Origin of the sequence: Waltera intestinalis (assembly GCF_009695995.1) — a bacterium.
In the GTDB taxonomy this organism is placed as follows: domain Bacteria; phylum Bacillota; class Clostridia; order Lachnospirales; family Lachnospiraceae; genus Acetatifactor; species Acetatifactor intestinalis.
The window spans coordinates 1-230,686 of the sequence record NZ_VUMU01000003.1; the positions used below are offsets into that span (position 1 = coordinate 1).

The window sequence follows — 230,686 nt, forward strand, 5'->3', positions numbered from 1 at the left end:
CAAGTCCGGCAGGGATAAACGCTGAAGGCATCTAAGCGTGAAGCCCCCCTCAAGATGAGATATCCCTCAGAAATGAGTAAGACCCCTTGAAGACTACGAGGTAGATAGGAATGAGGTGTAAGCACAGTAATGTGTTCAGCTGACATTTACTAATCGGTCGAGGGCTTGACCAAAGGTTTTGGATAGGAAAGCAGGATGGAAGTTAGGATATAAGAGATGAGGTTTCAGTGTTCGGTTTTGAAGGTACAAACAATGTATTTTCAGGAATGGCCCAGTGGCTCAGTTGGTTAGAGCGTCGCCCTGTCACGGCGAAGGTCGTCGGTTCGAGTCCGATCTGGGTCGTTAAAGGATTAGTTAATCCTTGTGGGGTCTTAGCTCAGCTGGGAGAGCATCTGCCTTACAAGCAGAGGGTCATAGGTTCGAGCCCTATAGGCCCCATTTATCGTGAAAACGGATTTTATTTATGTAGTACGCCGATGTGGCTCAATTCACGACAATTGAGGAGTGAAGCGAGTCAATTGTAGGCAGAGCAGCTGATTACAAATCGGCTGTTGAGTATACGCCGATGTGGCTCAATTGGCAGAGCAGCTGATTTGTAATCAGCAGGTTATCGGTTCGAGTCCGATCATCGGCTTTATGGAACACAATTCCATATGGATGGATTCCCGAGTGGCCAAAGGGGACAGACTGTAAATCTGCTGCAAATTGCTTCGGTGGTTCGAATCCACCTCCATCCATTTTCTTTTTCGGGAATATTTTCGAAGAAGAGAACATATCATATACAACATAATATCGCGGGGTGGAGCAGTCTGGAAGCTCGTCGGGCTCATAACCCGAAGGTCATAGGTTCAAATCCTGTCCCCGCTACTAAGATCTGAGTGCAAATTCAGATCTAAAATGCCCAGATAGCTCAGTTGGTAGAGCAGAGGACTGAAAATCCTCGTGTCACTGGTTCGATTCCGGTTCTGGGCATTTGTAATATGCAAAAATAATTTATGGGATACTAGCTCAGTCGGTAGAGCACTTGACTTTTAATCAAGTTGTCGGGGGTTCGAATCCCCCGTGTCTCATTGGGTAAGATCAATATACTGTAAGTATATTGATCTTTTTTAATGACTATTACAAAAATAGAACCTATATCAGACTATTGTTTGACAAATCATGGTATGCTAAAATAATTCGTCGAGAACAATGAAATTGCGAAAGAGACTGGATTTACCAATGGAAAACAAGATAAAAGAATTACGTTATGCAATAGTGCAGTCCGTTCCGGTGATGTTGGGATATCTTTTCCTGGGATTTGCCTTTGGATTAATGCTAAATGATGCCGGATATGGATTCTGGTGGGCCTTTTTTATCAGCCTGTTTGTATATGCGGGAAGCATGCAATTTGTCTTGGTTACGTTACTTACAGCCGGAGCAAGCCTGTGGTATACATTGATCATGACACTGTTTGTCAATGGCAGACATATGTTTTACGGCCTTTCTTTTGTAGAGAAATTCAAAAAAATGGGTGTAACTTACCCGTATATGATTTTCTCACTTACAGATGAGACATTTTCTTTATTATGCGATCTGAAAGTTCCGGAGGGGATGCGAGAAGAGCGAGTCAGCTTTTACATATCTCTGTTGGATCATTGTTACTGGCTCCTGGGAAGTTGTGTGGGAGCGGTGGCAGGAAGTGTGCTGCCGATCAATACCACGGGAATTGACTTTTCCATGACAGCGCTTTTTACAGTCATCGTAGTCAATCAGTGGATGGATACGAAAGAGCATAAGCCAGCGATCATCGGAGGTGTAGTCGGAGTGTTATGCCTGATTCTGCTGGGGGCAGGAGTCTTTTTACTGCCGGCACTGACTATTACAGCGATTATTTTATTAGGAGTTAAGAAAAAATGTTATATTCCATCGGAATCATAGCAGTTGCAGCTATTGTTACTTTATTTATAAGGGCAATTCCCTTCGTACTGTTCGGAGGGAAGAGAGAAGTTCCGGAGACCGTGACCTACCTGGGAAAAGTACTCCCGCCGGCGATCATGATAATTCTCGTTGTATACTGTGTAAAAGGTATTAATCTTATGGTCGGGAATCATGGCATTCCGGAACTGTTATCCATTGCAGTGGTTGCAAGCCTTCATATTTGGAAGAGAAACACTTTGCTTAGTATAGCGGTAGGAACTGTACTTTATATGATATTAGTGCAAGTAGTATTCTAAATCAGTGTGAAAGGGCAATTTTTCGCCCTTTTCACACTATTTTTTTATAAAATTAAATGCTATAATGAGCGCAATAGGAATAATATGAGGGAGAAACGTAAGATAAAATGGGAAACGAAAACAAAGATGTAATCGAAGAAACAAAGAAGGAAAATAAAGAGGAAATAAAAGAAGCGACAAAGGAAGAAACAAAAGAAGAAACGACAAAAGAAGAAACCAAAGAAGAGACCAACAACAAAACGAAAAAAAGTAAGAAAGGTCTCTGGATCGGACTTGGAATCTTAGTAGTACTCTTGATAGCTTACGGAGTTGGAGCTTTTTATTATCACTCTCATTTTCTGTATCAGACATCGGTAAATGATACGGATTGCAGTAATCTGACAGCACCCGAAGTGGCAGCGATCATGGCAAGCCAGTCCCAGCAGTACAGCCTGCAGATATTTGGAAGAGATGAGAACGGCGTACAGGAAGAGATCGGAACGGTGACAGCACCGGAGATCGGAATGAACTGGGTGGACACTCAGGGAGCAGCACAGGAGCTTTTGAACATACAGAATGAATTCCTGTGGATCGAGATGCTGTGGAGCACACAGAATTATGATATGGTCCAGGGAGTAGCCTACGATGCAGATAAATTGCAGGAGCAGCTGGCCCAGATGCCTGCTTTACAGAAGAAAAATATGATTGAGCCGGAAGATGCATATATCAGTGAGTATTCCGAAAAAACGAAGAGCTATGAGATCGTTCCGGAGACACTGGGATCGACACTGGATCTGGATCAGGTAGAGGATGTGGTATCTGCAGCGATTATGGCGGGAGCTACTTCGGTAGATCTGGAAGAGCAGGGATGTTATGAGACCGCAAGGGTAATGGCAGAGGACACCGCACTGGTAAAAGCCTGCGATACCATGAATAAGTGGGTCAGTGCGCAGATCACCTATGACTGGAACGGCAATAAGGTCGTTGTAGACGGAGATACTATTCACGAATGGATCCAGGTGGGTGACAGGGATCCGCAGTTAAATGAGGAAGCTATCGCCGAGTTTGTATCGGAGCAGGCAAAAGAGTACGATACTTACGGCAAAAAGAGAAAATTTACCACTGTACAGGGCATTGAACTGAACCTGCCAAGCGGTGCATACGGTTGGAAGACAGACCGTGAGGAAGAGATCAAGGCATTGACAGAAGCCATTCAAAACGGTGAAACTGTGGATAAAGAACCGGTATACATCAGCAAAGGTGCTCAAAAAGGAAGCAATGATATCGGCAATTCTTATGTCGAGATAGATCTGACGAATCAGCATCTGTATCTGTTCAAGGATGGAGATATTGTTCTGGAGACAGATTTTGTATCCGGCAATATGAGTAAAGCTGACTGCGTGACACCGCCCGGAGTATTCGGCCTGACCTATAAGACCAGAAATGCAATATTGCGTGGTGCAAATTATGAAACACCGGTTAATTACTGGATGCCGTTTAACGGTAATGTTGGCATGCATGATGCAACATGGCGGAGAGCTTTCGGAGGAACCATTTATCTGACATCCGGTTCTCACGGTTGTATCAATCTGCCTTTACACATGGCAGCATCTATCTATGAGTATGTATCCACCGGCTTCCCGGTAGTATGCTATTATTACTAATTCTTTACTGAAGAGGGGACAATTGGAAGGAAGGCGACCCTATGAAACAACGTTCGGCAAAGAAAATAAGAAAATGGAAAGAAAAATTTGAGAGAGAACGTGAACTTAGACAGGAAATCCGGGCTGCAGCACCGGATATTCTGCGTTCTAAGAACTTCAGATCTACCATGTCTCATGTGCAGCATGGCAATATGACCGTGAATGATCATAGCATGAATGTGGCAAAATGCAGTCTTGCCATCAGTGAGAAACTGCATATTCCCTGTGAGAAGAAAGAGCTGATCCGCGGAGCATTACTGCATGATTATTTCCTGTATGACTGGCATACGCAGGATTATGTCAGCCCTCATAAGCTTCACGGATTCTATCATCCCGGTAGAGCTCTTAAGAATGCGCAGCAGGAATATCAGCTGACACCCAGGGAGAGAGACATTATAAAAAAGCATATGTGGCCCTTGACAATTTCGGCGGTGCCCATGTGCAGAGAGGCATGGATCGTTACTATGGCAGATAAATGGTGCTCTCTCATGGAGACTTTTCATGTACACAAGGGTCACGGAGCGTTGATCGAGAAGCTTCGGGAGACGAGAGAAGAACAGAAAAAATAAACGGGGAAGGATTCCCCGGACGGGAGAATAATAAGTGGGTGAGCTGTACCGGAGACTGAAGGCATATAGCGAAACGGATGAATACCCCTATCATATGCCGGGACATAAGAGGCAGGTCTGTGGTGAATTACCGCAGGAGATCATGAATATAGATATCACGGAGATTGATGGATTTGATAATCTACATGCCCCGGAAGAGATCCTGCGAAGATTACAGGAAGAAGCTGCCAGACTGTATGGTGCGGAGGAAAGTTTTTATCTGGTAAACGGCAGTACCTGCGGTGTGTTGGCTGCTATCAGCGCAGCGGTTCCGAAGGGCGGACGGCTCCTTATGACCAGAGGCGGACATAAGTCAGCGTATCATGCAGCATACCTGAGAAATTTAACAATATCTTATCTGTATCCGGAAATGATGCAGGAGTATGATATTTATGATGCGATAACTCCGGAACAGATCGCGGAAGCACTGGCGAAGGAACCTGTGCCGGATGCAGTATTTCTGGTGTCGCCCACCTATGAAGGCAGGATTGCGGATATAGAGAAGACTGCGCAGATCGTGCATAGCAAGGGAATTCCTCTGATCGTGGATGAAGCGCACGGAGCGCATCTGGGATTGGCAGAAGGACTTGCGAAGAACAGCTGTCAGTGCGGAGCGGATCTGGTCATTCACAGCGTGCATAAGACTTTGCCGGCACTTACTCAGAGTGCGTTGCTCCATGTGAACGGCAATCGGATCGACAGAGACCGCCTGCGTAGATTTTTGCATATTTACCAGTCCAGCAGTCCATCCTATGTATTGATGGCAGGAATTGACAATGCACTGCAGGTAGTAGAGGAGCAGGGAGACTATCTGTTCGCAAAATTCCAGATAAATTATCTGAGGATGCTGACAGAACTGTCAGAATGCAGAAATTTAAGCTTTTTACCGCTGGATGCCAGACAGGATATCGGAAAACTGATCATAGTATCTGCAAAGGCAGGTTTGTCAGGACAGCAGATTTATGATATTCTATTAAAGAAATATCATCTGCAGTTGGAGATGGCAGCACCGGGATATTGTCTTGCGATGTTTACCATAGGAGATGGGGAAGAAGCGTATCGGAGAATGACAGATGCGCTGCTTGCAATCGATCGCGATATCACTGCGGGAAAATGGCAGAGCAGACAGAAGCAGGACGGCAGAGAAGAGGAGGAAATCTCTCTCTATCAGCTGCATCCCGAAGTGCGGATGTCCCTTGCCCAGGCTTGGGATGCCGAAAAAGAAGAAATTCTGTTGTCACAGGCAGTGGGAAGAATCGCAGGAGATTTCGTGAATCTGTATCCTCCCGGGATTCCTGTGCTGGTACCGGGAGAGCAGATCGAGGAGACGCATTGCAGACAGCTTGCGGAATACCTGAAAGAGGACCTGAATGTTCAGGGAGTGACAAAAGATGCCGGGTATCGCATTACCGTAGTAAAAAACGAATAATTTTAACAGCAGAAAGGATTTAGCTTGAATGAGAAAAACCAAAATTATCTGTACCATCGGTCCCGCCAGTGAGAGTGAGGAGAAATTAAGAGAGTTAATGCTTGCCGGAATGAATGTAGCACGATTCAACTTTTCCCACGGAAGCCATAAGGAGCAGCTGGTAAAATACAACAGAGTATTGAAAGTACGTAAGGAACTGGGATTGCCGGTAGCAACTCTGTTAGATACCAAGGGACCTGAGATCCGTCTGCGTGATTTTGAAGGCGGTAAGGTAGAGCTGGTATCCGGTCAGCAGTTCATTCTGACCACGGAAGAAATTATGGGAACCGCCCAGAAAGCTACGATTTCCTATAAGAATCTGAAAAACGATATCAAAGTCGGTACAACAATCCTCATTGATGACGGTCTGATCGAGATGACGGTAGAAGAGATCAGAGGTGAAGAGATTGTCTGCAGAGTAATCAACGGAGGTTTTGTATCCAATCATAAGGGCGTGAATGTGCCCGGAGCAATTCTGTCCATGCCGTATATCAGTGAGGTGGATCTGGCAGATATTATCTTCGGTGTAGAGCACGGATTTGACTTTATCGCAGCTTCCTTTGTCAGAACCAAGGAAGATATTCAGGAAGTGCGCAAGATCGTAGAGGACAGAGGCAGCAAGATCAAGATCATTGCCAAGATTGAGAACATGCAGGGCATTCAGAACCTGGAAGAGATCATTAAAGTGGCAGACGGTATCATGGTAGCACGTGGTGACATGGGTGTCGAAATCCCTCTGGAAGAAGTACCTATTCTGCAGAAGAAGATGATCAAGATGGCAGTGGCACAGGGCAAGCATGTCATCACTGCGACCCAGATGCTGGAATCCATGATCAAGAATCCCCGTCCTACCAGAGCAGAGGCAACGGATATTGCCAATGCCATCTATGATGGAACGACAGCCATCATGCTGTCCGGCGAGAGTGCAGCCGGTCTGTACCCCGTAGAGGCAGTTAAGACCATGAGCCGTATCGCAGAGAGAGCGGAGCAGGATATTGACTACCGCGGAAGAATGCAGAAAGTTAAGGAAGACAGACAGGAAACTCCCGATATTACTACAGCAATCTCCTATGCGACCTGCAGTGTGGCTTCTGATCTGAATGCAGCAGCCATCATCACCGTAACCATGTCCGGATTTACCGCGAATATGATCGCGCGTTATAAGCCCGGATGCCAGATCATCGGCTGTACATTGGATGAGAAGGTATACCGCCAGTTAAATCTGCTGTGGGGTGTAAATCCTGTCATGATCCAGAAGGAGCGGACCACGGATGCTCTGTTCGAGGAAGCGGTATTCAAGGCAAAGCAGGCAGGTCTGGTAAAGACTGGTGACACAGTTGTCATTACCGCAGGTGTACCCCTGGGTGTGGTAGGTAAGACCGATATGATCCATGTGGTAGAAGTGGAATAAAGGATCGTGTTATCAATCTATCATAACAAGGTATGCAAATGCCATGAGAATAAAACAACGGAAATGAGAGAGTATGGGAAAAATAGTATATCTCATGGGGAAAAGTTCCTCCGGAAAAGACACCATATTTAAAGAACTGATGAAAGAGGGCACGATGGATCTGAGGACCATCGTGCCTTATACGACACGACCGATCCGTGCGGGGGAAGAGAACGGTGTGGAATATTTTTTCACGGATGAAACCGGTTTTCAGGCATTGAAGGAGCAGGGAAAAATCATTGAAGACAGAGCTTATGACACCGTCTACGGAATCTGGCGGTATTTTACAGTGGATGACGGACAGATCGATCTGGCAGAACAGAACTATCTCATGATCGGAACGCTGGAAGCTTATACTAAAATGATTGCTTATTTCGGTGCGGAGGCGATTCTGCCGGTCTATATCGAGCTGGATGATGGCGTGCGCTTACAGCGGGCACTGGACAGGGAACTTAGACAGGAGAAACCGAAGTACGAGGAAATGTGCCGGAGATTCCTGGCGGACAGTGCAGATTTTTCGGAAGAAAAGCTGGCGGCAGCAGGCATCCGGGACAGATTCGAGAATACAGATCTGACGAAATGTCTGAATGCTATTACAAAATACTTAAAAGAAGCTGGTATATCGCCGAAATAATGTTTGGAAACTATCAGGTAATGAATGCATTTCGGAGAAAAGAGGTGGGCGTATGGAAATGAGAGTCAATCAGATACAGCAGCCGGCTCCGGTGGAGCAGGTACAGAACACTGCGCCCACGGATGGCAGCTTCAAGTTCATGCTGGCAAGCCATGTGGAAGAGGCAGAACTGCAGGAGAGGCTGACGAACCTCATGGCGGAGATCACGACAGAGGGAGAAAAACTGGCGAAGAAACGGGATGTGAAGGATATGCGGCATTACCGTGGACTGGTCAAGGAATTTCTCAATGAAGTAGTGACGAGATCTCATTCTTTTTCCAGGGAAAATTTCCTGGACCGGCGAGGACGGCACCGGGTATACGGCATTATCCGGCTGGTGGATGAGAACCTGGATCAGCTGGCACAGGAATTGATGAAGGATGAAAAAGACAATCTGGCGATCCTGAATAAGATCGGAGAGATCAGGGGATTGTTATTGGATATTTTTACTTGATCATGCAAAATTTTATTTGCACGAAAGGCTGGAAGGAAGTACGATAGAAGCAGATCATAAGCAGTGTACAGACATAGCATAAGATACGGACAGGGGGAATACTATTGGCAACATTTCATGACATCATCGGTCAGGAACAGATCAAAGAGCATTTACAGAACGCCATTTCGGCGAAAAAGATTTCCCATGCATATATTATTAACGGTGAAAAGTCTTCCGGCAAGGAATTCATTGCCAGAGTATTCGCCATGACATTACAGTGTGAAAAAGGCGGCACGGAGCCCTGTCAGGAATGTCATTCCTGTAAGCAGGCGTTGTCGGACAATCAACCGGATATTATCTATGTCAGCCATGAGAAGCCGAATACCATCAGCGTAGACGATATTCGTGCGCAGATCAACAATGATATCGCCATCAAGCCATACAGCAGTCCCTATAAGATCTATATTATGAACGAGGCAGAGAAGATGACGCCCCAGGCGCAGAATGCAATCCTGAAAACACTGGAGGAGCCGCCCGAGTATGCAGTGATCATGCTGTTGACTTCTAACGTGAATTCTCTGCTGCCGACGATCCTCAGCCGTTGTGTGGTACTGAACATGAAGCCGGTAGCCGATGAACTGGTGCGTAATTATCTCATGCATCAGCTGCAGGTGCCGGATTATAAAGCGGAGGTCTGTGTGGCATTTGCCAGAGGTAATATCGGCAAGGCGAAATCCCTGGCGTCCAGTGAGGACTTCGATAATATTAAGAATGAAGCGTTGTCGCTATTGAAATATATTCAGGATATGGATCTGAGTGAGATCACCGCAGCGATCAAAAAGATCACGGAATATAAGCTGCAGATCAATGATTATCTGGATCTCATCGCCATTTGGTACCGGGATGTGCTCCTGTTCAAGGCGACCAGTGATGTGAACCATCTCGTCTTCCGGGAGGAGATCAGTGCTATCCGCCGCGTAGCCCAGCGCAGCAGCTATGAAGGAATCGAGGAAGTCATCGAAGCCCTGGATAAGGCGAAGAGGCGTCTGGATGCTAACGTAAATTTTGACCTGACTATGGAACTTTTGATGCTGGAGATCAAAGAGAACGGATAAGTCAGAGGCAGCCAAGGCAGTAGAGAGACTTCTGTGAATTAAAACCTTGACATTTCCGCTATTTCGGTATTATCATATCAAGGTAAAGGCAATGAACGTGCATAGTAAGATTCTATTTTCCTGACAGAGAGGGAAGCCCGCCGGCTGAAAAGCTTCCTGAGGTTCAAACAGAATCGAAATTCACACGCGAGCCGCATACCGGAAGAATTCGAGAGCAGAGAGCATGGATTTGGTAGGGTATGACGTTTCCTCACTCGTTACGTGAGTTAAGAGTCTTATCGTGAATGTAAAAATAATTTTCATTTTTCACATAAGGAATTTGGGTGGTACCGCGGATATAAATTCGTCCCAATGGGGTGAAGTTGTATGCGCGGTTTTTTTTGTAACTATTCAGAGCCGAGGAAATTTGCATAAATTTGCGAATCATGCTTGCATGAATGAGCATAATTTTGGAAATTTCTTTGGCGAGCTAGCCTCAATGAGCAAAAAGTAAGCATCGCAGATGCGATTTTGCGAATGAGGCTCTGAATAGTTACAATATAAAAATGCAATACACATCCCAGGCACAAGTAAAAATACGTGTGAATCATTCACACAGAAATGAGGAGTAAGATGGCAGATTTAAACGAATTGAATGAAAAAGTCGAACAGATCAAAGCCGACATCCGGGAACAGCTGGAGAAGATCGAGAACACCAAGGGTGTCTACGAGTACAAAAAGACCATTCTCGACAAGAACGGTATTATCGGCGGACTGATGAAGCAGATGGGTTCCGTGCCCAAGGAAGAGAAGGCTGACTTCGGTAAGAAAGTCAACGAATTGAAGAACTGGGCAAGCGAGCATTTTGACGAGCTGAACACGAAGTTAAAAGAAAAAGAGATGGAGCTGCGCTACGAGAGTGAGAAGATCGATATCTCCATGCCGGCAAAGAGCCGCAAGACAGGTAATCTGCATCCCGTAACCCAGGTGCGTAACCAGCTGATCGATATCTTCGCATCCATGGGCTTCAGCGTATATGAAGGAACCGAGATCGAGACCGATTATTACAACTTTACCGCACTGAATACCCCGCAGGATCATCCCGCAAGAGACATGCAGGATACTTTCTACCTGTCTCCGGAATTCCTGCTTAGAACCCAGACCTCCGCAGGTCAGGTTCACGTGATGGAGAGCCAGAAGCCTCCTATCAAGATCTTAAGCCCCGGTAAAGTATTCCGTTCCGATGATGATGCGACCCATTCTCCGATGTTCACCCAGATGGAGGGTCTCGTGGTAGATAAGACCATCACTCTGTGCGACCTGAAGGGTATGCTGGAAGTACTGGTACAGAAGATCTTCGGTGAAGGTACCACCACGAGACTGCGTCCTTCTTACTTCCCGTTCACCGAGCCTTCCGTAGAGGTCGATGTCAGCTGCTTCGCCTGCGGTGGCTGCGGCTGCCGTCTGTGCAAGGGTACCGGCTGGATCGAAGTACTGGGTGCAGGTATTGTAAATAAGAAAGTGCTGGAGAACTGCGGCATTGACTCCGAGGAGTACAGCGGACTGGCATTCGGTATCGGTATTGAGCGTCTGGCAATGTTAAAGTACGGTATTAACAATATCAAGCTGTTATATCAATCTGATATGCGTGTACTGGATCAGATCAATGATGACTAAGATCACAGGAATATGATTTTACAACAGTAACGATGCAAGGAACATTACGAGAGGATGTCGTACAAGACGGCATCGAAGGAGGTAAAAGATATGTTAGTACCACTTAGTTGGTTAAAAGAATATGTGGATATAGATGTAGAAGCCAAAGAACTGGAAGAGAAGCTGTTCTCCTGCGGTTTTGAGGTAGAGGAATCCTACGAAGTAGGTAAGGACATCAGCGGTGTGGTAGTCGGACTGGTAGAAGAGTGTGAGCCCATCCCTGAGACCCACTTACATGTATGTAAGGTAAATGTAGGCGGCGCAGAGCCCCTGCAGATCTGCTGTGGTGCGGACAACGTACATGCAGGCGGCAAATACCCCGTAGCACTGGAAGGTGCGCAGGTATACGCTACCGCCAAAGATCATGTGACCATCGAAGGCACCATGAAGATCAAAAAAGGCAAGCTGCGCGGCTATGAGTCCTGCGGTATGTTGTGTTCCGGTACTGAGCTGGGACTGACTGAGGATCTGTACCCCGGTGCAGGCTACAACGGACTGCTGGTACTGCCGGAGGATGCCGAGATCGGTGCAGATGTAAAGCCTCTGTTACAGTTGGATGACTGGATCTTCGATATTGCCATTACCGCCAACAGACCGGACTGCGAGAGCATCTTCGGTATTGCCAGAGAAGTAGCGGCTATCCTGAACAAACCCGTGAAGACTCCGGCACTGGATTACACCGAGAGCGGCGTTACCAAAGATGGTTTCACCGTAACTGTGGATGCTCCGGATCTGTGCCCCAGATATATCGCACACTATGTAACTGATGTAAAAATCGGCGAATCCCCCGCATGGATGAAGAGACGTCTGGCACTGGTAGGCATCGGATCTATCTCCAACGTGGTAGATATCACGAACTACATCTTAAAAGAGCTGGGTCAGCCCATGCACGCATTTGACTCTTCTTACATTGAAGGCAATGCCATTCATGTAAGACGCGCTCATGACAAAGAAAAGATCATGACCCTGGATGAAAAAGAGTTTGAATTAAACGAAAACAACCTTGTTATCTGCGATGGCGTAAAGCCCGTAGCTTTAGCAGGTATCATGGGCGGCTTAAATTCCGAGATCCGCGACACCACAGAGGCTGTCATCTTCGAGTCCGCAAAATTTGCAAGAGACAATATCCGTAAGAGCTCCAGAGCACTGGGACAGTCTTCCGATTCTTCCCAGAGATATGCCAAAGGCGTGGATGAGTATGCTACCGTTATGGCAAGCAAGAGAGCACTGCATCTGATCGAGGAGCTGGGTTGTGGTAAAGTATCCTCTACCCACGTAGAGGCAAACACCGGTAACTCCATCGAGCCTACCGAGATGAAGGCAAGCATCAAGAAGGTAAACGGCGTACTGGGTATTGAAGTACCTACCGCTGACATCGAGAGAATCTTAAAGTCCCTGAATTTCCAGCCTGTCATTAACGGCGACGAGCTGACCATTCAGGTACCTGCATACCGTGAAGATATGGAATCCTATCCCGATATCGCAGAGGAAGTCATCCGTATGTACGGTTACGACCATGTAACCCCGACTTTTCTCGCGGCAGCAGCTGTAACCAGCGGTGGTATGAATACGAAGCAGAAGACCGAGCTTAAGATCAAGAGAGCACTGTGTGCACAGGGCGCATTTGAGGGCGTACATTACTCCTTCTTCTCCCCTTCCGATCTGAACCTGTTAGGCCTGCCCGAGGATGCACCGGAGAGACATGCGATCCGTCTGATCAACCCGATCAACGAGGATCTGTCCCTGATGCGTACCACTCTGGCTCCCCAGATGATCCACGCCATCGCCCGCAACCAGAAAAACGGTTGTCTGGAAGGCAGAGTATACGAGATCGGCAATAAATTCATCCCTAAGGATCTGCCTCTGACCGAGTATCCAGATGAGAGAGAGACTATCTGCATCGGTATCTGGGGTAAGGAAGAGAGTTTCTTCACTCTGAAAGGTCTGGTAGACACCGTAGCAGAGACTCTGTTCATTGATTTCGAATATGTAGAAGACAAAAAGAGCTTCCTGCATCCTTATCGTACCGCAAAAATCCTGTACAACGGCGAAGAGATCGGCTACTTAGGTCAGCTGACCTACGAGATCCAGAAGGAAGAAGACATGCGTGAGTCCGCATACATCGCAGAGATCGATCTGAAAGCCCTGCGTCCTGTATACGGCAAGGTTCCCACCTTCACACCGATCTCCAAGTTCGCGAAGGAGACCAGAGACCTGGCACTGGTAATGAACAAATCCGTTACCTGCGGCGAGGTAGAGAAGGCAATCGCAGAAGCCAGCAGCTTCGTAGAGTCCGTAGAACTCTTCGATGTCTATGAAGGCTTACAGGTAGGACCCGAGAAGAAGTCCATGGCATTCACCGTAACCTTTGCTCCGAAGGAGGAAGAATTCACCACAGAGGCAGTGGACGGCTATGTGAAGAAGATCCTGAAGAACCTGAACAACAAGCTGGGTGTAGAGCTTAGATCTTAACATAGTAACTATTCAGAACCATAAAATATTTAAAAATCTCTCCGAATGAAGCCTTCACTTAGGAATTATAAGAAAAAACAGTTTTTGAGTGACGTCTTCAAGCAGTGACAAAAAGAAATAACGACCATACAAGAGTAAGAATTCTCCTGTGTGGTTGTTTTCTTATGCTCAAGTACCAAAAGGGTATGAGAGGTTATTCTATGCGGCACTGGAAGAATTCGGACTGTAAAGAGGTGTCATAACCGGCGTGAAGTCCGGAGCCGGATTATGTCATTACGGTTGTGAATGAAGCATATATTGAATTTGCGCAGGGAGCTCTATCTGAATAAAAGGAGGCAGCTTAGATGTACCGGGTAATTGATCTACACTGTGATACGATACCTAATATGTACTCGGATTTCAGGGAAGGGAAGGAGACTTCCCTTCTTTCCAATTCCGGAAGAATCGATTTGAACCGGATGAGAGAAGGGGGATATATTTGCCAGTGCTTTTCCCTTTTTACCCATCTGGGAGTATTGAAGAAAAGAGGCGAGTCACCATTTACACATGTATTGGGGCTTGCAGATTTCTGGAAAACACAGATTGCGGAATATCCGGATATCATAGGACAGGTGACAACAGCAGAGAGTATGGAAGAGAACGCCAGGATGGGAAAGCTATCAGCTATGATGACAGTGGAAGAGGGCGGAGTGTATGAAGGAAAACTGGAAAACCTGTATGCACTATATGACAAAGGCGTCAGAATGTCTACCCTGACATGGAACTTTGCAAATGAACTGGGGTATCCCAATTCGGCAATCGCACCGGGAAGTCCCCGAATTCCGGACATGGTCAATGGACTTACGGATACTGGGAAAAGCTTTGTGGAGGAAATGGAGAGAATCGGCATTCTTATTGATGTTTCCCATTTAAATGATGCCGGCATACGGGACATTTTTGAGCTTACGCATGGCCCTGTGATCGCAAGTCACTCCAACGCACGTACACTCTGCTCACATCTGCGGAATCTCTCGGATAATAATATCAGAATGATCGGAGAGCGGGGCGGTGTTATCGGTATCAACTATTTCGTAGGATTTCTTGAGGATGGTGGAAAGATCGGGCGGATTGAAAAAATGGTGGAGCACATGCAATATATTAAAAACCTGGCAGGAATCGATGCAATAGCACTGGGAAGTGACTTCGATGGCTTCGGAGAGCCTTGTGAGCTGTCTGGCGCAGAAAAAATGCAGCAGCTTGCCGCAGAGATGGAACGACAGGGTTTTTCTTCCTCAGAAATCGAAAAGGTATTTTCCTTAAATGCTTTAAGGGTATTTCGGTCTGTGCTGTCCTAAGAAAACTTATGTATCATAAGATGTGAGTATCATAAGATGCTAATATTAGAGTAGTCATTTTAGAAAAGATATGATAAAATAGCAGTTGCAGGCGCATTTTGCGCAGGCAGCTGTTGTTTTAATTTATTTGAAGATGCCATGGGCATCAGTGAGGTAGATAGATATGACAAAAGTAATCGGTGTGAGATTTCGTACAGCGGGCAAGGTATATTTCTTCGATCCGCTGCAGCTGGAGATAAAGAGAGGCGATCACGTGATCGTGGAGACCGCCAGAGGCATAGAGTTCGGTACGGTCGTTGCGGGAGTGCATGAGGTAGAGGATGACAAGGTGATCCAGCCGCTGAAGCCTGTGATGCGGATCGCCGGAGAGAGAGATATCGAGCAGGAGGCTGCCAACAAAGAAAGAGAGAAGGAAGCCTTCAAGATATGTAAAGAGAAGATATTAAAGCATGGTCTGGAAATGAAGCTGATCGATGCGGAGTATACGTTTGATAACAATAAGGTATTATTCTATTTTACAGCAGACGGACGTATCGACTTCCGTGAACTGGTCAAGGATCTGGCAAGTGTGTTCAAGACCCGTATCGAGCTGCGCCAGATCGGTGTCAGGGATGAGACCAAGATCCGCGGCGGTATCGGTATCTGTGGACGACCTCTGTGCTGTCACAGCTATCTGTCGGATTTCGTGCCGGTATCCATCAAGATGGCGAAGGAGCAGAATCTGTCCCTGAATCCCACCAAGATCTCCGGTGTCTGCGGCAGACTGATGTGCTGCCTGAAAAATGAGGAAGACACTTACGAAGAACTGAACCGTAAGCTTCCCGGTGTGGGTGACTATGTCCAGACGGCAGATGGACTCCATGGCGAGGTACAGAACGTCAACGTACTGCGTCAGTTGGTCAAGGTACTGGTAGAAGTCGGTGACGAGAAGGAACTGAAGGAGTACGAGGCAGACACTTTACAGTTCAAGAGACGCCGCGGCAAAAGGGGCGGTCAGGAACTGTCTAAGGAAGAGCAGAAGGAACTTGAGAAGTTAGAGGAGATCGAGGAGAAGGAAGAAGCGGAAGAACGCGCAGAAAAACGTGCGGAGCAGCGCCCGGAGCGTCAGGACCGCAGAGAACAGAGAGCCGACAGCGAGAATCGCGGGGATAACCGCAGACGCGACGGACGCAGAGACGACAACCGCAGAAATAATAACCGTGGTGAGAATCAGAGTCGTAATGATAACCGTGGAGAAAATCGGAACAACGAGAATCGTGGTGACAACCGCAGAGACAATAACCGTGACAACCGCAGGGATAATAACCGCGGCGACAGACGCTGTGAGAATCGTCCGCAGAACCGTCCGGAGCAGGTAAGAGAGAACAGCGATGCTCAGGGTGCAGAGCAGTCCGGCAGCCAGGGACAGGCACCAAGAGACAATTCCTTCCGCAGAAGATCGAGACACGGTGGCAGAAGAGACGGCAATAACGGTAATAACGGTAACGGAAGAAAACCGGAGAACACGAATGAAGGTTGAACTGAAGGATAAAGAACGAATTGATGACCTTCAGCGGAACGGTTATCAGATCATACAGAATCCGGAGAAATTTTGTTTCGGCATGGATGCGGTGCTTCTGACAGGATTTGCCCACGCCAGAGAGAAAGATATTTTACTGGATCTGGGGACAGGCACCGGGATCATCCCGCTCCTGATGGAAGCAAAATACCACTGTTCCCATCTCACCGGACTGGAGATCCAGGAGGAGAGCGCAGATATGGCGAGACGCAGTGTGGCGTTGAACGATCTGCAGGACCGCATTGACATCGTGACAGGAGACATCAAGGAAGCAGACCGGATTTTTCAGGCTGCTTCCTTTGACTGTATTACCTGCAATCCTCCGTACATGATCGGACAGCATGGATTGACGAACCCGGAGGAACCGAAAGCGATCGCCAGACACGAAGTGCTCTGTACACTGGAGGATGTGGTCAGCAGGACAGCAAAACTATTAAAGCCCGGCGGACATTTTTACATGGTACATCGCCCCTTTCGGCTGGCGGAGATCATGACCATGCTGGTAAAATACAAGCTGGAGCCGAAGCGGATGCAGCTGGTGTATCCCTACATCGACAAGGAGCCTAATATGGTGCTCATCGAGGCGGTGCGAGGCGGCAGATCCCGCATGACCGTGGAGAAGCCGTTGATCGTGTATCAGTCACCGGGAGTATATATGCCGGAAATATATGATATATATGGATATTAAAAAGGGAAAGTGATTTGGAGAGGAGGCAGGAGCTCATGCCCGGAACTTTATATTTGTGTGCAACGCCCATTGGCAATCTGGGGGATATGACACCGCGGGTGGTGGAGACCCTGCAGACGGTGGATGTGATCGCAGCGGAGGATACCCGTAACAGTATTAAGCTGCTGAATCATTTCGACATCCATACGCCCATGACCAGCTACCATGAGTTCAATAAAGTAGAGAAGGCACACCAGCTGGTAGGACAGCTGTTAAACGGACAGAATATTGCGCTGATCACTGATGCCGGTACCCCGGCGATCTCCGATCCCGGTGAAGTACTGGTGCGGATGTGCCAGGAGCAGAATGTTCCCGTCACTTCCCTGCCAGGTCCTGCGGCCTGTATTACAGCACTGACCTTATCAGGACTCAGTACAAGAAGGTTTTGTTTTGAAGGATTCCTGCCTGCGGATAAAAAGGAAAAGAAAGCGATTCTGGAGGAACTGAAGACCGAGAGCCGTACCATGATCCTCTACGAAGCACCCCATCATCTGATTCGGACGCTGGAGGAACTGTATGCGGCACTGGGGGAGCGACGGATCACGTTGTGCAGAGAACTGACCAAGAAGTTCGAGACCGTATTTCCCACCACTTTGGAAAAGGCGCTGGACTACTACAAGACAGAGGAACCCCGCGGAGAATATGTCCTGGTAGTAGAAGGGAAGAGCCCGGAAGAGAAACGACAGGAAGAGATCGCATCCTGGGAATCCATGAGCATTGAAGAACATATGGCTTATTACGAAGAGCAGGGTATGGATAATAAATCCGCCATGAAGCAGGTGGCAAAAGACAGAGGTGTGGGAAAACGGGAAATCTATCAGTATCTGCATGGCAACTCATGAAACGGTGAAAATACCATAATGAAACCGAACCAAAACAGACAAAAGCATATGAGGATAATGTAGGATAATCCGTGAAAGGCATATGCAGAGAGAGGCAAAATGACTAATTGTGACGCGTGTGTCAATTATGAATATGACGAAGATTATGAATGCTATTGCTGCATGGTGAATCTGGATGAGGATGAAATGTACCGCTTTTTATCCGGAACCCAGCAGGAGTGTCCCTACTTCCGACTGGATGACGAATATGCAGTGGTAAGACACCAGATGTAAGGGAAAAATTCACGAAAGCAAGATAAAAAAGTTTACTCAAATGGTAGAGAATGCTGATTGTGAAAGTAAAAATCAAGTAGTATAATACGAAGTTGCGTGCTGAAAAATAGTGCGCAGCTTCTTTTGTTTGTGGGCAATATAATGATGCCCGGGCATCATATCGTGTTGCTATATAACAAAAGAAATGAAATACTAAAGTTAACAGGTAGGGTGACAATATCATGAAATATGTGAAACAATTTTCGATTATCCTGGGAATCTCCTTTCTGGCAGAGCTTCTGGAGATCCTGATCCCGCTTCCCATCGCAGCAAGCGTCTATGGTCTGGTGATCATGCTGGTGGGGCTGATCACAAAACTGATCCCGCTGGAAAAGGTGGAGACCGCGGCGGATTTCCTCGTGGATGCCATGTCCATTATGTTCGTGCCCGCTACCGTGGGAATCATGGCAAGTGTGGATGCTTTAAAAGAGATGCTGCTTCCCATCTGTGTGATCACGGTGGTATCCACGGTACTGATCATGATCGTGACAGGCCGGGTATCCCAGCATATTATCCGGGGGCAGAAAAATAAAGGTGCTGCAACCCTGCAGACGGTCGGAACCGAAGCTGCCGCAGATGATAAGGAGGACAGATAAATGAATGAAATATTGAGCCAGTCTATCTTTTTCGGTATTGCTATTACACTGGTCACCTACGAGATCGGTCTGTGGATCAAACAGAAGACCGGAAAAGCCATTGCCAATCCCTTACTGATCTCCGTAATCCTGATCGTGGCAGTATTGTTATTGTTCCATATAGATTATGAGACCTATGCAAACGGTGCACAGTATATCAGCATTTTCCTGACTCCGGCAACGGTCAGCCTGGCAGTGCCTCTGTATCGTCAGCTGGAACTGTTAAAGACTTATCCCAAGGCTATTTTCGGCGGAATCATTGCCGGCGTGCTGACTGCCATGGTGAGCGTTTTCGCTTTAAGCCTGATGTTCGGTCTGAACCATGAGCAGTATGTAACGCTTCTGCCGAAGTCCATTACCACGGCTATCGGTATGGGGATTTCTGAAAAAATGGGCGGTATTGTGACCATTACGGTAGTCGTGATCATTGTCACAGGTATCCTTGGCAACATTCTGGCAGAGACGATCTGCCGACTTTGCAAGATCGAGGATCCCATTGCCAAAGGTCTTGCCATTGGCACCAGTGCCCATGCGTTGGGAACCGCGAAAGCCATGGAACTGGGCGAGATCGAAGGCGCCATGAGCAGCCTGTCCATCGTGGTCTGTGGTATTCTGACGGTGATTTCCGTATCCATATTTGCTAATTTTATTTAGTATAGAAAAAAATATCCTGCGCATACTAACCTCGCATAGAACAGAAGGAATCAAAAGGAGGTTAACAGCATGAGTGATATTTCAGAATTAGATCTGCAGAATCTGCGCCATCTGATCGGCGGCTTTGACACGACCCGCTGCAAAATGCAGGAGTACGCCAAGGAAGCGGAGGACCCGAAGGTAAAACAGTTTTTTGAAAAGGGTGCCCGCAGCGCTATGGAGAACAAACAGCAGCTTATGAAGTTTTTGCAGTAAGGAGGCAGCAGAATGCAGGAAAAGACAATGGTAGCAGATACTTTGGCCGGGATCAACGGAGAACTGACCCGCTATGCGGGAATGATCGCTCAGTCAGAAAACAAGGAATTAAAACAGACACTGAAGCAGTTCCGTACCGCCTGTGAGCAGTCCCAGGAGGAGCTGTATCAGATCGCCAGAGAGAAATCTTATTATGTGCCGGCAGAGAAAGCCACTGCGGAAGAAGTGGCACATGTGAGGAGCCTGTTCACACAGGGAACTCTGTAAAAGAATTTGAGAGAATGAACCAGATAAGCCTTTCGGAAAATATATTACCGGAAGGCTTATATTTGTATGCCGGGAAGAAATTCCGGATGGAAATGCAGGCCTGGTAGGACATGACCGAAGGCACGATTTGTATTTTCATAGGACATCCCGGCATCCGCATATAGTGAAACGAAGGAACAGCAGGCGGTTTGGAGAAGATGCTTAATTATATCTGGGCAGGAATGATCCTGTTAGGTGTGATCTACGGAGTCTGTACCGGACAGATGAGTGCATTGACAGAAGGGGCGCTTGACAGTGCCGGAGAGGCGGTGAGCCTCTGCATCACCATGGCAGGGGTCATGGCACTGTGGATGGGACTGATGGAGATCGCGCAGGAATCCGGCATGATCACGAAGATGACAAAAGGTATCAGGCCTTTTCTGAAATTTATGTTTCCAAGACTTCCGGAAGATCATCCGGCGGGGGAATACATAGCTACGAATCTGATCGCCAATGTGCTGGGGTTGGGATGGGCGTGTACACCGGCGGGACTGAAAGCCATGGAGCAGCTGGCGGAACTGGAGAGCGGACGGCGCGGAACGAATGTGTCAGTTGCCAGCAACGAAATGTGTACCTTTTTGATCCTGAATATTTCGTCCTTACAGCTAATCCCGGTCAACATGATCGCCTACCGCAGTCAGTACGGCAGTGCCAACCCCGCGGTGATCATTGCTCCGGCACTGGTGGCTACACTTTTCAGTACTATCATTTCCGTCATTTATTGTAAATGGAAGGATAGGTGAGGATCATGATAAACGTATTGACACATATGTCAGATATTATGATCCCCATGGTGATCTTCTGGATCGTGGGTTACGGAATGGTCTCAGGGGTGAAAGTGTATGAGACTTTTTTGAAGGGGGCAAAAGAGGGGCTGCGCATTGTGGTGGAGATCCTTCCGACACTGGTAGGACTGATGATGGCAGTGGGAATCCTTCGGACTTCCGGATTTTTTGAGTTGTTAGGGAAGCTGATCGGACCGGCGACGCAGGCTGTGGGACTTCCGACGCAGCTGATCCCGCTGCTTATCGTAAAAATGTTCTCTTCCTCTGCGGCTACCGGGCTGGTGCTGGATATTTTCAAGACCTGCGGCCCGGACTCTTATGCCGGGATGCTGACATCAATCCTTATGAGCTGTACCGAGACGATTTTTTATACCATGAGTGTGTATTTTCTGGCGGCAAAGGTAACGAAAACCCGCTACACGCTACCGGGGGCACTGCTGGCAACGTTAGCGGGAACAGTGGCAAGCATTTTTCTTGCGGGGAAAATGTGATGATGCCAGGGGCATCATGCAACTAAATCAATTGCATACTCCGCAAAATAAACAGGAATACTGTGAGGGTAACGGAACTTAAAAACGTGGTGGCAACAACCACGCTGGAAGTCAAAGTTCCTTCGTGGTTCATGTTTTTCGCCATAATATAACAGCTTACGGTGGTGGGGGAGCCCAGCATAATGAGGATCGCCACCAGTTTTTCTCCGGTAAAGCCAAAATGGATGGCAAGCGGCAGGAACAGTGCGGGCCATACTACCAGCTTTAATACAGTTGCTACTCCGGTGGGGGCTAAAAGCTTTAAGGCTTTTTTACCCTCGAATCCGGCACCGAGGCCGATCAGGGCCAGAGGGGTAGCCAGTACGGCAACATTGCTGATGGTCTTGGAAATGATCACGGGATAATGGATCCGGCAGGCGCTGGACAGCATGCCCAGGGCGATACTGATAATGATCGGATTCGTGATGATCCCTTTTAAGGATTTCAGCAGGGATTCTTTATCGAAGCCCTTCGCATCCGGTCCGGTGAAGGACAGGATCAGTACGGCAGCGATATTGTACAGGGGAACCGTACCTACGATCATCAGGGGAGCCATGCCGGAGTTTCCGTAGATGTTCTGTATAAAGGCGATACCCAGAACAGCGGCACTGCTGCGGTAGCTTGCCTGGACAAGCTCTCCCAGGCGGGATTTGTTCTTATAAAAAATGCCTGTCACGACCCAGGTGATGATGATGCAGAACAGGGTCACGAAGAAGCAGAACAGCACGTAACCGGTATCCCATACACTGTAAAAATCTGCAGTGGACATGTCCTTGAACAAAAGTACGGGCAGGGTGATCTTATAATTGAATGAATTCAGGGTTTTGACAAAAGAGTCGTTGGTAACATGCAGCTGCTGTAAAACATAACCGATCACCATGACCAGGAATACGGGGATCGTTGCATTCAAACTGAATAATAGTTGTTCCATGGGAATTGTATGCCTTTCTGTTATCGAAGCGGAATATAGGAAGCGAAAAGCCTCTCTCCTTTTGCAAGTATAGAAAAGGAGGGGGGCTTTGTCAAGTTATGGTCTTGTGTTGTTTTACAAGGCTGCTCTATTTTACAGTAGCTCCTCCAGCAAGGAAAAATCACAGCAGCCATTTTCCAGATAAAATGTGTGAAAGCGAAGGTCGGAATACCTGTCACCCCAATGGGACCGGGCAGTTTCCCGTAATTTCAAAATCTCCAGATAGCCCACATAATACTTCGGATAATTGCAGGGCTCTTCCGCAATATAAGTATAGATCGCCTTGCAGGCTTCCGGGGAATCAATGCCAAACTTTCCAAGGAATGTGGCAGTCTGATCGTATCCGGCACCTTCCCCGTGGATCAGAAGGTCCAACAGAGTATACATGCACAGCTGAAGGCTCCGGGTATGTTTTTCCAGGAGAGCGGCCTGCGCGGCATCCGACTGTCCGCACTGTTCGAGCAGATCTGCCGCATAATCATAGGAAATAAATTCTACATACAGCGCCCAACCCTCCAAATATCCGCCGTACCAGATCAGCTTTCTCACAGGATCCATGTCTTTATCTAAAAAGGCACGGTTACTATACACGGTCTGATAGAGATGCCCGGGAAAACCTTCGTGTGCCAGGGTCGTATAGAGCTCCAGTCCCATGGGAGAATTGCGGCGGTTTATATAGATGACATTATTGTCAGAATCGCCCAGGGGAGTCGTCAGGTAAAAAGCCGGTGCACTGTAAGGTTCCAGACTGGGTACGACATCCTTGACAGTAAAGGAGGGAGTGGGATTACTGACAGGAAAGTCATTTATCATGCGTGATTGTAGATCGGAAAGCATTTCTTCCGGTTCCGGGATGGGAAAACCTTCCGTGATCCCTTCGGAAAGCATGGAAAGCAGAGAAGGGGACTGTTGTGTCAGGCTGCGGATGGCCGCCTGTTCCTCCTGAAATTGCGCCAGAAGCATTTGCACCAGTTCTTTTTCCGAACGGGAGGAACCGGTCTCGGCGAAAAGCAGGTGGTGATAGTAAGCCTTCCCATCCGGCAACAGGGCGAGACCTTTCGGCAGGGCGCCGGATGTATCTATGATCCCGCCGGGAGACGCCTGAGAGATAGAAGATGTCTGACCGGCAGAGCCGGAAGTCTCCAGAGAGTACAGTCCTTCGGATAGTGTGGCGTAGGCAGGCTGTACTACCGTGGTGAGCAGCCGGTCATTTTCCTTAAGAAAGGAAGAGACAACTTCGGCAGATAATATGCCCTGTGCCTGCAATTCCACCAGCCGGTCTTCAAAGGTGGTCTGCAAAAAGTGGGTTCCCTGCGCTAGTTCTTGTATGGTGACGATGGTGTCACATTGCTTTCGGACTTTTTCCAGGGAAACATCCGGCATGAGGAAGCCTGCGGCAGCTTTTTCCTGCTCATAGAGGAGCAAGGAGGCAAAATAATCGTCCACCTGGTCTAAGAGTGCCAGGTAGTCTGTCACATCCCGCCTGGAACGGAAGGTGTATTCTGCCAGCAGGATGGGGAGCTGTGACTGCATTCCCGAAGATGGGGACAGCGGTTCGTTGTAATAGGGGAACTGCGCCAACGCCAGGTCATTTTCCAGAGACCGCTGTAGGAGTGTATAGGTGAAAGCATTCTCCGGTGAGAGCTTATCGTAAGCAATACAACTTAGTTGCCTAAGGAGCGCAGAACAACGTTCCCCACTCGCGTCCGACTGCCCGGAGGTATAGAGGGAAAGGACAGGCTCATAATCCGTGATCCCAAAAGCGGCAGAATCCGCAATGGTGTAGTGCATGTTCAGAGTACTGGCAGTCATTTCCTCCCGGAAAACCTGAGAGGTGAATTGCTCAAAGCGCCTGTCTGCGGAAGTACAATGGGACAAAAGAGCCATGGCGCCGGTGAGAGTGCAGAGGAGGCAGATACACAGAAGCAGTTGGTGGAAGGAAAGGGAAGGACGTTTTCGCACGATAGTTACCTGATGACAGAGAGTGTTGGTAAAAGTATATGTGAACAGCACCGGGGATAGACTTAAAGCGACTTACCTCAGGGTCACAGTCACGTCTCTGACTTCATATGTGGAGTAAATCGAAATACAAGCATAGTTGTACACCATACAACTATATATAAATGTATCTAAAATAGTCAAAAGATGTATTGACTTTGAACAGTAGCCTTATTATACTTATAATAATCATGGAGACAAAATATCAAAACCTAATTAATTACATACAGGAGCAGATTACAGACGGACAACTGGGTCCCGGAGAGAAGGTTCCTTCGGAGAATCAGCTTGCGGAGCGATTCCACATCAGCAGACAGACAGTGAGGAAGGCGATCGGAACGCTGGAGGAGGAAGGACTGGTACAGAGGATCCGTGGCAGCGGCACTTATGTTAGCTTTGACCGCAGGAAAAATCTCGAGAAGCGGAACAGTATTGCGGTAGTAACTACTTATATGGACAGCTATATTTTCCCGAGGATCCTGCAGGGCATGCAGAATACATTATATGAAAGTGGCTTTTCCGTACAGATTTATATTACGAATAACACGCTGGATCGGGAGAAAGGCATTCTGAAAGATCTGCTCAAACGGGATGATGTAGCAGGAATGATCGTGGAGGGAACAAAAAGTGGATTGCCGAATCCGAATCTGGAGCTGTACAGGCATCTAATGATGAGAAAGATACCGCTTTTATTTTTCAACACCTATTATCCGGAGCTGGAGGTACCACATGTATCATTGAATGATGCGGACACAGCGTATAAGGCTGTGAGATATCTGATTGAGAAGGGACATCAGAAGATAGGGGCAGTCCTGAAACTGGACGACGGACAGGGCAGACAGCGTTATTTGGGATATCTGCGTGCCATGGAGGAAGCAGGGCTTACGGTGACGGATTCCCGACTGGTGTGGATCGACACGGACGAATCGAAGCAACTGGCGTATTGCCGGGACCGGCTTCTCAACCGGGTGGAGGAATGCACTGCTCTCCTGGCGTACAATGACCAGATCGCATTCCAGCTGATCCGGATGCTGGAAGAGCGCAATATCCGGGTGCCGGAGGATGTGTCGGTGATCAGTATCGACGATTCGGATCTGGCGCGACACAGTGAGGTTCCCATTACTTCACTTCCTCATCCGAAGGAAAATCTGGGGAAAAAGGCAGCAGAGACACTTTTACAGATGATAGCGGGAAAGAAAAAGGATCTGACGTATGAATTTGATACCCGGGTGGTAGAACGGGAGTCTGTAGCAGAACACAAATCGTTATGAAAGTAAATAAAGCAGAAACGATATAAAAGCAAAAGGAGAGAATGCAATGAATGAAACAGCAAAAGAAGCGATCAAAGCGGGAAAGGCGGTTCTGGGTATTGAATTCGGTTCCACCAGAATCAAAGCGGTATTGGTAGATGGAAGCCACACCCCCATTGCCATGGGAACTTACGACTGGGAGAACCGTCTGGAGAACAATATTTGGACCTATAGCCTGGAGGACATCCGGAAAGGATTGCAGGGGTGTTACAAGAGCCTGGCAGACGATGTGGAGGCAAAATACGGTGAAAAGCTGACTACTTTGGGAGCACTGGGATTCAGCGGCATGATGCACGGCTATATGCCTTTTAATGCAGAAGGTGAACTTCTGGTACCTTTCCGTACCTGGAGAAATACGATGACGGAAGAAGCCTGCAAGAAGCTGATTCCGGTATTTAACTTCAATATTCCCCAGAGATGGAGCATCGCCCATCTGTATCAGGCAATCTTAAGCGGAGAAGAGCATGTAAAGGATATCGCATTTTTTACTACTCTGGCAGGTTATATTCACTGGAAGCTGTCCGGAGAAAAGGTTCTGGGTATTGGTGAGGCAGCAGGTATGTTCCCTATAGATTCCACGATCATGGATTTCGATCAGAAAATGTTAGATCAGTTCGATGATTTACATCATTTTGACTGGAAGCTCCGCGACATCCTGCCTAAGGTGTTAGTGGCAGGAGAATCCGCCGGTGTCCTGACCGCAGAAGGGGCAAAATTATTGGATCCTACCGGAACTTTGCAGCCCGGTGTTCCTATGTGTCCTCCCGAGGGTGATGCGGGAACCGGAATGGTAGCTACCAACAGTGTGGCTGTTCGCACCGGTAATGTCTCCGCCGGAACCTCTATTTTCGCAATGGTAGTCCTGGAAAAGGCTATGCAAAAAGTACACGAAGAGATCGATATGGTCACAACACCCAACGGTATGCCCGTGGCCATGGTACATTGCAACAACTGCACCTCCGATCTGAATGCCTGGGTGAACCTCTTCGGCGAGTGTACAGAGAGCTTTGGTGTGAAAGTAGACAAGAACGAACTGTACGGCGTGTTGTATCGCAAGGCGCTGGAAGGTGCTGCGGATTGCGGCGGCGTAACGGCATATAACTATTTTTCCGGAGAACCGATCACTGGTCTGGATGCCGGCCGTCCTATGGTGGTGCGGACACCAGATGCAGATTTTACACTGGCAAACTTCATGCGCTCCCATCTGTACAGCGCAGTTGCCACACTGAAGATTGGTATGGATATTCTGTTAAAGGAGGAGCATGTGGCTGTAGATTCCCTGATGGGACACGGCGGCTTCTTCAAGACTCCCGTGGTGGGACAGCGTGTCATGGCAGCAGGCATGAACGCACCGATCACTGTTATGGATACGGCAAGCGAAGGCGGCGCCTGGGGCATGGCGATCCTGGCAGCTTTCATGAAGGAGAAAGAAACCGGCGAGACCCTTTCTTCCTATTTAAATGACAAGATCTTCGCTGGACAGACCGGAACCACATTGCAACCGGAGCCTGAGGATGTGAAAGGATTTGAGGCTTTCCTGGAAGAGTACAAGAGACTGCTTCCTGCTGAGAAGGCAGCCGTTGCCGCAAAATAATTTTTCGGTCGTAAAATTATACCTGCACGACACTCATTTATCGGAAAGCTTGTAGGATATAGAAAGAAATGAGGTTTAGGATATGTTAGAAGAATTAAAACAGAAAGTATATGAAGCAAATATGGATCTGCCCAGGTACGGTCTGGTGACTTTTACCTGGGGAAATGTCAGCGCCATTGACAGAGAGAGCGGATTGTTCGTCATCAAACCCAGCGGCGTGGATTACGACAAACTGACACCGGAGATGATGGTAGTCATGGATCTGAACGGCAATAAGGTAGAGGGGAATTTAAATCCCTCTTCCGACACCGCGACCCATCTGGAGTTGTACAAGGCATTCCCGGAGATCGGCGGTATCGTACATACCCATTCTTCCTATGCCACCAGCTGGGCGCAGGCGGGAAGAGACATCCCCTGCTACGGAACCACCCATGCAGACTATATCTACGGTCCGGTTCCCTGCGTGCGCTGCCTGACAAAGGAAGAAATCGAGGACGCTTACGAGGAAAATACCGGACACCTGATCGTTAACGAGTTCAAACGTCTGGGTAAGGACCCGAAAGCAGTGCCTGTCGTTCTGTGCAAGAATCATGGGCCTTTTGCCTGGGGCAAGGATGCCAAGGAGGCTGTCCATAATGCGGTAGTATTGGAAGAGGTGGCAAAAATGGCTTATCGCGCAGAGACGATCAACCCCAGGATCCAGCCGGCACCCCAGGAACTGCAGGATAAGCACTATAACCGCAAACATGGAAAGAATGCATACTATGGCCAAACAACTTTGAAATAGAATTTGGCTTATAGTGCGAGGGTGCTTGCACACAGAGCACTATATGACAAATTCTATTAGCGAAGCGCCCCTCCATGAAATGAATTTTCGAACGAAGTGAGAAAATTTATGAATGGCAGGGCAAAGTTGTTAGGACGAGACCGCAATATTTTACAGTAGAAGAGCAATTCTTTTACTAGACTAGCATCGGGAAGTATGCTAGTATAACAACGTAAATTGCAACAGATAAGCCAATATGGCGGAATGGAGGAAACAATGAAGAATTTAGAACTGCAAAAGCGTGCCAATGATGTCCGCAAGGGCATTGTGACCGCAGTTCATAGTGCGAAAGCAGGACATCCCGGCGGATCCTTGTCAGCCGCAGATATTTTTACATTTTTATATTTTGAGGAGATGAACATTGATCCGAAGAACCCCGATATGGAGGAACGCGACAGATTTGTTCTGTCCAAGGGTCATACAGCTCCCGGTCTCTATTCCGCACTGGCTTACAGAGGATATTTCCCGGTAGAGGATCTGCCTACCCTGCGTCACTTAGGTTCCTACCTGCAGGGTCACCCCTGCATCCATATCCCCGGCGTGGATATGTCCTCCGGATCCTTGGGACAGGGTATTTCTGCAGCAGTCGGCATGGCACTGGGTGCTAAGATGGACAAACGTGATTTCCGTGTATACACACTGCTGGGTGACGGTGAGATCGAGGAAGGACAGGTATGGGAGGCTGCTATGTTCGCGGGCTTCCGTAAGCTGGACAACCTCTGCGTTATGGTAGATAACAACAACCTGCAGATCGATGGACCCATCGATCAGGTATGTTCTCCTTATCCTATTGATAAAAAGTTCGAGGCATTCAATTTCCATGTGATCAATGCAGATGCACATGATTTTGATGCGATCCGTGCAGCATTTAAGGAAGCAAGAGAGACCAAGGGCATGCCCACCTGTATCGTATTCCACAGCATCAAGGGCAAGGGAGTCTCCTTCATGGAAAACAGCGTAGACTGGCATGGTAAGGCGCCTAATGATGAGGAGTATGCGATTGCAATGGCAGACCTTGATAAGATTGAAAAAGAATTAGAGAAAGCAGGTGAGCAGTAATGGCAGAAAATACCGTGAAAAAGATCGCAACCAGAGAAAGTTACGGCAACTCCCTGAAGGAGCTGGCAGAAGAATTCCCCAATCTGGTAGTATTGGATGCCGACCTGGCAGCAGCTACCAAGACCGGAATCTTCCGTAAGGCATATCCCGACCGTCATATCGATTGTGGTATCGCAGAGGAAAACATGATGGGTGTGGCAGCAGGACTGTCCCTGGTAGGTAAGATTCCTTTCGTAAGCTCATTTGCAATGTTTGCAGCAGGACGTGCATTCGAGCAGGTACGTAACTCTATCGGTTACCCGCATCTGAATGTGAAGATCGGTGCAACTCATGCAGGTATCACAGTAGGTGAGGATGGCGCTACCCATCAGTGTAACGAGGATATCGCCCTGATGCGCACCATCCCCGGCATGGTAGTAATGTGCCCTTCCGATGATGTGGAAGCAAGAGCCGCTGTTCGTGCCGCTCTGGAATATGAAGGACCTGTATACATCCGTTTCGGACGTGCCGCAGTACCCGTGATCAACGATCATCCCGGTTATCATTTCGAGATCGGTAAGGGAACAGTAGTCCGCGAAGGTAAAGATGTCACCATCGTAGCCACCGGTATCTGCGTAGATTCCGCTCTGGGTGCAGCGAAGATGCTGGAAGAGGAAGGCATCAGCGCAGAGGTTGTAAACATCTGTACCATTAAGCCACTCGATGAGGAGATCATCCTTAACAGCGCGAAGAAGACCGGCAAGGTGGTCACCGTGGAAGAGCATTCCGTCATCGGCGGACTGGGAAGCGCAGTCTGCGACTGCCTGTGTGCACATTATCCTGTACCAGTGAAAAAGGTCGGTATGCAGGATGTCTTCGGCGAGTCCGGTTCCGCTGCTGCTCTGGTAGAGAAGTACGGTCTGGATGCCAAGGGCGTTTACAAGTCTGTAAAAGAGTTCCTGTAAGGAATAAATGATATCAAGGAGAAGCTGTCAGTTATGTGAAAACAGAGACTGGCGGCTTCTTTTGCGTCGTGGTATCATTGTGGAAAAGTAAAGGTAGATAACGGAAGGGAAGGGTTTTGGTGTGAAATACGCAATTATCGGAGCCGGAGGAACCGGCGGAATCCTAGGATTTTATATGACAAAGGCTGACAGGGATGTCACCCTGATCGCCAGAGGCAGACACCTGGCAGCCATGCAGGAAAAGGGACTTGCCGTGGAGAAAATGTGGGACGGCACCACCGAGATCATCCCGGTAAAAGCTATGGACATGGAGCATTATGACGAGCAGCCGGATGTGGTACTGGTCTGCGTGAAAGGATATTCCCTGGAGGACACCATCCCTTTTATTCAGCGCGTGGCGAAGCCTTCCACCATCGTGATCCCGGTGTTAAACATCTACGGAACCGGTGTGAAAATGCAGGAGCAGTTGCCAAAGCTTCTGGTGACGGACGGCTGTATCTATGTCTCTGCCAATATTAAAGAACCGGGAGTACTGATCCAGCATGGCAGGATCCTGCGGGTAGTATATGGTGTCCGTAATATGAGTACTCAAAAAGTAAACATTAAAAGGGCACAAGAAGAAATATTGGATGCTCTGAAAAATATTAAAAAAGATTTTGATGACAGTGGAATCGATGGCGTGCTCTCCGAAAATATTCAAAGAGATGCCCTGGAGAAATTCTCCTATGTATCGCCCATCGGTGCGGCGGGACTTTATTATCATGCCACCGCAGCAGACTTCCAGAGAGAAGGCAAGCAGCGGGAAGCCTTCAAGACAATGATCCGCGAGATCGCCGCACTGGCAGAAGCTATGGGTGTTCCTTTCGAGCGTGATATGGTGGAAGTCAACCTGAAGATATTGTCCTCCCTGGCACCGGAAGCGACCACTTCCATGCAGCGAGATGTCATGGAAGGCAAAGATTCCGAGATCGATGGCCTGGTCTACGAAGTCGTCCGTATGGGAGAGAGATATCATGTGCCCGTGCCCATGTATGCGAAAGTAGCGGAAAAATTACGCGAGCAATGAGCCGCGTATAGGCATAGTAAACTCTCCAGTTACAATATTAAATCCCTTGTTGTATTTTTCTCCAGAATCGGTATGATAGATACAAGTGAGGAAATATTTATGTTCAACGTGGAAGAAGAGTTAAAAAAGCTCCCCCGCAAGCCGGGAGTGTATATCATGAGGGATGACAAAGATGTCATTTTGTATGTGGGAAAAGCAATCAACCTGCACAATCGTGTAAGGTCTTATTTTCGTGAAAATATCGGCAGAGGCCCGGCCATTGACCAGATGGTATCGCTGATCGCCCGATTTGAATATATTGTGACGGATTCGGAACTGGAAGCATTAGTGCTGGAGAATAACCTGATCAAGGAGAATTCGCCGAAGTATAACACGCTGTTAAAGGATGACAAGACCTATCCCTATATCAAGGTGACAGTGGGAGAGGATTATCCCAGGATCCTGTTTTCCCGTACCATGAAAAAAGATAAATCCCGCTATTTCGGTCCCTATACCAGCGCTGCGGCGGTGAAAGATACCATTGAACTGCTGAACAAACTGTACCAGCTGCGTACCTGCAACCGGGTGCTGCCCAGGGATATAGGAATCGAGCGCCCCTGCCTGAACTATCATATCAAGCAGTGTCTGGCACCCTGCCAGGGATATGTGAGCAAAGAGGAATACAGACAGCAGGTGGCAGGTGCACTGGAATTTCTGAATGGTAATTACAGTCCGATCCTGAAGGATCTGGAGGAGAAGATGAAGAAAGCCGCGGAGGCTATGGAATTTGAGGATGCTGCCAGATACCGTGATCTGCTCTCCAGTGTACGACAGGTATCCCAGAAACAGAAGATTACCGAGGGCGTCGGTGAAGATAAAGATATCCTGGCGCTGTACCAGGATGAGACGGAAGCAGTGGTACAGGTATTTTTCGTCCGGGATGGCAAGCTGATCGGCAGAGAACATTATTATATGACACATGTGCCGGAAAATAACAAGCCGGCAATTTTACAGGATTTTGTAAAGCAGTTCTATGCGGGGACCCCATTTATCCCCAGAGAGCTGATGCTGCAATATGAGATCGAGGATGCCGAATTGATCGAGAAATGGCTGTCGGAGCGAAAAGGCAGCAGGGTCTATCTGAAGGTGCCTAAGATCGGCAGTAAGGAAAAATTGGTGGAGTTGGCAGCGCAGAACGCAAAACTGGTATTGTCCCAGGACAGAGAAAAGTTAAAACGTGAGGAAGGCCGTACCATCGGTGCAGTGAAGGAAATCTCGGATCTGTTGCAACTGCCGTTAACCGGCACGGCCCGGATGGAAGCCTATGATATTTCCAATATCAACGGTTTTGAAAATGTAGGATCCATGGTGGTCTACGAAAAAGGAAAACCGAAACGCAGCGATTACCGTAAATTCAAGATCAAAAGCGTCTCAGGTCCGGATGACTATGCCTGCATGCGGGAAGTGCTGACGAGACGGTTCCGTCATGGTATGGAAGAGAGCAGAGAACTGGAAGAACAGGAGATGGATCAGGAGTACGGCAGTTTTACCAAGTTCCCGGATCTGATCCTCATGGACGGCGGCCGCGGACAGGTGAATATTGCCCTGTCCGTACTGGAAGAACTGGGAATCGACATTCCGGTCTGCGGTATGGTCAAGGATGACAACCACCGTACCAGAGGTCTGTATTATCATAATATCGAGCTTCCGATCGATACTCATTCGGAAGGGTTCAAGCTGATCACCAGAATCCAGGACGAGGCGCATCGTTTTGCCATTGAATACCACAGGTCTCTGCGTAGTAAGACCCAGGTGAGATCCGTACTGGATGATATCCCGGGAGTGGGGCCCACCAGACGAAAAGCCCTGATGCGGCACTTCAAGTCCTTAGAGGAGATCCGGCAGGCAGCGGTGGAAGACCTGATGGAAATTCCCGAAATGAATGAACGCACAGCGCAGGAGATTGTAGCCTTTTTCGCTTCACAGAAGCGACCGCCTGTGGTACAATCATAAGTAATATGGTAACTTCAAAAGTTACAGCACGATAATGAGGCGGGGAACCTTCGAAAAAAATGCAGGGGCGGGTTTTTCGCAGAAAGGTATGGAAATTAGTATGGCAAGTGTAAGTTTGACCCGTGTTATCGAAAAAATGAAACTGGAAAATCTCACACCGGAGATCGATGTGAAACATGTGAAGATCACACAGCCGGATATCAACCGTCCGGCACTGCAGTTAGCCGGATATTTTGAACATTTTGATGCCACCAGACTGCAGATTATCGGATTTGTGGAATATACTTATATGGAGGGGCTGACAGATGAGACCCGCAGGGAGGCGTATGAGAAGCTGATGGCTTATGATATTCCCTGTATCGTATTCAGCCGTGATCTGAAGCCGGATCCTATATTCCTGGAAACTGCGATCAGACATGAAGTTCCTGTATTATCTACCAAGAAATCCACTTCCGATTTTATGTCAGAGATCATCCGCTGGTTAAATGTGAAGCTGGCTCCCTGCATCTCCGTACACGGCGTATTGGTGGATGTCTACGGCGAGGGCGTCCTGATCACCGGCGAGAGCGGCATCGGTAAGTCCGAGGCGGCCCTGGAGCTGATCAGAAGAGGACATCGTCTGGTAACCGATGATGTGGTAGAACTGCGTAAAGTCAGTGATGATACGCTGGTAGGTTCTGCCCCTGATATCACGAAGCATTTCATAGAACTGCGCGGAATCGGAATCGTGGATGTCAAGGCGCTGTTCGGTGCATTGTCTGTAAAAGATACACAGACCATTGATCTGGTCATCCGCCTGGAAGACTGGGATAAGGACAAAGAGTACGACAGACTGGGACTGGAAGAAAACTATACCGAATATCTGGGGAATAAGGTAGTATGTCACAACATCCCGATCCGTCCCGGACGGAATCTGGCGGTGATCTGCGAGACTGCAGCTATCAATCATCGTCAGAAAAAAATGGGATACAATGCAGCAAAGGAATTGTACACTCGTGTACAGAACTCTTTAGCAAAAAGACGTGAGGAGGACGAAGATGATGAGTAAGTATGCATTTGGAGTAGATGTGGGCGGAACAACAGTGAAATTAGGACTGTTCAATGACGAAGGACAGGTGCTGGACAAGTGGGAGATCCCTACGGTCAAGGATAACGGTGGAGAGAAAGTTCTGCCGGATATCGCAGCATCCATCAAAAACAAAATGCAGGAAAAGAACATCACCGCAGCAGACCTGGTAGGCGTGGGAATCGGCGCTCCCGGTGCGGTAAATGCCGATGGCTTCATGGTCAATGGTGCTGTTAATATCGGCTGGGGATCTTTTGATCTTGCTGAAACGTTGAAAAAAGAACTGGATCTGGACGTTACCGTGAAGGCGGGCAACGATGCCAATGTGGCAGCCCTGGGCGAAATGTGGCAGGGCGGCGGTAAAGGCTATTCCAACCTGGTAGCTGTTACCTTAGGAACCGGTGTCGGCGGAGGTATCATTATTGATGGTAGGATCCTGACCGGCACCAACGGTGCAGGCGGCGAGATCGGACATATTCACATTGAAGATAATGAGACAGAGGTCTGCGGCTGCAAGAACAAGGGCTGTCTGGAGCAGTATGCATCCGCTACCGGAATTACCCGCCTGGCGAACAGACGCCTGGCAAAAGACGATGCACCCAGCATTCTGCGTGGCGGTGAGATCTCTGCCAAGACGGTATTCGATGCAGTTAAGGCAGGGGACAAAGTAGCAATTGAGATCGCAGAACAGTTCGGAGAATATCTTGGCAAGGGACTTGCCGCAGTAGCCAGTGTAGTTGATCCCCAGATTTTTGTCATTGGCGGTGGTGTGTCCAAGGCTGGAGATATTTTATTCAAATACATAGAGCCTTCTTATAAGAGATGTGCTTTCGGACCATGCAAGCAGGCAAAATTCGCCCTGGCCAAGCTGGGAAATGATGCCGGAATCTACGGCGCTGCAGCACTGGTATTAAAGTAGGCCTGTTTGGAATAACTATAATAAAAAAGAAAGAGCGGCCTGATATACATGATAAGTGCAGCAGTGATAGAAGCATTAAAGGAAATCGTACCGGCAGAGAGGATTATGTTTCAGGAACCCATGAAATTGCATACTACCTTCCGCATCGGCGGACCGGCGGATTACCTGATCTATCTGGAAAATGAAGATCAGCTCTGCAGGATACAGAAGTATCTGCGCCTGGTGGATGTGCCATACACGGTCATCGGTAACGGAAGTAATCTGCTGGTCAGCGATGACGGATATCGCGGAATTGTACTGGTAATCGGAAAATATATGAGTGAGATCACGGTGAAGGATTGTTATCTGGAGGCAGAGGCAGGAGCGCTGATGAGCCAGGTGGCCAAAACTGCAAAGGAGCATGGTCTCACCGGATTGGAGTTCGCAGCGGGAATTCCCGGAACTGTCGGAGGCGGTGCGGTGATGAACGCCGGCGCCTACGGAGGAGAGATGAGCCAGGTGGTGAGCACGGTAACCGTGGTGAACCGCAATGGGGAGATCATGGAACTGGATAATGGTACTATGGAATTCGGCTATCGGACCAGTGTGATCCAGAACCAGCCTTTTGTGGTGACGAAGGTGACTTTCCGCCTGGAACAGGGAGATCCGGAACAGATCGCAGAGAAAATGGCTGATCTGGCGAAAAGGCGCCGGGAAAAACAACCGTTGGAGTATCCCAGCGCAGGCAGCACATTTAAGCGCCCCGCGGGACATTTTGCGGGACAACTGATTATGGAGTCCGGACTTCGCGGATATTCCGTAGGGGGAGCCAAAGTGTCGGAGAAGCATTGCGGATTTATTATTAACACAGGAAATGCAACCGCAGAAGATGTAAAAGACGTGATCTGGGAAGTTCAGAGAAGAGTAAAAGAGCGTTTTCAGGTAGACTTGGAACCCGAGATCAAATTCCTGTAAGACAGGTGAGAGGTGCATATGAGATTTGTAGTAGTAACAGGCATGAGCGGAGGGGGAAAAAGAACTGCATTAAAGCTTTTGGAGGATGCCGGCTTTTATTGCGTGGATAATCTGCCGGTGTCATTGGTGGAAAAGTTCGTGGAACTGATTGCCATGCCCGGAAGTGAGATCAGTAAGGTCGCACTGGGACTGGATGTCCGTGCGGACCAGAATTTCACGGACGCCACCCGCATTTTGGAACAATTAAAGGAAAAAGGCTACAAATTTGAGATATTGTTTATGGACTCCGATGACTCAGCTCTGATAAAACGGTATAAGGAAACCAGACGTGTACATCCTCTTGCTGCGGATGGCAGAGTAGAGGACGGAATTCAAAAAGAACGTAAGATTCTGGAGACGATCCGCAAAAATTCCGATTATGTAATAGATACTTCGAATCTTCTGGTAAGAGAACTGAAAGAGGAGCTGGATCGAATTTTCGTACAGAATGAAGAGTACAACAGTCTCATGGTAACAGTTATGTCCTTCGGATTCAAGCACGGAATTCCTGCGGATGCTGATTTGGTATTTGATGTGAGATTTTTGCCCAACCCTTATTATATAGAAGAATTGAAGCCGCAGACCGGCAATGATAAGGGAGTACAGGACTATGTAATGAGTTTTCCTGAGACCGGAATTTTCCTGGACAAGCTGACCGATATGATTCAATTCCTGATTCCGAATTATATCAAAGAGGGAAAATATCGGCTGGTGATCGCCATCGGATGTACCGGAGGCAAACATCGGAGTGTTACTCTGGCAAACAAGTTATATGAACGTTTGAAGGCAGAAGGTCATTACGGTATCAAACTGTATCACCGTGATGTACCCAGAGAAGGAATCTGACATGTCATTTTCGAGTGAGGTAAAGGAAGAACTGGCGAAGAGAATCAGCCCGGCAAGGCATTGCCAGATTGCAGAGCTGGCTGCGATCATGCATTTTAGCGGTCAATATGGACGTTCTGCAGAGGGCGATTTTATGATCGGTTTCCAGACGGAAAATGAGGCGGTCGTCAGAAAAGGCTTTACATTATTGAAAAAAACATATAATATAGATACTGATGTTAAAATCAGCGAGGAACAGATGCGGAGTGTGATCGACAAGATCGGTGATCTGTCGGAACCTGTGAGCCCCCTGCTGATTAAAAATTCCTGCTGTCAAAGAGCATTTTTAAGAGGAGCTTTTCTCTGCATTGGTTCTATGAGCGACCCGCAGAAGAGTTATCACCTGGAATTTGTATGTACCGATGAGGATAAAGCGAGACAACTACAGAGTGTGATACAGGGATTTGATATAGAAGCCAAGATCGTGCTTCGGAAGAAGTATTACGTTGTCTATCTGAAGGAAGGATCCGGCATTGTGGACCTTCTGAATGTATGTGAGGCACCTGTTGCCTTAATGAAGCTGGAGAATATGAGAATTGTAAAGGAAATGCGCAATTCCGTAAATCGAAGAGTGAACTGTGAGACCGCCAACATTACCAAAACGGTAAATGCGGCGACCAGACAGATAGAGGATATTGAATATATCCGGGACCACTACGGACTGGAGAATCTGCCGGAGACATTGCGTCAGATGGCGGAAGTCAGACTGGAGAATCCGGATGCTCCACTGAAGGAGCTGGGGGAATATCTGGATCCCCCGGTAGGAAAATCCGGTGTAAACCACAGGTTACGTAAGCTCAGCGAGTTAGCAGATAGAATCAGAACGTAAAAGAGGAGGAAAATTATGACAAAAAGGAGCATTAAGGTCAGACTGGAAGATGGTCTGGACGCAAGACCGGTGGCACTGTTAGTACAGGAAGCCAGCAAGTACGAAAGCAACATTTACATTGAAGTAGATGATAAGCGGATCAATGCCAAGAGCATTATGGGCATGATGAGCCTGGGACTTTGCGCAGGCGAAGAGCTTACAGTAGCTGCAGAGGGTGCAGATGAGCAGACCGCTGTGGACAATATTGAGAAGTTTTTAAGCGGTCAGGTAGCTTAAAAACATAGTATGACGAGGAGCGGGGCTGATAGAGAATTCTGTTAGTCCCGTTTTGTATATTTTGAGGATAGTATTTATGAAGAAGATGTTATTTATCTATAATCCGAAAGCCGGAAAGGCACAGATCCGCAACAAGCTTGCGGATATTCTGGATGTGTTTACCAAGGGTGATTATGAGATCACCGTTTATCCCACGCAGAAAAGTGAAGATGCCATGGAGAAGACCAGGGATCGGAGCAAGGACTATGATATTGTTGTCTGCAGCGGTGGAGACGGTACTTTGGACGAAGTAGTCACGGGTATGATCCGCAGTGGCTTCCGGACACCTATTGGATATATCCCGGCAGGAAGTACCAATGATTTCGGAGGCAGTCTGGGATTGCCGAAAAATATGGTGCATGCCGCGGAAACGATTGTAAAGGGGAATGATTTTGCCTGTGATGTGGGATCCTTTAATCAGGATGTATTTGTATATATCGCAGCATTCGGCCTTTTCACGGATGTCTCCTATGAGACGGGGCAGGACATGAAAAATGTTCTGGGTCATATGGCGTATCTGCTGGAAGGCATGAAACGTCTTCCGGCAATCCGTTCTTATCCCATGCGCGTTACTTATGATGATACGACGATCGTAGATGATTTTATCTTTGGAATGATCACTAACTCTGTGTCGGTAGGCGGATTTAAAAGGATCACCGGCAAAAATGTCAAGCTGGATGACGGTGTATTTGAAGTGACACTGATCAAGCGCCCGAAGAATCCCATGGAGCTGAACAATATTATGGTTTCGCTGTTGAATCGTGACATTGATACTGATGCCATGTACTGTTTCCGGACGTCGAAGCTGGAGATCACTTCCACAGATCCACTGCCTTGGACGTTGGACGGAGAATACGGCGGAACCCATACGAAAGTAGCGATCGAGAATATCTGTAAGGGCATGGATATTCGTGTGGAATAGAATAAATCATAAAATTTGGTAAAAATTTAACAATAAGCTGTTCCCTTTTTGTTAGAGTTGTGTTATAGTTTGGGTAGTCACAAAGTGATTATTCGAAATGTGTTTCCTGTGTACATTTAGGAATGGATTACATTTCGTATATCCTAACAAGAATGAGTATATAAAATGGAGGTATTAAAATGTTAGTATCCGCAACAGAAATGCTCAAAAAAGCAAAAGCAGGCCACTATGCAGTAGGTCAGTTCAACATCAACAATCTGGAGTGGACAAAGTCCATCCTGCTCACCGCTAAGGAACTTCGTTCCCCTGTTATCCTGGGTGTATCCGAAGGCGCCGGCAAATATATGGGCGGTTATGATGTAGTCGTTGGTATGGTAAACGGACTGTTAAAGGATCTGGACATTGATGTTCCCGTTGCTCTGCATCTGGACCATGGCTCTTTCGAAGGCTGCTATAAGTGTATTGAAGCAGGCTTCTCTTCCATCATGTTTGATGGTTCTCATTATCCTATCGCTGAGAACGTAGAAAAGACCACTGAGCTGGTTAAGGCTGCTCACAGCAAGGGACTTTCCATCGAGGCAGAAGTTGGTTCCATCGGTGGTGAGGAAGACGGCGTTATCGGTATGGGCGAGTGCGCTGATCCTAAGGAGTGTAAGTCTATCGCTGATCTGGGAGTTGATTTCCTGGCAGCAGGTATCGGTAACATCCACGGTAAATACCCCGCTAACTGGAAGGGCTTAAGCTTTGAAACTCTGGCAGCTGTACAGGAGCTGACCGGTGAGCTTCCTCTGGTTCTGCACGGTGGTACCGGTATCCCCGCAGATCAGATCAAGAAAGCGATCGACCTGGGCGTATCCAAGATCAACGTTAACACCGAGTGCCAGCTGGCATTTGCTGATGCTACCCGTAAGTACATCGAGGCTGGTAAGGATCTCGAAGGCAAGGGCTTCGATCCTCGTAAGCTCTTAGCTCCCGGTGCAGAAGCTATCAAGGCTACTGTTAAGGAGAAGATGGAACTGTTCGGATCTGTTGGTAAGGCTGAATAATTCTGAGATAAATAAGAAAATCTCTCGCAGCGATGCGGGAGATTTTTTTGCAAAAAAATAACTATCCGGCGTAGTGTTCTACCGCGATAGCTGTAATTTTACCCCTAGAAAGGGAGGATGCCAAGGATTCTGATCCTTGGCATTTATTATGAAAAAGTTTTTTAAACAAGAAACTGTTGTGGGCTTAAATGGTTGTTTTGTTTGTTTCTATGGTTATAGTATATGAAACAGAAATGTCCAAAACATGTTGAGGAATTGAAGATTCCTTGAAGGATTTGTAAACAAACTATGAACAACTATTTTATCTATCCAGTTTGTTGGGTTCGGGATAGGTCTCACCGAAGGTATCTACGGTAACGCTTTCCATTACCTGATCCTCCAGGGGACGATCGCTGTAATCGGTGCGAGTTTCGGCGATCTTATTTACCACATCCATACCCTCAATGACTTTACCGAAAGCGGCATAAGAGCCATCCAGATGAGGACTGGTCTTGTGCATGATGAAGAACTGGCTGCCTGCGGAATCGGGATGCATAGCTCTTGCCATAGACAGAACACCCTCGGTGTGCTTCAGATCGTTAGTTACGCCGTTAGCAGCGAACTCACCCTTGATGCTGTAGCCGGGACCACCACATCCGGTGCCGTCAGGACATCCGCCCTGGATCATGAAGCCGCGGATCACACGGTGGAAGATCAGACCGTCATAGAAATGCTTGTTGATCAGGCTGATAAAATTGTTAACGGATTCGGGTGCAATTTCAGGATAAAGCTCGCATTTGATCACGCCGCCATCCTTCATGGTAATAGTAACAATAGGATTTTTTGCCATAATAGTGTCCTTTCTTTTTCTAAAAAAATGGATTAAAATAATATCTATATTTTAGTTGATTCCATTAAAAAGGTAAAGAGGAGAATTGTTGCGGATGTATTTTTTGCGGCAGATCATATTAGATACAAAAGTTAATCCGAAGAAAATTCCGAAAATCCCAGAAAATATGATATGTTTGGAGACCTCTGAACGGAGTTCGGAAACAGAGGGAGACGGCGTGCTCTGGATCACTGATCAGGGACAACGGGCACAGGAACTGCTCCGACAGGGCTGCCCGGTACTGGCATGGCTCCACGAGGATAACCGGGATCAGGACTTTCCCGGTGTCCGCTATGCCTGCGAAAACCTTGAGGAGCTGGACTGGGATTATATGGAGAAGGTGTACCGCAGATATATGGGGATTCCCTGGGATATTCTGACGACAGACCGCTGCCTCGTGCGGGAGACCCGGGTAGAGGACTTGGATGCTCTCTATGAGATATATGCGGAACCTTTCGTGACGCAGTATACGGAAGGACTGTATCCGCAGCGGGCACAGGAAGAAGCTTATTTGAAAGACTATACAGAAAATATGTATTATTTTTATAATTACGGTGTCTGGACAATCTGTGATAAAATTACGGGACAGGTCATCGGCAGAGCCGGATTCTCAAATCGTGAAGGATACGAAGACCCGGAACTGGGATTTGTCATCGGTGTTCCCTGGCAAAGACAGGGATATGCTACGGAAGTGTGTAAGGCATTGTTGGAATATGGGAAAGAGGAATTAGGATTTGAGCAGGTGCAGATGCTGGTGATGCCGGAGAATGAGGTGTCACTGCGACTGGCTGGAAACCTGGGGTTCCACAGGCAGGATCAGGTCACATGGGGAGGAAGCTTATATGAACGGCTTCTGCTGGAACTGTAAAAATATAAAGAAAATGTAAAAAACGTGTTGACACTCTAAAACCATGGTGCTATACTCTCAACATAGCAAAGGCGCTACAGAATAAAACTGTAGCGCCCTTTTTGTTTGGCAGTATCACAACGCGCGTGGCCGGACAAAAATAGCGTATGGGTATGTGGAAAACAGTTTAACTGCTATACCCTAAGGATGCGATGCAATGGGGCTTCGAAGGATGAGACCATAGTATCGCATATTTTTTTACACCGGTGAAGTATGGTGGAAGATATTTCACGTTCACGAAGAGTGAGGAGGAAAATGTTATGACAGAAGAAATCTTAAGCGCAGTAGACGGTCAATTATTTGCAGTCTGGTTTCTGATCGGTGCGGCCCTGGTGTTTTGGATGCAGGCAGGATTCGCAATGGTGGAGACCGGATTTACCAGAGCCAAGAATGCCGGTAATATCCTGATGAAGAATCTGATGGATTTCTGTATCGGTACCATAGTGTTTATTCTGATCGGCTTTGGATTGTTACTTGGTGAAGATGTAGTAGGTCTGATCGGTAAGCCGGGACTGGATATCTTTACCGCCTATGAGAATTTTGATTATTCAAATTTCGTATTTAACCTGGTGTTCTGTGCTACCACAGCTACCATCGTATCCGGTGCTATGGCAGAGAGAACCAAGTTCTTATCCTATTGTATTTACTCCGGTGTGATCTCCGCATTGATCTATCCCATCGAAGCTCACTGGATCTGGGGCGGCGGCTGGCTGGCACAGCTTGGCTTCCATGATTTTGCAGGATCCTGTGCGATCCACATGGTAGGTGGTATTTCCGCTCTGATCGGTGCAAAACTGTTGGGACCCCGCATCGGTAAGTTCGATAAGGATAAGAGTGGTAAGATCGTAAAAGTAAATGCATTCCCCGGACATAACCTTCCGATCGGATGTCTCGGTGTATTCATTCTGTGGCTTGGCTGGTATGGATTCAATGGTGCAGCTTGTACTTCCGTAGAGCAGTTAGGCTCCGTATTCCTTACCACGACCGTAGCTCCCGCAGTTGCAACCGTAGTCTGCATGATTTTTACCTGGATCAAGTATGGCAAACCCGATGTATCTATGTGTCTGAATGCATCTCTGGCAGGTTTGGTAGCAATTACCGCTCCCTGTGATGTGACCGACTGCTTCGGCGCTATCGTAATCGGTGCTGTAGCAGGACTTCTGGTAGTATTTGGTGTATGGCTTCTGGATTACAAATTACATGTTGATGATCCCGTAGGTGCAGTTGCAGTACATTGCCTGAACGGTATCTGGGGTACCATCGCAACCGGTCTGTTCGCAACCACTTCCGCACCCGGTAACGACAGCGTCGTAGGTCTGTTCTATGGCGGCGGATTTAAGCAGCTTGGTTTACAGCTGTTAGGTTTTGTAAGTGTAGCAGCATGGACTGCAGTAACCATTACCATTACATTCCTGATCATCAAGGCAACCGTTGGCTTACGCGTATCTGAGGAAGAGGAAATTGTAGGTCTGGATTCCTGCGAGCATGGTCTTCCTTCCGCATATGCAGGCTTCAGCATTATGGATATTTCCAACACTATGACCATGGAGGTAAATGAAAATACCAGCCTTGGTGTAAGTGATTATGACGCAGCTTCCGCAACCATGAAGGAAGCAGCAGTAAAGGTAGAGACAGCTCCGGCAGCAATTCCCGCAACCGGAATCTACAAAGTAGTGGTTATTGCAAAGCTCGCCCGGTTCGAGGTTTTGAAGAAGGCACTGAACGATCTGGGTGTTACCGGTATGACTATGACACAGGTCATGGGCTGTGGTGTACAGAAGGGTGCCGGCGAGATGTATCGTGGTGTTGAAATGGATGCGACCCTGCTGCCTAAGGTGAAGGTAGAAGTCGTAGTCAGCAAGATCCCAGTAGCAACTGTGATCGAGGCTGCCAAGAAGGCTCTGTACACCGGACATATCGGTGATGGCAAGATCTTCGTATACAACGTAGACAAGGTTGTAAAGGTTCGTACCGGCGAAGAAGACTTCGCGGCTCTGCAAGACGTGGAGTAACTTAACTTAGCTTTTATCTAATCCCTCAATTTGGTATATACAGAGTGCTGTGCCCGGATGCTGCGACTCATCCAGGTGCAGACAAGGACCCCGGGTGCTTCCACCACCCGGGTTTTTTCCTGACTTTCGATGTGGATAAGATTGCCCTCTTGAAAAGGTTCTGTGGAAATGATACTATCATCGTAGAAGTATAGATTTTCAAAGGGCATATTAATATGGAAGCAAATACAGAGATAACACAAAAGCAGACAGAAAATGTTATAGGAAAAGAGAACAAGATCGTAACAGGAGTCATCTGGCAGCAGCTGCTCCTGTTCTTTTTTCCTATTTTGTTCGGGACCTTTTTTCAACAATTATATAATGCAGCGGATGCGGTGATCGTAGGGCGCTTTGTCGGAAAAGAAGCTCTGTCGGCGGTAGGTGGCGGCACCGGTACACTGATCCAGCTGCTAGTGGGATTTTTCGTGGGACTGTCCAGCGGTGCCACGGTCATTATTTCCCAGTATTATGGGGCAAAACGCGCCGAGATGGTAGGCTATGCCGTACATACCTCCATTGCGTTCAGTCTGGTGGCGGGAATCGGCATGATGATCGTGGGTGTTACGGTGGCACCATGGGCACTGCGCGCGATGTCTACACCTGAGGATATTTTGGGACCGTCGACGACTTATATTCGTATCTATTTCCTGGGAGTCATCGGAAACCTGATCTACAATATGGGCGCCGGCATCCTGCGGGCTGTGGGAGATTCCAAGAGACCGCTGTATTTTTTGATTGCCAGCTGCCTGACAAATATTGTGCTGGATATTGCATTTGTCATCGGATTACATATGGGGGTGGCGGGAGCTGCACTTGCTACGATCCTGTCGCAGGCGCTCAGTGCTGTGCTGGTATTGTGGGTGCTGATGCGGACAAAAGATATGCATCGTCTGGAACTGAGAAAGATCCGTTTTGATGGAAGAATGTTCCACAGGATCATCCGGATCGGACTTCCGGCGGGATTGCAGTCGGTAATGTATACATCGTCCAATATTCTGATCCAGTCCAGCGTGAATGCATTGGGAACGGATACGGTAGCGGCATGGACAGCCTACAGCAAGATCGACAGCCTGTTCTGGATGATCGTCAACGCCTTTGGCATATCGATCACTACCTTTGTGGGACAGAATTATGGTGCGGGGAAAATGGACCGTGTACACAAGGGAGTGCGTACCTGTATGGGAATTACGGCGGGGGCAACCGTACTGTTGTCCGTGATCCTCTATAATTATGCATCGATCTGTTATCAACTGTTTACCACGGATGCACAGGTGGTAGTGATCGGAGAACAGATTCTGCATTTTTTGGTACCTACATATTTTACCTATATTGCCATTGAGATTTTGTCCGGTACTCTGCGCGGTATCGGCGACAGCTGGCTTCCCATGATCATCTGTTGCCTGGGAATCTGCGTGCTGCGTGTGGTATGGATCCTGACAGCCGTACCTCTGAAAAATGACATTCTCACCATTGTATTCAGCTATCCGCTGACCTGGACGGTGACCAGTATCGCTTTTATTGTGTATTACGTGTTTTTCAGCCGCCTGAAGATTGTGGGACGTAAGAGATAATTCGTAAGATATTGCATTTTATTCTATAAAATTTGCATAGAAACGGGAGATGTAAAAAAATATAATAAAGACAACAAAAGGTAAAAAGACGGAGGTATTTAAATGTATCAGGCAGATGAGAAAAGATATGAAGAAATGAAATATAATCGCTGCGGTGCCAGTGGATTGCTGCTTCCGGCAGTATCTCTGGGATTATGGCACAATTTCGGATCCAATGGGAATTTTGACAATATGTTGGACATGTGTCACACTGCTTTTGACCACGGTATCACACATTTTGATCTGGCGAACAACTACGGACCGGTATACGGTGCGGCAGAAGAGAATTTCGGCCGTATCCTGAAAAAGGATCTGGGTGTGTACCGGGATGAACTGGTGATTTCCACGAAGGCCGGTTATGATATGTGGCCCGGACCTTACGGTAACTGGGGCAGTAAAAAGTACCTGGTGGCCAGCCTGGATCAGAGCCTGAAGCGTATGGGACTGGATTATGTGGATATCTTCTACCATCACAGACCGGATCCAAATACACCGTTGGAGGAGACCGTTCGTGCACTGGACGGCATTGTGAAATCCGGTAAGGCATTGTATGTGGGAATTTCAAATTACAATAAAGAACAGACCATTGCAGCGGCAGAACTGTTCAAGGAACTGGGCACACCGTTTATTATCAACCAGAGAAAATATTCCATGTTTGTAAGAGATATTGAGAAGGATGGTCTGAAAGATTACGCTGCAGCTCACGGCATCGGTATTATTACCTTCAGCCCTTTGGCACAGGGACTTCTGACCGACCGTTATCTCCATGGTATTCCGGAGGACAGCCGTGTCCGTACCGACGGCAGATTCCTGAAAGAAGCGGCGATCGTGGAAGAGACATTGAAGAAGGTACGTGCACTGAACGATCTGGCATCCCAGAGAGGGCAGACCCTGGCACAGATGGCATTGTCCTGGATTTTAAGAGACGGGGATATTACCAGCGTCCTGATCGGAGCTTCCAAGCCTTCACAGATCCTGGATAATATTGGAATTGTAAACGCAACCTCCTTCAGCGATGAAGAAAGACGTAAGATTGAAGAGATTCTGGCATAAAAAAAGCCGGTGCCTGCAAGAATATTGCAGACGCCGGCTTTCACGTTATCTTCCGTAGAAAATCTGCGCGATCGGAGAGTCCGGGGACAGGATCACGGTTTTATTATCACCGGTCATGGAAGCTTTCAGGGCATCCAGACTTCTGACGAAGGAATAGAAATCCTGCTTGGATTCATCGGCATAGGCCTCTGACAGAATACGCATGTATTCCGCTTCTCCCTCCGCAATGAGAATTTCCGCGTTTTTATTGGCTTCCGACAGGAGCACATTGACTTCCTTGTCAGTGGTGTTGCGAATCTTCTGTGCTTCGGAACTTCCCTCAGCAGTGTAGGTGGCAGAGATATTTTCGCGTTCGGAGATCATACGCTCGTACACAGCAGCTTTGTTGTCACTGGGCAGGTCCAGCTGTTTGGTTTCAAAAGAAAGCAGCTCGATACCGTATTGTTCGGTGGTGTTTCCGATGTTGTTCATGATGGCAGCAGCCAGTTCTCCGTCACGACCGGAGATCACATCATTCTGGGTCGTGCTGCTGATAATATTTTTCGTAGAGTTATATACGATGGTGTCCAGACGGCTCTCAGCGTTGGAGATGGAAGAGTTCAGGGTCTGGGCAAATTTCAGAGGATCGTTGATCTGCCATAAAATGTAACTGTCACAGATCATGGTCTTCTTGTCGCTGGTGATGACATCGGAGGAAGACAGATCATAGAGCAGGATCTCCTTTGGGAGCTTATCGACGCTCTGTACAAAAGGAATCTTAAAGGTAACTCCTGCAGTACTCACTACATGGTCTACTTTGCCGAACTGCCGGATCAGACTGTATTCGTTTTCATTGGTAACGACAATGCTGGAGGATCCGATGATCAACAATGCCAGTACTAATATAATCAGAGATATATTTTTCACTTTTTTCATATTTATAAAACTGCCTTTCTCTAGACAATGGTTATTGTGTGGTTTCAGGGGTGCTGTTTTCCGTGGAAGAACCGGTTGTCGTACCTGTGAAAGATTCCAAAGGATAGAAGGTCTGTGTATTGCCGTTTGGACTTTCGATGACTACTTTGAGATCCGGCAGGACTTCTTCCATGGCCTCGTAGAACATGCGCTGTTTAGTTATTGTCGGGTTCTTGATATATTCCTCGTACATAGCGTTAAAACGCGCAACCTGTGCAGTAGCCTCATTGATGCGCTCGGTCTTTTGCGCCTCAGCGTCTTTGATGATACCGTCGGCCTGTGCCTGCGCCAGAGGAAGCTGTTCATTGCGGTATTTATTGGCATTGTTCAGAGCGGTTTCTTTCCCCTGCTTGGCGGTTTCCACAGCCTTGAAAGCTTCCATGACTTCGGAGGTAGGCGGCTCGGAATCCTGGATCGTGATATTTACCAGTTGGATACCGATATCCTGTTCGCTCAGACGCTCCAGAATCATTTCTTTGATGGCGGCCTGAATTTCATTTTTTCCGGTAGTCAGGACATCGTCCACCGGATAACTGCCGATCACGGTACGAATACAGCTCTGGCTGATGTTACGCAGGATCAGCACGGGATCTTTGGAAGCATAGACTGCTTTTACCGGGTCACTGAAACGATACTCTACGAAGAAATCGACGTTGACAAAATTATAGTCGGAAGTGATCATGAGAGAATCATCGGTTTCCGAAGAATTGGAATCTAAATCATATCCAAGGGAAAATCCCTGAATGGTGGTATTTACTTTGCGAACCTGTTGGATGAACGGTATCTTAAAATGAAGTCCGGGATCCGTTACCGCTTTGGCTTGACCTAAAGTGATCAGAACCGCCTGCTCCTGTTCACGGATCTGGTAAGTGGAATTAAAAGTAAAAATAGCGATTACCAGAATCACAAGAATGATGCCGGGGACTTTCCACCAGCTTTTCTTCGTTTTTGCTGCTTCCGCGGTGCCGGAACCTAAATCTTCAAAGCCGTTCTGGCGATTACGGAAGGAGTTGAATTTTTTCATAAATATGCTCCTTTCTCATTGTAATTCGTTTATTGGTTGTATACTTTACTATATTAAAGGATGAATGAAAGGAAGGCAATGGAAAGTTTTGCACGATAAAGAGGGTTAATGCCGGATTCTTATCAGTTGCAAAATTGTTCCAGTCGTAATATGATGAAAACATGTGGGTTGAAAATCACCATATTTTTTAAACCACAATAGAAATTACAGTAGAAAAGGATGGAAAAGATGAAAGTATATACTTGTTTTCCCAGCGGAAAAGCCAAAGCACTGACGATGAGTTATGATGACGGTAAGGTACAGGACAGACGCCTGATCGACATTTTTAATAAATATGGTATCAAGGGAACGTTTAATCTGAATTATGGGCTGGTGGGAGAACGCCCCCGCATGACTTTTGAAGAAATGAAAGGGCTGTATGCGGGACATGAGATCGCAACCCATACCATGACCCACCCCACCATCGAGAGATGTCCGTTAGTGGAAGTGGCACAGGAACTACTGGAGGATCGGAAAGGCCTGGAAAAATGGACGGGGCAGATCGTCAGGGGACATGCGTATCCCAACGGTTCTTACAGCGAGGAGATCAAGCAGCTGTATCGTCAGCTGGGCGTGGCTTATGCCAGAGTGGTAGAGACGGTTCCGGATTTTGCACTGCCGAAGGATCCGTTGGAGTGGCATGCTACCTGCCATCATAATGACCCGAAGCTGATGGAGTATGCGGAATTTTTCGCTGATTTCAAGAAGAGCCAGTACCTGAAGCTGATGTATGTCTGGGGGCACAGCTACGAGTTCGATAATAATGACAACTGGGATGTGATCGAGAACTTCTGCAAATATATGGGCGGCAGAGACGACATCTGGTACGCCACCAATATTGAGATCATTGATTATATGGATGCAGCGAAACGTTTACAGTTCTCTGCGGATTACGAAAAGGTATATAACCCTAATGCCTGCAGTGTATGGTTGCAGTTGAACAGTGATAAGTGCGTGGAGATCAAGGGCGGAACCCTGGTGGATCTGAATACATTGTTATAAGAGAAAACTGACCGGACAGCGATTACTGTCCGGTTTTTTCGACTACATTTTACACAGAGTGTTGCTAGTTTTCGGTCGTGTTTTCCTGTGGGATATGGTAAAATAGATATCAAAGAAACATTTTCGACAAATAAAAAAATGGACATTCATAAAGAGAAAACGGATATTCAGAAGGTAAAAGTGAACATTCAAATATTAATGTAAATATAGGAAAGGCAGGGCGAGGTTATGAAGGATTATGATGTGATCATCATCGGCGCCGGAGTCAGTGGCTGTGCCATCGCCAGGGAACTGGCGAAGGGAAAGCTGAGGATCGCTGTACTGGAGGCGAAAAGTGATGTCTGCGAAGGTACTTCCAAGGCAAACAGCGGCATTGTGCATGCGGGGTATGATGCGGTGCCGGGAACCCTTAAGGCAAAATTAAATGTCCGGGGCAACGAAATGATGGAGGAACTGTCGAAGAAGCTGGACTTTCCGTTTCGCAGGAACGGTTCCCTGGTACTGTGCTTTGAAGAAGACGGCATGCCCGGACTGGAAGAACTGTACAGACGTGGCATAGAGAATGGGGTCAAGGAATTGAAGCTTCTGTCTCCGGAGGAAGTATGGGCTATGGAGCCGGCGATTTCCCGGAATATCGTGGGAGCATTGTATGCACCCACCGGCGGCATCGTATGTCCTTTCGGACTGAACATTGCGCTGGCAGAAAATGCGGCGGAAAACGGCGTAGAGTTCTATCGTGACCACAAGGTGACAGCCATCGTGGAACAGAGACCGGTATGGACCGAGAACCCGCCTGCGAAGGAAGGACGGATGTATCAGGTGCAGGTGGATGGTGAGATATTCGAGGCTCCCATCGTCATCAATGCGGCAGGTGTCTATGCGGATGAAATCCACAACATGATCTGTGAAGAGAAGATCCGCATTGTGCCGAGAAAAGGCGAGTACCGTCTCATGGATAAAAACTGCGGTAATCTGGTAAATGCCACTATTTTCCAGCAGCCCTCCAAAATGGGCAAGGGTATACTAGTCACCCCTACGGTACATGGCAATCTGTTAGTAGGACCCACGGCAGAAGATATTCCGGATAAGCAGGATGTAGACACTACTGCAGAAGGACTGGCGAAGGTTCTGCATCTGGGAAGCAACAGCGTGGATGCTTTGGACGGCAGACAGACGATTACCTCTTTTGCCGGACTGCGGGCGCACCTGGTACACGAAGACCCCGGGGAGAAATCAGACTTCCTCATCGGAGAGGCAGCAGGACATCCCGGTTTCATTGATGTGGCAGGCATCGAATCTCCGGGACTTACCAGTGCACCCGCCATCGGCGAATACGTGGCACAGATCGTTGAAAATATTTATCCTGCAGAACGTAAAGCGGATTTTGTTGACACCAGAAAAGGAATCCCCAGCATGGCGCTTGCCACGGAAGAGGAGAGAGAAGCGCTGATCCGGGAAAATCCCGCTTTTGCAAACGTGATCTGCCGTTGTGAACTGGTGACGGAGGGAGAGATCTTGGAAGCCATCCATCGCCCGGTGGGAGCGACGACATTAGACGGCGTCAAGCGCCGTACCAGAGCCGGTATGGGTAGATGCCAGGCGGGATTCTGTTCCCCGAAGACATTGGAAATCCTGTCGAGAGAACTGCATCTCGATCCGGCACAGATCACTAAGGAAGGAACCGGCTCAGAGATTCTGACCGGTAAAAATAAAGACACCGCACCCGGAGAGGGCGGAACATGGAAGAGGACACAGGAACCTGGCGGAAAGGAGGCACTCCATGAGTAAACGTACAGAAGATATCGTCATCATCGGAGGAGGTCCCGCGGGACTGGCAGCAGCGCTGTCTGCGAGAAAGGCCGGCTGTGAAAAAGTACTGATCTTAGAGCGTGACAGAGAACTGGGAGGCATTCTGAACCAGTGTATCCACAACGGATTCGGACTGCATACTTTTAAAGAGGAGCTGACCGGACCGGAATACGCGGAACGCTATATTGACATGGCAGAAGAAGCAAAAATCCCTTATCTGCTGAATACCATGGTAACAAATATTTCCCTGCGCTCCGATGGACGCAAGAAAGTCACCGCCATGAACAAAGAGGACGGTCTGTTGGAGATCGAGACAGAGACCGTGATCCTGGCGATGGGCTGCAGAGAGCGTTCCCGTGGTGCGTTAAATATTCCCGGCAGCAGACCGGCAGGCATCTACAGCGCCGGAACTGCGCAGTATTATGTAAACATCCGCGGACGTATGCCGGGTAAGAATGTAGTCATCCTGGGCTCCGGTGATATTGGACTCATCATGGCGAGACGTATGGTGTTAGAAGGCGCCAAGGTGCAGTGCGTGGCGGAGCTTCGTCCCCAGAGCGGTGGACTGAAGCGTAACATTGTCCAGTGCCTGGATGATTTCAACATCCCTCTGTATCTGAATACTACCGTGGCACAGATTCACGGCAGAGACCGTGTAGAGGGAGTGACCCTGACAAAAGTGGACGATAATGGGAACCCCATTCCCGGATCCGAGTGGGAGGTTCCCTGCGATACTCTGTTGTTATCCTGCGGGCTGATCCCGGAGAACGAACTGACCAGGGGCTTAGGAGCAGATATGGACGGCAAGACCGGAGGACCGATAGTGGGAGAGAATCTGGAGTGCAGTATCCCCGGCGTCTTCGCCTGCGGCAATGTGCTCCATGTCCATGAACTGGTAGACCATGTATCCGCAGAAGCGGAAAAGGCTGGAAACTACGCAGTGGAATATATCCGACAGAAAAGAGGGTGAGACGATGGCAGAGAAGAATACAACACAAAAAGAATTGACCTGCATCTGCTGTCCGGTAGGGTGTGCTCTGACCGTGACTATAGCAGATGACAGTAGTGTCACAGTGACCGGTAACCGATGTCCCAGAGGCGCAGCCTACGGAGAGAAGGAAGTGACCAACCCTATGCGTATTGTGACATCCACCGTACGCGTGACAGGATATCCGGATGCTGTGGTATCCGTGAAGACAGCTTCCGACATTCCTAAAGGCAGGATTGATGACTGCATGAAAGCTCTGGCAGATGTCACAGTAGCGGCACCCATCCATGTAGGAGATATCATCTTGGAAAATGTGGCTGACACAGGTGTCAATATAGTGGCAACCCGGTCGTTTCGGGGATAACAGAAGATATCATATAATTAGAGCAATGACCACATATCCCAACGGCTTCCGCAAATTTATCTGAGTGGGATATGTGTCAATTGTGATGAAATGAACAACGGGAGGTTACATAACAGAATGGGAGATATACAGAACACACAGAAGAAAACATACATCATGGCACTGGATCAGGGTACCACCAGTTCCCGCTGCATCCTGTTTGATAAGCAGGGAAACATCTGCTCCATGGCACAGAAGGAATTCACACAGATCTATCCCCAGCCCGGCTGGGTGGAACATAACCCCATGGAGATCTGGTCTTCCCAGCTGGGAGTGGCAATCGAGAGCATGGCAGTCCTGGGTATCACAGATGACCAGATCGAAGCCATCGGTATTACCAATCAGCGTGAGACTACGATTATCTGGGACAAAAATACGGGGGAACCTGTATACAATGCCATCGTGTGGCAGTGCCGCCGGACTTCCGATATGATCGAGGAATTGAAAAAAGACGGTTTTGACAAAATCCTCCGGGAGAAGACCGGACTGATTCCCGATGCCTACTTCAGTGCATCGAAGATCGCCTGGATACTGAATAATGTTCCCGGAGCCAGAGAACGCGCAGAGAGAGGAGAGTTACTCTTCGGTACGGTGGATACCTGGCTGATCTGGAATCTGACCAAGGGCGCCGTACATGTGACGGATTATACCAATGCTTCCCGAACCATGCTTTTCGATATTCATAACCTCTGCTGGGATCAGGAAATCTTGAAGCGCTTCAATATCCCGGAGAGTCTGCTTCCGAAGGTGTGCTGTTCCAGCGAGATCTACGGTAAGACCGATGCGTCCGTTCTGGGCGGCGAGATTCCTATCGCCGGTGCGGCGGGAGACCAGCAGGCGGCGCTGTTCGGACAGTGCTGCTTTGAGCAGGGAGAAGTGAAAAATACTTATGGGACCGGCTGCTTCTTATTAATGAATACCGGACACGAAGCTATTACCTCCCAGTCGGGTCTGTTGACCACTATTGCTGCCAGCACAAGCAAAAACGTAGAATATGCCCTGGAGGGCAGCGTGTTCGTAGCCGGTGCAGGGATCCAGTGGCTTCGTGACAGTATGCGTATGCTCAAGACCTCTGCACAGTCCCAGGAGTATGCAGAGCATGTGCCGGATACCGCAGGGGTCTATATCGTTCCGGCATTTGCGGGCATGGGAGCTCCATACTGGGATCAGTATGCCAGAGGAACCATCGTCGGCATTACCAGAGGCTGTACCAAGGAGCATTTCATCCGTGCCACGCTGGAATCTATTGCATACCAGACGGCAGATGTGCTGGAAGCCATGGAGAAGGACAGCGGTATTGATTTAAAGAGTCTGAAAGTAGACGGTGGTGCCAGTGCCAATGATTTCCTTATGCAATTCCAGGCGGATATCGTCAACACCCAGGTACGCCGTCCGGCATGTATCGAGACGACGGCTCTGGGAGCCGCTTATCTGGCGGGACTTGCCGTAGGCTATTGGAAGAATCGTGACGAGATCCGGGAGAACTGGCAGATCGGAGCCTCTTTTGCACCGGAAATGGATGAAGAAGGCCGTAAGAAATTGTTAAAGGGCTGGCATCGTGCGGTGAAATGTGCGCTTGCCTGGGCGGAAGATGACGCCTGATAACGGAATAAATCTGAACAAATCCTAAATTTTTCCGGATAGCGTGCATTTTTAGCGGTGCAATATTGTAAAGTGTCAAAATACTGTGGTATGATAACTAATTAGAACACAATAACTGCCCATAGGAATCTCCGGCAGGAGATCTGACGACAGACAGCTTAGGTATTCCGGAAAGGAAACAGCATGGATTTAAAGGGCTTACCACAGACCGTTCAAAATTTCATAAGCGACACGATACAGCTGCGAGAGAACGGCAAATGCCTGGACAATGAGACCTGCCAGAGGGTGCTGGAATATGCGGCGGACACCGGATCCCAGAAGCTGGCGGGACTCGGACTGTATTATCTGGCGGAATATTACTGGCAGAACGGGCAATATGAGAGCACGATACAGAGTCTGACGGAGAGCGTGGGATATCTGAAAAACTCTCAGATGTACGAACTTCTGGCACGGACTTACAATATGATGGGAGCAGCGTCCGACCGGAAAAATAACCGGATGGTGGCGCTCAGCTCGTATTATAACAGTCTGCAGTACGCGGAAAAGTATCATTATTATTACATACAGGGAATGGCGGAGAGCAATATTGCCTACACACTGGTGAGAATGCGGCTGAGGCAGGAAGCAATCCAGCATTACCGCACGGCAATCGACTGCTACAACCGTTCGGAGAGCAACTATTATCTGAATTATAACAGGATCAACTGTATGGTGGAATGCGGTTGCTGCTATTTGTATCAGGGGGATAAGGAACAGGCTCTGAAATTATGGGAAGACATTGAAGAGATTCTTCGCAGAGAGCCGGACACCTATTACTCTCACATAACGGTGGAGATGTATCGGATCCCCTGTGAAGCGGTGCAGGGACATGACGAGGAAGCGGTAAAGCTTGCGGAAGATATCCTGAAACACCTGCAAGATCCCGATATGTTTGAAGATATTCTGGATAATCTGGTAATATTGGCGGGGATCCTTGCATTTTTACCGGACGGAAAATATCTGGAACAACTGATTCACATCATAGATGAGAAAGATGTGGAAGAGCATTACAATATTTATCTGGATCTGTATCCTTTCAAGTCTCAGAGCATTCTGAGCAGGGGAGACATGCAGGAATACATCGCATATACCCGAAAGTATTTTGAACTCTATGAGAAGTTCCGGCAGGAAAATCGCCAGGCACTGATCAATGTCATGGAATTACAGGATCGGCTGAAAAATGTCACCATGGACTGGGAGAATATGCAGGCCTCCAATCAGGCACTGGAGAATCTGGCAATGCATGATGAACTGACAGGACTTGCCAACCGGACATACCTGCATGAATATTTTACCGGCTGCTTCGAACACGCCTATGCGGAAGAGGAGATCATGGGTGTGGAGCTTATGGATATTGATTTTTTCAAAGAGTACAATGATCACTACGGTCATCTGATGGGAGACCGGTGTCTGAAAGCCATTGCCGGAGTTCTGCAAAAGATACAGATTCCGGGACAGGTATTTTGTGCCAGATACGGTGGCGATGAATTTATGATCGTATATACCGGGATGACAGTGGAGCAGATCCGGAGAATTTCAGAGGACATTCTCAGAGAGGTCCGTATGTTAAAAATACCTCATGAGTGCAGCAGGTGCAGTAAATACGTATCCATCAGCCAGGGAGTCTTTGCAAGAATCCCGATGGAAAATAACAGAGAGTGGGATTTCACTTCCAGAGCGGATGAGCTTCTCTATAAGGCAAAAAACTGTGGAAGAGACGGCATCTGTCTGTCCACAGAAAAGTCCAGTGATAAGTGTATAGAGATCAAATAAACAGCGCAGACAGCGCGGATGGGAGAGCGTAGTATGTTAGTTCAGAAATACAAAGACATGCTGTCGGGAAAATCAGTGATCCGGCAGCTTTCGGAATTCGCTACGGCAAGAGGACAGGAGATCGGATACGAGAATGTATTTGATTACAGCCTGGGGAATCCTTCCGTTCCGGTTCCCAGAGAATTTACCGACCGCATGATCCATATGCTTGCGACGAAGGAACCGTTGGAACTGCACGGTTATAGTCCAAGCCTCGGTATTACAAGTGTCAGGGAGGCAATTGCTGAGAATCTGGAGAAGAGATTCGGCCTGCCCTATCGCAAAGAGCATATTTTCATGGCATCCGGGGCGGCGGGAGCGCTGGCACATGCTTTTCGTCTGGTGACGGAGCCGGGAGATGAGATCCTGACTTTTGCACCGTTTTTCCCGGAATATCATCCTTATGTGGATCTCACCGGGGCAGTACTGAAGGTGGTTCCGCCCAATCTGGAGAACTTCCAGATCAACTTCGAGGCGTTTGAAGAGATGCTGACAGAGAAGGTCAAGGCAGTACTGATCAATACTCCCAACAACCCCTCCGGTGTGGTATATTCCACCCCGACATTGCAGAGACTGGCAGATATCCTGAGAGAAAAGTCCAAGGAATACGGTCATATTATTTATCTGATCTCTGATGAACCTTATCGTGAGATCGTGTTTGAAGGCGTAGACAGTCCCTGCGTATCCTATTTTTATGACAATACCATCATGTGTTATTCTTTCTCCAAATCCCTGTCTCTGCCGGGAGAGCGTATCGGTTATGTGGCAGTGAACCCGGCATGTGAGGATGCGGAGACCATGATCAATATGTGTGGACAGATCTCCCGCGGTATCGGACATAACTGTCCTCCTTCCATTATCCAGCTGGCAGTGGCACAGGTACTGGACAAGACAGCGGATCTGTCGGTGTATGAGACGAATATGAACATCCTCTATAAAGAACTGCTAGACCTGGGATTCACCTGTGTGAAGCCCGGCGGAACTTTCTACATTTTCCCGAAGGCACTGGAAGAGGATGCCAAGGTATTCAGCCAGAAAGCATTGAAATATGATCTCGTTCTGGTACCGGGCGACAGCTTTGGCGCACCCGGATATTTCCGCATGGCCTACTGTGTGGACACGGAGAAGGTAGAGAGATCTCTGGAAGCCTTTCGAAAATTTGTAAAGACTGAGTACGGAAAGGAGTCATTGTAAGATGTATCAGGCAGGACTGGTATTGGAAGGCGGTGGCATGAAGGGTGTCTATACCGCCGGAGTGTTGGACTTTTTTACCGAAAAAGGAATTGACTTTTCCCATATCTATGGGGTATCTGCCGGAGCGTGCCATATGTGCAGCTATCTGTCCCGACAAAAGGGACGGGCACTGAGTGTCAGTGTGGACTATCTGGATACGAGACGATATTGCAGTCTGGAGAGCTTATTGACCAGCGGAGATCTGTTCAATGTGGATTTCTGTTATCACCTGATCCCGGAATATCTATATCCGTATGACTATGAAACATTTGAAAAATATCCCGGCAAGGCCTACAGCGTGGTGACCAACATCGAGACGGGACAGCCGGAGTATCTGCGTGTCCGTGATATCCGCAAAGATATTGACAAGATCCGTGCTTCCGCATCCCTGCCGTTAGTGGCACGGAATGTAAAAATAGATGGGAAGCTGTATCTGGACGGCGGCATCAGCGATGCGATCCCTCTGGAAAAATCGATCCTGGACGGCAACCGTAAAAACATTGTTGTCATGACCAAGGAAGTGGGATTCGTGAGAAAACCCGCCTCCGCATCGCAGTTAGGACTCATAAAACTCAGATATCTGAAATATCCTAAAGTATATGAACTTATGGCAGACAGACATATCCGTTATAATGAGAGCCTGGACTACATCGAAAGACAGGAGAAATGTGGTCAGGCATTCGTGATCCGTCCTCATAAAAAGAGTGATGTGGGACGGATCGAGAAAGACAAGGACAAACTGATCGCCTTATACGAAGAGGGGTATCGGGAGGCAGAAGCCTGCTATGAGGATCTGCTGGCATATCTGGAAAAATAAGTACTAAAAATATAAGAAAGTATAGAGAGAAAAGAAATGTTAGAAATTATCAAAGCGATTATTTACGGTATTGTAGAAGGTATTACCGAATGGCTGCCGATCAGCAGCACGGGACATCTGATCCTGGTGGAGCGTCTGATCCCTTTTCAACAGACCAGTGAAGGCTTTTTCGATATGTTCGATGTAGTCATTCAGCTGGGAGCTATTTTAGCGGTGGTTGTATTGTTCTGGAACAAGATCTGGCCCTTTTACCTGAAGAAAAATAAGCAGCCGAAAAAGGGAGGCATCGTAAAATCCGCAAAAGATCCCGCAGTGGGAAATGTGGCACTGAGCATGGATGCTTTCTGGATGTGGGTGAAGATCGTTGTGGCATGTATCCCGGCAGTCGTATATGGTCTGTTATTTGATGATGCGGTGGGAGAAGCCTTCCAAAAAGAGATCGGAAGCAGCGGCGTTACGATCCAGGTTATAGTGGTAGCTGTAATGCTGGTAGTGGTCGGCATACTGTTTATCGTGATCGAGAATTGGAATAAGGACCGTGTACCTACCACAACAAAATTGTCTCAGCTGACCTACAGAGATGCACTGATCATCGGTCTGTGCCAGCTGGTAGCGGCGGCACTGCCCGGAACCTCCCGCTCCGGAGCTACGATCCTGGGAGCTATTATGATTGGTATATCGAGAACAGTGGCAGCGGAATTCACCTTCTTTCTGGCGATTCCTGTTATGTTTGGAGCGAGTCTTCTGAAATTGTTGAAGTTTGGATTTGCATTCACGGGAATGGAGCTTGCCTGCCTTCTGGTCGGTACGGTGGTATCCTTTATTGTATCCCTGTTCGTGCTTCGCTTCCTGATGGGATATATCAAAAAGCATGACTTTAAGGTCTTCGGATGGTACCGGATCGTACTGGGGATTATCGTATTACTGTACTTCCTTGTATTCGCATAACAGTTGACAATTATAAGGAAATGGAATACACTACCCTTATCGAGCGCCGGAATACGGTACTTGTGAGGAGAATGAAATATTTTTTGTACATGATTCGTACAGAAGGGAGACGGTAACATGGCAATAGTTAAGAAAACTGTAGCACCAGTAGCAGCAGCGAAAGTGGAAGCGCCTAAGGCAGAAGTGAAGAAAGCAGCACCGACAACTCCAGTTAAGACAGAAACCAAGACCGCTGCGAAGGAAGCTGAGAAGGCACCTGTAGCAAAGGCCGAAGTAAAAGCACCTGTAAAGGCAGAGGTTAAAAAGCCCGCAGCTAAGAAAGAGACAGCAAAAAAGGAAACCGCTAAGAAAGCACCCGCTAAGAAACCCGCAGCAAAAAAGGCAGAGTTAAAGAGCGAGATCAGTGTTCAGTTCGGCGGCAAGTCCTATTCTCAGGAAGATCTGCTGAAGATTGCAAAGGATGTATGGAAATACGATCTGAAGCAGAAGGCAGCTGATCTGACCAGCGTAGAATTATATGTAAAACCCGAAGAGAACATGGTTTACTATGTAATGAACAAAGAGACCACCGGAAGCTTCTACATATAATTATCCAGAGTCAGATAAAATGAGCAAAGTATACGTCGAATGCTTGCATTCGTAAGAATACTTGTGAGCAGGCCCCAAAGTTGAATAATCACTTTGGGGTCTTTGTATCATTATTATCACAATGTTAAAGGATGACAGAATGCAGAAAAAATCAGAAAAGATTATTTTTACATTATATCTGCTGGGTTTTCTGGCACTGGCGCTTACCATCGCCCTGCTGCAGCCCCTCGCCAATACACCGCCCCTGTTCGGTAACCCGCCCGATGAGCATGCGAGATATCTGATTCCGCAGTTTATCTGCAAATACGGCAGAATCCCCACGGGACTGGAGGAAGAAGTGCGGATTCCGGCGTATGGATTTTCTTATGCACTGTATAACGTATTTCCATATATTGTACAGGGGTATATCATGCGTTTTGTCAGCCTGTTCACGGAATCCGAGATCGCGTTGCTGTACACTGCACGTCTGGTGAATGTGACTTTCGGACTGCTGATGGCAGTCGTGGTATACTTTATCGGGAAGAGAGTATTTCAGGATGACAGATTCCGCTGGCTGTTCTGCTTTGCGGTGACCTATCTGCCGGAAGGGCTGTTTATGCATACCTATGTGAATACGGATTCCTGCTGCATGTTGTCCACGGCGATGATGGTGTATGCACTGATCTGTGTTTACCGGGACGGCATCAATGTCCGGAACAGTCTGTGGATGAGCGCAGGTATTATTTTATGCGCACTTTCTTATTATAATGCCTATGGATATATCGTAAGCTGCATTTTGCTGTTTGTTATGTTCTTTTTACAGAAAAAGGAGAGCGGCGGTTATTTTTATGACTGGAAGAAGATGTTAAAATACGGCTGCTTTATTGCGGCGGTGGTCCTGATAGGAATCGGATGGTGGTTCATTCGAAGTTATATAGTACTGGACGGAGATCTGTTAGGACTTGCCACCCGGGAAAAAATGGCAATACAGTATGCGGTAGAGAGCGTAAATCCCCTGACGATGCAGACCTATCACTCCATGGGATATACAGTATTCGAAATGTTCCGGGAACGATATACCTTGTCCGGACTGTTCCACAGCTTTGTGGGGGCATTTGGTTCCATGTCCATATATGGCTCCATCTGGCTGTACCGGGCATATAAAGTATTTTTTGCAGCAGGCATTGTGGGAGCGCTTCTGTATCTGATCCGTTATAAAAAGCGGCGTAAAATATCCGGAAGAGAATGGTTCTTTCATATCAATATGTTGTATTGCATTTTCATGCCGGTTTTTCTGACAATTTATTATGCATATACCACAGATTATCAGAACCAGGGACGTTACCTGCTCCCGGCATTGATCCCGCTAATGTATTACATGACAAAAGGGATTCAGAAGCTTTCGGAAATCAGCTTCAGAGGCAGGACTTTTCCGAGATGGCTGGTAAATGCAGGCATTGCGGTATGCTTCCTGATCATTATCGGAGGCGCAATAGAAATGGTATATGTACGGGCACTTCCCGTGTATTTAGAGACAGGACTGGTACTGGAATAGTGCCGGTCCTGTCTTTGTATGGAAACGATTCAGAAAAGCCCGAAGAGGCGATTTTGCGAATGGAACTCGGAATAGTTTTTTTAATAGTTTGTTTAGAATTATTTTTGGGAAAATCAGTTGACAATAATATCCTGTAGTGATATTTTAGGGTAAGAAGATGTTAGCACTCCTTTTAGACGAGTGCTAATAATCCCAAAGGGAGTGCTGGAATGCAATTGGATGACAGAAAAAGAATTATATTGCAAGCCATTATCCGGAACTACTTGGAAACGGGAGAGCCGGTAGGCAGCAGGACCATTTCGAAATATACGGATCTGAATCTAAGTTCGGCAACCATTCGGAATGAGATGTCAGATCTGGAGGAGATGGGTTATATTATACAGCCCCACACTTCCGCAGGAAGAATTCCTTCCGATAAGGGATATCGCTTCTATGTGGATACCATGATGGCGACCAGAGAGCAGGAAGTCAATGAGATGAAGGATATGCTCTTAGAGAGACAGGATAAGCTGGAGAACCTGTTAAAACAGGTAGTCAAGACCCTGGCTCAGAACACACAGTATGCCACCATGATCAGTGCTCCGCAGGTACATCATAACAAGGTGAAGTTCATCCAGCTGTCCCGGGTAGATGCCGGACAGATTTTGGCAGTCATCGTTGCCGAAGGCAATGTGATCAAGAACAATATCCTGGCAGTGGATCGGGAACTGGATGATGAGACGCTTTTGAAGCTGAATATCCTGCTGAACACACACCTCAATGGTTTGTCCATGGAGGAGATCAATTTGGGAATGATCGCAGCGATGAAACAGCAGGCCGGAATCCACAGTGAGATCGTCAGTGAGGTGATCGATGCCGTGGCAGATGCCATCAAGGCAGACGAAGATCTGGAGATCTACACCAGCGGCGCGAACAACATTTTCCGGTATCCGGAGCTGGCAGATCAGTCCAAGGCAAGTGAACTGATCAATGCTTTCGAGGAGAAGCAGCAGTTAGGCGGTCTGATCCAGGAATCCCTGGCAGACGAGGGCAGCACAGGTATCCAGGTGTACATCGGAGACGAGACACCGGTGCAGGGTATGAAGGACTGCAGTGTTGTGACCGCTACTTATGAATTAGGCGAAGGCATGAAGGGAACCATAGGAATCATAGGTCCCAAGAGAATGGATTATGACAAGGTCATCGGAACGCTGCGGACGGTGCAGAACCAGTTGGATGACCTTTACCGCAAAGAATAGACAGATTCCAGAAAGGAAAGTAAGAATGGCAGATCAGGAAAAAGAAATATTAGAGGAAGAAATGGAACAGGATCTTTCGGATGCCGAAGAACTGAAGGAAGAAGAGACAGAAGATGAGGAGCCTGTGAGCAAGGAAGACAAAAAGGCAGCAAAGAAGCAGGCAAAGCTGAACAAAAAGGAAGATTCCTACAAGGAGAAGATCGATCAGCTGGAAGACAGAGTAAAGCGTCAGATGGCAGAGTTCGAGAACTTCCGTAAGAGAACCGATAAAGAGAAACAGGCGATGTTCGATACCGGTGCCAAGAGTGTGATCGAGAAGATCCTTCCGGTAGTAGATAATTTTGAAAGAGGTCTGGCAACGGTTCCCGAGGAATCCAAAGAAGATCCTTTTGTAGACGGTATGAACCGTATCTACAAACAGCTGATGACAGAGCTTGAGAATATCGGTGTAAAACCCATCGAGGCAGTCGGACAGGAATTCGACCCGAACCTTCACAACGCAGTGATGCAGGTGGAGAGCGATGAGTATGAATCCGGTGTGGTAGCCCAGGAACTTCAGAAGGGCTACACATATCATGACATGGTCGTAAGACACAGCATGGTAGGCGTTGTTCAATAATTTGATTATCACATATTTTTGAAAATAGAAACTATAAAATGAAAACAGAGAGTAAAAACAGGAGGAAAATATTATGAGTAAGATTATTGGTATTGACTTAGGTACAACCAACAGCTGTGTAGCTGTTATGGAAGGTGGTAAACCCACCGTTATCGCAAATACAGAAGGCGCAAGAACCACACCCTCTGTTGTAGCATTTACCAAGACCGGTGAGAGACTGGTCGGTGAGCCTGCAAAGCGTCAGGCAGTTACTAACGCAGAGAAGACCATCTCTTCTATTAAGAGAGATATGGGTACCGATCGTGGCCGTACCATCGACGGCAAAAAGTACTCTCCTCAGCAGATCTCCGCAATGATCCTGCAGAAGCTGAAAGCAGATGCAGAGAGCTATCTGGGTGAGAAGGTTACCGAGGCAGTTATCACAGTTCCCGCATACTTCAATGATGCTCAGCGTCAGGCTACCAAGGATGCCGGTAAGATCGCAGGTCTGGATGTAAAGCGTATCATCAACGAGCCTACCGCAGCAGCACTTGCTTATGGTCTGGACAATGAAAAAGAGCAGAAGATCATGGTATACGACCTTGGTGGTGGTACCTTCGATGTATCTATCATCGAGATCGGTGACGGTGTCATCGAAGTACTGGCTACCAACGGTGATACACACCTTGGCGGTGATGATTTCGATAACAAGATCATTCAGTGGATGCTGGATGAATTCAAGAAGGCAGAAGGCGTAGATCTGTCCGGTGATAAGATGGCTATGCAGAGACTGAAGGAAGCAGCTGAGAAGGCTAAGAAAGAGCTGTCCAGTGCAATGACCACCAACATCAATCTGCCTTTCATTACCGCAACCGCAGAAGGACCTAAGCACTTTGATATGAACTTAACCCGTGCTAAGTTCGATGAACTGACCAGAGATCTGGTTGACAAGACCGCTATCCCCGTACAGAACGCTATGAAGGATGCAGGCCTGAATTATTCTGATCTGGGTCAGGTACTGTTAGTAGGTGGTTCCACACGTATCCCTGCTGTACAGGATAAGGTAAGAGCATTGACCGGTAAAGAGCCCAGCAAGTCTTTGAATCCTGATGAGTGCGTAGCAATCGGTGCTTCTATCCAGGGTGGTAAGCTTGCCGGTGATGCAGGTGCCGGTGATATTCTGTTACTGGATGTAACTCCTCTGTCTCTGTCCATCGAGACCATGGGTGGTGTTGCTACCAGACTGATCGAGAGAAATACAACCATTCCTACCAAGAAGAGCCAGATCTTCTCTACCGCTGCTGATAATCAGACCGCAGTAGATATCAACGTAGTACAGGGTGAGCGTCAGTTCGCCAAGGATAATAAGTCCCTCGGACAGTTCCGTCTGGACGGTATTGCTCCCGCTCCCAGAGGAATCCCTCAGATCGAGGTTACCTTCGATATCGATGCCAATGGTATTGTAAATGTATCCGCTAAGGATCTGGGTACCGGCAAGGAGCAACACATCACTATTACCGCTGGCTCCAACATGTCCGATTCCGATATCGAGAAGGCTGTCAAGGAAGCAGCTGAATTCGAAGCACAGGATAAGAAGCGTAAGGAAGCTATCGAGGCAAGAAACGAAGCAGACTCTTTCGTATTCCAGACCGAGAAGGCTCTGAACGAAGTAGGTGACAAGGTACCCGAGAGTGACAAGACTCAGGTACAGGCTGATCTGGAAGCTGTTAAGGCAATCCTGGAGAGAACCAAGGATCAGGAAATGAGCGACAGCGATGTAGATGAACTGAAGGCTGCAAAAGAGAAACTGACCCAGAGTGCACAGTCCGTATTCACCAAGATGTATGAGCAGGCTGCACAGGCACAGCAGGGAGCTCAGGGCGCAGGTCCTGACATGAATGCACAGGCCGGCGGCAGCAATGCAGGTTCTTCGGCAGATGATGATGTCATCGACGGAGATTTCAGAGAAGTATAAATAACTTCACAAACAGAGCAATCCGTGATATAACAGTAGATGCTGTGTAACAGTGATTGTGATAACAGGCGGCACAGGGTATGCGAAAGCGTGCCCTGTGCATAACCGTCTTAAGATTTATGTGATAGAGGTGCAGAAATGGCAGAGCAAAAGAGAGACTATTACGAGGTCCTCGGTGTAGATAAGAATGCAGATGATGCTGCAATCAAAAAAGCATATCGTGTACTGGCGAAAAAATACCATCCCGACATGAACCCCGGAGACAAGGAGGCAGAACAGAAGTTTAAAGAAGCTTCCGAGGCTTATGCCGTGCTGAGTGATCCCGAGAAGAGACGCCAGTATGATCAGTATGGTCATGCGGCATTTGACGGTGGTGCAGGCGGAGCCGGTGGATTTGACTTTAACGGTGCAGATTTTGGAGACATCTTCGGAGATATTTTCGGAGATATTTTTGGTGGCGGAAGAAGCAGAGGTGCCAGAAATAACGGACCTATGAAGGGCGCCAATATCCGCACCAGCGTGCATATTACATTTGAAGAAGCTGTTTTTGGCTGCAAGAAAGAAATTGACCTGACGGTAAAAGAGACCTGTAAGACCTGTAACGGCTCCGGCGCAAAGCCGGGTACCAGCCCCGAGACCTGTTCCAAGTGCGGTGGTAAGGGTCAGGTTGTATTTACCCAGCAGTCATTCTTTGGTACGGTACGTAATGTACAGACCTGTCCTGACTGTCAGGGAACCGGTAAGGTGATCAGGGAGAAGTGTCCGGATTGTCGTGGTACCGGATACATTCCGATGAAGAAGCGTTATGCAGTAGATATCCCTGCAGGTATTGACAACGGACAGTCCACCCGTATGCCGGGACTGGGTGAGCCGGGTGTTAACGGCGGCCCCAGAGGCGATGTGCTGGTAGAGGTAATTGTCGGTCGTCATCCGATCTTCCAAAGACAGGAATTCGATATCTTCTCTACCGTTCCCATCTCTTTTGCAGTGGCTGCACTGGGCGGGGAAGTACTGATCGACACCGTAGACGGTAAGGTGGTCTATGATGTGAAGGCAGGAACGCAGACAGATACCAAGATCCGTCTGCGTGGCAAGGGTGTTCCTTCCTGGAGAAATAAGGATGTCCGCGGTGACCACTATGTAACACTGGTGGTAGAGACACCCGATAAATTAAAACCGGAGGCTAAGGAACTGCTGAAGCAGTTCGATGCACTGACCGGAGATTCCCTGAATGCAGTGAAAAATGCAACCGAAGCAGGAGAAAACGGATCTAAGGAGAAAGACTCCAAGGATGGCAAGAAAAAGAAGTTTTGGAAATAGTTAAGTACCACCCGGATGACTTTACTGTCCCGGGTGGTATTTTTTGCTTTGAAATTAATATACAAATTCACCATTTTGTAAAGAGCGAATGGTTTGACAGAATAAGGAGAAACGCATACAATTCAAGTAGTTATACAGGCTGTGGCACAAAGGAGACGGGCAGGAATGGAGAATCGGCGAGAGGAATTTCTGAAAACAGTATGTCAGATCTATATGGCTGCCGTTCTGGTCGTGTTGCCGCTGTACTATATTCCCGGAAATGGATATTACAAATTGGGCGATAGCAAATATTATTTATATCGCAATATCTCTCTGATCTGTATGGGGATTTGTCTGGCGGTACAGATCATCGCTGTGGTAAGAAGCTGCCGGATGGAAAACAGCAGTAGTTCCGGTATGTATATGAGAAAAAACGGGGGAAAAATAATCAGATGGTGCAGAGAGCATAGTGTTGTGACGGCCGTCTGCTTATATGGATTTTGCGCATTATTGTCTGCCATCTGTAGTTCTTACGGAAGGACCGCCTGGGTCGGAGAATGGGAATGGTACATGGGCGCTGTCACCATCTGCCTGATGGTAGGCGGATTTCTGATGGCAGCGGATTATAGCGGACAATGCATCCGGATTTTATATCTGGGAGAAGCAGCGTCTGTCATAGTGGCACTCATAGGATTGCTCCAAAAACTGGGTTATGATCCTCTGGGACTGCTGAAGGGCTATGTGGTAGGGGACTGGGAATATACACATATGCTCAGTACTTTGGGAAATAATAACTGGCTCAGCGGGTATTACAGTGTGATGCTTCCTCTGTCACTGTCACTTTTTTGTAAGGCTGCGGAAGAGGGGAGAAGAGCTGCTTCCATTTTGCTTGGAGGCGGTAATGTCCTTGTGGTGATGATGTTGTTTTTACAGGGAAGTGACGGCGGTGTGATGGTGGCATGTGTAACACTGTGGATATGTTTTTGGAGCAGTCGTAAAAAAAACGGACTTTGGGAGCCGTTGCTTGTCCTGTTGTCCGGAGCCTGCGTTGGAATGTTATTGTGGGGAAAGGTGATGCAATCCCTGGGAACCTATGATATTTTATTACAGGATGGTATTGCAAGAAAAATGGCAGTATGGCAGGGATGGTTTCTGCTTGCAGTAGTGTGTCTGTTATTCTGCGGGATACATTATGCTCTTCCGGAAAAGAAAAAGAGGGCGCTACAGATCGGAGCACTGTGCGGCAGTCTGTTGTTGGCTGCGGGTGTGATAATATGGTATATTTTGAAACTGCAGGGCAGCGATTTTGTGGAATGGGGCAATCGCCGGGGAATGTTATGGCAGATGGCATGGCAGGGTTTCTGCCGGGGAGATCTTAAGCAGAAGCTGCTGGGGGCCGGACCGGATTGCTTTGCAGCTTATTTGGAACAGGTGTTACCGGGAGGCACGGTACTATTTGATAAAGGCTATTTTGCCGGTTCGATTTTTACGAATGCACACAATGAATGGCTTACCACGTTGATCAACCTGGGGGTGCTGGGAACTACTGCTTATGCAGCCGTATTTCTTACCGCATTGCGGAAATACCGCAGAAATTCCATGGCGATCATGCTGCTTTTTACTTATGGAATGCATTCTTTGATCAGCTTTCAGCAGGTATTGAATACCCCTTTCTTTTTTCTGTTGCTGGGGGTATGCGAAGCTGAACAGCGCATGAATCAGCAATATAATACAGATACACATGAGGAGTCTATAGAAGTCGGATGAAAAATATATGGAAAATTTTCACAAAAGATGTCAAACAATTAGTGAAACAGCCTTTTGCACTGATCATAATTATTGGGTTGTGCGTGATCCCATCACTGTATGCCTGGTTTAATATTTTTGCCAACTGGGATCCTTATGCCAATACCGGTGGGATTCCCGTAGCAGTGGTGTCATTGGATCAGGACTACACGTTAAAGGATGGTTCCGTGGTAAATATGGGAGAATCCGTTCTGGAGAGTCTGCATTCTAATACCAGCGTAAAATGGATTTTTCCGGACACAGAGGAAGAAGCAGAAGAGGGTGTGGAAGCAGGAAAATATTATGCTGCTATTGTGATCACCGATAAGTTTACATACAGTATGTATAATGCATTTTCGGATGATTTCGAGAATCCGGCGCTGATCTATTATCAGAATCAAAAGAGCAATGCCATTGCTACGAAGATCACGGATACGGTAGCGGGAACGTTACAGAACACCATTAACGAGACATTTATTAAAGTGGCAGCCACTACCATTTTTGAAGAGAGCAATTCCGTATCGGCGCAGGTGCAGGGTGGCAGTTACGTGGATGAATTCCGCGCGGATCTCGCAGAACTTAACGACAATCTGAAAGAATACAGCGCGATGATCGACTCTTTCCGCGCGGGAAATACCCGACTGGAAGCTGCGATCACCCATGTAAATTATGAAATTCCGGCAATGCAGAAGAAACTGGATGCGACGACTGCCAGCCTGAACCAGAGCAGTCAGAATCTGTCTTCGACCCGGGACACGCTGGCTGATTTCAGCAATAATATTGATACTTCCATGGCGAATATCAACAATTCCCTGGAAAATATGAAAAAGACGCTGGATGCCAGTAAACTGGCGGATGATACGGCGCAGATGACCAAAGATCTGAACAAAGTGGCGAGGGATACCAATACCCTGAACGGACAGGTGAATGATCTGCTGGCAGTACTGTTGCAGCAGAAATTACAGGGCAGCGTCTCCGGAGGGGATGCTTCTGTCTCCGGAGGCAACGCAGGTGCCGGCGGCAATGGAGGAAGTGCGGCTTCTGACGCGGCCATTGAGGCACTGAAGGCAATGCAGAAGGAACTGGATATGATGAACACCGTGGTGGGCAGTGTGCTGGAAGCTACGGATGAGCAGGCGGCGGAGAAGGCAAAAGTCAATGTCAACAATGCCATGAATAACCTGAAGAGCGTTATCGACAGCTGCGAAAATAATGTAAGCAATATGCAGGGCATTTATAAAAATAACCTGGTACCGCAGATGCAGAGAGTGCTGACCAATATGACAGATTCCCTGAATCAGGTGACCGGACTGGTAAATACTCTGAGTAACACGGTGAAAAATGTGGGTGTGGTCATGGAAGGCGTAGGTGACGCAGTGGACGGCACCAGTGAAAGCCTTGGCCAGATTCAGAGCGTGGTAGACAGCATCAGCGACAAACTGACAGACCTGACGGAACAGCTGGAGGGTGCTTCCGAAGAAGAAATGATGGATATTCTGGTGCGTTTCCTGGGCGGTGACCCGGATAGCCTGGGAGCTTATTTTGCATCTCCGGTGACCATGGAGACTGTTGCCATGTATCCTGTGGCCACCTACGGATCCGCTATGACTCCGTTTTATTCTACACTGGCCATCTGGGTAGGGTCTACGATACTGGTGGCACTGGTGAAAGTAAAAGCTTCTCCGAAAGGATTGGAAAATGCACAGAGTTATCAGTTGTATTTCGGCAGATATCTGCTGTTTTTCCTGCTGGCACAGATTCAGGCAGCTATTATCGTAGCGGGAGATCTGTGGCTGTTGAAGGTCAATATTGTGGAGCCGGCATTGTTTTTCCTGGCGGCAAGCTTTACGGCAACTGCATTTTCCCTGTTGATCTATTCGCTGACACTGGCATTCGGAGATGTGGGTAAGGCTGTCTGCGTCATTGTCATGGTATTGCAGATCGCGGGATCCAGCGGCACGTTCCCGATTGAACTGTTGCCGGATACTTATCAGAAAATATATATCTTTTTCCCATTCCCCTATGCCATTACGGCAATGCGTGAGGCGCTGGCGGGAATGTACGGAACGGCCTATATGGAAGCATTGGCAAAGCTGATCCTGTTTATGCTGGAGGGCCTGCTGATCGGCCTGGTGATCCGGATCCCTTTCGTCAAACTGAATCACTTTGTGGAAGAGAGAATGGAAGACACGGAACTCATGTGATGCCTATTCGGAGCCATGTAAACATTGCATAATATTCGTCGAATGGTAGCATTCGTAAGAAGATTTTGCAATGTTTATAGGGCGAGGTAACTTCATGAGCAAAAGGAAAGCTCCGCAGGAGCGGTTTTGCGAATGAAGTACCGAATAGGCAGAAAGTAAGGCAGAAAGTAAGGCAGAAAATAAGACAGAAAGTAGGACAGAAAGGAAATTTCATGGAAAGAGACTACGAAGAGATTTTTCAGAAGGTGTTGGACTATGAGCAGACCCTTCATGAAAAAAACAGAAAAAGAATCAAGATCGGTCTGAAGTGCATCTGGATCGTGCCCCTGTTTTTCCTGGCATTGTTGTTCCTGACCGGCAGCAATAAAGTGATCTTTCTGATCCTGTGGATCGTGTCACTGTTCGCCCTGTCGATCTATCTGATCGTTGTGGAATATATGGATCATAACTTGCAGGAAAAGATAATGGAACTAAAGGGGGAAGAGGGAACGATCGAAGCAGTAACCCCTGCGGATTTTGACAGAGCGGCACAGATCATTCGCAAGACCCGGGAAATGATCGGTGAGGGACTGAACTCCCCGGCGGAGACACAGGCAGAAATGAAAGAGAAAAAAGACGAAGCAGAAGAAATAAAAGAAACAGAAGACGGGGAGGAAGGCGAGTAATATGCGTAACATCTGGAAAATATTTACCACCGATATCCGTCGGATCAGCAATAATGTGGTGGCAGTTGTTATTATTATGGGACTGAGTATTCTCCCGGCACTGTATGCATGGTTCAATATTTTCTCCAACTGGGATCCCTATGAACCTGCAGCTACCAGTCAGCTGAAGGTGGCGGTGGCTTCCGATGATGCCGGAGCGGAGATCATGGGACTTTCCCTGAATGTAGGAGACAGTGTGCTGGAGGCTTTGGGGGCCAATACCACCATCGGGTGGGTATTCCCGGGGACTACCGAAGAAGCCCTGGAAGGAGTTAAGAACAGTGATTACTATGCGGCATTGATCATTCCGGAGAACTTCACACAGGAGATGTTGGGATTCCTGGACGGAGAAGTGGATCATCCTACCATTTACTATTATGAAAACGAGAAAAAGAACGGTATCGCACCCAAGATTACCGGAAAAGCGAAAAATGCCGTGCAGGAGCAGGTGAATGCCACATTTGTCAGCACCGTGGCAGAAGCTGCCATGAAAGCCGGAAATGCACTGTCCATGGCGAATGCAAGCGGACAGGTCAGTGTGACAGGTTCACTGGATTCCGTAAAGGCACAGCTGCAGGATTATGTGGTAATGCTGCAGTCCTTCCAGAGTATTATGAGTTCTGCGGAGATGATCATGGCCACCAGCCGGAATATGCTTCCGGATATGGACAATGTACTGGAGAACGGACGAAATACCATGATCGGTATGCAGACCATGATCAATTCCAGCGTAGATGCAGTGGATGTTATGGGCGATATGGTGAGCAGCAGTATGGATATGGTGACGGAAGCGTTACAGTATCTGTCTGTGTTCTCGGATGGGTTGCTGGATCAGATGGGCAGTAACAATATCGGAAGTACTACCGATACCGGACTGGGAATGGCGATCGGTCTGGTACAGGGAATGCAGGCCAACATGGATGTGCTGGGAAGCCTGGTCACCGGACAGGATGCGCAGATTCAGGCGATCAAGCAGTCTCTGAAAAATATCGAGGCGGATTTAAAACAGCTGCAGAACAGCAAGGGTCAGGTAGACACGGATGTGAATACGCTGCGGGCACAGATCCGGGAACAGATTCAGATCTGCAATAAGCAGCTGAACAACCTGATGAATGATTACAATAATAATGTCAGACCTTCTTTCCGGAATACCGGGAAATCCATGCAGCAGGCATTTTTAAATGCCGCGGCTATGATGAACGGAACGAATGTGAATATGGATGAGATCTCGGATATTCTGGGAGAATATGAGCAGACCATCCGGGAAGGCAATTTAAGCCTGCAGGATTCCCTGACAATTGCACAGGAACTGCTGGACAAGGTAAGTAAAATAGCGGATAATATAAAACGGATCACCGGAGCGGATTCTTATGAAGATATTCTGAAAGCCATGGCCAGCGATCCAACTTCCGTGGCGGAATTCGTATCATCACCGGTGAAGCTTCAGACGGTACCGGTCTATCCGGTGGAGCACTACGGCTCCGCGGCATCGCCGTTTTACACGATCCTGGCGATCTGGGTGGGAGCGCTGTTTTTAGTGGCTATCATCCATGTGGGTGTGAAACCCATTGATCCCGGAGATCATTACAAAGAGTATGAAAGATACTTTGGCAGATATCTGCTGTTTTTCCTCATCGGACAGGCACAGACACTGCTGACGATCCTGGGCAATCTCTACTACATTGAGATCCAGTGCCAGCATAAATTTCTATACTGGCTGGCAGCAGCTGTGGCAAGTGCGGCGTTCAGCTGTTTTATGTATTCCGTGACGTTTGCTTTCGGCAATGTGGGAGAGGCACTGGCCATCGTGGTCATGGTCATTCAGGTAGCGGGAAGCGGAGGAACCTTCCCCATTGAGGCGCTGCCGAAGGTGTTTCAGTGGATCTATCCTTTCCTGCCGTTCCAGTTTGGCATGAAAGCGTTTAAAGAATGTATTGCAGGAATGTACGGTGTGGATTACTGGATCAATGTGGGCAAAATGGTACTGTTCCTGATCATCGCATTATTACTGGGACTGGCACTGGAACCGCCATTCCGCAAATTGAACCACAGGATCGAGAAGAGCAAGGAAAAGACAGGGCTGATGATATAGAGTGCGATAGCACGAATTTGTGAGCCGCAAGTAACGAATTAAAATAACCAAAACAGAAAGGAATCACAATATGAAGTGGGTGAAATTCAGAATAAAGACCGTGACAGATGCGGAAGATATTATTATCAGTACCCTGTATGATCTGGGACTGGAGGGTGCACAGATCGAGGACAAGGTGCCTCTGACTGCGATGGAGAAGGAGCAGATGTTCGTGGACATCCTGCCGGACGGACCGGAGGATGATGGCATTGCATACTTAAGCTTTTTCGTAGAGGAAAAAGAAGACGGCAGTCTGGAAGTAGCTGGTGAGAAGACTACCACCGAAGCAGTGCTTGCCGATGTGAAGCAGGAACTGGAAGATTTACGTCAGTTTATGGATATTGGAGAAGGTTCCGTCGTCGTGGATGAGACGGAGGACATTGACTGGATCAATAACTGGAAGCAGTATTTCCATCAGTTCTATATTGATGACATCCTGGTCATCCCTTCCTGGGAAAATATCAAGCCTGAGGATACCGATAAAATGGTGCTCCATATCGATCCCGGCACGGCGTTCGGTACCGGGATGCATGAGACTACACAGCTGTGTATCCGTCAGCTGCGCAAGTTCATTACCCCAGAGACGGAGCTTCTGGACGTAGGAACCGGCAGTGGTATTCTGGCAATTTTATCTCTGATGTTTGGCGCAAAACATGCTGTGGGAACTGACCTGGATATCTGTGCGGTGGAAGCTGTGGCACAGAACTGTGAAGTGAACGGCATTGATCCGGCACAATTCGACATGATGATCGGCAACATCATTACCGATAAAGAAGTACAGGACAAAGTGGGTTATGAGTGCTATGATATCGTGGTAGCCAATATTTTGGCAGATGTGCTGGTGCCACTGACTCCCGTGATCGTACATCAATTGAAAAAGGGCGGTATCTACATTACCTCCGGAATTATTGATGACAAGGAGCAGACTGTGGTGGAGGCAGTGAAGGCAGCAGGCCTGGAAGTACTGGAAGTCACTTATCAGGGAGAATGGGTCAGTGTGACCGCAAGGAAGAACTAGAAGTCGGAAGCGGGAGTGTTTATGTATCAGTTTTTTGTAGAACCGGAGCAGATCGATGTGGCGGGAAAAAGCGTCATCATCCGGGGGAACGATGTGAATCATATCAAAAATGTACTGCGGATGCGTCCCGGTGAGGAAGTGGCGGTCAGCAACGGAATCGACGGCAGGGAATACCGTTGCGGGATCCTGGCGTTGGAGGAAGACTGTGTTCGTCTGGAACTACGTTTTATCAAGGAAGATGGTGTGGAGCTTCCCGCAAAGATCTACCTGTTCCAGGGGCTGCCCAAGGCGGATAAAATGGAACTCATTATTCAAAAAGCAGTGGAACTGGGAGCTTTTCAGGTGATTCCAGTAGCAATGAAACGCTGCGTGGTGAAATTGGATGAGAAAAAAGCGGACAGCAAAATAAAGCGCTGGCAGGGAATTGCGGAAGCAGCCGCCAAGCAGAGCAAACGAGGTGTGATCCCGACGGTGGCACCTGTAATGAGCTATGCACAGGCAGTGAAAATGGCATCAGAAATGGATCTGAAGCTGGTGCCATACGAACTGGCAGAGGGGATGGAACAGACGAAACAGCTGATCGAAAGTGTAAAGCCGGGTCAGCGGATCGCTATTTTCATCGGTCCGGAAGGCGGCTTTGATCCGGAGGAGATCCGGACCGCCACAGAGGCCGGAATCCAACCCATTACGCTGGGCAAGAGGATTCTTCGTACAGAGACAGCCGGATTTACGACTATCGCATGGCTGATGTATCAGTTGGAAAATTAGCGGATGGGCGGCACAGAGTATCTGCTTTTGGCATATTTTAATCATAAGAAGAATATAGTAACTATTCAGAGTAAACGGAAAGTTTTGAAAGAGCGATCCGGCGAATGGACTTTGAGTAGCTGCTACACAGATAGATAGCAAGGAGAAGAAGAGAATGGAAGTCTATTTGGACAATTCCGCTACGACCAGAACTTTTCCGGAAGTAGCCGAATTGATGACAAAGATCATGTGTGAAGATTACGGAAATCCCTCCAGCCTGCATATGAAGGGAGTGGAGGCAGAGAAATACCTCCGTTATGCCAAGGAGACTCTGGCGAGGATACTGAAGGTGGAGGAGAGAGAACTTTTATTTACTTCCGGGGGAACAGAATCCGATAATATGGCGTTGATCGGCTGCGCCTTGGCGAATTGCCGTAGAGGCAATCATCTGATCACGACGCAAATCGAACATCCCGCTATCCTGCAGACTATGCGTTATCTGGAGAGCCAGGGGTATCGCGTCACTTATCTGCCGGTGGATCCCTGCGGACGTATCCGGCTGGAAGACTTAAGGAAAGCTATGACGCCGGAGACCATTCTGGTATCTATCATGCACACGAATAACGAGATCGGAGCCCTGCAGCCCATTGAGGAAGCCGGAGCTCTGATCAAACAGATGAACCCGGATACGCTGTTCCATGTGGATGCGGTACAGGGATTCGGCAAATCCAGGATCTATCCGAAAAAGATGCACATCGACCTATTGTCGGTCAGCGGACACAAGATCCATGGACCGAAGGGTGTCGGACTTTTATATGTGGGAGACAAGGTCAAGATCCAACCCATTGTATTCGGAGGCGGACAGCAGCAGAATCTTCGTTCCGGTACGGAAAATGTACCGGGGATTGCAGGACTTGCAAAAGCAGCGGAAATGCTGTACAGTCGTTTCGATGAGGATCATGCGAGACTCTGTGCCTGCAAGAGACGATTTATCGAGGGCGTAAGAGAACTGGATCAGGTGACGGTCAACGGACTTCTGCCGGATGCACCGTACGGTGAGGGAACGGCGGCACACATTGTCAGCGTATCTTTTGCCGGCGTCAGAAGTGAAGTGCTCCTGCATGCACTGGAGGACAAGGGAATCTATGTATCGGCGGGAAGTGCCTGCTCCGCACACAAACCGCAGCCTTCCGCTGCACTGAAAGCCATCGGTGTCGACAAATCCCTGCTGGATTCCACCATAAGATTCAGCTTTTCCGTATTTACCACGGAAGAAGAGATTGACGTATGCTTACGGGCATTGTACAATATAGTACCTATGTTACGCAGATACAGCCGTAGATAAAACAAGAAAGGAAAAGAACGTGTTTACATCATTTTTGATAAAATATGCCGAGATCGGCATTAAGGGAAAAAACCGTTATCTGTTCGAGGATGCTCTGGTACGCCAGATCAAATACGCACTGAAAAAATGTGAAGGAGAATTCCTGGTACACAAGACGCAGGGACGTATCTTCGTGGATGCAGAGTCGGGATTCGACTATGATGAAGTGGTAGCGCACCTGCAGAGAGTCTTCGGCATTTCCGGGATCTGTCCGGTGGTGCACGTACAGGATGAGGGCTTCGAGAAGCTGTGTGAGACCGTGATCGACTACATTGCAAAGGTATATCCCGACTGTAACCAGACGTTCAAGGTGGCAGCGAGACGTGCCCGGAAAAATTACCCCAAGGATTCCATGACCATCAACATGGATATGGGAGAAGCTATCCTGAAGGCTTATCCCAATATGAAGGTGGATGTACATCATCCCGATATCATGCTGAACATTGAGATCCGTGAAGAAATCTATATTTATTCCGTGATCCTGCCCGGTCCCGGAGGAATGCCCGTAGGTACCGGCGGCAAGGGAATGCTGCTTCTCTCCGGAGGTATTGATTCTCCTGTGGCCGGTTATATGATCGCCAAGAGAGGCGTCAAGATCGATGCGGTATATTTCCATGCACCGCCTTACACCAGCGAGCGTGCGAAGCAGAAAGTAGTGGATCTGGCGAAGATCGTTGCCCGTTATACCGGACCGATCTACCTGCATGTGATCAACTTTACCGATATTCAGTTATATATCTATGAGAAATGTCCGCATGAGGAACTGACCATCATCATGCGCCGTTATATGATGCGGATCGCGGAACAGATCGCGAAAGAGACGGAGTGCCTGGGCCTGATCACCGGTGAGAGCATCGGACAGGTGGCATCCCAGACTATGAATTCCCTGATCGCTACCAATGAAGTATGTGAACTACCGGTATACCGTCCTCTGATCGGGTTTGACAAGCAGGAGATCGTAGAAGTATCCGAGAAGATCGGCACTTACGAGACTTCCATTCTGCCTTATGAAGATTGTTGTACCATCTTCGTGGCAAAACATCCCGTGACGAAGCCGAATGTAAAGGTGATCCGCAGACATGAACATAATCTGGATGAGAAGATTGACGAACTGGTGAAGACCGCATTAGAGACCAAAGAACTGATCATTGCGGAAGCATAAGTGCGAATGCAGAGTAACTATTCAGAACCGGGGAAACAGAGGTACTGAATAGTTACTTTTTTGGAATGGCATATAAAAAACACCTCAAGAGGATTGCGTCTCTCAAGGTGTTCTCTGTTTTACTATGTATTCGGACTTCCGAATCGGTAACTTATACCAGATAAGGCTTTAATACTTCCAGAACCTCATCAGCGCCATCCTCTGCATGGATGTTCAGGTCGATAGGCTTGGAAAGATCCAAACTGAAGATACCCATGATGGACTTTGCATCAATTACGTATCTGCCGGATACAAGATCGAAATCATAATCGAACTTAGTAATATCGTTTACGAAAGATTTTACCTTATCAATAGAATTTAAAGAAATCTGAACTGTCTTCATGTTGACTACCTCCTTAATGTGTGTCATACCTTCTGACTTCATATTAATGGCTGAACGACCAAAAGTCAAGACGAAAACAATACAAAAAAAGTGAGGAATCCTATGAAAAGTGTAGCATTACACAACCTTGGATGTAAGGTTAATTCCTATGAAATAGAAGTAATGCAACAAATGTTACAAGAAAAAGGTTATACTATTGTACCATTTGATGAAATCGCGGATATTTACATTGTAAATACCTGCACAGTTACCAATATTGCAGACCGGAAAAGCCGTCAGATGCTTCATCGTGCGAAGCAGAAAAATCCGGCGGCACTGGTAGTGGCAGTGGGTTGCTATGTGCAGACCGGAAGGGAAGATGTGGAGCAGGATCCCTGCATTGATCTGGCGATCGGCAACAACCGCAAGAAGGATCTGGCATCCATTCTTGAGGAATATTTACGGGATCTGGAACAGGAAGATGCGGTGGCGGAGAATGCAGAAAATGCCGGACATGGTGTGGACAAGACTCTGCATGACACTACTGTCATAGATATTAACCATACCGCAGAATACGAAGAAATGACTCTGAAACAGACGGCGGAGCACACCCGTGCCTATATTAAAATTCAGGATGGATGCAATCAGTTCTGCTCTTACTGTGTCATCCCCTATGCCAGGGGCAGAGTCCGCAGCCGCAGGGCGGAAGATATCATCCGGGAGATCACCGGTATGGCGAAGAACGGTTACAGGGAGATCGTACTGACAGGTATCCATATCAGTTCTTATGGCATTGATTTCGATGAGGAAGCCTGGAAGCGGGGAGAAAGTGTCTCCGTATTAAAAGAAGACGAGGAGAGAAGAGATTATTCCGGCAGCAGCAAGCTGATCGATCTGCTGGAACGGATCCATGATATTGAAGGTATTGAGCGGATCCGCATCGGTTCCCTGGAACCCCGCATCGTCACAGAGGAGACCGCAGCAAGAATGGCGGCACTGCCGAAGCTGTGTCCACATTTTCATCTGTCCTTACAGAGCGGCTGTGATGCGACACTGCGCCGTATGAACCGTAAGTACACTTCCGAAGAATATGCGGAAAGCGTAGCACTGCTCCGCAAGGTGTTTGATCATCCTGCCATTACTACGGATGTCATCGTGGGATTCCCTGGGGAGACCGAGGAAGAGTTTGCGCAGACAAAGGAATTTTTAGACCGGATTCAATTCTTCGAGATGCATATTTTCAAGTATTCCAAGCGGGCAGGCACCAGAGCGGCCGTGATGTCTCACCAGGTGCCGGATCCCGTGAAAACCATAAGAAGCGGAGAACTTCTGGCTATGGAGAAAGAGCAGTCGAAGCGATTCCGGGCGCATTATCTGGGCAGGGAAGCGGAGGTGCTGCTGGAGGAGATAAAGGAGCTGGACGGAGTGGAATATCTACTGGGACATACAAGAGATTATGTGAAAGTAGCGGTTCCCCTGGCAGAGAACGGCGAAAAAGCGGTGACCAATACCGTAGTGCGCGGCACGGTGGAAGGATTTGTAAATGATGAGATCCTGTTGTTATCACCCCTTGAATTTTCAAATTAAATGCGGTAATATAAGGCATAACGGAAAATTTGCAACTATTCAGAGCTGCACAGCAGCGGTTTTGCGAATGGGGCTCTGAATAGTTACAGAAATTGCATTAATGCAGAATAAGAGGATCGTATGCAGGACTTAGGAAATACACAATACTTCAAGGTAGAGACAGAACCTGAGACCGGCGTAAAGCTGGTGCTCTCTACCGTATATGAGGCACTGACAGAGAAGGGATATAACCCTGTGAATCAGATCGTTGGTTATATTATGAGTGGAGACCCCACTTATATTACCAGTCACAAAAATGCCCGCAGCCTCATCATGAAGGTAGAGCGTGACGAACTGGTGGAAGAACTGCTCACGGAGTATATCAGGACAAAACACTGGAAATAATTACAGTTATCAGGAGGACCCACATGCGTATCATGGGTTTGGATTTCGGCTCACGTACCGTGGGCGTGGCAATCAGTGACAGTCTGCTGTTGACAGCGCAGGGTGTGGAGATCATTCGCCGCAAAGAAGAAAATAAATTACGACAGACGCTGGCCCGGATCGAGGAACTGATCGTGGAGAACGAAGTGGAAGAGATCGTTCTGGGACTTCCCAAGAACATGAACGATACCGAGGGTGTCCGCGTGGAACTGACCAAAGAGTTCAAGGAGAAGCTGGAACGCAGGACCGGTCTGCCTGTATATTTCTGGGATGAGAGACTGACTACCGTAGCTGCGGACAAGGCAATGATGGAAGCGGGAATCCGTCGCGAGAACCGCAAGGATTACGTGGATATGATCGCAGCAACCCTGATCCTGCAGGGATATCTGGATCGCAGGAACAATGAGAAGAAAAAGGAATCAGAATGAGTAAATTGGAAAAGATCACATTTCGCCCGGAGGGCGAAGAACCTGTAGAATTTTATGTACTGGAACAGACCAGAATCGGTGGACACAATTACATCCTGGTAACCGATGTGGAAGAGGGAGACGGAGATGCCCTGATCCTGAAGGATATGTCTCAGGATGGTGAAGAAGAGAGCATTTATGATGTAGTCTCCGATGATGAAGAACTGGAAGCGGTATCCGGAGTATTTGCGGATATGCTGGAGGACATTGATTTAATTTAATTTTAGATAAATACAGGCGGTCCTGCGAGAAGGACGGTCTTATATTTATATATGATTTGTATGATTGGCAGAGAGGGATATTGGAGGCTTTGCCGATTTCGACATATAATGGATTTTATGCCAAAAGTGACAGGGAATACACGAAGGGCATGAGAAAAAACCGTTATTTTGATGAAATCGTAAGATCTGGGATATCTGATTTTCACGGGAGTTTTCGAGAAGAGAGCCGTGAAAACGGGAGGTAAATCACAGGTCTTTCTTTGCAAAGCATAACAATCCATTCTAACGCCTGGATACATACACTAAGAACAGTTGTATAGACGTATAGAATTTGGAGGTAAATTCGTTGAAAAAGAAAAAAGAGAATAGTAACGCTTCAGGCCTGAAGATCATTCCTTTGGGCGGTCTGGAGCAGATCGGTATGAACATTACTGCCTTCCAGTATGAGGACAGTATTATTGTGGTGGACTGTGGACTGTCTTTCCCTGCGGATGATATGCTGGGAATCGATCTGGTCATTCCCGATGTAACATATCTGAAGGATAATATCGATAAGGTAAAGGGATTTGTCATCACTCATGGACATGAGGATCATATCGGAGCACTGCCCTATGTGCTGCGTGATATCAATGTGCCCATCTACGCAACCCGTCTGACCATGGGGATCATTGAGAACAAGCTGACAGAGCATAATCTCATGAAGAAGACCAAACGCAAAGTGGTGAAGTTCGGTCAGTCCATCAATCTGGGTGATTTCCGTGTGGAATTCATCAAGACGAATCACAGCATCGTAGATGCCGCAGCACTGGCAATTTATTCCCCTGCCGGTATCGTGGTACACACCGGAGACTTCAAGGTAGACTATACTCCGGTCTATGGAGATGCCATTGATTTACAGCGTTTTGCCGAGATCGGTAAAAAGGGTGTACTGGCACTGATGTGCGATTCCACCAATGCCGAGCGTCCCGGTTTTACCCCTTCCGAGAAGACCGTAGGTAAGACGTTTGATACCTTATTTGAAGAACATAAAAATACCAGAATTTTTGTGGCGACTTTCGCATCCAATGTGGATCGTGTACAGCAGATCATCAACACAGCCTATAAATTTGGCCGTAAAGTAGCTGTGGAAGGCCGCAGTATGGTGAATATTCTGGATACCGCCATCAAGCTGGAGTGCATTAATATTCCCGAAAACACTCTGGTGGATCTGGATCAGATGAAAAATTATCCCGATGAACAGCAGGTGATCATCACCACCGGAAGCCAGGGCGAGAGTATGGCAGCCCTGTCCCGTATGGCCAACAACATGCACCGCAAGATCACCATCGGCGCGGGAGATACGGTTATTTTCTCCTCCAACCCGATCCCGGGAAATGAGAAGTCGGTTACCAAGATCATCAATGAATTGCTTCGCAAGGGCGCAGATGTTATTTTTCAGGATGCCCATGTATCCGGACACGCCTGTCAGGAAGAGATCAAGCTGATCTACACGCTGATCCATCCGAAGTATGCGGTGCCAGTGCATGGTGAATATAAACACCTGAAAGCACAGGCAAAGATCGCAGAGAGCCTTGGTATCAGCAAGGACAATATTTTCATCCTCTCTTCCGGAGATGTACTGGAAGTCAGCGAGGAACAGGCGAAAGTTGCCGGAAGGGTACCCGTCGGTGCGATCCTGGTAGACGGACTGGGTGTCGGTGATGTAGGAAATGTGGTCCTCAGAGATAGACAGCACCTGGCAGAAGATGGTATTATGATCGTGGTTATGAGTCTGGATAGGGCCAGTGGTGAGCTGGTAGCCGGTCCCGATATCGTATCCAGAGGTTTTGTATATGTGAAGGAATCCGATGAACTGATCGAGGAAGCACGCCGCACTGTGGATGATGCACTGCAGGCATGCCTGGATAAGGGAATCACGGATTGGGGCAAACTGAAGACTACTACCAAGGATGTCCTCGGTGATTATGTATGGAAGAAGACCAAGAGACGTCCCATGATCCTTCCGATCATTATGGAAGTGTAATATTAGCGATTGCTGGAAAGGTCGTAAGCAGATGAAGATTACAGCGGACGAAAATGTGAACGAGGCAGTGAAACAACTGGTCGGCGCAATCCGGAACACGGATGCCTATCTGGAATATCAGAGGCAATTGGCGCGTGTCAAAGAGCAGCCGGAGCTGAAACGGCAGATCGATGATTTCCGGACCAGAAACTTTGAACTGCAGACCAGTAAGGACACCAATTTTGACAAGATTGATCAGTTCACCAGAGAGAATGAAGCGTTCCGTGAGAATCCGCTGGTATCTGATTTTCTTGCTGCGGAATTGGCTTTCTGCCGTATGATGCAGGAGATCGGACTCTATGTCACCGATCAGATGAAGTTCGAGTAAGAAAGGGCATAAGATATGAAGACAGCAAATTTGGCGGGTGCCGTATTGGGTACGATCTTAAAAGTAGTATTTGTGGTGGTTGTAGTATATCTGATCTACACGGGAGCATCCACCTGCTATGACTACGGTTATCGTATTTTCACAGAACCGGCGGTCTCTGCCGGAGAGGGACGTAAGATCACAGTAACCCTGACCTCGGACATGTCCGCAACGGAGATCGGTACGGTCATGCAGGAAAAGGGACTGGTACGAGACGGCAGACTGTTCGCATTACAGTATCTGTTATCTGAGTATAAAAAGGATTGGAACCCCGGAACTTATGAACTGAGTACTGCTATGACCGCAGAGGAAATGATGGAAGTCATGGCTGGACAGACGGAAAGTACGGAAGAAGAATCCGTTGAGACCATAGATAACGGCAGCGCACTGACCGGCGAGACACAACCGCTGGAAACCGTTGCACAATAAAAACGGACAATAGAAACGGGGAGTATTATGATCATAGACGAGAGAATGTCCGCATTTATCGATTCTCTGGACAGCGGGAATCCCGCATGGCTGAATGAAATTGAAAAATATGCGCTGGACACGCAGGTTCCGATCATACGCAGATCTATGCAAAGCCTGTTAAAATTTCTACTGACATACACAAAGCCGAAGAGCATCCTGGAAGTCGGGACTGCTATCGGCTTTTCTGCGTTACTTATGAGTGAATATGCGCCGGCGGATTGCCATATCACAACCATAGAAAAATATGAAAAACGAATCCCCATAGCCAGAGAAAATTTTGATAAATATGGAAGAGAAGACAAAATCACTCTTTTGGAAGGCGATGCCACAGAGATACTGAAAGAATTGGACGGTACTTACGATGTGATCTTCATGGATGCGGCCAAGGGACAATATATTAATTTCCTGCCGGATATCCTGAGACTTCTGTCTCCGGGTGGTCTGCTGATCTCGGATAATGTATTGCAGGACGGAGATATCATAGAATCCCGATTTGCGGTCACCAGGCGCAACCGTACGATCCATGCGAGAATGCGGGAATATTTATACGAATTAAAACATCATCCCGAACTGGAGACAGTGATTCTGCCCGTGGGGGATGGCGTGACGCTGAGCACGAAAGTAGTAAGGAATGAGGAGAACAGGTAAGATGAAAAGTGTGCAAAAAAAAATTGTCGGACTATTGAAAGTGCTGGCTATGATTGTGGCGGGAGTATTGTTGGGAGCAATACTTATTACGCTTGTGTACTGCATTCCCGTAAATCAGACAAATGCCCAAAAATCCATAGACTCTTTGGAAGGAGAAGGATGGTATCCTTCTGCAACACAACTGAAAAGCTCTCTGGATACCTATTTCCACAGTTATTTACCGGGAGTACTTGATGGCGCTACGGATGGATTGATGCTTGCAAAGGCAACGAGGCAGATAGAAGGGAATCCCTTATGGGAAGCCATGAATATGGAGGGGTACACCTATTATTGGCATGGGTATGTGGTGATTCTGAGAGTACTGTTACTTTTTATGGATTACGAGCAATTCAGATTTCTCAACTGTATATTGCAATTAATGATGATGTTTTTCGTTGCACACTTTATATGGGAGAAAAAGGGGCAGAGATATGCGCTGGCGTTACTGACTTCATATTTTCTTATGATGCCTATGGCTATGTTTTTATCATTGCAGTTCAGCTGGATTTTTTATATAGCAATGGCGTTGTCTCTTTTAATATGCTACCGACATACATGGTTTACCGAAAAAAGGATTCCATATATTTTTGTAATTGCCGGTATGCTGACAAGTTTTTTAGATTTGCTGACCTATCCGCTTTATACATGGGCATTTCCTTTATTTTTACTGATCCTGCTGTCTGAGGATGGTCAGAAGGCTTTAAATTACGTGAAAACAGTCTTTGTGTCCGGACTGTGCTGGATTCTTGGATATGCGGGAATGTGGTTTGGCAAGTGGGCATTGGCAGGATGGATCGTGCACAGAAATGTGATACAGGAAGCCTGGAAAGAAGTGCTGTTCCGTAGTGGATCTGAAGAGTCATTGAATCTCATTGCGCGTCTGGAGGCACTGTATGATAATTGGAAACATTACGAATATCCTTTATATACAGCACTGCTTGCCATTTGGTTGACATGGTTTATTTATAAGAGCCTGAACGGAAAAACGCAAATAGTACGGCAGGAAAAGAATGGTGCGTATTTACTGATTACTTTATCTTCGTTTGTATGGTATTTTGTGTTGGCAAATCATACCCTGGGACATCACTTTTTTACATATCGTATCTGGGGGGTGGCAATTACAGGCATTTTATTCCTGCTCTGCGGAAGCATTACCACATGTAAAGATAATTGCAGTGGGAGGGATCGAATCTATACATTTTGCAAGTGGGGGATTCTTTGTATTCTTGCTGTCATGTTGACGTTAACGGCAAGAGAAGATGTCAGTGTCCTGAACGGAAACGTAGAATATCAGGAGATAGAACTGCCAAAAGGAGAACAAATAGAGGAAGAATTCCTTCCATCTTTTCCACGTGTGAAAAACTTTGCTATGGGAATTCGCACGGAATCAGTCAAGGGACAGTGTATTATTGAAATACGCGATGATGAAAAGACATTATATGAACTAAACTGGAAATTAGCGGAATTAGCGGACACCGAATACGTGCAAGTTCCTGTTGATTGGAATTTCAAGAGAGACAGTAACTATAGAATTGTGATACATTTGGAAGAAAATGAAGGACCTGTGTATCTTCGTTTTACGAAAGACAATGTGAATCCTATGCTGGAATTGGGGGTAGCGAAAATCGGTGGAGATATTATATCCGGGCAGCTTACATCAGGCATTGTATACTCTTATCGACCATTGTCAAAGTATACACTGTTATTCCTGACAATAAGCTGGCTGGGGCTTCTGACAGCATTATCATTCGAAGTAGAACAAATAGTAATGTGGGTATTCCACCGTCTGAAAAGAAATACCGGAAAAACTTAATTTTTCAAGAAATTCTCTATTCTCTTTACGGACAAGATAGGCATTGGATGAATCTACGGGAGTTTTGTAATATATCCAGAATTTATAACTGTGAGAGCCTTTTATGTAGTGATCATCATCTCGCGTAGCGGGATCGGCTGGGTAATAAAAGTAGTAGAATTCACTCATACCGGTACAGTCCAGATAGAGTGTTGTAAATTTAGCATGAGTCTTGACGTAGTCAACAGCTTCGTTGATAGGTACGTTATAAAGAGAATTCGGATATTGATCCGCAAGGGTATAAATTCGGAAATAGTAATTCATGAAAGAAGCCGTCCAGAGAAGATAGCTGCAGGCAAGAACTGTAGCAAACGGCTTGCGATAAACGGATAGAAAGTTGTAAACAAGAGCAATGCCACTTATCCAGAAATAAAGGTAACAAATGAAAAAACTGTTGGCACGGTAGACATATTGTGTACCGGTAAGCCCTATGGTAATTAATCCACTGATGTAAAAGAAAAGATATAAGCTAGCAGGATGAAAAGTTTTCTTTACAACAGAGATGACTACCCGGTAAACAGAATACACCATTCCCAACACGATAAAGGGAATGGAGACGGGATAAAGAGTGTAGAACTTATCTACTGCATCCTGAGGATAAAAACTGTGGGTTAATGTGATTTTTATGATATCAGTCACGTTTTCCCAGAAACTGGATGAGGCTACGTCTTTCATGCGATCGGAAGCAATTGGGGAGATGACAAAACCCAGAAAATGGATCGGTTCCCATTGAAACAGCAGAGAGCAGGCAAAAAGAATCACGGGAATTGCCGTAATACAAACCGTAATAGCAAATAAGATCGCTCTTGGAAAAGTTATCTTACGTGTATACAACAGATATAAAGTAATCAGAACCAGAAAAATCGGAACCATAAAATAACTCAGAGCATAAGAATACATGGTAAATCCAAAAGAAATACCACAAAAAATTAAAAAAGGAAGTTTGTTGGTCTGAATGTATTTCAGCAAAAACAGCAGGGAGACAGCGCAACAGCACAACATCAGATTGCAGTCCAGCGCGAACCTTCCGGACATAATGTAATAAGGACAAAAAGCAAGAAAACATGCGGCGGCAATAGTGAATTTCCTGTCATGGAAAATCAGAGAGATGCTTTTTACGCCGACACCCCAGAGAAGCAGACTGGCAATCACTGCTGGAAGTCTGGTAAGCCATAGGGAGACATTTCCGCAGCCGATTGTTTTGATCAGAAGGACAAGCAGGTAGGTATATAGAGGGCTTTGACCGCCTTCGAAATTTTGCGCGTAAAAAGGATGTACATTCAGATAGCGATCCGTTCCGTAGTGAGCCAGACACCATGCATTGTAGCCCAGACCGGCTTCGTCAATATGAAGGATATCGGGAAGCTGCGCCAGTTTGTAAACCCTTAATAATATTGTACAGAGGAACATCAGACCCAGGATGAAATAGTAGCTATATTTTTTAGAAATTTTCATTGTTGTTTGCCCTTTATCTATGATGTAATATATAAACTATCTTATCATATGTAAAATATAATGTCATTAATAATTACTTTTATTACCGAAAACTAAAAGGAATAGAATACATGAATAAAAATATAATTTTCAAAAGAATACTTATGATAGCGCTGACCATACTTATGATTTTGCTTGAATTGTCTTTTTGGCCGGGATATCTGGCGCATGATTTTTTTTGGAGCAAAAGTAATAGCGCATATGGAAATTATAATTCGCCATATGCAAAGGGTGTGAGCACTACACAATATTTTATCCCACAGATGAGTTGGCTGTCCGGGATTGATATAGTAGCTGATTTTGATGAAAATGCTGTCGGTAATGAGACGCTTGAATTTGCAATTTATGATGAAAAAGGGAAAAAAATTTACGATGATCAGATATCAATTGCGAAAATGCAGAGTGGTCTGTATTATACCATTCCTGTAAAGAAAAAGTTGAAAGTGGGGGAACAATATTATTGGACCATTTGTGCAACGGAGGATCTGCCTTATGACTGGCGGTTGATGTATTCTGCGGATAAAACAGGGATAGCATCGGAAAATACATTCGTTACATCAGAGGGGCAACAGACATTTGGAGAAGAACAGCAAACGGTATCACAGTATTGTTATTATACGCATAAAGACAAAGTGATTATTATAGCAACTTGTTGGTGTGGATCAATATTGATATATTTGATTATCCTTGAGATCATTCAAAAAATATTTAGGAAACCGTCTGCTGACAATGAAGAAAAGGAGAAAAATCATGACTTATAAAAAACCGGAACTTTTGATCCCGGCCAGCAGTCTGGAAGTATTGAAGACTGCGGTAATGTTCGGGGCAGATGCAGTATATATCGGAGGAGAAGCATTCGGACTGCGGGCCAAAGCGAAGAATTTCAGCAGTGAGGAAATGGCAGAGGGTGTGGCATTTGCTCATGCGCATGGCGTAAAAGTATATGTAACGGCCAATATTCTGGCACATAACTATGACCTTGATGGGGCCAGAAAATATTTTGCCGAACTGCGGGATATGAAACCGGAACAGCCGGATGCGTTGATCATTTCAGATCCGGGAATGTTTATGATTGCGAAGGAAGTATGGCCTCAGGTGGAAGTGCACATTTCAACACAGGCTAACAATACGAATTATGAGACCTATCTGTTCTGGTGGAAACTGGGAGCGAAGAGAGTCGTGTCGGCCAGAGAGCTGTCTCTGGTGGAGATCAAAGGAATCCGGGAAAAGATTCCGGCAGAAATGGAGATTGAAAGCTTTGTCCATGGTGCAATGTGTATCTCTTATTCCGGCAGATGCCTGCTGAGCAATTTCTTTACCGGGAGAGATGCCAACAGAGGCGCCTGTACCCATCCCTGCCGTTGGAAGTATGCTGTGGTGGAAGAGACCAGACCCGGAGAATATCTTCCGGTATATGAGAATGAGAGAGGAACTTATATTTTTAACTCCAAGGATCTGTGTATGATCGAGCATATTCCGGAACTGGTGGAAGCAGGTATTGACAGCCTGAAGATCGAAGGCCGTATGAAGACGGCATTGTATGTCGCAACTGTGGCCAGAACTTATCGGAAAGCCATTGATGACTATTTTACCGATCCGAAATTGTATGAGAAAAATATGGACTGGTATCAGACCGAAATTTCAAAGTGTACCTACAGACAGTTTACCACCGGATTTTATTTCGGAAAACCAGATGAGAATACACAGATCTATGATAATAACACCTATGTGAATGAATATATCTATCTTGGAATCGTGGAGGCGGTAAAGGATAATCTGTGCCGGATCGAACAGCGGAATAAATTCTGCGTGGGAGATACGATCGAGATCATGAAGCCGGACGGCACAAATGTACCTGTGACTGTGGAGGCAATGTATACAGAAGATGGGGAAAGTGTGGATAGTGCGCCCCATCCCAAGCAGGTGTTGTGGATAAAATTATCCGAGGCTGCGGAGAAGTATGATCTGTTACGTCTGGAAAACCACTGATGAATAAATCCAATTGGAACAAAGGATAGAGTTAGAATGAAAAAGATTTTCTCTGAAAGAAAATACGGAATAGTCCGAGCAGTATTATTCATGCTTATGATTACTGTTTTACTGACACTGCACAGGCAGTGGCTGGTCTCGGATGAGGTCAATTTTGCAACGGGTGAAAACCGGTGGAATTTAGATGGCGATTATGAGAGAAATACTGTTTGCCAGATTTTCAGACCATATGGCACAGGAGAATTAAAAAAGATAGGCATTGTAGTTACCGCACCGGAAGATTCCATGCAAGGGGGATTCCTGACGATAACCTTGACGGAAAAAGGGGAGGATGAAGCTTTCAGCATAATACAGATTCCCTATGAAGAAATCCAATTGGACAAATACACAGAAATAGATGTAAGTCAGCAGGTATCTCAGTGGAAGGAATACGAACTGAGGATAAAATTGGACAAGACAGAAAACGGAACACAGCCACAACTTCAAGCGTGCAATAAAGAGGATGGCATTTCGGAAAACAGAACGTTGTATTTTGGAGAAAATAAGGAAACGGGGCAACTCTTACTTTTATACGAATATGAGGATATTTTGGACCGAATGAAAGTAGTGCGCATCGTGATTCTGTGTTTGCTCATTGCTTTCTTTATTGCATTCCCATTTCCGGACAAAAAATGGATCAGAAACATTGTCGGAATACTGGTGCTTATGACAATTCCCTATCTTTTGGGAAGACGTTTGGAGCTTTTGTCTGCAATACAGATTGTATTATTACCGAATGCTATGAAGTGGAATATTGGAATGATGTACGGATTGGAGATTATTTTATTGCTTTGTTTCGGATCAATTTCGACTACTGCAATAGTGACGGACGTATTCCTGACAGTTCTGTATACAGCCAATTACTATGTTTATTCTTTCCGTGGGGAACCAATCCGCATCAGTGATATTTCTGCTGCGGGGACAGCTGCACAGGTTATGGGAGGGTATGATTATACACCAAATGATCATTTGATTTTTGCATGGGGTATTGCAATTCTTTTGGGAGTGATTGCCTGGAGATGCAGGATCCCTCATATCAAAAAGACAGTAATCACACCAAAAAAATGGATTCTCCGGGGGAGTGGGATCATAGCGGCGGTGCTGACAGCTATAGTGAGCTATCATATGTTTGTTGACACGGATTTACTGGTGAAGCATGGATTTGAGAATGTGACAGGATTTCACAGAAATATGACATATCTTCAAAATGGTTATCTGGTGGCGACATGCCTGGATCTGCAGGATATGAAAGATATTGAATATGCGGACTACTCAGCGGAAAGAGCTCAAGAATTACAGGAAGAATATCAGAAGATGAATACTCCGATTACGGATGATATGCCCAATGTAATTATGATTATGAATGAAAGTTTTACGGATCTCAGAGTACTTGGCAATCTTGAAATCAGTGAGGAAAATTTAGGATTTATTTATGGATTGAAGAAAAATACAATTCATGGATATGCGAATGTATCCACTTGGGGAGGAGGTACCTGCAAGACAGAATTTGAAGCGTTGACAGGAAACACAATGGCGTTTTTTCCGCAGTCATATTATCCTTATATGCAGGGAATCAAGGGACCAACAGAATCTTTGGTGACTGTGATGCAGGCAAATGGATACAAGACATATTCCATGCATCCGGAACGCAGACAGAACTGGAATCGCGATAAAGTTTATAAATACCTGAATTTTGATCAAAGCCTGTGGAAAGAAGATTTTACCGGGGCAAGATATCTTCATCATGGCGTAGCTGACGTGGAAACTTACAAAAAAATTGAGGAATTATATGAGCAGAAGGCGGCTGGAGAGAGAATCTTTGTCTTTGATCTGACAATGCAGAATCATAGTGGTTATAGCAGGGAAGCAGACAATGAAACAGCATATTCCATACATGCAGTGAATGCCTCCGATGCGGAAGCGGATCTGTTTTTATCGTTGATAAAAGAGTCAGATGATGCCTTTTCACAGCTGGTGAATTACTTTGAACAACAGGATGAAAAAGTGATTATTTGCATGTTCGGCGATCATCATCCGCAAATTGAAAATGAAGATTTTTATAATACAATCTATGATCAGACAGAAGGAATGACAGAAGAAGAGTTCCAGTTCAATAAATATAAGACTCCGTTCGTGATTTGGGCAAATTATGAGATTGAGGAACAGGAAGGAATGGATATCAGTTCAAATTATTTGGGTGCATTACTGTTGAAGACAGCCGGAATTCCCGGAAATGCATATTTCAATTATTTGGAACAACTGATGGAAGAGTATCCGGTGATCACGATAAATGGTTATAGGGACAGTGAAGGTAACGTATATTCCTGGTCCGGACAAGGTGATGAATTCCCGGATTATCGTACACTGCAGTATAAGTACATGTTTGATAAATAACTTTTTTGGTGCGCTTGTCAGAAAGAGAAAAATAAATAATTACGAAGGAGAAACTTTGGGGACGGAAAGTATCTGTGAGCTGTCGAATGATACTGCAATTTGAAACATTTGCGGATATTTTTGGAAAAACATATCAATAAAACGAAAAAATAGTAATTGACCATCATAACGCACGTGTTGTAAACTATATTGGATAATAATTCTATAGTATACCGAAGGGAAGTAGGGACATGCGCGAGGAATTGAATGTAGAGGAGCTTTTTGCCAGCAAGGTATTTACCCTGGGCAAGATGAAGGAGAGACTCCCCAAGAGCACTTACAAAGAAGTAAAAAAGATTATGGATCAGGGAGGAGAACTTTCCCCGGCGACAGCAGATGTAGTGGCGACGGCCATGAAAGACTGGGCGATTGAGAACGGGGCGACCCATTATACTCACTGGTTCCAGCCGTTGACTGGTATCACCGCTGAAAAACACGATGCTTTTGTAACACATCCCGATGAGGATGGCCGTATGATCATGGAATTTTCCGGTAAGGAACTGATCAAGGGCGAGCCGGATGCATCTTCTTTCCCGTCCGGGGGCTTGCGTGCGACTTTTGAGGCAAGAGGTTATACCACATGGGATATTACCTCTCCTGCATTTATCAAAGAGACCGCGACCGGTCCGACCCTTTGCATCCCCACTGCTTTCTGTTCTTATAAGGGCGAAGCTCTGGATAAAAAGACACCGTTACTTCGCTCCATGGAAGCTCTGAGCAAACAGGCAATCCGTATTGTGCGTCTGTTCGGTAATACAGAGGCAACCAAGGTACTGCCCTCCGTCGGCGCAGAGCAGGAATATTTCCTGGTGGATTCTGCCAAGGCATTGCAGCGTGAAGATATTATTTTCGCCGGACGGACCCTGTTTGGTGCTCCTGCGCCCAAGGGTCAGGAGATGGATGACCATTACTTCGGCGTTATCCGTGAACGCATCGGCGGTTTCATGCACGATGTGAACATCGAACTGTGGAAGCTGGGCGTTACTTCCAAGACACAGCACAACGAAGCAGCACCCGCACAGCATGAGGTGGCACCGATTTATGAGTCTGCCAATGTGGCAGTAGATCATAACCAGCTGGTAATGGAGACTTTGAAACGCGTGGCAGGCAAGCATGGCCTGCGCTGCATGCTGCACGAGAAGCCTTTTGCCGGCGTGAACGGTTCCGGTAAGCATAACAACTGGTCCATCACTACGGATAACGGCGTGAATCTTTTGGAGCCGGGACAGACTCCAAATGAAAATATTCAGTTTTTGTTAGTGCTGGCATGTATCATGAAGGCAGTAGATACCCATGCGGATCTGTTGCGCCAGAGTGCATCTAATGTAGGCAATGATCACAGACTGGGTGGCTATGAGGCACCTCCTGCTATCATCTCTATTTTCCTGGGCGAGCAGCTGGAGGATGTGGTGGCACAGCTGGTGGAGACCGGTAAGGCCGACAATCTGAAAGAAGGCGGCGTACTGCGTACCGGTGTATCCACATTACCTGATTTTGTAAAGGATGCCACCGACAGAAACCGTACTTCACCCTTTGCTTTCACAGGCAATAAATTTGAGTTCCGTATGGTTGGCAGTGAGGATTCCATCGGAAGCCCCAACACCACTCTGAATGCCATTGTTGCAGAGGCTTTCTGTGAAGCGGCCGATCGGCTTGAGGGAGCGGAAGACTTCGATATGGCAGTACATGATCTGATCAAGGAATATATGACCGAGCACCAGCGTATTATTTTCAACGGCAACGGTTATGCCAGGGAATGGGAAGAGGAAGCAGCCAGAAGAGGACTGCCCAATATTCCTTCCATGGTAGCAGCAGTAGATACTCTGACCACACCCAAGGCGATCCATCTGTTTGAGAAGTTCGGTATCTTCACCGAAGCAGAGCTGCGTTCCCGTGCGGAGGTACTGTATGAGACCTATGCGAAGACCATCAATATCGAGGCACTGACCATGGTGGATATGGCAAATAAGCAGATCATCCCCGCAGTCATGAAGTACAGCAAGTCTCTGGCGGATGCTGTCATTGCCATTACGGAAGCAGGGGGAGATACCTATGTGCCTGTCCGTATGTTGCAGCAGATCACGCAAAAGCTGACTGAGATGGAGAAGGCTTCGGAGGCACTGCTCAATGTCGAAAAGAAGGCATCCGCAATGGAGAGAGGCAAGGAGCAGGCATTCTGCTATCACGATGAAGTCATGGTGGCTATGACTGCGCTGAGAAAGCCCGCTGACGAACTGGAAAAACTGGTAGATAAAAAATACTGGCCGTTCCCGACGTATGCGGATCTGCTTTTTGAGGTATAGAACGTTTCAAAGGTCGTTTCGGATGCAATCATAAAATTTTTTCAAAAAGGGTATTGCAATCGAAAAAAAACTGTTGTATAGTAATGAACCATAGAGGAGCGATCCTCACAAGTAAATATTTTTCAATGCGAACAAAGGCGTTTACACTAGTAGTGTAGCGCCTTTCTTTTTGTGCAAGTAAGTCGCAGGAAGCATGAAAAATTGCAAATTAAGGAGGAAACGAAGATGAGTGAAGTATTAAACGTGGAAGAAATCTTTGGCAGTAAGGTATTCACTCTGGGGAAAATGAGGGAAAGATTGCCCAAGAGCGTATACAAAGAAGTAAAGAAGATCATTGATCACGGCGGAGAGCTGTCTCTGGCAACCGCTGATGTTGTGGCAAAGGCAATGAAGGATTGGGCCATCGAGAACGGAGCAACCCATTATACTCACTGGTTCCAGCCACTGACCGGTATCACGGCTGAGAAGCATGACGCATTCGTAACTCATCCCGATGAGTACGGCAAGATGATCATGGAGTTCTCCGGTAAGGAGCTGATCAAGGGCGAACCCGATGCATCTTCCTTCCCCTCCGGAGGCTTACGAGCAACCTTTGAGGCAAGAGGCTATACTGCATGGGATATCACATCTCCCGCATTCCTGAAAGAGGATGCGACCGGCGTGATCCTCTGCATTCCCACTGCTTTCTGCTCTTACAAGGGTGAGGCACTGGATAAAAAGACACCGTTACTGCGTTCCATGGAAGCTGTCAGCACCCAGGCACTTCGTATCGTAAGACTGTTCGGCAACACCGAAGCTACCAAGGTTGTAGCAAGCGTCGGACCTGAGCAGGAATACTTCCTGGTAGACAGAGATAAATACCTGAAGCGTGAAGACCTGATTTTTGCCGGACGTACCCTGTTCGGTGCACCCGCACCCAAGGGACAGGAGCTGGAGGATCATTACTTCGGTACCATCCGTGAGAGAATCGGCTCTTTCATGAAGGATCTTAACATTGAACTGTGGAAGCTGGGCGTAACCGCGAAGACACAGCACAACGAAGTAGCTCCCGCACAGCATGAGCTGGCTCCCATTTATGAGACTGCAAATATTGCAGTAGATCACAACCAGCTGGTTATGGAGACCATGAAAAAGGTAGCGGGACGTCACGGCATGACCTGTCTGCTTCATGAGAAGCCTTTCGCCGGTGTGAATGGCTCCGGTAAGCATAACAACTGGTCTCTGGGAACCGATAACGGTGTAAACCTGTTAGATCCCGGCGATACTCCTAACGAGAACATCCAGTTCCTGTTGGTACTGGCATGTATCCTGAAGGCCGTAGATACCCATGCGGATCTGCTTCGTCAGAGTGCATCCGATGTCGGCAACGATCACAGACTGGGAGCTAACGAGGCACCGCCCGCAATCATCTCCGTATTCCTGGGCGAGCAGCTGGAGGATGTGGTAAAGCAGCTGGTGGAGACCGGTGATGCAACTCATTCTATCCAGGGCGGTAAGCTTTTAACCGGTGTATCCACACTGCCTGATCTGGATAAGGATGCAACAGACCGTAACAGAACTTCACCGTTTGCTTTCACCGGTAATAAGTTCGAGTTCCGTATGGTAGGTAGTGCAGATTCCATCGCCAGCCCCAACACTACTCTGAATGCCATCGTAGCAGAGGCTTTCTGTGAGGCAGCAGATATTCTGGAGAAGGCAGACAACTTCGATATTGCAGTACATGATCTGATCAAGAAGTACCTGACTGAGCATCAGAGAATTATCTTCAATGGTAATGGCTATTCCGAGGAATGGGTAGAAGAAGCTGCCAGAAGAGGACTTCCCAACATCAAGTCCATGGTAGAAGCTTCCGAGACTCTGACCACCGAAAAGTCTATCAAGCTGTTCGAGAAGTTCGGTATCTTCACCAAGGCTGAGCTGGAATCCCGCGAGGAGGTTCTGTATGAGACCTACTCCAAGACCATCAACATCGAAGCTCTGACCATGGTAGATATGGCGAAGAAGCAGTACATTCCCGCAGTTATGGAGTACACCAAGACTCTGGCGGATACCGTACTGGCTGTTAAGAGTGCAGGCGCTGATGCTACTGTGCAGACCACAGTTCTGAAGAGTATTTCCGAGAAACTGGCAGAGGCACAGGCAGCAGAGACCGCACTGGAAGATAAGCTGGCAGAGGCAGCAGGTATCGAAGATCCCAAGAAGCTTGCCTTCTTCTATAAAGATGTGGTACATACCGCAATGGATGACCTGAGAGCTCCCGTGGATGCACTGGAGATGATGGTTGACAAGAAAGTGTGGCCGGTACCTACCTACGGCGACCTGATCTTTGAAGTATAATCATTGCTTATATCGTTTCTCTCATTTTTTAAATATGACGAGGCCGCAATCACAAAAAAGGTGGATGCGGCCTTGTTTTTGGCTGAATTGTTCCAATTTTGTATACTTTTTTAAAATTTTTTAAATTGGGTATTGCAAAATGGGAAAAGATAGTGTATACTTCATCAAGTAAACGACATAGGGCTATCGCCAAACGGTAAGGCAACGGACTCTGACTCCGTCATTTCAAGGTTCGAATCCTTGTAGCCCTGTTAAGGAAAACCTCAGTAGAGAAATCTGCTGAGGTTTTTTGTTACATCAGAAAAAGTAACAAATACCGAACATATTTTCGATGATGTCTGTACTTTTCAAAAAAAGTCTGCTATAATCTGTGCGTGACATGAAATAATAAAGGTAACAGATAAGTACGGAGATGCGTATGAAGCAATCTAACGAACCCTCACAATTCAAATTACATTCCGAATATCAACCCACCGGAGACCAGCCGCAGGCAATCGCGGAACTGGTAGAAGGTTTCCGGCAGGGCAATCAGTTTGAGACCCTCCTGGGTGTCACTGGTTCGGGTAAGACCTTTACCATGGCGAATGTGATCCAGGCGCTGAACAAGCCAACACTGATCATTGCGCATAACAAAACACTGGCGGGACAGCTTTACGGGGAAATGAAGGAATTTTTCCCGGAGAACGCAGTGGAATATTTTGTCTCCTATTACGATTATTATCAGCCGGAGGCTTATGTGCCGTCTTCGGATACCTATATTGCCAAGGATTCTTCCATCAATGATGAGATCGATAAGCTGCGTCTGTCGGCGACAGCATCCCTGGCGGAACGCAGGGATGTCGTGGTGGTGGCCAGCGTGTCCTGTATCTATGGTCTGGGGAGCCCGGACGAATATCAGGATCTGATCGTATCTCTGCGCCCCGGAATGGTGAAGGACCGGGATGAAGTGCTCCGGGAGCTGATCGACATTCAATACAATCGTAATGATATGGATATCCAGCGTGCAACTTTCCGTGTCAGGGGAGATGTAGTGGAAGTGTACCCGGCACAGGGCGGAGACTATCTGATCCGCATCGAATTTTTCGGAGATGAGATCGACCGGATCGCCGAGGTGGAGCCTCTGACAGGGAAAATCCACGCAGAGCTGAACCATGTAGCAATCTTCCCGGCATCTCATTACGTAGTCTCGCAGGAGAAGATCAAGGCAGCCTGCGACAATATCGAAGAAGAGATGAAGGAGCGGGTGCAGTTTTTTAAGGGCGAAGACAAGTTGATCGAGGCACAGCGGATCGCGGAACGGACGAATTTTGATATCGAGATGCTCCGGGAGACCGGATTCTGTTCCGGCATCGAGAATTATTCCAGACATCTGAACGGACTTCCTGCGGGAGCGCCGCCCATGACGCTGCTGGACTTTTTCCCGGATGATTTTCTTATCATCGTGGACGAGTCTCATATGACGATTCCGCAGATCCGCGGCATGTATGCAGGAGACCGTTCGAGAAAACAGACACTGGTAGATTATGGCTTCCGTCTGCCCTCTGCACTGGACAACAGACCCCTGAATTTCGAAGAATTCGAAGCACATATAGACCAGATGATGTTCGTATCTGCGACACCTTCCGATTATGAGAAGGAGCACGAGCTGCTCAGGACAGAGCAGATCATCCGTCCGACAGGACTGCTGGATCCGGAAGTACAGGTACGCCCTGTGGAAGGACAGATCGATGATCTGATCGGAGAAGTAAATAAAGAGATTGAAAAACACCATAAGGTACTGATCACCACGCTGACCAAGCGTATGGCGGAAGACCTGACAGATTATATGAAGGAAGTCGGTATGCGGGTAAAATATCTGCATTCCGATATCGATACGCTGGAGCGTGCCCAGATCATCCGTGATATGCGACTGGATGTATTTGATGTGCTGGTAGGTATTAATCTTCTGAGAGAAGGACTGGACATTCCGGAGATCACACTGGTAGCGATCCTGGATGCGGACAAGGAAGGGTTCCTAAGAAGTGCAACATCCCTGATCCAGACCATCGGCCGTGCCGCACGTAATGCGGAGGGACATGTCATCATGTATGCCGACACGATCACGGATTCCATGCGGGAAGCGCTTGACGAGACCAACAGACGTCGCGAGATCCAGATGAAGTATAACGAAGAACATGGCATTACCCCGCAGACGATCAAAAAGGCGGTGCGGGATCTCATCAGCATCTCCAGGGTGATCGCCAAGGAGGAGGTACGCTTCGAGAAGGATCCGGAATCCATGACGAAGAAGGAACTGGAGAAGCTCATCGGCGAGATCCAGAAGAAGATGCAGAAGGCAGCGGCAGACCTGAACTTCGAGGCGGCGGCAGAACTTAGAGATAAAATGCTTGAATTAAAGAAACAATTAAATGATATGGAATGATATGAAATAAGAAAGGCAAGACAATGGAAGAAGCAAAGAAGATGCGCCCCCGGGAGTACATTAAGATCCGGGGCGCCAATGAACATAATCTGAAAAACATCAATGTGGACATTCCCAGAAATGAACTGGTGGTACTCACCGGGATGTCCGGTTCCGGAAAGTCTTCCCTGGCATTTGATACGATCTATGCCGAGGGACAGAGGCGTTATATGGAATCTCTGTCCTCCTACGCAAGACAGTTCCTGGGGCAGATGGAGAAACCCAACGTAGAAAGCATCGAGGGGCTGTCTCCCGCCATTTCCATCGATCAGAAGTCGACCAACCGTAACCCTCGTTCCACTGTAGGTACGGTAACGGAGATCTATGATTACTTCCGTCTGTTGTATGCGAGGATCGGTATTCCCCACTGTCCGAAGTGCGGCAGGGAGATTTCCAAACAGACCGTAGACCAGATGGTAGACCAGATCATGAACATGGGAGAAGGTACGAAGATCCAGTTGCTGGCACCGGTGGTCAGAGGCCGTAAGGGCGAGCATGCCAAAGTGCTGGAGCGTGCCAAGAGAAGCGGTTATGTCAGGGTACGGATCGACGGCAGCATGTATGAACTGACGGAAGAGATCAAACTGGATAAAAATATCAAGCACAATATCGACATTGTAGTAGACCGTCTGGTGGTAAAGGATGGTATTCAGCGCCGCCTTACAGATTCCATTGAAAACGTACTGGAGCTGGCCGAAGGCCTGTTGGTGGTGGATGTGATCGGTGGCGAGCCGGTGACCTTCAGCCAGAGCTTCTCCTGTCCGGACTGCGGCATCAGTGTCAGCGAAGTGGAGCCGAGAAGCTTCTCCTTCAACAATCCCTTCGGTGCCTGCCCGGTATGTTTTGGACTGGGTTACAAGATGGAGTTTGACGAGGATCTGATGATCCCGGACAAGAGACTCAGCATCAATCAGGGAGCGATCACCGTGATGGGGTGGCAGTCCTGCGCGGACAAGGGCAGTTTTACCAATGCCATATTGCAGGCACTGGCCAAGGAATATCATTTTGACCTGGACACGCCTTTTGAAGAGTACCCGCAGAAAATTCATGATATCCTGATCCATGGAACCAATGGTAAGGAAGTTATGGTACATTATACCGGCCAGCGCGGAAGTGGTGTGTATCCGGTAGCATTCGAAGGACTGATCAAAAATGTGGAGCGTCGTTATCGCGAGACTGCATCCGAAAGCTCCAAACAGGAATACGAAACCTTTATGCGCATTACCCCCTGTAAAGAGTGTAAGGGAATGCGTCTGAAGAAGGAATCCCTGGCAGTTACGGTATGCGATAAAAATATTTACGAGATCACTTCCATGTCCATCCGTGACCTGCAGAAGTTTTTAGATACCATGACACTGACGAAACAGCAGCAGTTCATCGGAGAGAGAGTCCTGAAGGAGATCCGCGCCAGAGTGGGATTCCTGGTGGATGTAGGACTGGAATATCTGTCCCTGGCCAGAGCTACCGCTACCCTGTCCGGTGGTGAGGCACAGCGTATCCGCCTGGCGACCCAGATAGGTTCCGGACTGGTGGGCGTGTGCTATATTCTCGACGAGCCCAGTATCGGACTGCACCAGAGAGACAATGACAAACTGCTGAATACCCTGAAGAATCTTCGGGATCTGGGCAATACCCTGGTAGTGGTGGAACACGATGAGGATACCATGCTGGCAGCGGATTATATCGTAGATATTGGTCCCGGTGCCGGTTCCCACGGTGGCGAGGTTATCGCCTGTGGTACTGCAGAAGAGATCATGCAGATCCCGGAGTCCATTACGGGACAATACCTCAGTGGTAAAAAAAGAATTCCTGTGCCGAAGACCAGGAGAACTCCTGCCGGCTGGATCAAAGTATTGGGAGCACAGGAAAATAACCTGAAAAATGTAGATGTGGAGATCCCATTGGGCGTCATGACATGCGTTACCGGTGTGTCTGGCTCCGGAAAAAGCTCACTGGTGAATGAGATTCTCTACAAACATCTGGCGAGGGAGCTGAACCGTGCACGTTGTATTCCCGGTAAACATAAGGGAATCGAAGGCGTGGAGCAGCTGGATAAAGTCATCAACATCGACCAGTCCCCCATCGGACGTACCCCCAGATCCAATCCGGCTACCTATACCGGAGTGTTTGACCTGATCCGCGATCTGTTCGCCTCTACGGCGGATGCCAAGGCGAAGGGCTACAGCAAGGGTCGCTTCAGCTTCAATGTCAAGGGCGGACGTTGCGAAGCCTGCGGCGGTGATGGCATTATCAAGATCGAGATGCATTTTCTGCCGGACGTCTATGTGCCCTGTGAGGTCTGCGGTGGCAAACGTTACAATCGTGAGACACTGGATGTGAAATACAAGGGCAAGAGCATTTTCGACGTACTGGACATGACCGTAGAGGAAGCATTGCCTTTCTTTGAGAATGTGCCCTATATCCGCAGAAAGATCGAGACCTTATATGATGTGGGACTTTCTTATGTGAAGTTGGGACAGCCCTCTACCACGTTATCCGGCGGTGAGGCACAGCGTATCAAGCTGGCAACCGAGCTTTCCAGAAGAAGTACCGGGAAGACGATCTATATTCTCGATGAGCCTACGACAGGATTACATTTTGAAGATGTGCATAAGCTGGTGGAGATTCTCCACAGACTGGCAGACGGCGGAAATACCGTAGTCGTCATCGAACACAACCTCGATGTGATCAAGACAGCGGACTATATTATCGATATGGGACCGGAAGGCGGAGACCGCGGCGGCACCGTAATCGCGAAGGGGACTCCGGAGGAGATCGTAAAGGTGAAGAAATCCTATACCGGTTACTATGTGAAAAAGATGCTGGAGAAGGACAAGGCACTGCGCCTTTCGGAATAGTTATATAAATTTTAAGAAATACCCTCTATGAAAATGGAAAAAATTCAGTTATAATATGATGTATATGACTAAAATAGCGCGTAGAGTCTAAACTTATATATAGATTGATACCATCGGAAAGGGGTAGAATAGAAAAATGCAGTGCACAGACATCGGAATTGATTTAGGTACCGCCAGCATTCTGGTATACATCAGAGGAAAGGGAGTCGTATTAAAGGAGCCCTCTGTTGTAGCTTTTGATAGAGACACAAATAAGATTAAAGCCATCGGAGAGGATGCGCGACTGATGCTGGGAAGAACTCCCGGTAATATCGTAGCGGTAAGACCCTTACGTCAGGGTGTTATCTCCGATTATACCGTAACCGAGAAAATGATGAAGTATTTTATCCAGAAGGCTCTGGGTAAGAGAACCTTTCGCAAACCTCGTATTGCGGTCTGCGTACCCAGCGGTGTTACGGAAGTAGAGAAGAAAGCCGTAGAAGATGCTACCTATCAGGCAGGTGCCAGAGAGGTATCCATTATTGAGGAACCGATCGCAGCTGCAATCGGTGCCGGAATTGATATTTCCAAACCCTGTGGCAACATGATCGTAGATATCGGCGGTGGTACTTCCGATATCGCTGTCATCTCTCTGGGAGGTACGGTAGTCAGTGCTTCCATCAAAATCGCCGGAGATGATTTCGACGAAGCTATCGTTCGTTATATGCGTAAGAAACACAATCTGCTCATCGGTGAGAGAACCGCAGAGGACCTGAAGATCAAAATCGGCTCCTGCTATAAGAGAGCGGAAGTGGATTATATGGATGTCAGAGGACGTAACCTGGTAACCGGTCTGCCGAAGACGGTAAAGGTATCTTCCGAGGAGACCGAAGAAGCTCTGCGCGAGACCACAGCACAGATCGTGGAGACGATTCACAGTGTACTGGAGAAGACTCCGCCCGAGCTGGCAGCGGATATTGCGGACAGAGGAATTGTGCTGACCGGAGGCGGAAGCCTGCTGCGCGGTCTGGAGGATCTGATCTCTGCCAAGACAGGGATCAATACCATGACAGCTGAGGATCCCATGACAGCAGTAGCCATCGGAACCGGTAAATACGTAGAATTCCTGGCAGGATACAGAGATAATTAATGAAGCAAATGGCAGGATGCCGGACATTTGTCGAAGGATCGATATCGCAAATGGAGGATACAAATGGTTAAAGGATTATACACCGCATACACGGGTATGATAAACGAGCAGAACCGAATGGATATCATGACCAACAATCTGGCCAATGCATCTACCGTCGGCTATAAAAAGGAAGGCTCCACCAGCCAGTCCTTTGATGATGTGCTGACAGTTAAGATCAAGGACCAGTCTGTAGGCATGAGGAATGTCCAGAGACTGGGAGTGAAGAATCCCGGAGTTAAGATCGGAGAGAATTATACCGACTATTCCCAGGGATCTTTCCGCATCACGGGTAATACTTATGATCTGGCTTTGTCGGGAGAAGGCTTTTTTGCCATCGAATTTACGAATAAGGCCGGAGAGACAGATACCAAATATACCCGCGCCGGTCAATTCACGCTGAACAAGGACGGCTATCTGGTGACAGAAGAGGGTGACTATGTCCTGGATACCCAGAACAGACGGATCCGGCTGAATACTCTGATCGATTCTTCCATCACAGATGACGGCACGATCTACCAGAATGGTCAGGCAGTGGCTAAGATTCAGGTGACGGATTTCGAAGATTATGATTATCTGGGAAAATACGGCGAGACCTACTATCAGCCAATCCAGGGAGCCAAAACGATTGCAGCAAAAGCACAGGTGAAATCCGGCTATCTGGAAATGGCAAATGTGCAGATCGTATCGGAAATGGTGAATCTGATCTCTATTACCCGGGCATATGAGTCAAATCAGAAGGTAGTGCAGACGATCGACGATACACTGGACGTAGCGGTGAACCAGATTGGCAGAGTCCAGTAATCTAAAAAGAAAAAGAGCCGATATATATGATGTCGGGGGGCAAAAGCACCCGACCTTGATACACAACTTTCAGGATGGAAAACCGGATCATGGATGATATCAGGGACAGCGTGAGAGGAGACTACATATGGTCAGAAGCTTATGGACAGCAGCGACCGGCATGATCGCACAACAGACAAATGTGGATACCATTGCCAATAACCTGGCAAATGTCAACACCACAGGCTATAAGACACAGGTGAATGAATTTAAGAGCCTGTTATATCAAAACATCCAGACGAAAACAACCTCCGCTAATGGGGATGCGAAACCGAGCAGTGCACAGGTGGGACTGGGCGTACGGAATGCTTCCATCAGTTCCGTGTTTAAGGAAGGAAGCCTGACGGCATCCGACAGCGACACCGCATTTGCAATTGACGGTAAGGGATTTTTCGCAGTTCGCGGTGCGGACGGCAATACCTATTATACGAGAAATGGTAATCTGAAGTTTACCCTGGCTTCGAACGGTGGCAATATGCTGGCAACCTCAGAGGGACTTCCGGTACTGGATACGCAGGGACGTCCCATTGTTCTTAGTAATAACTATGTAATGAGCAAGGTTACTGTCAGCAAGGACGGCAGCCTCTGCTATCCGGATGCACAGAACAATCCGCAACCTATCGGTATTACGATCGGCGTATTCCAGTTCAACAATCCGAACGGCCTGGAGAGACTGGCAGACAGCCTGTATCAGCAGACAGCAGCCAGTGGACAGGCGATCAACGAAGCTACCAATAATAATGTGGAACGAAGCAGTATCATCCAGGGATATCTGGAAAGCTCCAACGTACAGGTAGTGGATGAGATGGTCAATATGATCGTGGCACAGAGAGCTTATGAACTGAACTCCAAAGCCATTACGGCATCCGATGAAATGCTGCAGCAGGCGAACAACCTACGTAGGTAATGAGAAAGGCTAAATTATGGATATTAGCAGTTTGTACGGAAGCTCTGCGCTGGACAGCACCGCTTACACCAATGCAGCGAACCAGACGGCTTTCAAATTACAGGATAAATTAAACAGCTCCGATTATTCGAAGGCAACAGATGATGAACTCATGGATGCCTGCAAACAGTTTGAATCCTATTTTCTGGAGCAGATGTTCAAAGAAATGATGAAGACCATTCCGGAGAGCGAGGATACTTCTTCCTCCAATTCCCAGCTGATGGACTATTATAAGGATGAAATGGTACAGCAGATCGCATCAGATTCCACAGAGCAGAACAGTTTGGGACTGGCACAGATGCTTTATGAGCAAATGAAGCGCAATTATAATCTTGAGTAAGTATTTCGGGCTGCCGTTCCCGGCGGCCCTTTTCTTTATCTTTTACCGCAACCGCGGCATTTTCCGGGCATTTCGCAGAGAACAGCCACAAATACACAGCAGAATGAGGAATAAAAATGGAAAGCATTACAGGATATGTAGATCATATTGTCTTTCAGAACAGTGAAAATGGATATACCGTCATGATACTGATGATGGAAGGGGAAGAAGTGACTTGTGTCGGCATGTGTAAGGGCCTGGGACAGGGAGAAAATATCACTGCCGAAGGGGAGTATATAGAGCATCCGGTGTATGGAAGACAGTTTAAAATACAGAACTACGAGACGGTGACCCCCACGGATCGTGTAGGAATGGAAAGATATCTGGGATCCGGTGCGATCCGCGGAGTGGGAGAGGCACTGGCGGCCCGTATTGTGAAAAAATTCGGCGATGACACGTTCCGGATCATAGAAGAAGAGCCGGAGCGCCTGGCGGAAGTGAAGGGTATCAGCGAACGAAAAGCACAGGAGATCGCCATCCAGATGGAAGAAAAAAAGGATCTTCGGGAAGCACTGGTATATTTGCAGCAATACGGCATCAGTAATACACTGGCGGTAAAAATATATAATACTTATGGCACGGAGATGTATAGCGTCATGCGGGAAAATCCGTATCGTCTGGCGGAGGATGTGAGCGGCGTCGGATTCCGGATCGCGGATGAGATCGCGGGAAGAATCGGAATTCACACGGACTCGGATTATCGTATCCGCAGTGGAATCTTGTATACGCTGTTACAGGCGGTAGGAGAAGGGCACTGTTATCTGCCATTGGAGCAATTGCTCTGCCGTGGAGCGGAACTATTGGGAGTGACAGAGGATAATATCCGTCCGCAGGTGGATAATCTGATCGTGGACCGGAAGCTGGTGGCGAAAGGAGAAGCGGTGTTTGCGGCACCTTATTATTATGCGGAACTGAATTGTGCCAATATGCTGCGGAATCTGAATATTCCCATGGCAGAATCGGAGAATCTGCCGTCACAGGACATGGCAATCCGCAAGAGACTGGAGCGGATGGCGGAAAATCTGTCCATGGAACTGGATGAACTGCAGTTGAAAGCAGTGGAAGAAAGTATCAAAAACGGTCTTTTTATTTTATCCGGCGGTCCGGGAACCGGCAAGACAACTACCATCAATATGATCATCCGTTATTTCGAATCGGAGGGAATGGATATTTTTCTGGCAGCACCCACAGGCCGTGCGGCGAAGAGGATGACGGAAGCAACCGGATTCGAGGCTAAGACGATACACCGGCTGTTGGAACTGAACAGCGCATTATCCGGAGATGACAGCAGAAAGGCAAATTTCGAAAGAAACCAGGAGAATCCGTTGGAAGCTGATGTCGTGATCATTGATGAGATGTCCATGGTAGATATCCAGCTGTTTCAGGCGCTGTTGAAAGCAATCCTTCCGGGGACGAGACTCATTCTTGTGGGAGACGTGGATCAGCTGCCCAGCGTAGGCCCGGGGCAGGTATTAAGAGACCTCATGAACAGCAAGGCGTTCCCCATGGTGACACTGGAGAAAATCTTCCGGCAGGCCGGGCAAAGTGACATTGTTGTCAATGCACACCGCATCAATAAAGGAGAACAGATCGCGTTAGACAATAAATCAAAGGATTTCTTCCTGCTGGAGAGAAGTGACGTAAATGTCATATATAAACATATGATTCAGCTGATCCAGGATAAGCTGCCCCGATATGTCAATGCAACACCGTTTGACATTCAGGTATTGACGCCCATGAGAAAGGGGAGTCTGGGATGTGAAACCTTAAACGGAATTCTGCAGCGGTATCTGAATCCAGCCGATCCCTGTAAAAGAGAGCATGCGTGCGGAAATGCAGTGTTCCGTGAGGGCGACAAGGTCATGCAGATCAAAAATAACTATCAGCTGGAATGGGAGATCGTCGGCAGATATAATATTCCCATAGATAAAGGCCTGGGTGTATTCAATGGAGATATGGGAAGAATACGGGAGATCAATGATACCGCTGCGACACTGACGGTAGAGTTTGATGATGGCAGACGTGTAAATTACCCATTCTCGGGACTGGAAGAACTGGAATTGTCGTATGCGATCACCATACATAAGTCTCAGGGAAGTGAATACCCGGCGGTTATTCTGCCGCTTCTCGGAGGACCGAGAATGCTGTTTAACCGCAATCTTCTGTATACGGGGATCACCAGAGCCAGAAACTGTGTCACGATTCTGGGAAGTAGTGAAACAGTCCGGAATATGATCGACAATGTCAGTGAGAATCGCAGATACACTGCACTGGAGCAGAGAATCCGGGAGGTTTGTGATCTCCCCGAGATATGCTGCTTGCGGGAGGAAGCATGAAGATACTATGGCAGCTGCTGTTCCCTACGAGATGTCCGGTGTGTGACAGGATCGTAAAACCTTTCGGAGAGAAGATCTGCCTGGAATGTCTTCCGAAGCTTCGCGTGGTAACTCCGCCCTGGTGTATGAAATGTGGCAAAAAGATACAGGAAGACGGAGAATTCTGCAGCGACTGCTGCCAGAAACAGCATATGTTTGATCGCTCCAGAACACTGTATGAATATGCGGCGGCCGCACCTTCCATATACCGTTTTAAATACAAGGGAAGACAGGAATACGCGGAATTCTTCGGAGAAGAAATGGGAAAATATCTGGGAGATTTTATCCGCAGCGTATCGCCGGACGTACTGGTACCGGTACCTCTGCATAAAAAGAAGCTTTCGAAGCGGGGATACAATCAGGCAGCCTGCCTGGCACGGGCCCTGGGGAAAAACATGCAGCTGCCGGTAGATGAAAAGCTGGTGAAAAGAGTGCGGAATACGGCGCCTATGAAGCGGTTAAATCCCGCGGAAAGGCAAAATAATTTGAAAAAGGCTTTTAATATAGGCAGAAATGATGTAAAATTATATGACCGGATTATTCTGGTGGATGATATTTATACGACAGGTACCACGCTGGATGAGATCGCAGCTTTGCTGAAATCCCATGGCGTATCCGAAGTGTATTGCGTTACGCTGGCCTGTGGGGCCGGATTATGATGAGGAAGGTGTGAAGTACAATGAATATAAGAAATTGCAGAATGTGCGGACATATATTTAATTATGTAGCAGGTCCGATCCTGTGTCCTCATTGCAGAGAAAAAATGGAAGCAAAGTTCCAGGAAGTAAAAGAATATATCCGCGCGAATCCCGGAGTGGGAATACAGGATGTGGCAGAGAACTGCGATGTGGAACCCTCACAGATCCAACAGTGGCTCAGAGAAGAGAGACTGGAGCTGACAGAAGGATCCGCAATCTATCTGCAGTGTGAAAAGTGCGGCGCACCGATCCGTAGCGGAAGATTTTGCGAAAAATGTAAGTATGAGATGTCCATGGATCTCCAGAGTGTGTTGCCCAAAAAGTCTGTAGGAACGCAGACCACCAGAATCTCTAGGGACGGAGAACGGATGCGTTATCTGTAGGCATCTGCAGACGGAGGAGTTATGCTGAACGAAGAAAAGATCATATTGATGACCCAAATGGCATCTTATGAAGAAAACGAAGGCAAAAAGAACATGGCGATCGGCCGGTATTTTCGCAGCGACTACATTGCGATACAGGTATTGAAATCCGTATTGTGCGCCACGATCGCCTATGCGGTCTGTTTTGCTCTGTTTATTTTTTACGATTTTGAGACCTTTATGCAGGACATTTATAAAATGGATCTGGTCAGTTTTGCCAAAAATGTTCTGATGTATTATGGAATCACGGTAGTGGTATACGGAATTGCCTCCTACCTGATCTGCTCTTTGCGTTATGCCAGGGCGAAAAAAAGCCTGAAATGCTATTATAATAATCTGAAAAAGCTGAATTCTATATATAATGAGTAGGCAGCAGATTAATTTGGAGGAAATATGACTGCGTTACTGGAATTAAGAGAAAATCTGAAAAAGATATACAGCCGGAATGAAGCGTTTATTACACCGGTGATCAAGTTCCTGCTCAGCTTCATCGTGCTGAGTATCATAAACGGTAAAATGGGTTACATGACAAAACTGGACAATATGGCGATCGTACTGATCGTTTCTCTGCTATGTTCCTTTTTGCCTACCGGATTTATTGTACTATTTGCCATGATGTTCTCTCTGCTGCATATGTATGCGTTGTCTCTGGAGACAGCTGCAGTGGGACTGGTAGTATTCTTACTGCTGTATCTGCTGTTCCTGCGTTTCACGGCGAAGGAAGCAATGGTAGTGGTGCTGACACCGGTGCTGTGTATGCTGAAGCTTCCCTATGTGATGCCGGTGGCTATGGGACTGATCGGCACTCCCGCTTCCTGCGTATCGGTAAGCTGCGGCGTTGTGGTATATTATCTGCTTCAGACAGTGATCACCAATGCACCTACGATCAATTCCATGGGTGCGGAAGAGGCTACGGCGAAGCTGCGCCTGCTGATCGATGGCATTTTGGGAAGCAAAGCTATGCTGGTAACCATCGTGGCATTTACCATTACAGTGATCGTTGTATACCTCATTCGCAGAATGAGTGTGGATCACTCCTGGACCATCGCAATGATCGCCGGAGTCATGATAGAAGTACTGATCCTGCTGGTGGGGGATCTTATGTATGATACCAACCTTTCTATCTTCAGTGCGCTGCTGGGAGCGGTTGTTACTGTGCTGGTATGTAAGGCGATAGAATTTTTCCGGTTCTGCCTGGATTACAGCAGGACGGAAAAGGTGCAGTTTGAAGATGATGAGTATTATTATTATGTAAAAGCGGTACCGAAGATGACCGTTGCGGCACAGACCAATACTGTGAAAAAGATCAACACCCAGCGCCGGCCGGCAAACCAGACGGCCCATCCTGCAGGGCAGGGCAGACCTTCCGGCCAGAGCCGGAGTGGCGGACAGAATGTCAGAAGTGCGGAAGGATCCGCAAGAAGTGTAGTAACAGAGCGTACAGCGCCTGCCAGAAGCAGCGCTCCTTATGGACAGCAAAATCCCTACCGCGGACGGGAAATGACCGGCGGCAGAAGCGTTACCATAAGCAGTGACCATATGGCGCAGGACGACTCGGACGATTACGAAGAATTGTTCTGAAGGGATTAATGAAAAATGCAGTTGTGGGATAAGCTGGCAGAATATGCGAAAAACTTCAGCAGTTACCGTACGACCATGGATTTCGGCGATGTGGCGGAGATCCTGATCATTGCGGTATTACTGTATTATACATTGGTATGGATGAAGACGACCCGGGCATGGATATTGCTTAAGGGTCTGATTGTCATCCTTGTTTTTTTGCTGCTGGCTTATTTTTTCCGGATGACAACGATACTGTGGATGGCGCAGAATGTGCTGGGGTTTGCGGTGACGGCATTGATCGTGGTGCTGCAGCCTGAGCTAAGGAAGGCATTGGAAGAGCTGGGCAAGAAAAACATTATCAGCTCTGTGCTGCCGTTTGACAACAGCCACCGCGTGAATGAAGAATTCTCGGAGAAGACGATCAACGAGATTACCAAAGCCTGTGTGGAGATGGGCAAGGTAAGGACGGGAGCCCTGATCGTGATCGAACAGAAGGTATCTCTGCGTGATTACGAGAGAACCGGTATCGATGTGGACGGTATTGTTACCAGCCAGCTGCTGATCAATATATTTGAACATAATACACCGCTGCATGACGGAGCGGTGATCATACAGGGGAACAGAGTGGTATCCGCCACCTGCTATCTGCCGTTGTCTGACAATCTGGGACTGAGCAAGGAGCTGGGAACCAGACACCGGGCCGGTGTGGGTATCTCAGAGATCACGGATTCCCTGACGATCATTGTGTCCGAGGAGACCGGCAAGATCAGTGTGGCTTATGAAGGTGAGCTGGAACGTAATCTCGATGCGGATTCCCTGCGTGACAGAATGCATAAGATCCTGAACAACCCAGTAGAAGAACATAAGAATCTGCGAATCTGGAAGGGAAGGAGCCGAGACAAAAAATGAAAAAATTATTGACACGTAATCTTGGACTGAAGCTTGCTTCTCTGTTACTTGCCTTTGTACTGTGGTTCCTGGTGGCACAGATTTACGACCCTAAGGATACAGTCACCTTTAACAATATCCAGGTCCGTCTGATCAATACAGAACTCCTGGATGAAGAAGGAAAAGTATATGAGGTCCTGGACAACAGCAATCTGGTCCGTGTGACGGTCACCGGACCGCAGAGCATCGTGAAATCCGAGCTGCGCAGAAGTGATATCGTAGCGGAAGCGGATATGAGCAAGCTGACAGATATCAATACGATCGCGATCACCTATTATTGTGAGAATATCAGTAATGATTCTGTGGAGATCAAGGGGAATCACGATTCCGTGCGGCTGAACGTAGAAGATAAGACCAGCAAATGGATCAAGCTGGAAAGTAATACCATCGGCGATGTGGCCTCCGGTTACATGATCGGGAATGTGACACTGGATCAGACGAATATCGAAGTGACTGGACCGAAATCCGCTATTTCGCAGGTGGATCATGCCGGGGTGGATATCAATGTGACGGATTCTACCACCAGCCTGTCGGCAAACGTGGACATCAAGCTGTATGATGCGGACGATAACGAACTGGTTCTGGAAAGCGTTAAGAAGAATGTCAATTCCGCATATATGACGGTAGAAGTACTGGCAACGAAGGAAGTTCCGGTAGAAATAGAATACATGGGTGTACCCGAGGATGGCTATATGGCTACCGGAGAGGTGGAGAGCAGCGTACCCACAGTCAGGATCGCGGGAACCGTATCCACACTGGTGGGAATTTCAGCGATTACCGTGCCGGAGGACCGTATGAATATTACGGGACAGACTGATAATCTGGTGGACATCATCAACCTGAAGGAATACCTGCCGTCGAATGTCAGACTGGCGGATAAGAGCTTTGATGGCAAGATCACGGCTACAGTCTACATTGAACCGATCGTCAGCAAGGATCTCACGGTAGCAGCAGAAAATATTTCTGTCACAGGAGTACCGGACGGCATGGAAGCAGAGATCACTTCCACGGCAGAGGAATACAATATTACAGTATCCGGCTTGTCCAGGAATGTCAGCATACTGCGCGACAGCAGCGTGACGGGCATTTTGAACCTGACGCAATGGATGGAAGATAACGGTGTGGAAGAACTGACACCGGGCACCTATACCATACCGGTAACCTTTAATCTGGCAGAGGATATTACGGTAACCCCGGATATCAATATCCATATCCGCCTGAAAAATGCAGATACCAATAATTAATAAATAAAAAAGCAATATGTCGTGAAGAGCGACGGAATGAGAGGACTTTTACAATGGCTAGAATGTTTGGAACAGACGGTGTACGTGGTATTGCCAATGAGGAACTGACTCCCCTGCTGGCGATGCAGTTAGGTCAGGCCGGAGCTTATGTGCTCACTAAGGAAAATGAGCATAAACCCACCATCATGGTAGGCTGCGATACTAGAATTTCCGGAGATATGCTGGCAAATGCCCTGATGGCAGGAGCCTGTTCGGTAGGTGCCAACTGCATCTATGTAGGAGTGATTCCGACCCCGGCAGTGGCTTATCTGACGAAAAAATACAAAGTAGATGCGGGAGTTGTGATCTCCGCCTCTCACAATCCGGTGGAATTTAACGGAATCAAGTTCTTCGACGGCAACGGTTATAAGCTTCCGGATGCCATGGAGGATGAGATCGAGGCTCTGATCCGGAACAATATGCCCGGTATCAAGTTCCCGATCGGACCCGGCGTCGGCAAGATCAAATACCGCACGGATGCCAGAGAAGAATACATTAACCATGCGATGAGAGCGGTAAATGTGGATCTGACCGGACTGAAAATCGTAGTGGACTGTGCGGAAGGCGCATCTTTCTACACTTCCGTGGAATGTCTGAAGGAACTGGGCGGCAGCGTGGTAGCCATTCATAACAACCCGGACGGTACCAATATCAATGCCAACTGCGGATCTACCCATATGGAAGAGCTGCAGGCGAGAGTAGTCTATGAGAAGGCAAATGTCGGTCTGGCATTTGACGGTGACGCAGACAGACTGTTAGCTGTAGATGAAAATGGTAAGATCGTAGATGGTGACCAGATCATGGCAATCGTCGGCAACTTTATGAAGAGCAAGGGAACCCTGAAAAAGGACACCATCGTAGCAACCGTAATGAGTAATCTGGGATTCTTCCTGATGGCTGAGAAGAACGGCATCACCATGGAGAAGACCAAGGTAGGCGACCGTTATGTATTGGAACGCATGAAGGAAATTGGTGCAAGTCTCGGCGGAGAACAGTCCGGACACATCATTTTCCTGGATGAGAATACCACCGGTGACGGACTGCTCAGCGCACTGCATCTGTTACAGGTAATGGTGGAGACCGGGAAACCGCTGTCCGAGCTGGCACAGATCATGGAAGTACTGCCCCAGGCACTGGTAAATGCCAAGGTAGCCAACCATAAAAAAGAAAAGTACATGGAATATCCCGAGATTGCAGATGCCATTCAGAAGCTGGAGGAGAAGTTCGCCGGAGAAGGTCGTGTCCTGATCCGTCCTTCCGGAACAGAGCCTCTGGTAAGAGTTATGATCGAAGGAAAAGATCAGCAGGTGATCCAGGAGGAAGCACAGAGACTTGCCAGCCTGATCCAGGATATCATGTTCTAAACAGACAGAATACGAAAGATGTCTTGGAAAAGTTCTTGTGAATGAATTACATTCATGCTATGATAAGAATGTAATTCGTATGTAATGGGTATGTAAATTCATAAGAATGTTAGAGGAAATAATGCATATTAATATAGATATTGGAGGGTTTATGATATGGTAAGTCAGAAAGTTGTAATCAAGAATCCTACGGGCCTGCACTTGCGTCCCGCCGGAATTCTGTGCAAGGAGGCAATGCAGTTCAAGTCTCTGATCACTTTCAAATTCCGTGAGAACACAGCCAACGCCAAGAGTGTACTGAGCGTATTGGGAGCGTGTGTAAAGTGCGGAGATGAGATCGAATTCGTATGCGAAGGCGAGGATGAGGCAGAGGCGCTGAAGACTCTGGTAGAAGCTGTAGAGAATGGTCTTGGGGAATAGACCGCAGCAGAAAAATAAGGGGCTGTGTATCCTTGCGGTGCACAGCTTTTTCTATGACATGAGGGAGAGAAAAGAAAATGGACGAAAAAAGTATGAAGAAGAGTTTTTCCGGTCTGGGACTGAGATTCCTGATCGGAACATTGATCATCTACGCAGTGCAGATAGCAGTCGTGGCTGTTGTGGGACAGGTAAAGCCGGAGTGGCTGGACAATACTACCATCAACCTGATCCTTAGTGTCATGCCGTTGTATCTGATCGGCATGCCGGTATTGATCGCGATGGTAAAACAGATGCCGGGGGAAGAACCTGTGAAAAAAAGCATGAAACCGGGACAGTTTATTCTGGCATTGATTATGTGTTTTGCACTGATGTATTGCGGTAATCTGGTGGGAACGCTGATCACTACGGTAGTCGGCACACTGAAAGGTTCTGCAGTAGATAATGCCCTTATGACCTACGCCACAGAATCCAATATGATCGTAACGTTTATTTACATGGTGATCTGCGCACCGATCCTGGAAGAATATATTTTCCGCAAGCTGATCGTGGATCGCACCGTAAAATACGGTCAGGGAGTGGCGATTGTCCTGTCCGGCCTGATGTTCGGACTGTTCCATGGCAACCTGAACCAGTTCGCTTATGCCTTTCTATTGGGAATGCTTTTGGCATTCCTGTATGTGAAGACCGGTAACCTGAAGATCACCATCGGCTTACACATGTGCATTAATTTTATGGGGGCGGTAGTCAGTGTACTGTTATTGAAGGCAATTCATCTGGACGAATACCAGGAGATCGTCATGAACGGTGGGGATGCGCAGACGGTCATGGATTTCATGATGGCGTATCTGCCGGGCTGGATCGGCTATATGGTCTATGTATTGTTTATTCTGGCAGTTGTAATCACCGGAATTGTATTGTTTATTGTCTTCCGTAAAAGATTTGCATTGGATCCGGGACAGATCCCCAAGGGACAGAGATTTAAAACAGTCATCTGCAATCCCGGAATGCTCTGCTATTGCATTTTCTGGATCGTGATGATTCTTCTGCAGATGTTCCCGGAGATCGTGCAGATGCTGTTGGAAATCTCTCCGCTGTCCCTGTAAACACATTCCGCAAGGGCTGACAGTGGAGAGCAGACAAAGGAGATAAGATACATGTACGCATTTGACAGCAGAATACGTTACAGTGAGACAGACAGCGAAGGGAGACTGACGCTGAATGCCCTGCTGAACTATTTTCAGGATTGTTCCACCTTCCATTCGGAAGATGTGGGGCTTGGAATCGGCTATATGAAGGAGATCGGTCAGGTCTGGGTGCTTTCTGCCTGGCAGATCGTTGTGAACCGTTATCCGCAATTAGGGGAAAAAGTCAGGATCGTGACACTGCCCTATGAATTAAAAGCATTTCTGGGATATCGTAATTTTGCCATGCTGGATGAAAAGGGTGAATATATTGCGAAGGCTAACTCCCTATGGAGCCTTCTGGACGTCACCACGGGCAAACCGGTGATCGTAAATGAAGCGATGCGGAAGGGCTATGTGGCAGATGAAAAGCTGGACATGGATTATGCCCCCCGCAAGATCACCGTACCAGAGGGTGGACAGCTGCTGGAATCTATCGTGGTGAAAAAACATCATCTCGATACCAACCATCACGTGAATAACGGGCAATATGTGAATATTGCCATGGAATATCTGCCGGATGATTTTGTGATCCGTCAGATGCGTGCGGAATATAAAAAACAGGCATTTCTGGAGGATGTGCTGCATCCTTATGTAGTGCAGACAGAGAACGGATATATCATCTGCCTGCAGGATGAGGAAGGCAGACCCTATGTATCTGTAGAATTTCTACAATAACAATAGTAGTGATAATAGCAGAATGAAAAGGAACCGATAACTCAGACAAAAGCTGTGAAACAGTCAGAACAGGAGAAAACGTGGAACTGAAATTAGGCGAAAAACAGACGCTGGTAATTGTGAAAAAAGTAGAATTCGGAGTCTATCTGGCGACGAAGGAAGCACCGGAAGACAAAGTGCTCCTGCCGGCCAAACAGGTCCCTGCCGGAGCAAAGGTGGGAGATGAGGTGGAGGTATTCCTGTATCGGGATTCCAGCGACCGCCTGATCGCCACGATCAGAACTCCCAAATTAATCATGGGACAGGTGGCACTGCTGACGGTAGTGCAGATCGGCAAAGTCGGAGCTTTCCTGGACTGGGGACTGGAGAAGGATCTGTTCCTGCCCTTCAAACAGCAGACACGAAAAGTAAAAGCCGGAGATCAGGTGCTGGCTTCCCTTTATATCGACAAAAGCGGCAGACTCTGCGCGACCATGAATGTCTACGAACAGCTGCGCACAGACAGCCCTTATAAAAAAGATGACATGGTGACAGGAAGAATCTATGAGATCAGCAAAAATTTCGGTGCATTCGTAGCGGTGGATGACTGCTTCTCCGCACTCATCCCGAAAAAAGAACTCTTTGGTGCCACAGAGCCGCCGAAGATCGGAGAACACGTGACCGCCCGCGTTGTAAAGGTATTGGAAGACGGTAAGCTCACACTGAGCATCCGGGAAAAGGCATATCTGCAGATCCAGAAGGATGCGGAGAAGATCGAAAAACTGCTGGACAGCTATGAAGGCTCCCTGCCTTTTAACGATAAGGCAGCACCGGAGGTCATTACCCATGAGACCGGCATGAGCAAGAACGAGTTCAAACGTGCCGTGGGACACCTGCTGAAGAAAGGCAAAATTCAGATTACGGAGAAAAATATCCGCAGAATCTGACGTTGTAATCGTTGACGGAAAGTGATACAATAACATTACCCGGAGGGTGCAGACAAGGAGGTGTTCCAATGGATATCGCAGGATTATCAATGGCAATGGCATCTACCAACTTACAGAATAAAGTGGGAACAGCAATGCTGGGCAAGGCAATGGATACGAACGAAGCTCTGGGCCAGGGACTGGTACAGATGATCGATTCCGCAGCCATGGAGCGCAGCGTGACACCGGAGCTGGGTGCCAATATAGACTTACGACTGTAATATAATAAACGCTAAGACAAAAAGAGCTCGGAATATTAGTTTTCCGAACTCTTTTTTTACGCTTATTTGAAAATAAAATAGCATTTTTACTAAAAAGTGCATAAAAAACTATTGCTTTTTTACTGGATTTTTTGTACATTTGTAATGTATGGGGTACTACGTCAAGAAGAATTTTTGTATGGGGACCGAAGGAGCAGAAGATGATATCAAATCAGATTTTACAGAACACCATTGAAGGACTGAAAGGAATCGCCAGAGTCGAACTGTGCGTCATGGATGTGGATGGCAAGGAAGTAGCGGCCACCATGGATATGGGGAACTGTTCTAAGCCTGCGGTGGAATTCGCAGCATCACCGGCTGATTCTCAGGAGATCCAGGGATACCAGTATTTCAAGATCTATGACGAACAGCAGCTGGAGTATATTCTCGTAGCCGGCGGTACCGGTGAAGATGTCTATATGATCGGCAAAATGGTTGCTTTCCAGATCCAGAATCTGCTGGTAGCTTATAAAGAAAGATTTGATAAGGATAACTTCATTAAGAACCTGCTGTTGGACAATCTGCTGCTGGTGGATATCTACAGCCGTTCCAAGAAGCTGCACATCCAGACAGATGTTCCCAGGGTGGTTATGATCGTGGAATCCGCAGGCGGCAAGGATAATAACGTCCTGGAGATCGCCAGAACCCATTTCGGTTCCAACAGCAAGGATTTCATCACGGCAGTGGACGAGAGCAACGTGATCGTGGTGAAGGAGTTCTCAGAGACCGATACCGGAAAAGAGATCGAGAAGGCAGCCAGCGCGCTGGAGACCACTCTTCTGAAGGAAGGCATCCGGGAGGTCCGTATCGCATACGGAACTATCGTGCATGAGATCAAGGAAGTCAGCCGTTCCTACAAGGAAGCCAAGATGGCGCTGGATGTAGGCAAGATCTTCTTCGATGAGAGAGATATTATCGCGTACAGTGAGCTGGGAATCGGCCGTCTGATCTATCAGCTGCCCATTCCGCTGTGCAAGATGTTCATTCGTGAGATCTTCGGCGGCAAGAGTCCGGATGATTTTGATGAAGAGACACTGACCACGATCTATAAATTTTTCGAGAACAGCCTGAATGTGTCCGAGACCTCCAGACAGCTGTTCATTCACAGAAATACACTGGTATACCGTCTGGATAAGCTCCAGAAGAGTACCGGACTGGATCTGCGCGTATTCGAAGACGCCATCACCTTCAAGATCGCGCTGATGGTTGTAAAATATATGAAATATATGGAAACATACGAGTATTGATTTCTTGCGGAGCCATGAAATAACGGAAAATGAGCGTCGAATGCTGGCATTCGTAAGAACATTTGACGTTATTTCTTTGGCGAGAAAGCCTCAATGAGCAAAAGAAAAGCTCCGTAGGAGCGATTTTGCGAATGAGGCTCTGCAAGAAATCAATATGATGACAAGACAGTAGAAAGGCAAGATAGCAAATGGCAAACAAAGAAGCACAAAGGCTGAAGAGAGAACGGATCATAGAGGAAAATGGCATTATCTTCCTGGACAATGTAAGCAAGTCCTATTCCACCGGCTCTCCGGCACTCAACGGGGTAACGCTGAGCATCGGAAGAGGGGAATTTGTATTTATCGTAGGTGACAGCGGATCCGGTAAATCGACATTGATCAAATTACTGCTGCGGGAGCTTACAGCAACCAGCGGCAGTGTTTATGTTATGGGAAATGATCTGGCGAGATTAAAGCACAGACAGATTCCCCGATTCCGGCGTAACCTGGGCGTGGTGTTCCAGGATTTCCGACTGTTGAATGACCGTAATGTTTATGAAAATGTAGCATTTGCACAGCGCATCGTGGAGACTCCCGTCAGCGAGATACGCAGAAATGTCCCTGCGATCCTGGCTACGGTAGGACTGGCAGGCAAATACAAAGCCAAGACCAAACAGCTCTCCGGCGGTGAGCAGCAGCGTGTGGCACTGGCCCGTGCGCTGGTGAACAATCCGTCCATACTTTTGGCGGATGAGCCCACCGGTAATCTGGATCCCAATAACTCCTGGGAGATCATGAAGCTGTTAGAGGAGATCAATGAAAGCGGCACCACGGTAGTCGTGGTAACCCATAACCGCGAAATCGTCAATGCCATGCAGAAACGAGTGATCACCATGAAAAAAGGCGTGATCATCAGCGACGAAGAGAAGGGTGGGTATATTGATGAAGATTAGTACACTTTTATATACGATCAAGCAGGGATTTGCCAATATATTCCGAAATAAATGGTATTCCCTGGCATCTATTGCGACCATATCGGCCTGCCTGTTTCTGTTTGGCCTGTTCTACTCCATCGTGGCTAACTTCCAGAACATCCTGAAGACAGCGGAGGAAGGCGTGTCTGTGACCGTATTTTTCCATAGTGAATGGGATGGCTGTGAGAGTCATACCGAGGGACAGATTCCTTCCGAACAGCAGATAGAAGAGATCGGACAGGAGATCGCCAAGCGTGCCGAGGTATCCGACGTACAGTTCAAATCCGCAGACGAGGCATGGGCTACTTTCGGACCGGACTATTTCGGTGAGGATTATGCGGAAGGTTTCCCGGAGAATCCACTGGCGGGAGAAGACAGCTATGAGATTTTCCTGAGCGATGTGTCCATGCAGGATGCACTGGTGACCTGGCTGCAGTCCATTCCGCAGGTGCGTAAGGTCAATTATTCCGAGATGACGGCCAATACCCTGAGCGGACTGAATCTGCTGATCGCTTATGTGTCCATGGGTATTATTGTGATCCTGCTGGCTGTCAGCATCTTCCTGATCAGCAATACCGTAGCGATCGGTATCTCTGTGCGGTCGGAAGAGATCAATATCATGAAATATATCGGTGCCACGGACTTTTTCGTGCGTGCACCTTTCGTACTGGAAGGCATGCTCATCGGACTGATCGGAGCTGCCGTTCCGATGGGACTGATCTATTCGCTGTATAATTACGCACTGAATTATATCGTGGAAAGATTCCTGGTACTCAGTGGTTTCCTGAATTTCCTGTCGGTAGATGAAGTGTTCCATTTCCTGATCCCGGTATCTCTGGGAGTCGGTGTGGGCATCGGTTTCCTGGGAAGCATATCCACCGTCAGAAAACATCTGCACGTATAATGAAGTAGTCATTCCCGGGTATCTGCATGGCAGTACCCGGGTTCTAAAATCCCGCAAACAAGTGATACGGATGGGAGTTAAATGAATAAGAATAAAAAAGGAATCCTTCTGGCACTTTGCCTGGTGCTGGCGGTCCCGGTATGCGGCAGCGGTCTTCCCGCGCAGGCTACCAGCATGTCTTCCATTACGTCAGACAGCATCCGGGAGAAACAGGATCAGATCAATCAGGCACAAAAAGAACGCGAAACGATGAAGAGCAATCTGAGCAACCTGGAACAGATCAAGAAAGATCTGGAAACCAAGAAAAGTAATCTGAAAAGTTACGTTGCACAGCTGGATCAGAATCTGAGCGAGATCGAACAGAATATTGCAGACCTAAAGAGCCAGATCACAGCCAAAGAGGAAGAGATCACACAGACACAGGAGGAACTGGATGCGGCGCAGGCCAAAGAGGATGCGCAAAAGGATGCCATGATCCGTCGTATCCGTGTCATGTATGAAAAAGGAGATTCCTACATCCTGGATATGATGTTAAAGGCGGAGAGCTTCAGTGATTTCCTGAACCGGGCGGATTTCATGGATCTGGTCATGGCATATGACCGCCAGCAATGGAAAGAATTCATGGAGAACCGTAAATACATTGCATTGTGTAAGGAAGAACTGGAAGCGGAGAAACAGATCCTGGATGAAGCTAAGGCCGGGGTGGAGCAGGAGCAGGCCAATATGGAGGCCCTGATCGACCAGAAGAGCCGAGATATCACCGCCTATGAGAGCGATATTTCCAACAAAGAACAGGCTATCAAGGAGTATAAACAATCCATCGCCGATCAGGATGCAGAGATCGCAGCACTGGAGGCAGCGATCGCAGCAGAGAAAAAGAGGATCCTGGAGGCCAGCGGTACGGTGCTGACCTATGACGGTGGTGTATTCAAATTCCCACTGGCATCCTATACCAGAATTTCGGATGATTACGGCAATCGTATCCACCCTACCCTGGGAATTGAACAGTTCCATAATGGCGTGGATTTCGCCGCACCGAAAGGAACAGCGATCTATGCAGCCTATGACGGCCAGGTGGTGGCAGCCACCTACAGCAATACCATGGGGAACTACGTCATGATCGACCATGGCGGCGGCCTGTATACGATCTATATGCATGCATCGGCACTGTATGTGTCCAGGGGTGATATCGTAGTCAGAGGGGAGACCATTGCGGCGGTAGGCTCCACCGGACGTTCCACCGGCAACCATCTGCACTTCAGTGTTCGTAAGGATGGGGCATATACTTCACCTTGGAATTACCTGTCGCAATAGTTCTGCAATCGCAGAGCGCGTGACTGCTTGCAGGCAGAGCGCTATGGCGATTAGCAGAACAAACATACATGAGCAAGTAGGGCAATAGCCCGGAATGCGAATGTATGTAGCATTTCGAGAGTGCGAAGCACGGAGAAATGCGTGTTGCGATAAAGACGCGCCGTGTTGCAACGAAAGCTTGGAAAATAAAGGAGAGTATATATGGAAGAAAATAAGGAATTGGAAACGGTGACGGAGTCCCAAAGGAATGCCGGAAAGGGTCTGTTCCTCAGCGGCATTATCGTAGGATTCGCTGCGACTCTTCTCGTGGTGGGGGGCATCTTTATCGCTTTCCAGATCCATCGTATCGTTACCGTGAAGGATGATGTGTCGGCGCAGGTATTCTATGACGAGGATTCTGCTGTCAATGCCCAGACGATCAAAAAGCTGCAACTGCTGGAAGACACGGTAAAAGAGAACTTTTACTTAAGCGAGGTCACCAATGAACAGCTGGAGGACGGTATGTACCGCGGACTGATGGAGGCTCTGGATGATCCGTATTCCGAGTATTACACCGCAGAGGAACTGAACGAACTGACAGAACAGACCCAGGGAATCTATTATGGTATCGGAGCCTATGTCAGCATGGATTCCGATACGAATCTGCCGAAGATCAGCGGAGTCATCGAGGGCGCACCGGCGGCGGATGTGGACCTGCGGGCCAACGATATCATCTATGAAGTGGATGGAGTGTCCACTGCGGGCAAGACGCTGACGGAATCCGTGAGCATGATCCGCGGAGAAGCTGGCACCACGGTAGATCTGACGATTGTCAGACAGGGCGCGGGCGATTATCTGCACGTTACGGTAGAGAGAGCAAAGGTGGAGAGTCCCACCGTCAAATATGAGATGCTGGATGACAGCATGGCATATATCCAGATCGTGGAATTCGATGATGTGACCATAGACCAGTTCACGGATGCATTGGCTACCGTAAAAGGATCCGATATGAAGGGACTGATCCTGGATCTGCGGGGCAACCCCGGCGGAAGCCTGGATGCAGTGGTGCAGATTGCAAGAAAGCTGCTTCCGGAGGGAATGATCGTATATACCGAAGACAAGGCGGGCAAGCGCACAGAATATACCTGCGACGGCAAGACTCCTCTCGAAGTACCGCTGGTAGTGCTGGTGGATATGAACAGTGCCAGCGCTTCCGAGATCCTGGCGGGAGCCATTCAGGACTATGGCATCGGAACCCTGGTAGGTACCACTACCTTTGGCAAGGGAATCGTACAGCAGATCATGCCGTTTACCGACGGTTCCGCCATCAAGATCACCATCAGTGCCTATTATACCCCCAATGGCCGCAATATCCACGGCACCGGTATTGAGCCAGATGTGGAATGCGAGTTTGATGGGGATGCTTACTACAACAGCGATACCCCGGTGGATAACCAGCTGGAGAAAGCAAAAGAAGTGTTAAAAGATTTGATGAAATAAAAGCTTGACAAAGCGCACAAAACTGTTTAAGATATAACCCATAAAACAAAGGCGTTTTTACCAAATCGGTAAAAGCGCCTTTTTCTGTTACATAAGTTCCTGCCCGGAACACAGAATGGAGGAGCAAAATGATCAGACTGGAAAATGTATGTAAGAATTTCGGAGATCTCCAGGTACTGAAAAATGTCAATCTGGAAGTAAAAGAAGGCGAGAAGCTGGTTATCATCGGACCCTCCGGCTCTGGGAAATCCACCACCGTGCGATGCATGAATTTCCTGGAGGAGCCTACCAGTGGTCATGTCTATATCGATGGACAGAAGCTGACGCATGCGAATAAGACCAAGATCATCCGGGAGTCCATCTCCATGGTGTTCCAGCAGTTCAATCTGTATCCGCATATGACGGTGCTTAAGAATCTGACCATAGCTCCCATGAAGCTCCATCACAAGAGCAAAAAGGAAGCGGAGGATCTGGCATATCATTATCTCGATGTAGTAGGTCTGCGGGACAAGGCACATGTATATCCCACCACACTGTCCGGAGGACAGCAGCAGAGGATCGCCATAGCGAGAGCCCTGTGTGCACAGACGAGGATCATACTATTCGATGAACCCACATCCGCACTGGATCCCGAGACGATCCAGGAAGTATTGGATGTCATGATCAAGCTGGCAAAAGAAAACATCACCATGGTAGTGGTCACCCACGAGATGGGATTCGCTAGACAGGTAGCGGACCGCGTGGTATTCATGGCAGATGGACAGATCATAGAAGAGGGAACTCCGGATCACTTTTTCGAGAATCCTTCCAACGAACGCGTAAAGCAGTTCCTGGGCAAGATCATCCGCTGATATCCTGTGAACCATACTCTGGTCAGCACAGCGGCAGATGTATTATCATGTCGGTCTATCCATGAGGCCGCTTTTTACAACGTGCCAGTCAGAAAGGCTTCGTGTTTAGATATTTAGTGAGGAAATAAAAGGAGGAGAAAATTATGAAAAATTTGAGAAAATGGACTGCACTTGCGGCAGCAATGGCAATGACAGCAACACTGCTCACCGGATGCGGAAGCTCTGAAGCACCTGCATCTGAGGCAGCAGCTTCTACCGCTGACAGCAGCACAGCAGTGGCAACGGCACCTGCGGAGACCACAGTAGCAGACGGAGAGCTGGCAGCAGATGTACAGGCGATCGTAGACAGAGGCGTATTGAGAGTCGGTGTTAAGAATGCAGTAGTCGGCTTCGGCTTCCAGGATACCCTGACCGGTGAGTATTCCGGACTGGAGATCAGCCTGGCTGAGAAGATCGCAGAGAGCCTCGGCGTGGACGTAGAATTCACCGCAGTTACCGCAGCTACCAGAACCGAGCTTCTGGATTCCGGCGATATCGACTGCGTACTGGCTACCTTCACCATTACCGATGAGAGAAAGCAGAGCTGGGATTTCTCCACTCCTTATTTTACAGACTATGTAACCGTACTGGTAGAGGATAAGAGCGGCATTACTTCTCTGGCAGACCTGGTAGACAAAAAGGTCGGCGTATCCTCCGGTTCCACTTCTGCAAAAGCACTGGTGAATGCTATGATCGAAGCCGGTCTGATCGATGGCAGCGGATTTGATGCAGATACCTTCGATCCCGCACTGTGGACCACAGGCGTCTCTTTCCAGCAGTATGATGACTATCCTGCCATCTCCACTGCACTGAGTGCCGGTGAAGTAGATGCGTTCTGCGTAGATAAGTCTATCCTGGCAATCTACAAGACCGAGGGACGTTCTTACATCGATGACAAGTTCTCACCTCAGGAATACGGCGTAGCTACCACTAAGGGTTCCGGCCTCTCCGCTTATGTGGATGAGCTGATCCAGGGATGGCTGGCAGACGGTACGATCGACAGCCTGATCACTGAGAACGGATTAGAGTAAAGATAAAATAAGAAGCAGTCTACAGCGCCCGAAGACTAGGGAGTACCCGGAGGGGCGCTGTAGAGATGAAAAGTAACCGGGAGGAAACACTATGTCTGGTATTATTTCAGCGAGAGCCTGGGGCAAGGTCTGGGCATACAGGAGCACATTCCTGTTAGGACTTCTGAATACTGTGGAGACAGCAATTTTCGCCATTCTGTTGGCACTGGTGCTGGGTGTGATCTTCGGACTGATGGCGACAAGCGGGAAAAAGATATTGCAGGTCATCAGCAGAGTCTATGTGGAGATCATGCAGAATACGCCGATCCTGCTCCAGCTGTGTTTCTTCTACTATGCACTGGCATTTTCCGGTCACAGCATCGGAATCCTGCCGACGGGTATCGTTGCACTGGGCGTATACACCGGAGCCTATATGGCTGAGGTGGTACGTGCGGGCATCGAATCCATTCCCAAAGGACAGTTCGAAGCGGCACAGTCCCAGGGATTCACCTATGTGGAGCGGATGTATTATATCATCCTTCCGCAAAGCATCAAGATCATTTTACCACCTATGGTAAACCAGATCGTGAACCTGATCAAAAATACCTCCTGCCTGTACATCATCGGCGGAGCCGATCTGATCTCGCTGACTTACAGCTTTGTCACCGGGGAAAATACCGGTGGTGCTTATGCACCGGCATATCTGGTCAGCGGATTGCTATTTTTCATTATATGTTATCCACTCTCCAAGACAGCCAGTGTCTGGGAGATTCATCTGAAGAAAAGGGATCAGCGGGTGACATTCCAAAAAACAGAAGGGCAGGTGACAGACAATGAGTAATCTGGAAGCAAGCTTTTCCATTTTGGCACAAAAGGGCGTAATGCTCTATATCCTGAGGGGAACGGTATTCACTCTGATCATTGCGCTGATCGCCGTCGTGTTAGGAATTGTCATCGGTTCCGTACTGGCTCTGTGCAGGAATTACTGCACAAGCAAAACTACGAAAATATTTGGTATTATCGCCACCATATACATAGAAGTGTTCCGGAATACACCGTTATTGCTGTGGATCTTCATCTGCCTGGTGTTCTGCCCCTGCCCGGAGCTGTTCAACCGGAAGCTGTTCGGACTGACTACGGTAGAGACGAAGCTGCTGTTTAAGGCAGCAGTTGCTTTGATCCTGTTTACCTCTTCCGTCATTGCCGAGATCATCCGCGGAGGACTGAACTCCATCGCCCACGGGCAGTTTGAAGCCGGTCATGCGCAGGGCTTCAACGTGGTGCAGGTCATGATCTATATCATCCTGCCCCAGGCATACCGGAACGTCATCCCGACCCTCCTCAGCCAGGTGATCACGACCATCAAGGATTCTTCCTATCTGGCCAACGTGGCAACCATTGAACTGATGGCGCGGACCAAACAGCTGCTTTCCGCCGCCAGCCGCTACAATGGCACCGGCAATGTAAACGTATCCGATGTATTTGTGCTGTTTGGAATGGCTGCATTGATCTATTTTATCATCAACTACACCCTGTCCTGCGTGGTGCGCTCCATGCAGAAACGCCGGAAGAAGCCGGTACGCGTTATGGCAGAGTCATTATACCCGTCAAAATGAGATGTAGGAAAAGAGGATTTCTATGGAACAGTATGTGATCACAATTTCAAGACAATTCGGCAGTATGGGCAGATCCATTGCCAAGGAGCTTTCCACAATACTGGGGATCGAGTTTATGGACAGAGATATCGTCGAGGCTACGGCGAAGCGGATGGGACTTCCGGTATCTGTGATCAGCGATGAGGAAGAGAGCATGAAGTCCTATTTTTTCCGCAGACAGTATCCGCTGGGTATGGGACTGTCCAGCTTAAAGGATGAGATCTTCTATACGCAGAAAAATATCATCCGTGATTTTGCTGCAAATGGCTCCTGCATCATCGTGGGACGCTGCGCCGATTATATTCTGGAGGATCTTCCGAATCATCTGAATGTGTACATCTATGCGCCGGATGAAGCCAGACTGAAAAACTGTGTGGAGAATCTGCAGATGGATCCCCAGACAGCGAAAAAGATGATGCGGGATGTGGATGCGGCGAGAAACCGTTATCACAAGGCGTACATCCCCGGCTGGCAGAATGTTTTTGACCACAAAGATCTCATGATCGACAGTAGCCGGTTCGGTATCGACGGCACGGCGAAGATTCTGGCGGATATCGTGAAGAACCAATGGGGAGATTAAAGCCATCAAAACAAGACATCAAAGCAAATACATCACTCCTAAGACAGCTGATTGTGACAATAGATGGACCATTTTGTCGAAATTAGCTGTCTTTTTTATAGAATTTAATGATTTTATCTATCAGAGATAACTGAATTATGATAAAATAGCAATGTCGCAAGGGCAAAAGCCCTCGACGTTGGTGTCTGCCACATACAAATCATCCGGAAAGGGGAAGCGACCGATGATTAAGAGAAAATATGTGCCGCTGCGCATTGTGCAGCCGGGAATGATGATCGATCAGGCGATCATAGACCGTGCGGGTCGTGTACTGATCGCCAGAAGAACCCGACTGGAGGACTTCCATATTGATGCGCTGAAAAAAATGGGGGTCACGGGTATTTATACCTGTGAAGGTACGGAAGATGTGAAACCGGCAGAAGCCGATCAGACGCAGCAACTGCCGGAGCCGCTGCAGAAGAAATATGATCAGGTCAAAGTGAAAGATCCTGCCAAGGTGCAGATCTCCGAGAGTGTACGCAGCCGTGTGGCGCAGGGGGTGCAGTATCTGTATCAGGATACCCAGTCTGCGGACTTCACCAATGCATCCCGCAGTATTACCGATGATCTGCTGAAGGCGATCGAGGATAACGATGCGGTAGCGGTGGATATCGGCGCACTGAAGGTCAGTGATGAGTATACCTTCAAGCACAGCGTGGATGTGGCGACCATGTCCATGATCGTAGCCAGAAAATACGGATTGAATGACCGGCAGGTCTACGAGATTGGCATTGCCGGACTTCTGCATGATATTGGAAAGTCCAAAATACCGAATGAAATATTGAACAAGGCAGCGAGACTTACGGACGAGGAATTCGCCATTATGAAGCAGCATTCTGTATATGGCTACCGGATCCTGCAGCCGAAGGAGGACCTGTCCACGGAGATCAAGCTGGGTGTGCTGCAGCATCATGAGAAGATGAACGGAAAAGGATACCCGATGGGAGTTACGGGAGACAAAATAGACCTGTTTGCAAGTCTGATCTCTGTATCGGATATCTATGATGCCCTAGTGACGGAGCGTCCTTACAAGAAGCCGTTCTCCCCCAGAGATGCCGTGGAGATGATCATGTCCATGACGGAAGAACTGGATATTAACGTTATGCGCTGCTTTTTAGAGAGCGTCATCCTCTATCCTGTCGGCACAGACGTGGCATTGAGCAACGGCGAGACCGCCCGCGTCGTGGAGAATATCCCCAATGCCGTTCTCCGTCCGAAGGTCCTGGGACTTACCACCGGACGAGTGTATGACCTCGCCAATGATGTGAAATGTGCGAATATTATTATTTTGTAAATTGAGAGTTAGTTGAATAGTTGCTTTAAAATCCACGCAGAAAGGACTGCCCGCCCCGGACTCGGATGCTAGCTACAACTGTGGATTTTCTAAAGGAAAGTGGCCAAGTGTTTCTCGTCATGACGGGGCCGCCTTTACGTTGCCATCCATGGCACTTATCGGCTAACGCGAACATCGTGTTCGCGTTGCCCCTGCGGCTCAACCACTTTCCAAGAAAATCTCACAGTCTCCGCCGCATCTATGTCCGGGGGAGCAGTCCTTTTCTGCTGGGTTATGAAAAGCATCCCAATTATTTAGGCAGAGCATTTTACAATACATGCGCAGAAGTTAATAACAAGTTCTGCATTTTCATAAAAACTGTTATAAATGTTGTTTTTATGAAAAATATCCCCATCTTTTATGCTTCAAAACTAATAAATTTCATAAAATTCGAGATATTATAGAATTTATGAAAAAAAGGAATGTATTTTAAGAATTTTTTTCATAAATATAGTAAAATAAGTATCTTTTTATGAAACTAATAGCCCTTGGCAGGGCTACTGGTTTTTGAAAACTTTCCAAAACGCAGAACTCCCGGAGCATGCGGTGCCATGTCGAAGATGTTTGTCGGAGGATGTTGATATTTTCTAGAAAAGTGCTGAAAGACAGGGGGAAAGCGGACACGATGTCCGCGTCAGCCGATTGTCGACATGGATGTCGACTGTAGGCGGCCCCGTCATGACGAGAACTACTCATCACTTTTCGTAGAAAATTCACATCCGGAGACCTTACATCGAGACATGTGTATCGCATGCTCCGGGAGTTCGTGGATTTTGCCAATGTATTCAACTAACTCTCAATTTATCGTCATTATTAAACGAAAGAACTACATCATTTATCCAATGATCATAACGCAGATCCCATTCAGATACTATCCGTTTTCTTTTGCAAAATATTCCTTTGTCATCTTCACTACAACGCCGGACAGCAGGAACACGGCGATCAGGTTGGGAATGACCATGAGTCCGTTGAAAGTCTCGGCGATGCTCCACATGAGTCCCAGGTTCATGGTAGCGCCTACGATAGCTGTAAGGGAATACAGCACCATGAAAGGCATGTTGGAGCGGGAACCGAAGAGGAACTCGATACATCTCGTACCGTACAGTCCCCAGCCAATGATCGTCGAAAATGCGAAACAGCACATCGCCACGGCGGTAAAGATAGATACCCAGCTGCCGTAGACAGCGGTGAATCCACTGATGGTCAGTTCCGCACCGGCAGCTTCACCGTAATTTACGGGTACGCCACTGCACAGGATGACCAGCGCTGTCATGGTACAGATGATGATGGTGTCCACGAATACCTCAAAGATACCGAAGAAGCCCTGCTTTACCGGCTTTTTCGTGTCGGCACAGGCATGAGCGATAGATCCGGTACCAAGACCGGCTTCGTTGGAGAAGATACCGCGGGATACGCCCTTTTTCATACTCATGAAGAAGCTTCCGACCACACCGCCGGTGACAGAGGCGGGATGGAAAGCACCTTCTATAATAGAAGCAAATACAGCAGGTACAGACTTAATATGGAAAAAGATCACACCCAGTGCCAACACGATATACATGATCGCCATGAAAGGAACGAGTTTGGAGGTGACATTGCCGATACGCTTGATGCCGCCGATCAGGATCAGGGCAATGATGATCGACAGAGCCACGCCGATGATCAGGTTGACAAGCTTCACAGCATCTGCAGGCAGTACGTTAAAGCTGCTCAGAGCAGAATCAATGGCAGTAGTGATCGTATTGACCTGTGTGGCATTACCGGTACCAAACACAGCCAGCACACCGAAAGCGGCGAACAAATACGCCAGGAAGTGCCATTTTTTATCCAGTCCGTTCTTAATATAATACATAGGGCCGCCTACCAGATCTCCCTGTGCATTGGTCTCGCGGAAGTGTACAGCAAGCGTTACCTCGGCGAACTTGGTGCACATGCCGAACAGCGCAGATACCCACATCCAGAATACCGCACCGGGACCGCCAATGGCGATAGCACCTGCCACACCTGCCACATTACCGGTACCAACGGTAGCTGCGAGAGCGGTACATACCGCCTGGAAAGGTGTCAGGGCTCCATCGGAGGCTTCTTTTTTCTTCATCATACGTCCCAGTGTCACCTTCATGGCGTAGGGGAACTTGCGGATCTGCAGGAAACGCGTCCGAATACTTAAATACAGACCGACGCCGATGATACAGATCATGGCGGGGACGCCCCAGATGAAATTGTTGACAACACTGTTGACTGCTTCGATTGTGGATAACATAGACGAAATCTCCTATCATTTGTGGATATAAGACAAATACTTTTATAGATTAACATATTTTCACATATGCTGCCACTAAAATCTTGATTTCCGGGCAGTGTATCATGGAATCTGTTTTTTCCCAGAAGAGATAAATACTTGTTGCATGGAAGAAAATTCACAATTATTATAATAGAAAAGGGATAAATAAGGAGGAGCAAAATGGAAGCAGATATCAGATGGCTGGACGATCCACAGGTGTTCCGGGTCGGTCAACTGCCAGCCCACAGTGATCATCCGATCTATCAGGATACGGAAGAAGCGGCAGAGGGCAGAAGTTCCCTGGTACAGTCTCTGGACGGGACCTGGGAGTTCGCCTATTCGGTGAACGCGAAAAGCCGTCCGGTGAATTTTTATCGGGAGAATACTGCAAATGTAGAATTCGATACGATCTGTGTGCCGGGACATATTGAACTGGCAGGTTATGACCAAATTCATTATATCAATAATATGTATCCCTGGGAGGGGAAAATCTACCGCCGTCCGGCGTATACGTTGGGGAAAGGTCTGGCAGAAGGCGCTTTCAGTGAGGCGGAGTATAATCCTGTAGGAAGCTATCGCAAGCGTTTTCACCTGGCGGAAGGCCTGCGGGGGAAAAGGGTGATCATCTGTTTCGAAGGCGTGGAACAGGCGATGTATGTCTGGCTGAACGGGCATTTTGTGGGATATGCAGAGGACAGCTTTACCCCCTCCGAATTCGATCTGACACCCTATATTAAGGAAAAGGACAACCTGCTGGCGGTGGAAGTGCATAAGCGCAGTACGGCTGCTTTTCTGGAGGATCAGGATTTCTTCCGCTTTTTCGGAATCTTCCGGAGTGTGGAATTATATGCCAAGCCGCAGTGGCACGTGGAAGACCTTTGGGCGAAGCCTTATTTTTCCGTAGAGGATGGAAAAGGCATGTTAGATGCAGCAATCAAAATATCTGCTGAGGATGAAGGACAGCGTCCGGGCAAAATGCGTGTATGCCTGTCGGATGCCAACGGGAAATGCCTGTTGGAGCAGACACAGATTTTGCAGTCACAGGTGGAACAAACGTTGCACATTCGGGAAACATTGGCAGAAAAAGTAATCCCCTGGAGCCATGAGACCCCGTACTTATATCAGTTGGAGATCACTCTGACAGACAGTGAGGGGGAAGTGACGGAAGTGGTGCCGTATAAAATAGGCTTCCGTGATTTTGTGCTGGATCCGCAGGATAAGGTAATGAAGCTGAATGGTGAGCGACTGGTGATCTGTGGCGTGAACCGTCATGAGTGGAATGCAGCATCCGGCAGATGTATTTCAATGGAAGACATGAAATGGGATATTGCCTGCTTCAAACGCAACAACATCAATGCAGTCAGAACCTGTCATTATCCGGACCGCAAGGAATGGTACGGACTGTGCGATGAAGCCGGAATCTATGTGATGGCGGAGACCAATCTGGAGAGCCACGGTTCCTGGCAGAAGATGGGTGACACAGAGCCCTCCTGGAATGTACCGGGTTCTGTACCGGAATGGAAGGAAGCGGTAGTGGACCGCGCCAGAACAAATTTTGAATGTTATAAGAATCATCCGTCAATCCTGTTCTGGTCCCTTGGCAATGAATCCTATGCCGAGGATGATATCGCTGCGATGCAGCAGTTCTTCAAGGAAAAAGATGACTTGCGTCTGGTGCACTATGAGGGTGTTTTCCATAACAGGGCATATGAGGATGTGATTTCCGATATGGAGAGCCGGATGTATGCATATCCGCAGGAGATTATAGATTATCTGGAAAACGATCCGAAAAAGCCGTATCTGTTGTGCGAATATATGCATGATATGGGAAATTCCCTGGGTGGAATGAATTCCTATATGGACCTGTTGGACCGTTTTGAGATGTACCAGGGTGGATTTATCTGGGACTATATCGACCAGGCACTGTGGGTAAAGGACGAAGTAACGGGACGCAGAGTACTGCGCTACGGAGGAGATTTTGATGACAGACCCAGTGATTATGAATTTTCAGGGAATGGAATCTTATTCGCAGACCGTAGTGAAAAACCGGCAATGCAGGAGGTGAGATATTATTATGGCACTCAGAATCGTAATCGGTGATGTGACTATAGGTATACAGGGACAGGATTTTTCCTATATTTTCTCCGTGGGATGCGGAGGCATGGAGTCTTTATATAAGGATGGCAAAGAGTGGCTGTACAGGACTCCCCGACCGGCTTTCTGGCGAGCGGTCACGGATAATGACAGAGGGTGTGGATTCGCATTCCGCAGTGCAGTATGGTCCGCGGCGGATCGTTTTGTACGCTGCAGCCGGGTAGAGGCCCGGATGGATGGAGAGGAGATTGCCATCCCGCTGGCACCGGCGAATAATAAATACACCGGAAAAGAGACCTGTGACAGATTCGAGATGATCTATACGTATGAGACGCCGACAGTTCCGGCCACGGAGGTGATAGTGACTTATACGGTGGAAACGGATGGCAGAATCCATGTGCAGGCAGAGTATCGCGGACAACAGGGTCTGCCGGAGCTTCCGGTATTCGGAATGAGGTTCCTGATGCCCACCGCAGCGGAGAGGTATACCTATGAAGGACTGTCCGGAGAGACCTATCCGGACCGTATGGCAGGAGGAATCCCCGGTGTGTATGAAGTACAGGGCCTGCCGGTGACACCTTATATGGTACCTCAGGATTGCGGAATGCATATGCAGACCAAATGGCTGGAGATCGTCAGGAAGACTTCCCTGGATAATACAGACCGTGGAGGAAGAAGCAGCCGTTTGAAAATAACCGCGGAAGAGGGAAAAGACTTCGCATTTTCCTGTCTGCCCTATACGGCGCAGGAACTGGAAAATGCCATGCATCACGAGGAACTCCCTCCTGCCCGCAGGACGGTGGTATCCATCTTGGGAGCAGTGAGAGGCGTGGGAGGTATCAACAGCTGGGGTGCTGATGTGGAAGACATTTATCATATCAGCGGAGAGCAGGATATCTCTTACGGATTCTGGATCGAGTGAAATACTTCCCCGATCGGTCCCTGAATCAGGAGATTCGCATTTTTGTCTCTGGGGGTCGCACTTTTGTTGATGACCACCAGCTTATCACCCTGAAAATAATCAATTAACCCGGCTGCGGGATAGACAGCCAGAGAAGTGCCGCCGATGATCAGGACATCTGCTTCGTGGATGTATCTGACGGCGGCATTTATCGTCTTTTCATCCAGTCCTTCCTCGTACAGGACCACATCCGGTTTAATGGTGCCACCGCATTTCTCACAGTGCGGTATGCCGGTGCTGTTTAAGATAGCATTCAGACCGTAGAACTGATGACATTTTTCACAGTAATTGCGAAGTACGGAGCCGTGAAGCTCCAGGACAGTCTTACTTCCAGCGGCCTGATGCAGTCCATCGATATTCTGTGTTATTACAGCACGTACTTTTCCGGCACGTTCCAGCTCCGCCAGCTTTTTATGGGCGGCGTTCGGCTGAGCTTTTGGGAAGAGCATCTTATTCCGGTAAAAACGGAAAAATTCTTCCGGATGGGAACGGTAAAAGCTGTGACTCAATATGGTCTCCGGAGGATAGTCGTATTGCTGATGGTACAGACCGTCCACGCTGCGGAAGTCTGGAATCCCACTTTCGGTGGAGACACCGGCACCGCCGAAAAATACAATGTTATCGTAGGTATCAATGATCTTTTGCAATTTCTGAATCTGTTCCTTCAAATTTTCCATAAGTTATTCCTCCTTTTCCTGATGAGAATTACGAAAATTATGAAAATATTGTTTCAGTACCGGCTGCAGACCGGCGTAAGTCGTACCGATCGCCAGATATTTAAACAGCTGCAGCAGAATATAGACACCGCAGGAATAAAAGCTGTTGATGAATTTCTGCATATCGTCGGTAAACCATCCGGTAAACAGACCGCAGCCAAAACGCAGTAAAACAGCACTAAGCAAGATCCCGCAGCTTAGGATCCACAGTTCCAGATCGGTTCGGTCTCCATGGAAGAGTCCGTGGATCACGCGGACGGTCAGCACAAGGAGAGCAAGCAGAGACAGCAAAAATACGGGCTTTCCCAACACTTGATAGACGGCATTCATTTTATTCAGAAGAGATACCATACCGGAACTATAGACTTCATTGAAATCATATAAGGTCTCGTCGGCAATGGAATCATAATCTGCCGCCTGGAACTGTGACAGTGTAGGATACACTGCCAGGCAGGAGGTAAATGCCTCCATCCGGCGGATATCCGACAGACGCCCGGTGCTTTTGGCAGAGCTGCTTAGGGCACAGTCCGTATAACCGGCGATCTTCCATATATTTTGCAGAGTATCAGACAGGATACGCGGAATTTCCGAAGGTAATATTCCTCTGGATTGGGAGGAAAAATAGAGCGCACCGTCCTGCCTTTTTGTTAAATCACCCCGCTCTACTGCCGCATGGAGCTCAGAGAGAACGCTGCCGTAAAAGGTCTGCGCACTGACGGCATCCGGGGAATAGCCGGAGTCCTGTACCGCATCCCGTAACACCCAGCTGAAGTGGTCACCGGGGATCTCTCCGTTACTCGTAGACCAGTCTTCCACATAGGAATCTAATAGCGGCTGGAGCTGTTGCAGGGTCGGACTGACGGCCTCCGCTCTGGCAATCGTCTCCCTGGAGATCCAGATGTCGGAGCCTGCTTCCGTATTGCCCTGCAGATGATAGAATAGGGACATCAGTTCGGCAAAATTTCCCTCCGTGCGGTCGTTGGTCAGGAATACACCGTAGTGGACCTGATTGATGGCGGAAATCGTCATATTGCCGCCAAACAGAAGCAATATCGGCAGCAGAAGTATGAAGCATTGGAGCAAAAGCTGCCGTCCTGTCCGCTTTTTATGCAGTGCCAGTATCACATAGCCTACATTCCATACTGTCATGACAGCGATAAACGGCAGGATCCAGACGGAATCCTCCCGGATCTGCCAGAAAAAGGCAAGAGCCATGCCGGTCAGAACTGCCCAGGGAAGCTGCTTTTTCAAGGGAAGCTCCTTGCGCAGGGTAAGACCGATCATGCCGGAAAATACAACCAGCACCATTCCGGGAACAATAGCCATACGGTACAGGCGCTGTGTCACCAGCTGCGTCAGACTGATGGGAGAAAATAACAGAAGCAGATACAGGAGCGTCTGTCCATAGGGATTCTTCCATCTGACGGATAATGCGCGGACGAACAGCCAGGCACCCACAGCCTGCAGTAGAGCCAGCAGCACGGAATATGGCAGACATAATTTTTTCGCAAGAACCAGAAACATCGGATATCCGATCCCTTTGGCGAGAGCATAGGCGTCGTAGCTGCCCAGCCATACGCCACTTAACAGATCGCAGGCATTCTCGAACAGCATCCGGTCGTCATAGCGCTGGTCGGCGAGGATCATATAAGGGATCCGCAATCCGGCAAGTATCCGGAGGGTAGTAAAAAACAAAATTATGATAGGAAGACATTTTGTGAAATTTGTTTTTGATGTCGGTCTGCACATAAGAATCCTTCTTCTCTAAAGTATTATACTAATCAATTACATCACATTTTTCCGCAAGGTACAAGTCAGCCGATGCCGGTAAAAGAAAAATTTTTAAAAAATTAAGAAAACCCTAAACTATGTGGTATTGAGCCAGGTGCTGCAGATATGCTACAATAAGCCATAGGGAAAGATTGGAGGATATATGAAGAGGGACCGCTTGATTCCGGTGGAAAAAAGTAAAAAAGTGATCTATCTGGATCCCAGAGGCAGAGGCGTGGATCAGAAGCATTACGGAGCAATGGCACTGTATGTTCTGGCGGTGCTGTGTGCGCTGTATTGTGTGGGAATCGGGCTGTTTGTCGGCTTTGGCAGTTATTTTTTCCTGATCTGGGGCGCGATCGCCGCGTTTTGTGCTGCATGGGGCTGGATACTGACTCATAAATCCGTACAGGAGAGAATCCCGCGCTGGATCCGGATGACGTTCTGCGGGCTGGTGGCAGCGGGAATACTGCTACTCCTTATATTAGAAGGAATGATCTTCGGGCAGTTCGGCGCGAAAGCAGAGGAGGGAGCGGACTACGTCATCATACTGGGAGCTCAGTGGAAGACTACCGGCCCCAGCTATGTACTGCAGAAACGTCTGGATAAAGCCATAGAATACCTGAATGCCAATCCGGAGACGAAAGTCATCGTGTCCGGTGGACAGGGTTATAACGAGCCTGTCAGCGAAGCGGAGGGTATGAAAGGATATCTTGCGGATGCAGGAATCGATCCGGAGAGGATACTTGCGGAGGATGCTTCCACGAATACGACACAGAATCTGATCTACAGCGGAGAACTGTTGAATAAATCGGAGGACAGTGTGGTCGTTGTCACCAATAATTTTCATATGTTCCGAGCTCTTGCCATTGCGAAGAAGCAGGGATATCTGCATGTGGAGGGACTGTCAGCCGGAACTTTTCCTCTTACAGTACCGAATAATCTGCTGAGAGAAGCTTTTGGAATCGTGAAGGATTTTATGGCGAACAACTTATAGGATACCAGGGTCAAAAGGTCTAAGCCCACATGAGCTTGCTCATAAGTGGGTGAAAGACCTTAGGACCCGCCCCGATATGAGCATAAAAGTGGGATGATAATCCCACGATATGCGAATATTGGGTAGGATTGAGGGAGTGCGTAGCACGAAGCAATCCGTAGGTATCAAAGTCGGGGGCCTTTGACCCCGACATCCTTATAATAAGGTTACAGGTACCGGCTGCGAAGTGCCGGCACAGGAGTGGACATACAGACAAGAGAGACGAGGAAGAGCGTTATGGACATTAATGTGGGAGATGTATTGAAACTGAAAAAACAACATCCCTGCGGAAGCAGAGAATGGGAAGTACTCCGCGTGGGAGCGGACTTTCGACTGAAATGTCTGGGCTGCGGTCACCAGATTATGATCGCACGGAAATTACTAGAAAAAAATGTGAAAGAAATCGTTGAAAAAGCTTGAAAAGTGCACAGGAATATGGTAACATGTTCTTTCGTGAGACACTTTATTCCTTGCTCATATGTGAAATATGGGCCAGAGACCAAAAGGAGGTAACTAACATGAACAAGTACGAATTAGCCGTTGTTGTTAGCGCTAAGATCGAGGATGATGAGAGAGCAGCCGTTGTTGACAAGTGCAAGGCACTGGTTGAGAGATTCGGCGGCAACATCACAGAAGTGGACGAGTGGGGCAAGAAGAAGCTTGCTTACGAAGTTCAGAAGATGAAAGAAGCTTTCTACTACTTCATCAGATTCGAAGCTGAGAGCACTGTTCCTGCAGAGATCGAGAGCCGTGTTCGTATCATGGACAACGTGATCAGATACTTATGCGTTAGACAGGACGAGGCATAAACAGAAAGCGAGAAGCGAAATATGAATAAAGTAATTCTTATGGGACGTTTAACAAGGGATCCTGAGGTGAGATATTCTCAGGGAGCTACCGCAACAGCGATCGCTCGTTTTTCCATTGCAGTAGATAGAAGATTTAAGCGTGATGGCGAGCCGGATGCTGATTTTATTAACTGTGTAGCGTTTGGTAAGACTGGTGAGTTTATCGAGAGATATGGCCACAAGGGAACAAAGTTCGTTGTGGAAGGACGTATCCAGACCGGCAGTTATACCAATAAGGATGGACAGCGTGTGTACACTACCGATGTAGTGGCTGAGAACGTAGAGTTCGCAGAGAGCAAGAACGCATCTGCCGGCAATAATGACGGTGGATACCAGAACGCTGGTTTTGGTGGTGGTAATAATGCCCCCGCTCCTTCCGGAGCCGGTGATGGTTTTATGAACATCCCTGACGGCATCGATGAAGAATTACCCTTTAACTAAGTTTCAGTGACAAGCGGAGCTGACACCCGCCTCTGCCCTGACAGATTCCGATAGGAGGTAATAATAATGGCTTTTAATAAGACTGAGAAGACCGATTCTCCGATGAGAAAAAAAGGCGGTATGCGCAGAAGAAAGAAAGTTTGCGTATTCTGCGGTAAAGATAACGTAATCGATTACAAGGATACAGCTAAGCTGAAGAAGTATGTATCTGAGAGAGGTAAGATCCTTCCTCGTCGTATTACCGGTACTTGCGCAAAGCATCAGAGAGCACTGACCGTTGCTATCAAGAGAGCACGTCACGTAGCACTTATGCCTTACGTAGCTGAATAATTCAGACTAAGATAGTAGTAAGAGACCAGCCGCAAAAGTGGCTGGTCTTTTTTCGACGTATGCAAGGAGACGAAGCGGCATGAGAAGAATACCAATCACAGATTTACATACACCGGAACTGGAGATTTACAACGAACGCAGGGAAATACAGCTACTCCGCTATTACGAACCGGCTCCCGGGTTGTTCATTGCGGAGAGTGCAAACGTGATTCTACGGGCGCTGACGGCGGGATACGAACCGTTGTCGCTTCTGATGGAACAGAGAGAAGCGGATTCCGAGAAGGGAAGAGAAGTCCTGGGGCGGATCATGGAGAGATTGGAGGAAATTCCTGTCTATGTGTCATCTAACGAGGTATTATCCCAAATCTCAGGCTTCAAGCTGGCGCGTGGCATGCTCTGTGCCATGCAGCGGAGAGCTTTGCCGAAGATGGAGGAGCTGTGTCGGGATGCCAAACGCATCGCTATCCTGGAAAATGTCGTGAATCCCACGAATGTAGGAGCAATCTTCCGCTCCGCAGCAGCACTGGGGATTGATGCGGTGCTCTTGACTGCAGGCTGCAGCGACCCGTTGTACCGTCGTGCGGCAAGAGTCAGCATGGGGACGGTATTCCAGGTGCCCTGGACATTTTTGGGGACGGAAGACTGGGCGGATCGCACGATGGCACAGCTGCGTGGCATGGGATATCGTACCGCAGCCATGGCGTTAAAGGAAGACAGCCTGTCACCGGATGCCCGGGTATTACATGAAGCGGAAAAGCTTGCAATTATTCTGGGGACGGAAGGGGAAGGTCTGGCAGCGGACACCATCGCAGAATGTGATTACACGGTCTGTATCCCCATGGCAAGAGGTGTGGATTCCCTGAATGTAGCGGCAGCCAGTGCGGTAGCATTCTGGGAATTATGCAGATAAGAGCGATTTTAACCCGAAATGCTGACAAAAAGCACAAATTTGACAGAGGAATATTGTCTATTCGTCAAAATAATATGGTGGCGGAGAGCTTTATTATTTGTTATAATAGAAGTTGTCGAACGCAAACATTGAGAGGTGTTCTTTGATGAAAAAACGAATCAGACTGAAGGGAAGAATCCGTACATATATTCAGTTCACCCTGTATCTGGGACTTCTGCTGCTGGCAATTGATGCCGCGGTATTTATGCTGGATTTTCGTGCCGGACTGCTTACTTTCGGATTTACGATCTTCTATTTTGCAATTACACTGACATTGTATTTCTATAATAAACCGATCATTATGAACGAACTGATCAGTTTTGCCACGGAGTATGGGCAGATCCAGCGGAAACTGTTGCGGGATCTGGACCTGCCGTATGCCCTTTTGGACGATTCCGGCAAGGTGATCTGGACGAACATTGCCTTTGAAAATGTGGTGCACCAGCCAAAGGGATATAACAAATCCATTACTTCCCTGTTCCCTACCATTACCAGGGACAGGCTTCCGGATGATTCCGGTGTGGATGAGGCACAGTACGAGCTGGAGTATGAAGGCTGTGAATACGTAGCAAAGTTCCGTAAGATTTCCCTGAAGGAAATGGCAGAACACAGCGATATGATCGATGCGGAAGGGTATAACGGCTATTTGATCGCGGTCTATCTGTTTGATGAGACCGCGCTGCACATTGCATTGCAGGAAGTGGATGATCAGAGCCTCACGGTGGGGATGATCTACCTGGATAACTATGAGGAAGCGCTGGAGAGCGTAGAGGAAGTCCGCAGGTCACTGCTGATCGCATTGATCGACCGTAAGGTGAACAAATACATTGCTTCTCTGGATGGTATCAGTAAAAAGCTGGAGAAGGACAAATACCTTGTGATCATGCGGAAAAAAGCGGTGGCGCAGCTGCAGGAGAGCCGTTTTGATCTGTTGGAAGAAGTGAAGACCGTTAACATCGGTAACGAAATGGCTGTGACTATCAGTATCGGTATCGGACTGGATGGTCTGACCTATGCACAAAATTATGAGTTTGCCCGTACCGCCATTGATCTGGCATTGGGACGTGGTGGTGACCAGGCGGTCATCAAGACTCCGGAGAGCATTACCTACTACGGCGGCAAGAGTCAGCAGGTAGAGAAAAATACCCGTGTCAAGGCGAGAGTAAAAGCCCACGCCCTGCGGGAGATCATTACCGGCAAGGATCGCGTCATTGTTATGGGTCACCGGATGCCGGATGTGGACAGCTTCGGGTCTGCAGTGGGTATCTACCGGATTGCCCAGACTTTGGGCAGAAAAGCCCATATTGTACTGAACGAGGCGACGACTTCTGTTCAGCCTCTGGTAGAGCTGTTTAAGAATAACCCGGAATATGATGAAGATATGATCATCACCAGCCAGCAGGCAATTGATATGGCAGGCAGCAACACCGTACTGGTAGTCGTGGATGTCAATAAGCCGTCCATTACAGAATGCCCGGATCTGTTGCGCTTCTGTAAATCTGTAGTGGTTCTGGACCATCACAGACAGGGCACAGAGACTATAGAAAATGCCACATTATCCTATGTGGAGCCTTATGCATCCTCGGCCTGTGAGATGGTATCCGAGATCCTGCAGTACACTTATGACAATATCAAGATTCGTACGGAAGAGGCGGATTGTATGTACTCCGGTATCATGATCGATACCAACAACTTTATGACCAAGACCGGTGTCCGCACCTTTGAAGCTGCCGCATTTCTGCGTAGAAATGGCGCAGATGTCACCAGAGTCAGAAAACTGTTCCGTGAGGATGCTGCAGAATATAAGGCAAAGGCAGACGCAGTCAGCCAGGCAGAGATTTACAAGCAGTTTTTTGCCATCTCTCTGTGTACCGCGGAGGATCTGCCCAGTCCTACGATCATTGGGGCACAGGCAGCCAACGAACTGCTGAATATCAAAGGAATCAAGGCAAGTTTCGTACTCACGGATTATCAGGGTAAGATCTATGTCAGTGCCAGATCCATTGATGAGGTTAATGTACAGATCATTATGGAACGTATGGGTGGCGGCGGTCACATGAACACTGCAGCCTGTCAGATGGAGGGTGTAGGATTGGTAGAAGCCATCGGCGTGCTGAAGCATACCATTGACGATATGTTGGAATCCGGAGAGATTTAGAGATAGGAAAGGCAGGTATATAACATGAAAATTATTTTACTTCAGGATGAAAAAAAGCTGGGCAAAAAAGGAGATATCATTGAAGCCAGCGAAGGATATGCAAGGAACTATATTTTACCGAAAAAGATCGGTGTGGAAGCAACTTCCAAAAATATGAATGACCTGAAGCTTCAAAAAGCGAATGAAGAAAAAGTAGCACAGGAGAACCTGGATGCGGCAAAAGCTCTGGCAGCGGAGCTGGAGACTAAGCAGGTCATGGTTAAGATCAAAGCAGGAGAAGGCGGCAAGACCTTTGGCTCCGTATCTTCCAAGGAGATCGCAACTGCCTGCAAGGAACAGCATGGCATTGAAATCGATAAGAAGAAAATTGTACTTCCCGAGAGCCTGAAGAATTTTGGCTCCTATGAGGTGACAGTAAAGCTTCATCCCCAGGTGGCAGCAAAATTGACGGTGAAAGTTACGGAGGCATAGACAGACCCATGCCGGCTATAGATGAAAATGTAATCAAAAGAATAATGCCCCACAGCCTGGAGGCAGAACAGTCGGTGATCGGATCTATGTTCATCGATACGGAGGCAATCGCTGCCGCGACGGAACAGATCTCGGGAGAGGATTTCTACAATCGTCAGTACGGTATTGTATTTGACACGATCGTGGAATTGAACAACGAGGGAAAACCGGTGGATTTTGTTACCCTGCAGGATCGACTGAGATCCAGGGAAGATGTGCCGCCGGAGGTCAGCGGACTGGATTTCCTGACGAACCTGATCGCATCGGTGCCCACCTCCGCTAACATTAAGTACTATGCCGGTATTGTTGCGGAGAAAGCAACCCTCAGACGACTGATTCGTACCAACGAAGAGATTGCCAATACCTGCTACAGCGGGAAAGAAAGTCTGGATACAATCCTGGAGAGTACCGAGAGCAAGATCAATGAGGTGGTACAGAAAAAGAATGTAAAAGAGTTCGTCCCGATCCGTACGGTGGTTATGAATGCTATGGACAAGATCGAGAAGGCATCCAAGCTTCACGGAACGGTTACAGGTATTGCCACCGGATTCATTGATCTGGATTATCGTACTGCCGGTATGCAGCCCTCTGACCTGGTGCTGATCGCCGCCCGTCCTTCCATGGGTAAGACAGCGTTTGTACTGAATATCGCGCAGCATGTGGCTTTTAAGCAGAATCTGCCGGTAGCCATATTCAGTCTGGAAATGAGTAAGGAGCAGTTGATCAACCGTATGTTTTCCCTGGAATCCAGCGTGGATGCACAGAAGCTTCGTACCGGCCAGCTGAATGACCAGGAGTGGGAGCGGCTGATCGAGAGTGCCGGTGTCATCGGTAAATCCAAACTGATGATTGATGACACGCCGGGCATCAGCATTGCAGAGCTCCGCTCCAAATGCAGAAGAATGAAACAGGAAAATGGACTGTCCATGATCATCATCGACTATTTACAGTTGATGTCAGGCAGCGGCGGCAGAAGCAGCGACTCCAGACAGCAGGAGATCTCCGATATTTCCCGTTCCTTAAAGGCGGTAGCCAGAGAGCTGTCCGTGCCGGTACTGGCACTGTCCCAGCTGAGCCGAGCCGTAGAGCAGAGACCGGATCACAGACCTATGTTGTCCGACCTGCGTGAATCCGGAGCTATCGAGCAGGATGCCGACGTGGTAATGTTTATTTACCGTGATGATTATTACAACCATGATTCACCGGACAAGGGTATTTCCGAGATCATCATTGCCAAGCAGAGAAACGGTCCGATCGGAACCGTACAGCTGGCATGGCTGCCGGAGTACACCAAGTTCGCTAACCTGGAAAACGACAGAAAAAAAGATTTTTAAGTATCCTGCGAATACAGAATATAAAACACGAAAGAGAACAAGTAAGGGAAATTCCCCTGTACCTGTTCTCTTTTTTATTTCACATTTTCATAATATGACAATTTAGAAAAGGAGAGATTATGGGAGAGTATTTATTGATTTCGGATGCAGCAAAACAGGTAAAGGTGGAGAGCCACGTGCTCCGCTACTGGGAGGAAGAATTGCACCTGCCCATCAAGCGTAACGAATTGGGGCATCGATATTATACGAAAGAAGATGTAGAACGCTTCAAAGAGATCAAGAGCATGAAAGAAAGGGGATTACAGTTGAAAGCAATCAAAATGATATTAAAGGATGGAAAACTGGATGTACTGCCGGAGGAAAAGACAGAAAAAGAAGCGCCTTCCACACCGCATATGGCGATCGAGATCGTGGATGAGACAGCGAAGAAAACGGCACCGCCACCGGCGCAGGAGACCTCGCTGTCAGGGGAGAACCGGGAAGAGAAAGTCAAGAGACTGCAGTGGATATTACAGCAGATGATCCGCGAGGCAGTGCGGGAAAATAATCAGGAACTGTGCAGAGAACTAAAGGAGAGCATGGTCAAAGAACTGGATTATCAGTTCCGTAATAGGGAAGAACGGGAAGAGGAGAGAGATCGCAGGCTGGAACAGCGCAGTGAAGAATATTATCAGAAAATGGACGAACTGTTACGGAAAAAGACCAAAGGACGGCTGCAAAAACAGCCGAAAGAAGCAATCGGAAATCTGGAAGAAAGTGATAAGAATAATAAAAATAAGGCAAAAAAAAAGAAAAGGCATTTCATTTTCTGAAATGCCTTTCCCGGGTCGTGTTCTAAGTCAGGAATTAATCCTCTGCGATAGCACCAACGGGGCACTGACCTGCGCAGGAACCGCAACTGATGCACTTATCTGCATCGATTTCGAACTTTCCGTCGCCCATGCTGATAGCGCCAACGGGGCACTGTGCCTCACAAGCTCCACATGCTACACAAGCATCACCAATAACAAATGCCATAATCTTTTCCTCCTATTTTGCGTGTATCAAATTATCTTGTTTGATACAAATTTATCAATATAACTATTAGTATTGTAATATAAATAGGGCTTGAATACAAGTCTTATTTAGTCTTATTTAGTATTTTTTATCATTAGTTACAGTTGTTTATTTATATTTATTGAACTCCAGGATCTTCTTCGCATTCTGAATTCTCTCCTCGGTGGGGGGCTCTACACCCTCCAGCTTATAGGGAATTCCCAGCTCTTTCCATTTGTATTCACCTAATGTGTGATAGGGAAGAACCTCTACCTTCATAACGGTATTCAGAGTGTCAATGAATTCTCTTGTTTTCTTCAGATATTCGTCATTGTCAGTGATTCCGGGTACCAGTACATGACGGATCCACATAGGGATACCCTGCTCGGAGAGGTATCTTGCGCAGTCCAGAATGTTCTTGTTGGTATGACCGGTGAGTTTTTTGTGCTCCTCATCATCAATATGCTTGATGTCCAACATGACAAGATCGGTATATTTCAGTAATTCGTTGAATTTGGAGAAGAAGGGCTCTTCTCTGGTAAAAGGCTGTCCGGAAGTATCAAGGTTGGTGTTGATGCCTCTCTCGTGAGCCTTACGGAAGAGATCGATGAGAAAATCGATCTGTAATAAAGCTTCACCGCCGCTGACGGTGATGCCGCCTTCTTTGCCCCAGTAGCTGCGGAAACGCTCTGCCTTATCTAACAGCTCATCTGCTGTCATGAGATTGTCAGTGTCAGGATTCCAGGTATCTACATTGTGGCAATATTGACAACGCATATTGCAGCCCTTGAGGAAGATAAGATAGCGGATTCCGGGTCCGTCTACTGCGCCGAAGGATTCTAATGAGTGAATTCTGCCTTTGATCATTGTAATAATCTCCATTCTCTGCCATGCAGGCAGCTGAGGGGTGAGTGTTACGAATAGTATATCCAAAAAAGGACCGGACATTACTGCCCGGCCCCATATACATCCTATTATCTTAGAAACCTGTAAGGATTACAGACTCTTATGGCAGGTTCTTGCGATAACATCATCCTGCTGCTCCTTGGTCAGGCTGATGAACTTAACAGCATAACCGGATACACGGATGGTGAAGTTAGCGTACTCAGGCTTCTCAGGATGAGCCTGTGCATCTAACAGCTTCTCGGTACCGAATACGTTAACGTTGAGGTGATGAGCACCACGATCAAAGTAACCGTCCATTACACGTACCAGAGTTTCTTTCTGCTCGTTAAGGTCGTGACCAAGAGCGGAAGGAGCCATGGTCTGGGTATTGGAGATACCGTCCAGAGCGTACTCATAAGGCAGCTTAGCAACAGAGTTCAGGGATGCAAGCAGACCGCTCTTCTCAGCACCGTAGGAAGGTGATGCACCGGGAGCGAAAGGCTTGTAAGCTTCTCTTCCGTCAGGCAGAGCACCGGTAGCCTTACCATATACAACGTTAGAAGTAATGGTCAGTACGGAAGTGGTAGGCTCGGAATTTCTGTAGGTCTTGTTCTTCTTGATCTTCTCCATGAAGGTCTTCAGCAGCCATACAGCGAATTCATCAGCTCTGGGATCATCGTTACCGTATTTAGGGAAGTCACCTTCAGTCTTGAAGTCGATAGCACAACCCTGGTCATCACGGATAACCTTAACCTTAGCATACTTAATAGCGGACAGGGAGTCTGCTACGTGGGACAGACCTGCAATACCGGTTGCAAAAGTTCTTCTTACGTCGGTATCGATCAGAGCCATCTCAGCTGCTTCATAGTAGTACTTATCATGCATATAGTGGATCAGGTTCAGGATGTTAACATACAGAGATGCACACCAGTCAAGCATGATGTCATATTTATGCATAACTTCGTCGAAATCAAGGTACTCGGAAGTGATAGGAGCGATTTCAGGACCGCACTGCATATGTTTGCCGTTCTTGTCCAGATGCTTCTCATCCTTACCACCGTTGATAGCGTACAGTAAGCACTTAGCCAGGTTAGCACGAGCACCGAAGAACTGGATCTCCTTACCGGTCTGTGTAGCGGATACGCAGCAGCAGATGCTGTAGTCATCGCCCCAGATAGGCTTCATAACGTCATCGTTCTCATACTGGATGGAAGATGTGGTTACGGAAATCTTAGCTGCATACTTCTTGAAGTTAGCAGGCAGAGCGCTGGAGTACAGAACAGTCAGGTTCGGCTCGGGGCTGGGTCCCATGTTCTCCAGAGTATGAAGGAAACGATAGTCGTTCTTGGTAACCATATGACGACCGTCCATTCCGATACCAGCAACTTCCAGAGTAGCCCATACAGGGTCGCCGGAGAACAGCTGGTTGTAAGAAGGAATACGAGCGAACTTAACCATACGGAACTTCATGGTCAGATGGTCGATCAGCTCCTGAGCTTCTTTCTCGGTCAGGGTGCCTTCCTTTAAGTCTCTTTCAATATAGATATCCAGGAAAGTGGAGATACGTCCTACGGACATAGCTGCACCGTTCTGGGTCTTGATAGCTGCCAGGTAACCGAAGTATAACCACTGGATAGCTTCCTTAGCGTTGGTAGCGGGACCGGAAATATCGTAGCCGTAGATCTTAGCCATTTCCTTCATTCCCTGCAGAGCCTTGATCTGATCAGCGATCTCTTCTCTCAGACGGATGATTTCCTCGGTCATAACGCCGGTACCGCAGTTCTTCTTATCCTTCTGCTTCTGCTCGATCAGGAAATCGATACCGTACAGAGCAACTCTTCTGTAGTCGCCTACGATACGTCCACGACCATAGGTGTCGGGAAGACCGGTAACGATATGGGTATGACGTGCAACCTTCATCTCATCGGTATAAGCATCAAATACTGCCTGGTTGTGAGTCTTGTGATACTCATTGAAGATCTTGTCATATTTTTCATTTACTTCGTAGCCATAGGTGCTTGCAGCCTGCTGAGCCATCTTAATACCACCATAAGGCATGAATGCTCTCTTTAAAGGCTTGTCTGTCTGCAGACCAACGATCTGCTCCAGATCCTTCATAGATTCATCAATATAGCCAGGGCCATAAGCGGTCAGTCCGGATACAACCTCGGTCTCACATTCCAGAACGCCGTTATGCTCACGCTCTTCCTTCTGTAACTCCTGAAGTCTGCCCCAAAGCTTATCAGTTGCTTCGGTAGGTCCCTCCAGGAAGCTCTCATCTCCATCATACGGAGTGTAGTTGGTCTGGATGAAGTTACGTACATTGACGTCTACATCCCAGTGGCCATCTTTTTTAAAGCCTCTCCATGCTTCTGCCATGAAAATTTACCTCCTTCTGGTAAAAACAATTAATATTATCAACTGAGAGTACCAGTTGCGCTGGCATCCCAAGCTGTTTCTTTACGATAAAAGTGTACTACCTGACAAGGGTAAGTGTCAACAGTTTTAGGTAATGTACGCGCTTTTGTACATCAGCTCTGACATGAAAAAGAGATTGCCGTGCGTGGGTGCTTGCACACAAAGCACGAAAATCTCTTTTTTATGAATGCGGTGTGCGGCATAGCTGATCCCGGGGGAGGAACAAATGCTGATGTACAAGAATATTCTTGTAATCTTTTGGGGAAAGTATTATACTAAAAAAGCCTTATACGGCAGAAAGGAGAACGATATGACCGGAGTAACAAAAGACATGACAATCGGCGAGATCTTACGTGCCAACCCCGAAGTGGCTCCCGTACTCCTCGATGCAGGAATGCATTGTCTGGGATGCCCTGCTTCACAGGGAGAGACCCTGGAAGAGGCAGCTATGGTACATGGTATTGATGTAGATGAGCTTATGAAAGTGATTGAGGAGCTGTAATCGTATTTACAGACCGATCATCTTATAAAAACAGGAGAGCCCCGGAAAGGACTCTCCTGTTTTATTTCATAAAATCGAATTCAAATCGAAAATCAGATATTTGCAAGACGCTGTAAAGCATGTTCGGCGATCAGTGTGGAACAATGTTCCTCAAGAAAAGTAAGGCTTGCCGGTGTGGAACGCTTGGGAATACCGTATTCAGAGATGACATTGCAGACACGGTCGAAGACCTCGCGATCTTCTTCGCCCTGCGTCAGGATCAGATAATACCCGTCGGTACCCTCTTCGTGATACAGAGTGCTGAGCCCATGATAATGGCTTCCGGCTATTACTGCCGCATTGATCACCTGTTTCAGAGATTCCATACGGAACAGGCGGGAACGTACACTGTCACTCTCCTCGGGAGCGGACGCGGAAGGAACTTCAGGAGCGCTTGCGGTATTGTCTTCGCTCTGGATACGGCGGAACAGATCCAGAACCTCGTCTGCAGTGCTCTCATCACTGTCCTCATCACTTTCTTCCGTAACGGAAGGAGCAAAACGGGAAAAACGGGTATCCAGTTCATCCGGGTCTTCCACCTTCGTAATGATCAGTACAATACAATCCGCATTCAGCGGGATGGCCTCGATCATCAGAGGGATGTCTTCGGCTTCAAAGCCAAATTCAAAATTGGCCTGCTGCATCATGTCACGGAATAGGGATTTTGCCTTTTCCGTACCGTAGGCAAGCTCACTTATTTTTAATTCGCGGCTGGCGAGATCCTCGCGGGTCAGCGTGCAGCGAATCTGATTTTCATTTACTTTTTCAATCTTCATGCGACAACACTTCCTTTCTGCCTTCGCATTGGTATGGTATATAGCTTATACTTTCCCTATATTTTAGTCAATAGAAGCTTTTCACAGTTTAAAAAATTTTAATAAAAGAGCTTGTCAAACAAGGCATTACAGTATATAATCTCACCTATAGATGCCTCTGATACTTCGGTACGGAGAGGAGGCTGACGGATTTCTTATTTTCTTGTTGATTTACGAGGAACGATTCGTTCCGTTTCATCCCATTTTTATTTATATTCACAAAACGATGGAGAGCATTTATTGTTTTGTAAAATATAGTATGGAGATGTCTTACAGGCGTATACGTGTCTGGTCATAATATTTCAACGAAATTTTTCACAATCATAATTCCAATGTTTTATTTGAACTACCTTAAAGAAGTACCGTCAGAGGCATTTATATTCATACAAGTACCGGAAAACGCAGCAGAGGGATAAGTGTTTCACGAATACTTTTGGTCCAAAGCTGCTGTGGATGGCCCGGAACTGTCATTTAGGAGGTGTCAGCGCCCGTATGGCCGGAACGGTCAGAGGGGAAGGAACATACGCTGCGGGACCGCAAAATGGGATTGCCTCTCTGGCTGTGTCCTGCAGTGTGTGACTGAATGAGTATTGTTCCTTGTATTATATGCGGGAATTGTGATAGAATAAGACTGTTCTGCCGGGAGACGGATGGAACGAAAGAAGAGGCAAGAACAATGCGGGGAATCCCCTGCGGATGGGAGCACATATGAAGAAAAAAGTATTACCGGTGATCGTGGCGATCCTGCTGATCCTTGTGATCGGTGGCTGCGCACTGGGCAAAGTGCTGTTGGATAAATATTCCTACAGCAAGGAAGAAGCCGACTGGAATGAATTCTATCAGGTGTCAGAGAACGACAGGAGTGCCATTATTTTACAGAATGAAATGGTGGAGGAACAGGCACTGATCAAAGACGGTGTGTGCTATTTCGACCTGGCAACTGTTCATAAATATATGAACGAAGTATTTTATGCGGATATGACAGAGAATCTGTTGTTATATGCTACTCCGACAGAAGTGATCCGGACAACATTCGGAGAGACTGCATATACGACAACGGAAGGAACACAGGAAGCCGGTTATGTGATCAGCTTCGCGGACGGAGATAACGTATATGTGGCAGCTGACTATGTAAAACTGTTTACGAATTATTCCTATGAATGTTATGACAGACATGTACAGGTCAATACCGAATGGGGAACCAGACAGGTAGCACAGCTGAAAAAGGATACCGCAGTCCGGCTGAGAGGCGGCGTAAAGAGCCCGATCCTGACACAGGCAGTCAAGGGAGATACCCTTGAGATACTGGAACAGATGGAGACCTGGAGTAAGGTAAAGACAGCGGATGCAGTCATCGGATATGTGGAAAATAAACGCCTGGGTGAGATCACGGAGGAGACGGAAACACCGGTGACAGATTATCAGGCACCGGAGTATACATCCCTTACCGCAGACAGCAAGATCTGCCTCGGCTGGCATTCCATAGGAGGTGTCGCAGGTAATGATACCTTATACTCTATGGTGTCCGGCACGAAAGGAATGAACGTGATCGCACCTACCTGGTTCAGTATGACGGATGAAAACGGAGCGTTCCGAAGCTTTGCAACAGCGGGTTATGTAACGACCGCCCATCAGATGGGACTGCAGGTGTGGGGTGTGCTGGATAATTTTAATTATGCGAATGAAAACGGCATATCTATCAGTACATTGAATATGCTGTCATCCACCACGGCCAGACAGAACCTGGTGAAAAATGTGACGGATACGGCAGTGGGACTGGGACTTGACGGGATTAACGTGGATTTCGAACAGCTGAGCAGTGACTGCGGACCGCATTATGTGGAGTTCTTAAGAGAACTGTCCATAGAGTGCCGCAATAAGGGACTGGTACTGTCAATCGATAATTATGTCCCTTTTAATTTCAATGACTACTATCGCCTGGATATTCAGGGAGAAGTTGCGGATTATGTGATCATCATGGGATATGATGAGCACTGGCACGGAAGCAAGGATCCCGGAAGTGTTGCAAGCATCAGCTATGTATCGGACGGACTGGATAGAACGCTTCAGGAAGTACCGGCGAATAAAGTAGTGAATGCACTTCCCTTCTATACGATCCTGTGGAAGACGGAAGGAACGGATGTGACAGACGAATATATCACAATGCGCAATGAAGCAGACTTCATGAGTAAAGCAGGCGTGAGTGCAGAATGGGATGAAGTGACCTGCCAGAATTATGCGGAATGGACTTCCGGTAGCGTAAATTATCAGATCTGGCTGGAGGATGCGGAATCCATCGCTGTGAAGCTGAATATGATGACTACCAAGAATATCGGTGGTGTGGCAGTATGGAGACTCGGCTACGGAACACAGGCAGCCTGGGAACTGATCAACGCCTACCTGCAATAATAAGCAATATAAAATGCCTGACCGTTTTGGCCAGGCATTTTTGTGCTCTTATAATGTAATTATGCGTTTTTCTTACGAAGTGCATATCCGGATACAACACAGAAAACTGCGGCAATCATCAGATAAATAGAAAGAGCGCTTTCACCGGTCTTGGGCACATCATCGTATGCGGAAGAGGAAGCGGCGGGCTGAGCAGTTGCAGCGGGCTGAGCGGCTGCAGCAGGCTGTGCAGCTTCGGTGGCGGCAGCGGGAGCGGTCTTGCTGTAATATTGTGCATCGGTTCTTAAGGCGCCATCTTCGGTGAACAGCTTATTGGCTGCAAAATTGTAGTAGTCATAATAAGTCTCCATGGTCTGACCGTCTTTGGCAGACAGATGATTTACCGTACCGACAACAGTGATATAGGCATGCAGATTGTTGTATTCACTGCCGTAGCCGTACATTTCCAAAGTGTCAACGTTATTATTGAAATTAACGCGTGCACCGCCGTATACATAGGCATGAGATACATCACCGTTAATTGCCGCGGTAGTACCGTCCAGAACATAGACATTGTCATAACCTTTTGCGGTGATGACAGGAGTCTTGACACTGTTCTTGATCGTCAGGTTGCCCAGACGTACGGGAACATTCAGGTTCAGAGGGTTACAGTCAACATCATTCTGGACTACGATGTAGTCACCGTCTTTGATTTCCTGCATCATATAGTAAAGCTCGCGGTCCTGAACTTCTTCGGACCATGAGGATGCAGGTTTGAAGCGCCATTCACCTTTGGAGGTGGAAAAGTTCAGAACATAGGTGTTGGGTTCTGCTGCTTTGGCTGTGATCTTGCTGAATGCGGGAGCAGTCAGGCACACAGCTGCAAGCGTAAGCAGTGTAACGATTTTTTTCAGTTTTTTCATAAGAAAATCCTCCTGATAGATTGTTGGTTATTCCTGTATGGGAAGGTAGTGATCGCCGGGTTCTGTTTCCTTGGCAACGACTACAAACCGGCCCTGCTCTACGTGATACACGCAGGTAGACAGTGTCAGAAAATGATCCCCGAACTGTGCGGTAACACCGGTATCATACTGGGATAACTGCTTGATATTGTTATAAAAGTCATCAAATTCTTCCTGGGTATCCGCCTGGAAAAATTTGTAGAACTTAAATACATGATCGGTCTTCCGGTAGACCTGGGAACGAAAGACAGCAATGACTTCGTAATTGCGCTGACATTCTTCGGTGTACAGGATAATATTTTTGTGATTTTCGTAAAAATCCGGATCCTCATAATCCGTGAGATTGCCAAACATGGCACCGGATTTCATGTTGTGACCGTGAATGATGAGATTCGTGGAAAGGGGATCCAGGCAGCTGTCCGTATCTAATATGAGGCAGCCGTTCTTATTCTCACTGCCGTCGAAAGCACGATACAGATAATAGGACTCATCTCTCGGAGTCCACATCACCGGATAATCGATCCCGGTGCCGGGAATCTGCAGCCATGCGCCCATGTCTTCGTTGGCAAGAAAGCTGTCGGCGTAAGGATTGGGAACCCTGGTGACCTCTTCCGGAGCGGAAACAGATTCTTCCACGGCGGATTCCGTCGTAGCAGCTGCAATGGTCTCAGGTTCCGAAGAAGGAACGGTCTCTGCCGGAGACTCAGTGGGTCTTAAAGCATCCAGGGATTCTTCCATGTGCCGGTCCTCCATGTGACCCCTCACGAAGAGAATAATTGCTGCCAGGATACAAATTCCGGCCAATATAAATAAGATTACGGAAAGTGTTTTTCTATTCGATTTCATGTGTTTATTATACGCTGAACAGGCAACAGGATGCAATAGGTTAAAACAAAAGGATTTCTTAATTTTGGAAGATTTTGCATCGGGAAGATATTTCCTGCGGAAAATGCATATAAAATCATATAGAATACAATAAGGCGGCGAAAAAATGGAACAGAAGGCATTGAAACTGATCATGGCAGGGCTCTTAATTCTGTCGATGGCGCTGACCGGCAGGAAAGCGGCAGAATATGTTGGTGCGATGCATGCGGTAAATGCTTTGCGGGAGACGGGAATGGGGGCAGATGACTCCGGGAGACTCTGTGTGGTCGTCGATGCCGGACACGGAGGAGACGATCCGGGGAAGATCGGCATCAATGGGGCACCGGAAAAGGATATCAACCTTCAGATTGCTCAAAAACTGAAAAAATATCTGGAAGCGGAAGATGTGGAAGTGGTGCTGACCCGGGAGACGGAGGACGGATTGTATGATGCACATGCTTCCAATAAAAAGGTACAGGATATGAAACGCAGAATAGAAATCATAGAAAAAACCGATCCTGTTTTGACGGTAAGTATTCACCAGAACAGTTATCCGGAGGAATACGTACATGGGGCGCAGGTGTTTTATTATACCGGAAGTATGGGAGGCGAGACACTGGCTTCCGGCATTCAGGATCAGCTGGTACGGGGACTGGACCCGGAGAATCATCGCAAAGTCAAGGCCAACGACAGTTATTATCTTCTGAAGAAAACCAAAGGAACCATCGTGATCGTGGAGTGTGGCTTTTTGTCAAATCAAGCGGAGGCGGAAAAACTATGCGATGAAGAATATCAGGATCGTATTGCATGGCTGATCCATAAGGGAATTCTGCGGTACCTGAAACAGTATCTTTCCATTTTATCGTATCTATGATATACTATTCCCAAATGCATTAGAACACAGAAGGTAAAAAATATGAATACAGAGATTATCAAGATTCAACCCGGAGACGGTCCGGTCAGTGAGGAAGACGATGCTAAACTGAAAGCTGCCGGAGAGATTTTACGGCGGGGAGGTCTGGTGGCATTTCCTACGGAGACAGTATACGGTCTGGGCGGAGATGCATTGAACCCGACATCCTCAAAGCGGATCTATGCAGCGAAAGGCAGACCCTCGGATAATCCACTGATCGTGCATATTTACCGGTTTGAAGATATTTACAAAATAACAGGGGATGTGCCGGAAGAAGCACGCAGGATCGCCGATGCTTTCTGGCCGGGGCCCCTTACCATGATCCTGCCGAAGTCAGATGCAGTGCCTTACGAGACCACCGGAGGACTGGATACGGTAGCCATCCGTATGCCATCACATCCGGCGGCACAGAAGCTGATCGAGTACAGCGGCGGATATATTGCGGCACCCAGTGCCAATACTTCCGGGAAACCGAGTCCTACCGTGGCCAAATATGTCGTGGAAGATATGATGGGCCGGATCGATGCCATTATCGACGGTGGAGAAGTGGGAATCGGACTGGAGTCCACGATCATTGATCTGACAGTGAGTCCGCCGCAGATTCTCCGCCCCGGATATATCACCCGGGAAAAGCTCAGTGCGGTGTTGGGAACGGTGGACACAGATGCCACGATCCTGCGGGCAGACAGTGGACAGGCCCCCAAGGCGCCCGGTATGAAATACAGACATTATGCCCCCAGGGGAGAACTCACCATTGTGGAAGGTACGCCGGAACAGGTGAGAGAATATATCAACCGGGAAGCCGCAGCGGATCATGTGGCGGGAGAGAAGACCGGTATTATCGGAACGGAAGAAATGCTTTCCGGGTATACGGCAGATGTGGTAAAAAGTGTCGGCAGCCGCAGGGATGAAGACAGCATTGCCAGACATCTGTATACGATCCTGAGAGAATTCGATGATGAAGGTGTCACCAAAATCTATTCTGAGGGATTTTCCACGGATGGTTTCGGACAGGCTATTATGAACCGGCTGCTGAAGGCAGCGGGGCATAAGGTTGTAAAGCTTTAAATTTCATTTTAAATATAAGGAGAATAAAAATGATAGCAATCGCAAGTGATCATGGTGGATATGATCTGAAAGAAAGAGTTAAAAAATATTTAGAGGAGAATAATATTCCTTTTCAGGATTTTGGATGCGACAGCAAGGCAAGTTGTGATTATCCGGTATTCGGGCATGCGGCAGCAAAGGCTGTGGCAGCCGGTACCTGCGAAAAGGGCATTGTGATCTGCACTACTGGTATTGGTATCAGTATTTCAGCTAATAAAGTAAAAGGTATCCGTTGTGCATTGTGTTCGGAGCCGCTCTCTGCAAAAATGACCAGGCTGCACAATGATGCCAATATGCTGGCAATGGGAGCAGGTATCGTAGGAGAGAATCTGGCACTGGAGATCGTTGAGACCTTTTTGAACACACCCTTTTCCGGAGAAGAGAGACACAGCCGCAGAATCAGCCTGATCGAAGAGATCTGAGCTGGGGCGCAAAATACAACCAACAACACTAAAACACAGGAGGACAATCATATGTCAAAAGTAGTAGTTATGGACCATCCCTTAATTGAGCAGAAGATCGGAATCATCCGCAGAAAGGAAACAGGAACCAAGGATTTCAGACAGAACATCAGCGAGATCGCCATGCTGATCGGCTATGAAGCTACCAAGGATCTGAAGCTGGAAGAAGTAGAGATCGAGACTCCCATCTGCAAGACTACCGTAAAACAGTTAAAGGGTAAAAAACTGGCACTGGTACCCATCCTGCGCGCAGGCCTTGGTATGGTAGACGGAATGCTGTCCCTGATCCCGGCTGCAAAGGTAGGACATATCGGACTGTACCGTGATCCGGAGACCTTAAAGCCCGTAGAATATTACTGCAAGCTGCCTGCTGACTGTGCAGAGCGTGAAGTATTCGTCGTAGATCCCATGCTGGCCACCGGCGGTTCTTCCATCGCAGCTATCCAGCTGCTGAAGGACAAGGGATGCAAGAGCATCCGTCTGCTGTGCATCATCGCAGCACCCGAAGGCGTGAAGGCAATGCAGGAAGCACATCCCGATGTGGATATCTATATCGGAGCAATGGATCAGAAGCTCAATGATCACGGATATATTGTTCCCGGACTGGGAGATGCTGGAGACCGTATTTTCGGTACCAAATAAAGGAGACACCAATGAGTGCCAAGCGCAGTGACTATATCAGTTGGGATGAATATTTCATGGGGGTAGCCCACCTGTCGGGGATGCGGTCCAAGGATCCGAATACCCAGGTGGGAGCCTGCATTGTCAGCCCGGACAATAAGATTCTGTCTATGGGATACAATGGGTTCCCCAAGGGTTGTTCCGATGATGAGTTTCCCTGGGAGAGGGAGAATGACAAGGATAGTAATCTGACAAAATATCCCTTTGTGACACATAGTGAACTGAATGCAATTTTGAATTACCGCGGAGGATCTTTAGAGGGCACAAAACTGTATGTGTCCCTTTTCCCCTGCAATGAGTGTGCGAAAGCCATCATTCAGGCAGGGATCCATACCGTAGTATATGACAGCGACAAATATCGGGGAACACCCTCCAACCGGGCAGCCAGGCGGATGTTTGATGCGGCGGGAGTGGAGTGCGTTCCATACAGCAGGACAGGACGTACGATACATATCGGGGTCTGAACGACAGATTAAAGGAGTATGAACGGTTGAAGCGCCTACAGAAGACAGCTGTACTGCTTGCAGCGGTGATCCTTGCAGGAGCATTTTCTTCAGAAGACATCAAAGTAGAAGCTACCAGCAGTACCTGGCAGCAGATTCAGAAGGAACAGCAGGAGAAAAATGAACTGCAGAACCAGTTGAATCAGGAAAATGATAATCTGGAGAACCTGAAGGGAGAGCAGAATTCCCTCAAGGGACAACTGAATAATCTGAACGGTCAATTGACGGAGGTCAGCAATAATCTGGCGGATCTGGAACAGCAGATCGCGGATAAGGAGCAGGAGATCGCAGATACCCAGGACAGCCTGGAGAAAGCAAAGGCTACCGAAGAGTGGCAGTATGAGTGCATGGTGATCCGGGTCCGGGATATGTATGAACGGAACGAGACCAGCTATATCAATGCGATCCTGAGTGCCCAAAGTTTCGATAAACTGTTGAATGCTGCGGATTTTTTTGAACGGATCGCTGCCTATGACCAGAAAAAACTCAAAGAATTCGAGGAAAATCGCCAGCTGATCGAAGAGGAAGAGGCAAGGCTTCAGACAGAGAAGGCAGAGCTGGATGATCTGAAATTAGAAGCGGAAGCTGAAAAAAGCAAGGTATCCGGTCTGATCAGTCAGACATCCAACAATATCGCCAAATATGCCGGAGACATCTCCGAAGCGGAACAGAGAGCCCTGGCATACGAAGCGGAGATCAAGAAAAAAGAGGATAATCTGGAAACCCTCAGGAAAAAGCTTGCCGAAGAGATCGCTATGTCCCAGAAAGCGGCAAATGCCACCTGGCGGGATATTTCCGATATCTCTTTCGAAGAGGGAGACAGGTATCTGTTAGCAAATCTGATCTACTGTGAAGCGGGAGGCGAACCCTATGACGGTCAACTGGCGGTAGCCAGCGTTGTGATCAATCGTGTCAGAAGTTCAGTCTACCCCAACACGGTGGTGGGTGTGATCTATCAGAACAAACAGTTCTCACCGGTAGCCAGTGGACGGTTGGAACTGGCTCTGGCTGCGAATAAGGCCACGAGCCGTTGTTATCAGGCGGCGGATGAGGCAATGTCCGGAGTGACGAATGTAGGAAATTGCGTGTATTTCCGTACCCCGGTGGAAGGACTGACCGGCATCAGTATCGGTGGACATATATTTTATTAAGGTGAAAGTGATAATCCATGAAAATCAACATCGTAGAACGAGAAGGGTATTCCAACAGAATTATGAATTGGAAGATCTATGTGAGGAAGGATCTGACAGTAGCCAAGGCATCGGAATATTACTATGAATTTATCGAGGAAAATTCCTTTCGTCCGGTGAGTGAACTGGTGCTGCCGGAGGATGGTGAATTGTTGAAAGAGGCTGTTGCGGCGGAATTGCTCACTCCACTGGAATTAATGACAGTTCTCAGCAATCTCAAAGATAGTACCCGGAATGTGTATCTGCGTATGGAACAGAGTGAACAGACAGAGGACGGAGTTCCTTTGTATCAGATCACACTATCGGATCTGCATGATCTGGAGAATAGAACAGTACAGCTGGAACAGAGCATTTTAAAATATCGTCATTTTATGACATTGGAAGATGTTTATTACTTTGAATATCTGATCGACAGTGATCATATCACAGTGTATAAATATGTCAATGAACGGTCAATGAATCAGTTTGAGGGATCGTTGAAGGATCTGATCCGGATGGTGGAGAACGCACATACAGACAGTAACATTGCCGAAATGGAAGAACATCTGCGGGCGTTTTGTGCCCATTTGCGTAATGGCGAAGATTCCTTTGAAATGAAATTCAACGGTCAGGATGAAGACGAGAGAATGTGGACGGTGAGAGCCTCCCGGATTCCGAAAAACCGGAACATGCTGGCCGGTATCATAGATTCTGACAAAAACCGTCAGCAGGAAGCCTACTATCTGACTCCGGCAGCCAGGGATGCCGGAACAGGTCTGCTGAATAAGCGGGCATGGACGGAATATACCATCGAACAGCTGAATCGAAAGGATGGCCGGGTCCGCTGGCTGGTGATCATTGATATTGACGAGTTCAAGTATATTAACGACACCTATGGACATATCTTCGGAGATCAGGTGATCCGTAGAGTGGCAGAGATCATGCAGGAGCTGGTAGGACAGAGAGGTGTCATCGGCAGATTCGGTGGAGACGAGTATGTGATTCTGTTAGAGAAGGTTGAGACCAGGGAACAGTTGAAGACCCTGCTTAAGACCATTGCGAAGGAACTCAGGCTGGCATTCGATCCGAAGATCCATGTGACGGCTTCTATCGGTGTGTCGGAATATCCGGTGGATGGAACGGAGTATGAGTATCTGATGCGCAAGGCGGATAAAGCTCTGTATCTTGCCAAGGAAAAAGGCAAGAACCGACATATTATATATGAAGAGCGGCTGCATGGAAAGCTGGAGACCGACGATATGCAGAACATGGCTATGGCCTATGCAGTATCCAAGGAGAAAAAACGGGAAGCTATCACAGAGATGATCACGGAATTATGTGTATCGGGCGTGAACGCTATTGTGAAAAGTGAAGAGCGCCTGCAACAGATCCGCAGTCTGTTTGATCTGGATGGTATTACCGTTTTCTCAGACAGAGGAAACAGACTTGTCTGCAGAAACGGCAACTATATGGCAGAAGCTCCGGACGGTCGTCCCGGGTTTGAAGATGAAGGGTATCTTTCGCTGTTTGGTGATGATGATATTTTTGTAGAATCCAACATGATAAAACTTCGCTCCCAGAACCCGGCAGCCTATGCTGTGGCACAGGAGCAGGAGATTGGGGCTGCCCTTCAATGCCTGTCCAGAAAAGAAGGGATTCCTTATACAATGGTTAATTTTGAGGTGCTCAATCGTAACCGTAAATGGTCCGATGAAGACGTTACCCTGTTGACCTTGCTGGGACATTGCATCGGAGATTTGCTGAATTATTCAGAGTAAAGTAAATGAGAGCAGAAGCTCGTCGAACACTTGTGTTCGTAAGAGCCTATGCTCTCGTTTATTTTACGAAGTAAACACATGAGCAAAAAGTAAGCATTGCAAGTGCGGTTTTGCGAATGCGTTACTCTGAATAGTTCAGTAATTACAGCCCACTTTTCTCCAGGGGGCTTTGCAGTCTGTCGAATTTGTCACGATAGATGATCGTGATCAGGTTATTTAACTGGCGCAGGCAGGCACTCATCTGCGCCTGTGTGATCAGACCTTTTTCCAGTGCCTCTGCCAGCTCGTCCAGGTCAACGACATGCATTCTTCCGTCGGGATATAGGATAATGTCAGCCAGCAGATCGGTAACGATCAGGGCATTTTCCTCCGGACGGCGGGTGTATTCTACAATGTCGCAGTACCAGTACAGCAGAGACCCGTCATGACGGTAGAACTTGCTGATCTTGAACCCTTCCTTCAGATAATAGCAGGAACAGCCATGGGAAAAAGTAGTCTTGGGATTCAGTGTTTTCCATTTTGTCAGAATATAATCATCGTTCTGTTCTACGATAATATCATCTTTTAACAAAATACATTCTTCCGGGATCAGCCGTTTCCGGTAGATCTGAAGTTCGTTATTCATAACATTTCTCCTTTGTATCAATTTGATAGTGTTCAAAGTTCCGGGAAAGGAATAAAAGGTAGTGGCGGCACGGTGTGAGGACATAATGTCTTCTCCATCCAGATCATGTCATGCCATTCCCCCTGCTTGAAGCCGGAAGCATGAAAATGAGCAACGGTCTTATAACCGTGCTTCTCATGAAAAGCAATACTGGGCGGATTCGGATAAGTAATGCAGGCACATACATTGCAGATGTGTTGTGCTGTCAGATATTCCTCCAACTTCTGATAAAGAAGGCTGCCAACACCACTGCTTCGAACATCCTGACTGATATAAATGGAGGTTTCCACAGACCAGTTGTAGGCAGCACGTCCCTTGAAGGCGGAAGCGTAAGCATAACCTATGGGAATACCGCTTTTCTCGGCCACCAGATAAGGGTAACGGGCGAGGGTATGCCGGATGCGTTCGGCGAATTCCTCCACGGAAGGAACCGTGTATTCAAAAGTGATCGAGGTGTTCTCCACATAGGGAGCGTAAATGGCAGCCAGAGCTTCGGCATCTTCCGGTGTGGCGGTCCGGATCTTAATTTCATCATTGGCAGTGGCCTGCATTGCGGCAATCCCTCTTTCTGTGATCATTCATAATTTCTGTAAAATAGTTACTCAAATAGTACTTCCGAGAAAGTATCCAAGTCAATCTTTTTTTAGGTGGAATTTATATTTTTTTTACGATTTCAGCAAGGGGATTTTACTGGACAGAGTGTTCAGATTTCGTTATAATGACTATAGGTTTGTCTTGTGAGGACAAAATATACTTAAAAATGTACAAAAATATATGCTTAGAGCAGAAATCAACACGGAGAGAAAGAAGTGTCAAGAAAAAAGAAACCCTATGACAGAACCGTATTCCGTTCGATTGCGCTGATCATGCAATTCGGTATCAACATGCTGGTGCCAATCTGCCTGATGTCGGCGGTGGGTGTCTGGATGGACAAACATTTCGGAACGAACTTCTGGATGATCCTGCTTTTCTGTATGGGAGCAGTGGCCGGAGGGCAGAATGTATACCGTATGGCCAGGACAATTTATGATGACAGCGATGAGAAACACACTAAAAAAGATAAATAGAACCGTTTTGGAGATGGACTTAGGGATCCTGTTTCTGGGAGTGCTGGCACAGATCATCGGAGCATTTATCGCGAAGGATAAAATGATGTATGCAGGGAGTCTGTGGCTCGGTGTCTTGCTTGCGCTTGCAGCAACATATCATATGTACCGTTCCCTGGACCTGGCGCTGGATCAGCCGGAGAAGACCGCACAGAAGATGATCTTCCGCGGATATATCCTGCGTTATGTGATACTGATTTTTATATTGCTGGTGCTTATGAAGACAGAGGTGATGAATCCGCTGATCTTCTTTTTCTCCTATGTGATATGTATGAAAGTAACGGCATTTCTACAGCCGCTTACCCATAAATTATGTAATAAAATGTTTCATGAAACGGATCCGATTCCCCAAGCGATGCCGGAGGAGACTGCCGGAGGCGAAAATGCCCCGGAGAACCCGGAAGGAGCCGAAAAGAACGGAGAAGTGACAGAACAACAGAATAAATAATAAGGAGGTGAAACGATGGAACATGGAATTTTGTTATCCGGTGCCGATAATATCGATTTTATGATACATGGCGTGTTTAAGTATTCCTTTTTCGGTCATGAGGTATGGATAACGACTACACATGTGTGTGTGTTGATCGTCATGTTGATCATCATTGGTTTTGCTATTGCCGCCAACCGCTGTATGGCCAAAGCCAGAGAAGTGCCGGAAGGCTTTCAGAATGTGGTGGAGCTGATCGTGGAGAAGCTGGACGCCATGGTGGATACTCCCATGGGCAAGGCGGCACCGAAGTTCTATAACTACATTGGAACGATCTTCATCTTCATTCTGGTGAGTAATATTTCCGGTCTGCTGGGACTTCGTCCCCCCACAGCGGATTATGGTGTGACACTGCCCCTCGGCGTACTGACTTTTATATTGATTCATTATAACCAGTTCAAGTACCAGAAGCCGAAGGAGATCTGGGAAGGCATGTGTTCCCCGCTGCCGCCCTGGCTGCCGATCTGGCTGCCCATCAACCTGATCAGTGAGATCGCTGTACCGATTTCGTTGTCTTTACGTCTGTTCGCAAACGTATTGTCCGGAACGGTAATGATGGCATTGATCTACGGATTGTTAGGTGTGATCGCTACGGCGTGGCCCGCAGCGTTGCATGTGTATTTTGACCTGTTCTCCGGAGCCATCCAGACATACGTATTCTGTATGCTGACGATGACTTATATCGCAAATGCAAGAGGAGACGCGTAAACTTAAAATGCTAGAAAGATTCTGAAAGAATCTCAATAATAGGAGGATTTACTATGGATTTTAATGAAAACTTTATCTTAGGTTGTTCCGCAATCGGTGCAGGTCTGGCAGTTATCGCCGGTATCGGACCCGGTGTAGGACAGGGTATCGCAGCAGGACATGCTGCCGCAGCAGTAGGACGTAATCCCGGTGCTAAGTCCGAGATCACTTCCACCATGTTATTAGGACAGGCAGTTGCCGAGACCACCGGTCTGTACGGTCTGCTGATCGCTATGCTGCTGTTGTTCGTAAAGCCCTTACTTCCCTGATTAAACGAAAGGAATGCGGATGAAAATGATACTATTAACAGAAGGCGAGACCATGTCAAGACTGTTTGACCTGGACTGGCAGCTGCTGGCAGATTCCTGCCTGATGATCATTGCCATCTTCGTATTGTTCCTGGCGCTCAGCTATTTCCTGTTCAATCCGGCGAGAAAGTTCTTAAATGATCGTAAAGAGAAGATCAGAGGAGAACTGGAAGAAGCGAAGACCAGTCAGGAAAAAGCCGCAGAACTGAAGGAACAGTATGAGGCGAAGCTGAAAGACATCGACAAAGAGGCAGAGGACATCTTAAGTGATGCCAGAAGACGGGCACTTCAGAACGAGGAGCGCATCGTCGCACAGGCGAAGGAAGAAGCAGGCAGAATCCTGGCGAGAGCACAGGAAGAAGCCAGACTGGAAAAACAGAAAATGTCCGACGAGATCAAACAGGAGATCGTATCCGTGGCATCTGTCATGGCAGGTAAGCTTGTGGGTGCGTCCATAGACACCGCCAGACAGAACAGTCTGATCGAAGAGACGCTGAAGGAAATGGGTGAGGACACATGGCAAAATTAGTTTCCAAAGTCTATGGAGAAGCCCTTTTCGAAGTGGCGGTCGACCATGGAAATGCGATCCGTCTGATGAATGAGACCGCAGAACTTCAGAAGATCCTGGAAGACAATCCCGATTTTGACAAGCTGATGAAGCATCCCGGGATTCCCAAGCAGGAGAAACTCTCCATGGTGGAGAAGGTTTTCCGGGGCAGGGTAAGCGACGATCTGACAGAATTTTTGAAGATCGTGGTTACCAAGGAACGCTACGGTTCATTAAAGGCAATTTTTGCTTATTTTACCGAACTGGTCAGAGAATCGGAAGGAATGGGAACCGCATATGTAAGTACCGCAGTGGAGCTGACGAAGGAACAGAAACAGGCAGTGAGAGAAAAGCTGCTTCAAACGACTTCTTATCAGTCCTTTGATGTGTATTACCATGTGGATCCGACACTGATCGGCGGAATGGTGATCCGGGTAGGTGACCGGGTAGTGGACAGCAGTATCCGGACCAAACTCGAAGATATGAAGAAACAATTATTAAATATTCAGCTGGGATGACCGGCTGAAAGAAAGGTGCGACAGATCCATGAATTTAAGACCAGAAGAAATAAGTTCCGTCATTAAGGAACAGATCGAAAGATATTCTTCCCAGCTGGATGTCTCCGATGTCGGAACCGTCATCCAGGTAGCGGATGGTATCGCTCGTGTACATGGACTGGAAAATGCCATGCAGGGTGAGCTGTTACAGTTCCCTGGCGATGTGTATGGCATGGTGCTGAATCTGGAAGAAGATAATGTCGGTGTCGTATTGCTTGGCAGTGCCAGCAATATCGAAGAGGGCGATATCGTCAAGACCACCGGACGTGTGGTAGAGGTGCCCGTAGGTGATGCATTGCTTGGACGAGTAGTGAACTCCTTAGGACAGCCCATCGATGGCAAGGGCCCCATACAGACCGATAAATTCCGCAAGATTGAGCGTGTGGCAAGTGGTGTTATCACTCGTAAGAGCGTAGACACGCCGCTCCAGACAGGTATCAAGGCAATCGACTCCATGGTTCCCATCGGAAGAGGTCAGCGTGAGCTGATCATCGGTGACCGTCAGACCGGTAAGACCGCTATTGCGATCGATACGATCATCAACCAGAAGGGTCAGAACGTAAAATGTATCTATGTAGCCATCGGTCAGAAAGCATCTACCGTGGCAAATATCGTAAAGACACTGGAGGAGTTCGGTGCCATGGCATATACCACCGTTGTGGTATCCACGGCAAGTGACCTGGCTCCCTTACAGTACATCGCTCCTTATTCCGGCTGTGCGATCGGTGAGGAGTGGATGGAGAACGGAGAAGACGTACTGGTAGTGTATGATGACTTAAGTAAACATGCTACCGCATACCGTACACTCTCCCTGCTCCTTCGTCGTCCACCTGGACGTGAGGCATATCCCGGTGACGTATTCTATCTGCATTCCAGACTGTTAGAGCGTGCGGTCCGCATGAGTGACGAATACGGCGGAGGTTCCCTGACGGCACTTCCCATCATCGAGACCCAGGCAGGTGATGTATCCGCATACATTCCTACCAACGTAATTTCCATTACCGACGGACAGATTTATCTGGAGACAGAAATGTTCAATTCCGGTTTCCGTCCTGCGGTAAATGCAGGTCTGTCAGTATCCCGTGTAGGTGGTGCGGCACAGATCAAGGCAATGAAGAAGATCGCGGCGCCGATCCGTACCGAGCTTGCTCAGTACAGAGAACTGGCTTCCTTCGCACAGTTCGGATCTGAACTGGATGCAGACACCAAGGAGAAGCTGGCGCAGGGCGAACGTATCAAGGAAGTGCTGAAGCAGCCTCAGTACCAGCCTATGCCGGTACAGTATCAGGTTATCATCATCTATGCGGTGACTAAGAGATTCCTGCTGGATGTGCCGGTAGAGGACATCACCAGATTTGAGAAGGAATTCTTCGATTATCTGGATACTAAGCATCCCGAGATTCCTGCAGCCATCGCTGAGGAAAAGGTGATCTCCGATGCTACGGAAGAAAAGCTTGTGAAGGCACTGAATGATTTCAAGGCAGAGTTTCTGAAATAAGTGTGTCAGCCGTGATATACGGCAGAATGAGAGGTAACTATGGCATCAATGCGTGATATCAAGCGCCGTAAGACCAGCATTCAGGGCACACAGCAGATCACCAAGGCGATGAAGCTGGTATCTACGGTAAAGCTTCAGAGAGCCAGAGCAGGTGCAGAACGTTCTCAGACGTATTTTGACTGTATGTATGATACCGTAAATAATATTCTGTCCAGGGTAGGTCATCTGGAACATAAGTATCTTGTCCCGGGGGCTTGTCCGAAAAAGGCGGTCATTGTCATTACCTCCAATCGAGGTCTGGCAGGCGGTTACAATTCCAACGTAGCCAAACTGATCACCGGACAGGAGGACTGGAAGACAGAAGACGTGGTAGTCTATGCCATCGGTAATAAGGGCCGGGAGATCCTGGAGAGAAAAGGATATACCGTGAAGGAATCCTATCCGGAGGTCATTGAGAAACCGGCTTATGCGGAAGCAATGCTTCTGTCACAGAAGCTGTTGACATCATTTGCAGCCGGAGAGATCGGAGAGATCTATCTGGCATATACACATTTTAAAAACACGGTGAGCCATGAGCCGAAGCTGTTGAAGCTTCTGCCTGTGGAATATGATGCAGACGCGAAAGCCCCCGCAGAGGGTGCTGACGCACTGATGAATTTTGAACCGGAGGATGTGGAAGCACTGGATATGATCATACCGAAATATATTTCCAGTCTGATCTATGGTGCACTGATGGAAGCGGCAGCCAGCGAGAACGGTGCCCGTATGCAGGCAATGGATAATGCCACCAGCAATGCGGAGGATATGATCAGTGATCTGTCACTGAAGTACAACCGCGCAAGACAGGGAAGCATTACCCAGGAGCTTACAGAGATCATTGCAGGCGCAGAGGCGCTTTAATTATTGGAACATGCCCATCAGTGGGCAGGAAAGAGGTAGAAATGGCAGGAGAGAATAAAGGAAGGATCACCCAGGTCATCGGTGCCGTACTGGATGTACGCTTCGATGAGGGCAAACTTCCCGAGATCAATGACGCGATCCGCATCCCTACCAGAGATGGAGGAGAACTGGTAGTAGAAGTCTCCCAGCATTTGGGTGATGATACTGTCAGATGTATCGCCATGGGTACTACCGACGGACTGGTAAGAGGAATGGAGGCAATCGCCACCGGAGCCCCGATTTCCGTACCGGTAGGAGAAAATACCCTGGGCAGAATATTTAATGTACTGGGTCAGCCGATTGATAACAAGCCGGTACCGGAGGGGGTATCTTACGAGCCTATCCACCGTGCTGCACCGACCTTCGCAGAGCAGTCTACGGACACAGAACTGCTGGAGACCGGTATTAAGGTCGTTGACCTGCTCTGCCCTTATCAGAAGGGTGGTAAGATCGGTCTGTTCGGCGGTGCCGGAGTAGGGAAGACCGTACTGATCCAGGAGCTGATCCGTAATATCGCTACCGAGCACGGCGGATATTCCGTATTCACCGGTGTAGGTGAGCGTACCCGTGAGGGTAACGACCTGTATCACGAGATGAAGGAGTCCGGCGTACTGGACAAGACCACCATGGTATTCGGACAGATGAATGAGCCCCCCGGAGCGAGAATGAGAGTCGGTCTGACCGGACTGACCATGGCAGAGTACTTCCGTGACAAGGGTGGTAAGGATGTGCTGCTGTTCATCGACAACATTTTCCGTTTCACCCAGGCAGGAAGTGAGGTATCCGCACTGTTAGGCCGTATGCCTTCCGCAGTAGGATACCAGCCTACTTTACAGACAGAGATGGGTGCGCTGCAGGAGCGTATCACATCCACCAAAAACGGATCCATTACTTCCGTACAGGCAGTTTATGTGCCTGCGGATGACCTGACAGACCCGGCACCTGCGACCACATTCGCACATCTGGATGCCACCACGGTTCTGTCCCGTTCTATCGTAGAACTGGGAATCTATCCCGCAGTAGATCCTCTGGAGTCCACATCCCGTATCCTGGATCCCAGAATCGTAGGTAAGGAGCATTATGAGACCGCCCGCGGTGTACAGGAGATCCTGCAGAGATATAAGGAATTACAGGATATTATCGCCATCCTCGGCATGGACGAATTGTCCGAGGAAGACAAGCTGGTCGTATCCAGAGCCCGTAAGATCCAGAGATTCCTGTCCCAGCCCTTCTTCGTGGCAGGACAGTTCACCGGTCTGGAAGGAAAATATGTACCGATCAGCGAGACCATCCGCGGATTCCGTGAGATCCTGGATGGCAAGCATGATGATATTCCGGAGAGCTACTTCCTGAATGCCGGAAGCATTGATGATGTACTGGCAAAGGTTCATGCATAGCATGAGAGGGGAGTTCAGATATGGCAGATAAAGATTTTCAACTTCGTATCATAACCCCGGAAAGAGTATTCTATGAGGGAACTGTGGATATGGTAGAATTCAACACCACGGAAGGACAGATCGGTGTCCTTCCGGGACACATTCCCCTGACGGTGATCGTGAAGCCGGGTATCCTGCATATTACGGAGAAGGACGGAGAGAAGGAGGCAGCACTGCATTCCGGATTCGCCGAGATCCTTCCCGAGGGAGTTATCATTCTGGCAGAGATCATCGAATGGCCCAATGAGATCGATGAGAACCGTGCGGAGGCAGCACTGCACCGTGCGGAAGAGAGACTGCGCAGCAAGACGCCGGAGACGGATATTGCCAGAGCAGAGACGGCATTGCAGAGAGCAATGGCGAGAATTCAGGTGTTGCGATGATTTTCGCAGCACCTGTTTTTCACTTTATAGAGAGAAAATGCATATGCTATAAAAAAGCATGAGGCATTTTAAAATGGTAGCAAGACCGTTTTTTATGACATTGCCCGGATATCCCGGAAGAATGGATGAAAAAGAAATATTAAATGACTTGGAATATCTGCAGCAGACCTATCCCGGAGAAGTCAGACGCTGTCAGCGCAGGATTGCGGAAATATTGGACAAATACGATTACGAAGGAAGTATGATCTATGACGAATATCCGGACCGTTTCAGCCTCTACCGGATCGCTGATACCATTGGTAAGATCCTGGAGCGGGAATCGGGAAAAGTCTCCGGAGATCTGATCCAGGTACTGGTGTGTGATGAAATCTACAAGAGAAGACACGGCGGAAAACGCGGAATGATTGCATTTTTATAGCAAAGAGGAAGCATTTATGTTACAATGAACACTGTGAATTCATCAGGCATGAAGCGTATGGAAGCAGGATAAACTATGGAAGAATTGAGAATACTTTTACAGAAAATTTTGAATAAAGATCTTCAACAGATCATTCTAAGCAACAGTCGTAATCCGGAACAGATACAGAAAGTAAAGATCCGACCGGTATTGATCCGGGACGAATTATTGTTTCAGGAGACGAGATACAAAGGAACGCAGGTATTTCATGAGAATTATACAGCGGCGCAGATGACGGACGGAATCTGTGCCGCATTGCAGGAACAGTTCCGGCAGGGAGAATTTACGGCAAAAAGCTTACAGGCTACGGCGTTAGTCAGTAAAAAAGGAAAGCTGACTCTGAGGGTGAAAAATAACAGTGCATCAAAAGCGGGGAAAAGTACCGCTCCCAAACAGGAGGATCTGCAGGCACTTTCGCATAACCGTACCAAGCATTATATCCTAGAGGAAGGAAAGCCTGTGGATTTTCTGGTGGGACTGGGTGTGCAGACGCCGGACGGTCGTGTGACGAAGGCGAGATTCGATAAGTTCCGCCAGATCAACCGCTATCTGGAATTCATCGAGGATGTGATCAATGAACTGCCGACAGACCGGACGATCCGGATCATTGATTTCGGCTGCGGCAAATCTTATCTTACTTTTGCCATGTATTACTATCTGCACGAATTACAGCATAGAGATATTCAGGTGACTGGACTGGATCTGAAGACTGATGTGATCAAACATTGCAATGAACTGGCGGAGAAGCTGGGCTATGACAGATTAAAATTTGAACGGGGAGACATCAGCACCTATGAGGGAACGGATGTGGCGGATATGGTGGTGACACTGCATGCCTGTGACCTGGCAACGGATTATGCCCTGGACAAAGCGGTAAAATGGGGAGCCAGAGTTATCCTGGCGGTACCCTGCTGTCAGCACGAACTGAACAGACAGATTAAGTGTGATTCTCTGAAGCCGGTATTGAAATATGGGATCATCAAGGAACGTATCGCGGCACTGCTTACAGATGCCCTCAGAGCGAATCTCCTGGAACAGCAGGGGTACGAGACACAGATACTGGAATTCATCGACATGGAACATACTCCGAAGAATCTGTTGATCCGTGCGGTGAAAAAGGGCAGCATTTCCTCCACAGTACGGATATCCGTACTGTGGAGGAAATGCTGCATGTGGCGCCGACACTGGACAAACTGCTGAATAATAAATGAGTGAAGAAGCAAGAATGAAGAAAACGATTATTAAAATTGCCGTGTGCGTTGTGGTGTTTATAGCATCAGCGTTTATCATCGGCGGCATTATGAATCAGGGACATAATAACATGACCATGGAAATGGCTCCGGCGACACTTCCCGTGATCACTATGGAGAGCGGCGGTGTGGCATGCAACGAGCTGCATGGCAACACAGTGGAAATGGATGTCGCATACCAGAAAGATACCGTGACTATGCTAGGTGTGGGCAGACAGGCAAATTTTACCGTGGATACCTATGGCCGAGAAATCACGGGAATTTCCATGGAAGTTCGCAGCATTGACGGTTCCCGACTTATAGAGAACGGAGAAGTCACCGGATGGAAGGCAAGAGGTAAAAGCTTTCCGGTCACGCTGACTTTAAAAGACCTGATCGATACCAATACACAGTACAGCCTGACCCTGATCCTGGAATTGGAAGGGGAACAGAAGGTCTACTATTATACGACGATTCTGTGGAACGACGACCTGCATATCGCAGAGATCCTGGAGTTCGCATCGGATTTCCATGGGAAACTGTATGACAAAGAAGCGGCAAAGGAACTGACTAAATACCTGGAACCGAATTCGAAACTGACGGATAACGGTACTTTTCACAAAGTGAACATCCACAGCAATTTCCAACAGATTACCTGGGGGAACCTGGAGCCTGCCCAGGAGGGAGCAGCTTCCCTGCGCCTGGTACAGGTGAATGGGAACATTGCTTCCCTGCTGATGGATTTTGTAGTGTCTACCGGTGAGGGGAAAAATAAGATATATTATAGCGTGGAAGAATACTATCGCGTCAGATATACCTCGGAGAGAATGTATCTGCTGGATTATGAGCGGACCATGACGCAGATCCCGGATACCGGGCGGATGTATGCCAATGATAAGATTCTCCTGGGGATCACGGATGAAAATGTGGACATGATGGAGAGCACCGATGGAAATACCGTGGTATTTTCCGATAGGGGACAGCTGCTTTGCTATAACGCGGTGACCAATGGGCTCACGGTGATCTTCTCTTTCTATGACAAGGACAATGCGGACTGTCGTACGCTGTATGACCATCACGGTATCAAGATCCTCGATGTGGACGAGGGCGGCAATGTAAAATTTGCCGTATACGGCTACATGAACCGCGGAAGACATGAGGGCGAGACCGGCATTCAGATCTTAAGTTACGACAATTCGCTGAACACCATCGAGGAAGAGGTCTATATTCCGTATTCCAAGAGTTATGCAGTGCTGAAAGACGAGATGGGCCAACTTTTGTACCGGAACAGGCAGCAGCATCTGTACTTTTTCCTCGAAAACGGTGTCTATGATGTGGATCTGGAGAACCGAAGCGCAGAGCAGCTGGTAAGCATCCGGCAGGATGACAGTCTTCAGGTATCGGAGAATCATGAGATCATCGTATGGCAGGAAGGGGACGATATCAATCACAGTAATCAGCTGAATGTGCGGAACCTGAATACCGGAGAACAGACCGTGATCTGGGCTGAGGATGGGGATGCCATCCGTCCTCTTGGCTTTATGGGAGAGGACATCATCTACGGAGTGGCAAGGGAGAGCGATATCCGCACGGAGAATTCCGGACAGATCTTCTATCCTATGTATAAGGTATGTATCAGTAATTCTTCCGGTGCCAGCCTGAAAGAATACGGGCAGGAAGGAATCTATGTCGTGGGATGTACGATCGAGAGCAACCAGATCACACTGTCTCGCCTGCAGCGGACAGAGAACGGCAGCTACCAGGAGATCCTGGATGACCAGATCATGAACAATGTGGAAGAAGAAGCCGGACAGAATAAAGTGGTCACGGCAAATATCGATATTTATGAGCGCTATGTGCAGATTCAGACGAAATCTTCCATTGATGCGAAGACCATCAAGGTGCTGAACCCTAAGGAGGTTGTATTCGAGGGCGGCAGAGAGCTGGAACTGGATGCGGTCAGTGAAGTGCCTCGGTATTATGTTTGCAATGCGTATGGCGTATGCGGTATCTACAGTGCTCCGGGCACGGCGGTGAAGGAAGCCTATGACACGTCCGGCATTGTGACCAATGACCGCGGAGTTACGGTATGGCTCAAAGGAAACCGTGTCAGCAGGAATCAGATCATGGCCATCAAGGAAGAGAGCGTCACGGAGCAGAAGAACAGCTTGGCCGTATGCCTGGATAGCATTCTCAGACATGCCGGAATTACCCGTAACACCGAGTACGATCTGGCGCAGGGCAAGACTGCTACTACGATCCTGTCGGAAAATATGACGGGAGTACAGGTGCTGGATTTAAGCGGCTGTACGCTGGATGCGGTGCTGTATTATGTGAATCAGGATATCCCGGTACTGGCGATTCTGGAGGACGGGGAAGCAGTGCTGGTGACAGGATTTAATGAATTCAATGTGGTCATTATGGAACCTGCCACCGGCAAGCTGTATAAGAAGGGAATGAACGATGCCACAGCGTGGTTCGCTGAGAATGGCAATCGTTTCATCACATACATGAGAACAGAGAATTAAATTGCTTATTTCTGTACGTCAAAAATGTATTTGCGATATTTCTGCAACACGGAACGAAGCAGCATACCCAGGATGCCGCAGGAGATCACTTCCCCGATGCCTACGGTCAGCATGAAATAGGGAATGCCACCCTCTAAATGATACACATAAGCCAGCACGAAAGGAACGATGATAGTGTTGGCGATGATGGGAGGCAGAGGAGCCAGCCATTTGTTCTTATCACGCAGCAGATAAGTGCCAAATGCACCGATCAGCGTTGCCAGGCTGCCGAAGATAATGTCAAGCAGCATGCAGCCGGTCATGGTATTGCTGATGATACATCCCAGGAAAAGTCCCGGTATGGCAGCAGGGGTAAATACGGGAAGAATCGTCAGGGCTTCCGAGAAGCGGACCTGAATGGCATAATTAGCCAGTCCCAGAGCGTTGGCTAACATGGTCAGCACAACATAGAGAGCAGCGATCACCGCTCCGTGTACGAGGTACATTACTTTTTTGTTCATTTGTTTTCTCCTTTAGTTTTGTTTTACGAGTGGAAGGTCACGAACACTCGATTCATTTTACGCCGGGAATCGGCGAGCCCTGTAAGACCTTGTTTTTATGGGCTGTACAACTGTTTCAGTATAACAATAATCTGGGAAAAGTCAAGCCCTGTGTCAAAATATCCAATAGTTGCATTTTCTGCGTAAAAATGCGAAAATATAAGATAACGCATTGATTGCAAGAAAGTAAGGAGAAGTATATGTATATTATCGCAGGGCTGGGGAATCCCGGCAAAGAATATGAAAATACGAGACATAATATCGGTTTTGATGTCATAGACAGATTAGCAGAGGAAGAAAATATTGCTGTCATGGAGAGCAAACACAAGGCGTTGATCGGCAAAGGCTACGTGGCAGGGCAGAAGGTGATCCTGGCGAAGCCCCAGACCTTCATGAACTTAAGCGGAGAGAGCATCCGTGAGATCGTGGATTATTATAAGGTGGACGATACCTCGGAGCTGATCGTGATCTCCGATGATATCAGCCTGGATGTGGGACAGATCCGCATCCGCAAAAAAGGCAGCGCCGGCGGACATAATGGACTCAAGAATATCATCAAGATGTTAGGGCATGATACTTTTATCCGTGTCCGCATGGGAGTAGGCGAGAAGCCGAAGAATTATGACCTGGCGGACTACGTGCTGGGACATTTCCCGGTGGAAGAACGTAAGGTTATGGATGATGCTACGAAGACCGCCGTAGAAGCAATTCGCATGATCCTCACGGAGAGCGCAGACGCAGCCATGAACCATTTTAACAGTAAGAAAGCGTGAAAAAATGCAGGCACTACTTGCACCATTGAAAGAACTGGCGGAATATGATGAGGTCCGTAAGATCGTCAGACAGGGAAAGGGAACGGTTGCCCTGTCCGGATGCGTGGACTCACAAAAACTTCACATGATCTACGGACTCAGCGATGGCCTGAAATACAAGGTCATCGTTACTTATAATGACTTAAAAGCCAAGGAGATCTACGAGGAATACCGCTTTTATGACAGAAATGTCATGCTATATCCAGCGAAGGACCTGATCTTTTTCCAGGCAGATATTCACGGTAATCAGCTGGTGCAGGAGAGGATCAAGACCTTGCGCAGAGTCGTGGAGGGCAAGCCTGTCACCATCGTCACCACCTATGCGGCACTGATGACACCCCAGGTGCTGTGGGAGGAGAAGGACATCATCCACACCGAGCGGGGCGGTAGTCTGGACGAGAGTAAACTGGCATCCCGGCTGGTAGCTATGGGATACGAGAAAGCCTATCAGGTGGAAAGCCCAGGGCAATTCTCCGTGCGTGGCGGTATTGTGGATATTTTTGACCTGACGGAGGAGAATCCCTACCGTATCGAACTGTGGGGGGATGAAGTGGAATCCATCCGCAGCTTCGATATCTTAAGCCAGCGTTCCATTGAGAAGCTGGAGAGTATCACGGTCTACCCGGCGACGGAGTTCGTGTTGTCTGAGGAGCAGATTCGCAAGGGAATCGCCAGTCTGGAGAAGGAAGCCGCCAAACAGGAGAAAATTTTCCGGGATGCCCACCAGCCGGAGGAAGCCCACAGGATTGCCACCCAGGTAAGCGAGTTGAAGGAACAACTGTTGGAATTCCAAAGCAAAGCGAACCTGGAAGGATATATCCGATATTTTTATGAAAATACCGTGACCATGCCGGAGCTGCTGGCGGATATGGCGGGACGATCTCTGGTCTTCTATATTGATGAACCGGCGCGGGTGAAAGAGCAGGCGGACGCCATTGAACTGGAATTCCGGGAGAGCATGGAGCAGCGTGCGAGAAAAGGCTATGTGCTACCGGGACAGATGAATATTCTCTACAGCGGAGAGCAGGTGGCGGCCACATTGGAGAAAAATGCCGTGGTGACACTGGCTACCATGGAGACCAAGTACGGCTATTTCAGGACGGAAAAACATGTGGATATTGCAGCCCGCAACATTGCCCCCTATAACAACAGCTTTGAATCCCTGGTAAAAGACCTGAAAAAATATAAAAAAAGCGGATATCGGGTGCTGTTACTGTCCGGCTCCCGTACCCGCGCAAGACGTCTGGCAGAGGATCTGCGGAATGCGGAAGATGGCGATGCGGGACTCACGGCAGTATATACGGAAGACCCCATGCGGGAAGTACAACCCGGAGAGATCCTGACCTATTATGGGCATGTAAATAAAGGATTCGAATACCCATGGCTGAAATTTGTAGTGCTGTCCGAGAGTGATATTTTCGGATCGGAGAAACGTAAGAAGAAAAAGAAAAAACTCTACCAGGGGCAGAAGATCAACGATTTCAATGACCTGAAGATCGGTGATTACGTAGTGCATGAGACCCACGGATTGGGGATATACAAAGGCATCGAAAAGGTAGAGGTAGAAAACATTGTCAAGGATTACCTGAAGATCGAGTACCGGGACGGTGGCAATCTGTACATTCTCGCTACCGGACTGGATGTAATCCAGAAATACGCCTCCGCCGATGCGGCGAAGAAGCCGAAGCTTAATAAGCTGGGTGGCAAGGAATGGGAACATACCAAGACCAAGGTCCGCAGTGCGGTCAGTGCCGTGGCAAAGGATCTCGTGGAGCTGTATGCGGTGCGCCAGCAGAGTGAGGGCTATGCCTTTGGAAAAGACACGGTATGGCAGCGGGAGTTTGAGGAAATGTTTCCCTTCGAGGAGACGGAGGATCAGCTGAGTGCTATCGCGGACACCAAGGCCGACATGGAAAGCCATCGGATCATGGATCGTCTGATCTGTGGAGATGTGGGATATGGTAAGACAGAGATCGCGATCCGCGCTGCCTTCAAAGCAGTACAGGAGGGCAAACAGGTGGTGTACCTGGTGCCTACCACCATTTTAGCACAGCAGCATTACAACACTTTTGTGCAGCGAATGAAGGATTTCCCGGTCAATATTGCCCTGATGAGCCGTTTTCGCACATCTTCGGAGATCAAAAAGACAGTAAAAGATCTGGAAAAGGGAATGGTGGATATCGTCATCGGCACTCACAGAGTATTGTCGGCGGATGTGAAGTTCAAGGATCTGGGTCTGTTGATCATTGATGAGGAGCAGCGTTTTGGCGTGGCTCATAAGGAGAAGATCAAGAAACTAAAAGAGAACGTGGATGTGCTGACCCTGACGGCAACACCGATTCCCCGTACCCTGCACATGAGCCTCATCGGTATCCGGGATATGAGCGTGCTGGAGGAGGCTCCCAACGACAGGCTGCCGATCCAGACTTTTGTCTGCGAATACAACGATGAACTGGTCAGAGAGGCTATTGTCCGGGAGATGGCCCGGGGCGGACAGGTCTACTATGTCTATAACCGTGTGAATAACATTGCGGATATTGCGGCACAGATCGCGAAACTGGTGCCGGAAGCAAATGTGGCCTATGCCCATGGACAGATGAAGGAGCATGAACTGGAACGGATCATGTTTGATTTCATCAACGGAGAGATCGACGTGCTGGTGTCCACTACTATTATAGAGACCGGGCTGGATATCTCTAACGTAAACACCATGATCATTCATGACTCGGATAATCTGGGTCTGTCCCAGTTGTACCAGCTCAGAGGCCGCGTGGGACGCTCCAACCGGAATGCCTATGCTTTTCTGATGTATAAGCGGGACAAAATGTTAAAGGAAGTGGCGGAGAAACGTCTGGCGGCGATCAAGGAATTCACAGATCTGGGCAGCGGTTTCAAAATTGCCATGCGGGACCTGGAGATCCGTGGAGCCGGGAATCTGCTGGGGATGAGCCAGCATGGCCACATGGAAGCCGTAGGATACGACCTCTACTGCAAAATGTTGAATGAGGCGGTGCAGAATCTGAAGGGAATCCATACGACGGTGGATTTCACCACGGTGATCGACCTGGATGTGGATGCATATATTCCGGCGGAATATATTGTGAATGAAACACAGAAACTGGATATCTATAAGCGCATTGCCGGCATTGAGACGCTGAAAGAGCGGGATGAGATGAAGGATGAGCTGTTAGACCGTTTTGGCAATATCCCCAAGGCAGTGGACAATCTGCTGCGGATCGCACTGATCCGCATGGCGGCACACGCACTGGATATGACGGAGATCAAGGGCAAAAACGGCCGGATCACCTTTAATTTCCGACCGGATGCAGCCATAGACCCGCTGAAGATCCCCGCGTTTCTGAAAAAACATGGAGAGAAAATGAGCTTCACCGCATACGGCAATCCGTTTTTTACCTATAAATACAAAAAAACGGGACTGGTAGAGACTGATGCGGAACTCCTGATGGAGAAAACAGAGGAATTACTGGAAGAAATGAAAGAACTGGTGCTGGAAAAATTGCCGGCTCAGGAAAATTAAGAGAATTTTATGGGACATTAAAAAGGATACCTTCTTATCAGAACAGCAAACAAAAGCAAACAAAAGGCTTCTGATAAGGAGGTATTTTACGATGAAGGGATATGTAACAGCCAGCGGATACATGGGATATGTGGAGAACGAATATATCTTATTTGCCAGCGAAAATGATTATTTTGATTACATGGAGGCTATTTAGGAACAGCAACATACCAGTCATAAAAAGGTGTCAGGGTGAAGCTGTCTTTGAACAGATTGGCCTCTGTGTAGTAAATAATATAAATACTGTCAGTGGATATGGTATCGTAATTGATGCGCGTATTGACCCGGATTCCGTCAGCGGTGGTAAAGGCGGCCGGAGCCGGGGCAACATCATAGGTAACGGTAGCCAGGTACTGGGAAGGCAATGTTTGTGTATACAGAAGCAATCTGGGCCATTGCGTTGCCTTCTCCGCGCTGATCGTAGTCAGACCGAGCGCCTTGCACTGTTCCAGCGAATACGCAACACAGTCTTCCACACCTTTGGAAAAATAAGCGTTTGTAGTTTCCGCATACTTGGTGTAATAGTCCTTTTGAAACAGAACCAGACAGATGAGGAAGAATGCAGTGGTGCAGCCTGTAAAAATCCTGCCGAGAGATTGAGACTTCCCCTTCAGGAGGCAGGAACATTCCCAGATACCGTATGCCTCGCATAAGACAAGCGGGATGTAGAGATCATTGATCTGATGCAGTCTGGCGGTGACCAGCAGCGAGGTGATTCCACCTCCCACCAGCTGGGCAAACAGGAAGAATTCCCAGCAAAACACATGCTGCCGCACAGAACGAATCAGCCGGTACAGCATACAGCCGATTCCGATCAGGATAAAGACACGGCCGATATCGTAAAATAATCCCCAGGGCAGTAGAAAGTCATAGGGACTTCCGGTATCCTGCAATAACAATAAATGCGCCGTGTTTTTGAAATTCGCATAAACAGAACTTAGGGAAAAAGCAATCTCCCCGCCGCGATACCCCTGTGTTTTGGGAATGGTGATCCAAGGTAAGGCAATCTCCGGCAACAGTCCCTGATTGACCAGGACAAATAAAAGCAATGGTAATGCCAGGACAAACAGGAGCAGAACAGACAGAACGCTGTAACGGTTGCAATGGATTTTATGATAGCGGATCCCGTAACAAACCTGCAGAGCTAGCAGGATGGGAAGCATCGGCCAGATCACTGCGTAGCAATAGAGGGAGAGACCGTAAAAAAGTGCCGAGAGCAACAGATAACGGTTGTCGTTCATGCCGCGTACGAAGAAGTACAGACCAAACATGAGAAAACCGGGAGCCATATTGGCATCCAATGCCCAACGACAGGCCATGATGTGCCAGGGACAGACGCTTAAGGCGAATAAGGCCCAGAGACCCGCAGTGCGGCCGAACATTTCTTTTACCAGACAATAGACGCACCAAAGCGTTAGAATACCTGCCATTGCCTGAGGAAGCCTTCCGAGAAAAGTAGTGGGAATTCCCTTATTCAACAGTAGGAGAGGAGTGAGAAGCCAGGAGTACATGGCACTCTGCCCATCTCCCCAGCTGGACATATAGATGGGGAATGCATAGCCTGCGGAATCCCTGCCTTCGTGTAAAAGATCATAGGAGTTCAGCAGAACAAAAGCCTCATCCTGATGGAGGCCACCGGGCACTCGGGACAGGTATAACAGACGCAGAAATGCTCCCAGTAACAGAATCAGAACCGGACAATAACGTCTGTAAAAAGTGTTACTATCGGAAAGGAATTTTGAATGCATAAAAACACCTCAATTCTTAGAATGATAATACAGATTGATTATAGCAGATATTGACGGCAAATTCAGTATTTTCGTTAAATTTTTAATTTATGTCTGGCACCTTTACCGACGCCATATATTTGTGTTATAGTACAAATGTAAAGAGAAAATGTAAGGGGTTTCAATGGCGCACTGTGAGGAACACCGGAGAGATTCCGATACAGCATTTGGCAAAAATGCAGATGGGAGTTTATATTATGGAACTGACTGAGAAAAAGGAATTTGACCTGCTCTCCCTGGGAGAGATCATGCTGAGATTATCACCGCCCGATAACGAACGTATCACCAGAGGCGACAGCTTCAGCAAGCAGGCCGGAGGTGCGGAGTTGAATGCCATCACCGGTGCGGCAATGCTGGGATTGCGCTGCGGTATCATCTCCAAGCTACCGGCCAATGACCTGGGTGTATATATTAAGAACCGTGTACGTCTCTGCGGTGTCAGCGATGACTATCTGGTATATGACGATGATAAGGATGCGAGACTGGGTGTGTACTATTATGAGAATGGTGCTTATCCGAGAAAGCCCCGTATTGTCTATGACCGTAAGAATACTTCTATCAATAAACTGAGTGTTGCGGACTATGATGACAGCCTGTATAGTGATACCCGTTGCTTCCATACCAGTGGCATTACACTGGCGCTGAGCCCCGAGCTGAGAGCAACCGCCATTGAGATGATCAAGCGTTTCAAGGCGCAGGGAGCCATCATCTCCTTCGATGTAAACTTCCGCGGCAATCTGTGGACCGGTGCTGAGGCGAAGGAATGCATCGAATCCATTCTGCCTTATGTAGATATCTTCTTCTGCTCCGAGGACACCGCACGCCTGACTTTCCTGAAGGAAGGCGATGCCAAGAGCATTATGAAGAGCTTCACGGAGGAGTATCCGATCTCCATCGTGGCATCCACACAGCGTATCGTACATAGCCCGAAGCGCCATACCTTCGGTTCTATCATTTACAGTGCCAAGGACGATACTTATTATGAAGAAGCGCCTTACACCGATATCGAAGTCGTAGATCGTATTGGAAGCGGTGATGCCTATATCTCCGGTGTCCTGTACGGACTGCTGGCACATCCCGGCGAATACCAGCGGGCACTGGAATACGGTAATGCCATCAGTGCACTTAAGAACACTATCCCCGGTGACCTGCTGTGCACTGACCTGAAGGAGATTCAGGGAATCATCAAGGAGCATAAGTCCACCGGACGCATTGCGGAGATGGATCGCTAAAGCATTTACCCTTCTTATCTGATCGAACAAATAGAAAAGACAAAGCTCTGTCATGTTAATTTAAGTGCATGACAGGGCTTTTCTGTTTATTTTTAACAAAATTAAACCTAAAATGTATTAAAAAGTCTGCTATACAAGATTAAATTAGTTTGATATACTAAAGACTGATATAGTACTAAAAGCAGGATGTTATCAGATGGAAGATTCGAGAAACGGAAGGGAGACAGCAATTTGGAAAAGGAAGACCGTATCCGGCAGAAAGAACAATGGAAACAACTGTCTCCTTCTGAAAAATGGCAGTATTTTATAGACTATTATCTGTGGGTTACCATAGGCGTGACAACGGGAATCGTCATTCTGATCTTCCTGATCGCGCATTTTGCCACCAAGACAAGCTTCGTCATGGGAGTCATGGCAGTGAATACGGACGGAGAGCACATCGAAGCCACCGGTCCGGATTATTTTACGGATTTCCTGCGGGAACACGGTGTGATGTCCAAACGGGATGTGGTAAACCTGAATTATACGATCTGGATCGATCCGAACTCGGATTCCGACGTGGATTCCACGAATCTCAGCACGATCCAGGTATTGTTCATGACCCGGTCGGTGGATGTGTTTTTTTCTGACGAAGAGTTTTTGAAGCTCATGGGCGGCACGGATTATCTGGTGGATTTAAGGGATTATCTGCCTAAGGAGCTATTGGACAGATATGAAGATCAGCAGATCAAAGTGCTAAATACCATGACGGGAGAGACGATCGTGGCAGGGATCTGGCTGGAAGATAATGCCTGGGTGCAAAAGACCGGCTGGTATGAGCACACGGCAGCGGTAGGAATGGCGGATGGCATGAAAAACCCGGAACTGGCGGTGGCGCTGTTGGAGGAAATATTGAATGCGGAATAAGGATGAAAAACATTACCGGGGCATAGAAAAGCTGACGGACAATCCGTTTTTAAATCTGTATCATATCGATGCACTGGGGCGGGACGGCATGCCGTTTCACTATTATTTTGCTTCCCGCAATGGTGAGGATAATATCAAACATAAGACTCATAGCCTGCGCCCCGAAGGTATGGCGGTCTATGCGGTAACGGAGGATGGACAACGTCTGGTACTGGTGCGGCAGTACCGTTACCCCATGGACGATTATCTCTATGAACTGCCAGCAGGATTGATCGAGCCGGGAGAGACGGCTTCGGAGGCTGCCTGCCGGGAGATGATCGAGGAGACCGGTTGGGAACTGAAGGTATATGAAGGCGGGGAGCCGGCATTCCGCAGAGGCTTTTTTCTGGCGCAGGGGCTGACGGACGAGAGCGGTAGTATGATCTTCGGCACGGTGACGGAGCAGGTGGGACAGCAGATGGAGAACACTGAGGATATTCAGGTGATCCTGGCGGACAGACAGGAGGTACTCCGGATCCTGAGACAAGAGCGGGTATCCATGCGCTGCGGACTGATGCTGATGCAGTTTTTGAAGGCAGAAACGGAAGCACCATTTGATTTTTTACATTTGTGACAGATATATCAACAGAAAGCATAAAAGACAGGGGAGCACTTGCCGCTCGGAGAAGTTTGGAAATGACGATTTTTGGAAAGCGGATGCTGATTTTTAGAAAGATTTTTATTCCGGAAAGAAAGAGGTAAAAGTATGGCAATCAGATACATAGAACAGGACAGAACCTTCTGGCTGGATACAGAACACACCAGCTACATCATGGCTGTTGTGGATGAGGAGAATTTTGTGGGGCATGTATACTACGGGCAGAAATTGCAGTATACCGAAGGCACACCGGCACCGGTATATCTGATGCGCACCGGAGAAGCACCTTTTGTTCCTTCCAAAAATAACAGAGAACGGGTCTCTTTTTTGGATTCCTTCCCTATGGAGTATCCGGGGAACGGGTTAGGAGACTACAGAGAGAGTGCTGTCTCCATCCGGACCGTGGGAGGACATGTGGGAGTGCAGCTAAATTACGTCTCCCATGAGATCGTAAAGGAGAAGCCCGCGCTTCCCGGGCTGCCTTCTACTTTTCCGGGAGAGGAGGATTGCGACACCCTGATCCTGCACCTGGAGGACCAGACGACCGGTTTGACGGCAGAACTGATCTATACTACATTTGAAAAAGTAGATGTGATCACCCGCAGTGTAATCCTGAAAAATACAGCAGAACAGCCGATTTATCTGACAAAAGTTATGTCTGCCTGCCTGGATCTGGATTGCACGGATGAAAAGTATGACATCCTTACCTTGCACGGTTCCTGGGGGAGAGAACGTCAGATGGAGAGGAGAAGCCTGATGCATGGTAAGCAGAGCGTTGGGTCTGTCAGAGGAGAATCCTCCCACCAGGAGCATCCGTTTATCGCATTGCTGTCAGAAAATGCGACGCAGGATACCGGTGAAGTCTACGGCATGCATTTTGTATATTCCGGTAATTTCCTGGCACAGGCAGAGCTGTCACAGTTCGACTCCATCCGTATGACTATGGGGATCCATCCGGAGAATTTTGTATGGAAACTGGAGCAGGGAGAAAGCTTTGCTGCGCCCGAAGTAGTAATGACTTATTCTTCAGAGGGGCTTAGTGGTATGACACATCATTATCATGATATGTACCGCGAGCATCTGATCCGTGGAGAATACCGGGATAAAAAGCGTCCGATCCTGATCAATAACTGGGAAGCTACGTACTTTGATTTTAACACCGATAAATTATTAAAGATTGCAAAGCAGGCATCAAAGCTTGGGATTGAAATGTTGGTCATGGACGATGGTTGGTTCGGACACCGTAATGATGACAGCACGAGCCTGGGTGACTGGAAGGTCAATGAGCAGAAGCTGCCGGGAGGTCTGAAACTTTTGGTGGATCAGGTAAATGCCATGGGACTTAAGTTCGGTATCTGGTTCGAACCGGAGATGATCTCGCCGGATTCGGATCTGTACAGAGAGCATCCCGACTGGGCAATCTCCATTCCGGGTCGTGTAGGAAGCCTGTGCCGGAATCAGTATGTACTGGATCTGTCCCGGAAGGAAGTCAGAGACCATGCTTTTGAAAGCGTGGCGGCAGTGCTGCACAGCGCCAATATCGAATATGTGAAATGGGACATGAACCGTCAGCTGTCGGATCTCGGAAGCATGGATCTCCCTGCAGACCGACAGGGAGAATTGTATCACAGATATGTGCTGGGCTTATATGAGATGCAGGAGAGACTGCTTGCGGAATTCCCTCATCTGCTCTTAGAAAATTGCTCCGGGGGTGGAGCGAGATTCGATCCTGGCATGCTGTATTACAGCCCGCAGATCTGGTGCTCCGATGATATGGATGCAATTGAGAGACTGAAGATTCAGGAAGGAACGATGCTGCTGTATCCATTATCCACCATTGGAGCACATGTGTCGGATTGTCCGAATCACACGGTGGGCAGAAGCACACCCTTCGAGACGAGAGGTCATGTGGCATTGGCGGGTACCTTCGGCTACGAGCTTGATATCACGAAGATTCCTGAGGAGGACAGGCAGCAGATCCCTGCACAGACCGCTATGTATCACAAATACAACGATCTGATCCGCAGGGGAGATTACTGGCGGATCGCGTCATATTTAGAAAACGGCAGCTACGACTGCTACATGGTAGCTTCCAAGGATAAAAAGGAAGCGCTGATAACTTATGTGCAGGTATTATCAAGACCGAATTTTCACAGCAGAAGAGTGCGTCTGAAAGGATTGTTACCGGAAAACCGCTACCGCATAGAGGAGACCGGAGAAGTAATCGGCGGTGATGTGCTGATGCAGGCCGGCATGTTAATAGCACCTTTGTGGGGTGACTACCGCAGCAGGCTGATCCATTTGACTGAGGCGTAAAACTGGGCAGGAGCATGCTTTGACATAAGATTTTCAGATTACTAAGATTTAAGTAGGGTTGATGATTTGACGGAGATGACAATGAAAATAGCGATAAGGAGTACACGAATATGGCAAAAGCGGTAAAATTATCAGACATCGCAGAACGGGTAGGAGTCAGCACGGTAACAGTGTCAAAAGCACTGTCCGGACAAAAAGGCGTCAGTGAGGAAGTAAGGGAAAAAATCCACAGTATTGCGGAAGAACTGGGTTATCAGCAGCCGTCAGCGGCAAGAAAAAGTCAGAACCAGAAGAGCTACAATATCGGCATTTTGATCTCTGAGAGATTTTTGGATAAATATGAGTCCTTTTACTGGCAGATGTATCAGTCGGTAGCTACCAGAGCCACAGCAAAGGAATGCTTTACCATGCTGGAGGTCATCGGAATGGCAGAGGAAGAGAATGGCAGATTGCCGAAGCTGGTACAGGAACGCAAGGTGGATGGCATTATCGTCATTGGTAAAATGATGGATGATTACCTGCAGCATTTGAATACAGAAGCTGGGATCCCTGTGATCTATCTGGATTATTATAACGGAAGGGAAGCCAGTGATTCCGTGATCTCCAACAGCTACTACGGAACCTATGAACTGACCTATTATCTGTACCGGATGGGACACCGTAAGATCGCTTATGTAGGAACCCTGCTGGCCACCGAGAGCATTACGGACCGATATTTCGGTTATCAAAAGGCTCTTTTAGAGCTGGGACTGGAACAGAAGAAGGAATGGGTGCTGGATGACCGTCATATTGAGACCGGCAAGATCGATACGGTGAATATGTTACAGCTTCCGAAGGATATGCCTACCGCGTTCGTATGCAACTGCGATCTGACCGCGAGCCTTCTCATTAAGAAGCTGAAAGAGAACGGATATCGTGTACCGGAGGATATCTCAGTGGTTGGCTTTGATAACTATCTGTATCCGGGCCTCAGTGACGTCCGTATCACGACGTATGAAGTAGATATGGGAGAGATGGCGAGAAGAGCCATTCATAATATGATCAAGAAAATCACCAGTGATAATTTCAAAGGGGGAGTCACCGTGGTGGAAGGCCGCCTGGTGCTGAAGGACAGTGTGTCTCACGTATAGACTGCGGCGCGTTCTGCCGGTAGACAAAGGGTGTGACACCAGTGTGCTTTTTGAACAGGTGGATGAAATGATTGGTATTGTCGATGCCTACCATAGACCCCACCTCATGAATCGGATCATCCGTAGATAGGAGCAGCGATTTAGCTGCTTCTATTTTTTTCTCTTGCAGATATTGCAGCGGAGAAGTATGGAAGGCGGCGGAGAATTCCCGGCACAGGCGGTAGCGGCTGATCCCCAGTGTCTGCTCAAAATATTCCAGAGAGTGATTTTCCACATAGTTTTCCTCGAAATCCGCTTTCATGGACAGCAGATAGGTAGGAACAGGTCTGGCATCCCGGGAGACGGACAGGGCAGACAATGCCAGCTCCGTGAACATGCCGGTCAGTTCCCTGTGAATCTGTAGCTGCTCTACGGGGGTCGGAGTAAAGGGAAATTTTGTTAGTTGCTGCATACGCTGTGAGACACAGGAACCGATGGGAATCGGATAACAACAGGTAAAATTAGCTTCAAATATGTTATAATAAGAAGAAAGTTCCCTTCCACTTAAGAAAAACATCTGAAAGCGCCACTTTCCCTGCAACAGTCGGAGGGAGAAGCCCTGACTGCAATCTAAGAACAACAGATGCTCGCGATCCAGGACCACCTCACTGCCCTGAGTGGCAAGGAGAGCACTACCCTCTAAGGTGTAGAGCAACAGATAAGAAGGAAATGGGTTCCATTCATAATAAAAGGGATCCAAGAGGCGGAATTCTCCACCTGCCAGAGGCAGTAAAAAGCCTTTGTCTTCCAGGGATACTTTGTAGATCTGTCCCAGGAGGATCTCTGGGGAACGTTGTCCCTCCACATCAGAGGAAGTGTGCTTTAATGCGTTAAGAAAAGTGGTGGAAATGTTCATAAAAAAGCCCTCTTAAACCTATTTATTACAAAAATTAATTTAGCCTGAACCCATTATATACGATTTGTTAACTTCTTTCAATGTAAAATAGTACACAAAAAGCAAAATTAACTTAAATTACTAGTTAAATTAAGCAAAAACAATAACTAAAGTAGTGCAAAATATACAAAATACATATTATAATCTTGTGAAAATAGAAGATAATAACGAAAAAAACAAGAATGTGAGATTAAAAACAAGAATAATTGATGATTAATTAATACAATCAAGTATAATTAAATTAAGTTACAAAACAACAAACATCATCAAATGTAACAAAAATTATTAAGGAGGATTTCATTATGAAGATGAAAAAGTTTTTAGCTCTTTCCACAGCATCTGTCATGGCATTGTCCATGGTCGCATGTGGAAGCACCGACAACGGCGCAGCTGAGAGCACCGCAAGCAACACACCTGCAACAGCAGAGGCTTCCACCGTGGCTGCTACGGAAGCAGACGAGACAACCGGTCTGAATTACGCAGAGCTTACTTTGGGTGAGGATTACACCGACATTACCACGACCATTAAGGTCCTGACTAACCGTACCGACCTGTTAGAGGACGGCGCAGCAGTTCCTTTCCAGACTTACATTGATGCATTCAACGAGATGTATCCCAACATCACTGTTGATATTGAAGGTATCACCGACTATGCAAGTGATACGCTGCTTCGTCTGCAGGGTGGTGACTGGGGCGATGTTATGTTTATCCCCGCAGTTGACAAGGCTGACTTAAGCACATACTTCCTTCCTCTCGGAACTACTACCGAGATGGACGGACAGCTGAACTACTACAACCAGATGTACGAAGGCACTGTATACGGTGTTCCTTACACCGCAGGTGTTAGCGGTGGTATCGTATATAACAAGGCAGTATTCGAAGCAGCAGGAATCACTGAGATGCCTAAGACTCCCGAAGATTTCATCGCAGCATTAAAGCAGATCAAAGAGTATGACAGCTCCATCATTCCTCTGTACACCAACTACGCAGCTGGCTGGGCAATGGGCGGCCAGTGGGATCCCGCTATCAGCGGCAGTGCTACCGGAGACAGCACTTATATGAACCAGAAGTTACTGCACACAGCCAATCCTTTTGCTGATCCCGGCGACGGAACAGGCGCTTACAACGTATACAAAGTAATGTACGATGCAGTTGCTGAAGGCCTTACCGAGGAAGACTACTCCACCACGGACTGGGAAGGTTGTAAGGGTATGATCAACAATGGTCAGATCGCTTGCATGGTTCTTGGCTCCTGGGCAGTTCCTCAGATGAAGGAAGCCGGCGATCATGGCGATGATATCGCTTATATGCCGTTCCCCATTACCCTGACCAGTGGTAAGCAGGCAGCATCTGTAGGCCCTGACTACAGCTTTGGTATCAATGCTAATACCACCGAAGATAATCAGGCAGCAGCTCTGTGCTTCGTTAAGTTCATGGCAGAAGAATCCGGATTCTCCTATGACTGTGGCGGACTTCCCGTTGCTATCAAGGATACCAGATTACCGGATTTCTATGCAGCATTCAAGGGTATCGACTTCGTAGTGGATGAGCCTGCGATCGAAGGCGAAGAGGATCTGTTAAACGAGCTGAACGCTGAAAGTGGTCTTAACATCAACAACAACGGTGAGACCAAGATGCAGGAGCTGGTAGAGTGTGCAGCAGATGGTTCCAAGACCTATGATGAGATCATCGACGAGTGGAACGAAGAGTGGACTTCCGCACAGGAGAGCTGTGGTGTAGAGATCCAGTAATTAATAGGTAACTAACTTAATCTTCTGAAGTGAGAGGGAACCATTTATCCGGTTCCCTCTTATCTAAGAGAGAAGGGTATGGAGGTATTTCGATGAGTGCAGAGACAATGAAGAAAACAAAAAAACCCTTCAGCATGAAAAAATGGGTAAAGAGCAGGAACGGACAACAGACCATCGTCATCCTGTCCTTCATGATCATTCCCCTGCTTTTGCTGTTCGTGTTCACCTATCTTCCCTTTGGAGAGATGGTAAAATTCAGTTTTTATAAAATGAAATATGCTACCCCGGTAGACAAAAGACAGTTTGTAGGATTCCGGAATTACATTGATGTATTTAAGAAAGATGAATGCTTCAGTGCTTTGAAGCTGAGCCTTTATTACATGGCAGGCGCAATGGTGCAGCTGGTACTTGCGCTGTACCTGGCAACGATCCTTAGCTTTAAGACCAAGTTTGGCAATATGTTCAAGGGATTCATGTTCTTCCCTTATCTGATCAGTGGTATTGCCATTGGATTTATTTTCAAATTCTTCTACACCAGAGGATTTGTATTCGATACGGTATTACAGTGGTGTGGATTTAACTTAGAAAGTCTTCCGTTCTGGCTGAAGGACAAGAGTGTTAACAATATCTCTCTGGTGGCTTCCTCGGTATGGCGTTATTACGGCAACAACATGGTACTCTTCATCGGTGCCATCATGTCCGTGGACTCCGAGATGTACGAGGCAGCAGAGCTGGACGGTGCCAATAAATTCCAACAATTTATACATATTATCTTACCCAGCATCAAGACCATCGTTACACTGAATGTGATCCTGTCTATCACAGGTTCCCTGAGTGCTTTCGATCCTCCCTACGTTATCACCAAGGGTGGCGGCGGAACCGCAACCTACTTCGTATTGATGGACAAGATCGCACATACTAATCAGCAGGTAGGTCTGGCGTCTGCTATGGCGGTGGTACTGTTACTGATCATTTTTGCAGCAACAATTTTACAAAAGCTTTTCTTCAAACTGGTATTTAGAAGCTCCGATGCGGATAATGAAGAATATACCAGAAGAAAACGGCTCAGAAGAGAGAGAAGATGGAAGAAGGAGGCAGTGTAAAATGGCAAAGATGAAAACTAACCACAAACATTACAGCGCAGGCGCTGTCATCTGGATCGTTATTAAGTATTTCAGCCTGGTATTCTTCTCCTTCGTGGCACTTTTGCCCATCGTATCCTGCGTCATCACGGCGTTCAAGACCGATGCAGAGTACCAGAGCACCAATGTAATGACCCTGCCGGAAAGCTGGCTGAACTTCCAAAACTTTATTGACGCTTTTAACCGCGCCAACATGGGCAGAGCATATCTGAATTCAGCGATCATCCTGGTATTTGTACTGTTAGGTTCCGTCCTGGTGGGAACACAGCTCTCTTATGTACTGAACCGGTTCAAGTTTCCTGGTAACGGACTGATCCGCAGCCTGTTCCTGTTCGCAACCCTCCTTCCCGGAATTGCCATGCAGGTATCTGTGTACCAGATCATGAGTAACCTTGGATTTATCAATCATCTGTATGGTTATATCATTATGAGTATGGGTACGGATGTTATCTCCATCTACATCTTCATCCAGTTCATGGAAAACATTTCGGTATCGTTGGATGAATCTGCATTTATCGACGGAGCCTCCTATTTTACCATTTACTGGAAGATCATTCTTCCGCTTCTGAAACCCGCTATCGTAACTTCGATGGTGCTTAAGGGAGTAGGCGTATATAACGAGTATTATTGCGCCAGTCTGTATCTGCAGGACAAGAGGACTCTCGGTGTGGTAGCAACCTCCCTATATACCTTCACCGGACCTCTTGGAAGCAAATACAATCTGATCTGTGCAGGTGTACTGATGTCTCTGCTGCCCGCTCTGATCGTATTCCTGCTCTGTCAGAAACAGATCTACAGTGGAATCACCTCCGGCGCTGTCAAAGGTTAATACAAAGGAGAGCGCGTAACATGATGAACACAGAAATAATGAAAATGCGGGAAGAAATTAAAAACCACCTGACAGAAGGGATCATTCCCTTCTGGAAAGGTATGAGAGATGACGAATTCGGTGGCTATTACGGCTACCTGGATTATGATCTGAAGTTGGATAAAAAAGCAGAAAAGGGCTGTATCCTGAACAGCAGGATCACCTGGTTCTTCTCCAATGCATATACACTGTTAAAAGACGAAAGTCTGCTTGATGAGGCAAAACACGGATACGCTTTCCTGAAAGACTATTGTCTGGACAAAGAATACGGCGGAATCTACTGGTCCTTAAATTACGACGGAACACCGAAGGATACTACAAAGCATACGTACAATCAGGCATTCTGCATTTATGCACTGTCCTCTTATTATGAGGCAAGCGGTGACGCAGAAGCCCTGGAGCTGGCGAAAAAGCTGTTTACTCTGATTGAGACTACGTGTATGGATGAGGTGGGATATCTGGAAGCATTCACCAGAGACTTTAAACCGGAATCCAATGAGAAATTGTCGGAGAACGGTGTCCTGGCAGACAAGACCATGAACACCCTGCTTCATGTATTTGAAGCTTACACGGAGCTGTACCGGGTATCCGGTGATCTGAAGGTGAAAAGACGTCTTTTGTGGATCATGGATCTCTTCGGGGAGAAGATTTATAATCCGGAGCTTCACAGACAGGAAGTATTTTTTGACAAGCATTATAATAGTATTCTGGATCTGCATTCCTATGGTCACGACATCGAGACCGCCTGGCTGATCGACAGAGGCTGCAAGGTACTGGATGATCCGGAACTGACGCAGAAGATGTATGTCATCACCAAAGACCTGACCGCGCAGATCTATGAGGTGGCATTTGACGGACACTCTCTCGCAAACGAATGTGACAGAGGTGTCGTGAATGTACACAGAATCTGGTGGGTACAGGCAGAGACTGTGATCGGTTTCTTAAACGGCTACGAAAAAGAACCGGAGAAGATGGAGTATCTGGAAGCTGCTGAGAAGGAATGGGCATTTATCCGGGATCATGTGATCGATAAGAGAGCTGGTTCCGAATGGTTCTGGGAAGTGGATCCGGAAGGCAATCCGTACCCCGGCCGTCCTATCGTGGAGCCTTGGAAGTGCCCCTACCATAACGGCAGAATGTGCATGGAGGTTATGAAGAGATGTTAGAGCGTTATTACATAGAGAAAGAGAAGCAGGAGAAATTGCTTTCCCGTAAAAACATAAAGTCCGATTTCTACAACGGTATTTATGACCGTTATGAATATCCGGTTCTGACCAGAGAACATATTCCCCTGACCTGGAGATATGATCTCAACCCCGAGACCAACCCTTATTTCATGGAGCGTCTGGGGATCAATGCGGTCATGAATTCCGGAGCCATTGAATTAAACGGCAAATATTATCTGGTAGCCCGTATCGAAGGTAACGACAGAAAGTCTTTCTTTGGTGTGGCAGAGAGTGACAACGGTGTCGATGGATTCCGTTTCTGGGATTATCCCATTCTGTTAGATGATACCTGTCCGGAAGAGACCAATGTCTATGACATGCGTCTCACCAAACATGAAGATGGTTACATCTACGGTGTGTTCTGTTCCGAGAGCAAGGATACCTCCGTAAATGATCTGTCCGCAGCAGTAGCGGCTGCAGGCATTGTAAGAACTAAAGACTTAAAACACTGGGAGAGACTGGAGAATTTAAAGACCCTTCGTTCTCCCCAACAGAGAAATGTAGTGCTGCATCCGGAATTCGTGGATGGCAAATATGCATTCTACACCAGACCGATGGATGATTTCATCGAGACCGGAAGCGGCGGAGGAATCGGTTTCGGACTGTGCGACGACATTACCCATGCAGTCATCGACGAAGAGCGGATGACCAGTCTGCGGAAATATCACACCATTACCGAAGCAAAAAATGGTGCGGGAGCTACCCCCATCAAAACAGACAGAGGTTGGATACATATCGCACATGGAGTACGTAATACCGCAGCCGGTTTACGTTACGTTATTTATGCTTTTGCCACGGACTTAAAAGACCCGGCAAAAGTGATTGCAGAGCCTTCGGGTCTGCTGATCGGTCCCAGAGGGGAAGAGAGAGTGGGAGATGTTTCAAACGTAGTATTTACCAATGGCGCAATCGCAAATGAGAAGGGGGAAGTCTTTATCTACTATGCATCCAGCGATACCCGCATGCATGTGGCAACGACTACCATAGATAAGCTTGTGGATTATGTATTCCACACCCCTTCCGATCCCGGAAGAAGCGTGGAGTGTGTGGCACAGAGATGTGAACTCATCCGCAGAAATGAAGAGTTCTTAAAACAGGAAGCAAGATAAATAACGCAGAAATGAGGTAACTCGAATGAGCAAAGTTAAGATGATCAGCCCTGCAGTACCTAATGTACCCTGGCAGGATAAACCCGAAGGCCATACCGGAGCACCGGTATGGAGATATAGTGAAAATCCTATCATTGGCAGAAATCCCGTAGAAGGAGTAGCCAGAATCTTCAACAGTGCGGTAATGCCCTATGGCGATGAATTTATTGGCGTGTTCCGCGGTGAACAGGTCAACGGTATTCCCTATATTTATTTAGGACGCAGCAAGGATGCTATCCACTGGGATTTTGATAAGAATAAGATTCAGTTCGTAGATGAAGAAGGCAAGCCTTTCATGCCGATTTACGCATATGATCCCAGACTGGTAAAGGTAGAAGATACCTACTATATCATCTGGTGTCAGGATTTCTATGGCGCAGCCATCGGTATTGCGAAAACCACGGATTTCAAGACATTCACCAGAATCGAGAATCCGTTCCTTCCCTTTAACCGTAACGCCGTACTGTTCCCCAGAAAAGTACATGGCAATTTCATGATGCTGTCCCGCCCTTCCGACAGTGGACATACGCCTTTCGGTGACATCTTTGTCAGTGAGAGCCCCGATATGGTATTCTGGGGCAAACATAGACACGTGATGGCAAAATCTTCCGAATGGTGGGAATCTCTGAAGATCGGTGGCGGAGCGGCACCTATTGAGACCTCCGAAGGATGGCTGTTATTCTACCATGGTGTCAGCGGAACCTGTAACGGTTATGTCTATTCCATAGGTGGAGCAATCTTAGATATTGACAACCCGTCCATCGTAAAATATCGTTGCGAGAATTTCCTTCTGACTCCCGAAGAATGGTATGAAGAGAGAGGATTCGTGCCGAATGTATGCTTCCCCTGCGCTACCATCCATGATTCCGAGAGTGGCAGGATCGCCATTTACTATGGCGCAGCAGACAGTTATGTAGGACTGGCATTCACGACCATTGACGAAGTGGTTGACTATATTAAAGAACACAGCGTGGTCAGCACAAGTGATACGGAAGAAGGCAGAAGATAGAATCAAAGGGCCCGCGGAGAGCGGGTCCTTTGCGGTTTTGGAGACAGCGTATGATGGAAAAAGAGGAATTATATGCCAGAATCGAAGAACTGGAAAGAGAACTGGCAGAAGAACGTATCAGGAGGAAGATTACCGAGGACAATTCCGACTGTGCGCTGTGGGAGTATGAAATTGCAACAAAAAGATATGTGCTTTCGAGAAAACTCGGGGGAAAATGGAGCACAACAAATATGGTCATCGAAAATTATCAGGAGCAGATGCACAAATGGGGATTTGTACATCCGGATGACTGGTCTGCTTTTGATGCCTTTTGTGAGGCAATGGACCGCGGCGATGAGCATATTTCCTATGAAGTCAGACAAGTCAGTGATGAATCGGTATTTGTCTGGTTCCGTTATGTAGGGATTCCGGTCTATGATAAGGATCATAAGCCATATAAGATCATGGGGAAGACGCTTGATATTACAGGAGAAAAAAAGAACCAGGAGCTGCTGGAACAGAAGGCAGAGAGGGATTCCCTGACAGATCTGTACAATAAGGCGAAAATGCGTAAGCTGGTGGAAAAGCATATCCAGCAGGCCGATGACACAGAAGGAGCTTTTCTCATCATTGATATTGATGACTTTAAAACGATCAATGACACTTGCGGACATTTATACGGTGATGAAGTATTGATCAAAATTGCCAATACGATTTTGATCAGTGCAGGCATGGAGGATTATGCAGGCCGCATCGGTGGAGATGAGTTTTGTGTATTCTGCCGTGGGAAAAATGTGGGACAGCATGCTGTGGAGACAGCAGAGAGAATATCCCGTATGGCGGATCAGATCCAGCTGTCAGGCAGACGAGTGACTTTAAGTATGGGAATTTCCCGATATCCGGAGGATGCTTCCTCTTATGAGGAACTGTATCAAAAAGCGGATCAGGCGCTGTACCGGGTAAAACGAAGCGGCAAAAATGCATTCAGCGTGTACGACAAGAACTATAATTATGTCGATTATACCTTAGAACGGAAAGGAACAGACCGGGAGACCGGTCTCTGGCAGGAGCTGGAGAAATATTATAAAGGACGTCAGTGGACGGAAACGGAAAGTGAAATTCTGTCTACTATGACGCGGATGATGGAAAGCTATCTGAACCATGAAGAATATGCAGGGAATGTCAGAGAGCGGGAAAAGGATACAGAAAAGGATACAGAAAAGCCGGAACCGTACATTGCCGGAATGGAGACAACGGAAAGTTTTTCGATAAAACTGGAACAGATCCTGCCCTGGCAGGACGGTCAGTATGCAGAGGTATTTCTGGGCATCCGGGATTACGATGAGATTTCCGCGAAGATGAGTGAGGAAGTGAAAAACAGCCTTCTGTACCATCTGGGGACACATATTCAAAAGCACCTGAAAGGACAGGAAATGGTGTGTCATTTGAAAAAGGATGAGTTCCTATTGCTATTGGATAATCATGTGGAAGCAGCACCGGAGAAGATCGGTCACATTATGATCATGTTTGAAGCCATGATCGGGGATAAATATCCGGATGTTCCCATCAAGCTTTACGGTGGAATTTATTATCTGGAATCCAGGGGATACCGTCCGGAAGAGATTTTCCGGATCAGCAAGACATTGAAAAACAAGGCAAAGCGTTATTGCACCGTGGAAAACAGTATTTATGAAAACCGAAAAAGTGCGGGAAATGTTATTGATAAAGAGGCCGGTATACTGAACAGGGGGAATCTGACGCGGCTGAAGAGCTTCCTGAACCGTGCAGCCAAAGGGGAGAGACTGACGGTGGGATTCATCGGCGGATCCATCACGCAGGGATTCGCAGCGACGGAGCCGGATCAATGCTATGCTGCAAGAACTGTTGCATGGCTTCGGAAAGTGTTCCCCAATACGGAATTCGATTACGTGAATGCGGGAATCGGAGCTACCAATTCCCAGTTCGGTGCGGCGAGAGTGCAGGAGGACCTGCTGCGCAGACTGCCGGATCTGGTCATGGTGGAGTTCTCTGTGAATGATCATTGCACACCCCATGATATGGAGACGTATGAAGGACTCATACGGCAGATTTACGGCAGCAGAAGCTGTCCTGCAATGGTATTGTTGCACAGTGTTTATTATGATACCGGTAAAAGTGCGGCATACTATCATGCGCAGATCGGGAGACATTATGATCTGCCCTGCATCAGCATGCAGAACAGCATCTATCCCGCTGTGGCGGCCGGAAGACTGCCGGCAGAGAAGATTACGGCAGATTTCCTTCATCCCAATGATCTTGGGCATGAATTCATGGCATCTGTGATCACGAATTTCCTGGAAAAGGTAATCCATGATAAGACGGTAGAGCAGCGGGAGATTTTCCCGGTCCCGCTGACAGAGAATGCCTATGAGCATTGCGTGAGACTACAATATTTTAATTCCACACCGGAGAAGAGCGGTTTTGAAGAAGATATGACACCGCAGAGAGACATCACGGATATTTTCCGTAACGGATGGAGCGCCGGTGAAAAAGGAGCTTATCTGGAGTTCGCTTTTCGGGGAACCGGTGTCGCCGTGCAATACCGCCGAGTGAAGGACGGACCTGCACCCATTGCCACGGCAGTGGTGGATGAGAACCCTGAGACGGCGTGCGTGTTGGACGGAACCTTCGATGAGACCTGGGGAGACAAAATGCAGCTGACAACGGTGGCAGAGCACCTGCCTTATGGGGAACACCAGGTACGTGTGGAGATCACGGAGACCCATGCGGAAGACAAGGCAGAGTTCTATCTGGTGTCGGTGATCGTGTCCGGGGTGAGGGAAGAAGGTAACACGAAATGATTGACAGCACCGTAATGTTGAGCTATTAGTATAAATAAAAATGTATCACGGACAGATTCAAGGAAAGCAGGAACAGGAGCATGAATAAAGATATTATATTTTTAAATCCGGTGTGTACTCACAACATCTGGGGCGGCACCCGGCTGAACAGAGAATTCGGTTACCCCATTGAGGGAGATGACATCGGGGAGTGCTGGGGCATCAGCGCTCATCCGAGTGGAGATGGTACCGTGAGAAACGGAGCCTTCCAGGGAATGAAGCTGTCAGAACTGTGGGAGAAGCACCCCGAGCTGTTCGGAGACGCGGGAATGGATCGTTTTCCGCTGCTGGTCAAGATCATTGATGCGAAGGACGACCTCAGCATTCAGGTACATCCGGATGATGCGTATGCGAAGGTTCATGAGAACGGATCCCTGGGTAAGACCGAGTGCTGGTTCATCCTGGATTGCAAGGAGAATGCTACGCTGGTAGCCGGACACAATGCGAAGACGAAGGAAGAACTGGAGCAGATGATCCATGAGGGCAGATGGAAGGAATTTATCCGTGAGATCCCCATTAAGCCCGGGGATTTCATCCAGATCGATCCCGGTACCGTGCATGCCATCAAGGGAGGAACTCTTCTCTTAGAGACCCAGCAGAGCAGTGATATCACTTACCGCGTGTATGATTACGACAGATTGAGCAACGGCAAGTCCCGACAGTTACACATCGCACAGAGTATTGATGTGATCACGGTTCCCGCAAAATCCGTGGACAACAGTGTGGTGCATACCGAGAAGAAGGATGATGCCATTCAGCAGCTGATCCGGTGCCCTTACTACACCGTATATCGTATTGATGTGGAGCATCGCGTGGAGACCTGGCAGGATAAGCCTTTCATCCTCATGAGCGTGGTAGAAGGCGAAGGCACCCTGAATGGTACTCATTTAAAAAAGGGCGATCACCTGATCCTGCCCGATGGCTATGGAAAGGTAGAGTTACAAGGCAGGATGCAGATTATTGCATCCACTATTTGATCTATACTTTAATCAATCTACGCAACAGACAGTCCCTTTGCATTTCGGAGCAGGGGGGCTGTTTTTTGTTATACTTGACTAAAAAATATGGTTGTGGCAGTAACTATTGTAAGATATAATACATTTTGGGAGAGAATTTCTGAGAAGGTCTTATAGAAAGGAATAGGACCTTATGCATAATACACTGAAAAAGAGCTGTAGATAGAAGGAATAAAAATGGATACCATCAGAGGTAAATTTTTGAAGCAACATTTACTCTCAGACGAGTTTTTGGATCTGATCGAGAAGAATAAGCGCCCCATGGACGAGCTGATGTCTTATTATCAGTGTGCCATCATGGAGGTAGAGACGAAATTTAAAGTATTGAATCAGGAATATTCTCTGGAATATGACCGTAATCCCATTGAGGGCATCAAGACCAGAGTGAAGTCCTACGACAGTATCCTTAGGAAGATCCGCCGGAAAAATATTCCCATGACGTTGGAAGGCATTGAGGAGAATATCCGTGACATCGCCGGTGTCCGGGTCATCTGTTCGTTTCCGGATGATATTTATGAATTGGCGGAGAGCTTTTTACGTCAGGATGACATTACCCTGATCGAGCGCAAGGATTATATAAAGAATCCTAAGGAGAGCGGTTACCGCAGCCTCCATCTGATCGTGCAGGTGCCGATCTTTTTACAGAATACGAAGAAACTGGTCTATGTGGAAGTGCAGTTCCGTACGATAGCCATGGATTTCTGGGCGAGCCTGGAGCACAAGCTGCAGTATAAGAAAAACATTCCGGAAAGTCAGTCGAAGTTTTTAAAGGATGAGCTGTATGACTGTGCACAGCAGAGCGCAGCGCTGGATAAGCGGATGCAGAATATCCGGAATGTCATTGCGGCGAGTGAGACCGCAGAAGAGGAGAAACAGGATTTTCTGCCGATCTTTTTGCGGGAAAACAAAGGGTAATTACGTAGCCTGAAGGTATGTAGATGATGGAAAGGCGAGAAGAATTGTATGAAGATCAGAGATATTTTGAATAAAGATACAGCAACGATCTCTTTTGAGGTATTTCCTCCGAAGAAGAGTACGGATTTCGGAAATGTGGAGGCAGCAGCACTGGGGATCGCGGCATTGCAGCCTGCTTATATGAGCGTGACTTATGGCGCCGGCGGCAGTACCAAGGGACATACCATTGCTTTGGCAAGAGCGATTCAGAAGCAGTACAATGTGCCTACTGTGGCGCATCTGACCTGTGTCTGCGCTGACAGGAGCAGTATCGGCGCAGCTCTTACAGAAATGCAGGCAGCAGGGATCGAGAATATTTTAGCTCTGAGAGGAGATATTCCAAAGGATTTCGACGGAGAAGTATTTACAGATTTTACGCACGCCTCCGATCTGGTGCGTTTTATTAAGGAAAACGGAGATTTCTGCGTAGGAGGTGCCTGCTACCCGGAGGTGCATCCCGATTCTGCTAACAAAAATGCGGATATTCAGGGGCTGAAGGCGAAGGTGGATGCCGGTTGCGAATACCTGACGACCCAGATGTTCTTCGACAACAATATCTTCTTCAACTTTATGTACCGTGTGCGGGAAGCTGGGATTATCGTGCCCATCGTTCCCGGCATCATGCCCATCACCCGCGGCGTGCAGGTGAAGAATGCCGTAAAACTGTCCGGCTGTAATGTGCCGGAGCGCTTCAAAAATATCGTAGACCGTTTCGGTGATAACCCGGAAGCCATGAAACAGGCAGGTATCGCCTATGCCACCGATCAGATCATCGATCTGCTGGCCAACGGCGTAAAACATATCCATGTCTATTCCATGAATAAACCGGATGTGGCAGCCGGGATCCAGAGGAATCTGTCGGAGATTCTGAAGGCCTGAGATAATGAACGCAGGTGAGCCAATACATTGACAGATGAAAAAGATGTACTATTATCTAAAGCAGAGGATAGTACATCTTTTTATGTAGTGCTGAGGAAAGAAGCAGAATTGATGGGTGACGTGAGAAGGACAGGATTTGTCAATGCGGAAAAATGCGTGGAAGAAGGAGCAGGAGAGGATGAAACAGATATCTGAGGCAGTGAAAAAAGATCAGATCCTGTATTATTTCAAAACCCAGTGGCCGGTGCTGCTGGCAGTCACGTTCTCCGGCCTGATCTATAACCTCGGACTTCTGGCAGGACCGTGGTTCGAGGGTCGGATGACGGGATGCCTGGTAGACATTCTGGGTGGGAAAGCAGGATACCAAGATATGCTGGTGCTGGTGACCGCATATGTGATGTCTATTGCCATCGTGCAGATCTCCCGTTATATCAAACGTTTTTATGTCAGACGATTTGCTAATAATGTAAATCGTGACATGAAAGAGATCCTGTACCGCAGCCTGGTGCACAGAAGCCGTGCCGAACTGGAAGAAGAGGGTGTCGGAAATGTGATGACCAAGGCAATCCTGGATGTGGACGACTGCGCGGAGGGTATGCGGAAATTTACCACAGAGATTTATGATACCGGTGTGGCACTGGCAGCATATGTGGGAATGCTGCTATTTTATGACTGGCGGCTGGCAATCTTAGGTATGCTGTTTTTACCGGTATCTTATGTGCTGGCGGAGAAGATGAAGCGTAACGTGCAGCGTACCGGAGCGGCATATAAGGAACAGTCCGGAGATTTAAGTGCCGCAACACTGGACAGAGACACTAACGCTATCACTTACCGTGTCTATGGCAGAGAGGAAGAGCGCAGGCAGGCTTATGAAGCGAACCTTACCGATTATGAAACATCTGCTGTGAAGACCAATATCTGGAGTACTGCGTTCCCCCCGCTGTACCGGATCATCTCCATGACAGGAGTATTGTTTATCTTGTATTTCGGCAGCAAAAATGTGCTTGGAACCGGCTGGAAAATATGGGATGTGGCAGCCTTTACCACTTTTTTATCCTGTTTTTTGAAGTTAGCCGTGAAATCTTCTCATGCCGCGAAGCTATTCAATGCAGTACATAAAGCCCAGGTCTCCTGGAAGCGCATCAAGCCACTGATGAAGGAAACCACTTATGAGGACGACAGCCTGGTACAGGAGCCGGGAACGCTGGAAGTATCGGATGTAAGCTTCGCTTATCCCGGCGGCGAGAAGATCTATGAGGACTTCAATCTGTCAGCCACTCCGGGACAGATCATTGGTGTCACCGGCGCAGTGGCGTGTGGTAAATCCACATTGGGAAAGACCTTCCTCTGTGAATACCCTTACGAAGGAAGGATCTGTTTTCACGGCAAAGAATTATCCGCGATGACCAAGGCAGAGCAAAACGGCATGGTGGGATATTTAGGACACGATCCGGAGCTGTTCAATGATAGTGTCCGTAACAATATACTACTGGGCGATGATGACGATCCGGAGAAGTATCTGAAGGCAGTCTGTTTCGACGGTGAGGTGGCAGAGATGGAAGAGGGTATGGACACCATTGTGGGAAATGGTGGCGTCCGACTCTCCGGTGGACAGGCACAGCGGCTGGCATTGGCGAGAACCCTGTGCCATAAGCGTCCGGTCCTGATCCTGGACGATCCTTTTTCCGCACTGGATCGCAAGACGGAGGAAGAGGTTTTTGCCAATCTACGGAAGCTGGTAGCAGACAGTATCGTGATCCTATTGTCCCATAGGCTGTATCTGTTCCCTGAAATGGATCAGGTGCTGTGGATGGAGGGTGGAAAAGTGACCGCAGGAACCCACGAACAGATCCTTGAAAAGTTCCCGGAGTATGCGAGACTGTATGAAGCACAGGCGGATGGCGCTGATGCACACAGTACGCAGGAGGGAGGTCCGGATCATGCAGAAAAATAAGAGACAGAATGTGAAAAATGTCCGCAGCGTGATCCGGCAGACTGTGACAGGCTATGCAGGGTTGTCACTGGGAATCGTGCTGGCAGTCGCAGGTGCCATTGTAACCGCGCTTTTGCCGCCCTGGATCCTGGGAAATATCGTGGATACGATCACCGCAGGAAACGCAGTTCCGGTTGCATTGGTGATACTGTATTTTACTTTTACGGTGCTCACCGGGCTGACCGAAAGCCTTCGGGAAGGTCTGCTGACGGTCTTCGGTCAGAAGATCACCCACGCACTGCGGAGCAGCATGATGGAGAAATACACGAACCTGACGGCAGGGGAACTGACGAAACAGGAGCCCGGTACGATCGTATCCCGGTTCGTAGGAGATGTGGATACGGTGGAGAACCTGTTTACCTCCGGAATCATCAGCATGTTCGCCGATGCCTGTAAGATTATAAGTATCCTGGTGGTGATCTGGTTAAAAAACAGAGGACTGGCGATCGTACTTTTGATCCTGCTGCCATTTCTGTATTGGTTCACCAGGACGGTGCAGAAAAACATGCTGAAAGCCCAGATCGAGAACCGTCGTGCTGTGGGCAGAGCCTCCGGACATGTGCCGGAGACGCTGCACAATATCCGCACCATTCATACGCTGGGAAAAGAGCACTATATGGAGGAACGGTATGATGAATATATTGCGGAGAGTTATCGCGCGGTAGATCGCACGAATTTCTATGATGCTATTTATTCCCCGGTGATCCTGATCCTGAATGCTATCGTGGTGGCGGTTGTGATGCTGTTTTCTGCCTCCGGTAATGCGAAGGTGCTGACACTGTTCGGCATGTCTGCAGGTACAGCGGTAGCGTTAATTAACTATATCTCCCAGATCTTTACCCCTGTGGAGAGTCTGGGAATGGAGATCCAGACCATACAGTCCGCCGTTGCGGGCGTGCACCGGATCAATGAATTCTATGCGTTAGAGGAAGTGCCGGAGAAATATTCCGGGCAAAAAACGGCAGAACCACAGAATAGACTGGAAAATCCTTTTGTGGAATTGCAAAACGTGACCTTTGCTTATGAGGATGACAGCCGTAAAATCCTGCATCACTTAAGCTTCCAAGTGTATCCCGGAGAACAGGTGACGCTGTCCGGAAGAACCGGGGCAGGGAAGAGTACGGTCTTCAAACTGTTGCTGGGACTCTATCAGCCGGGAGAGGGTAAAGTGCTGATTCAGGGAAGAGATGCTTTTCAGATTCCGGAAAATGAAAAGCGCAGCCTGTACGGCTATGTGGAGCAGACTTTTCACAGGGTACCCGGTACCGTGAAGGATCAGATCACGCTGTATGACGATTCTTTTACTATGGAAGAGGTACGGGAGGCTGCAAGAATTGCGGGACTGGATGCAACGATAGAACAGCTGGAAAAAGGCTATGACACGCTCTGTACTTCGGAGATCTTCTCGCAGGGGCAATGGCAGCTGTTATCCATTGCCAGAGCCGCCGTGGCGAAGCCGAAGCTCCTTCTGCTGGATGAGATTACGGCAAATCTGGATGCCCAGACCGAAGAAGAGGTGCTGCAGGCACTGAAGAGGGCTTCCGAAGGACGTACCGTAATCTCGATTTCGCATAGAGTGAACGCGGAGACAGGACGGATCATTGACATATAATAAGAACAACCCCACACTGTGTTCACACAAGCGTGGGGTTTTGTTTATGACTCTGGGATCTTACATGGAAATAAGTCCAAATGCATTTGCTACAGAACTTAATAAAATAATCGCAGCAAATACCGGGCAGAGATACTTGATCATGAAGTTGAATATCTTTTTGCGGCGGAAAGCGGCTTCTCCGTTCATGACTTCTTCTTCCACAGCCTTTACTCCGATGACGCGGGATACCAGCAGACAGATGGTGATGGCAGCGATAGGCATCATCACGGAGTTGGTCAGGAAATCGAAGAAATCAAGGAACTGCATGCCGATGATCTTCACAGCACCGAGCGGTCCGTAACCCAGTGAGGATAACGTTCCCAGTGCCAGCATGATCACACCCATGATCAAGGTAGATTTTTTACGACCCCAGCCAAGCTCGTCCTCGAAAGTAGACACAGCACTTTCGGTAAGCGCAATGGAGCTGGTCATGGCTGCGAACAGTACCAGTACGAAGAACAGAATACCTACGAAGGTGCCCATTCCCATGCTATCGAAGACTTTGGGGAGTGTGATGAACATCAGGGAAGGACCTGCCTGTAAGGTATCGGGATCTCCACCGGAGAATGCGAACACGGCGGGAATGATCATGAGACCTGCCATGATAGCGATGGCAGTATCAAAGATCTCCACATTTTTCGTGGAACCTTCAATGGAGACATCTTTTTTCATATAAGAGCCGAAGGTGATGAGAATACCCATGGCAATGGACAGAGAGTAGAACATCTGACCCATGGCAGCTACGACGGTCATCCAGGAAAAATTCGAAGGATTCGGGATCAGGAAATATTTCACACCGCTCAGTGCTCCCGGCCTGGTAACAGAATAGACGGTGATGACCACGGACAGCACTACCAGGATCGGCATCATAATGCGGGATACACGCTCGATACCGTTGCGGACACCGGCGTAGATGATGCCCAGAGTACACAGAGTGAATACGATAAAGCACAGCTCAGTAGAGACACCATTGGAAATAAACGTGGAAAAATAACCGTCCGTTGCCAGATCATGTCCGTGACCCTTGGCATATTCCACCAGATATTTGATCACCCATCCGCCGATGACGGAATAATAAGGAACGATCAGAATAGGAATAATAGCGTTGATCCATCCGCCGAAGGACAGCCATTTGGACTTCCCGAAGGTATGAAAGGCCCCCACGGGACTTTTACCTGTCATGCGTCCCAGTGAAGTCTCCGCCACGATCATGGTATAACCGAAGGTAAGCGCCAGAATAATATAGATCAACAGGAAGATTCCGCCGCCGTATTTGGCTGCCAGATATGGGAAACGCCAGATATTGCCTAAGCCTACGGATGCTCCGGCAGCCGACAGGACGAAGCCGATCCTGCCTGAAAATGAACTTCTGTTATTATTTTTGTGATTCATAGTTTAAACACCCCACACTTTATTTTTTGTCGCAAGTAGATTAAGTGTAACACAGAAATATAGGAAATACAAAGAAAAAAACGTTTTGGTAAATGTCACATAATTCTGTCATGATTTCCACATACTACCCACACAGCACAATTATGGAAAATAAACAGGAAAGCAGGAGGTTTTTGGATATGAAAGCAACTGGAATTGTAAGAAGAATAGATGATCTGGGACGCATCGTGATCCCGAAGGAGATCCGCCGTACGTTACACATCAGGGAAAGCGACCCTCTGGAAATATTTACTGACAGGGAGGGACAGATTATTCTGAAAAAATATTCTCCCATCGGAGAGATGACCACGTTCGCAAAACAGTATGCGGAAAGTCTTGCGCAGGTGTCCGGACATACGGCACTGATCGCAGACAGGGATCAGTTTATTGCGGTTGCAGGTGGCTGTAAGCAGCTGCTCAATAAGGCAGTAAGCCGTCAGCTGGAAGAGAAAGTCAATAACAGAGAGACTGTGATCGCCGCAAAAGGAGACCGCAACTACGTCAACATTGCGGAAGACATTGCCGTGGACTATGCATGGCAGCTGATCACCCCGATCCTCTGCGAGGGAGACATCATCGGCAGCGTGATCCTGCTGGAAAATGACGGGAAGAGCAAAATGGGAGAAGTGGAACAGAAGCTGGCGCAGTCCGCAGCAGGCTTCCTGGGCAGACAGATGGAGCAATAAAAAACGGTCGTAACCGGGTTAAGATACCACCTGGTTACGACCGTTTGTCTTACCGATATATAATTTCTCATCAGCTTCTTTTAATAATGTATGAACATCTTTGTCAGATTCACAGACCAGTCCGAAGGTCATATTTACCTTCACGTGTTGACCTTCATAGAGCGTATCCAGTTCGTGGATTTTGTCCATGAGAAGCTCCAGCTGTTTCCGTGCTTCTGCAAGATCTACATTTTCAAATACCAGTAGAAATTCCTCACCACCCCAACGCGCGGCAAAGCCACGGCGCCACATATGCTGCTTCAGCATGGCAGAAACATTTTTCAGTACGGCATCCCCACATTCGTGACCGTAAGTATCGTTAACCTTTTTGAAAAAGTCAATATCTCCGATGGCGAGCGCAAAAGAATGGCGGGAGGATCGGGCTTCCTCGAAGATCTGGCGCAGCTTTTTTTCCCCGCTGCGTCGGTTGTACAGCTCGGTCAGGGCATCCTGCTCGATCATGGTACGAAGAGAGCGCTGCATGGACAGGGCACAGCGACCGATATCACCTAATTCATCACTGCGTTTTGTTACGGAATGATCCAGTGTGGTATTCAGATTCCCGGAGGCTACCTCCGACAGGAAGCTGTGAATATGGAGTAATACAGCCACGAATCTTCTGGTGTAAAAATAGATGCAGACAGCCACGAGAGCCACAAAACCGATGATCAGCCATGTCAGCGGATAGACATAACGTTGAATGGATTGAGATACGGTGGCACTGGATTTTCCTATAAAAAGCATGCCAACTATGCTGCCGTCCTGATTGCGGACAGGACTATAATAGGAAAAATAAGACTTTCCATTGATCAGAGTGTTGATATAAAAATGATCTTCACCGGTATTCAGGACATCACGGATCACCACATCCGGAGCACCGGAGCCGACAATGCGGTCACCCTGGGCGTTATACAGAGTCGTCAGAACGCGGGTATCCTGATAGAACAGGGTGATGTCCAGTCCGGTATCCTCTTTGAATTGATCAAATAGAGAATATTCACGGGTGATATCTACATCGCCCTTATACAGAAGGTAGGCAACATCACCTTCCAGCCGGTAATCGCCGGGATAGGCAGCGTTCAGAAGTGTAGTGGCACTTTTTGTGGCATCATACAATTCACGTTCCACTTCCTGATACATAGTTTTTGTGAACCATTGGGAAGTGAAAAATAACATGACGATCCCCAGCGCCAGCAGGGGAATCAGGCCGATCGCCTGCAGAGTATATGATATTTTACCGCCGCTTCTTTTCGGCGTATTTTGCGTATTTTCCATAGAATTCCCTGCCCCTTCCGGTAAGATCGGTACACATATCAGTCTTAAAATAATTATATGAAATAAATGTCGGAAAAGCAAGAAAGAAAAGCTTTCTAAGCAAATCATAACATCCGGCTTGACAACGCAAAAAAATGAGATATATAATAGCGGTATATCAAAAATGCATTGACGAAGAGAGTAACTTTTCCGCAGAAAGGCAAAGCGAGCCGGTGATGGTGAGAGACCGGTGCGAGTAAGGGAATCGTGAAAATCACTTCTGAGCTGTCAGAACAAAAGCCCAGGTCAGTAGTTCTGAACGGAATCCCGCCGTTACCGGGAAGCATATCACTCCTGTGAGATTACACATGTGGAATCGTATGGGAAGTATGTTGTAAGAGGTGGTTAACGAATGCATGAGCTTCGTCCTGTTACGGGACGGAGCTATTTTTGATACTATTCAGAGCCATGAAATATTGACAGAGGATCGTTGAATGCTTGCATTCATAAGAACCTCTGAAAATATTTCTTTGGCGAGCTAGCCTCAATGAACAAAAGGAAAGCATCGAAGATGCGATTTTGTGAATGAGGCGCTGAATAGTATGATGCTGTAATAAGAAAAGAAAGGAAGCGCACTATGTACAAGCAGGTACCCACAAGCCTGAATTTCGTAGACCGTGAGAAAGCTGTCGAGAAATTCTGGGAGGACAACAACATTTTCAAAAAAAGTATGGAACACCGTAAGGAAGGCGAGACCTATACCTTCTACGACGGACCGCCTACCGCCAACGGTAAGCCCCACATCGGTCATGTAGAGACCCGTACCATCAAGGATATGATCCCCAGATACCGTACCATGAAGGGATATATGGTTCCCCGTAAGGCGGGCTGGGATACTCACGGACTTCCCGTAGAGCTGGAAGTTGAGAAGCTGCTGGGTCTGGATGGTAAGGAGCAGATCGAGGAATACGGTCTGGCACCTTTCATCGACAAATGTAAAGAGAGCGTCTGGAAATACAAGGGAATGTGGGAAGATTTCTCCCGTACTGTTGGTTTCTGGGCTGACATGGATAACCCTTATGTTACCTACGATGACAACTTCATCGAGTCCGAATGGTGGGCACTGAAGACCATTTGGGATAAGGGACTTCTGTACAAAGGCTTCAAGATCGTTCCTTACTGCCCTCGTTGCGGAACCCCGCTGTCCAGCCACGAAGTGGCACAGGGCTATAAGGCAGTCAAAGAGCGTTCCGCTATCGTACGTTTCAAGGTAAAGGGCGAGGATGCATATTTCCTGGCATGGACCACCACCCCCTGGACTCTTCCTTCCAACGTGGCACTGTGCGTGAACCCGGAGGAGACCTACCTGAAGGTGAAGGCTGCCGACGGTTATACCTATTATATTGCAAAGGCACTGGCAGACAAGGTACTGGGCCGCCTGGCAGAAGAGGGCAAGGATGCTTACGAAGTACTGGAGACTTATGTTGGTAAGGATCTGGAGTACAAGGAGTACGAGCCTCTGTACAAGTGTGCGGGAGATGCCGCTGAAAAGCAGAAGAAAAAGGCACATTTCGTAACCTGCGACGGTTATGTAACCATGACCGACGGTACCGGTATCGTTCATATTGCACCGGCTTTCGGTGAAGACGACAGCCGTATTGGACGTAATTACGAGCTGCCCTTCGTACAGTTCGTAGACGGCAAGGGCGATCTGACCGCAGAGACCCCTTATGCCGGAAAATTCGTAAAAGATGCAGATCCTCTGGTACTTAAGGATCTGGATGCAGAGGGCAAGCTGTTCGATGCACCGAAGTTCGAGCATGATTATCCCTTCTGCTGGAGATGTGATACTCCGCTGATCTATTATGCAAGAGAGTCCTGGTTCATCAAGATGACCGCTGTGAAGGATGACCTGGTACGTAATAATAAGACCATCAACTGGATCCCCGCTTCCATCGGTGAGGGACGTTTCGGCAACTGGCTGGAGAATATTCAGGACTGGGGTGTATCCCGTAACCGTTACTGGGGTACTCCGTTAAATATCTGGGAGTGCGAATGCGGACACCAGCATTCCATCGGTAGCCGTGAAGAGCTGTACAAGATGAGCGGCAATGAGAAGGCGAAGACCGTAGAATTCCATCGTCCTTACATCGACGAGATCACCATCACCTGCCCCGAGTGTGGCAAGCAGATGAAGCGTGTTCCCGAGGTGATCGACTGCTGGTTCGACTCCGGAGCAATGCCTTTTGCACAGCATCATTATCCGTTTGAAAACAAGGATCTGTTCGAGCAGCAGTTCCCTGCTGACTTTATCTCCGAGGCAGTGGACCAGACCCGTGGATGGTTCTACTCTCTGCTGGCAGAATCTACTCTGCTCTTCAATAAGGCTCCTTACAAGAACGTTATCGTTATGGGCCATGTACAGGATGAGAACGGTCAGAAGATGAGTAAGAGTAAGGGCAATGCGGTAGATCCTTTCAACGCACTGGAGACCTACGGTGCAGATGCCATCCGCTGGTATTTCTACACCAGTTCCGCACCCTGGCTGCCGAAGAGATTCTCCGGCAAAGCCGTACAGGAAGGACAGCGTAAGTTCATGGGTACCCTGTGGAATACCTACGCATTCTTCGTGCTGTATGCAAACATTGATAATTTTGATGCTTCCAAATATACACTGGAATATGACAAACTGCCCGTAATGGATAAGTGGCTGCTGTCCAAACTGAACTCTACCGTTGCAGAAGTAGACAGCAATCTGGATCAGTACCGTATCCCCGAGGCTGCTAAGGCTCTGCAGGACTTCGTCGATGAGATGAGTAACTGGTATGTAAGACGCAGCCGTGAGCGTTTCTGGGCAAAGGGTATGGAGCAGGATAAGATCAATGCCTATATGACGCTGTACACCGCACTGGTGACCATCTGTAAGGCAGCAGCACCCATGATCCCCTTCATGACAGAGGATATTTACCAGAACCTGGTAAGAAGCAACGATGCAAATGCTCCCGAGAGTATCCATCTGTGTGACTTCCCGGTAGTGAACAAGGATCACATCGACAAGAAGCTGGAAGAGGATATGGAAGATGTGCTGGATGCTGTAGTTATGGGTCGTGCATGCCGTAACGAGGCTGCCATCAAGAATCGTCAGCCGATCAGCAGAATGTATATCAAGTCAGACTTCACCTTAAGTGAGTTCTATCAGGAGATCATCGAGGATGAGTTGAACGTCAAGGAAGTCGTATTTACCGATGACGTACGTGACTTTACCTCTTACACCTTCAAACCCCAGCTGCGTACCGTAGGACCCAAGTACGGCAAACAGTTGGGCGGCATTCAGAAGCACCTCGCAGCACTGGATGGCAATGCAGCAATGGATGAACTGAATGCAGACGGCGCATTAAAGTTCGATGTAGACGGTGTGGCTGTGGAACTGACCAAGGACGATCTGCTGATCGACATGGCACAGAAGGAAGGCTATGTATCTCAGGAGGACAATCGGATGACCGTCGTCCTGGATACCAACCTGACACCGGAACTGGTAGAGGAAGGCTTCGTATACGAGATCATCAGCAAGATCCAGACCATGCGTAAGGAGAGCGGCTTCGAAGTGACCGATCACATCCGCGTATCCATCAATGGCAACGATAAGCTGTCCGAGATCGCACAGAAGAATAAAGAAGCCATCAGCGGCAAGGTTCTGGCTGATGAACTGACAAGCGGTGCGGAATACGGCGTATCGAAGGAATGGAATATCAACGGCGAGAACGCAGTGATCGCTGTGGAGAGAGTATAAAGATAAAGATTCTGTGGTTTTTCCGGAAGGGGGGACCGCAGAATCTTTTCTGTTTCGGAAAAACATTTACGAAACTTACGAAAACCGGCGAAAACAGTTGGAATGCGCATGGAAGTTTGTTATAATATTACCTGTATTTGGTTAAGAATATGGATGAAATCATAACGCTATCCGGTGCGGAATATCTTGAGAAGAGTACAGTACCGGAGAGGTAATGGAGAGGAGAACATAGGTGAAAAAATCAGTAGTAGCCAGCGAGAAGCCGGTAAAGGCAAAAGAGTTCGATAAGGAGCTCTTCAAGAGAAGTGTGGAATATAATGTGCGCACCCTGTATCGTAAGAATCTGGAAGAGGCAGATGCACAGCAGATCTTCCAGGCAGTATCTTATGCGATCAAGGACCGTATCGTAGAGAACTGGATGGAGACCCAGAAGGCATATGAGAAGGAAGACCCCAAGATGGTCTACTACATGTCCATGGAGTTTTTGATGGGAAGAGCACTGGGTAATAACCTGATCAACTTAAAGGCATATAAGCCCGTAGCGGAAGCTCTGGAAGAACTGGGACTGGATCTGAACCTGATCGAGGATCAGGAGCCGGATGCAGCACTGGGTAACGGAGGACTGGGACGTCTGGCAGCATGTTTCCTGGATTCCCTGGCAACCCTGGGATATCCCGCATACGGCTGCGGTATCCGTTATCGTTACGGTATGTTCAAGCAGGAGATCCGCGACGGTTATCAGGTAGAGGTTCCCGATAACTGGCTGATGAACGGCAATCCTTTCGAACTGCGCAGACCCGAGTATGCGAAGATCGTTAAATTCGGCGGCTATGTAAGCGTTCATACCGATGAGAACGGCAGAAACGTATTTACCCAGGAAGGCTATCAGTCCGTTAAGGCGGTTCCGTTTGATTTCCCCATCGTGGGTTATGGCAACGGCATTGTAAATACCCTGCGTATCTGGGATGCGGAGCCCGTAGAGTGCTTCCAGCTGGATTCTTTTGACAAGGGTGATTATCAGAAGGCGGTAGAGCAGGAGAACCTGGCACGCAATATCGTAGAGGTTCTGTACCCCAACGACAATCACTATGCAGGTAAGGAGCTGCGTCTGAAGCAGCAGTACTTCTTCATCTCCGCATCCGTACAGGAAGCTGTAGAGAAGTACATGAGAAAGCATGACGATATCCATAAGTTCTATGAGAAGGTTACATTCCAACTGAACGATACCCATCCTACCGTAGCTATCGCAGAGCTGATGCGTGTGCTGATGGATGATTATTATCTGACCTGGGAGGAAGCGTGGGAGATCACCACCAAGACCTGTGCCTACACCAACCATACCATCATGGCGGAAGCATTGGAGAAATGGCCCATCGAACTGTTCTCCAGACTGCTTCCCAGAATCTATCAGATCGTGGAAGAGATCAACCGCAGATTCATCCTTGATATCCAGCAGAAGTACAGCAATGTACCCGGTGTGGATGTACAGGAGAAGATCCGTAAGATGGCAATCATCTACGACGGACAGGTGAAGATGGCGCATATGGCAATTGTGGCCGGCTATTCCGTCAACGGTGTGGCCAGACTGCATACCGAGATCCTGAAGACTCAGGAACTGAAGGATTTCTATGAGATGTTCCCGGAGCGTTTCAATAATAAGACCAACGGTATTACCCAGAGACGTTTCCTGCTGCATGCGAACCCTCTGCTGGCAGACTGGGTTACCGCTCATGTGGGTGACGACTGGATCACCGATCTGCCTCAGATCTCCCGGCTGAAAGTATATGCGGATGACAAAAAGGCACAGCAGGAATTCATGAACATCAAGTACCAAAACAAAGTACGTCTGGCAAAATACATTTTAGAGCACAACGGTATCGAAGTAGATCCCAGATCCATCTTCGATGTACAGGTAAAGCGTCTGCATGAGTATAAGAGACAGCTGTTAAACATTCTCCATGTAATGTATCTGTACAACGAACTGAAGGAGCATCCGGAACTGGACTTCTATCCCAGAACCTTTATCTTCGGAGCCAAGGCAGCAGCCGGCTATCGTAATGCGAAGCTGACCATCAAGCTGATCAACTCCGTAGCGGATGTGGTCAACAACGATCCCGCCATCAACGGCAAGATCAAGGTCGTATTTATCGAGAACTATAACGTATCTAACGCAGAGATCATTTTTGCGGCAGCAGATGTCTCCGAGCAGATCTCTACCGCAAGTAAGGAAGCATCCGGTACCGGTAACATGAAGTTCATGCTGAACGGTGCCCTGACCCTGGGAACCATGGACGGTGCCAACGTAGAGATCGTAGAAGAAGTGGGCGAAGAGAATGCCTTCATCTTCGGCCTGTCCGCACAGGAGGTTATCAACTATGAGAACCATGGCGGATATGACCCCATGGAGATCTTCAACAATGATCAGGACGTCCGCAAGGTACTGATGCAGCTGATCAACGGAACCTATGCACCGGGAGATCCCGAGCTGTTCCGCCCGCTGTACAATTCCCTGCTGAACACCCAGTGCACTGCGAAGGCAGATACCTACTTCATCCTCAAGGACTTCAAGTCTTATGCGGAAGCACAGAAGAAAGTAGAGGCTGCTTACCGTGACGAGGACAACTGGGCGAAGAGCGCTATCCTGAATGTGGCATGCTCCGGCAAGTTTACCTCTGACAGAACCATCCAGCAGTATGTGGATGAGATCTGGCATCTGGATAAGGTAGTACTGAAATAATTAAGAACTTAAGAAAGAAGTCATACCGCCTAGAGAGACTGTTGCGCTCTATAGGCGGTATTTTTTTGCGTACGCTCAAGTGCAAAAACATCCTATAAGATCATTGCATCTGAGAAAACAATCCAGTATAATGAAAGGAGTGCACACAAGATGCACTCTATCTATGCATAAGAAGTGGAATAACAGGAGGACGAGCATGATTCAGTTAACACAGGGCGGCGCTTACCTGGTAAACGGTACAGATATTGTAGCGGATACCCCGGAAGCAGCCAGTCAGATACAGGCGAAGACCGGCATTACGATCTCCAAAGAAGAAGCAACGAAAAACACCATGGCATATGGTATCCTGCGGGAACATAATACTTCCGGCAATATGGATAAGCTGAAAATCCGTTTTGATAAGCTTACCAGCCATGATATTACCTTTGTAGGTATCATTCAGACCGCAAGAGCATCCGGACTGCAGAAGTTCCCCATGCCCTATGTACTGACCAACTGTCATAACTCTCTGTGTGCCGTAGGCGGCACCATCAATGAGGATGACCACATGTTTGGTCTGACCTGTGCGAAAAAGTACGGTGGTGTCTATGTACCCCCTCATCAGGCAGTTATTCATCAGTTCGCCAGAGAGATGTTGGCCGGCGGCGGCAAAATGATCTTAGGCTCCGATTCCCATACCCGTTACGGTGCCCTGGGTACCATGGCTATGGGCGAGGGCGGTCCCGAGCTGGTGAAGCAGTTACTGAACCAGACCTATGATATCAACATGCCCGGCGTGGTAGCCGTATACTTAAAGGGTGCCCCCGTGAAAGGGGTAGGTCCTCAGGACGTGGCACTGGCGATCATCGGTGCCGTATTCAAAAACGGTTATGTGAAAAATAAAGTCATGGAATTCGTAGGTCCCGGTGTGGCTTCCCTGAGTGCGGATTTCCGTATCGGCATTGATGTCATGACCACAGAGACCACCTGTCTGTCCTCCATCTGGAAGACCGACGACCAGATCCGTGAGTTCTACGAGATCCACGGACGTACCGAAGATTATAAGGAACTGAACCCCGGTCAGGTAACTTACTATGACGGCCTCATCGAGGTGGATCTGGACAAGATCCGTCCCATGATCGCCATGCCGTTCCATCCCAGCAATACTTACACCATCGAGGAGCTGAATGCGAACCTGATGGATATTCTGGATGAGACCGAGAAGCGTGCCAAGGTAAGCTTAGACGGTGCTGTGGACTTCACTCTGAAGAATAAAGTAAAGAACGGCAAATTCATCGTAGATCAGGGTATTATTGCAGGCTGTGCCGGCGGCGGATTCGAGAATATCTGTGCAGCAGCCGATATCCTGAAGGGCAGATACATTGGTGCGGATGAATTTACTTTAAGCGTATATCCCGCATCTATGCCCGTATACATGGAGCTGATCCGTAACGGTTGTGCTGCGACCATCTTAGAGACCGGTGCAGTCATGAAGACAGCCTTCTGCGGTCCCTGCTTCGGTGCCGGAGATACCCCTGCCAATAACGCATTCAGTATCCGTCACTCTACCAGAAACTTCCCGAACCGTGAAGGCTCCAAGCTGCAGAACGGCCAGATCGCTTCCGTAGCTCTGATGGATGCAAGATCTATCGCAGCTACCGCAGCCAACAAGGGCGTGCTGACTCCCGCAACAGAGTTCGACGGCGACTTTGGAAAATATAAATATCATTTCGACAGCAATATTTACAAGAACCGTGTATTCGATTCCCACGGTGTGGCAGACGAGAGCGTAGAGATCCAGTTCGGCCCCAATATCAAGGACTGGCCCGCTATGGGTGCCCTGCCTGAAAATCTGGTATTACAGGTAGTATCCGAGATCCACGATCCTGTAACCACCACCGATGAGCTGATTCCTTCCGGTGAGACCTCTTCCTATCGTTCCAATCCTCTGGGACTGGCAGAGTTCACCTTGAGCCGTAAGGATCCGCAGTATGTAGGACGTGCCAAAGAGATCCAGAAGGCAGAGAAAGAGCGTATGAACGGCGGACATCCCTGCCAGGCGGTTCCCGTACTGAAGGATGTCATGGGCGAAGTGAAGAAACAGTATCCTGAGGCTGACCGTAAGAACACCGGATTCGGTTCCACAATCTTCGCAGTAAAGCCCGGAGACGGTTCTGCCCGTGAGCAGGCTGCTTCCTGTCAGAAGGTACTGGGCGGCTGGGCGAATATCGCCAACGAATATGCTACCAAGCGTTATCGTTCCAACCTGATCAACTGGGGTATGCTTCCCTTCCTCATCCAGCCCGGGGATCTGCCTTTTAAGAATCTGGATTATCTGTTTGTTCCCGGCATCAAGAAAGCCGTGGAAGACAAGGCAGAAGAGATCAAAGCTTATGTGGTAACACCCGGAGAGGGCATGAAGGAATTCTCCCTGAAGTTAGGCGAACTGACCGATGAAGAACGCCAGATCATCCTGAAGGGCTGCTTAATCAACTATAACCGTGTATGAGGAGCAAAAATATGGAATTTAACAAACCGGTATCCAACCCCATGATGGTAGGATCTATTGAATTATTAAAAGCAGAAGACACACCGGAACACAGACAGATGTTCATGGAGGAGCTTCAGAAAGCAAAGTTCCTGGCTCCGGTAGTGATCGATCCTGCGCCCCAGCCGGATGAAAAGGGACAGGTGAGAATTCCCCGTGATGCAAAAGTCCAGTTCCCCATGTTATCTACAGAGGACGGACGGAAATTCTTCATGGCTTTCACAGACTGGATGGAATTAAAAAAGTGGAAGGACGAAGAGAACCAGCAGACGTTCGCCATGAATTTTGACGACTATGCGGGAATGCTGCTGCGCAAGGATGCACAGGGTAATAGCAGTCCGGCCCTGGGATTTGTCATCAATCCCTTCGGCGGCAATATCGTGGTTACCAGAGAGATGGTAGCCGGCATGATCGCTGCGAAGCTGAAAGCAGCCGGGAAACCGGTACCTCCAGCACCCGGTGCACCTGTTGCACCCACACAGCAATAAATTCAGACTAAACAAAACGCCCCATATGGACGATATAAGTAGCAGAGAGGTGACAAGGCCGGTCACTTCCTGCTACTTATTTTTTATATAGTTTTATAACGACACCACGGATGGTAATCGGATAGAATAATATTAAAATATTCTGTTCTGTTACCATTTTTTTGACTTAACCGTTCAGCCATGCAATATCGCATGTGGTGGTGAACGATTAAGCTTTACAGGAAGCGCGCCCTGTATGGTGAGGTCGGGGAAAGGAGAAAATTACAGATTTGAGAATTGATTCCGCAAGCATAGGAATGGATTCCGCCAGAAGCTACCATGCTTCTAAGACAAGCGTCAGACGATTTGAGATAACGGATTATCAGGCAGGTCTGACAGATATATCAACGAAGGGACAGAAGACACCGAACGGAGAGGATACGGCACAGAACACCGGGGAACAGGAGAATACCGCAGAGAATACTGCAATGACCGCAAAAGACTGGCAAAGCCGTTTTCTGGTATCTTCTGCCAGATGGGATATGCGAAGCAGTGCCGGAGAACAGACACTGTCCACTATCCGGGAATATACGGTACGCTATATATTTGATTTGTTGTTCCCGTCCAGAAACAGCACTCTGCATGACTGGATGCAGGAAAATGGCTGGAGCGGCAGCAACCAGACCGGGAATGCACAGACAAGTACTGAAAATGTGCAGAAAACGGCCACGGCAACACCTGCATCAGAAGTGTTCAATCTGGTGACATCCCGCGTGAAAGTATTGAACTATGTGGGTGAGACCTGGAGCATGGAACAGGAAGATACAAGTTTTTCCACCGTGGGAACCGTGCGTACCAAGGATGGCCGAGAGATCAATTTTAATGTTAATGTAAATATGAGCCGCAGATGTGAGGAATACTACAGAGAGGAACTCAACGTAGCGGAATTCACCCTTCATGATCCGCTGGTGATCAATCTGGATACCGATGCGACAGAACTGTCAGATCAGACCTTTTATTTTGATCTGGATGCCGACGGCAAGGAAGAAGAAATTTCTATGTTAAAGGGCAGTGGTTATCTGGCGCTGGATAAAAACGGTGATGGCGTCATCAACGACGGCAGTGAACTGTTCGGGACCGGGAACGGTGACGGATTTGCGGATCTGGCACGGTATGATGAGGACGGCAACGGCTGGATCGATGAGAATGATTCCATCTGGTCAAAATTAAAAATCTGGTGCAAAGATGAAAAGGGCAATGACGTATTGTACAAACTTTCCGACAAGGGTGTCGGTGCAATCTGTCTGCAAAATGTTTCCACAGATTTTACCTTACAGGGAGACAGAACGGCCCAGGACGGTGCGACAGAAGCCAATGCAACGAACGGAGTGATTCGTAAGACAGGTATTTTCTTATATGAAAACGGAAATATGGGTACTGTGCAGCACGTAGATATGGCAGCCTATGCCGCCAAAGCGTAAAAAGAAACGTAATATCGCATTCTGAATAAAACACCTGAATCGGGCAAGACTATAGGATAAACCAGGGAAAGTGGTTGAAACGATTGTATAGCAGAAAGTTGGTTCAGGGAACAGGAAGGATGCGGATATGAGAAGAAATAAAAAAAGCGGTATTCATAAAGAGCGTATTATAATGTTGGCCTCTTCGGCCTTTGTACTGGCAGCGTTGACCATGACGGGGGTCTATATGAAGGGGCAGAATGTGGAGTCCAAGGATGATGGCTATACCTTGGACTTCACTGCACTTGAAAACAATGCGGATGACAAAATGCAGGAAATATCCGAATATAATGAGGAGCATTTGCTGAAGGAGGAAGAGAATATTCCGGAACTGACCGCGAATAACACAGCCGGAAATGAGATCGCGGCAGCACCGGTCACGGAGGATGATCTGGATTATCTTCCCCAGGAGGTGGGCTCCGCCCATGTGGAGATCCCGGGACTGACAGATCAGGAGACCTTACAGGAGGCTGCGGAGGCAGAGCAGCAGATGCCGGAGCTGACAGTAGAGAAAACCCTGCATTTTACGGAAAGCGATGGAATGCAGAAACCGGTACAGAGTGATATTCTGATGCATTACTCTATGGACAAGAGCATTTACTTTACCACACTGGATCAGTACAAGTACAATCCGGCTACGATCTTTTCCGCGGAAGAAGGCATGACGGTAACCGCCTGTGCGCAGGGAAAAGTAACTTCGATTTTTGAAAATGAGGAGATCGGTAAGGCGGTGACGCTGGATCTGGGAGACGGCTATGAGGCCACTTACGGACAACTGGCGGAGATTACCGTCAAGGAAAATGCTTATGTGAATCCGGGTGAAACTATCGGCAGTGTAGCAGCGCCTACAAAATATTACAGTGCTGAGGGGAGCAATGTGTATTTTGCCCTGACGCATAATGGGGATCCGGTAAACGGGGAGGCATTGTTCCACTGATGTATATACAGAATACCTATGGAAATTTTCATGTGGACCGTTTATACTATTATCAATGGAAAAATCGTGTACTGTAATCTCCCGGGAGATTGAGCGGAGGACCAATTTGAAATACAACAGAAAATATGCAGCAATATTGTCGCTGCTGTTCATCGTGAATATCATAGGGAATACCGCCTGTGGCAATACCTCTGCCGAGACGGGACATGTCAGTATTGCGGATATGGCAATGGAAAATACCCCGATAATCAATTATACCATTCCGACACTTACTCCTAATGTACTGGTGGATCAGCAGGGGTATGCAGGAGACGGAGAAAAGCAGGCAATCGTCAAAAGCCGGGAACCGGTGGAAAGTTTCCGGCTGATCGATAAAGAGTCCGGAGAGATCGTATATCGGGGGAAGGTAAAGCAGCCGGAGTACAACGAGGATCTGCAATTATACATCGGAACAGTGGATTTTACGGAATATACCAGCGAGGGAAGCTTTTATCTGGAATGCGACCGGGTGGGGCAGTCACTCTCTTTTTCCATAAAGGAGAGGTATTATGAGGAATTGTTTAAAGCATTGTGCGAAAGGGTGCATGAAAGCTGCCGGGAGCGCAGCATTACAGAGGATGAGATCCTGACACTGCTGGAGGCATGCGAATGGTATTCGGAAGTTTTTACGGACGATAATCGGAATGAGATTCCGGATATGCTGGAATATATTGCGGATTGGCTGGAAAAAACTGTTAATGGAACAGCGGATAAGGAGCCGGATACCATGACGTATGTGGCTGTCCTGGCAAAATTCAGTTATCTGTATCAGAAATATGATGTGCAATATGCAACGCAATGTCTTCAGCACGCATCCGCAATCTACACAAAGCTGGCAGCAGCATCCGGCAGAGATGCGGAGAAATTCATGGCTTTGACGGAACTGTACCGGGCTGCGGGACTTCCTTCCTATCGTTCGCAGATTTTGGAGTATAAGGAATTTTTTGAAGATAATACAAGCTATCTGGAGGAAACTGCATATCTCTACGGTTCCATGACATATCTGGCTACCAGACAGTCGGTGGATATTGATCTGTGCACAGCATTCATGGAAGGTATCAGAGATCAGGGAGAGGAACTGGCAAAACGTTCCGGTAAAATGACCGACGCCGTGACTTCCGTCAACAACGGTACGGAAGATCTGCTGAAGCGGGCGGAGGAACTGGCCTGTGCCAATTATATCTTATACAGTTATCAGTATACGGAGATATTGGAAGATTTTTTACATTATCTGATGGGCAGAAACAGAGATTCCGTGTGCTATTATCCGGAAGAGGGAAAAACGTCGGATTATCTTCTTCTGATCGCCCAACAGGTCTCCCTCATCGGAAAACATTAGATATTAGATCAGTTCTTTGTTTTTGAAATAGGTCTCGGAGATAATATTCTGTACATAGGTGCCCATGCTCTTGCGGGTCTCCTTGTCCAGATCCTTCATATAAATGGGCTTACCGTATTCAATGACTACGGTGGCCTTTTTTATTTTGGGAAAATGGTCTTCAAAAATAGCGGCAGAGTTCACAATGGTCATGGGAATGATGGGAACATTGCCTTTTTCGGCAATCTTGAAGCTGCCTTCATGGAAAGGGAGGAAAGTATCCTTGGTCTTATTCCGGGTACCTTCGGGGAAAATACAGATAGAAATACCGTTTTTCACCTTATCAATGGCAGCCAGGATCGTTTTCAGCCCGGCCTTGATATCCTGGCGGTCCAGGAAGAGACAGTGCAGATCCTTCATCCAGATATTTAACAGGGGCCATTTCAGCATTTCTTTTTTCGCAACGTAGCCGGTAGGTCTGGGAACGCGGACGTAGGTCAGGACCACATCGAAAAAGCTGCGGTGATTGCCCACATACAGTACTGCAGTATCGGTGGGAATATTTTCTTCACCGAAGGCGATCACTTTGGTACCCGCCAGGCGGATCACCTGACGGAATGCCCAGTTGACAATGGCCAGGGAACTTTTGTCCTTCAGCCCCGGATTGAACTTGCCAATGATCCATTCCACCAGCATAAGCGGAGTGGACAGGATCAGGAATAATACAACAAATAATACAACGAATATAAAACGGATCATAAATACCTCTTTCTAATTCATTTGCTCTAACAATATCATTTCTCGATAAATAGAACGCCCAGTGTACCGGGTCCGCAGTGGCTGGATATGACACCGCCGGCTCTGGTCTCCAGTATTTCGTTGAAAATACCGAGGCTCTCCAGATAGGAACGAACCGACTCTACAATTTCACGATCACAGCCGGAGTGCGTGATGAAGACTCTGTCGGGAACCGCATTTTTCAGGTCATCTTCCATATCTTTTGTGTAGGACAGGATGACAGAACTCAGCTTACCACGATATTTTTTGGAGGCATTCATGGCGCCGTCTTCGACTACGATCCTGGGATGAAGCTTTAACATGGTGCCTGCCAGAGCTGCGACAGCATTACATCTTCCTCCACGGTAGAGGTAGGTCAGAGTATCTACGGTGAAGCTGGCACGTACTCTGGGGCGGATCTCTTCGATGGCAGCAGTGATCTGGGCTCTGGTTTTCCCCTCTGCGGATAAAAGGGCAGCCTGTATTACCTGTAGCCCGATGCCGGTAGACAGGTTGGCGGAATTGATCACAGTTACTTTATCAGAAGCTTCCAGTTCTTCCGCAGCCAGACGCATGACATTGCCGGAGGTGGACATGCTGTCGGAAATAGAGAAACAGATGATCTCACGGCCTTCATCCAGAAATGGCTTCATCACTTCCATGGCCTCGGTCATGGAAGGTGCAGAGGTCTTCGGTGTGGTCTTATTTTCATCGGACCATCGGAAGATCTCTTCCGGGGTAATGTCCACACCATCACGATACTCTGTCTCCCCTAACAGGATGTGCAGGGGCAGGATGGAAATGTCATATTTTTCCAATAAATCTTTTGACAGATCGCAGGTACTGTCAGAGATGATCTTAACTGTCTGTGCCATAGAATATACCTTCCTTTTTTAGCGTTTCATCTTGTATTATTATTCATTGCCTTTGACGATCTGTCTGGCAACATAGACGCCGCTGGCAGATGCATGGGACAGGGAATGGGTCACGCCGCTGCCGTCACCGATGATATATAATCCCTTATGACAGCTTTCCAGGTGCTCGTCCAGTTCTACTTCCATGTTATAGAATTTCACCTCCACACCGTAGAGCAGAGTGTCGTCATTGGCGGTACCGGGTGCGATCTTGTCCAAAGCGTAGATCATTTCAATGATGCCGTCTAAGATACGCTTGGGCAGTACCAGACTTAAATCGCCGGGGGTAGCGGACAGGGTCGGTTCTACCATGCCTTCGGCAATACGTTTTGCGTTACTGCGGCGTCCTCTTACCAGATCACCGAAGCGCTGCACGATGACACCACCGCCCAGCATATTGGAGAGACGGGCGATGCTTTCGCCGTAGCCGTTACTGTCCTTGAAGGGTTCGGAGAAATGCTTGGCGACTAACAGTGCAAAGTTGGTGTTCTCGGTCTGTTTGTCGGCACCCTCGTAGCTGTGGCCGTTGACGGTGACGATGCCGTTGGTATTCTCATTTACTACGATACCGTGCGGATTCATACAGAAGGTACGCACGGCATCTTCGAATTTCTCGGTTCGGTATACGATCTTGCTCTCATACAGTTCATCGGTCAGATGAGAGAAGATGACAGCGGGAAGCTCCACACGGACACCGATATCCACACGGTTGGACTTGGTGTTGATATCCAGATCCTTACAGATCTGTTCCATCCATTTGCTGCCACTGCGGCCTACGGAGATGATGCATTGGTCACACTCGTAGGAGGCGTCCTCGCAGCTGATGCGATATCCCGGATCCAGTGCTTCCACAGTTTTTACCGGAGTATCGAAATAGAAAGTCACTTTATCTTTGAGTTCTGCGTACAGATTCTCCAGCACGATAAAGTTGATATCGGTACCTAAGTGACGGACGGAAGCATCTAAGAGGGTCAGCTTGTTCTGCATGCAGAGCTTTTTAAAAGAGGTACCTGCGGTGGAATACAGTTTGGTGCCCTCTCCACCGAATTTCATATTGATGTCATCCACGTATTTCATGAGATCGATGGCTTGATTTTTGCCGATGTATTCATACAACGTACCGCCGAAAGCGTTGGTGATGTTGTATTTTCCATCGGAAAAAGCACCTGCACCGCCGAAACCGCTCATAATTGAACAGCTCTTGCAGTTAATGCAGCTCTTGATCTTATCTCCATCGATGGGACAATGGCGCTTCTCCAGAGGATGACCGGCTTCGAAGACGGCGATCTTCAGGTCGGGATTCTGCTGTACCAGCTCGTAAGCGGAGAAGATACCGCCGGGGCCGGCACCGATAATAATGATGTCATATTTCATAGGGAATGGTTCCTTTCATAGTGTTCTTTTTTCACTTCTGTAAATTCCAAAAACATCTAAAATATAGTATACCATATTTTTAGTAAAAAAGGGGAATGGAAATATAGCAAAATATGTGATAGAATCATAAGTCATAGGCTTGCCCGGAAATGGATGGAAAGGTATCTGAAATGGAAGCAGTACAGAAGAAAAATAAATATGAGATAGATATGTGCAACGGCACGATCATGGATAAATTAATATCCTTTGCCCTGCCGCTGATGGTGTCGAGTATTTTACAGCTGCTGTTTAATGCAGTGGATATTATTGTGGTCGGAAGATTCACCGGAAGTCAGGCACTGGCGGCGGTGGGATCGACCACGGCACTGATCAATATGTTTGTGAATCTGTTCATCGGGGTCTCGCTGGGTGCCAACGTATTGTCTGCCAGATTCTATGCGGCAGGCAAAGAGCGGGAGATGAGCGAGACGGTACATACGGCGATGACTTTTGCACTGATCAGCGGTATCGTCATGGTATTTGTGGGACTGTTCTGTGCCCGTGGGGCACTGGAACTGATGGATACTCCGACAGACGTGATCGACCAGGCAGCTCTATATATGAAAATCTATTTTTGCGGAATGCCTTTTTTTATGCTGTACAATTACGGAGCAGCTATTCTGCGGGCAGTGGGCGATACGAAGAGACCTCTTCTGTTCCTGATCATTTCGGGAGCTGTTAACGCTGCACTAAATCTGTTCCTGGTCATTGTCTTTTCCATGGGAGTGGCAGGTGTGGCCATCGCTACGGTGTTCTCGCAGATCATCTCCTGTGTGCTGGTGCTGGGATGTCTGTTTGGCACGGACAGCTGTTACCGCCTGCAGATCACAAAGCTGGGAATCAAATGGGAGTATCTGGTGCAGATCTTCCAGGTGGGAGTGCCTGCCGGAATTCAGAGCGTGGTGATCAATTTTTCTAACGTATTGCTGCAGTCTTCGGTGAATTCCTTCGGATCCATTGCCATGGCGGGATACACGGCGGCGAACAACATCTTCGGATTCCTGTTCGTATCGATCAATTCCATCACGCAGGCGTGCATGAGCTTCACCAGCCAGAACTACGGAGCCGGGAAGAAAAAGCGTATGGACCGGGTACTTGTCGACTGCATGATCCTGTCAGTGATCGTGGCGGTGACTCTGGGTGGCGGTGCCAATCTCTTTGGCCCCCAGCTGCTTCATATCTATACTACGGAGGCGGATGTGATCGCCTGCGGTACGGAAATCTTATTGTATACGACACTGACATATTTTTTATGCGGAATCATGGATCTGATCCCGGGAGCCCTGCGTGGAATGGGGCATTCGGCGGTTCCTATGATCTTATCTATTATCGGAACGGTAGGTACGAGGATTTTCTGGATCTATGGGGTGTTCCCCATGCACCGGTCACTGATGGTACTGTTTTTATCCTATCCGGCATCCTGGACCGTGACGATATTGCTACAGGCAGTGTGCTTCTATTTTGTGAGGAAAAAAGTACACAGTACCATACCACAGGAAGAAACATAAGTACATAAGACAGGCGGCTGCAGAGTGTGGAAGACTCGTGACCGCAAGGCACAGACAGTGAAAGAATTGAGGGATAGTATGTTAACTAAATTCAAGAAAAAATATATCGGAAACTGGGAGTTCTACCGCAGATATCTGCTGCTTGCAATTCCCATGATCCTGCAGAACGCCATTACCAATCTGGTAAGCTTTTTAGATAATATTATGGTAGGACAGCTGGGAACGGAGCAGATGTCCGGTGTCGCTATCGTGAACCAGCTGATCTTTGTATACAATCTGGCGATCTTCGGAGCCGTATCCGCAGCCAGCATCTTCGGTGCCCAGTATTTTGGCAAGGGCAATCATAAGGGACATATGTATTCGTTCCGTTTTAAATTATATGCGACCCTGCTGGTGACCGGAGGAGCGATATTATTGTTTTTGACCAAAGGTTCCGCACTGATCTCCCTGTATCTGACGGATACGGTGGGGAACGGAGCTACGGATGTGGCATTGAAATACGGTCAGGAGTATCTGGCGATCATGATGGTAGGCATGATCCCTTTTGCGGTGAACCAGTCTTATGCTACGAATATCAAAGAGACCGGGCAGACTTTTATTCCCATGTTAGCCAGCTTCGTAGCGGTGGGAACCAACGCACTGTTAGATTATCTGATGATCTTCGGCATTGGACCTTTTCCCAAGATGGGTGTGCAGGGAGCGGCCCTGGCTACGGTGATCGCCCGTTACATTGAGGCATTGATCGTGATCAGCTGGGCACACATGCACAGGGCGAAGAACCGCTATCTGGAAGGAGCCTATACCGGCTTCGGTATTCCTTTTGCGGAACTGAAAGCAATTCTCGTCAAGGGCTTCCCCCTGATGATGAATGAAGTAATGTGGGCAGCGGGTATGACCACCGTGACCCAGTGTTATTCCGTCAGAGGACTGGATGTGGTGGCGGGACTGAATATCGCATCCACCATTACGAATCTGTTCAATATTGTATATCTGCAGTTAGGCTCCTGTATCAGCATTGTGGTAGGACAGTATCTGGGCGCCGGTAAGCTGAAAGAGGCGAAGGATGCGGACAATAAGATGATCGTATTCAGTGTCTTCTGTTGTGTGATCATGGCAGCATTGATGTTCGTGGTGGGAGGATTTTTCCCCGGTATTTATAATACTTCGGAAGAGATCAAGGGACTGGCTACGCAGTTCATCGCAGTCTCCGCGATCATCATGCCGTTCTGTGCATTCAGCCATGCCTCCTATTTTACCCTGCGTTCCGGCGGCAAGACGGTGGTAACGTTTTTGTTTGATTCCGTATTTACCTGGGTGATCGTGGTACCTGCGGCTTATCTGCTGGCACACTTTACCGGGCTGGGGATCGTAAGCATCTATTTCCTGGTGCAGGGTACGGAGATGATCAAGGTCATCATCGGCTACTACATGGTGAAGAGTAATGTGTGGGTAGTACAGATTGTATAGAGCGGAATCACGGAACAGATGTGGAAGAAAGGCATGGCATTTCGGGAAATGAGGGTGTTTCCGCTGGTGAGAGCAGAGCATCCTGCGTCCCAGGAGTTCCAAAATCTGTGTATTGGAGCCGGATGGTCTCAAAGATACGGTTGAAATCCGATTCCAGAGTATACCAGTCTGCTAACGGAAGTGTGGATTCCAGCTGCAGGGTATTTCCCTGCAAAGGGATGTCGGGATCGGACAGGGTAATGTAAATCCAGTACTTTTGCTCGGTCCGGTAGATCTCGGTGTGTTTCCAGCCATTGAGGCCGCTGTCTGGCAGAGTAATCTTCTCACTGGTGACACCGGTACCGCAGATCCCCGGTACGGGAGCATAGACCAGAGTAAAGGTATCCTCCGGATATGCGATGTTCCAGAAGACGATGGCATCGGTAGTCATCTCACTGGTAGTTACGTTGCGGATTTCATAGTCCCAGGTCTCCGGAAGAGACAGGGAGAACCGCACCGATCCCAGGTCGCAGAGAGCTTCACTCCCTATGGCTATCGCCAGATCATCCTCAGCCCCGGATTCCGGGCACTCCATCGGAGCGAGAGATTCTGCAATCATCGGAGCGATCGGGCCTGTGGCTTCTGTGGGATTCTGTGAATCTCCGGAAGCTCCGCAGCCGGTGAACGACAGCACAAGTAAAGTGCAAAGCGATAACAGCAAAATATTTTTCTTCATATAAATACCCTCCCAAAGTCGTGAATAAGTAACATGATCTATACTATAGAACGACTTCCGGGAGGGAAAGTTTCAGAGGATTGAAAGTTACGAGCCATGCAAAAATAGAACGGAATACCTCGGTGGGAGCTTGCTCACACAAGAGGTTATTTCGTTCTATTTTTATACGGCGACAGCCGTCAATGAAATAAATGTGGAGCGTCCTTTGCGACACATTTATGAATTGAGTGCATGGCTCGTAACGTAGGGCTGTCGTAAACCGGACGAACGCCCACGGCGAACGGAATGTCCTTCCTCGATGCGAGGTCTCCCGGTGGGAATTTTCTAACGAAAAGTGAGTAGCGGTTCTAATCCGTACGGGCACGGCTCCAGTTGCCATCCATGGCAACATCCGCCTGTCGCGAACGTCCTGTTCGCTCCACCCTGTTTTTCAACACTTTTCGAGAAAATATCACCACCTCCCGACAAACATCTTCGGAAGGACATTCCATCCGCCGTGGGGGTTCTGTTTACTGATTCCGCTAAAATCCATTGAATAACAGAAAATAGTGGAATTAATGTTTTGTGAGCAAATAATTTCCTCCATAATTGCAGAAAAGATCTAGAACAGAGGAATTGCTTCTTCTATAGAACTTTTTTCTATTCAATTTCCACCATTTTCATTAGTTTAAGGCTTTTTTAGAGGAAACCCGTAGCCCCAATGCGGGCTACGGGGATTCGATAGCATTTCTTAATTAACTCTCAATTTACTCTGCAATTTTGTACAGTGTCACATCATCCAGTGTTCCCCAGCTGTTTTTATTGCATTTGTATCTCACACCGATGGTCAGGGATCCGTCAGTTACCTTGATCTCAGGAATGACGGGATTCTGCCAGTCCGCATAAGTAGTAAGCCTGAAGGGAGCAGTTAACTCCCTGCCGTCTACCAGCGCATACAATTCCATGGAAGCATCATCGGACAGATCACCGCCCTGGGAGAACGCGGATAATTCATAAGTGCCGGGTTCCAGATCCGTGAAGCTCTGCTCGATGGAGAAATCCATATCCGCACTTCCGGACCAAAAATGGAAAGCAACCTCGCCGCTGTGGGCATCTGCAGCCTTCACCTGATAATCGGTAGGATCCGTCTCTCCGGAAGAGTTGACCGTCCACATGGAAGAATCGGCATCCTCAAAGCTTGGGTTCTGCACATAATTGATGCGTTCTACCGTGACAGTAGCGGTGACTTCCGTACCGTCCTCCAGTGTACCCGACACTGTAAAATTGCCGCCGTTTTCCGTATCGATCGCAGCAACATCGTCGGTATTCCAGATGACCGGAACCTGTGCTTCGGACCGATCATTATAAATAACACTTACCGTATCGGGCAATTCAGGATCCGTACCGATATTGCATGCTACCGTAACCGCGGGAATACTATCCACAGCCAGGGGAGCGGTAGCACCGTATTTCAGATATTTGAATACATTCAGAGAGGCCAGGGGATGCCCGGTGAAGTCAAACATTGCCTGATTGTCCCAGGAACATCCGCCGTAGTACTGACCGGCATCCTTCGGATCATAACCGGATGCATAGCTGCTGGCCCAGCCGCTGCCGTATTTTTCCCAAAGGTCGGAATTGTCAGCATCTGCGGGACCGACCGGGATCCAGGTGCCTTCCCAGTAGAAGATACCTTCGGCACCGGACTCACTGGCTGCCGCACAGACATCCCGCACTTCATTGGCCTGTCCCTGTACGCTGGCGGAATAACCTTCTGCCAGATCATCGGTTCCTTCCACACTGTTGGCGGAGCCATCGCCGTCTTCTGCGGTATAGCAATAAGCATTTTCAGCGACATATACTTTCTTGCCATAAGTATCCCGGATATGGATAATGGCATTTTTCAGATCTTCTATTGTGCCGTGCCAGTAGGGATAGAAGGAGAGGCCCACAATATCATAATCAATTTCTTTTACCTGTAATCCGGTCAGCAGTGTATCCAGTTTCTTCATATCATCAATATTCGTGTAATGTACAGCAACGAGAATTTCTTTGCCGGAATTCGCTGCCGCTTCCCGGACGGCCTTGCTGCCTGCGGTCAGAAGTTTTCTGACATTTGCCACATCGGTCTCACCGGACATACCGTTATTGATCTCGTTACCGATCTGTACCATACCCACATCCACACCGGCATCCAGAAGCTGTGTCAGGCTTTCCAGAGTGAAGTTATAGAGAGCATCGGACTTTTCTTCAATATCCATGCCTTCCCATGCCTTGGGAACGAACTGCTTCTTGGGGTCGGCCCAGAAATCGGAATAATGAAAATCAATGCAGACTTTCATGCCATATTTCGTGGCACGTTGTCCCAGAGCGATGGCGGTCGCCACGTCATTATTGCCGCCGCCGTAACCGTTGCCGTTCTCGTCATAGGGATCATTCCAGACCCGGAGACGGATATAGTTCACACCGGCCTGTGCCAGTGTCATAAAAACATCCTGTTCTTCCCCATCAAAATTATAATATTTCACGCCGCTGTTCTCCAGAGCCAGCACGGCAGAAGCGTCCATACCACGGTAAAAGTCATCGGAAATGCCGTCCACCGGCTCGACAAAAATGGTAGACTCCTCCGGACCCTCCGGCA

The 230,686-nt window shown here is 47.9% G+C and carries 198 protein-coding genes, 8 tRNA genes, 1 rRNA gene, 2 pseudogenes and 1 other annotated feature (1 of these 210 cut by a window edge); of the genes and pseudogenes, 181 read left to right on the forward strand and 28 right to left on the reverse strand.

Annotation, left to right across the window (positions count from 1 at the left end; all coding sequences use genetic code 11):
• From FYJ59_RS03375 to FYJ59_RS03515, 30 genes and pseudogenes are all read left to right on the forward strand, one after another.
• Positions 1 to 173 (forward strand): 23S ribosomal RNA (locus FYJ59_RS03375); the annotation flags it as partial.
• Between the two features lie 95 nt (positions 174 to 268).
• Positions 269 to 342 (forward strand) — tRNA-Asp (locus tag FYJ59_RS03380).
• Between the two features lie 23 nt (positions 343 to 365).
• Positions 366 to 438: transfer RNA gene (locus FYJ59_RS03385), tRNA-Val, on the forward strand.
• Between the two features lie 123 nt (positions 439 to 561).
• Positions 562 to 634 (forward strand) — tRNA-Thr (locus tag FYJ59_RS03390).
• Between the two features lie 21 nt (positions 635 to 655).
• Positions 656 to 737, forward strand: a tRNA-Tyr gene (locus FYJ59_RS03395).
• Between the two features lie 56 nt (positions 738 to 793).
• Positions 794 to 867 (forward strand) — tRNA-Met (locus FYJ59_RS03400).
• Positions 868 to 899: 32 nt separating this feature from the next.
• Positions 900 to 972 (forward strand) — tRNA-Phe (locus tag FYJ59_RS03405).
• A gap of 25 nt (positions 973 to 997) precedes the next feature.
• Positions 998 to 1,070: transfer RNA gene (locus FYJ59_RS03410), tRNA-Lys, on the forward strand.
• A 151-nt stretch (positions 1,071 to 1,221) separates the two neighbouring features.
• Positions 1,222 to 1,920: an AzlC family ABC transporter permease gene (locus FYJ59_RS03415; protein WP_154495274.1), complete on the forward strand. Its 699-nt coding sequence runs from the start codon at positions 1,222 to 1,224 to the stop codon at positions 1,918 to 1,920.
• Positions 1,896 to 2,216, forward strand: coding sequence for a branched-chain amino acid transporter permease (locus FYJ59_RS03420; RefSeq protein WP_154495275.1), 321 nt, complete (start codon positions 1,896 to 1,898; stop codon positions 2,214 to 2,216). Before FYJ59_RS03415 ends, FYJ59_RS03420 begins: the two co-directional genes overlap by 25 nt.
• 107 nt (positions 2,217 to 2,323) lie before the next feature.
• Positions 2,324 to 3,859: a L,D-transpeptidase family protein gene (locus tag FYJ59_RS03425; RefSeq protein WP_154495276.1), complete on the forward strand. Its 1,536-nt coding sequence runs from the start codon at positions 2,324 to 2,326 to the stop codon at positions 3,857 to 3,859.
• Between the two features lie 41 nt (positions 3,860 to 3,900).
• A complete protein-coding gene (locus FYJ59_RS03430) occupies positions 3,901 to 4,467 on the forward strand; it encodes an HD domain-containing protein (protein WP_205839439.1) in 567 nt (188 codons plus the stop codon).
• A gap of 34 nt (positions 4,468 to 4,501) precedes the next feature.
• A complete protein-coding gene (locus FYJ59_RS03435) occupies positions 4,502 to 5,935 on the forward strand; it encodes an aminotransferase class I/II-fold pyridoxal phosphate-dependent enzyme (protein ID WP_154495277.1) in 1,434 nt (477 codons plus the stop codon).
• A gap of 28 nt (positions 5,936 to 5,963) precedes the next feature.
• Entirely contained in the window at positions 5,964 to 7,385 is a 1,422-nt protein-coding gene (pyk, locus tag FYJ59_RS03440) for a pyruvate kinase (RefSeq protein ID WP_154495278.1), read from the forward strand.
• Positions 7,386 to 7,458: 73 nt separating this feature from the next.
• Entirely contained in the window at positions 7,459 to 8,058 is a 600-nt protein-coding gene (locus FYJ59_RS03445) for a nucleoside/nucleotide kinase family protein (RefSeq protein WP_154495279.1), read from the forward strand.
• A 52-nt stretch (positions 8,059 to 8,110) separates the two neighbouring features.
• Positions 8,111 to 8,551 (forward strand): YaaR family protein, encoded by a 441-nt coding sequence (locus FYJ59_RS03450; RefSeq protein WP_117466062.1) that lies wholly within the window; start codon positions 8,111 to 8,113, stop codon positions 8,549 to 8,551.
• A 104-nt stretch (positions 8,552 to 8,655) separates the two neighbouring features.
• Positions 8,656 to 9,648, forward strand: a complete 993-nt coding sequence (locus FYJ59_RS03455; RefSeq protein ID WP_117466061.1) for a DNA polymerase III subunit — start codon at positions 8,656 to 8,658, stop codon at positions 9,646 to 9,648.
• Positions 9,649 to 9,730: 82 nt separating this feature from the next.
• Positions 9,731 to 10,002: a binding site (T-box leader), on the forward strand.
• 258 nt (positions 10,003 to 10,260) lie between these two features.
• Positions 10,261 to 11,304: a phenylalanine--tRNA ligase subunit alpha gene (locus tag FYJ59_RS03460; protein ID WP_022152876.1), complete on the forward strand. Its 1,044-nt coding sequence runs from the start codon at positions 10,261 to 10,263 to the stop codon at positions 11,302 to 11,304.
• Between the two features lie 90 nt (positions 11,305 to 11,394).
• Positions 11,395 to 13,815, forward strand: coding sequence for a phenylalanine--tRNA ligase subunit beta (pheT, locus tag FYJ59_RS03465; RefSeq protein WP_154495280.1), 2,421 nt, complete (start codon positions 11,395 to 11,397; stop codon positions 13,813 to 13,815).
• A 344-nt stretch (positions 13,816 to 14,159) separates the two neighbouring features.
• Positions 14,160 to 15,149: a dipeptidase gene (locus tag FYJ59_RS03470; protein ID WP_154495281.1), complete on the forward strand. Its 990-nt coding sequence runs from the start codon at positions 14,160 to 14,162 to the stop codon at positions 15,147 to 15,149.
• A gap of 163 nt (positions 15,150 to 15,312) precedes the next feature.
• Positions 15,313 to 16,209, forward strand: a pseudogene (locus FYJ59_RS14040) (PSP1 domain-containing protein); the annotation flags it as partial.
• 448 nt (positions 16,210 to 16,657) lie between these two features.
• Positions 16,658 to 17,395, forward strand: a complete 738-nt coding sequence (locus FYJ59_RS03480) for a tRNA1(Val) (adenine(37)-N6)-methyltransferase (RefSeq protein ID WP_154495283.1) — start codon at positions 16,658 to 16,660, stop codon at positions 17,393 to 17,395.
• 35 nt (positions 17,396 to 17,430) lie between these two features.
• Entirely contained in the window at positions 17,431 to 18,276 is an 846-nt protein-coding gene (gene rsmI, locus FYJ59_RS03485) for a 16S rRNA (cytidine(1402)-2'-O)-methyltransferase (RefSeq protein ID WP_154495284.1), read from the forward strand.
• 99 nt (positions 18,277 to 18,375) lie between these two features.
• Complete coding sequence (locus FYJ59_RS13880) at positions 18,376 to 18,549, forward strand: DUF6472 family protein (RefSeq protein ID WP_022312743.1); 174 nt, start codon at positions 18,376 to 18,378, stop codon at positions 18,547 to 18,549.
• Positions 18,550 to 18,770: 221 nt separating this feature from the next.
• A complete protein-coding gene (locus tag FYJ59_RS03490) occupies positions 18,771 to 19,184 on the forward strand; it encodes a CidA/LrgA family protein (RefSeq protein WP_154495285.1) in 414 nt (137 codons plus the stop codon).
• Positions 19,185 to 19,877, forward strand: coding sequence for an LrgB family protein (locus FYJ59_RS03495; RefSeq protein WP_118551864.1), 693 nt, complete (start codon positions 19,185 to 19,187; stop codon positions 19,875 to 19,877).
• 69 nt (positions 19,878 to 19,946) lie between these two features.
• On the forward strand, positions 19,947 to 20,132 hold the full coding sequence (locus tag FYJ59_RS03500) for a hypothetical protein (protein WP_022152867.1): 186 nt from the start codon (positions 19,947 to 19,949) through the stop codon (positions 20,130 to 20,132).
• Positions 20,133 to 20,144: 12 nt separating this feature from the next.
• A complete protein-coding gene (locus FYJ59_RS03505; protein ID WP_022152866.1) occupies positions 20,145 to 20,399 on the forward strand; it encodes a spore coat protein in 255 nt (84 codons plus the stop codon).
• A 197-nt stretch (positions 20,400 to 20,596) separates the two neighbouring features.
• Positions 20,597 to 21,181, forward strand: a complete 585-nt coding sequence (locus FYJ59_RS03510; RefSeq protein ID WP_022152865.1) for a hypothetical protein — start codon at positions 20,597 to 20,599, stop codon at positions 21,179 to 21,181.
• 8 nt (positions 21,182 to 21,189) lie between these two features.
• Entirely contained in the window at positions 21,190 to 21,714 is a 525-nt protein-coding gene (locus FYJ59_RS03515; RefSeq protein WP_249327111.1) for a spore maturation protein, read from the forward strand.
• A gap of 22 nt (positions 21,715 to 21,736) precedes the next feature.
• Here the strand turns inward: FYJ59_RS03515 and FYJ59_RS03520 are convergent, their stop codons facing one another.
• Both FYJ59_RS03520 and FYJ59_RS03525 read right to left on the reverse strand, forming a co-directional pair.
• A complete protein-coding gene (locus FYJ59_RS03520; protein WP_154495286.1) occupies positions 21,737 to 22,684 on the reverse strand; it encodes an AEC family transporter in 948 nt (315 codons plus the stop codon).
• Between the two features lie 132 nt (positions 22,685 to 22,816).
• Entirely contained in the window at positions 22,817 to 24,535 is a 1,719-nt protein-coding gene (locus tag FYJ59_RS03525; protein WP_205839440.1) for a DUF885 domain-containing protein, read from the reverse strand.
• Between the two features lie 344 nt (positions 24,536 to 24,879).
• On the opposite strand from FYJ59_RS03525, the gene FYJ59_RS03530 reads away from it, so the two are divergent.
• The 15 genes from FYJ59_RS03530 (at position 24,880) to fba (ending at position 40,487) form a co-directional block, all read left to right on the forward strand.
• Positions 24,880 to 25,992, forward strand: a complete 1,113-nt coding sequence (locus FYJ59_RS03530) for a GntR family transcriptional regulator (RefSeq protein ID WP_235897900.1) — start codon at positions 24,880 to 24,882, stop codon at positions 25,990 to 25,992.
• Between the two features lie 46 nt (positions 25,993 to 26,038).
• On the forward strand, positions 26,039 to 27,625 hold the full coding sequence (locus FYJ59_RS03535) for a xylulokinase (protein WP_118551858.1): 1,587 nt from the start codon (positions 26,039 to 26,041) through the stop codon (positions 27,623 to 27,625).
• A gap of 82 nt (positions 27,626 to 27,707) precedes the next feature.
• A complete protein-coding gene (locus FYJ59_RS03540) occupies positions 27,708 to 28,412 on the forward strand; it encodes an L-ribulose-5-phosphate 4-epimerase (RefSeq protein ID WP_154495288.1) in 705 nt (234 codons plus the stop codon).
• A 255-nt stretch (positions 28,413 to 28,667) separates the two neighbouring features.
• Entirely contained in the window at positions 28,668 to 29,510 is an 843-nt protein-coding gene (locus FYJ59_RS03545) for a transketolase (protein WP_022152858.1), read from the forward strand.
• Entirely contained in the window at positions 29,510 to 30,454 is a 945-nt protein-coding gene (locus tag FYJ59_RS03550; RefSeq protein ID WP_022152857.1) for a transketolase family protein, read from the forward strand. Before FYJ59_RS03545 ends, FYJ59_RS03550 begins: the two co-directional genes overlap by 1 nt.
• A gap of 121 nt (positions 30,455 to 30,575) precedes the next feature.
• On the forward strand, positions 30,576 to 31,520 hold the full coding sequence (locus FYJ59_RS03555) for a ketopantoate reductase family protein (protein WP_328597198.1): 945 nt from the start codon (positions 30,576 to 30,578) through the stop codon (positions 31,518 to 31,520).
• Positions 31,521 to 31,619: 99 nt separating this feature from the next.
• Positions 31,620 to 33,512, forward strand: coding sequence for an excinuclease ABC subunit UvrC (gene uvrC, locus FYJ59_RS03560; protein ID WP_154495289.1), 1,893 nt, complete (start codon positions 31,620 to 31,622; stop codon positions 33,510 to 33,512).
• Between the two features lie 100 nt (positions 33,513 to 33,612).
• Positions 33,613 to 34,560 carry an HPr(Ser) kinase/phosphatase gene (hprK, locus tag FYJ59_RS03565; protein ID WP_154495290.1) on the forward strand — a complete coding sequence of 316 codons (948 nt, stop codon included), beginning with the start codon at positions 33,613 to 33,615 and terminating at the stop codon, positions 34,558 to 34,560.
• Positions 34,553 to 35,497 carry an ROK family glucokinase gene (locus FYJ59_RS03570; protein ID WP_154495584.1) on the forward strand — a complete coding sequence of 315 codons (945 nt, stop codon included), beginning with the start codon at positions 34,553 to 34,555 and terminating at the stop codon, positions 35,495 to 35,497. Before hprK ends, FYJ59_RS03570 begins: the two co-directional genes overlap by 8 nt.
• A 48-nt stretch (positions 35,498 to 35,545) precedes the next feature.
• Entirely contained in the window at positions 35,546 to 36,451 is a 906-nt protein-coding gene (murB, locus tag FYJ59_RS03575; RefSeq protein WP_154495291.1) for a UDP-N-acetylmuramate dehydrogenase, read from the forward strand.
• A gap of 18 nt (positions 36,452 to 36,469) precedes the next feature.
• On the forward strand, positions 36,470 to 37,336 hold the full coding sequence (rapZ, locus tag FYJ59_RS03580; RefSeq protein WP_154495292.1) for an RNase adapter RapZ: 867 nt from the start codon (positions 36,470 to 36,472) through the stop codon (positions 37,334 to 37,336).
• A gap of 1 nt (position 37,337) precedes the next feature.
• Entirely contained in the window at positions 37,338 to 38,204 is an 867-nt protein-coding gene (whiA, locus tag FYJ59_RS03585) for a DNA-binding protein WhiA (protein ID WP_118546726.1), read from the forward strand.
• 15 nt (positions 38,205 to 38,219) lie between these two features.
• Complete coding sequence (locus FYJ59_RS03590) at positions 38,220 to 38,480, forward strand: HPr family phosphocarrier protein (protein WP_118546725.1); 261 nt, start codon at positions 38,220 to 38,222, stop codon at positions 38,478 to 38,480.
• 76 nt (positions 38,481 to 38,556) lie between these two features.
• Positions 38,557 to 39,441, forward strand: coding sequence for a diacylglycerol/lipid kinase family protein (locus FYJ59_RS03595; protein WP_154495293.1), 885 nt, complete (start codon positions 38,557 to 38,559; stop codon positions 39,439 to 39,441).
• Positions 39,442 to 39,620: 179 nt separating this feature from the next.
• The gene (fba, locus tag FYJ59_RS03600; protein WP_022153367.1) at positions 39,621 to 40,487 is read left to right on the forward strand and encodes a class II fructose-1,6-bisphosphate aldolase; all 867 of its coding nucleotides are present in this window, start codon (positions 39,621 to 39,623) and stop codon (positions 40,485 to 40,487) included.
• Between the two features lie 301 nt (positions 40,488 to 40,788).
• Here the strand turns inward: fba and FYJ59_RS03605 are convergent, their stop codons facing one another.
• Positions 40,789 to 41,316 (reverse strand): peptidylprolyl isomerase, encoded by a 528-nt coding sequence (locus FYJ59_RS03605; RefSeq protein ID WP_022153368.1) that lies wholly within the window; start codon positions 41,314 to 41,316, stop codon positions 40,789 to 40,791.
• A 217-nt stretch (positions 41,317 to 41,533) separates the two neighbouring features.
• Here FYJ59_RS03605 and FYJ59_RS03610 point away from each other — a divergent pair, with 217 nt between their 5' ends.
• The 4 genes from FYJ59_RS03610 (at position 41,534) to FYJ59_RS03625 (ending at position 46,976) form a co-directional block, all read left to right on the forward strand.
• Positions 41,534 to 42,223, forward strand: coding sequence for a GNAT family N-acetyltransferase (locus FYJ59_RS03610; RefSeq protein ID WP_205839441.1), 690 nt, complete (start codon positions 41,534 to 41,536; stop codon positions 42,221 to 42,223).
• A gap of 299 nt (positions 42,224 to 42,522) precedes the next feature.
• Positions 42,523 to 44,274, forward strand: a complete 1,752-nt coding sequence (locus tag FYJ59_RS03615; RefSeq protein WP_154495295.1) for an ammonium transporter — start codon at positions 42,523 to 42,525, stop codon at positions 44,272 to 44,274.
• A 215-nt stretch (positions 44,275 to 44,489) separates the two neighbouring features.
• Entirely contained in the window at positions 44,490 to 45,884 is a 1,395-nt protein-coding gene (locus tag FYJ59_RS03620; RefSeq protein WP_154495297.1) for an MATE family efflux transporter, read from the forward strand.
• Positions 45,885 to 45,986: 102 nt separating this feature from the next.
• Positions 45,987 to 46,976, forward strand: coding sequence for an aldo/keto reductase (locus FYJ59_RS03625; protein WP_154495299.1), 990 nt, complete (start codon positions 45,987 to 45,989; stop codon positions 46,974 to 46,976).
• Between the two features lie 45 nt (positions 46,977 to 47,021).
• Here the strand turns inward: FYJ59_RS03625 and hflC are convergent, their stop codons facing one another.
• Positions 47,022 to 47,891 carry a protease modulator HflC gene (hflC, locus tag FYJ59_RS03630; RefSeq protein WP_154495300.1) on the reverse strand — a complete coding sequence of 290 codons (870 nt, stop codon included), beginning with the start codon at positions 47,889 to 47,891 and terminating at the stop codon, positions 47,022 to 47,024.
• 31 nt (positions 47,892 to 47,922) lie between these two features.
• A complete protein-coding gene (gene hflK, locus FYJ59_RS03635; protein ID WP_154495302.1) occupies positions 47,923 to 48,954 on the reverse strand; it encodes an FtsH protease activity modulator HflK in 1,032 nt (343 codons plus the stop codon).
• 228 nt (positions 48,955 to 49,182) lie between these two features.
• Between hflK and FYJ59_RS03640 the strand changes: the two genes are divergently transcribed.
• The 23 genes and pseudogenes from FYJ59_RS03640 to thiI all read left to right on the forward strand — a co-directional run bounded on the left by FYJ59_RS03640 (position 49,183) and on the right by thiI (position 78,013).
• Positions 49,183 to 49,995: a polysaccharide deacetylase family protein gene (locus FYJ59_RS03640; protein WP_154495304.1), complete on the forward strand. Its 813-nt coding sequence runs from the start codon at positions 49,183 to 49,185 to the stop codon at positions 49,993 to 49,995.
• Positions 49,996 to 50,223: 228 nt separating this feature from the next.
• Positions 50,224 to 51,783, forward strand: coding sequence for an NAD(P)/FAD-dependent oxidoreductase (locus FYJ59_RS03645; protein WP_154495306.1), 1,560 nt, complete (start codon positions 50,224 to 50,226; stop codon positions 51,781 to 51,783).
• A pseudogene (locus tag FYJ59_RS03650) lies at positions 51,776 to 52,759 on the forward strand (NAD(P)/FAD-dependent oxidoreductase); the annotation flags it as partial. The gene FYJ59_RS03645 and the pseudogene FYJ59_RS03650, both read left to right, overlap by 8 nt.
• Before the next feature lie 19 nt (positions 52,760 to 52,778).
• Complete coding sequence (locus FYJ59_RS03655) at positions 52,779 to 53,156, forward strand: DUF1667 domain-containing protein (RefSeq protein ID WP_154495310.1); 378 nt, start codon at positions 52,779 to 52,781, stop codon at positions 53,154 to 53,156.
• Positions 53,157 to 53,273: 117 nt separating this feature from the next.
• Complete coding sequence (glpK, locus tag FYJ59_RS03660; protein ID WP_154495312.1) at positions 53,274 to 54,797, forward strand: glycerol kinase GlpK; 1,524 nt, start codon at positions 53,274 to 53,276, stop codon at positions 54,795 to 54,797.
• Positions 54,798 to 54,980: 183 nt separating this feature from the next.
• A complete protein-coding gene (locus tag FYJ59_RS03665) occupies positions 54,981 to 56,609 on the forward strand; it encodes a tetratricopeptide repeat-containing diguanylate cyclase (protein WP_154495314.1) in 1,629 nt (542 codons plus the stop codon).
• Between the two features lie 33 nt (positions 56,610 to 56,642).
• The gene (locus tag FYJ59_RS03670) at positions 56,643 to 57,842 is read left to right on the forward strand and encodes a pyridoxal phosphate-dependent aminotransferase (RefSeq protein WP_022154989.1); all 1,200 of its coding nucleotides are present in this window, start codon (positions 56,643 to 56,645) and stop codon (positions 57,840 to 57,842) included.
• Position 57,843: 1 nt separating this feature from the next.
• Positions 57,844 to 58,698: a patatin-like phospholipase family protein gene (locus FYJ59_RS03675; protein ID WP_022154988.1), complete on the forward strand. Its 855-nt coding sequence runs from the start codon at positions 57,844 to 57,846 to the stop codon at positions 58,696 to 58,698.
• A gap of 36 nt (positions 58,699 to 58,734) precedes the next feature.
• A complete protein-coding gene (locus FYJ59_RS03680) occupies positions 58,735 to 59,646 on the forward strand; it encodes an undecaprenyl-diphosphate phosphatase (protein WP_154495316.1) in 912 nt (303 codons plus the stop codon).
• 117 nt (positions 59,647 to 59,763) lie between these two features.
• Positions 59,764 to 60,234 (forward strand): DUF6465 family protein, encoded by a 471-nt coding sequence (locus tag FYJ59_RS03685; RefSeq protein WP_154495318.1) that lies wholly within the window; start codon positions 59,764 to 59,766, stop codon positions 60,232 to 60,234.
• Between the two features lie 139 nt (positions 60,235 to 60,373).
• Positions 60,374 to 61,768 carry a DUF2142 domain-containing protein gene (locus tag FYJ59_RS03690; protein ID WP_154495320.1) on the forward strand — a complete coding sequence of 465 codons (1,395 nt, stop codon included), beginning with the start codon at positions 60,374 to 60,376 and terminating at the stop codon, positions 61,766 to 61,768.
• Between the two features lie 209 nt (positions 61,769 to 61,977).
• Positions 61,978 to 63,006 (forward strand): heat-inducible transcriptional repressor HrcA, encoded by a 1,029-nt coding sequence (hrcA, locus tag FYJ59_RS03695; RefSeq protein WP_022154984.1) that lies wholly within the window; start codon positions 61,978 to 61,980, stop codon positions 63,004 to 63,006.
• 25 nt (positions 63,007 to 63,031) lie between these two features.
• Positions 63,032 to 63,625, forward strand: a complete 594-nt coding sequence (grpE, locus tag FYJ59_RS03700) for a nucleotide exchange factor GrpE (RefSeq protein ID WP_022154983.1) — start codon at positions 63,032 to 63,034, stop codon at positions 63,623 to 63,625.
• 73 nt (positions 63,626 to 63,698) lie between these two features.
• Positions 63,699 to 65,579: a molecular chaperone DnaK gene (dnaK, locus tag FYJ59_RS03705; protein WP_148448982.1), complete on the forward strand. Its 1,881-nt coding sequence runs from the start codon at positions 63,699 to 63,701 to the stop codon at positions 65,577 to 65,579.
• Positions 65,580 to 65,717: 138 nt separating this feature from the next.
• On the forward strand, positions 65,718 to 66,899 hold the full coding sequence (gene dnaJ / locus FYJ59_RS03710; protein WP_154495322.1) for a molecular chaperone DnaJ: 1,182 nt from the start codon (positions 65,718 to 65,720) through the stop codon (positions 66,897 to 66,899).
• Between the two features lie 165 nt (positions 66,900 to 67,064).
• Complete coding sequence (locus FYJ59_RS03715) at positions 67,065 to 68,645, forward strand: O-antigen ligase family protein (RefSeq protein WP_154495324.1); 1,581 nt, start codon at positions 67,065 to 67,067, stop codon at positions 68,643 to 68,645.
• Positions 68,642 to 70,867 (forward strand): YhgE/Pip domain-containing protein, encoded by a 2,226-nt coding sequence (locus FYJ59_RS03720; protein WP_154495326.1) that lies wholly within the window; start codon positions 68,642 to 68,644, stop codon positions 70,865 to 70,867. The genes FYJ59_RS03715 and FYJ59_RS03720 overlap by 4 nt, the downstream gene beginning before the upstream one ends.
• 212 nt (positions 70,868 to 71,079) lie before the next feature.
• Positions 71,080 to 71,532, forward strand: a complete 453-nt coding sequence (locus FYJ59_RS03725) for a hypothetical protein (RefSeq protein WP_147365376.1) — start codon at positions 71,080 to 71,082, stop codon at positions 71,530 to 71,532.
• A gap of 1 nt (position 71,533) precedes the next feature.
• On the forward strand, positions 71,534 to 73,663 hold the full coding sequence (locus tag FYJ59_RS03730) for a YhgE/Pip domain-containing protein (protein ID WP_154495328.1): 2,130 nt from the start codon (positions 71,534 to 71,536) through the stop codon (positions 73,661 to 73,663).
• A gap of 70 nt (positions 73,664 to 73,733) precedes the next feature.
• The gene (gene prmA, locus FYJ59_RS03735; RefSeq protein ID WP_022152851.1) at positions 73,734 to 74,720 is read left to right on the forward strand and encodes a 50S ribosomal protein L11 methyltransferase; all 987 of its coding nucleotides are present in this window, start codon (positions 73,734 to 73,736) and stop codon (positions 74,718 to 74,720) included.
• A 21-nt stretch (positions 74,721 to 74,741) separates the two neighbouring features.
• Complete coding sequence (locus FYJ59_RS03740; RefSeq protein ID WP_154495330.1) at positions 74,742 to 75,488, forward strand: 16S rRNA (uracil(1498)-N(3))-methyltransferase; 747 nt, start codon at positions 74,742 to 74,744, stop codon at positions 75,486 to 75,488.
• Between the two features lie 154 nt (positions 75,489 to 75,642).
• Positions 75,643 to 76,812 (forward strand): cysteine desulfurase family protein, encoded by a 1,170-nt coding sequence (locus tag FYJ59_RS03745; RefSeq protein WP_154495332.1) that lies wholly within the window; start codon positions 75,643 to 75,645, stop codon positions 76,810 to 76,812.
• Positions 76,813 to 76,831: 19 nt separating this feature from the next.
• Entirely contained in the window at positions 76,832 to 78,013 is a 1,182-nt protein-coding gene (gene thiI, locus FYJ59_RS03750; RefSeq protein WP_328597199.1) for a tRNA uracil 4-sulfurtransferase ThiI, read from the forward strand.
• Positions 78,014 to 78,164: 151 nt separating this feature from the next.
• Here the strand turns inward: thiI and FYJ59_RS03755 are convergent, their stop codons facing one another.
• A complete protein-coding gene (locus tag FYJ59_RS03755) occupies positions 78,165 to 78,395 on the reverse strand; it encodes an HPr family phosphocarrier protein (protein WP_022152847.1) in 231 nt (76 codons plus the stop codon).
• A 102-nt stretch (positions 78,396 to 78,497) separates the two neighbouring features.
• Between FYJ59_RS03755 and FYJ59_RS03760 the strand changes: the two genes are divergently transcribed.
• The 9 genes from FYJ59_RS03760 (at position 78,498) to FYJ59_RS03800 (ending at position 86,472) form a co-directional block, all read left to right on the forward strand.
• Positions 78,498 to 79,961: a MiaB/RimO family radical SAM methylthiotransferase gene (locus tag FYJ59_RS03760; protein WP_154495334.1), complete on the forward strand. Its 1,464-nt coding sequence runs from the start codon at positions 78,498 to 78,500 to the stop codon at positions 79,959 to 79,961.
• A gap of 120 nt (positions 79,962 to 80,081) precedes the next feature.
• Positions 80,082 to 80,345 carry an IreB family regulatory phosphoprotein gene (locus FYJ59_RS03765; protein WP_022152845.1) on the forward strand — a complete coding sequence of 88 codons (264 nt, stop codon included), beginning with the start codon at positions 80,082 to 80,084 and terminating at the stop codon, positions 80,343 to 80,345.
• 23 nt (positions 80,346 to 80,368) lie between these two features.
• Entirely contained in the window at positions 80,369 to 80,812 is a 444-nt protein-coding gene (gene ruvX / locus FYJ59_RS03770; protein ID WP_118692321.1) for a Holliday junction resolvase RuvX, read from the forward strand.
• A 5-nt stretch (positions 80,813 to 80,817) separates the two neighbouring features.
• Entirely contained in the window at positions 80,818 to 81,072 is a 255-nt protein-coding gene (locus FYJ59_RS03775) for a DUF1292 domain-containing protein (protein WP_118551822.1), read from the forward strand.
• A gap of 346 nt (positions 81,073 to 81,418) precedes the next feature.
• Positions 81,419 to 83,095 carry a ribonuclease J gene (locus FYJ59_RS03780; RefSeq protein ID WP_154495336.1) on the forward strand — a complete coding sequence of 559 codons (1,677 nt, stop codon included), beginning with the start codon at positions 81,419 to 81,421 and terminating at the stop codon, positions 83,093 to 83,095.
• 31 nt (positions 83,096 to 83,126) lie between these two features.
• A complete protein-coding gene (locus FYJ59_RS03785) occupies positions 83,127 to 83,462 on the forward strand; it encodes a YlbF family regulator (RefSeq protein ID WP_154495337.1) in 336 nt (111 codons plus the stop codon).
• Positions 83,463 to 83,477: 15 nt separating this feature from the next.
• Entirely contained in the window at positions 83,478 to 83,930 is a 453-nt protein-coding gene (locus FYJ59_RS03790; protein WP_154495339.1) for an endolytic transglycosylase MltG, read from the forward strand.
• Positions 83,931 to 83,957: 27 nt separating this feature from the next.
• Positions 83,958 to 84,620, forward strand: a complete 663-nt coding sequence (locus FYJ59_RS03795) for an O-methyltransferase (RefSeq protein ID WP_154495341.1) — start codon at positions 83,958 to 83,960, stop codon at positions 84,618 to 84,620.
• Position 84,621: 1 nt separating this feature from the next.
• Positions 84,622 to 86,472, forward strand: a complete 1,851-nt coding sequence (locus tag FYJ59_RS03800) for a hypothetical protein (protein ID WP_154495343.1) — start codon at positions 84,622 to 84,624, stop codon at positions 86,470 to 86,472.
• On the opposite strand, the gene FYJ59_RS03805 is transcribed toward FYJ59_RS03800, so the two are convergent.
• The gene (locus FYJ59_RS03805) at positions 86,404 to 87,966 is read right to left on the reverse strand and encodes an ArnT family glycosyltransferase (protein WP_154495345.1); all 1,563 of its coding nucleotides are present in this window, start codon (positions 87,964 to 87,966) and stop codon (positions 86,404 to 86,406) included. The genes FYJ59_RS03800 and FYJ59_RS03805 overlap by 69 nt on opposite strands.
• 110 nt (positions 87,967 to 88,076) lie before the next feature.
• On the opposite strand from FYJ59_RS03805, the gene FYJ59_RS03810 reads away from it, so the two are divergent.
• From FYJ59_RS03810 to FYJ59_RS03985, 36 genes are all read left to right on the forward strand, one after another.
• The gene (locus tag FYJ59_RS03810) at positions 88,077 to 88,766 is read left to right on the forward strand and encodes a hypothetical protein (RefSeq protein ID WP_154495347.1); all 690 of its coding nucleotides are present in this window, start codon (positions 88,077 to 88,079) and stop codon (positions 88,764 to 88,766) included.
• On the forward strand, positions 88,756 to 89,994 hold the full coding sequence (locus FYJ59_RS03815; RefSeq protein ID WP_154495349.1) for a peptidase U32 family protein: 1,239 nt from the start codon (positions 88,756 to 88,758) through the stop codon (positions 89,992 to 89,994). The genes FYJ59_RS03810 and FYJ59_RS03815 overlap by 11 nt, the downstream gene beginning before the upstream one ends.
• A 96-nt stretch (positions 89,995 to 90,090) precedes the next feature.
• Positions 90,091 to 92,427, forward strand: a complete 2,337-nt coding sequence (locus tag FYJ59_RS03820) for an LTA synthase family protein (protein ID WP_205839442.1) — start codon at positions 90,091 to 90,093, stop codon at positions 92,425 to 92,427.
• Positions 92,428 to 92,657: 230 nt separating this feature from the next.
• Positions 92,658 to 94,769, forward strand: a complete 2,112-nt coding sequence (locus FYJ59_RS03825; protein WP_022154079.1) for a glutamine synthetase III family protein — start codon at positions 92,658 to 92,660, stop codon at positions 94,767 to 94,769.
• Positions 94,770 to 94,994: 225 nt separating this feature from the next.
• Positions 94,995 to 97,106, forward strand: a complete 2,112-nt coding sequence (locus FYJ59_RS03830; RefSeq protein ID WP_154495353.1) for a glutamine synthetase III family protein — start codon at positions 94,995 to 94,997, stop codon at positions 97,104 to 97,106.
• A gap of 179 nt (positions 97,107 to 97,285) precedes the next feature.
• Positions 97,286 to 97,357 (forward strand) — tRNA-Gln (locus FYJ59_RS03835).
• A gap of 167 nt (positions 97,358 to 97,524) precedes the next feature.
• On the forward strand, positions 97,525 to 99,528 hold the full coding sequence (gene uvrB, locus FYJ59_RS03840; RefSeq protein WP_154495355.1) for an excinuclease ABC subunit UvrB: 2,004 nt from the start codon (positions 97,525 to 97,527) through the stop codon (positions 99,526 to 99,528).
• 23 nt (positions 99,529 to 99,551) lie between these two features.
• The gene (gene uvrA, locus FYJ59_RS03845; RefSeq protein WP_205839443.1) at positions 99,552 to 102,425 is read left to right on the forward strand and encodes an excinuclease ABC subunit UvrA; all 2,874 of its coding nucleotides are present in this window, start codon (positions 99,552 to 99,554) and stop codon (positions 102,423 to 102,425) included.
• Positions 102,426 to 102,561: 136 nt separating this feature from the next.
• Positions 102,562 to 103,554 carry a rod shape-determining protein gene (gene mreB, locus FYJ59_RS03850; protein WP_022154084.1) on the forward strand — a complete coding sequence of 331 codons (993 nt, stop codon included), beginning with the start codon at positions 102,562 to 102,564 and terminating at the stop codon, positions 103,552 to 103,554.
• A 63-nt stretch (positions 103,555 to 103,617) separates the two neighbouring features.
• Positions 103,618 to 104,397, forward strand: coding sequence for a flagellar hook-basal body protein (locus FYJ59_RS03855; protein WP_154495357.1), 780 nt, complete (start codon positions 103,618 to 103,620; stop codon positions 104,395 to 104,397).
• A 127-nt stretch (positions 104,398 to 104,524) separates the two neighbouring features.
• Positions 104,525 to 105,343, forward strand: coding sequence for a flagellar hook-basal body protein (locus FYJ59_RS03860; protein ID WP_022154086.1), 819 nt, complete (start codon positions 104,525 to 104,527; stop codon positions 105,341 to 105,343).
• Positions 105,344 to 105,359: 16 nt separating this feature from the next.
• Positions 105,360 to 105,722, forward strand: coding sequence for a rod-binding protein (locus FYJ59_RS03865; protein WP_154495359.1), 363 nt, complete (start codon positions 105,360 to 105,362; stop codon positions 105,720 to 105,722).
• Between the two features lie 116 nt (positions 105,723 to 105,838).
• On the forward strand, positions 105,839 to 108,097 hold the full coding sequence (gene recD2 / locus FYJ59_RS03870) for an SF1B family DNA helicase RecD2 (RefSeq protein WP_154495361.1): 2,259 nt from the start codon (positions 105,839 to 105,841) through the stop codon (positions 108,095 to 108,097).
• Entirely contained in the window at positions 108,094 to 108,795 is a 702-nt protein-coding gene (locus tag FYJ59_RS03875; protein ID WP_235897901.1) for a ComF family protein, read from the forward strand. The genes recD2 and FYJ59_RS03875 overlap by 4 nt, the downstream gene beginning before the upstream one ends.
• A gap of 20 nt (positions 108,796 to 108,815) precedes the next feature.
• Positions 108,816 to 109,217: a flagellar protein gene (locus tag FYJ59_RS03880; RefSeq protein WP_118551782.1), complete on the forward strand. Its 402-nt coding sequence runs from the start codon at positions 108,816 to 108,818 to the stop codon at positions 109,215 to 109,217.
• Positions 109,218 to 109,238: 21 nt separating this feature from the next.
• Positions 109,239 to 109,625: a hypothetical protein gene (locus tag FYJ59_RS03885; RefSeq protein ID WP_022154091.1), complete on the forward strand. Its 387-nt coding sequence runs from the start codon at positions 109,239 to 109,241 to the stop codon at positions 109,623 to 109,625.
• A 24-nt stretch (positions 109,626 to 109,649) separates the two neighbouring features.
• Positions 109,650 to 110,837: a hypothetical protein gene (locus FYJ59_RS03890; RefSeq protein WP_205839444.1), complete on the forward strand. Its 1,188-nt coding sequence runs from the start codon at positions 109,650 to 109,652 to the stop codon at positions 110,835 to 110,837.
• Positions 110,838 to 110,852: 15 nt separating this feature from the next.
• The gene (gene cdaA / locus FYJ59_RS03895; protein ID WP_118547386.1) at positions 110,853 to 111,728 is read left to right on the forward strand and encodes a diadenylate cyclase CdaA; all 876 of its coding nucleotides are present in this window, start codon (positions 110,853 to 110,855) and stop codon (positions 111,726 to 111,728) included.
• Positions 111,725 to 113,011, forward strand: coding sequence for a CdaR family protein (locus tag FYJ59_RS03900; RefSeq protein WP_154495365.1), 1,287 nt, complete (start codon positions 111,725 to 111,727; stop codon positions 113,009 to 113,011). Before cdaA ends, FYJ59_RS03900 begins: the two co-directional genes overlap by 4 nt.
• 53 nt (positions 113,012 to 113,064) lie before the next feature.
• The gene (glmM, locus tag FYJ59_RS03905) at positions 113,065 to 114,414 is read left to right on the forward strand and encodes a phosphoglucosamine mutase (protein WP_022154095.1); all 1,350 of its coding nucleotides are present in this window, start codon (positions 113,065 to 113,067) and stop codon (positions 114,412 to 114,414) included.
• A 156-nt stretch (positions 114,415 to 114,570) separates the two neighbouring features.
• Complete coding sequence (locus FYJ59_RS03910; RefSeq protein WP_022311851.1) at positions 114,571 to 114,834, forward strand: HPr family phosphocarrier protein; 264 nt, start codon at positions 114,571 to 114,573, stop codon at positions 114,832 to 114,834.
• 77 nt (positions 114,835 to 114,911) lie between these two features.
• On the forward strand, positions 114,912 to 115,937 hold the full coding sequence (locus FYJ59_RS03915; RefSeq protein WP_154495367.1) for a CPBP family intramembrane glutamic endopeptidase: 1,026 nt from the start codon (positions 114,912 to 114,914) through the stop codon (positions 115,935 to 115,937).
• A gap of 51 nt (positions 115,938 to 115,988) precedes the next feature.
• Positions 115,989 to 116,693 carry an acyl-[acyl-carrier-protein] thioesterase gene (locus FYJ59_RS03920; RefSeq protein WP_154495369.1) on the forward strand — a complete coding sequence of 235 codons (705 nt, stop codon included), beginning with the start codon at positions 115,989 to 115,991 and terminating at the stop codon, positions 116,691 to 116,693.
• Between the two features lie 86 nt (positions 116,694 to 116,779).
• Complete coding sequence (locus FYJ59_RS03925; RefSeq protein ID WP_154495590.1) at positions 116,780 to 117,619, forward strand: CvfB family protein; 840 nt, start codon at positions 116,780 to 116,782, stop codon at positions 117,617 to 117,619.
• Positions 117,620 to 117,687: 68 nt separating this feature from the next.
• Entirely contained in the window at positions 117,688 to 117,879 is a 192-nt protein-coding gene (locus FYJ59_RS03930) for a YjfB family protein (RefSeq protein ID WP_022154100.1), read from the forward strand.
• 200 nt (positions 117,880 to 118,079) lie between these two features.
• Complete coding sequence (locus FYJ59_RS03935) at positions 118,080 to 119,165, forward strand: PucR family transcriptional regulator (RefSeq protein ID WP_154495371.1); 1,086 nt, start codon at positions 118,080 to 118,082, stop codon at positions 119,163 to 119,165.
• 245 nt (positions 119,166 to 119,410) lie between these two features.
• Entirely contained in the window at positions 119,411 to 120,097 is a 687-nt protein-coding gene (ftsE, locus tag FYJ59_RS03940; protein WP_118551826.1) for a cell division ATP-binding protein FtsE, read from the forward strand.
• Positions 120,087 to 121,022, forward strand: a complete 936-nt coding sequence (gene ftsX, locus FYJ59_RS03945; protein WP_154495375.1) for a permease-like cell division protein FtsX — start codon at positions 120,087 to 120,089, stop codon at positions 121,020 to 121,022. Before ftsE ends, ftsX begins: the two co-directional genes overlap by 11 nt.
• 81 nt (positions 121,023 to 121,103) lie before the next feature.
• Positions 121,104 to 122,336 (forward strand): murein hydrolase activator EnvC family protein, encoded by a 1,233-nt coding sequence (locus tag FYJ59_RS03950; protein WP_022154104.1) that lies wholly within the window; start codon positions 121,104 to 121,106, stop codon positions 122,334 to 122,336.
• Between the two features lie 201 nt (positions 122,337 to 122,537).
• Positions 122,538 to 123,815, forward strand: a complete 1,278-nt coding sequence (locus FYJ59_RS03955; protein WP_154495377.1) for a S41 family peptidase — start codon at positions 122,538 to 122,540, stop codon at positions 123,813 to 123,815.
• A 128-nt stretch (positions 123,816 to 123,943) separates the two neighbouring features.
• Positions 123,944 to 124,666, forward strand: a complete 723-nt coding sequence (locus FYJ59_RS03960; RefSeq protein WP_154495379.1) for an amino acid ABC transporter ATP-binding protein — start codon at positions 123,944 to 123,946, stop codon at positions 124,664 to 124,666.
• A gap of 143 nt (positions 124,667 to 124,809) precedes the next feature.
• The gene (locus FYJ59_RS03965; protein WP_235897903.1) at positions 124,810 to 125,736 is read left to right on the forward strand and encodes a transporter substrate-binding domain-containing protein; all 927 of its coding nucleotides are present in this window, start codon (positions 124,810 to 124,812) and stop codon (positions 125,734 to 125,736) included.
• A 91-nt stretch (positions 125,737 to 125,827) separates the two neighbouring features.
• Entirely contained in the window at positions 125,828 to 126,556 is a 729-nt protein-coding gene (locus tag FYJ59_RS03970; protein WP_022154108.1) for an amino acid ABC transporter permease, read from the forward strand.
• The gene (locus FYJ59_RS03975; RefSeq protein ID WP_154495381.1) at positions 126,549 to 127,331 is read left to right on the forward strand and encodes an amino acid ABC transporter permease; all 783 of its coding nucleotides are present in this window, start codon (positions 126,549 to 126,551) and stop codon (positions 127,329 to 127,331) included. Before FYJ59_RS03970 ends, FYJ59_RS03975 begins: the two co-directional genes overlap by 8 nt.
• 22 nt (positions 127,332 to 127,353) lie before the next feature.
• The gene (locus tag FYJ59_RS03980; RefSeq protein WP_154495383.1) at positions 127,354 to 127,950 is read left to right on the forward strand and encodes a cytidylate kinase-like family protein; all 597 of its coding nucleotides are present in this window, start codon (positions 127,354 to 127,356) and stop codon (positions 127,948 to 127,950) included.
• 223 nt (positions 127,951 to 128,173) lie between these two features.
• Positions 128,174 to 129,283, forward strand: a complete 1,110-nt coding sequence (locus FYJ59_RS03985; protein ID WP_235897905.1) for an HD-GYP domain-containing protein — start codon at positions 128,174 to 128,176, stop codon at positions 129,281 to 129,283.
• Between the two features lie 910 nt (positions 129,284 to 130,193).
• On the opposite strand, the gene FYJ59_RS03990 is transcribed toward FYJ59_RS03985, so the two are convergent.
• Positions 130,194 to 131,585 (reverse strand): alanine/glycine:cation symporter family protein, encoded by a 1,392-nt coding sequence (locus FYJ59_RS03990; RefSeq protein ID WP_154495385.1) that lies wholly within the window; start codon positions 131,583 to 131,585, stop codon positions 130,194 to 130,196.
• A 201-nt stretch (positions 131,586 to 131,786) separates the two neighbouring features.
• Here FYJ59_RS03990 and FYJ59_RS03995 point away from each other — a divergent pair, with 201 nt between their 5' ends.
• Both FYJ59_RS03995 and FYJ59_RS04000 read left to right on the forward strand, forming a co-directional pair.
• Positions 131,787 to 133,706 carry a glycoside hydrolase family 2 TIM barrel-domain containing protein gene (locus tag FYJ59_RS03995; RefSeq protein WP_154495387.1) on the forward strand — a complete coding sequence of 640 codons (1,920 nt, stop codon included), beginning with the start codon at positions 131,787 to 131,789 and terminating at the stop codon, positions 133,704 to 133,706.
• Positions 133,681 to 134,622 carry a beta-galactosidase small subunit gene (locus FYJ59_RS04000; protein ID WP_154495389.1) on the forward strand — a complete coding sequence of 314 codons (942 nt, stop codon included), beginning with the start codon at positions 133,681 to 133,683 and terminating at the stop codon, positions 134,620 to 134,622. Before FYJ59_RS03995 ends, FYJ59_RS04000 begins: the two co-directional genes overlap by 26 nt.
• Here the strand turns inward: FYJ59_RS04000 and FYJ59_RS04005 are convergent.
• Together FYJ59_RS04005 and FYJ59_RS04010 are read right to left on the reverse strand one after the other, a co-directional pair.
• Complete coding sequence (locus FYJ59_RS04005) at positions 134,601 to 135,338, reverse strand: NAD-dependent protein deacylase (protein ID WP_154495391.1); 738 nt, start codon at positions 135,336 to 135,338, stop codon at positions 134,601 to 134,603. The genes FYJ59_RS04000 and FYJ59_RS04005 overlap by 22 nt on opposite strands.
• A gap of 3 nt (positions 135,339 to 135,341) precedes the next feature.
• The gene (locus FYJ59_RS04010; RefSeq protein ID WP_154495393.1) at positions 135,342 to 137,039 is read right to left on the reverse strand and encodes a hypothetical protein; all 1,698 of its coding nucleotides are present in this window, start codon (positions 137,037 to 137,039) and stop codon (positions 135,342 to 135,344) included.
• A gap of 271 nt (positions 137,040 to 137,310) precedes the next feature.
• Here FYJ59_RS04010 and FYJ59_RS04015 point away from each other — a divergent pair, with 271 nt between their 5' ends.
• From FYJ59_RS04015 to FYJ59_RS04060, 10 genes are all read left to right on the forward strand, one after another.
• Positions 137,311 to 138,144, forward strand: coding sequence for a YdcF family protein (locus FYJ59_RS04015; protein ID WP_154495395.1), 834 nt, complete (start codon positions 137,311 to 137,313; stop codon positions 138,142 to 138,144).
• A 276-nt stretch (positions 138,145 to 138,420) separates the two neighbouring features.
• The gene (locus FYJ59_RS04020) at positions 138,421 to 138,603 is read left to right on the forward strand and encodes a DUF951 domain-containing protein (protein ID WP_118547288.1); all 183 of its coding nucleotides are present in this window, start codon (positions 138,421 to 138,423) and stop codon (positions 138,601 to 138,603) included.
• A 98-nt stretch (positions 138,604 to 138,701) separates the two neighbouring features.
• On the forward strand, positions 138,702 to 138,992 hold the full coding sequence (gene rpsF / locus FYJ59_RS04025; RefSeq protein WP_022154888.1) for a 30S ribosomal protein S6: 291 nt from the start codon (positions 138,702 to 138,704) through the stop codon (positions 138,990 to 138,992).
• A gap of 21 nt (positions 138,993 to 139,013) precedes the next feature.
• Positions 139,014 to 139,472 (forward strand): single-stranded DNA-binding protein, encoded by a 459-nt coding sequence (locus FYJ59_RS04030; protein WP_154495397.1) that lies wholly within the window; start codon positions 139,014 to 139,016, stop codon positions 139,470 to 139,472.
• Between the two features lie 66 nt (positions 139,473 to 139,538).
• Positions 139,539 to 139,802: a 30S ribosomal protein S18 gene (rpsR, locus tag FYJ59_RS04035; protein WP_022154890.1), complete on the forward strand. Its 264-nt coding sequence runs from the start codon at positions 139,539 to 139,541 to the stop codon at positions 139,800 to 139,802.
• A 79-nt stretch (positions 139,803 to 139,881) separates the two neighbouring features.
• Positions 139,882 to 140,712 (forward strand): TrmH family RNA methyltransferase, encoded by an 831-nt coding sequence (locus FYJ59_RS04040; protein ID WP_154495399.1) that lies wholly within the window; start codon positions 139,882 to 139,884, stop codon positions 140,710 to 140,712.
• 145 nt (positions 140,713 to 140,857) lie between these two features.
• Positions 140,858 to 142,909: a DHH family phosphoesterase gene (locus FYJ59_RS04045; protein ID WP_154495401.1), complete on the forward strand. Its 2,052-nt coding sequence runs from the start codon at positions 140,858 to 140,860 to the stop codon at positions 142,907 to 142,909.
• A 24-nt stretch (positions 142,910 to 142,933) separates the two neighbouring features.
• The gene (gene rplI, locus FYJ59_RS04050; protein ID WP_022154893.1) at positions 142,934 to 143,380 is read left to right on the forward strand and encodes a 50S ribosomal protein L9; all 447 of its coding nucleotides are present in this window, start codon (positions 142,934 to 142,936) and stop codon (positions 143,378 to 143,380) included.
• Positions 143,381 to 143,397: 17 nt separating this feature from the next.
• Positions 143,398 to 144,753, forward strand: a complete 1,356-nt coding sequence (dnaB, locus tag FYJ59_RS04055) for a replicative DNA helicase (protein ID WP_118547298.1) — start codon at positions 143,398 to 143,400, stop codon at positions 144,751 to 144,753.
• A 119-nt stretch (positions 144,754 to 144,872) separates the two neighbouring features.
• Positions 144,873 to 145,565: a helix-turn-helix domain-containing protein gene (locus FYJ59_RS04060; RefSeq protein ID WP_154495405.1), complete on the forward strand. Its 693-nt coding sequence runs from the start codon at positions 144,873 to 144,875 to the stop codon at positions 145,563 to 145,565.
• 34 nt (positions 145,566 to 145,599) lie between these two features.
• Here FYJ59_RS04060 and FYJ59_RS04065 read toward each other — a convergent pair whose 3' ends face one another.
• The 3 genes from FYJ59_RS04065 to pflB form a co-directional block, all read right to left on the reverse strand.
• Complete coding sequence (locus tag FYJ59_RS04065) at positions 145,600 to 145,770, reverse strand: DUF362 domain-containing protein (protein ID WP_022154896.1); 171 nt, start codon at positions 145,768 to 145,770, stop codon at positions 145,600 to 145,602.
• A 147-nt stretch (positions 145,771 to 145,917) separates the two neighbouring features.
• Positions 145,918 to 146,655: a pyruvate formate-lyase-activating protein gene (gene pflA, locus FYJ59_RS04070; protein ID WP_154495407.1), complete on the reverse strand. Its 738-nt coding sequence runs from the start codon at positions 146,653 to 146,655 to the stop codon at positions 145,918 to 145,920.
• Between the two features lie 129 nt (positions 146,656 to 146,784).
• Positions 146,785 to 149,052, reverse strand: a complete 2,268-nt coding sequence (pflB, locus tag FYJ59_RS04075; protein WP_154495409.1) for a formate C-acetyltransferase — start codon at positions 149,050 to 149,052, stop codon at positions 146,785 to 146,787.
• 349 nt (positions 149,053 to 149,401) lie between these two features.
• On the opposite strand from pflB, the gene FYJ59_RS04080 reads away from it, so the two are divergent.
• Positions 149,402 to 149,593, forward strand: coding sequence for a DUF1858 domain-containing protein (locus FYJ59_RS04080; RefSeq protein WP_117465768.1), 192 nt, complete (start codon positions 149,402 to 149,404; stop codon positions 149,591 to 149,593).
• Between the two features lie 92 nt (positions 149,594 to 149,685).
• Here the strand turns inward: FYJ59_RS04080 and FYJ59_RS04085 are convergent, their stop codons facing one another.
• Positions 149,686 to 150,408: an adaptor protein MecA gene (locus FYJ59_RS04085; RefSeq protein WP_154495411.1), complete on the reverse strand. Its 723-nt coding sequence runs from the start codon at positions 150,406 to 150,408 to the stop codon at positions 149,686 to 149,688.
• A 747-nt stretch (positions 150,409 to 151,155) separates the two neighbouring features.
• On the opposite strand from FYJ59_RS04085, the gene FYJ59_RS04090 reads away from it, so the two are divergent.
• Complete coding sequence (locus FYJ59_RS04090) at positions 151,156 to 152,856, forward strand: glycosyl hydrolase family 18 protein (protein WP_148446591.1); 1,701 nt, start codon at positions 151,156 to 151,158, stop codon at positions 152,854 to 152,856.
• 59 nt (positions 152,857 to 152,915) lie between these two features.
• Here FYJ59_RS04090 and FYJ59_RS04095 read toward each other — a convergent pair whose 3' ends face one another.
• Positions 152,916 to 153,758: a hypothetical protein gene (locus tag FYJ59_RS04095; RefSeq protein WP_154495413.1), complete on the reverse strand. Its 843-nt coding sequence runs from the start codon at positions 153,756 to 153,758 to the stop codon at positions 152,916 to 152,918.
• Between the two features lie 27 nt (positions 153,759 to 153,785).
• Complete coding sequence (locus FYJ59_RS04100; protein WP_205839445.1) at positions 153,786 to 154,535, reverse strand: class B sortase; 750 nt, start codon at positions 154,533 to 154,535, stop codon at positions 153,786 to 153,788.
• Positions 154,536 to 154,788: 253 nt separating this feature from the next.
• Here FYJ59_RS04100 and FYJ59_RS04105 point away from each other — a divergent pair, with 253 nt between their 5' ends.
• The 7 genes from FYJ59_RS04105 to FYJ59_RS04135 are packed head-to-tail and all read left to right on the forward strand — an operon-like array spanning position 154,789 to position 161,273.
• Complete coding sequence (locus FYJ59_RS04105) at positions 154,789 to 155,535, forward strand: N-acetylmuramoyl-L-alanine amidase (protein ID WP_154495417.1); 747 nt, start codon at positions 154,789 to 154,791, stop codon at positions 155,533 to 155,535.
• Between the two features lie 42 nt (positions 155,536 to 155,577).
• Entirely contained in the window at positions 155,578 to 156,642 is a 1,065-nt protein-coding gene (locus tag FYJ59_RS04110) for an L-threonylcarbamoyladenylate synthase (RefSeq protein WP_154495421.1), read from the forward strand.
• A gap of 29 nt (positions 156,643 to 156,671) precedes the next feature.
• Positions 156,672 to 157,103 (forward strand): ribose 5-phosphate isomerase B, encoded by a 432-nt coding sequence (gene rpiB, locus FYJ59_RS04115; RefSeq protein ID WP_022154840.1) that lies wholly within the window; start codon positions 156,672 to 156,674, stop codon positions 157,101 to 157,103.
• Between the two features lie 51 nt (positions 157,104 to 157,154).
• On the forward strand, positions 157,155 to 157,784 hold the full coding sequence (gene upp / locus FYJ59_RS04120; RefSeq protein ID WP_022154839.1) for a uracil phosphoribosyltransferase: 630 nt from the start codon (positions 157,155 to 157,157) through the stop codon (positions 157,782 to 157,784).
• Between the two features lie 11 nt (positions 157,785 to 157,795).
• Complete coding sequence (locus FYJ59_RS04125; RefSeq protein ID WP_118547272.1) at positions 157,796 to 158,287, forward strand: deoxycytidylate deaminase; 492 nt, start codon at positions 157,796 to 157,798, stop codon at positions 158,285 to 158,287.
• On the forward strand, positions 158,239 to 159,477 hold the full coding sequence (locus tag FYJ59_RS04130; RefSeq protein ID WP_328597200.1) for a cell wall hydrolase: 1,239 nt from the start codon (positions 158,239 to 158,241) through the stop codon (positions 159,475 to 159,477). Before FYJ59_RS04125 ends, FYJ59_RS04130 begins: the two co-directional genes overlap by 49 nt.
• A 17-nt stretch (positions 159,478 to 159,494) precedes the next feature.
• A complete protein-coding gene (locus FYJ59_RS04135) occupies positions 159,495 to 161,273 on the forward strand; it encodes a GGDEF domain-containing protein (RefSeq protein ID WP_154495422.1) in 1,779 nt (592 codons plus the stop codon).
• Positions 161,274 to 161,415: 142 nt separating this feature from the next.
• Here the strand turns inward: FYJ59_RS04135 and FYJ59_RS04140 are convergent, their stop codons facing one another.
• A complete protein-coding gene (locus FYJ59_RS04140) occupies positions 161,416 to 161,898 on the reverse strand; it encodes a DUF402 domain-containing protein (RefSeq protein ID WP_154495423.1) in 483 nt (160 codons plus the stop codon).
• A gap of 32 nt (positions 161,899 to 161,930) precedes the next feature.
• A complete protein-coding gene (locus tag FYJ59_RS04145; RefSeq protein ID WP_331464277.1) occupies positions 161,931 to 162,515 on the reverse strand; it encodes a GNAT family N-acetyltransferase in 585 nt (194 codons plus the stop codon).
• A 231-nt stretch (positions 162,516 to 162,746) separates the two neighbouring features.
• Here FYJ59_RS04145 and FYJ59_RS04150 point away from each other — a divergent pair, with 231 nt between their 5' ends.
• From FYJ59_RS04150 to FYJ59_RS04210, 13 genes are all read left to right on the forward strand, one after another.
• Positions 162,747 to 163,004, forward strand: a complete 258-nt coding sequence (locus FYJ59_RS04150) for an AtpZ/AtpI family protein (protein WP_022154833.1) — start codon at positions 162,747 to 162,749, stop codon at positions 163,002 to 163,004.
• Positions 162,976 to 163,491 (forward strand): ATP synthase subunit I, encoded by a 516-nt coding sequence (locus FYJ59_RS04155; protein WP_205839446.1) that lies wholly within the window; start codon positions 162,976 to 162,978, stop codon positions 163,489 to 163,491. Before FYJ59_RS04150 ends, FYJ59_RS04155 begins: the two co-directional genes overlap by 29 nt.
• Before the next feature lie 15 nt (positions 163,492 to 163,506).
• Positions 163,507 to 164,238, forward strand: coding sequence for a F0F1 ATP synthase subunit A (atpB, locus tag FYJ59_RS04160; RefSeq protein ID WP_154495425.1), 732 nt, complete (start codon positions 163,507 to 163,509; stop codon positions 164,236 to 164,238).
• Positions 164,239 to 164,291: 53 nt separating this feature from the next.
• Positions 164,292 to 164,546: an ATP synthase F0 subunit C gene (gene atpE / locus FYJ59_RS04165; protein ID WP_022154830.1), complete on the forward strand. Its 255-nt coding sequence runs from the start codon at positions 164,292 to 164,294 to the stop codon at positions 164,544 to 164,546.
• A 52-nt stretch (positions 164,547 to 164,598) separates the two neighbouring features.
• Positions 164,599 to 165,114 (forward strand): F0F1 ATP synthase subunit B, encoded by a 516-nt coding sequence (gene atpF / locus FYJ59_RS04170; RefSeq protein ID WP_118547268.1) that lies wholly within the window; start codon positions 164,599 to 164,601, stop codon positions 165,112 to 165,114.
• A complete protein-coding gene (gene atpH, locus FYJ59_RS04175; RefSeq protein ID WP_154495426.1) occupies positions 165,102 to 165,650 on the forward strand; it encodes an ATP synthase F1 subunit delta in 549 nt (182 codons plus the stop codon). Before atpF ends, atpH begins: the two co-directional genes overlap by 13 nt.
• 28 nt (positions 165,651 to 165,678) lie before the next feature.
• Positions 165,679 to 167,187, forward strand: a complete 1,509-nt coding sequence (atpA, locus tag FYJ59_RS04180; protein ID WP_022154827.1) for a F0F1 ATP synthase subunit alpha — start codon at positions 165,679 to 165,681, stop codon at positions 167,185 to 167,187.
• Positions 167,188 to 167,226: 39 nt separating this feature from the next.
• Positions 167,227 to 168,087 (forward strand): ATP synthase F1 subunit gamma, encoded by an 861-nt coding sequence (gene atpG, locus FYJ59_RS04185; protein WP_154495427.1) that lies wholly within the window; start codon positions 167,227 to 167,229, stop codon positions 168,085 to 168,087.
• Between the two features lie 41 nt (positions 168,088 to 168,128).
• Positions 168,129 to 169,523: a F0F1 ATP synthase subunit beta gene (gene atpD / locus FYJ59_RS04190; RefSeq protein WP_154495428.1), complete on the forward strand. Its 1,395-nt coding sequence runs from the start codon at positions 168,129 to 168,131 to the stop codon at positions 169,521 to 169,523.
• Between the two features lie 20 nt (positions 169,524 to 169,543).
• Positions 169,544 to 169,945, forward strand: coding sequence for an ATP synthase F1 subunit epsilon (atpC, locus tag FYJ59_RS04195; RefSeq protein ID WP_118547265.1), 402 nt, complete (start codon positions 169,544 to 169,546; stop codon positions 169,943 to 169,945).
• A gap of 73 nt (positions 169,946 to 170,018) precedes the next feature.
• Positions 170,019 to 170,363 (forward strand): hypothetical protein, encoded by a 345-nt coding sequence (locus FYJ59_RS04200; RefSeq protein ID WP_022154823.1) that lies wholly within the window; start codon positions 170,019 to 170,021, stop codon positions 170,361 to 170,363.
• Between the two features lie 75 nt (positions 170,364 to 170,438).
• Positions 170,439 to 171,602 carry a class I SAM-dependent methyltransferase gene (locus FYJ59_RS04205; RefSeq protein ID WP_154495430.1) on the forward strand — a complete coding sequence of 388 codons (1,164 nt, stop codon included), beginning with the start codon at positions 170,439 to 170,441 and terminating at the stop codon, positions 171,600 to 171,602.
• Positions 171,603 to 171,627: 25 nt separating this feature from the next.
• Positions 171,628 to 174,159: a hypothetical protein gene (locus FYJ59_RS04210; protein WP_154495432.1), complete on the forward strand. Its 2,532-nt coding sequence runs from the start codon at positions 171,628 to 171,630 to the stop codon at positions 174,157 to 174,159.
• A gap of 5 nt (positions 174,160 to 174,164) precedes the next feature.
• On the opposite strand, the gene FYJ59_RS04215 is transcribed toward FYJ59_RS04210, so the two are convergent.
• Complete coding sequence (locus FYJ59_RS04215; protein ID WP_154495434.1) at positions 174,165 to 174,659, reverse strand: QueT transporter family protein; 495 nt, start codon at positions 174,657 to 174,659, stop codon at positions 174,165 to 174,167.
• A 239-nt stretch (positions 174,660 to 174,898) separates the two neighbouring features.
• Here FYJ59_RS04215 and pth point away from each other — a divergent pair, with 239 nt between their 5' ends.
• Positions 174,899 to 175,471, forward strand: coding sequence for an aminoacyl-tRNA hydrolase (pth, locus tag FYJ59_RS04220; RefSeq protein WP_154495436.1), 573 nt, complete (start codon positions 174,899 to 174,901; stop codon positions 175,469 to 175,471).
• Between the two features lie 4 nt (positions 175,472 to 175,475).
• The gene (mfd, locus tag FYJ59_RS04225) at positions 175,476 to 179,048 is read left to right on the forward strand and encodes a transcription-repair coupling factor (protein WP_154495438.1); all 3,573 of its coding nucleotides are present in this window, start codon (positions 175,476 to 175,478) and stop codon (positions 179,046 to 179,048) included.
• Positions 179,049 to 179,236: 188 nt separating this feature from the next.
• Here mfd and FYJ59_RS04230 read toward each other — a convergent pair whose 3' ends face one another.
• Positions 179,237 to 180,835 (reverse strand): ArnT family glycosyltransferase, encoded by a 1,599-nt coding sequence (locus tag FYJ59_RS04230; RefSeq protein WP_154495440.1) that lies wholly within the window; start codon positions 180,833 to 180,835, stop codon positions 179,237 to 179,239.
• 236 nt (positions 180,836 to 181,071) lie between these two features.
• Between FYJ59_RS04230 and FYJ59_RS04235 the strand changes: the two genes are divergently transcribed.
• From FYJ59_RS04235 to FYJ59_RS04255, 5 genes are all read left to right on the forward strand, one after another.
• On the forward strand, positions 181,072 to 182,106 hold the full coding sequence (locus tag FYJ59_RS04235) for a sugar kinase (protein ID WP_022154815.1): 1,035 nt from the start codon (positions 181,072 to 181,074) through the stop codon (positions 182,104 to 182,106).
• A gap of 231 nt (positions 182,107 to 182,337) precedes the next feature.
• Complete coding sequence (locus FYJ59_RS04240; RefSeq protein WP_154495442.1) at positions 182,338 to 183,012, forward strand: hypothetical protein; 675 nt, start codon at positions 182,338 to 182,340, stop codon at positions 183,010 to 183,012.
• Positions 183,002 to 183,625: an NUDIX hydrolase gene (locus FYJ59_RS04245; protein ID WP_154495444.1), complete on the forward strand. Its 624-nt coding sequence runs from the start codon at positions 183,002 to 183,004 to the stop codon at positions 183,623 to 183,625. Before FYJ59_RS04240 ends, FYJ59_RS04245 begins: the two co-directional genes overlap by 11 nt.
• A 132-nt stretch (positions 183,626 to 183,757) precedes the next feature.
• Positions 183,758 to 185,965 carry an alpha-galactosidase gene (locus FYJ59_RS04250; RefSeq protein WP_154495446.1) on the forward strand — a complete coding sequence of 736 codons (2,208 nt, stop codon included), beginning with the start codon at positions 183,758 to 183,760 and terminating at the stop codon, positions 185,963 to 185,965.
• 110 nt (positions 185,966 to 186,075) lie between these two features.
• The gene (locus FYJ59_RS04255; RefSeq protein ID WP_154495448.1) at positions 186,076 to 187,095 is read left to right on the forward strand and encodes a substrate-binding domain-containing protein; all 1,020 of its coding nucleotides are present in this window, start codon (positions 186,076 to 186,078) and stop codon (positions 187,093 to 187,095) included.
• On the opposite strand, the gene FYJ59_RS04260 is transcribed toward FYJ59_RS04255, so the two are convergent.
• Positions 187,043 to 187,990: a helix-turn-helix transcriptional regulator gene (locus FYJ59_RS04260; RefSeq protein ID WP_154495450.1), complete on the reverse strand. Its 948-nt coding sequence runs from the start codon at positions 187,988 to 187,990 to the stop codon at positions 187,043 to 187,045. The genes FYJ59_RS04255 and FYJ59_RS04260 overlap by 53 nt on opposite strands.
• A gap of 341 nt (positions 187,991 to 188,331) precedes the next feature.
• Between FYJ59_RS04260 and FYJ59_RS04265 the strand changes: the two genes are divergently transcribed.
• The 13 genes from FYJ59_RS04265 (at position 188,332) to FYJ59_RS04325 (ending at position 204,485) form a co-directional block, all read left to right on the forward strand.
• Positions 188,332 to 189,780 (forward strand): ABC transporter substrate-binding protein, encoded by a 1,449-nt coding sequence (locus FYJ59_RS04265; protein ID WP_154495451.1) that lies wholly within the window; start codon positions 188,332 to 188,334, stop codon positions 189,778 to 189,780.
• Positions 189,781 to 189,872: 92 nt separating this feature from the next.
• Positions 189,873 to 190,883, forward strand: a complete 1,011-nt coding sequence (locus tag FYJ59_RS04270) for a carbohydrate ABC transporter permease (RefSeq protein WP_022313615.1) — start codon at positions 189,873 to 189,875, stop codon at positions 190,881 to 190,883.
• A 1-nt stretch (position 190,884) separates the two neighbouring features.
• A complete protein-coding gene (locus tag FYJ59_RS04275; RefSeq protein ID WP_235897907.1) occupies positions 190,885 to 191,751 on the forward strand; it encodes a carbohydrate ABC transporter permease in 867 nt (288 codons plus the stop codon).
• 20 nt (positions 191,752 to 191,771) lie between these two features.
• Positions 191,772 to 192,956: an AGE family epimerase/isomerase gene (locus tag FYJ59_RS04280; protein WP_235897910.1), complete on the forward strand. Its 1,185-nt coding sequence runs from the start codon at positions 191,772 to 191,774 to the stop codon at positions 192,954 to 192,956.
• Complete coding sequence (locus tag FYJ59_RS04285; protein WP_154495453.1) at positions 192,950 to 194,125, forward strand: glycoside hydrolase family 130 protein; 1,176 nt, start codon at positions 192,950 to 192,952, stop codon at positions 194,123 to 194,125. The genes FYJ59_RS04280 and FYJ59_RS04285 overlap by 7 nt, the downstream gene beginning before the upstream one ends.
• A 25-nt stretch (positions 194,126 to 194,150) precedes the next feature.
• A complete protein-coding gene (locus FYJ59_RS04290) occupies positions 194,151 to 195,173 on the forward strand; it encodes a glycoside hydrolase family 130 protein (RefSeq protein WP_154495455.1) in 1,023 nt (340 codons plus the stop codon).
• 50 nt (positions 195,174 to 195,223) lie between these two features.
• Positions 195,224 to 197,992 carry a diguanylate cyclase domain-containing protein gene (locus FYJ59_RS04295; RefSeq protein ID WP_154495457.1) on the forward strand — a complete coding sequence of 923 codons (2,769 nt, stop codon included), beginning with the start codon at positions 195,224 to 195,226 and terminating at the stop codon, positions 197,990 to 197,992.
• A gap of 80 nt (positions 197,993 to 198,072) precedes the next feature.
• Complete coding sequence (gene manA / locus FYJ59_RS04300) at positions 198,073 to 199,008, forward strand: mannose-6-phosphate isomerase, class I (protein ID WP_154495459.1); 936 nt, start codon at positions 198,073 to 198,075, stop codon at positions 199,006 to 199,008.
• 216 nt (positions 199,009 to 199,224) lie between these two features.
• Positions 199,225 to 199,962 (forward strand): GTP pyrophosphokinase, encoded by a 738-nt coding sequence (locus FYJ59_RS04305; RefSeq protein WP_154495461.1) that lies wholly within the window; start codon positions 199,225 to 199,227, stop codon positions 199,960 to 199,962.
• Positions 199,963 to 200,010: 48 nt separating this feature from the next.
• The gene (gene metF / locus FYJ59_RS04310; protein WP_154495463.1) at positions 200,011 to 200,880 is read left to right on the forward strand and encodes a methylenetetrahydrofolate reductase [NAD(P)H]; all 870 of its coding nucleotides are present in this window, start codon (positions 200,011 to 200,013) and stop codon (positions 200,878 to 200,880) included.
• Positions 200,881 to 200,907: 27 nt separating this feature from the next.
• Positions 200,908 to 201,075, forward strand: coding sequence for a hypothetical protein (locus FYJ59_RS04315; RefSeq protein WP_154495465.1), 168 nt, complete (start codon positions 200,908 to 200,910; stop codon positions 201,073 to 201,075).
• Entirely contained in the window at positions 201,059 to 202,834 is a 1,776-nt protein-coding gene (locus FYJ59_RS04320; protein ID WP_154495467.1) for an ABC transporter ATP-binding protein, read from the forward strand. Before FYJ59_RS04315 ends, FYJ59_RS04320 begins: the two co-directional genes overlap by 17 nt.
• Positions 202,821 to 204,485: an ABC transporter ATP-binding protein gene (locus tag FYJ59_RS04325; RefSeq protein WP_154495469.1), complete on the forward strand. Its 1,665-nt coding sequence runs from the start codon at positions 202,821 to 202,823 to the stop codon at positions 204,483 to 204,485. Before FYJ59_RS04320 ends, FYJ59_RS04325 begins: the two co-directional genes overlap by 14 nt.
• Before the next feature lie 60 nt (positions 204,486 to 204,545).
• On the opposite strand, the gene FYJ59_RS04330 is transcribed toward FYJ59_RS04325, so the two are convergent.
• Positions 204,546 to 205,919: a sodium-dependent transporter gene (locus tag FYJ59_RS04330; RefSeq protein ID WP_154495471.1), complete on the reverse strand. Its 1,374-nt coding sequence runs from the start codon at positions 205,917 to 205,919 to the stop codon at positions 204,546 to 204,548.
• 179 nt (positions 205,920 to 206,098) lie between these two features.
• On the opposite strand from FYJ59_RS04330, the gene spoVT reads away from it, so the two are divergent.
• Positions 206,099 to 206,644: a stage V sporulation protein T gene (spoVT, locus tag FYJ59_RS04335; protein ID WP_154495473.1), complete on the forward strand. Its 546-nt coding sequence runs from the start codon at positions 206,099 to 206,101 to the stop codon at positions 206,642 to 206,644.
• An 18-nt stretch (positions 206,645 to 206,662) separates the two neighbouring features.
• Here spoVT and FYJ59_RS04340 read toward each other — a convergent pair whose 3' ends face one another.
• Positions 206,663 to 207,958 (reverse strand): diguanylate cyclase, encoded by a 1,296-nt coding sequence (locus FYJ59_RS04340; RefSeq protein ID WP_205839448.1) that lies wholly within the window; start codon positions 207,956 to 207,958, stop codon positions 206,663 to 206,665.
• A gap of 616 nt (positions 207,959 to 208,574) precedes the next feature.
• Between FYJ59_RS04340 and ileS the strand changes: the two genes are divergently transcribed.
• The 7 genes from ileS to FYJ59_RS04375 all read left to right on the forward strand — a co-directional run bounded on the left by ileS (position 208,575) and on the right by FYJ59_RS04375 (position 221,293).
• Positions 208,575 to 211,727, forward strand: coding sequence for an isoleucine--tRNA ligase (gene ileS / locus FYJ59_RS04345; RefSeq protein WP_154495477.1), 3,153 nt, complete (start codon positions 208,575 to 208,577; stop codon positions 211,725 to 211,727).
• Positions 211,728 to 211,959: 232 nt separating this feature from the next.
• Entirely contained in the window at positions 211,960 to 214,464 is a 2,505-nt protein-coding gene (locus tag FYJ59_RS04350; protein ID WP_328597201.1) for a glycogen/starch/alpha-glucan phosphorylase, read from the forward strand.
• Between the two features lie 196 nt (positions 214,465 to 214,660).
• Entirely contained in the window at positions 214,661 to 216,952 is a 2,292-nt protein-coding gene (locus FYJ59_RS04355; RefSeq protein ID WP_154495479.1) for a hydratase, read from the forward strand.
• 11 nt (positions 216,953 to 216,963) lie between these two features.
• Positions 216,964 to 217,479, forward strand: a complete 516-nt coding sequence (locus FYJ59_RS04360) for an SseB family protein (RefSeq protein ID WP_205839449.1) — start codon at positions 216,964 to 216,966, stop codon at positions 217,477 to 217,479.
• Positions 217,480 to 217,748: 269 nt separating this feature from the next.
• Positions 217,749 to 218,939 carry a hypothetical protein gene (locus tag FYJ59_RS04365; protein WP_154495483.1) on the forward strand — a complete coding sequence of 397 codons (1,191 nt, stop codon included), beginning with the start codon at positions 217,749 to 217,751 and terminating at the stop codon, positions 218,937 to 218,939.
• Positions 218,940 to 219,066: 127 nt separating this feature from the next.
• Positions 219,067 to 219,915 (forward strand): M23 family metallopeptidase, encoded by an 849-nt coding sequence (locus FYJ59_RS04370; RefSeq protein ID WP_154495485.1) that lies wholly within the window; start codon positions 219,067 to 219,069, stop codon positions 219,913 to 219,915.
• A 106-nt stretch (positions 219,916 to 220,021) separates the two neighbouring features.
• Positions 220,022 to 221,293 carry a cellulase N-terminal Ig-like domain-containing protein gene (locus tag FYJ59_RS04375; RefSeq protein WP_205839450.1) on the forward strand — a complete coding sequence of 424 codons (1,272 nt, stop codon included), beginning with the start codon at positions 220,022 to 220,024 and terminating at the stop codon, positions 221,291 to 221,293.
• A 3-nt stretch (positions 221,294 to 221,296) separates the two neighbouring features.
• On the opposite strand, the gene FYJ59_RS04380 is transcribed toward FYJ59_RS04375, so the two are convergent.
• From FYJ59_RS04380 to FYJ59_RS04390, 3 genes are read right to left on the reverse strand one after another with little or no spacing between them, the layout of a single operon-like run.
• Positions 221,297 to 222,031, reverse strand: coding sequence for a lysophospholipid acyltransferase family protein (locus FYJ59_RS04380; protein ID WP_154495489.1), 735 nt, complete (start codon positions 222,029 to 222,031; stop codon positions 221,297 to 221,299).
• A 35-nt stretch (positions 222,032 to 222,066) separates the two neighbouring features.
• Entirely contained in the window at positions 222,067 to 222,924 is an 858-nt protein-coding gene (locus FYJ59_RS04385) for a DegV family protein (protein ID WP_154495491.1), read from the reverse strand.
• A 39-nt stretch (positions 222,925 to 222,963) separates the two neighbouring features.
• Positions 222,964 to 224,337, reverse strand: coding sequence for an NAD(P)/FAD-dependent oxidoreductase (locus FYJ59_RS04390; protein WP_022154775.1), 1,374 nt, complete (start codon positions 224,335 to 224,337; stop codon positions 222,964 to 222,966).
• Positions 224,338 to 224,507: 170 nt separating this feature from the next.
• Between FYJ59_RS04390 and FYJ59_RS04395 the strand changes: the two genes are divergently transcribed.
• Together FYJ59_RS04395 and FYJ59_RS04400 are read left to right on the forward strand one after the other, a co-directional pair.
• Complete coding sequence (locus FYJ59_RS04395; RefSeq protein WP_154495493.1) at positions 224,508 to 225,884, forward strand: MATE family efflux transporter; 1,377 nt, start codon at positions 224,508 to 224,510, stop codon at positions 225,882 to 225,884.
• Between the two features lie 78 nt (positions 225,885 to 225,962).
• Positions 225,963 to 227,351, forward strand: a complete 1,389-nt coding sequence (locus FYJ59_RS04400; protein WP_154495495.1) for an MATE family efflux transporter — start codon at positions 225,963 to 225,965, stop codon at positions 227,349 to 227,351.
• Between the two features lie 7 nt (positions 227,352 to 227,358).
• Here FYJ59_RS04400 and FYJ59_RS04405 read toward each other — a convergent pair whose 3' ends face one another.
• Both FYJ59_RS04405 and FYJ59_RS04410 read right to left on the reverse strand, forming a co-directional pair.
• Positions 227,359 to 228,066: a hypothetical protein gene (locus FYJ59_RS04405; RefSeq protein WP_154495497.1), complete on the reverse strand. Its 708-nt coding sequence runs from the start codon at positions 228,064 to 228,066 to the stop codon at positions 227,359 to 227,361.
• A gap of 746 nt (positions 228,067 to 228,812) precedes the next feature.
• Positions 228,813 to 230,686, reverse strand: partial view of a glycosyl hydrolase 53 family protein gene (locus tag FYJ59_RS04410; RefSeq protein ID WP_154495499.1) — the 3' portion only. It continues 175 nt past the right edge of the window; 1,874 of the gene's 2,049 nt are visible here — the last part of the coding sequence; its start codon lies off the right edge, out of view; its stop codon occupies positions 228,813 to 228,815.

Excerpts from the sequence above, each read along its gene's own strand:
- FYJ59_RS03415 (WP_154495274.1), top strand. The coding sequence starts at position 1,222 with ATGGAAAACAAGATAAAAGAATTACGTTATGCAATAGTGCAGTCCGTT.
- FYJ59_RS03420 (WP_154495275.1), top strand. The coding sequence starts at position 1,896 with ATGTTATATTCCATCGGAATCATAGCAGTTGCAGCTATTGTTACTTTA.
- FYJ59_RS03425 (WP_154495276.1), top strand. The coding sequence starts at position 2,324 with ATGGGAAACGAAAACAAAGATGTAATCGAAGAAACAAAGAAGGAAAAT.
- FYJ59_RS03430 (WP_205839439.1), top strand. The coding sequence starts at position 3,901 with ATGAAACAACGTTCGGCAAAGAAAATAAGAAAATGGAAAGAAAAATTT.
- pyk (WP_154495278.1), top strand. The coding sequence starts at position 5,964 with ATGAGAAAAACCAAAATTATCTGTACCATCGGTCCCGCCAGTGAGAGT.
- FYJ59_RS03445 (WP_154495279.1), top strand. The coding sequence starts at position 7,459 with ATGGGAAAAATAGTATATCTCATGGGGAAAAGTTCCTCCGGAAAAGAC.
- FYJ59_RS03450 (WP_117466062.1), top strand. The coding sequence starts at position 8,111 with ATGGAAATGAGAGTCAATCAGATACAGCAGCCGGCTCCGGTGGAGCAG.
- FYJ59_RS03460 (WP_022152876.1), top strand. The coding sequence starts at position 10,261 with ATGGCAGATTTAAACGAATTGAATGAAAAAGTCGAACAGATCAAAGCC.
- pheT (WP_154495280.1), top strand. The coding sequence starts at position 11,395 with ATGTTAGTACCACTTAGTTGGTTAAAAGAATATGTGGATATAGATGTA.
- FYJ59_RS03470 (WP_154495281.1), top strand. The coding sequence starts at position 14,160 with ATGTACCGGGTAATTGATCTACACTGTGATACGATACCTAATATGTAC.
- FYJ59_RS03480 (WP_154495283.1), top strand. The coding sequence starts at position 16,658 with ATGAAGGTTGAACTGAAGGATAAAGAACGAATTGATGACCTTCAGCGG.
- rsmI (WP_154495284.1), top strand. The coding sequence starts at position 17,431 with ATGCCCGGAACTTTATATTTGTGTGCAACGCCCATTGGCAATCTGGGG.
- FYJ59_RS13880 (WP_022312743.1), top strand. The coding sequence starts at position 18,376 with ATGACTAATTGTGACGCGTGTGTCAATTATGAATATGACGAAGATTAT.
- FYJ59_RS03490 (WP_154495285.1), top strand. The coding sequence starts at position 18,771 with ATGAAATATGTGAAACAATTTTCGATTATCCTGGGAATCTCCTTTCTG.
- FYJ59_RS03495 (WP_118551864.1), top strand. The coding sequence starts at position 19,185 with ATGAATGAAATATTGAGCCAGTCTATCTTTTTCGGTATTGCTATTACA.
- FYJ59_RS03500 (WP_022152867.1), top strand. The coding sequence starts at position 19,947 with ATGAGTGATATTTCAGAATTAGATCTGCAGAATCTGCGCCATCTGATC.
- FYJ59_RS03505 (WP_022152866.1), top strand. The coding sequence starts at position 20,145 with ATGCAGGAAAAGACAATGGTAGCAGATACTTTGGCCGGGATCAACGGA.
- FYJ59_RS03510 (WP_022152865.1), top strand. The coding sequence starts at position 20,597 with ATGCTTAATTATATCTGGGCAGGAATGATCCTGTTAGGTGTGATCTAC.
- FYJ59_RS03520 (WP_154495286.1), bottom strand. The coding sequence starts at position 22,684 with ATGGAACAACTATTATTCAGTTTGAATGCAACGATCCCCGTATTCCTG.
- FYJ59_RS03525 (WP_205839440.1), bottom strand. The coding sequence starts at position 24,535 with ATGACTGCCAGTACTCTGAACATGCACTACACCATTGCGGATTCTGCC.
- FYJ59_RS03535 (WP_118551858.1), top strand. The coding sequence starts at position 26,039 with ATGAATGAAACAGCAAAAGAAGCGATCAAAGCGGGAAAGGCGGTTCTG.
- FYJ59_RS03540 (WP_154495288.1), top strand. The coding sequence starts at position 27,708 with ATGTTAGAAGAATTAAAACAGAAAGTATATGAAGCAAATATGGATCTG.
- FYJ59_RS03545 (WP_022152858.1), top strand. The coding sequence starts at position 28,668 with ATGAAGAATTTAGAACTGCAAAAGCGTGCCAATGATGTCCGCAAGGGC.
- FYJ59_RS03550 (WP_022152857.1), top strand. The coding sequence starts at position 29,510 with ATGGCAGAAAATACCGTGAAAAAGATCGCAACCAGAGAAAGTTACGGC.
- uvrC (WP_154495289.1), top strand. The coding sequence starts at position 31,620 with ATGTTCAACGTGGAAGAAGAGTTAAAAAAGCTCCCCCGCAAGCCGGGA.
- hprK (WP_154495290.1), top strand. The coding sequence starts at position 33,613 with ATGGCAAGTGTAAGTTTGACCCGTGTTATCGAAAAAATGAAACTGGAA.
- FYJ59_RS03570 (WP_154495584.1), top strand. The coding sequence starts at position 34,553 with ATGAGTAAGTATGCATTTGGAGTAGATGTGGGCGGAACAACAGTGAAA.
- murB (WP_154495291.1), top strand. The coding sequence starts at position 35,546 with ATGATAAGTGCAGCAGTGATAGAAGCATTAAAGGAAATCGTACCGGCA.
- rapZ (WP_154495292.1), top strand. The coding sequence starts at position 36,470 with ATGAGATTTGTAGTAGTAACAGGCATGAGCGGAGGGGGAAAAAGAACT.
- whiA (WP_118546726.1), top strand. The coding sequence starts at position 37,338 with ATGTCATTTTCGAGTGAGGTAAAGGAAGAACTGGCGAAGAGAATCAGC.
- FYJ59_RS03590 (WP_118546725.1), top strand. The coding sequence starts at position 38,220 with ATGACAAAAAGGAGCATTAAGGTCAGACTGGAAGATGGTCTGGACGCA.
- FYJ59_RS03595 (WP_154495293.1), top strand. The coding sequence starts at position 38,557 with ATGAAGAAGATGTTATTTATCTATAATCCGAAAGCCGGAAAGGCACAG.
- fba (WP_022153367.1), top strand. The coding sequence starts at position 39,621 with ATGTTAGTATCCGCAACAGAAATGCTCAAAAAAGCAAAAGCAGGCCAC.
- FYJ59_RS03605 (WP_022153368.1), bottom strand. The coding sequence starts at position 41,316 with ATGGCAAAAAATCCTATTGTTACTATTACCATGAAGGATGGCGGCGTG.
- FYJ59_RS03615 (WP_154495295.1), top strand. The coding sequence starts at position 42,523 with ATGACAGAAGAAATCTTAAGCGCAGTAGACGGTCAATTATTTGCAGTC.
- FYJ59_RS03620 (WP_154495297.1), top strand. The coding sequence starts at position 44,490 with ATGGAAGCAAATACAGAGATAACACAAAAGCAGACAGAAAATGTTATA.
- FYJ59_RS03625 (WP_154495299.1), top strand. The coding sequence starts at position 45,987 with ATGTATCAGGCAGATGAGAAAAGATATGAAGAAATGAAATATAATCGC.
- hflC (WP_154495300.1), bottom strand. The coding sequence starts at position 47,891 with ATGAAAAAAGTGAAAAATATATCTCTGATTATATTAGTACTGGCATTG.
- hflK (WP_154495302.1), bottom strand. The coding sequence starts at position 48,954 with ATGAAAAAATTCAACTCCTTCCGTAATCGCCAGAACGGCTTTGAAGAT.
- FYJ59_RS03640 (WP_154495304.1), top strand. The coding sequence starts at position 49,183 with ATGAAAGTATATACTTGTTTTCCCAGCGGAAAAGCCAAAGCACTGACG.
- FYJ59_RS03645 (WP_154495306.1), top strand. The coding sequence starts at position 50,224 with ATGAAGGATTATGATGTGATCATCATCGGCGCCGGAGTCAGTGGCTGT.
- FYJ59_RS03655 (WP_154495310.1), top strand. The coding sequence starts at position 52,779 with ATGGCAGAGAAGAATACAACACAAAAAGAATTGACCTGCATCTGCTGT.
- glpK (WP_154495312.1), top strand. The coding sequence starts at position 53,274 with ATGGGAGATATACAGAACACACAGAAGAAAACATACATCATGGCACTG.
- FYJ59_RS03665 (WP_154495314.1), top strand. The coding sequence starts at position 54,981 with ATGGATTTAAAGGGCTTACCACAGACCGTTCAAAATTTCATAAGCGAC.
- FYJ59_RS03670 (WP_022154989.1), top strand. The coding sequence starts at position 56,643 with ATGTTAGTTCAGAAATACAAAGACATGCTGTCGGGAAAATCAGTGATC.
- FYJ59_RS03675 (WP_022154988.1), top strand. The coding sequence starts at position 57,844 with ATGTATCAGGCAGGACTGGTATTGGAAGGCGGTGGCATGAAGGGTGTC.
- FYJ59_RS03680 (WP_154495316.1), top strand. The coding sequence starts at position 58,735 with ATGTTAGAAATTATCAAAGCGATTATTTACGGTATTGTAGAAGGTATT.
- FYJ59_RS03685 (WP_154495318.1), top strand. The coding sequence starts at position 59,764 with ATGGCAATAGTTAAGAAAACTGTAGCACCAGTAGCAGCAGCGAAAGTG.
- FYJ59_RS03690 (WP_154495320.1), top strand. The coding sequence starts at position 60,374 with ATGCAGAAAAAATCAGAAAAGATTATTTTTACATTATATCTGCTGGGT.
- hrcA (WP_022154984.1), top strand. The coding sequence starts at position 61,978 with ATGCAATTGGATGACAGAAAAAGAATTATATTGCAAGCCATTATCCGG.
- grpE (WP_022154983.1), top strand. The coding sequence starts at position 63,032 with ATGGCAGATCAGGAAAAAGAAATATTAGAGGAAGAAATGGAACAGGAT.
- dnaK (WP_148448982.1), top strand. The coding sequence starts at position 63,699 with ATGAGTAAGATTATTGGTATTGACTTAGGTACAACCAACAGCTGTGTA.
- dnaJ (WP_154495322.1), top strand. The coding sequence starts at position 65,718 with ATGGCAGAGCAAAAGAGAGACTATTACGAGGTCCTCGGTGTAGATAAG.
- FYJ59_RS03715 (WP_154495324.1), top strand. The coding sequence starts at position 67,065 with ATGGAGAATCGGCGAGAGGAATTTCTGAAAACAGTATGTCAGATCTAT.
- FYJ59_RS03720 (WP_154495326.1), top strand. The coding sequence starts at position 68,642 with ATGAAAAATATATGGAAAATTTTCACAAAAGATGTCAAACAATTAGTG.
- FYJ59_RS03725 (WP_147365376.1), top strand. The coding sequence starts at position 71,080 with ATGGAAAGAGACTACGAAGAGATTTTTCAGAAGGTGTTGGACTATGAG.
- FYJ59_RS03730 (WP_154495328.1), top strand. The coding sequence starts at position 71,534 with ATGCGTAACATCTGGAAAATATTTACCACCGATATCCGTCGGATCAGC.
- prmA (WP_022152851.1), top strand. The coding sequence starts at position 73,734 with ATGAAGTGGGTGAAATTCAGAATAAAGACCGTGACAGATGCGGAAGAT.
- FYJ59_RS03740 (WP_154495330.1), top strand. The coding sequence starts at position 74,742 with ATGTATCAGTTTTTTGTAGAACCGGAGCAGATCGATGTGGCGGGAAAA.
- FYJ59_RS03745 (WP_154495332.1), top strand. The coding sequence starts at position 75,643 with ATGGAAGTCTATTTGGACAATTCCGCTACGACCAGAACTTTTCCGGAA.
- FYJ59_RS03755 (WP_022152847.1), bottom strand. The coding sequence starts at position 78,395 with ATGAAGACAGTTCAGATTTCTTTAAATTCTATTGATAAGGTAAAATCT.
- FYJ59_RS03760 (WP_154495334.1), top strand. The coding sequence starts at position 78,498 with ATGAAAAGTGTAGCATTACACAACCTTGGATGTAAGGTTAATTCCTAT.
- FYJ59_RS03765 (WP_022152845.1), top strand. The coding sequence starts at position 80,082 with ATGCAGGACTTAGGAAATACACAATACTTCAAGGTAGAGACAGAACCT.
- ruvX (WP_118692321.1), top strand. The coding sequence starts at position 80,369 with ATGCGTATCATGGGTTTGGATTTCGGCTCACGTACCGTGGGCGTGGCA.
- FYJ59_RS03785 (WP_154495337.1), top strand. The coding sequence starts at position 83,127 with ATGAAGATTACAGCGGACGAAAATGTGAACGAGGCAGTGAAACAACTG.
- FYJ59_RS03790 (WP_154495339.1), top strand. The coding sequence starts at position 83,478 with ATGAAGACAGCAAATTTGGCGGGTGCCGTATTGGGTACGATCTTAAAA.
- FYJ59_RS03795 (WP_154495341.1), top strand. The coding sequence starts at position 83,958 with ATGATCATAGACGAGAGAATGTCCGCATTTATCGATTCTCTGGACAGC.
- FYJ59_RS03800 (WP_154495343.1), top strand. The coding sequence starts at position 84,622 with ATGAAAAGTGTGCAAAAAAAAATTGTCGGACTATTGAAAGTGCTGGCT.
- FYJ59_RS03805 (WP_154495345.1), bottom strand. The coding sequence starts at position 87,966 with ATGAAAATTTCTAAAAAATATAGCTACTATTTCATCCTGGGTCTGATG.
- FYJ59_RS03810 (WP_154495347.1), top strand. The coding sequence starts at position 88,077 with ATGAATAAAAATATAATTTTCAAAAGAATACTTATGATAGCGCTGACC.
- FYJ59_RS03815 (WP_154495349.1), top strand. The coding sequence starts at position 88,756 with ATGACTTATAAAAAACCGGAACTTTTGATCCCGGCCAGCAGTCTGGAA.
- FYJ59_RS03820 (WP_205839442.1), top strand. The coding sequence starts at position 90,091 with ATGATTACTGTTTTACTGACACTGCACAGGCAGTGGCTGGTCTCGGAT.
- FYJ59_RS03825 (WP_022154079.1), top strand. The coding sequence starts at position 92,658 with ATGCGCGAGGAATTGAATGTAGAGGAGCTTTTTGCCAGCAAGGTATTT.
- FYJ59_RS03830 (WP_154495353.1), top strand. The coding sequence starts at position 94,995 with ATGAGTGAAGTATTAAACGTGGAAGAAATCTTTGGCAGTAAGGTATTC.
- uvrB (WP_154495355.1), top strand. The coding sequence starts at position 97,525 with ATGAAGCAATCTAACGAACCCTCACAATTCAAATTACATTCCGAATAT.
- uvrA (WP_205839443.1), top strand. The coding sequence starts at position 99,552 with ATGGAAGAAGCAAAGAAGATGCGCCCCCGGGAGTACATTAAGATCCGG.
- mreB (WP_022154084.1), top strand. The coding sequence starts at position 102,562 with ATGCAGTGCACAGACATCGGAATTGATTTAGGTACCGCCAGCATTCTG.
- FYJ59_RS03855 (WP_154495357.1), top strand. The coding sequence starts at position 103,618 with ATGGTTAAAGGATTATACACCGCATACACGGGTATGATAAACGAGCAG.
- FYJ59_RS03860 (WP_022154086.1), top strand. The coding sequence starts at position 104,525 with ATGGTCAGAAGCTTATGGACAGCAGCGACCGGCATGATCGCACAACAG.
- FYJ59_RS03865 (WP_154495359.1), top strand. The coding sequence starts at position 105,360 with ATGGATATTAGCAGTTTGTACGGAAGCTCTGCGCTGGACAGCACCGCT.
- recD2 (WP_154495361.1), top strand. The coding sequence starts at position 105,839 with ATGGAAAGCATTACAGGATATGTAGATCATATTGTCTTTCAGAACAGT.
- FYJ59_RS03875 (WP_235897901.1), top strand. The coding sequence starts at position 108,094 with ATGAAGATACTATGGCAGCTGCTGTTCCCTACGAGATGTCCGGTGTGT.
- FYJ59_RS03880 (WP_118551782.1), top strand. The coding sequence starts at position 108,816 with ATGAATATAAGAAATTGCAGAATGTGCGGACATATATTTAATTATGTA.
- FYJ59_RS03885 (WP_022154091.1), top strand. The coding sequence starts at position 109,239 with ATGCTGAACGAAGAAAAGATCATATTGATGACCCAAATGGCATCTTAT.
- FYJ59_RS03890 (WP_205839444.1), top strand. The coding sequence starts at position 109,650 with ATGACTGCGTTACTGGAATTAAGAGAAAATCTGAAAAAGATATACAGC.
- cdaA (WP_118547386.1), top strand. The coding sequence starts at position 110,853 with ATGCAGTTGTGGGATAAGCTGGCAGAATATGCGAAAAACTTCAGCAGT.
- FYJ59_RS03900 (WP_154495365.1), top strand. The coding sequence starts at position 111,725 with ATGAAAAAATTATTGACACGTAATCTTGGACTGAAGCTTGCTTCTCTG.
- glmM (WP_022154095.1), top strand. The coding sequence starts at position 113,065 with ATGGCTAGAATGTTTGGAACAGACGGTGTACGTGGTATTGCCAATGAG.
- FYJ59_RS03910 (WP_022311851.1), top strand. The coding sequence starts at position 114,571 with ATGGTAAGTCAGAAAGTTGTAATCAAGAATCCTACGGGCCTGCACTTG.
- FYJ59_RS03915 (WP_154495367.1), top strand. The coding sequence starts at position 114,912 with ATGGACGAAAAAAGTATGAAGAAGAGTTTTTCCGGTCTGGGACTGAGA.
- FYJ59_RS03920 (WP_154495369.1), top strand. The coding sequence starts at position 115,989 with ATGTACGCATTTGACAGCAGAATACGTTACAGTGAGACAGACAGCGAA.
- FYJ59_RS03930 (WP_022154100.1), top strand. The coding sequence starts at position 117,688 with ATGGATATCGCAGGATTATCAATGGCAATGGCATCTACCAACTTACAG.
- FYJ59_RS03935 (WP_154495371.1), top strand. The coding sequence starts at position 118,080 with ATGATATCAAATCAGATTTTACAGAACACCATTGAAGGACTGAAAGGA.
- ftsX (WP_154495375.1), top strand. The coding sequence starts at position 120,087 with ATGAAGATTAGTACACTTTTATATACGATCAAGCAGGGATTTGCCAAT.
- FYJ59_RS03950 (WP_022154104.1), top strand. The coding sequence starts at position 121,104 with ATGAATAAGAATAAAAAAGGAATCCTTCTGGCACTTTGCCTGGTGCTG.
- FYJ59_RS03955 (WP_154495377.1), top strand. The coding sequence starts at position 122,538 with ATGGAAGAAAATAAGGAATTGGAAACGGTGACGGAGTCCCAAAGGAAT.
- FYJ59_RS03960 (WP_154495379.1), top strand. The coding sequence starts at position 123,944 with ATGATCAGACTGGAAAATGTATGTAAGAATTTCGGAGATCTCCAGGTA.
- FYJ59_RS03965 (WP_235897903.1), top strand. The coding sequence starts at position 124,810 with ATGAAAAATTTGAGAAAATGGACTGCACTTGCGGCAGCAATGGCAATG.
- FYJ59_RS03970 (WP_022154108.1), top strand. The coding sequence starts at position 125,828 with ATGTCTGGTATTATTTCAGCGAGAGCCTGGGGCAAGGTCTGGGCATAC.
- FYJ59_RS03975 (WP_154495381.1), top strand. The coding sequence starts at position 126,549 with ATGAGTAATCTGGAAGCAAGCTTTTCCATTTTGGCACAAAAGGGCGTA.
- FYJ59_RS03980 (WP_154495383.1), top strand. The coding sequence starts at position 127,354 with ATGGAACAGTATGTGATCACAATTTCAAGACAATTCGGCAGTATGGGC.
- FYJ59_RS03985 (WP_235897905.1), top strand. The coding sequence starts at position 128,174 with ATGATTAAGAGAAAATATGTGCCGCTGCGCATTGTGCAGCCGGGAATG.
- FYJ59_RS03990 (WP_154495385.1), bottom strand. The coding sequence starts at position 131,585 with ATGTTATCCACAATCGAAGCAGTCAACAGTGTTGTCAACAATTTCATC.
- FYJ59_RS03995 (WP_154495387.1), top strand. The coding sequence starts at position 131,787 with ATGGAAGCAGATATCAGATGGCTGGACGATCCACAGGTGTTCCGGGTC.
- FYJ59_RS04000 (WP_154495389.1), top strand. The coding sequence starts at position 133,681 with ATGGCACTCAGAATCGTAATCGGTGATGTGACTATAGGTATACAGGGA.
- FYJ59_RS04005 (WP_154495391.1), bottom strand. The coding sequence starts at position 135,338 with ATGGAAAATTTGAAGGAACAGATTCAGAAATTGCAAAAGATCATTGAT.
- FYJ59_RS04015 (WP_154495395.1), top strand. The coding sequence starts at position 137,311 with ATGAAGAGGGACCGCTTGATTCCGGTGGAAAAAAGTAAAAAAGTGATC.
- FYJ59_RS04020 (WP_118547288.1), top strand. The coding sequence starts at position 138,421 with ATGGACATTAATGTGGGAGATGTATTGAAACTGAAAAAACAACATCCC.
- rpsF (WP_022154888.1), top strand. The coding sequence starts at position 138,702 with ATGAACAAGTACGAATTAGCCGTTGTTGTTAGCGCTAAGATCGAGGAT.
- FYJ59_RS04030 (WP_154495397.1), top strand. The coding sequence starts at position 139,014 with ATGAATAAAGTAATTCTTATGGGACGTTTAACAAGGGATCCTGAGGTG.
- rpsR (WP_022154890.1), top strand. The coding sequence starts at position 139,539 with ATGGCTTTTAATAAGACTGAGAAGACCGATTCTCCGATGAGAAAAAAA.
- FYJ59_RS04040 (WP_154495399.1), top strand. The coding sequence starts at position 139,882 with ATGAGAAGAATACCAATCACAGATTTACATACACCGGAACTGGAGATT.
- FYJ59_RS04045 (WP_154495401.1), top strand. The coding sequence starts at position 140,858 with ATGAAAAAACGAATCAGACTGAAGGGAAGAATCCGTACATATATTCAG.
- rplI (WP_022154893.1), top strand. The coding sequence starts at position 142,934 with ATGAAAATTATTTTACTTCAGGATGAAAAAAAGCTGGGCAAAAAAGGA.
- FYJ59_RS04060 (WP_154495405.1), top strand. The coding sequence starts at position 144,873 with ATGGGAGAGTATTTATTGATTTCGGATGCAGCAAAACAGGTAAAGGTG.
- FYJ59_RS04065 (WP_022154896.1), bottom strand. The coding sequence starts at position 145,770 with ATGGCATTTGTTATTGGTGATGCTTGTGTAGCATGTGGAGCTTGTGAG.
- pflA (WP_154495407.1), bottom strand. The coding sequence starts at position 146,655 with ATGATCAAAGGCAGAATTCACTCATTAGAATCCTTCGGCGCAGTAGAC.
- pflB (WP_154495409.1), bottom strand. The coding sequence starts at position 149,052 with ATGGCAGAAGCATGGAGAGGCTTTAAAAAAGATGGCCACTGGGATGTA.
- FYJ59_RS04080 (WP_117465768.1), top strand. The coding sequence starts at position 149,402 with ATGACCGGAGTAACAAAAGACATGACAATCGGCGAGATCTTACGTGCC.
- FYJ59_RS04085 (WP_154495411.1), bottom strand. The coding sequence starts at position 150,408 with ATGAAGATTGAAAAAGTAAATGAAAATCAGATTCGCTGCACGCTGACC.
- FYJ59_RS04090 (WP_148446591.1), top strand. The coding sequence starts at position 151,156 with ATGAAGAAAAAAGTATTACCGGTGATCGTGGCGATCCTGCTGATCCTT.
- FYJ59_RS04095 (WP_154495413.1), bottom strand. The coding sequence starts at position 153,758 with ATGAAAAAACTGAAAAAAATCGTTACACTGCTTACGCTTGCAGCTGTG.
- FYJ59_RS04100 (WP_205839445.1), bottom strand. The coding sequence starts at position 154,535 with ATGGAAGAATCCCTGGATGCTTTAAGACCCACTGAGTCTCCGGCAGAG.
- FYJ59_RS04105 (WP_154495417.1), top strand. The coding sequence starts at position 154,789 with ATGGAACAGAAGGCATTGAAACTGATCATGGCAGGGCTCTTAATTCTG.
- FYJ59_RS04110 (WP_154495421.1), top strand. The coding sequence starts at position 155,578 with ATGAATACAGAGATTATCAAGATTCAACCCGGAGACGGTCCGGTCAGT.
- rpiB (WP_022154840.1), top strand. The coding sequence starts at position 156,672 with ATGATAGCAATCGCAAGTGATCATGGTGGATATGATCTGAAAGAAAGA.
- upp (WP_022154839.1), top strand. The coding sequence starts at position 157,155 with ATGTCAAAAGTAGTAGTTATGGACCATCCCTTAATTGAGCAGAAGATC.
- FYJ59_RS04125 (WP_118547272.1), top strand. The coding sequence starts at position 157,796 with ATGAGTGCCAAGCGCAGTGACTATATCAGTTGGGATGAATATTTCATG.
- FYJ59_RS04135 (WP_154495422.1), top strand. The coding sequence starts at position 159,495 with ATGAAAATCAACATCGTAGAACGAGAAGGGTATTCCAACAGAATTATG.
- FYJ59_RS04140 (WP_154495423.1), bottom strand. The coding sequence starts at position 161,898 with ATGAATAACGAACTTCAGATCTACCGGAAACGGCTGATCCCGGAAGAA.
- FYJ59_RS04145 (WP_331464277.1), bottom strand. The coding sequence starts at position 162,515 with ATGATCACAGAAAGAGGGATTGCCGCAATGCAGGCCACTGCCAATGAT.
- FYJ59_RS04155 (WP_205839446.1), top strand. The coding sequence starts at position 162,976 with ATGAGAAACACACTAAAAAAGATAAATAGAACCGTTTTGGAGATGGAC.
- atpB (WP_154495425.1), top strand. The coding sequence starts at position 163,507 with ATGGAACATGGAATTTTGTTATCCGGTGCCGATAATATCGATTTTATG.
- atpE (WP_022154830.1), top strand. The coding sequence starts at position 164,292 with ATGGATTTTAATGAAAACTTTATCTTAGGTTGTTCCGCAATCGGTGCA.
- atpF (WP_118547268.1), top strand. The coding sequence starts at position 164,599 with ATGTCAAGACTGTTTGACCTGGACTGGCAGCTGCTGGCAGATTCCTGC.
- atpH (WP_154495426.1), top strand. The coding sequence starts at position 165,102 with ATGGCAAAATTAGTTTCCAAAGTCTATGGAGAAGCCCTTTTCGAAGTG.
- atpA (WP_022154827.1), top strand. The coding sequence starts at position 165,679 with ATGAATTTAAGACCAGAAGAAATAAGTTCCGTCATTAAGGAACAGATC.
- atpG (WP_154495427.1), top strand. The coding sequence starts at position 167,227 with ATGGCATCAATGCGTGATATCAAGCGCCGTAAGACCAGCATTCAGGGC.
- atpD (WP_154495428.1), top strand. The coding sequence starts at position 168,129 with ATGGCAGGAGAGAATAAAGGAAGGATCACCCAGGTCATCGGTGCCGTA.
- atpC (WP_118547265.1), top strand. The coding sequence starts at position 169,544 with ATGGCAGATAAAGATTTTCAACTTCGTATCATAACCCCGGAAAGAGTA.
- FYJ59_RS04200 (WP_022154823.1), top strand. The coding sequence starts at position 170,019 with ATGGTAGCAAGACCGTTTTTTATGACATTGCCCGGATATCCCGGAAGA.
- FYJ59_RS04205 (WP_154495430.1), top strand. The coding sequence starts at position 170,439 with ATGGAAGAATTGAGAATACTTTTACAGAAAATTTTGAATAAAGATCTT.
- FYJ59_RS04210 (WP_154495432.1), top strand. The coding sequence starts at position 171,628 with ATGAAGAAAACGATTATTAAAATTGCCGTGTGCGTTGTGGTGTTTATA.
- FYJ59_RS04215 (WP_154495434.1), bottom strand. The coding sequence starts at position 174,659 with ATGAACAAAAAAGTAATGTACCTCGTACACGGAGCGGTGATCGCTGCT.
- pth (WP_154495436.1), top strand. The coding sequence starts at position 174,899 with ATGTATATTATCGCAGGGCTGGGGAATCCCGGCAAAGAATATGAAAAT.
- mfd (WP_154495438.1), top strand. The coding sequence starts at position 175,476 with ATGCAGGCACTACTTGCACCATTGAAAGAACTGGCGGAATATGATGAG.
- FYJ59_RS04230 (WP_154495440.1), bottom strand. The coding sequence starts at position 180,835 with ATGCATTCAAAATTCCTTTCCGATAGTAACACTTTTTACAGACGTTAT.
- FYJ59_RS04235 (WP_022154815.1), top strand. The coding sequence starts at position 181,072 with ATGGAACTGACTGAGAAAAAGGAATTTGACCTGCTCTCCCTGGGAGAG.
- FYJ59_RS04245 (WP_154495444.1), top strand. The coding sequence starts at position 183,002 with ATGCGGAATAAGGATGAAAAACATTACCGGGGCATAGAAAAGCTGACG.
- FYJ59_RS04250 (WP_154495446.1), top strand. The coding sequence starts at position 183,758 with ATGGCAATCAGATACATAGAACAGGACAGAACCTTCTGGCTGGATACA.
- FYJ59_RS04255 (WP_154495448.1), top strand. The coding sequence starts at position 186,076 with ATGGCAAAAGCGGTAAAATTATCAGACATCGCAGAACGGGTAGGAGTC.
- FYJ59_RS04260 (WP_154495450.1), bottom strand. The coding sequence starts at position 187,990 with ATGAACATTTCCACCACTTTTCTTAACGCATTAAAGCACACTTCCTCT.
- FYJ59_RS04265 (WP_154495451.1), top strand. The coding sequence starts at position 188,332 with ATGAAGATGAAAAAGTTTTTAGCTCTTTCCACAGCATCTGTCATGGCA.
- FYJ59_RS04270 (WP_022313615.1), top strand. The coding sequence starts at position 189,873 with ATGAGTGCAGAGACAATGAAGAAAACAAAAAAACCCTTCAGCATGAAA.
- FYJ59_RS04275 (WP_235897907.1), top strand. The coding sequence starts at position 190,885 with ATGGCAAAGATGAAAACTAACCACAAACATTACAGCGCAGGCGCTGTC.
- FYJ59_RS04280 (WP_235897910.1), top strand. The coding sequence starts at position 191,772 with ATGATGAACACAGAAATAATGAAAATGCGGGAAGAAATTAAAAACCAC.
- FYJ59_RS04285 (WP_154495453.1), top strand. The coding sequence starts at position 192,950 with ATGTTAGAGCGTTATTACATAGAGAAAGAGAAGCAGGAGAAATTGCTT.
- FYJ59_RS04290 (WP_154495455.1), top strand. The coding sequence starts at position 194,151 with ATGAGCAAAGTTAAGATGATCAGCCCTGCAGTACCTAATGTACCCTGG.
- FYJ59_RS04295 (WP_154495457.1), top strand. The coding sequence starts at position 195,224 with ATGATGGAAAAAGAGGAATTATATGCCAGAATCGAAGAACTGGAAAGA.
- manA (WP_154495459.1), top strand. The coding sequence starts at position 198,073 with ATGAATAAAGATATTATATTTTTAAATCCGGTGTGTACTCACAACATC.
- FYJ59_RS04305 (WP_154495461.1), top strand. The coding sequence starts at position 199,225 with ATGGATACCATCAGAGGTAAATTTTTGAAGCAACATTTACTCTCAGAC.
- metF (WP_154495463.1), top strand. The coding sequence starts at position 200,011 with ATGAAGATCAGAGATATTTTGAATAAAGATACAGCAACGATCTCTTTT.
- FYJ59_RS04320 (WP_154495467.1), top strand. The coding sequence starts at position 201,059 with ATGAAACAGATATCTGAGGCAGTGAAAAAAGATCAGATCCTGTATTAT.
- FYJ59_RS04325 (WP_154495469.1), top strand. The coding sequence starts at position 202,821 with ATGCAGAAAAATAAGAGACAGAATGTGAAAAATGTCCGCAGCGTGATC.
- FYJ59_RS04330 (WP_154495471.1), bottom strand. The coding sequence starts at position 205,919 with ATGAATCACAAAAATAATAACAGAAGTTCATTTTCAGGCAGGATCGGC.
- spoVT (WP_154495473.1), top strand. The coding sequence starts at position 206,099 with ATGAAAGCAACTGGAATTGTAAGAAGAATAGATGATCTGGGACGCATC.
- FYJ59_RS04340 (WP_205839448.1), bottom strand. The coding sequence starts at position 207,958 with ATGGAAAATACGCAAAATACGCCGAAAAGAAGCGGCGGTAAAATATCA.
- ileS (WP_154495477.1), top strand. The coding sequence starts at position 208,575 with ATGTACAAGCAGGTACCCACAAGCCTGAATTTCGTAGACCGTGAGAAA.
- FYJ59_RS04355 (WP_154495479.1), top strand. The coding sequence starts at position 214,661 with ATGATTCAGTTAACACAGGGCGGCGCTTACCTGGTAAACGGTACAGAT.
- FYJ59_RS04360 (WP_205839449.1), top strand. The coding sequence starts at position 216,964 with ATGGAATTTAACAAACCGGTATCCAACCCCATGATGGTAGGATCTATT.
- FYJ59_RS04370 (WP_154495485.1), top strand. The coding sequence starts at position 219,067 with ATGAGAAGAAATAAAAAAAGCGGTATTCATAAAGAGCGTATTATAATG.
- FYJ59_RS04380 (WP_154495489.1), bottom strand. The coding sequence starts at position 222,031 with ATGATCCGTTTTATATTCGTTGTATTATTTGTTGTATTATTCCTGATC.
- FYJ59_RS04385 (WP_154495491.1), bottom strand. The coding sequence starts at position 222,924 with ATGGCACAGACAGTTAAGATCATCTCTGACAGTACCTGCGATCTGTCA.
- FYJ59_RS04390 (WP_022154775.1), bottom strand. The coding sequence starts at position 224,337 with ATGAAATATGACATCATTATTATCGGTGCCGGCCCCGGCGGTATCTTC.
- FYJ59_RS04395 (WP_154495493.1), top strand. The coding sequence starts at position 224,508 with ATGGAAGCAGTACAGAAGAAAAATAAATATGAGATAGATATGTGCAAC.
- FYJ59_RS04400 (WP_154495495.1), top strand. The coding sequence starts at position 225,963 with ATGTTAACTAAATTCAAGAAAAAATATATCGGAAACTGGGAGTTCTAC.
- FYJ59_RS04405 (WP_154495497.1), bottom strand. The coding sequence starts at position 228,066 with ATGAAGAAAAATATTTTGCTGTTATCGCTTTGCACTTTACTTGTGCTG.